Source organism: Pseudoalteromonas sp. SS15 (assembly GCF_049257195.1).
Taxonomy (GTDB): domain Bacteria; phylum Pseudomonadota; class Gammaproteobacteria; order Enterobacterales; family Alteromonadaceae; genus Pseudoalteromonas.
On the sequence record NZ_JBMMUD010000007.1, the window covers coordinates 1 to 230,686 of the forward strand.

The 230,686-nt window shown below is 42.0% G+C and carries 215 protein-coding genes, 1 pseudogene and 1 riboswitch (1 of these 217 cut by a window edge); of the genes and pseudogenes, 79 read left to right on the plus strand and 137 right to left on the minus strand.

The genetic code is table 11. The annotated features are described in order from the left end of the window. The first annotated feature begins 631 nt into the window (after positions 1-631). A complete protein-coding gene (locus AAEU28_RS14805) occupies positions 632-1,105 on the plus strand; it encodes an RNA recognition motif domain-containing protein (RefSeq protein ID WP_421964847.1) in 474 nt (157 codons plus the stop codon). On the opposite strand, the gene murI is transcribed toward AAEU28_RS14805, so the two are convergent. Continuing rightward, the gene (gene murI / locus AAEU28_RS14810; protein ID WP_421964848.1) at positions 1,102-1,872 is read right to left on the minus strand and encodes a glutamate racemase; all 771 of its coding nucleotides are present in this window, start codon (positions 1,870-1,872) and stop codon (positions 1,102-1,104) included. The two genes, AAEU28_RS14805 and murI, sit on opposite strands and share 4 nt — an antisense overlap. A gap of 61 nt (positions 1,873-1,933) precedes the next feature. Further along, a complete protein-coding gene (locus AAEU28_RS14815; RefSeq protein ID WP_421964849.1) occupies positions 1,934-3,034 on the minus strand; it encodes a DUF5610 domain-containing protein in 1,101 nt (366 codons plus the stop codon). Positions 3,035-3,211: 177 nt separating this feature from the next. Between AAEU28_RS14815 and trmA the strand changes: the two genes are divergently transcribed. After that, on the plus strand, positions 3,212-4,309 hold the full coding sequence (gene trmA / locus AAEU28_RS14820; protein WP_421964850.1) for a tRNA (uridine(54)-C5)-methyltransferase TrmA: 1,098 nt from the start codon (positions 3,212-3,214) through the stop codon (positions 4,307-4,309). A 4-nt stretch (positions 4,310-4,313) separates the two neighbouring features. Here the strand turns inward: trmA and AAEU28_RS14825 are convergent, their stop codons facing one another. The 5 genes from AAEU28_RS14825 to ccoG all read right to left on the minus strand — a co-directional run bounded on the left by AAEU28_RS14825 (position 4,314) and on the right by ccoG (position 8,593). Continuing rightward, on the minus strand, positions 4,314-4,778 hold the full coding sequence (locus AAEU28_RS14825) for a DUF523 domain-containing protein (protein WP_421964851.1): 465 nt from the start codon (positions 4,776-4,778) through the stop codon (positions 4,314-4,316). Between the two features lie 57 nt (positions 4,779-4,835). After that, positions 4,836-5,465: a thiol:disulfide interchange protein DsbA/DsbL gene (locus AAEU28_RS14830; RefSeq protein WP_421964852.1), complete on the minus strand. Its 630-nt coding sequence runs from the start codon at positions 5,463-5,465 to the stop codon at positions 4,836-4,838. A 13-nt stretch (positions 5,466-5,478) separates the two neighbouring features. Further along, positions 5,479-6,108, minus strand: a complete 630-nt coding sequence (locus tag AAEU28_RS14835; protein WP_421964853.1) for a thiol:disulfide interchange protein DsbA/DsbL — start codon at positions 6,106-6,108, stop codon at positions 5,479-5,481. 17 nt (positions 6,109-6,125) lie between these two features. Then, the gene (locus AAEU28_RS14840; RefSeq protein ID WP_421964854.1) at positions 6,126-7,100 is read right to left on the minus strand and encodes a serine/threonine protein kinase; all 975 of its coding nucleotides are present in this window, start codon (positions 7,098-7,100) and stop codon (positions 6,126-6,128) included. Between the two features lie 68 nt (positions 7,101-7,168). Further along, positions 7,169-8,593, minus strand: coding sequence for a cytochrome c oxidase accessory protein CcoG (gene ccoG, locus AAEU28_RS14845; RefSeq protein WP_421964855.1), 1,425 nt, complete (start codon positions 8,591-8,593; stop codon positions 7,169-7,171). 235 nt (positions 8,594-8,828) lie between these two features. On the opposite strand from ccoG, the gene AAEU28_RS14850 reads away from it, so the two are divergent. Both AAEU28_RS14850 and AAEU28_RS14855 read left to right on the plus strand, forming a co-directional pair. After that, positions 8,829-9,188 carry a hypothetical protein gene (locus tag AAEU28_RS14850; RefSeq protein ID WP_421964856.1) on the plus strand — a complete coding sequence of 120 codons (360 nt, stop codon included), beginning with the start codon at positions 8,829-8,831 and terminating at the stop codon, positions 9,186-9,188. Continuing rightward, a complete protein-coding gene (locus AAEU28_RS14855; RefSeq protein ID WP_390446059.1) occupies positions 9,188-9,397 on the plus strand; it encodes a hypothetical protein in 210 nt (69 codons plus the stop codon). The genes AAEU28_RS14850 and AAEU28_RS14855 overlap by 1 nt, the downstream gene beginning before the upstream one ends. 33 nt (positions 9,398-9,430) lie before the next feature. Here the strand turns inward: AAEU28_RS14855 and AAEU28_RS14860 are convergent, their stop codons facing one another. From AAEU28_RS14860 to gspC, 13 genes are read right to left on the minus strand one after another with little or no spacing between them, the layout of a single operon-like run. Beyond that, positions 9,431-10,009 (minus strand): UPF0149 family protein, encoded by a 579-nt coding sequence (locus AAEU28_RS14860; protein ID WP_421964857.1) that lies wholly within the window; start codon positions 10,007-10,009, stop codon positions 9,431-9,433. An 8-nt stretch (positions 10,010-10,017) separates the two neighbouring features. Next, complete coding sequence (locus tag AAEU28_RS14865; RefSeq protein WP_421964858.1) at positions 10,018-10,776, minus strand: type II secretion system protein N; 759 nt, start codon at positions 10,774-10,776, stop codon at positions 10,018-10,020. A 1-nt stretch (position 10,777) separates the two neighbouring features. Further along, entirely contained in the window at positions 10,778-11,251 is a 474-nt protein-coding gene (gene gspM, locus AAEU28_RS14870) for a type II secretion system protein GspM (RefSeq protein ID WP_421964859.1), read from the minus strand. After that, the gene (gene gspL, locus AAEU28_RS14875) at positions 11,248-12,453 is read right to left on the minus strand and encodes a type II secretion system protein GspL (protein ID WP_421964860.1); all 1,206 of its coding nucleotides are present in this window, start codon (positions 12,451-12,453) and stop codon (positions 11,248-11,250) included. Before gspL ends, gspM begins: the two co-directional genes overlap by 4 nt. Beyond that, entirely contained in the window at positions 12,450-13,451 is a 1,002-nt protein-coding gene (gspK, locus tag AAEU28_RS14880) for a type II secretion system minor pseudopilin GspK (protein WP_421964861.1), read from the minus strand. The genes gspL and gspK overlap by 4 nt, the downstream gene beginning before the upstream one ends. After that, a complete protein-coding gene (gene gspJ, locus AAEU28_RS14885; protein WP_421964862.1) occupies positions 13,448-14,137 on the minus strand; it encodes a type II secretion system minor pseudopilin GspJ in 690 nt (229 codons plus the stop codon). Before gspJ ends, gspK begins: the two co-directional genes overlap by 4 nt. 2 nt (positions 14,138-14,139) lie before the next feature. Beyond that, on the minus strand, positions 14,140-14,514 hold the full coding sequence (gene gspI / locus AAEU28_RS14890) for a type II secretion system minor pseudopilin GspI (RefSeq protein ID WP_058031235.1): 375 nt from the start codon (positions 14,512-14,514) through the stop codon (positions 14,140-14,142). Continuing rightward, the gene (locus tag AAEU28_RS14895; protein WP_421964863.1) at positions 14,511-15,107 is read right to left on the minus strand and encodes a prepilin-type N-terminal cleavage/methylation domain-containing protein; all 597 of its coding nucleotides are present in this window, start codon (positions 15,105-15,107) and stop codon (positions 14,511-14,513) included. Before AAEU28_RS14895 ends, gspI begins: the two co-directional genes overlap by 4 nt. 5 nt (positions 15,108-15,112) lie before the next feature. After that, on the minus strand, positions 15,113-15,541 hold the full coding sequence (gene gspG / locus AAEU28_RS14900) for a type II secretion system major pseudopilin GspG (protein WP_421964864.1): 429 nt from the start codon (positions 15,539-15,541) through the stop codon (positions 15,113-15,115). A 53-nt stretch (positions 15,542-15,594) separates the two neighbouring features. Further along, complete coding sequence (gspF, locus tag AAEU28_RS14905) at positions 15,595-16,821, minus strand: type II secretion system inner membrane protein GspF (protein ID WP_421964865.1); 1,227 nt, start codon at positions 16,819-16,821, stop codon at positions 15,595-15,597. A gap of 2 nt (positions 16,822-16,823) precedes the next feature. Beyond that, on the minus strand, positions 16,824-18,374 hold the full coding sequence (gene gspE, locus AAEU28_RS14910) for a type II secretion system ATPase GspE (RefSeq protein WP_421964866.1): 1,551 nt from the start codon (positions 18,372-18,374) through the stop codon (positions 16,824-16,826). Beyond that, entirely contained in the window at positions 18,367-20,433 is a 2,067-nt protein-coding gene (gene gspD, locus AAEU28_RS14915; protein WP_421964867.1) for a type II secretion system secretin GspD, read from the minus strand. The genes gspE and gspD overlap by 8 nt, the downstream gene beginning before the upstream one ends. A 24-nt stretch (positions 20,434-20,457) precedes the next feature. Next, positions 20,458-21,351, minus strand: coding sequence for a type II secretion system protein GspC (gspC, locus tag AAEU28_RS14920; protein WP_138477846.1), 894 nt, complete (start codon positions 21,349-21,351; stop codon positions 20,458-20,460). A gap of 212 nt (positions 21,352-21,563) precedes the next feature. On the opposite strand from gspC, the gene hslR reads away from it, so the two are divergent. The 3 genes from hslR (at position 21,564) to AAEU28_RS14935 (ending at position 24,630) form a co-directional block, all read left to right on the plus strand. After that, a complete protein-coding gene (gene hslR / locus AAEU28_RS14925; RefSeq protein WP_058031241.1) occupies positions 21,564-21,974 on the plus strand; it encodes a ribosome-associated heat shock protein Hsp15 in 411 nt (136 codons plus the stop codon). A 10-nt stretch (positions 21,975-21,984) separates the two neighbouring features. Next, positions 21,985-22,830: an Hsp33 family molecular chaperone HslO gene (hslO, locus tag AAEU28_RS14930; protein ID WP_421964868.1), complete on the plus strand. Its 846-nt coding sequence runs from the start codon at positions 21,985-21,987 to the stop codon at positions 22,828-22,830. A gap of 261 nt (positions 22,831-23,091) precedes the next feature. Further along, complete coding sequence (locus AAEU28_RS14935; protein WP_058031243.1) at positions 23,092-24,630, plus strand: phosphoenolpyruvate carboxykinase; 1,539 nt, start codon at positions 23,092-23,094, stop codon at positions 24,628-24,630. Positions 24,631-25,254: 624 nt separating this feature from the next. Here AAEU28_RS14935 and AAEU28_RS14940 read toward each other — a convergent pair. The 6 genes from AAEU28_RS14940 to AAEU28_RS14965 form a co-directional block, all read right to left on the minus strand. Beyond that, entirely contained in the window at positions 25,255-25,929 is a 675-nt protein-coding gene (locus tag AAEU28_RS14940) for a hypothetical protein (protein ID WP_421964869.1), read from the minus strand. Beyond that, positions 25,930-26,574, minus strand: coding sequence for a hypothetical protein (locus tag AAEU28_RS14945; RefSeq protein ID WP_421964870.1), 645 nt, complete (start codon positions 26,572-26,574; stop codon positions 25,930-25,932). Positions 26,575-26,699: 125 nt separating this feature from the next. Next, positions 26,700-27,215 (minus strand): DUF2489 domain-containing protein, encoded by a 516-nt coding sequence (locus tag AAEU28_RS14950; RefSeq protein WP_058031246.1) that lies wholly within the window; start codon positions 27,213-27,215, stop codon positions 26,700-26,702. Next, on the minus strand, positions 27,215-27,808 hold the full coding sequence (gene yihI, locus AAEU28_RS14955; protein WP_421964871.1) for a Der GTPase-activating protein YihI: 594 nt from the start codon (positions 27,806-27,808) through the stop codon (positions 27,215-27,217). Before yihI ends, AAEU28_RS14950 begins: the two co-directional genes overlap by 1 nt. Before the next feature lie 15 nt (positions 27,809-27,823). Further along, complete coding sequence (locus AAEU28_RS14960) at positions 27,824-28,465, minus strand: class I SAM-dependent methyltransferase (RefSeq protein WP_421964872.1); 642 nt, start codon at positions 28,463-28,465, stop codon at positions 27,824-27,826. A gap of 653 nt (positions 28,466-29,118) precedes the next feature. Continuing rightward, positions 29,119-29,751, minus strand: coding sequence for a c-type cytochrome (locus AAEU28_RS14965; protein ID WP_058031249.1), 633 nt, complete (start codon positions 29,749-29,751; stop codon positions 29,119-29,121). Positions 29,752-30,058: 307 nt separating this feature from the next. On the opposite strand from AAEU28_RS14965, the gene yihA reads away from it, so the two are divergent. Beyond that, positions 30,059-30,721, plus strand: a complete 663-nt coding sequence (gene yihA, locus AAEU28_RS14970) for a ribosome biogenesis GTP-binding protein YihA/YsxC (protein ID WP_421964873.1) — start codon at positions 30,059-30,061, stop codon at positions 30,719-30,721. Positions 30,722-30,726: 5 nt separating this feature from the next. Here the strand turns inward: yihA and AAEU28_RS14975 are convergent, their stop codons facing one another. The 3 genes from AAEU28_RS14975 to polA form a co-directional block, all read right to left on the minus strand. Further along, entirely contained in the window at positions 30,727-31,245 is a 519-nt protein-coding gene (locus AAEU28_RS14975) for a DUF1285 domain-containing protein (protein WP_421964874.1), read from the minus strand. A gap of 26 nt (positions 31,246-31,271) precedes the next feature. Continuing rightward, complete coding sequence (locus AAEU28_RS14980; RefSeq protein WP_421964875.1) at positions 31,272-31,841, minus strand: YceI family protein; 570 nt, start codon at positions 31,839-31,841, stop codon at positions 31,272-31,274. Between the two features lie 484 nt (positions 31,842-32,325). Next, the gene (gene polA / locus AAEU28_RS14985) at positions 32,326-35,073 is read right to left on the minus strand and encodes a DNA polymerase I (protein ID WP_421964876.1); all 2,748 of its coding nucleotides are present in this window, start codon (positions 35,071-35,073) and stop codon (positions 32,326-32,328) included. A 419-nt stretch (positions 35,074-35,492) separates the two neighbouring features. Here polA and elbB point away from each other — a divergent pair, with 419 nt between their 5' ends. From elbB to AAEU28_RS15000, 3 genes are all read left to right on the plus strand, one after another. Next, positions 35,493-36,143, plus strand: a complete 651-nt coding sequence (elbB, locus tag AAEU28_RS14990) for an isoprenoid biosynthesis glyoxalase ElbB (RefSeq protein ID WP_421964877.1) — start codon at positions 35,493-35,495, stop codon at positions 36,141-36,143. A 166-nt stretch (positions 36,144-36,309) separates the two neighbouring features. Beyond that, a complete protein-coding gene (locus AAEU28_RS14995) occupies positions 36,310-36,702 on the plus strand; it encodes a c-type cytochrome (protein ID WP_058031255.1) in 393 nt (130 codons plus the stop codon). A 154-nt stretch (positions 36,703-36,856) separates the two neighbouring features. After that, positions 36,857-39,430: a diguanylate cyclase domain-containing protein gene (locus tag AAEU28_RS15000; protein WP_421964878.1), complete on the plus strand. Its 2,574-nt coding sequence runs from the start codon at positions 36,857-36,859 to the stop codon at positions 39,428-39,430. On the opposite strand, the gene rep is transcribed toward AAEU28_RS15000, so the two are convergent. Then, positions 39,419-41,434, minus strand: a complete 2,016-nt coding sequence (gene rep, locus AAEU28_RS15005; RefSeq protein WP_421964879.1) for a DNA helicase Rep — start codon at positions 41,432-41,434, stop codon at positions 39,419-39,421. The two genes, AAEU28_RS15000 and rep, sit on opposite strands and share 12 nt — an antisense overlap. Before the next feature lie 151 nt (positions 41,435-41,585). Between rep and ubiK the strand changes: the two genes are divergently transcribed. Next, on the plus strand, positions 41,586-41,858 hold the full coding sequence (ubiK, locus tag AAEU28_RS15010; protein WP_421964880.1) for a ubiquinone biosynthesis accessory factor UbiK: 273 nt from the start codon (positions 41,586-41,588) through the stop codon (positions 41,856-41,858). Positions 41,859-41,911: 53 nt separating this feature from the next. Here the strand turns inward: ubiK and can are convergent, their stop codons facing one another. The 8 genes from can to ilvG all read right to left on the minus strand — a co-directional run bounded on the left by can (position 41,912) and on the right by ilvG (position 51,337). Next, complete coding sequence (gene can, locus AAEU28_RS15015; RefSeq protein WP_421964881.1) at positions 41,912-42,568, minus strand: carbonate dehydratase; 657 nt, start codon at positions 42,566-42,568, stop codon at positions 41,912-41,914. Between the two features lie 9 nt (positions 42,569-42,577). Then, positions 42,578-43,765 (minus strand): methyltransferase, encoded by a 1,188-nt coding sequence (locus AAEU28_RS15020; protein WP_421964882.1) that lies wholly within the window; start codon positions 43,763-43,765, stop codon positions 42,578-42,580. Positions 43,766-43,790: 25 nt separating this feature from the next. Continuing rightward, positions 43,791-44,873, minus strand: coding sequence for an ABC transporter substrate-binding protein (locus AAEU28_RS15025; protein WP_421964883.1), 1,083 nt, complete (start codon positions 44,871-44,873; stop codon positions 43,791-43,793). A 78-nt stretch (positions 44,874-44,951) separates the two neighbouring features. Then, positions 44,952-46,493 (minus strand): threonine ammonia-lyase, biosynthetic, encoded by a 1,542-nt coding sequence (gene ilvA / locus AAEU28_RS15030; protein ID WP_421964884.1) that lies wholly within the window; start codon positions 46,491-46,493, stop codon positions 44,952-44,954. A gap of 2 nt (positions 46,494-46,495) precedes the next feature. Then, on the minus strand, positions 46,496-48,352 hold the full coding sequence (ilvD, locus tag AAEU28_RS15035) for a dihydroxy-acid dehydratase (RefSeq protein WP_421964885.1): 1,857 nt from the start codon (positions 48,350-48,352) through the stop codon (positions 46,496-46,498). A gap of 120 nt (positions 48,353-48,472) precedes the next feature. After that, positions 48,473-49,393 carry a branched-chain amino acid transaminase gene (locus AAEU28_RS15040; RefSeq protein ID WP_421964886.1) on the minus strand — a complete coding sequence of 307 codons (921 nt, stop codon included), beginning with the start codon at positions 49,391-49,393 and terminating at the stop codon, positions 48,473-48,475. Positions 49,394-49,445: 52 nt separating this feature from the next. Further along, positions 49,446-49,691 carry an acetolactate synthase 2 small subunit gene (gene ilvM, locus AAEU28_RS15045; protein WP_058031265.1) on the minus strand — a complete coding sequence of 82 codons (246 nt, stop codon included), beginning with the start codon at positions 49,689-49,691 and terminating at the stop codon, positions 49,446-49,448. Continuing rightward, positions 49,691-51,337: an acetolactate synthase 2 catalytic subunit gene (gene ilvG / locus AAEU28_RS15050; RefSeq protein WP_421964887.1), complete on the minus strand. Its 1,647-nt coding sequence runs from the start codon at positions 51,335-51,337 to the stop codon at positions 49,691-49,693. Before ilvG ends, ilvM begins: the two co-directional genes overlap by 1 nt. Before the next feature lie 514 nt (positions 51,338-51,851). Between ilvG and AAEU28_RS15055 the strand changes: the two genes are divergently transcribed. The 7 genes from AAEU28_RS15055 (at position 51,852) to AAEU28_RS15085 (ending at position 59,168) form a co-directional block, all read left to right on the plus strand. Continuing rightward, a complete protein-coding gene (locus AAEU28_RS15055; protein ID WP_421964888.1) occupies positions 51,852-52,736 on the plus strand; it encodes a TraB/GumN family protein in 885 nt (294 codons plus the stop codon). A gap of 139 nt (positions 52,737-52,875) precedes the next feature. Beyond that, on the plus strand, positions 52,876-53,496 hold the full coding sequence (locus tag AAEU28_RS15060) for a hypothetical protein (RefSeq protein WP_421964889.1): 621 nt from the start codon (positions 52,876-52,878) through the stop codon (positions 53,494-53,496). A 196-nt stretch (positions 53,497-53,692) separates the two neighbouring features. Continuing rightward, positions 53,693-53,885, plus strand: a riboswitch (Lysine riboswitch). A 114-nt stretch (positions 53,886-53,999) separates the two neighbouring features. Next, a complete protein-coding gene (dapA, locus tag AAEU28_RS15065; RefSeq protein WP_421964890.1) occupies positions 54,000-54,884 on the plus strand; it encodes a 4-hydroxy-tetrahydrodipicolinate synthase in 885 nt (294 codons plus the stop codon). A gap of 11 nt (positions 54,885-54,895) precedes the next feature. Beyond that, positions 54,896-55,636 carry a 2,3,4,5-tetrahydropyridine-2,6-dicarboxylate N-succinyltransferase gene (locus AAEU28_RS15070; protein WP_138477796.1) on the plus strand — a complete coding sequence of 247 codons (741 nt, stop codon included), beginning with the start codon at positions 54,896-54,898 and terminating at the stop codon, positions 55,634-55,636. After that, positions 55,636-56,841, plus strand: a complete 1,206-nt coding sequence (locus tag AAEU28_RS15075) for a PLP-dependent decarboxylase (RefSeq protein ID WP_421964891.1) — start codon at positions 55,636-55,638, stop codon at positions 56,839-56,841. Before AAEU28_RS15070 ends, AAEU28_RS15075 begins: the two co-directional genes overlap by 1 nt. 8 nt (positions 56,842-56,849) lie before the next feature. Beyond that, positions 56,850-57,962 (plus strand): succinylglutamate desuccinylase/aspartoacylase family protein, encoded by a 1,113-nt coding sequence (locus AAEU28_RS15080; protein ID WP_421964892.1) that lies wholly within the window; start codon positions 56,850-56,852, stop codon positions 57,960-57,962. 180 nt (positions 57,963-58,142) lie between these two features. Beyond that, the gene (locus tag AAEU28_RS15085) at positions 58,143-59,168 is read left to right on the plus strand and encodes a phospholipase A (RefSeq protein ID WP_421964893.1); all 1,026 of its coding nucleotides are present in this window, start codon (positions 58,143-58,145) and stop codon (positions 59,166-59,168) included. Between the two features lie 273 nt (positions 59,169-59,441). On the opposite strand, the gene AAEU28_RS15090 is transcribed toward AAEU28_RS15085, so the two are convergent. Then, positions 59,442-60,335, minus strand: a complete 894-nt coding sequence (locus AAEU28_RS15090; RefSeq protein ID WP_421964894.1) for a YiiD C-terminal domain-containing protein — start codon at positions 60,333-60,335, stop codon at positions 59,442-59,444. A gap of 196 nt (positions 60,336-60,531) precedes the next feature. Here AAEU28_RS15090 and AAEU28_RS15095 point away from each other — a divergent pair, with 196 nt between their 5' ends. Further along, positions 60,532-61,221 carry a spermidine synthase gene (locus tag AAEU28_RS15095; protein ID WP_421964895.1) on the plus strand — a complete coding sequence of 230 codons (690 nt, stop codon included), beginning with the start codon at positions 60,532-60,534 and terminating at the stop codon, positions 61,219-61,221. Here AAEU28_RS15095 and dtd read toward each other — a convergent pair. The 3 genes from dtd to AAEU28_RS15110 form a co-directional block, all read right to left on the minus strand. After that, positions 61,218-61,655, minus strand: coding sequence for a D-aminoacyl-tRNA deacylase (gene dtd, locus AAEU28_RS15100; protein WP_421964896.1), 438 nt, complete (start codon positions 61,653-61,655; stop codon positions 61,218-61,220). The genes AAEU28_RS15095 and dtd overlap by 4 nt on opposite strands. A gap of 110 nt (positions 61,656-61,765) precedes the next feature. Beyond that, positions 61,766-62,704, minus strand: a complete 939-nt coding sequence (locus AAEU28_RS15105; RefSeq protein WP_421964897.1) for an alpha/beta fold hydrolase — start codon at positions 62,702-62,704, stop codon at positions 61,766-61,768. Positions 62,705-62,729: 25 nt separating this feature from the next. Then, entirely contained in the window at positions 62,730-63,629 is a 900-nt protein-coding gene (locus AAEU28_RS15110; protein ID WP_421965009.1) for a virulence factor BrkB family protein, read from the minus strand. Positions 63,630-63,715: 86 nt separating this feature from the next. Here AAEU28_RS15110 and AAEU28_RS15115 point away from each other — a divergent pair, with 86 nt between their 5' ends. Then, on the plus strand, positions 63,716-64,366 hold the full coding sequence (locus tag AAEU28_RS15115; RefSeq protein ID WP_421964898.1) for a DUF2959 domain-containing protein: 651 nt from the start codon (positions 63,716-63,718) through the stop codon (positions 64,364-64,366). A gap of 730 nt (positions 64,367-65,096) precedes the next feature. Here the strand turns inward: AAEU28_RS15115 and AAEU28_RS15120 are convergent. The 12 genes from AAEU28_RS15120 to rpsJ form a co-directional block, all read right to left on the minus strand. Next, positions 65,097-67,121 carry a prolyl oligopeptidase family serine peptidase gene (locus AAEU28_RS15120; protein ID WP_421964899.1) on the minus strand — a complete coding sequence of 675 codons (2,025 nt, stop codon included), beginning with the start codon at positions 67,119-67,121 and terminating at the stop codon, positions 65,097-65,099. Positions 67,122-67,446: 325 nt separating this feature from the next. After that, on the minus strand, positions 67,447-67,704 hold the full coding sequence (gene rpsQ / locus AAEU28_RS15125; RefSeq protein ID WP_421964900.1) for a 30S ribosomal protein S17: 258 nt from the start codon (positions 67,702-67,704) through the stop codon (positions 67,447-67,449). Next, complete coding sequence (gene rpmC, locus AAEU28_RS15130) at positions 67,704-67,895, minus strand: 50S ribosomal protein L29 (protein ID WP_058031280.1); 192 nt, start codon at positions 67,893-67,895, stop codon at positions 67,704-67,706. The genes rpsQ and rpmC overlap by 1 nt, the downstream gene beginning before the upstream one ends. Then, positions 67,895-68,308 (minus strand): 50S ribosomal protein L16, encoded by a 414-nt coding sequence (gene rplP / locus AAEU28_RS15135; RefSeq protein WP_058031281.1) that lies wholly within the window; start codon positions 68,306-68,308, stop codon positions 67,895-67,897. Before rplP ends, rpmC begins: the two co-directional genes overlap by 1 nt. 13 nt (positions 68,309-68,321) lie before the next feature. Further along, positions 68,322-69,023, minus strand: coding sequence for a 30S ribosomal protein S3 (gene rpsC, locus AAEU28_RS15140; RefSeq protein ID WP_058031282.1), 702 nt, complete (start codon positions 69,021-69,023; stop codon positions 68,322-68,324). 12 nt (positions 69,024-69,035) lie between these two features. Then, on the minus strand, positions 69,036-69,368 hold the full coding sequence (gene rplV / locus AAEU28_RS15145; RefSeq protein WP_058031283.1) for a 50S ribosomal protein L22: 333 nt from the start codon (positions 69,366-69,368) through the stop codon (positions 69,036-69,038). A gap of 12 nt (positions 69,369-69,380) precedes the next feature. Then, entirely contained in the window at positions 69,381-69,659 is a 279-nt protein-coding gene (gene rpsS / locus AAEU28_RS15150) for a 30S ribosomal protein S19 (protein WP_010367084.1), read from the minus strand. Between the two features lie 16 nt (positions 69,660-69,675). After that, entirely contained in the window at positions 69,676-70,500 is an 825-nt protein-coding gene (gene rplB / locus AAEU28_RS15155; protein WP_058031284.1) for a 50S ribosomal protein L2, read from the minus strand. Positions 70,501-70,517: 17 nt separating this feature from the next. Further along, positions 70,518-70,820 carry a 50S ribosomal protein L23 gene (rplW, locus tag AAEU28_RS15160; protein ID WP_058031285.1) on the minus strand — a complete coding sequence of 101 codons (303 nt, stop codon included), beginning with the start codon at positions 70,818-70,820 and terminating at the stop codon, positions 70,518-70,520. Next, the gene (gene rplD / locus AAEU28_RS15165) at positions 70,817-71,419 is read right to left on the minus strand and encodes a 50S ribosomal protein L4 (protein ID WP_058031286.1); all 603 of its coding nucleotides are present in this window, start codon (positions 71,417-71,419) and stop codon (positions 70,817-70,819) included. Before rplD ends, rplW begins: the two co-directional genes overlap by 4 nt. A gap of 17 nt (positions 71,420-71,436) precedes the next feature. Then, complete coding sequence (rplC, locus tag AAEU28_RS15170) at positions 71,437-72,072, minus strand: 50S ribosomal protein L3 (protein ID WP_421964901.1); 636 nt, start codon at positions 72,070-72,072, stop codon at positions 71,437-71,439. 27 nt (positions 72,073-72,099) lie between these two features. Beyond that, on the minus strand, positions 72,100-72,411 hold the full coding sequence (gene rpsJ / locus AAEU28_RS15175) for a 30S ribosomal protein S10 (protein WP_005495349.1): 312 nt from the start codon (positions 72,409-72,411) through the stop codon (positions 72,100-72,102). A gap of 383 nt (positions 72,412-72,794) precedes the next feature. Between rpsJ and plsB the strand changes: the two genes are divergently transcribed. Further along, on the plus strand, positions 72,795-75,221 hold the full coding sequence (gene plsB, locus AAEU28_RS15180; protein ID WP_421964902.1) for a glycerol-3-phosphate 1-O-acyltransferase PlsB: 2,427 nt from the start codon (positions 72,795-72,797) through the stop codon (positions 75,219-75,221). A gap of 511 nt (positions 75,222-75,732) precedes the next feature. On the opposite strand, the gene rplQ is transcribed toward plsB, so the two are convergent. From rplQ to rplN, 17 genes are all read right to left on the minus strand, one after another. After that, positions 75,733-76,131 carry a 50S ribosomal protein L17 gene (gene rplQ, locus AAEU28_RS15185; RefSeq protein ID WP_058031289.1) on the minus strand — a complete coding sequence of 133 codons (399 nt, stop codon included), beginning with the start codon at positions 76,129-76,131 and terminating at the stop codon, positions 75,733-75,735. Positions 76,132-76,169: 38 nt separating this feature from the next. Beyond that, entirely contained in the window at positions 76,170-77,156 is a 987-nt protein-coding gene (locus tag AAEU28_RS15190) for a DNA-directed RNA polymerase subunit alpha (RefSeq protein ID WP_058031290.1), read from the minus strand. A 24-nt stretch (positions 77,157-77,180) separates the two neighbouring features. Next, positions 77,181-77,801, minus strand: a complete 621-nt coding sequence (rpsD, locus tag AAEU28_RS15195) for a 30S ribosomal protein S4 (protein WP_171628000.1) — start codon at positions 77,799-77,801, stop codon at positions 77,181-77,183. Positions 77,802-77,822: 21 nt separating this feature from the next. Continuing rightward, a complete protein-coding gene (gene rpsK / locus AAEU28_RS15200; RefSeq protein ID WP_010562279.1) occupies positions 77,823-78,209 on the minus strand; it encodes a 30S ribosomal protein S11 in 387 nt (128 codons plus the stop codon). A 13-nt stretch (positions 78,210-78,222) separates the two neighbouring features. Then, positions 78,223-78,579: a 30S ribosomal protein S13 gene (rpsM, locus tag AAEU28_RS15205; RefSeq protein ID WP_058031679.1), complete on the minus strand. Its 357-nt coding sequence runs from the start codon at positions 78,577-78,579 to the stop codon at positions 78,223-78,225. Positions 78,580-78,706: 127 nt separating this feature from the next. Then, positions 78,707-78,820: a 50S ribosomal protein L36 gene (gene rpmJ, locus AAEU28_RS15210; RefSeq protein ID WP_002959476.1), complete on the minus strand. Its 114-nt coding sequence runs from the start codon at positions 78,818-78,820 to the stop codon at positions 78,707-78,709. Positions 78,821-78,842: 22 nt separating this feature from the next. After that, positions 78,843-80,171 carry a preprotein translocase subunit SecY gene (secY, locus tag AAEU28_RS15215; protein ID WP_058031292.1) on the minus strand — a complete coding sequence of 443 codons (1,329 nt, stop codon included), beginning with the start codon at positions 80,169-80,171 and terminating at the stop codon, positions 78,843-78,845. Positions 80,172-80,182: 11 nt separating this feature from the next. Continuing rightward, positions 80,183-80,617: a 50S ribosomal protein L15 gene (gene rplO, locus AAEU28_RS15220; protein WP_058031293.1), complete on the minus strand. Its 435-nt coding sequence runs from the start codon at positions 80,615-80,617 to the stop codon at positions 80,183-80,185. A 4-nt stretch (positions 80,618-80,621) separates the two neighbouring features. After that, positions 80,622-80,801 carry a 50S ribosomal protein L30 gene (rpmD, locus tag AAEU28_RS15225; RefSeq protein WP_058031294.1) on the minus strand — a complete coding sequence of 60 codons (180 nt, stop codon included), beginning with the start codon at positions 80,799-80,801 and terminating at the stop codon, positions 80,622-80,624. 6 nt (positions 80,802-80,807) lie between these two features. Then, positions 80,808-81,314, minus strand: coding sequence for a 30S ribosomal protein S5 (rpsE, locus tag AAEU28_RS15230; RefSeq protein WP_058031295.1), 507 nt, complete (start codon positions 81,312-81,314; stop codon positions 80,808-80,810). 9 nt (positions 81,315-81,323) lie between these two features. Further along, positions 81,324-81,674, minus strand: a complete 351-nt coding sequence (gene rplR, locus AAEU28_RS15235) for a 50S ribosomal protein L18 (RefSeq protein WP_058031296.1) — start codon at positions 81,672-81,674, stop codon at positions 81,324-81,326. Positions 81,675-81,683: 9 nt separating this feature from the next. Then, positions 81,684-82,214, minus strand: a complete 531-nt coding sequence (gene rplF / locus AAEU28_RS15240; RefSeq protein WP_058031297.1) for a 50S ribosomal protein L6 — start codon at positions 82,212-82,214, stop codon at positions 81,684-81,686. A gap of 13 nt (positions 82,215-82,227) precedes the next feature. Continuing rightward, a complete protein-coding gene (gene rpsH / locus AAEU28_RS15245) occupies positions 82,228-82,620 on the minus strand; it encodes a 30S ribosomal protein S8 (RefSeq protein WP_058031298.1) in 393 nt (130 codons plus the stop codon). Positions 82,621-82,640: 20 nt separating this feature from the next. Continuing rightward, positions 82,641-82,946: a 30S ribosomal protein S14 gene (gene rpsN, locus AAEU28_RS15250; RefSeq protein WP_058031299.1), complete on the minus strand. Its 306-nt coding sequence runs from the start codon at positions 82,944-82,946 to the stop codon at positions 82,641-82,643. A 10-nt stretch (positions 82,947-82,956) separates the two neighbouring features. Further along, complete coding sequence (rplE, locus tag AAEU28_RS15255; RefSeq protein WP_058031300.1) at positions 82,957-83,496, minus strand: 50S ribosomal protein L5; 540 nt, start codon at positions 83,494-83,496, stop codon at positions 82,957-82,959. A 16-nt stretch (positions 83,497-83,512) separates the two neighbouring features. Further along, complete coding sequence (gene rplX / locus AAEU28_RS15260; RefSeq protein WP_058031301.1) at positions 83,513-83,827, minus strand: 50S ribosomal protein L24; 315 nt, start codon at positions 83,825-83,827, stop codon at positions 83,513-83,515. A 10-nt stretch (positions 83,828-83,837) separates the two neighbouring features. Further along, positions 83,838-84,206 (minus strand): 50S ribosomal protein L14, encoded by a 369-nt coding sequence (rplN, locus tag AAEU28_RS15265; RefSeq protein ID WP_058031680.1) that lies wholly within the window; start codon positions 84,204-84,206, stop codon positions 83,838-83,840. Positions 84,207-84,600: 394 nt separating this feature from the next. On the opposite strand from rplN, the gene AAEU28_RS15270 reads away from it, so the two are divergent. After that, entirely contained in the window at positions 84,601-87,165 is a 2,565-nt protein-coding gene (locus AAEU28_RS15270; RefSeq protein ID WP_421964903.1) for a protein kinase domain-containing protein, read from the plus strand. Positions 87,166-87,188: 23 nt separating this feature from the next. Here the strand turns inward: AAEU28_RS15270 and AAEU28_RS15275 are convergent, their stop codons facing one another. Beyond that, on the minus strand, positions 87,189-87,686 hold the full coding sequence (locus tag AAEU28_RS15275) for a hypothetical protein (protein ID WP_421964904.1): 498 nt from the start codon (positions 87,684-87,686) through the stop codon (positions 87,189-87,191). A 799-nt stretch (positions 87,687-88,485) separates the two neighbouring features. Between AAEU28_RS15275 and AAEU28_RS15280 the strand changes: the two genes are divergently transcribed. Next, on the plus strand, positions 88,486-88,680 hold the full coding sequence (locus AAEU28_RS15280; protein WP_421964905.1) for a hypothetical protein: 195 nt from the start codon (positions 88,486-88,488) through the stop codon (positions 88,678-88,680). Positions 88,681-88,713: 33 nt separating this feature from the next. Here the strand turns inward: AAEU28_RS15280 and AAEU28_RS15285 are convergent, their stop codons facing one another. Continuing rightward, the gene (locus AAEU28_RS15285) at positions 88,714-90,669 is read right to left on the minus strand and encodes an AsmA family protein (protein ID WP_421964906.1); all 1,956 of its coding nucleotides are present in this window, start codon (positions 90,667-90,669) and stop codon (positions 88,714-88,716) included. A 177-nt stretch (positions 90,670-90,846) separates the two neighbouring features. Between AAEU28_RS15285 and AAEU28_RS15290 the strand changes: the two genes are divergently transcribed. From AAEU28_RS15290 to AAEU28_RS15310, 5 genes are all read left to right on the plus strand, one after another. Beyond that, complete coding sequence (locus AAEU28_RS15290; RefSeq protein ID WP_421964907.1) at positions 90,847-91,269, plus strand: hypothetical protein; 423 nt, start codon at positions 90,847-90,849, stop codon at positions 91,267-91,269. A 5-nt stretch (positions 91,270-91,274) separates the two neighbouring features. Beyond that, positions 91,275-91,475, plus strand: coding sequence for a helix-turn-helix transcriptional regulator (locus tag AAEU28_RS15295; protein WP_421964908.1), 201 nt, complete (start codon positions 91,275-91,277; stop codon positions 91,473-91,475). A gap of 21 nt (positions 91,476-91,496) precedes the next feature. Further along, complete coding sequence (locus AAEU28_RS15300; RefSeq protein WP_421964909.1) at positions 91,497-91,628, plus strand: hypothetical protein; 132 nt, start codon at positions 91,497-91,499, stop codon at positions 91,626-91,628. A gap of 203 nt (positions 91,629-91,831) precedes the next feature. After that, the gene (locus AAEU28_RS15305) at positions 91,832-92,998 is read left to right on the plus strand and encodes a hypothetical protein (protein ID WP_421964910.1); all 1,167 of its coding nucleotides are present in this window, start codon (positions 91,832-91,834) and stop codon (positions 92,996-92,998) included. Between the two features lie 236 nt (positions 92,999-93,234). Then, positions 93,235-93,900 carry a TorF family putative porin gene (locus AAEU28_RS15310; protein ID WP_421964911.1) on the plus strand — a complete coding sequence of 222 codons (666 nt, stop codon included), beginning with the start codon at positions 93,235-93,237 and terminating at the stop codon, positions 93,898-93,900. A 41-nt stretch (positions 93,901-93,941) separates the two neighbouring features. Here AAEU28_RS15310 and AAEU28_RS15315 read toward each other — a convergent pair whose 3' ends face one another. The 4 genes from AAEU28_RS15315 to AAEU28_RS15330 form a co-directional block, all read right to left on the minus strand. Continuing rightward, complete coding sequence (locus AAEU28_RS15315) at positions 93,942-95,003, minus strand: hypothetical protein (RefSeq protein ID WP_421964912.1); 1,062 nt, start codon at positions 95,001-95,003, stop codon at positions 93,942-93,944. A 151-nt stretch (positions 95,004-95,154) separates the two neighbouring features. Continuing rightward, entirely contained in the window at positions 95,155-95,817 is a 663-nt protein-coding gene (locus tag AAEU28_RS15320; protein WP_421964913.1) for a fumarylacetoacetate hydrolase family protein, read from the minus strand. A gap of 180 nt (positions 95,818-95,997) precedes the next feature. Further along, the gene (locus AAEU28_RS15325) at positions 95,998-99,573 is read right to left on the minus strand and encodes an ABC transporter permease/M1 family aminopeptidase (protein WP_421964914.1); all 3,576 of its coding nucleotides are present in this window, start codon (positions 99,571-99,573) and stop codon (positions 95,998-96,000) included. An 11-nt stretch (positions 99,574-99,584) separates the two neighbouring features. After that, a complete protein-coding gene (locus AAEU28_RS15330; protein ID WP_138477738.1) occupies positions 99,585-100,466 on the minus strand; it encodes an ABC transporter ATP-binding protein in 882 nt (293 codons plus the stop codon). Between the two features lie 142 nt (positions 100,467-100,608). On the opposite strand from AAEU28_RS15330, the gene AAEU28_RS15335 reads away from it, so the two are divergent. Continuing rightward, a complete protein-coding gene (locus AAEU28_RS15335) occupies positions 100,609-101,286 on the plus strand; it encodes a nitroreductase family protein (RefSeq protein ID WP_421964915.1) in 678 nt (225 codons plus the stop codon). A gap of 68 nt (positions 101,287-101,354) precedes the next feature. Here the strand turns inward: AAEU28_RS15335 and AAEU28_RS15340 are convergent, their stop codons facing one another. The 3 genes from AAEU28_RS15340 to AAEU28_RS15350 are packed head-to-tail and all read right to left on the minus strand — an operon-like array spanning position 101,355 to position 105,989. Next, the gene (locus AAEU28_RS15340) at positions 101,355-102,413 is read right to left on the minus strand and encodes an efflux RND transporter periplasmic adaptor subunit (protein ID WP_421964916.1); all 1,059 of its coding nucleotides are present in this window, start codon (positions 102,411-102,413) and stop codon (positions 101,355-101,357) included. Then, the gene (locus AAEU28_RS15345) at positions 102,397-105,687 is read right to left on the minus strand and encodes an efflux RND transporter permease subunit (protein ID WP_421964917.1); all 3,291 of its coding nucleotides are present in this window, start codon (positions 105,685-105,687) and stop codon (positions 102,397-102,399) included. The genes AAEU28_RS15340 and AAEU28_RS15345 overlap by 17 nt, the downstream gene beginning before the upstream one ends. Then, positions 105,687-105,989 carry an ArsR/SmtB family transcription factor gene (locus AAEU28_RS15350; RefSeq protein ID WP_421964918.1) on the minus strand — a complete coding sequence of 101 codons (303 nt, stop codon included), beginning with the start codon at positions 105,987-105,989 and terminating at the stop codon, positions 105,687-105,689. Before AAEU28_RS15350 ends, AAEU28_RS15345 begins: the two co-directional genes overlap by 1 nt. Before the next feature lie 134 nt (positions 105,990-106,123). On the opposite strand from AAEU28_RS15350, the gene AAEU28_RS15355 reads away from it, so the two are divergent. From AAEU28_RS15355 to AAEU28_RS15380, 6 genes are all read left to right on the plus strand, one after another. Then, positions 106,124-106,312, plus strand: coding sequence for a YgaP family membrane protein (locus tag AAEU28_RS15355; RefSeq protein WP_058031316.1), 189 nt, complete (start codon positions 106,124-106,126; stop codon positions 106,310-106,312). 4 nt (positions 106,313-106,316) lie between these two features. Then, positions 106,317-106,661, plus strand: a complete 345-nt coding sequence (locus tag AAEU28_RS15360; protein WP_421964919.1) for a rhodanese-like domain-containing protein — start codon at positions 106,317-106,319, stop codon at positions 106,659-106,661. Positions 106,662-106,888: 227 nt separating this feature from the next. Then, positions 106,889-107,320, plus strand: coding sequence for a hypothetical protein (locus AAEU28_RS15365; RefSeq protein ID WP_421964920.1), 432 nt, complete (start codon positions 106,889-106,891; stop codon positions 107,318-107,320). A 9-nt stretch (positions 107,321-107,329) separates the two neighbouring features. Then, the gene (locus AAEU28_RS15370) at positions 107,330-107,650 is read left to right on the plus strand and encodes a helix-turn-helix domain-containing protein (RefSeq protein WP_138567578.1); all 321 of its coding nucleotides are present in this window, start codon (positions 107,330-107,332) and stop codon (positions 107,648-107,650) included. A gap of 33 nt (positions 107,651-107,683) precedes the next feature. Further along, a complete protein-coding gene (locus AAEU28_RS15375) occupies positions 107,684-107,842 on the plus strand; it encodes a hypothetical protein (protein WP_421964921.1) in 159 nt (52 codons plus the stop codon). Between the two features lie 30 nt (positions 107,843-107,872). Then, positions 107,873-108,238: a nuclear transport factor 2 family protein gene (locus AAEU28_RS15380; RefSeq protein WP_421964922.1), complete on the plus strand. Its 366-nt coding sequence runs from the start codon at positions 107,873-107,875 to the stop codon at positions 108,236-108,238. A 3-nt stretch (positions 108,239-108,241) separates the two neighbouring features. Here AAEU28_RS15380 and AAEU28_RS15385 read toward each other — a convergent pair whose 3' ends face one another. From AAEU28_RS15385 to speA, 5 genes are all read right to left on the minus strand, one after another. After that, on the minus strand, positions 108,242-109,024 hold the full coding sequence (locus AAEU28_RS15385) for a substrate-binding periplasmic protein (RefSeq protein ID WP_421964923.1): 783 nt from the start codon (positions 109,022-109,024) through the stop codon (positions 108,242-108,244). 268 nt (positions 109,025-109,292) lie between these two features. Beyond that, a complete protein-coding gene (locus AAEU28_RS15390) occupies positions 109,293-110,468 on the minus strand; it encodes a mechanosensitive ion channel family protein (RefSeq protein ID WP_421964924.1) in 1,176 nt (391 codons plus the stop codon). After that, the gene (locus AAEU28_RS15395; protein WP_421965010.1) at positions 110,465-111,364 is read right to left on the minus strand and encodes an acyltransferase; all 900 of its coding nucleotides are present in this window, start codon (positions 111,362-111,364) and stop codon (positions 110,465-110,467) included. Before AAEU28_RS15395 ends, AAEU28_RS15390 begins: the two co-directional genes overlap by 4 nt. A 30-nt stretch (positions 111,365-111,394) precedes the next feature. Then, positions 111,395-112,261 (minus strand): acyltransferase, encoded by an 867-nt coding sequence (locus AAEU28_RS15400; protein WP_421964925.1) that lies wholly within the window; start codon positions 112,259-112,261, stop codon positions 111,395-111,397. 111 nt (positions 112,262-112,372) lie between these two features. Then, entirely contained in the window at positions 112,373-114,253 is a 1,881-nt protein-coding gene (gene speA / locus AAEU28_RS15405; RefSeq protein WP_421964926.1) for a biosynthetic arginine decarboxylase, read from the minus strand. Positions 114,254-114,565: 312 nt separating this feature from the next. On the opposite strand from speA, the gene speE reads away from it, so the two are divergent. Then, the gene (gene speE / locus AAEU28_RS15410; RefSeq protein WP_421964927.1) at positions 114,566-115,426 is read left to right on the plus strand and encodes a polyamine aminopropyltransferase; all 861 of its coding nucleotides are present in this window, start codon (positions 114,566-114,568) and stop codon (positions 115,424-115,426) included. A 69-nt stretch (positions 115,427-115,495) separates the two neighbouring features. Here the strand turns inward: speE and AAEU28_RS15415 are convergent, their stop codons facing one another. Continuing rightward, positions 115,496-117,445 (minus strand): alpha/beta hydrolase family protein, encoded by a 1,950-nt coding sequence (locus tag AAEU28_RS15415; protein WP_421964928.1) that lies wholly within the window; start codon positions 117,443-117,445, stop codon positions 115,496-115,498. A 409-nt stretch (positions 117,446-117,854) separates the two neighbouring features. Continuing rightward, a complete protein-coding gene (locus AAEU28_RS15420) occupies positions 117,855-119,624 on the minus strand; it encodes a DUF885 domain-containing protein (protein ID WP_421964929.1) in 1,770 nt (589 codons plus the stop codon). 319 nt (positions 119,625-119,943) lie between these two features. Here AAEU28_RS15420 and AAEU28_RS15425 point away from each other — a divergent pair, with 319 nt between their 5' ends. The 12 genes from AAEU28_RS15425 to AAEU28_RS15480 all read left to right on the plus strand — a co-directional run bounded on the left by AAEU28_RS15425 (position 119,944) and on the right by AAEU28_RS15480 (position 132,677). Then, positions 119,944-120,927 carry a GGDEF domain-containing protein gene (locus AAEU28_RS15425; RefSeq protein ID WP_421965011.1) on the plus strand — a complete coding sequence of 328 codons (984 nt, stop codon included), beginning with the start codon at positions 119,944-119,946 and terminating at the stop codon, positions 120,925-120,927. 120 nt (positions 120,928-121,047) lie between these two features. Continuing rightward, positions 121,048-121,803 (plus strand): bifunctional demethylmenaquinone methyltransferase/2-methoxy-6-polyprenyl-1,4-benzoquinol methylase UbiE, encoded by a 756-nt coding sequence (gene ubiE, locus AAEU28_RS15430; protein WP_421964930.1) that lies wholly within the window; start codon positions 121,048-121,050, stop codon positions 121,801-121,803. Between the two features lie 8 nt (positions 121,804-121,811). Then, positions 121,812-122,414, plus strand: a complete 603-nt coding sequence (locus tag AAEU28_RS15435) for a ubiquinone biosynthesis accessory factor UbiJ (RefSeq protein WP_349284851.1) — start codon at positions 121,812-121,814, stop codon at positions 122,412-122,414. 10 nt (positions 122,415-122,424) lie between these two features. Further along, positions 122,425-124,026, plus strand: a complete 1,602-nt coding sequence (gene ubiB / locus AAEU28_RS15440) for a ubiquinone biosynthesis regulatory protein kinase UbiB (RefSeq protein ID WP_421964931.1) — start codon at positions 122,425-122,427, stop codon at positions 124,024-124,026. 57 nt (positions 124,027-124,083) lie between these two features. Continuing rightward, complete coding sequence (tatA, locus tag AAEU28_RS15445) at positions 124,084-124,314, plus strand: Sec-independent protein translocase subunit TatA (RefSeq protein ID WP_130256614.1); 231 nt, start codon at positions 124,084-124,086, stop codon at positions 124,312-124,314. Positions 124,315-124,319: 5 nt separating this feature from the next. Further along, positions 124,320-124,652 carry a Sec-independent protein translocase protein TatB gene (gene tatB, locus AAEU28_RS15450; protein WP_349284853.1) on the plus strand — a complete coding sequence of 111 codons (333 nt, stop codon included), beginning with the start codon at positions 124,320-124,322 and terminating at the stop codon, positions 124,650-124,652. A gap of 12 nt (positions 124,653-124,664) precedes the next feature. Then, the gene (gene tatC / locus AAEU28_RS15455) at positions 124,665-125,411 is read left to right on the plus strand and encodes a twin-arginine translocase subunit TatC (protein WP_421964932.1); all 747 of its coding nucleotides are present in this window, start codon (positions 124,665-124,667) and stop codon (positions 125,409-125,411) included. Beyond that, a complete protein-coding gene (locus tag AAEU28_RS15460) occupies positions 125,408-125,902 on the plus strand; it encodes a hypothetical protein (protein ID WP_421964933.1) in 495 nt (164 codons plus the stop codon). Before tatC ends, AAEU28_RS15460 begins: the two co-directional genes overlap by 4 nt. Next, positions 125,902-126,690, plus strand: a complete 789-nt coding sequence (locus AAEU28_RS15465) for a TatD family hydrolase (RefSeq protein WP_421964934.1) — start codon at positions 125,902-125,904, stop codon at positions 126,688-126,690. The genes AAEU28_RS15460 and AAEU28_RS15465 overlap by 1 nt, the downstream gene beginning before the upstream one ends. Position 126,691: 1 nt before the next feature. After that, positions 126,692-128,527 carry a sensor domain-containing diguanylate cyclase gene (locus AAEU28_RS15470; protein ID WP_421964935.1) on the plus strand — a complete coding sequence of 612 codons (1,836 nt, stop codon included), beginning with the start codon at positions 126,692-126,694 and terminating at the stop codon, positions 128,525-128,527. A gap of 9 nt (positions 128,528-128,536) precedes the next feature. Then, positions 128,537-129,547, plus strand: coding sequence for a porphobilinogen synthase (hemB, locus tag AAEU28_RS15475; protein WP_421964936.1), 1,011 nt, complete (start codon positions 128,537-128,539; stop codon positions 129,545-129,547). A gap of 145 nt (positions 129,548-129,692) precedes the next feature. Continuing rightward, positions 129,693-132,677 (plus strand): ExeM/NucH family extracellular endonuclease, encoded by a 2,985-nt coding sequence (locus AAEU28_RS15480; protein WP_421964937.1) that lies wholly within the window; start codon positions 129,693-129,695, stop codon positions 132,675-132,677. A 52-nt stretch (positions 132,678-132,729) separates the two neighbouring features. Here AAEU28_RS15480 and AAEU28_RS15485 read toward each other — a convergent pair whose 3' ends face one another. The 5 genes from AAEU28_RS15485 to ylqF form a co-directional block, all read right to left on the minus strand. Next, positions 132,730-133,122 carry a hypothetical protein gene (locus AAEU28_RS15485; protein ID WP_421964938.1) on the minus strand — a complete coding sequence of 131 codons (393 nt, stop codon included), beginning with the start codon at positions 133,120-133,122 and terminating at the stop codon, positions 132,730-132,732. 188 nt (positions 133,123-133,310) lie between these two features. After that, positions 133,311-135,398 carry an elongation factor G gene (gene fusA / locus AAEU28_RS15490; protein WP_421964939.1) on the minus strand — a complete coding sequence of 696 codons (2,088 nt, stop codon included), beginning with the start codon at positions 135,396-135,398 and terminating at the stop codon, positions 133,311-133,313. A gap of 193 nt (positions 135,399-135,591) precedes the next feature. Then, positions 135,592-136,380: a TIGR00266 family protein gene (locus tag AAEU28_RS15495; protein ID WP_421964940.1), complete on the minus strand. Its 789-nt coding sequence runs from the start codon at positions 136,378-136,380 to the stop codon at positions 135,592-135,594. 88 nt (positions 136,381-136,468) lie between these two features. After that, a complete protein-coding gene (locus AAEU28_RS15500; protein ID WP_421964941.1) occupies positions 136,469-137,770 on the minus strand; it encodes a GntP family permease in 1,302 nt (433 codons plus the stop codon). Positions 137,771-138,786: 1,016 nt separating this feature from the next. Beyond that, complete coding sequence (gene ylqF, locus AAEU28_RS15505) at positions 138,787-139,731, minus strand: ribosome biogenesis GTPase YlqF (protein ID WP_058031349.1); 945 nt, start codon at positions 139,729-139,731, stop codon at positions 138,787-138,789. Positions 139,732-140,039: 308 nt separating this feature from the next. Here ylqF and AAEU28_RS15510 point away from each other — a divergent pair, with 308 nt between their 5' ends. Together AAEU28_RS15510 and AAEU28_RS15515 are read left to right on the plus strand one after the other, a co-directional pair. After that, positions 140,040-141,434 (plus strand): AAA family ATPase, encoded by a 1,395-nt coding sequence (locus tag AAEU28_RS15510; protein WP_421964942.1) that lies wholly within the window; start codon positions 140,040-140,042, stop codon positions 141,432-141,434. Position 141,435: 1 nt separating this feature from the next. Then, on the plus strand, positions 141,436-142,125 hold the full coding sequence (locus AAEU28_RS15515) for an HNH endonuclease (protein WP_421964943.1): 690 nt from the start codon (positions 141,436-141,438) through the stop codon (positions 142,123-142,125). Between the two features lie 171 nt (positions 142,126-142,296). Here the strand turns inward: AAEU28_RS15515 and AAEU28_RS15520 are convergent, their stop codons facing one another. The 8 genes from AAEU28_RS15520 to AAEU28_RS15555 all read right to left on the minus strand — a co-directional run bounded on the left by AAEU28_RS15520 (position 142,297) and on the right by AAEU28_RS15555 (position 158,194). After that, positions 142,297-148,413 carry a hypothetical protein gene (locus AAEU28_RS15520; RefSeq protein ID WP_421964944.1) on the minus strand — a complete coding sequence of 2,039 codons (6,117 nt, stop codon included), beginning with the start codon at positions 148,411-148,413 and terminating at the stop codon, positions 142,297-142,299. 226 nt (positions 148,414-148,639) lie between these two features. Beyond that, a complete protein-coding gene (locus AAEU28_RS15525) occupies positions 148,640-150,049 on the minus strand; it encodes a GIY-YIG nuclease family protein (protein WP_421964945.1) in 1,410 nt (469 codons plus the stop codon). Between the two features lie 41 nt (positions 150,050-150,090). Then, a complete protein-coding gene (locus AAEU28_RS15530) occupies positions 150,091-152,334 on the minus strand; it encodes a DEAD/DEAH box helicase (RefSeq protein ID WP_421964946.1) in 2,244 nt (747 codons plus the stop codon). After that, positions 152,331-153,638, minus strand: coding sequence for an ATP-binding protein (locus AAEU28_RS15535; protein ID WP_269408919.1), 1,308 nt, complete (start codon positions 153,636-153,638; stop codon positions 152,331-152,333). Before AAEU28_RS15535 ends, AAEU28_RS15530 begins: the two co-directional genes overlap by 4 nt. A gap of 3 nt (positions 153,639-153,641) precedes the next feature. Further along, positions 153,642-155,960 carry a TerB N-terminal domain-containing protein gene (locus tag AAEU28_RS15540; RefSeq protein ID WP_421964947.1) on the minus strand — a complete coding sequence of 773 codons (2,319 nt, stop codon included), beginning with the start codon at positions 155,958-155,960 and terminating at the stop codon, positions 153,642-153,644. 178 nt (positions 155,961-156,138) lie between these two features. After that, positions 156,139-156,636: a hypothetical protein gene (locus AAEU28_RS15545; protein ID WP_421964948.1), complete on the minus strand. Its 498-nt coding sequence runs from the start codon at positions 156,634-156,636 to the stop codon at positions 156,139-156,141. A gap of 49 nt (positions 156,637-156,685) precedes the next feature. Beyond that, positions 156,686-157,894, minus strand: coding sequence for a hypothetical protein (locus AAEU28_RS15550; protein WP_421964949.1), 1,209 nt, complete (start codon positions 157,892-157,894; stop codon positions 156,686-156,688). 114 nt (positions 157,895-158,008) lie between these two features. Next, the gene (locus AAEU28_RS15555) at positions 158,009-158,194 is read right to left on the minus strand and encodes an AlpA family transcriptional regulator (RefSeq protein WP_421964950.1); all 186 of its coding nucleotides are present in this window, start codon (positions 158,192-158,194) and stop codon (positions 158,009-158,011) included. Between the two features lie 122 nt (positions 158,195-158,316). On the opposite strand from AAEU28_RS15555, the gene radC reads away from it, so the two are divergent. Then, a complete protein-coding gene (radC, locus tag AAEU28_RS15560) occupies positions 158,317-158,796 on the plus strand; it encodes a RadC family protein (protein WP_421964951.1) in 480 nt (159 codons plus the stop codon). Positions 158,797-158,935: 139 nt separating this feature from the next. Here the strand turns inward: radC and AAEU28_RS15565 are convergent, their stop codons facing one another. Further along, positions 158,936-159,679: a YagK/YfjJ domain-containing protein gene (locus AAEU28_RS15565; protein WP_421964952.1), complete on the minus strand. Its 744-nt coding sequence runs from the start codon at positions 159,677-159,679 to the stop codon at positions 158,936-158,938. Between the two features lie 416 nt (positions 159,680-160,095). Between AAEU28_RS15565 and AAEU28_RS15570 the strand changes: the two genes are divergently transcribed. From AAEU28_RS15570 to AAEU28_RS15580, 3 genes are all read left to right on the plus strand, one after another. Continuing rightward, the gene (locus AAEU28_RS15570; protein WP_421964953.1) at positions 160,096-161,052 is read left to right on the plus strand and encodes a hypothetical protein; all 957 of its coding nucleotides are present in this window, start codon (positions 160,096-160,098) and stop codon (positions 161,050-161,052) included. 234 nt (positions 161,053-161,286) lie between these two features. Next, positions 161,287-162,348 (plus strand): HD-GYP domain-containing protein, encoded by a 1,062-nt coding sequence (locus AAEU28_RS15575; RefSeq protein ID WP_421964954.1) that lies wholly within the window; start codon positions 161,287-161,289, stop codon positions 162,346-162,348. Then, positions 162,341-162,751, plus strand: coding sequence for a winged helix-turn-helix domain-containing protein (locus tag AAEU28_RS15580; RefSeq protein WP_421964955.1), 411 nt, complete (start codon positions 162,341-162,343; stop codon positions 162,749-162,751). The genes AAEU28_RS15575 and AAEU28_RS15580 overlap by 8 nt, the downstream gene beginning before the upstream one ends. Here AAEU28_RS15580 and AAEU28_RS15585 read toward each other — a convergent pair. The 4 genes from AAEU28_RS15585 to AAEU28_RS15600 form a co-directional block, all read right to left on the minus strand. After that, positions 162,748-163,014, minus strand: coding sequence for a hypothetical protein (locus AAEU28_RS15585; protein WP_421964956.1), 267 nt, complete (start codon positions 163,012-163,014; stop codon positions 162,748-162,750). The genes AAEU28_RS15580 and AAEU28_RS15585 overlap by 4 nt on opposite strands. Further along, positions 163,007-163,714: an EAL domain-containing protein gene (locus tag AAEU28_RS15590; protein ID WP_421964957.1), complete on the minus strand. Its 708-nt coding sequence runs from the start codon at positions 163,712-163,714 to the stop codon at positions 163,007-163,009. The genes AAEU28_RS15585 and AAEU28_RS15590 overlap by 8 nt, the downstream gene beginning before the upstream one ends. Beyond that, positions 163,702-164,100: a winged helix-turn-helix domain-containing protein gene (locus tag AAEU28_RS15595; protein WP_421964958.1), complete on the minus strand. Its 399-nt coding sequence runs from the start codon at positions 164,098-164,100 to the stop codon at positions 163,702-163,704. The genes AAEU28_RS15590 and AAEU28_RS15595 overlap by 13 nt, the downstream gene beginning before the upstream one ends. Positions 164,101-164,487: 387 nt before the next feature. Next, positions 164,488-165,708, minus strand: a complete 1,221-nt coding sequence (locus tag AAEU28_RS15600) for a tyrosine-type recombinase/integrase (protein WP_421964959.1) — start codon at positions 165,706-165,708, stop codon at positions 164,488-164,490. Between the two features lie 367 nt (positions 165,709-166,075). On the opposite strand from AAEU28_RS15600, the gene AAEU28_RS15605 reads away from it, so the two are divergent. Together AAEU28_RS15605 and AAEU28_RS15610 are read left to right on the plus strand one after the other, a co-directional pair. Beyond that, positions 166,076-166,612 carry a YaeQ family protein gene (locus tag AAEU28_RS15605; RefSeq protein ID WP_421964960.1) on the plus strand — a complete coding sequence of 179 codons (537 nt, stop codon included), beginning with the start codon at positions 166,076-166,078 and terminating at the stop codon, positions 166,610-166,612. 119 nt (positions 166,613-166,731) lie between these two features. Next, entirely contained in the window at positions 166,732-167,337 is a 606-nt protein-coding gene (locus AAEU28_RS15610; protein ID WP_421964961.1) for an alpha/beta hydrolase, read from the plus strand. Positions 167,338-167,350: 13 nt separating this feature from the next. Here the strand turns inward: AAEU28_RS15610 and AAEU28_RS15615 are convergent, their stop codons facing one another. Further along, complete coding sequence (locus tag AAEU28_RS15615) at positions 167,351-167,560, minus strand: hypothetical protein (protein WP_421964962.1); 210 nt, start codon at positions 167,558-167,560, stop codon at positions 167,351-167,353. A 297-nt stretch (positions 167,561-167,857) separates the two neighbouring features. Between AAEU28_RS15615 and AAEU28_RS15620 the strand changes: the two genes are divergently transcribed. Beyond that, on the plus strand, positions 167,858-168,331 hold the full coding sequence (locus AAEU28_RS15620; protein ID WP_421964963.1) for a Dps family protein: 474 nt from the start codon (positions 167,858-167,860) through the stop codon (positions 168,329-168,331). Here the strand turns inward: AAEU28_RS15620 and AAEU28_RS15625 are convergent. The 5 genes from AAEU28_RS15625 to AAEU28_RS15645 form a co-directional block, all read right to left on the minus strand. Further along, the gene (locus tag AAEU28_RS15625; protein WP_421964964.1) at positions 168,299-168,724 is read right to left on the minus strand and encodes a hypothetical protein; all 426 of its coding nucleotides are present in this window, start codon (positions 168,722-168,724) and stop codon (positions 168,299-168,301) included. The two genes, AAEU28_RS15620 and AAEU28_RS15625, sit on opposite strands and share 33 nt — an antisense overlap. A gap of 70 nt (positions 168,725-168,794) precedes the next feature. After that, entirely contained in the window at positions 168,795-170,858 is a 2,064-nt protein-coding gene (locus AAEU28_RS15630; protein WP_421964965.1) for a S9 family peptidase, read from the minus strand. 75 nt (positions 170,859-170,933) lie between these two features. After that, a complete protein-coding gene (locus AAEU28_RS15635) occupies positions 170,934-171,485 on the minus strand; it encodes a hypothetical protein (RefSeq protein WP_421964966.1) in 552 nt (183 codons plus the stop codon). Between the two features lie 165 nt (positions 171,486-171,650). After that, positions 171,651-174,800 (minus strand): efflux RND transporter permease subunit, encoded by a 3,150-nt coding sequence (locus AAEU28_RS15640; RefSeq protein ID WP_421964967.1) that lies wholly within the window; start codon positions 174,798-174,800, stop codon positions 171,651-171,653. Positions 174,801-174,810: 10 nt separating this feature from the next. Beyond that, positions 174,811-175,971, minus strand: coding sequence for an efflux RND transporter periplasmic adaptor subunit (locus tag AAEU28_RS15645; RefSeq protein ID WP_421964968.1), 1,161 nt, complete (start codon positions 175,969-175,971; stop codon positions 174,811-174,813). Positions 175,972-176,252: 281 nt separating this feature from the next. Here AAEU28_RS15645 and AAEU28_RS15650 point away from each other — a divergent pair, with 281 nt between their 5' ends. Next, positions 176,253-178,769, plus strand: coding sequence for a zinc-dependent metalloprotease (locus tag AAEU28_RS15650; protein WP_421964969.1), 2,517 nt, complete (start codon positions 176,253-176,255; stop codon positions 178,767-178,769). Between the two features lie 91 nt (positions 178,770-178,860). Here AAEU28_RS15650 and AAEU28_RS15655 read toward each other — a convergent pair whose 3' ends face one another. Both AAEU28_RS15655 and AAEU28_RS15660 read right to left on the minus strand, forming a co-directional pair. Next, a complete protein-coding gene (locus AAEU28_RS15655) occupies positions 178,861-179,148 on the minus strand; it encodes a hypothetical protein (RefSeq protein WP_421964970.1) in 288 nt (95 codons plus the stop codon). Between the two features lie 312 nt (positions 179,149-179,460). Further along, a complete protein-coding gene (locus AAEU28_RS15660) occupies positions 179,461-180,072 on the minus strand; it encodes a hypothetical protein (RefSeq protein ID WP_421964971.1) in 612 nt (203 codons plus the stop codon). 199 nt (positions 180,073-180,271) lie between these two features. Here AAEU28_RS15660 and AAEU28_RS15665 point away from each other — a divergent pair, with 199 nt between their 5' ends. Then, entirely contained in the window at positions 180,272-181,438 is a 1,167-nt protein-coding gene (locus AAEU28_RS15665; RefSeq protein WP_421964972.1) for a tetratricopeptide repeat protein, read from the plus strand. 91 nt (positions 181,439-181,529) lie between these two features. On the opposite strand, the gene AAEU28_RS15670 is transcribed toward AAEU28_RS15665, so the two are convergent. The 4 genes from AAEU28_RS15670 to AAEU28_RS15685 form a co-directional block, all read right to left on the minus strand. Continuing rightward, on the minus strand, positions 181,530-182,945 hold the full coding sequence (locus AAEU28_RS15670; protein WP_421964973.1) for a sensor histidine kinase: 1,416 nt from the start codon (positions 182,943-182,945) through the stop codon (positions 181,530-181,532). 181 nt (positions 182,946-183,126) lie between these two features. Further along, on the minus strand, positions 183,127-186,000 hold the full coding sequence (locus tag AAEU28_RS15675) for a TolB family protein (protein WP_421964974.1): 2,874 nt from the start codon (positions 185,998-186,000) through the stop codon (positions 183,127-183,129). A gap of 114 nt (positions 186,001-186,114) precedes the next feature. Beyond that, a complete protein-coding gene (locus tag AAEU28_RS15680; protein WP_421964975.1) occupies positions 186,115-186,369 on the minus strand; it encodes a hypothetical protein in 255 nt (84 codons plus the stop codon). Positions 186,370-186,505: 136 nt separating this feature from the next. Continuing rightward, entirely contained in the window at positions 186,506-187,357 is an 852-nt protein-coding gene (locus AAEU28_RS15685) for a D-hexose-6-phosphate mutarotase (RefSeq protein ID WP_421964976.1), read from the minus strand. A gap of 185 nt (positions 187,358-187,542) precedes the next feature. On the opposite strand from AAEU28_RS15685, the gene AAEU28_RS15690 reads away from it, so the two are divergent. Next, positions 187,543-187,941, plus strand: a complete 399-nt coding sequence (locus tag AAEU28_RS15690) for a YbaN family protein (protein WP_421964977.1) — start codon at positions 187,543-187,545, stop codon at positions 187,939-187,941. Here the strand turns inward: AAEU28_RS15690 and AAEU28_RS15695 are convergent. Then, on the minus strand, positions 187,938-188,852 hold the full coding sequence (locus AAEU28_RS15695; protein WP_421964978.1) for a diguanylate cyclase: 915 nt from the start codon (positions 188,850-188,852) through the stop codon (positions 187,938-187,940). The genes AAEU28_RS15690 and AAEU28_RS15695 overlap by 4 nt on opposite strands. Before the next feature lie 454 nt (positions 188,853-189,306). Here AAEU28_RS15695 and AAEU28_RS15700 point away from each other — a divergent pair, with 454 nt between their 5' ends. Next, positions 189,307-191,013 (plus strand): alkaline phosphatase D family protein, encoded by a 1,707-nt coding sequence (locus AAEU28_RS15700; RefSeq protein ID WP_421964979.1) that lies wholly within the window; start codon positions 189,307-189,309, stop codon positions 191,011-191,013. Between the two features lie 140 nt (positions 191,014-191,153). Next, complete coding sequence (locus AAEU28_RS15705; protein ID WP_421964980.1) at positions 191,154-193,274, plus strand: methyl-accepting chemotaxis protein; 2,121 nt, start codon at positions 191,154-191,156, stop codon at positions 193,272-193,274. 57 nt (positions 193,275-193,331) lie between these two features. Here AAEU28_RS15705 and AAEU28_RS15710 read toward each other — a convergent pair whose 3' ends face one another. Further along, on the minus strand, positions 193,332-196,064 hold the full coding sequence (locus AAEU28_RS15710) for a M4 family metallopeptidase (protein ID WP_421964981.1): 2,733 nt from the start codon (positions 196,062-196,064) through the stop codon (positions 193,332-193,334). 184 nt (positions 196,065-196,248) lie between these two features. Here AAEU28_RS15710 and AAEU28_RS15715 point away from each other — a divergent pair, with 184 nt between their 5' ends. The 3 genes from AAEU28_RS15715 (at position 196,249) to AAEU28_RS15725 (ending at position 197,374) form a co-directional block, all read left to right on the plus strand. Beyond that, the gene (locus AAEU28_RS15715; protein WP_421964982.1) at positions 196,249-196,851 is read left to right on the plus strand and encodes a PKD domain-containing protein; all 603 of its coding nucleotides are present in this window, start codon (positions 196,249-196,251) and stop codon (positions 196,849-196,851) included. Positions 196,852-197,024: 173 nt separating this feature from the next. After that, positions 197,025-197,147, plus strand: coding sequence for a hypothetical protein (locus AAEU28_RS15720; protein WP_421964983.1), 123 nt, complete (start codon positions 197,025-197,027; stop codon positions 197,145-197,147). Further along, on the plus strand, positions 197,144-197,374 hold the full coding sequence (locus tag AAEU28_RS15725) for a helix-turn-helix domain-containing protein (RefSeq protein ID WP_421964984.1): 231 nt from the start codon (positions 197,144-197,146) through the stop codon (positions 197,372-197,374). The genes AAEU28_RS15720 and AAEU28_RS15725 overlap by 4 nt, the downstream gene beginning before the upstream one ends. Before the next feature lie 65 nt (positions 197,375-197,439). Here AAEU28_RS15725 and AAEU28_RS15730 read toward each other — a convergent pair whose 3' ends face one another. From AAEU28_RS15730 to AAEU28_RS15765, 8 genes are all read right to left on the minus strand, one after another. Further along, a complete protein-coding gene (locus AAEU28_RS15730) occupies positions 197,440-197,658 on the minus strand; it encodes a TIGR02450 family Trp-rich protein (RefSeq protein WP_421964985.1) in 219 nt (72 codons plus the stop codon). 126 nt (positions 197,659-197,784) lie between these two features. Next, a complete protein-coding gene (locus AAEU28_RS15735; protein WP_421964986.1) occupies positions 197,785-198,696 on the minus strand; it encodes a TonB family protein in 912 nt (303 codons plus the stop codon). A 71-nt stretch (positions 198,697-198,767) separates the two neighbouring features. Next, positions 198,768-199,538, minus strand: coding sequence for a substrate-binding periplasmic protein (locus AAEU28_RS15740; protein WP_421964987.1), 771 nt, complete (start codon positions 199,536-199,538; stop codon positions 198,768-198,770). Positions 199,539-199,613: 75 nt separating this feature from the next. After that, positions 199,614-200,759, minus strand: a complete 1,146-nt coding sequence (locus AAEU28_RS15745) for an alpha/beta hydrolase-fold protein (protein WP_421965012.1) — start codon at positions 200,757-200,759, stop codon at positions 199,614-199,616. A gap of 161 nt (positions 200,760-200,920) precedes the next feature. Further along, a complete protein-coding gene (locus AAEU28_RS15750) occupies positions 200,921-201,760 on the minus strand; it encodes a LysR family transcriptional regulator (RefSeq protein WP_421964988.1) in 840 nt (279 codons plus the stop codon). A 163-nt stretch (positions 201,761-201,923) separates the two neighbouring features. After that, positions 201,924-202,424 (minus strand): hypothetical protein, encoded by a 501-nt coding sequence (locus AAEU28_RS15755; protein WP_421964989.1) that lies wholly within the window; start codon positions 202,422-202,424, stop codon positions 201,924-201,926. 119 nt (positions 202,425-202,543) lie between these two features. After that, positions 202,544-202,975, minus strand: coding sequence for a TraR/DksA C4-type zinc finger protein (locus AAEU28_RS15760; protein ID WP_083496615.1), 432 nt, complete (start codon positions 202,973-202,975; stop codon positions 202,544-202,546). A 262-nt stretch (positions 202,976-203,237) separates the two neighbouring features. After that, complete coding sequence (locus AAEU28_RS15765) at positions 203,238-203,687, minus strand: hypothetical protein (RefSeq protein WP_421964990.1); 450 nt, start codon at positions 203,685-203,687, stop codon at positions 203,238-203,240. Positions 203,688-203,838: 151 nt separating this feature from the next. On the opposite strand from AAEU28_RS15765, the pseudogene AAEU28_RS15770 reads away from it, so the two are divergent. The 3 genes and pseudogenes from AAEU28_RS15770 to AAEU28_RS15780 all read left to right on the plus strand — a co-directional run. Further along, positions 203,839-203,973, plus strand: a pseudogene (locus AAEU28_RS15770) (DUF2938 family protein); the annotation flags it as partial. A 294-nt stretch (positions 203,974-204,267) separates the two neighbouring features. Then, complete coding sequence (locus AAEU28_RS15775) at positions 204,268-204,831, plus strand: DJ-1/PfpI family protein (RefSeq protein WP_421964991.1); 564 nt, start codon at positions 204,268-204,270, stop codon at positions 204,829-204,831. A 19-nt stretch (positions 204,832-204,850) separates the two neighbouring features. Then, the gene (locus tag AAEU28_RS15780; protein ID WP_421964992.1) at positions 204,851-205,243 is read left to right on the plus strand and encodes a ribbon-helix-helix domain-containing protein; all 393 of its coding nucleotides are present in this window, start codon (positions 204,851-204,853) and stop codon (positions 205,241-205,243) included. 398 nt (positions 205,244-205,641) lie between these two features. Here the strand turns inward: AAEU28_RS15780 and argA are convergent, their stop codons facing one another. After that, the gene (gene argA / locus AAEU28_RS15785; RefSeq protein ID WP_421964993.1) at positions 205,642-206,982 is read right to left on the minus strand and encodes an amino-acid N-acetyltransferase; all 1,341 of its coding nucleotides are present in this window, start codon (positions 206,980-206,982) and stop codon (positions 205,642-205,644) included. Positions 206,983-207,486: 504 nt separating this feature from the next. On the opposite strand from argA, the gene AAEU28_RS15790 reads away from it, so the two are divergent. The 3 genes from AAEU28_RS15790 to AAEU28_RS15800 all read left to right on the plus strand — a co-directional run bounded on the left by AAEU28_RS15790 (position 207,487) and on the right by AAEU28_RS15800 (position 208,503). Then, positions 207,487-207,699 carry a cold-shock protein gene (locus AAEU28_RS15790; RefSeq protein ID WP_058031412.1) on the plus strand — a complete coding sequence of 71 codons (213 nt, stop codon included), beginning with the start codon at positions 207,487-207,489 and terminating at the stop codon, positions 207,697-207,699. A gap of 215 nt (positions 207,700-207,914) precedes the next feature. Then, complete coding sequence (locus tag AAEU28_RS15795) at positions 207,915-208,118, plus strand: hypothetical protein (protein WP_058031413.1); 204 nt, start codon at positions 207,915-207,917, stop codon at positions 208,116-208,118. A 217-nt stretch (positions 208,119-208,335) separates the two neighbouring features. Further along, positions 208,336-208,503 (plus strand): hypothetical protein, encoded by a 168-nt coding sequence (locus tag AAEU28_RS15800; protein ID WP_157599098.1) that lies wholly within the window; start codon positions 208,336-208,338, stop codon positions 208,501-208,503. 93 nt (positions 208,504-208,596) lie between these two features. Here the strand turns inward: AAEU28_RS15800 and AAEU28_RS15805 are convergent, their stop codons facing one another. From AAEU28_RS15805 to AAEU28_RS15845, 9 genes are all read right to left on the minus strand, one after another. After that, the gene (locus AAEU28_RS15805) at positions 208,597-209,493 is read right to left on the minus strand and encodes a hypothetical protein (RefSeq protein WP_421964994.1); all 897 of its coding nucleotides are present in this window, start codon (positions 209,491-209,493) and stop codon (positions 208,597-208,599) included. A 333-nt stretch (positions 209,494-209,826) separates the two neighbouring features. Further along, positions 209,827-211,647 carry a glutamine--fructose-6-phosphate transaminase (isomerizing) gene (gene glmS, locus AAEU28_RS15810; RefSeq protein WP_421964995.1) on the minus strand — a complete coding sequence of 607 codons (1,821 nt, stop codon included), beginning with the start codon at positions 211,645-211,647 and terminating at the stop codon, positions 209,827-209,829. Between the two features lie 185 nt (positions 211,648-211,832). Further along, positions 211,833-212,600: a DeoR/GlpR family DNA-binding transcription regulator gene (locus tag AAEU28_RS15815; protein WP_404392295.1), complete on the minus strand. Its 768-nt coding sequence runs from the start codon at positions 212,598-212,600 to the stop codon at positions 211,833-211,835. Between the two features lie 306 nt (positions 212,601-212,906). Then, the gene (locus AAEU28_RS15820) at positions 212,907-213,203 is read right to left on the minus strand and encodes a DUF6482 family protein (RefSeq protein ID WP_421964996.1); all 297 of its coding nucleotides are present in this window, start codon (positions 213,201-213,203) and stop codon (positions 212,907-212,909) included. 87 nt (positions 213,204-213,290) lie between these two features. Beyond that, positions 213,291-215,693 (minus strand): FtsX-like permease family protein, encoded by a 2,403-nt coding sequence (locus tag AAEU28_RS15825; protein ID WP_421964997.1) that lies wholly within the window; start codon positions 215,691-215,693, stop codon positions 213,291-213,293. A gap of 36 nt (positions 215,694-215,729) precedes the next feature. Then, positions 215,730-218,144, minus strand: coding sequence for an ABC transporter permease (locus AAEU28_RS15830; RefSeq protein ID WP_421964998.1), 2,415 nt, complete (start codon positions 218,142-218,144; stop codon positions 215,730-215,732). Between the two features lie 83 nt (positions 218,145-218,227). Continuing rightward, complete coding sequence (locus AAEU28_RS15835) at positions 218,228-220,624, minus strand: FtsX-like permease family protein (RefSeq protein ID WP_421964999.1); 2,397 nt, start codon at positions 220,622-220,624, stop codon at positions 218,228-218,230. A gap of 2 nt (positions 220,625-220,626) precedes the next feature. Then, positions 220,627-221,334 (minus strand): ABC transporter ATP-binding protein, encoded by a 708-nt coding sequence (locus AAEU28_RS15840; RefSeq protein ID WP_421965000.1) that lies wholly within the window; start codon positions 221,332-221,334, stop codon positions 220,627-220,629. Between the two features lie 11 nt (positions 221,335-221,345). After that, positions 221,346-222,596, minus strand: coding sequence for an efflux RND transporter periplasmic adaptor subunit (locus AAEU28_RS15845; RefSeq protein ID WP_421965001.1), 1,251 nt, complete (start codon positions 222,594-222,596; stop codon positions 221,346-221,348). A 279-nt stretch (positions 222,597-222,875) separates the two neighbouring features. Here AAEU28_RS15845 and AAEU28_RS15850 point away from each other — a divergent pair, with 279 nt between their 5' ends. The 7 genes from AAEU28_RS15850 to AAEU28_RS15880 form a co-directional block, all read left to right on the plus strand. Next, on the plus strand, positions 222,876-224,306 hold the full coding sequence (locus tag AAEU28_RS15850; protein ID WP_421965002.1) for a sigma-54-dependent transcriptional regulator: 1,431 nt from the start codon (positions 222,876-222,878) through the stop codon (positions 224,304-224,306). Between the two features lie 15 nt (positions 224,307-224,321). Next, complete coding sequence (locus tag AAEU28_RS15855) at positions 224,322-225,638, plus strand: sensor histidine kinase (RefSeq protein ID WP_421965003.1); 1,317 nt, start codon at positions 224,322-224,324, stop codon at positions 225,636-225,638. Between the two features lie 484 nt (positions 225,639-226,122). Further along, positions 226,123-226,671: a hypothetical protein gene (locus AAEU28_RS15860; RefSeq protein WP_421965004.1), complete on the plus strand. Its 549-nt coding sequence runs from the start codon at positions 226,123-226,125 to the stop codon at positions 226,669-226,671. 316 nt (positions 226,672-226,987) lie between these two features. Then, the gene (locus AAEU28_RS15865; protein ID WP_421965005.1) at positions 226,988-229,330 is read left to right on the plus strand and encodes a TonB-dependent receptor; all 2,343 of its coding nucleotides are present in this window, start codon (positions 226,988-226,990) and stop codon (positions 229,328-229,330) included. Positions 229,331-229,425: 95 nt separating this feature from the next. Next, positions 229,426-229,761: a hypothetical protein gene (locus AAEU28_RS15870; protein ID WP_421965006.1), complete on the plus strand. Its 336-nt coding sequence runs from the start codon at positions 229,426-229,428 to the stop codon at positions 229,759-229,761. Beyond that, complete coding sequence (locus AAEU28_RS15875) at positions 229,761-230,030, plus strand: hypothetical protein (protein ID WP_421965007.1); 270 nt, start codon at positions 229,761-229,763, stop codon at positions 230,028-230,030. Before AAEU28_RS15870 ends, AAEU28_RS15875 begins: the two co-directional genes overlap by 1 nt. After that, positions 230,027-230,686 carry the beginning of a PepSY-associated TM helix domain-containing protein gene (locus AAEU28_RS15880; RefSeq protein ID WP_421965008.1) on the plus strand. 903 nt of this gene lie beyond the right edge of the window, so 660 of the gene's 1,563 nt are visible here — the first part of the coding sequence; the start codon lies at positions 230,027-230,029; the stop codon falls past the right edge of the window. Before AAEU28_RS15875 ends, AAEU28_RS15880 begins: the two co-directional genes overlap by 4 nt.

Here is a 230,686-nt window from a genome sequence, read left to right on the forward strand (position 1 = left end):
CAAACTCTTCAATTAAAAGTTTTTTGTTTGAAGTAAACTTCAAACCATGCTCAATGAATTCTGATTTTGATTCTTTCGAATCGAATTGACTATGAAGTCACTCAGTTACATTTGAGACTCTAATTTTTTTTGCTCCTGAATCAAGAGCTGTTAGAACTCAACCTGTACGAGTGCCCACACAGATGATTGCTTCATATTTTTAAAGAACATTCCGGTTACCGGAGTGCGACTAAGCTTTTACTTGTCGCCGCAGCCTTGCTGCGAAGTGGAGCGCCATAATAACGACTTCACTTTTTATGTCAACACTTAATTTCAAAAAGTTTTTTAAGATTAAGTTTTATTTGACTCGACATCGTTTTGATTTGCTTTTCAGCGTCTCGCCCCGTGTCAGTGGGTGCGCATTATAGGGTGAAATTAAAAGTGCGCAACCCCTTTTTGCAATTAATTTTAAGAAATATGTTTAACCGCTCAAAAAGAAAACAAAACCACTCTATTAGACTAAAAAAAACGCTAGTTTCCTTTTTCTAATAGCTAATTTCTCTTTTTAATTATTGCTTAAACATTTTAAGACGCTAAGATAGCAGCTCGTTTGTTAAATTATTGTATACCCATTGTATATTGGTAGATCCTTATGAACCCAACTCAACAAAAGTCTCTTTTTATTGTTTTAGCAATTGCGATAATCGGCTATTTTGCTGCTAATGCTCTTCTTGCAGACTCTTCTCTTAATCTTGGTGCTACTTTTTCTATTGGCACACTCATCGGTGGTTTCATTGCAACTGTTATGTCGACAAGTAATGCAACCACACAATCTGACAATGCTGAAGTAAAAACAAAAACGCTTTATGTAGGCAACTTACCTTACAAAGCAAATGAAAGTGTCGTTCGAGAGCTTTTCTCTGAACAAGGCCGTGTATTCAACGTTCGTTTATTGAAAGATAAAAATACAGGTAAACGTCGTGGTTTTGGTTTTGTGGAGATGGCGGAAGCTGATGCTGATAAAGCCATTGCAGCATTGAATGAAAAAGAATTCCAACAACGCACATTGAAGGTTAGAGCTGCAAAACAAAAACCTGAGGTATCGGAAGAAGCAATTGCAAGTTAAAGATATAAACTTTTCACATCGTATCCTGTAATAGCAGGAATATTATTTAAAGCCGTTGCATAAAACTGTAGCGGCTTTTTTATTTCTATTTCATCTATACTGCCAACCAACAAATGCTTCACTCTTTTTGCAATTGCAGTTCCAGAGTCGATTAATACGCATTGCGTTTGATAAAACTCTGCTATTTCACACTTCAATATTGGAAAATGTGTGCACCCCAATATCAGAACGTCAGCTTTATTATCGACCTTAATAGCTGACAGCTCCTTATTAACGCCCTCTCGTATATCTTCATTTAACCAAAACTTACGCTCTGCTAGCCTTACCAACTCTGTTGAATGGTAGAAACTCACTTGGCAATCACTTGCAAACTCACTCACTAAAGATTGCGTATACTGATTCTTTGAGGTGGCAGGCGTTGCTAATAAGGCAATATGCTTTGCATTACTGATCTGCGCCGCTGGTTTAATAGCTGGTACCACGCCAACAATAGGAGTTTGAGTTAACTGTCGAATATGTGCCAGTGCGTAAGTTGAAGCTGTATTGCAAGCGATCACTATTAAGTCAACTTCCCCAAAAAAATTTGAAGATATTTTATTAACAAGACTTGCCAGTCTATTTTGAATTGTTTCTTCAGTCTGAAGACCGTAGGGCAGTAAAGCATTATCCATTATGTAGGTATAGTCTGCCCCTGGTAGTGTATTTTGGATATGTGTTAGGACACTGGTCCCACCAATACCTGAATCAAAAACTAAAATGTGCGGCAAACTATGGCTCCTCTATATGGAGGTGCAAGTTTGCCCTAGCTTATAATTCTTGCCAAGTCGCTTAAGCTGATTTCTCAGACTTATTATCGAGTTGATTAAAGAAGCCTTGCGCATAATCTAATAGCTGAGCCATTCTTGCTTGCCCATCATTCATCCACGCCATGATATCTGGCAATTGCTGCTCAATGCCTAACGCTTTACCTTCTGAATGAATACTCTCTAATTGTTTATCTAGCGGTTGAAACGCTTGCTCTAACTCTTTTATGGGGTTGGCTTGTTGATATTGTGCAATTGCAGCGGTTGTTTTTGTCTGACGTAAATCCATCGTGAAGTTGGTAATTTGGTCGCTCTCTATATTCAATGTCGATGCTTTTTCAAATGCATCGTCATATTCCCCTGAGAAAAACGCATCACTGACATTGCGAATGTCTTTCATCATTTCATTAATGGCTTTTTGCTCTTCTTTATTGAGTTCGCCATTCACACTAATCGAAAAGCTTACTTCCTCACTTGATTGCTCTGATACAGCCAGACCATAATTATCACCGTTTTGAGTATAGCTGGCAGCTTGACCTTTTGAGCGAGCATCACTCAGTGATATTGTTACTTCGTCGCCCTCTGCTGTTGTGAAACTATACTCAGCTTGATTCGACAAGCTCGCATACTGTGAAGCGCTCACCTGCATAAAGTCAGGTTTTGGATTAAAGAGCTCATCCTCAAAGTCATCTAATCCCTTAAAAATCCCTTCTTTAGATTTTTCGATCCCTTCTTCTATGTCTTGATTAAATAATCCCGCAGCTTTCAATTCTGATGTTGCGTCATCTATGCCCATCTGCACACCTTTACGTGTTGCATTCAACATATCTTGAATCGCTTTGTCGTCTCGACCATCAGCTTTCGCTTTGCTTATTGATCCCTTTACAAAATCAAGCACATTATTAATAACGGTATCAAAATCAAATAAAGGCGCTGCCTTAGGTTCTGTTTTTTCCATATCCAAGGCTTTTGCTAACTTATCATCAAGCAGCTTTGCTGCAATTTTACCTTTATCTCCGTGAAAACCATCAGTACTACTTTGGATATTCGGTTTAAAACCCGCTTTACTGTTTGCTTTATTAGCAAAAGAAGGGTTGAGAAGCTGGTTTAATTGTCCGATTTTCATGTTTATCTCCAAAATAGTAGCAACCATGCGTACATCTTAATTATTACTTTATATCGGCAGCAGTTATTGACCCTTGAGCGTTTAGTATAAAAAAACAACAAATTTTAGCGAGAAACTGGACAAATCACCTATGCCCCCTACAATACCCGCTCTCGAATTTGTAAGGTCAGTTTAACTATGCCAGTCATCACTATTGATACCGCCACTTATGAACAGCAGCTTGCTGAAAAGCAAACGCGTATTAGTGCTCAATTTGCTCGCTTTAACGCACCAGAGCTTGAAGTCTTTGAATCAGCAAAAACGCAATACCGTCAACGTGCTGAATTTAGAGTATGGCACGATGGTGACGATCTCTATCACATTATGTTTGATCAAGAGAGCAAGCAAAAAATTCGAGTGGAAACATTTGACCCTGCCGCGCCGCTCATTAGTGAAATCATGCAAGTTATGATGGAAAAGTTACGTCATAACGAGATACTTCGCCGCAAGCTTTTCCAAATCGATTACTTATCGACGCTAAGTGGTGAGATCCTGGTAAGCCTGCTTTATCACAAACAGCTTGATGATGAATGGTTAGCGGCAATTAATGCATTACGTTCTGAACTTCAGAAAACCTATAAGATTGACTTTATTGGTCGCGCTCGCAAGCAAAAGATTGTGTTAGGCAATGATTTTGTTACAGAGCAGTTGACTGTAAATGGCCAAACGTATCAATACCAACAAGTTGAAAATAGCTTTACGCAGCCAAATGCGAAAGTAAATGAGAAAATGCTGGAATGGGCGCAAGACCTTTGTGCGCCACTGGAGAATGATTTACTTGAGCTATATTGTGGTAACGGTAACTTCTCAATTGCTTTAGCGGGTAGCTTTAATAAAGTACTAGCGACTGAAATCTCTAAATCTTCTGTCAACTCGGCGCAAATTAATATTGCAGCGAATAAGGTTGAGAACTTAGATATCATTCGTATGTCGAGCGAAGAGTTTACGCAAGCGATGAAAGGGGAACGCCAATTCTCAAGATTAAATGGCATTAACCTTCAAGACTACAACTGCCAGACTATTTTGGTTGACCCACCTCGTGCTGGTATGGATGAACTCACTTGTCGTTTGGTGTCTAACTACGACAACATCATTTATATCTCATGTAACCCAGACACACTAGAGCGTGATTTAGACATGCTATGCGAAACACACTCTGTATCTCGCATTGCGATTTTCGACCAGTTCCCATATACACATCATGTGGAATCTGGTGTATTTTTACAGCGTAAATAGCCCACTAATTTTTTTCAACAGTTGCCAGAGCACTGACTAGCTGTGGCAATTGCTCTTCACTAAAAACCTGTATGCCTGCTTTAACAAGCTTTTCTGCAGTTAACCCCATTCCAGCCACTTTAATTCCCTTATGCGACCCATCGTAAATAGTATTTCGACCACATGAAGGGCTAGATTCTTTCAACAACGCAAATTTAATTTGCTGCGCTTTACATAATGCGAGTGCTTTTTCAGCACCTAACTGAAATTCACCGGTAACATCCTCACCTGTTGTCGTGATCACCTTTTCGACGTTAATCTCTGCAGGTGGTCTTGGGGTTGTCAACCCACCCGCGACTTCAGGGCAAAATGCAACAACTCGCTTTTCTTGCAACCACTGAGTCAAAGTATCATTTGTTAGCCCTTTAGATTGCCCATCATAACGGACAGGTTGTCCGAGCAAACAACTTGAAACCAAAATTTTATGCATGTATTTTCCAATAAAAAAGCCTCGCAATTGCGAGGCTCTATTTCAATTTATGATTAGTTATTTAGCAGCTAAATAATTAATTAATGCACTGATCTGCTCTGGAGTCGTCGTTTTTGACTCACGTAAACGCAGTTTATATTTACCATTTACGATAAACGTAGGTACGCCTGTAAGCGCACGTTTTTCAGACCACTTTTGTTGCATACGTGCCATTTTTGAAGTCTTAGTACGTACAGCAAAGCTTTTATACATTTTGTCAAACTTAGCACCGTCTACGCCTTGTGCAACGAAAATGTCTTTCATATCCGCAAGCTCATTAATCTTATTACGCTTACCATGAATATGCGTAAAAATTGCAGCAATGATTTTATCTTTTTGAGGCAGCACTTCAGCAAGTGCTAAGCCTTGAGCCATAATCTTTTGTACTTCTGGGTCACGAGGACCTGTGAAGTCTACATGGCTCTTTTTAAACTTTACACCTTCATTCAGTTTAGGTTTTACCTGAGCGATCAATGGCTCAAACGCATTACATGCAGGGCAGAAAAATGAGAAGTACTCTGTCACTTCAGGTTTCTTAGTACCACGCTCGGCAACCACTTCGTAGTGAACGCCTTCTTCAAACTGAGCTGCGTTTGCAACTACAGGAAGCATGAGTGCCAGCGCAGCGGCTTTAATTAGCTTTAACATCTTATTCTCCGTATTATTTTGCTAATAAATGTTTAACCAATGCGTTGAATTGCTCTTGGCTTTTTAAACTGTTGGTATTTACTTTGTATTTATCACTCACGATAAATGTAGGCACGCCAGATAGGGCGCCCGCTTTTGAAAAGCGGTTTTGGTCGTCTTGCATCAGCTTTTCAGCTGCAATCACAGGCATACTTGCTAGTGCAGCATCAAACTGCTTTTCGCTGATACCATTAAGATCCAGTAACTTTTTTACATCTTTAATGTCATTCAATGGCGCTTTTTTTACGTGGATGCTATCAAAAATTTTCTCGGCAATTTCATCACCTTTGCCCATTTGCTTTGCCACGATATAGGCATAGCTTAAATTGCTTTGTACTTGCGCAGGCAAACCACCTAAAAAGTTCACATGGCTTTTTTCAAATACAGCACCTTCTGGCAAGCTTTGCTCTAATGCTTTAGCAACCGGTTCAAAACGGAAGCAATGCGGGCAGTAAAATGAGAAAAACTCAGTTACTTTTGCTTGCTCACTTTTTTGGGTGGTTAAAGTTTGGTAGTGCACACCTTCTTTGAAATCAAATTCTGCAGCCATGGCTAACAACGGCAAACAGAAAAATAGAATGGATAGTTTTAACGCTTTTAACATAGTTATTTCTCAATTTTTTATGGAAACAGTTGTAATGCAGGTTCTTGTAACGCTGCAAGCTGTTCTTTCAATGCTAAGATCTGCTGCTCCCAGTATTTGTCTGTTGCAAACCAAGAAAAGTTCCGTGTAAATGCAGGATCTTCCCACCTGGCTGCTAACCACCCCATGTAATGCACCATTCGCATCGCACGCAGCGGCTCTATTAGTTGCAGCTCTTTTGCATCAAAAGAGTTAAATTCTTCATACCCCATCAATAGTGTATCAAGCTGAATTAACTGCTCGTTTTTATCACCATTGAGCATCATCCATAAATCTTGGATTGCAGGGCCTGAGCGACAATCATCTAAATCCACTAAGGTCAGTGAATTGCCTGTGCAGAGAATATTGCCAGCATGTGCATCGCCATGCAAACGAATAGGCTTATCGACATGATACATTTGCGCTGTTTGCGAAATAACCTGCTCTAAAATAGTGTAAAACGCGCTTTCTAGATGTATAGGTACAAGCTTACTATTTTCAATAACTTCCTTGGCATCGAATAAGTAGCTCTGGGTATTAATACTCAGCCTATGCTGGAATGGTTTACTCTTACCAACTTGGTGTAGTCGTCCGATATAACGGCCGAGCATTTCAAGCTGGTCTAAATTGTCGATTTCAAACTGGCGTCCACCGACACTAGGAAAGAGCGCAAATTTGTAGCCAGCATGTTCGAATAAACTTTCACCCTCTATTTCTACTGGCGCGACGATTGGCACTTCTTCATTAGCAAGTTCAAGCGCAAAAGCATGCTCTTCTTTTATTTGCGCCTCAGTCCAGCGCTCGGGACGATAAAACTTAGTGACATAACGCTTACAGTCTTCGGCTTTAAACTGATAAACGCGATTTTCATAACTGTTCAAAGGTAGCAAGCCTGTTTCAGGGTAAACCCCAATGCTTTCTATGGCATCCAAGATACGATCTGGATTTAAATTCGCAAAACTAAACTCGCTCATGTCTTCCTCATTTGGCATAAAAAAAGCGGGGAATACCCGCTTTTGCTTGGTTTAATTAGTGTATCTAATTATTTGCCTTTAAAGAAGTTGGTAGGCTGTGATAATGACACTGTCGGGTCGCCTTTAACTTGAACTCTAAAATGGAATTCAGTCACTGGCTTTTTAAGATCATAAGGGTCAATGATCACTGAAAGTGGCACATTCATCGATTCACCCGCCTGAACTTCAATCGCCAGTTTGCCCAGTACATTAAAGTTATTTAGCCCCTCAACCGCAATGTCGTATTGTTGTGTTTGCTGGGTTTTATTGATGACTTTTAGGGTGTAAGTGTTTTCAACTAAACCATCGAAATTAACTCGATATAGCTGATTTCTATCACGAATAATATCGAGCTCCATAGGTTTACGCATGGCAATATTCACCACCAGTGCAGCAATTAACACAGTCATGATTAATAAGTAACCTGCCAGCTTTCCACGGAATGCTTTGGTTTTATTATCTGGCGTTTCAAGGTTGCGCTCTGTGGTGTAAGAAATTAAACCACGCGGGTAATTCATCTTATCCATCACCCCATCACACGCATCTATACATGCACCACAGTTGATACACTCGTATTGCAAACCGTTACGAATATCGATGCCTGTAGGACATACCTGAACACACAGATTACAGTCGATACAATCACCCAACCCCATTTCTTTGGGATTTTGTTTACGAGAGCGAGGACCACGTGACTCACCGCGTTTCGCGTCATAGCTAACTGTAAAGGTGTCTTTATCGAACATGGCAGATTGAAAACGTGAATAAGGACACATATGTAAGCACATAATTTCTCTCATCCAGCCTGCATTACCATAGGTACATGCTGTAAACACCACTATGCTAATTACTGCATAACTTCCTGCGTCCCAGGTCAGTAAATCTGGTACTAGTTCTCGAATAGGGGTGAAAAAGCCAACAAAGCTTATTGCAGTCCACAAAGAGAATAAAATCCAACTGCTATGCTTTGCCGTTTTTCGCCAAAACTTGTCAAAGTCCATTTTTCGGCTATCGAGTTTTTTACGCTGATTAGCGCTGCCTTCAAACTTCTCTTCGAACCACAGAAAAATAAAAGTCCAAACGGTTTGCGGACAAGTGTAACCACACCAAACACGACCATAAAACGTGGTCACTACAAACAGTGCAAATGCAGCGATCATAAGGAAAAATGCCAGCACCGTTAAATCTTGTGGCATTAAGGTTAATCCGAAAATATTAAACTTTTGCTCGAAGAGATCAAAATAAACGGCTTGATGACCCTCAAAATTAATCCATGGCATGAGCATAAACGCCAACATACCAATAAAACCTAAGCGCTTACGAAGTTGCTGGTGTAGCCCCTTAACTGCGCGCACATAAATACGGTTTCGAGGGTTAAACCTATCAGGCTGGAGCTCCGGCTTTTGTATTTTTACATCGCTCGGAATGTTTTTTACTTTTATTTGTTTGTCCATCTCGGCTCCTCATGGCTGTGATCGACAGGTACTTGCTACAGTGACCTTTTTATCTATAAGGATATTATATGCAAGCAAATTCAAGCTGGGTACAATTGGTTCAGAAATTATTGAATTTTCCTTTACCAGGGACACGCTTATGTAGTGTTTATAACTTAATCACTTGCTTTTGAAAGCCCCATTTTATTACACTCTCAATTGTTTCCTCCTGTTTAGATCAATATTACGGTATCCAATGAAAAAGTTTTTGTTGCTTGTTGTTGTCATCCTGGCACTTTTTACTATAGATCACCCGGCCATTAAAGAGCCAAGAGAAGCACTATTAGGTGAAGGCGTGAGCTTGCTGAGTGAACAAAGTAAAGTAGCGAGAAGCACGTCAGCTAAAATCGCCAGAACACAAATTTCGCAAAAACTCGAATTAGATGAAACCGAATTAGAATATTTAAATGATGCGTTAGGCACAGATGATAAATTAAAGGCCTTCCACCTTCGTTACTGCAAAGAAAATGATTTGAACCTCTATTTTTACGGCAATAAGCTAAATGTAATTTGTAAAATCGCCGGTGAATCTATTTTTGAAGGGAAGTCGTTGTAATGAATATCGATATTGACGCTTTTAATAAAAAGCGTGCCGCAGCATTTAACCAGCACAAAAATATCCTTAAAAAACTGAGCAAAGGGCAAACCTTGTTATGCGAGCAATGTAACAAGCCTCTGCAATTAGATTTAAATGGGCAAGATAAGAATAAAGGTTTGGTAAGCTGTGCAAAAGGCTGCACGAGTATTGAATTAGAGCTTGGGTAAGCGCTCACTTACCCAACAATAGACCCTCAGGTTTTAACCCTCTTCATCATACAAGCCACTCTCAACAGCGGCGTTTTCTACTAATTGCACATAAGCCAATGCAAACTCGTTCGCAATTGCATGTTGCTGCTGACAAAAGCTATTTAGCTCAACATTGTTGGCATCACAGTAAGCGGCAATTTGTGACTGCTCTAGAGCGAAGAAACCTAGTTGCTCTGTGCTACTGATCAATGCTTGCTTAAGCTCATCATTTAAAACTGCACTATTAACTAGCTCAGCATAAAAGTGCTCAATCCCCGCTAAAAAGCCCTGGCTCCATTGCTGCAGCTCAACTATAGCTGTTGACGCATAAGGTAACTGGAACTGACCTGAAAAAACGCGTTCACTGATATCGTGATGTAGTGCCATTAAAGCAAAAACATGCTCTTCTGCAATTTGCTCATCACCGCCACTGACGATTGTTAGCCACTGCTCCATTTCAATACCTGCTGGGCTGCAAATGATTGCGAACAGGTAGCCTTCACAAACAACATAAGGCAGAGCCTGCTCTGTGCTAGATAAATAATCTATGAGCAACGCTTTATGTTGCTCTGTAAACGAAAACTCTAACATAGCAAGCCTTACAAGTTCACTGGATAACGGCCCTGGGCATCAGGACGACCTAAGAATTTAACCGCATCATGCACTTCTTTCGGTAATGAGGCATCTGGTTTTACGTTACCAGCAACTTTAAATTGAAAGTTATTTCCTAAATGAACATCCGCTTGCAAACCCAATAGATTATCAGGCTGAACCACTGCAGCTAGGTCACCCGATTTACAGTTTAAATCTGCGCCCAACTCACCAATTGAGAACCAACCTGTTAACCCTTCAACACGAATATTTGGGCTAAATACATCGCCTTTTATTTGCTGACAGTAAGGTTTACCACTTTCAAACTCATCAATATTAAAAATTACTCGCCCAGTTGCATTTACAGGTAATGGTAGGTTTAACTGACCCATTAATTGCTCAACCTCAAAACGCAGTACCGCGTCTTTTAAGCTTGCTTGTTGCTCTAACAGTGAAAGACTGAAATGACTTTTTCCTGACATTTCTTCGCTCGCTCTCGGGTTACCCCAAGTTAAATCACCAGCAAGGTTGCCTGTTAGTAAAGCGATAGGCTCTAACTGCCAACGCACATTGAAAACCTGAACTCTATTCACGCGTACTTCACTAACTTGCCCCTGCCAAATTGAGCCGGTCAAATTTCCAAAAACCACATTTTTAGGCAAGTAACCCTGTGCGACTTGCACAGCAACAGATGCGGGCAGCTGAGATAAAGCAAAAGCCAAAAATGAGAAAATAAATAACAGAACTAAATAAATTTTTTGCTTCATACTACTTCTCTAACACCAATCGACTTACGCGCACAAAACCTGTGTCTTCACCTTGTGAAATATCTAGGTTTGCTACAGTGACACCATGTTGATGTACAAGTTCGTCAAGCCAACCAACTAATTTATTAAATTCAACGTTTTCAATATTCACACGAAGACTGTCATTATTTGGCTGCATCTGACTGATAACGATGCCGTAGCGGCCTCGACTGCGATTCACGAGTTGCGATAAATTGCCTGAAGAAGTACGGGCAGAGTTACCAGCCGCTTTCAACTTGCCAATACTTTGTTCAACAAACACTTGAAAGTTTTGCTCACGCTTTAGTTTTTGCTCAGCATCAGTAACCGCCTTATTGAGTGGCTTTAATATTCCCATCACTAAAACGAAAACAATAAATACAACACCCGCGATGATGAGTAAACGTTGCTCTTGCTCTTTTAGCGAGCCCCAGTAATTGATTGCCTGTTGTTTCATACATCACCTCGCAATCTAATTTCACCAATTACAGCATCACCATCGTTATTTAATGAACCTTGCTGCACTGTTAAACCTTTTTGCTCAAGAATCGTTTTAACTTGACCAAACACTTGGAAGTCTTTGGCTTTTACACGAATACGCAATTCATTACGTTTATGGTCATAGCGTAAAGTCTCAGGCTGGAAATCTTTAACTTGGCTATAAACTGACACAAACTTGTCTGCCAAATCTAAGAAGCCACCTTGTTTGGTCGCAGAAATGGCTTTTAATTCACCTTCAATTTGACGTCTAAGTAGCGCTTCGCGTACTCGTTTATTTGGAAATGCTTGTTGATAAGTTGCAACTGCTCCAGCTCTCACCTTCTCGGCCTGATCTTTCAATTTTACAACTTGAATGCCTTGAACAACCACAAAGCCAAACAAAGCCACTGATGCTGCAATTAAGCCTGACTGCCAATCTTTCCACCATTGTGGCGTACTCTTCTTTGCGGCAAAGATGCCTTGGCGTAAATTGAATGCTGTGCTAGTTAAATTTTTAGCCAATAATGCAAGCGGCAGTTCATACTCTGTCTCTTTTGCCACCTTAGGCGCCACCTCAGGCAAAGCGTCAGCAGGACTATAATGAGAAATTTTTTCGACCGCTAGCGCATGCAAGTAATCAGCCCCCCAGCTTGGCTCAATCACACATGTATGCCACTGCCCTAAGCGACATAGCCATTGACCATCAAGCTCCACAACAGCAAGTTCATTTTCTGCCTGCTCTGGCAGTAATAGAGCATCTGGCAGAACTTGCTTCGCGAAAATCTGATACTCATCTAAAGCTGTAAATAACTCAGCAAGTAAAGCTCGATCACACAATGCTATATTAATGGTCGGCTTATCATCTTTTACGCCCGGCTCACCTATTGCGATGAATACATCATCAACATCACAAGCCAGTTGTTCTTCCAACATAAATGGCAGTGCTTGTTCTAGTTTTCTATTCCACTTTGTTGGTAGTTCAATGGTTTTTAACTGCACCATTGATGCAGAAAGCAATACGCTAGTTTCTCTACCTTGCGCTTTCTCTGTTAACTCAGCTAAATCTGATAGTTGTTTGTACTCACCACTGGCAATAATTTGCTGGTCGGTTGAATAGACCAACCAATGGATAGCCTGTTTGGCGGATTGATCAATACGGATCAATAATTTTTCTGTCACTGTACGCCTCCAAATTTTCGCGCCAGTATGCTCGCTTGACCTTCTTTTATTTGAATAATTGAGGTCATTGTGAAAAGCCGTTCATCGAACATGGCTTTTGCGCGCAACTTGAAATAGTCACTATTTACGGTAAATAGATCGGTTACTTGCTTGATATTCTGAGCCCCTTGAGCGGTGGCTTCAGAAAGAAAATCTTCCACTTTGTCATACCCCTGCTCTGGGCGTGCAGAGATGATACTTTGTGCATCTGATTCACTTAATCCATCAATTAGTGCACTCAGTAATAATGCTTGTTCTGGCAAAATGGTATTCACGTTAATTTTTAATTCTTCACTGCCAGGGATAACACATACATAAGGGAGCAACTTTTCCATGACTAATGGGTTAAAGCCTCTGATCACACGTAATTCAGACACTGACGCAAATGCGTTATTTGCAGTTAAATAAGGTGTACGCAACGACATATATTCGTCTTCTTCTGCACCCGAACGAAACGTGATGCTATCGGCGTCAAGCCAATCATATACACTGTCAGCCAAGGTTTCTTCACTCTCATCTGAGGGTAAATCTTCTATGTTCTTCAACAGCTCTAAGAAGGCTTTATGCGCTGGATTCGTATCATTAATACTGGCATTTTGTGCCTTTGGTGCGCGCAGCGCGTTTAAGTTTAAACACGCTTGAAGATCGGTCACTTGTCCACTCAAGGTTCCATGGTCTACTGGAAAGGGGGTTTCTTCTAACGCCCACGGCTGACCTAAATGTACTTTCTCAGGGTCTTTTTTCTTGCTTTCTATCAGGACTTTTTTCACCAGTTCTTCCGCACCATAGCTATACCATTTCGCTTGCTGATGAGTTTGAATATTTTGTGCTCGCTGAACTTGGATCATTAAATTCGTCGCCATTTCAGCAGCGATAACGGCTGCAAGCGCGACAATAAACAAGACAATGATCAGTGCTGCGCCTTGTTGCTGGCCATGCTTATAGGTTAACTGGTTCATGGGCCTGTTCTCCCACTACCAGTGTTATTGCCGTTATTTGTGTTTGATGTACTGCTCGCTACTTTGCCATCACCCGGCGTGAGGAAAAAACGCGTGATGGGCTCCATTTCTTGCATCTTAATGGTTACAGAAACCGCTAAAGGCAGTGCTTTCTTTTCCCAATTTTCTTGCCATTTTTGTTTGTCATCTAAGAATTCAAACTTTAAATCTTCAATGTTCTCTAGTATGACTTGGCTGCGAGGCTCGGTACCATCAAGTTGATCTACATAAACACGATAAAGGCGCTCTAATTTATCATCAACCACACGATAACCCACAGCTTGCAACTCGGAGCGTGGCAATAGACTAATTGGATTTGTCCAGCCATCGCGTACAAACGCGATGCCATCATATTGACTATCTAAATTGTAACGGCCATGAAGAATATAACTCGGTGTAAAGTCGCCCGCCTCATTACGCGTTTCACGCTTGGTCATTTGATTAAAATCTTGATCCATCAAGCGAAAAGTCGTATTGAGCGCGTCTAATTCTGCAATCACTTCTTCAGAGCCTTGTTTAGCCTGAATCGTTGAATTTAATATCTGGTGTGTAGCCAAAACCACAAAGCCGAGAATACCCAGGGCAATCATGACCTCAAGTAAAGTGAAACCACGCTGACGGTTTTTCTGAGGATAAGTAAATCGCATCGTTACTTACCCTTTAAAATGAATGTACTTAAGTCATACAAAGAATTTTTATATTCAGCATCGCTGAATACTTCAACTTGCACTTTGACAAAACTTGGGTCATTGGTTTTGGTAACTTTCTCTTGCCAGTACCAAGTCATACCAGCTAACTCTTCTTCACCTTTATTGTTATTCTTACCATTCCACTTATCACCTTGTGCACGTATCATCACCAAGCGATTCTCTGCCACCCAAGATGCATAAGTTTGTTCTTCTAGTGAGGCGATATGGGAAACATGTTCACCTGTAACTTGCATAGCAGCAATACCTGCCATGGCACAGATCCCCAAAGCCACCATCACTTCTAACAGAGTAAAGCCAGCCGATTGCTTCTTCATACTTCAGGCTCCACTCGTAAATTAACAGGGGCGATAAACTCACCTTCGATAAAGTAACGTGCTTGCTCTGCATCTCTGTCTGATAACTCGACACTAAACTGAAACGCGCTCACTTCGCCCGAAGATAAGATTAATACTTGCGGCACTTTGAGCTTTTTTAACTCAAGCAAGCTTTCGTCATCACCGGTGCCCATTAATTCACGCCAGTTGGCTTGCTCTAACAAATTGTCTTGCGACCAAGATAAATCTTCGATATTCAGATTAACTTTGTATTCTTTACCGAAGGTAATGGGTTCATATAATTCTTCAGCATCAAATACCGACCACTTCTCACCATCAAAGACCAAAAATTCTAAGACATTTTTATCAAGGTGAAAGCCAAGCTCAATTTGGTTCAATACTGCAAACTCAGAGGCAAGATTAATTACTCTGTATACTCTGAGCGCTTGTTTTTCTAACTCTTCGGCTTCGGCATCATCAAAGGTGTAACTCACCATTTTCACTGACATGGCGATGATCACAAGTACAACAAGGACTTCAAGTAAACTGAAGCCCTTTGCCTTATTGATATTTTGCCCTAAGCCTAAACGCATACGTATTAACGCACTTCGTCTTCGTCAGTCCAGTTACCGATATCATCATCAGTACCCACTTCACCATCTGGGCCCATTGAGAAGATATCGATCTTACCCATCTCACCTGGGCTAACTAGCTGGTAAGGGTTGCCCCATGGATCTTCAGGTAATTTAGAAATAAAGCCACCTTCAGGGAAACGACGTGGTACAGGGTCAATTGTCGTCTTAGTTACAAGTGCTTCTAAGCCCTGCTCAGTCGTTGGATACTTCTTATTCTTCAGCTTGTACATATTCATCGCATCTTCAAGCTGTTGAATATCTAAACTCGCTTTATCTAAAGCAGCCTCTTCTTGTTGGCCCATAATGTTTGGGGCAACGATTGATAAGATCATACCGATGATAACCAGTACCACCATTACTTCTAGTAGGGAGAAACCTGATTGCTTTTTCACAATGAATACCTCATTAGCTGCTAATAGCTGTTATTTTTAAACTCTTTATTTGACTATAAGCCGATGGCTTTGTTCATTTCCATAATTGGTTGCAAAATTGCCATAACAATAAACAACACAATAATGGCCATGGTTGCGATCATTGCAGGCTCTAATAGCTTTAATGATACGCTGACCATGGTTTCAAACTCTCTGTCTTGGTTGTTAGCCGCTCGCTCCAGCATTTGCTCTAGCTCACCCGACTTTTCACCACTGGCGATCATATGTAGCATCATAGGTGGGAATAACTTGGTTTGCTGAAGTGATGCTCTTAAGCTTGCACCTTCACTGACTCTGACCGCTGCTTCTGATACCGCGGATTTAATCTTCTCGTTTTCAAGTACCTGACCAGAAATCTTCATACCTTCCAATAAAGGTACTGCACTCGAAGACAAAATACTGAGGGTACGCGCAAAACGTGCCGTATTGATACTACGGCTAATTTTGCCTAAACCTGGTAGACGTAATAATTGCGTGTCATACCAAAAACGAATTTTGGGTTTCAGTAGCGCCTGTTTGATGCCAATTGTTATGGCCACAATACCAATAAAGCTTGGCATCCAGTAAGCTTGTACGAAATTACTTGCTGCCATTACCCATTCAGTGGTCCAAGGCAGTGCTTGCTTCGACTTTTCAAAGGTTTTCAAAATCTCTGGAACCACAGTACCAAGCAATACCGCCACAATACCAATGGCAAAAACCACAAGAATGCTTGGATACACCATCGCCTGAGTGATTTGACTACGCATATGCTGGCGTTGCTCTGTGTAATCAGCCAGACGATTAAGTACTTCATCTAAATGGCCTGACTTTTCACCTGCTGCCACCATGGCACGATATAGGTTATCAAATACATGAGGAAACTCTGACATACCATCAGCCAATGTGTAACCCTCTACAACTTTAGAGCGCACCGACATCAACATACGCTTCAGTCGAGGCTTCTCACACTGCTCTGCCACTGCCATCACAGCCGCTTCGACTGGCAATGAAGACTGGATAAGTGTTGCCAATTGACGAGTGATTAAAGCGATATCAGAGACGGAAGGCTTATAACCTGTGAACAGTTTAAACCCACCACCAGATTGATGTTTTTCTTTTTCAGCCGCAGGCGCAACCTCCAAAGGCATCATGCCTTTTTCTCGAAGTTGTTGGCGGATCTGTTTCGCGGTATCGCCTTCTAAGATGCCTTTCTTTTCTTTGCCCTTACCATCGAGCGCTCGATACTCAAACGCTGCCATGATCAACCTTCCTCACGAGTTACACGTAACACTTCTTCTAAAGAAGTTTGTCCTTTCAGAACACGAGAGCAACCATCTTGACGAATACTAGGACTGAAAGTACGAATATACTTTTCTACTGCCTGCTCACCCTTACCATTATGGATAAGCTCACGTACTGTTTCATCAACGACCAATAGCTCGTGAATGCCGGTACGGCCTTTATAGCCATTGTAATTACATGATTCACAGCCAACAGGACGGTAAATAATGGTATTACTGTCTTTACTTACACCTAGTAACTCACATTCACGCTCATCGGCTTGATGTGGTTCTTTACAATCATTACATAAGGTACGGACTAGACGTTGAGACAACACACCTAATAGAGATGAAGATAGTAAGAATGGCTCTACGCCCATATCTTCCATACGCGTAATCGCGCCTGAAGCCGTATTGGTATGCAGGGTCGACATTACTAAGTGACCCGTCAGTGATGCCTGAACAGCAATTTGGCCCGTTTCTAAATCTCGGATCTCACCAACCATTACCACATCAGGGTCTTGACGTAGAATAGCACGTAAACCTCGGGCAAATGTCATATCAACTTTCGGGTTGACCTGAGTTTGACCTATGCCTGGGATTTCATATTCAATTGGATCTTCTACCGTTAGAATATTTCGGTCTTTGGAGTTGATTTGGCTCATACCAGCATACAAAGTGGTACTCTTACCTGAACCTGTTGGGCCGGTCACCAAAATAATACCGTGCGGTTTGGCAATTAGTTCGCTGAACAATTCACGGTTGCGCTCTGTCATACCCAAATCTTCTAGGTTTAGACGTGCATTATTTTTATCGAGTAGACGCAGTACCACACGCTCACCAAAGCTTGACGGCATAGTCGATACACGCACATCGACTGCACGCCCTGCGATACGCAACGAAATACGGCCATCTTGTGGGATACGCTTTTCAGCGATATCAAGCTTAGCCATTACCTTGATACGTGAAACAAGTAGTGACGCGAGTTTTCGATTTGGCTTTAGAACTTCTTTTAAAACACCATCCACCCTAAAGCGAATAACTAGATCTTGTTCAAAGGTTTCAATGTGGATATCTGAGGCACCGTCTTTGATTGCCTCACTCAGCATGGCATTGATTAACTTGATGATCGGCGCATCATCGTCAGCCGCTAATAAGTCTTCCGTTTGCGGTAGCTCTTCAGCCAACGAAAAGAGGTCAACTTCGTTGCCAATGTCTTCCATCATTTGCTGAGTTTCTGAGCTATCACGCTGATACGCTTCTTCAAGCATAAACTCAAACTTTTCAGCTTCTAACTGTTCAAGCTTAAACTCAGCCCCTGCTACTCGGCGAATTTCTAGTAAATGCGCAACATTTAAATCACCCGTATAGAAAACTTTAAGGCCGTCTTCTTTTTCGGCTAGCAGCATATTTACACGACGCGCATAAGAAAAAGGCAGTTTAAGAGATAGCTCTCGTGCTACCTCTTCTACTGGCGCGTCAGTGAGCAACTCAGTGTGCTCACTTTCTAGTTGATTGTTTATATCAATCATCTTGGCGCTCTTTCTTAGTTTGCTCTTTTAGATATTGTTCGTACGTTGGTGGCAGCGTCATCGCATCATTCCACTCAGGTAATACTGGCGTCTCTTCAAATGGCATTAAATCAATACCATCGTCACGCTGCTTATTTTGCTCGCCACGAATGAAGTTATACTTTGAATGGCTTAACTCATTCATACTACGGCTGTCACGAAGGATCGTCGGACGAATGAATACTAAAAGGTTACGCTTACGCTTAGTTGTACTCGTTGACTTAAATAAGTGACCTAAAATAGGAATGTCGCCTAGTAGTGGTACTTTCGACACACTTTCTTGCACGTCTTCGTCAATTAGACCACCTAGAATAACCATACCGCCATCGTCAGCAATAACTGTGGTGTTAATTGCACGCTTGTTCACCGCGATATCAACTGCGGTTGCGCCGCTGACACTCGATACTTCTTGCTCAATGGTTAACTGAACCGCTGAACCATCATTAATCTGAGGGGTTACTTTTAACTTAATACCCACTTCTTGACGGTCAACCGTTTGGAATGGGTTAGAGTTGTTGCCGCTGGTTGTCGAGCCGGTAATAATTGGCACTTCTTGACCAACAATCATCGACGCTTCTTCATTATCCATCGTAGTTACAGACGGCGTCGCTAGGATGTTCGATTTCGTATCAGTCGAAATAGCCTGAATGATCGCACCCCAGTCATTCTTAATGATGCCTGCTGCAAGACCATTCACACCACCGAGTAATGCAGCTAAAGGACCTAAGTCACCTTCTTTGGTTTCTGTATAAGGCGTTGTTTTACCTGTTTCACTACCTGTAATATTTTTCGTAATGGTTTTATCACGCGCTTGCTCTGCAGCAACCGCTAATGAACCCACTGGGACATTACTACCATTATTAAATTGCAGCATACCACCTTGTTCTGAAATCCATTGTAGGCCTAGGTTGATACCATCACCTTCAAGTACTTCAACAACGATCGCTTCAACTAAAACTTGCGCACGACGAATATCTAGTTTTTTTATCACAGATGCCAATGAGCGCATGGTATCTGGCTGAGCTGTAATGACTAGTGAGTTTGAATCCGGGTGGGCTTCAATACTGGTTTCGTTGTTATTGCTGCGACTTCGACTCTTGTTATTACCGCCTTGTGCTTCTTCTTGCAGTGTTTTGCTCACACCTTGTAATACTTTTACAAGATCTTCTGCTTTTGCATAATCAAGATAGAAAACCTGCGTATTGCCTTGGCTTTTTAGCTCACCATCTAGGCGCTTAACTAGGTCTACTGCTCTAGAGCGCGCTTGCCCTTCACCACTGACAATGACACTGTTAGTACGATTATCAGCCACGACCTTTGGAATAAGAAAGTCAGGTATTGTATTTTTACCAGATGACTTATAAATGCTCTCAACCACTTTTACCACATCGTCAGCAGTTGCGTGCTTCAGTTCAATAATTTCAACTAACGTGTCACCTGCTTGGTCAACTGATTTTATGATATCGACAAGGCGATTTACAGACGCTGCGTGGCCTGTCAGCATCATCACGTTAGCAGAACTGAAATTAGTAACATGGCCGCCATCTTTTTGGTCACTGAACTGACGAATGAGTGGACCAAGTTCTTGAACCGACACATTTTTAACGCGAATAACACGGGTAACTAAAGTATCACCTTCGGACGCATTATTATCTGAAACTAATGGTACATTGCTTTTCTTACCATCTGAACTACGTAAGATTTTTAAGATGCCACTGTCCATTTCAATGACAGCATAGCCATATACTTCTAAAACATTTAAAAAGAACTGATAATAAAGTTCTTCATCCATCAACTCATAACTGCGCACATTAATATTGCCACGAACGTTAGGATCGATAATGATGGTCTTATTCAGGTTCTTACCAACGATATTAATAAATTCATTAATATCAGTACCTTTAAAGTTCGCTGCGTATTCAACAGCAGAAACAGATAACGATAACCCAGCTGCAAACATCAGAGCCGCATACTTAGCTAACCCTTTTTTGATTTTTCTGAGGTCTAGCTTATTTCTCATTATTATTAACTCCAAAAATTGTGCTTACAGGCTGAATTGTACGTCGATCACACGACCGTCTCGTTCAATGCTAATTGTGGCATCAGTGGCTTCTCTGAGCTCTTGCATTGCAGTCATTGCCTGTCTCATATCCGTTAGTTGATAACCATTGATTGCAATGGCCAAATCATTATTCTTTAAACCCATTTTTTTAAATAGCTCAGGATCTTTACCCGGGCTTAAACGATAACCTATTAACTCACCGTTTCTTCGAGCCTGAGAGATTCTGATGTAATCGAGTAACTTACCTGGCTCTCTTAGTAACTCTTGGCGACGCTGTGCCAACTCAGAGCGATCGATGCTTGGCTTTCTCTGTGTGTCACGCACTTCACGTGGGCCCGACACCGGCATGGCCACTTGTTTTGTATAAGCAAGACCATCAAGCATGAGCGTTTCAAAACGGCCATTTACATCTAGCAAGACTCGATCAGGCAACACTTGTGCTAATTTTGCGCGCGTACCAGTGATGGCATCTTTTACTTCGTAAGTTTCTTGTCGCCCCTGCGATTCGATAATCGCCAAACCCGCGGTATCATTTAAACTGACAGCAACAATACCGGTAAGTTTCACATTTAATGTTGTTTTAGGCGCATCAGAAACACGTGCGACAGGCTTAGGGGGGGCTTTTGGTTTTTCATTAGCAACACCAAATAGGTTTTGCTGAATAATAGCTTGTGTGTTGACGTTATTGGTTTTACTGCTTACTGAACTTGAAAGCGGTGCTAAGTTCGCGCTTTGTGGTTGTGGCCAAAACAGCCAAACTAACTGTGCGCACAAATAAGCAATATAAACAACAGTCAGTACTACCACCAAACGACTGAGTTTGGCATGCGGCAACTTCTGAAATATGCTCGTTAACTGTTGTAATTGTAATTCCATATGAGACTTTTTCTTATTCTGTTGAACGGCCAAGTGTACCGCGACGAAATTAATTCAACAAGCGTACAAATGTGAAACTTTGTGACACTTGTATTACGTGAGATTACCCACATTATATTGAAGGAAGGGTGAACAGCGCCCGCTTTTGTTGGGCCTGAATATATGATAAATTTCACCTCACAAATCCCTCAATCCTTGATGGTATTCTCGTTGTGAAAAAACAATCCTCTGAACAAAACAGCCAAATAGAAGCAGTTCGCTTAGATAAGTGGCTTTGGGCAGCGCGTTTTTATAAAACTCGCAGTATTGCTCGAGAAATGATCCAAGGTGGTAAAGTACACTATAACGGTCAGCGCTGTAAACCCAGTAAAACGGTTGAAATTGGTGCGACTGTCAACCTTGCTCAGGGTTATGAGGAAAAGGAAGTGACGATTTTAAAGGTCTATGACAAGCGTCAGGCCGCGCCACTTGCTCAGCTATTATATGAAGAAGCTGAGCACAGTATAGAAAAGCGAGAGCAAAACGCCATCGCTAGAAAGAATAACAGCTTTTTTGCGCCGCGCCCGGAAACCAAACCGGATAAAAAGCAACGTCGCGAATTACTAAAGTTAAAATCAAGCTAGGATTTTATAAATGCAATCAGATTTATTACACCGTTACATTTTCGATCAGTTAGACGTTCGTGGTGAACTAGTACAAATCGAACAAACGTTTAAAGATATTATCGGTGAACACGACTACCCAGAACCTGTAAAGCAATTATTAGGTGAGTTGCTAGTCGCAACCAGCCTACTGACCGCTACTTTAAAATTTGAAGGCGATATCGCGGTGCAACTGCAAGGTGATGGCCCAGTTAAATATGCGGTAATAAACGGTGACCACAATCAAAATATGCGCGGCATTGCACGCTTACAAGGCGAAGTTACGGGTAACAGTATTCAGGACCTAATGGGTCAGGGATATATGGTGATCACTATCACCCCAACTAAAGGTGAGCGCTACCAAGGTATTGTACCTTTAACCTCTGATAATTTAGCAGAATGTCTAGAAGGTTACTTTGAACAGTCTGAGCAGTTAAAGACGCGCTTGTGGTTTGCAACACGCACTTCGGGCGAACAGCTCAAAGCTGCTGGCCTGTTTTTACAGGTTTTACCTGTGAATAAAGAAAAGTCACAGCAAGACTTCACCCACCTAGAAGCGCTTAGTAACACCATTAAAGATGAAGAGCTACTCGATCTAGATGCTCAAACGGTATTAACTCGCCTTTACCATGAAGACAACCCACAATTGTTCGAACCGCAAGAGCTGAACTTTGTTTGTGGCTGTAGCCGAGACAAAACCATCAATGCTTTGGTGAATGTAGGTCAAGATGAATTACTGGCTCAAGTGGCAGAAGACGGTGAAGTAAATATCAGTTGTCATTACTGCCTGAAAAATTACCGATTTGATGAACAAGATATCAAGGCTATTTTTAACTAAAAGTAGTATTGACTCAGCATAAGCTAAAAAGCCGTCAAAACGACGGCTTTTTTATGTCTAAAAAATGATACCGGTGTCATTTTAAATGGCTTTTTTATGACACCGGTATCATTGAAATTATTCAAGTTTTTTACCAAATTTATGCCTTTTTAACCCTTCCAAAGGCTCGAATATCTCAATTTCATCTGTTACTATAATTTCAGCTTAAGAGTATTAAGAACTCAGAGCTATCCCGTTCAATTCTCACATTTAGGTAATAACATGACATCAAGCGCTACTCGTTTTGTCGATTTAACTGCAGCTGAACTTGTCGAACACGCAATTAGCCGTGGCGAAGGGACTTTAGCCGCAAATGGAGCTTTCGTAGCTAAAACTGGCCGTCGTACAGGTCGTTCACCAAGTGATCGTTTTATCGTTAAAGAGCCAAGCACCGAAACTGAAATCCAATGGGGCAATGTTAACCGTCCTTTCGATGCTGAAAAGTTTGATGCGCTATGGGCACGTGTAGAAGCACACGTACAGGAAAATGACCACTTCGTCTCTCACCTAGAAGTTGGCGCAGATCCTGAACACTACCTTCCAGTTGTTGTAACAACTGAAACAGCGTGGCACCACATCTTCGCTAAGAACATGTTTATTGAACCTAAATCATACAATGCATCAGATTTACCTCAGTGGCAGATCTTAAATGTACCTTCATTTGTATGTGACCCTGAGCGTGATGGCACAAACAGCGATGGTACAGTTATTATCAACTTTGCACAGCGCAAAGTACTACTGGCAGGTATGCATTACGCCGGTGAAATGAAGAAGTCGATGTTCTCTGTTCAGAACTTCCTACTTCCTGCTAAAGGTGTTTTACCAATGCACTGTAGTGCAAACGTTGGTGAAGCTGGCGACACAGCCTTATTCTTCGGTCTTTCTGGTACTGGTAAAACAACTTTATCGGCAGATCCAACACGTTTCCTTATCGGTGATGATGAGCACGGTTGGGCACCAGGCAGCGTATTTAACATCGAAGGCGGTTGTTACGCTAAGTGTATCGACCTTTCGCAAAAGAACGAGCCAGTTATCTGGAACGCAATCAAGTTCGGTACAATTCTAGAAAACGTAGTACTAGATGAAAACCGTGTACCAGACTTTAACGACACAAGCCTAACGCAAAACACGCGTGCAGCTTACCCACTAGAGCACGTTGAAAAGCGTAAAGTTGAAAACCGTGCTGGTGAGCCAAAAGCAGTTGTGTTCTTAACATGTGACGTAAGTGGTGTTTTACCTCCGGTATCTGTACTTTCTGAAGAAGCCGCGGCTTACCACTTCTTAAGTGGTTACACAGCGAAAGTAGGTTCAACTGAAATCGGTTCAACGTCTGACATCGAGTCAACGTTCTCAACTTGTTTCGGCGCACCATTCTTCCCTCGTCCAGCTGGCGTTTACGCAGAGCTTCTAATGAAGCGTGTACGTGAGTTTGGCGCGAAAGTATACCTAGTTAACACAGGTTGGACTGGTGGTCCTTACGGCATTGGTAAGCGTTTTGACATCCCTACAACACGTGCTGTTGTTGATGCAATCGTATCTGGTAACCTTGCTGATGTTGAAACTCAACACATCGAGTCACTAAACCTAGACGTACCAGTAGCAGTACCTGGTGTTGCAACTGAACTTCTTAACCCAATCAATACTTGGGAAGACAAAGAGAAGTACGCTGAGTACGCAGCTAAATTAGCAACTGACTTCCAAGCTAACTTTGAGAAGTACGATGTATCAGAAGCGATTAAGCAAGCTGGTCCTCGTGGCTAATTAGCACAACCAATTCCTTTATCAAAAGCGCCCCTCGTTGGGCGTTTTTTTGTGCCTAAAATACAGCATATTGACCTGCTTATACCAACCCTCTTAACTAAGTGATCTATTTTGAGGCAAGGAAAACTAGTCGATAGCGAGGCTAAAATTTATTATTTAGTTGTTCTAAATAATAAATTTTTAACGAAGCTAGCGTCAGTTTTAGCCCCTTAAAATGATTGTGTATTATTGGGGATTGGTATCACTATTAGTCGAGGATTAATATTTTCTATCCTGATTTGCCGTCAGCTTACTATTAAGAAAGTTTTAATAGAAATGTCTAATGAGCACTCGTTGACGAATATGAGCTTTTCCTCATATCAACCAAGATAAACATATTAGCTTCATAGATATAGCTCAGTGGGCATTGATTACGTCGCTCTAACAGCTACTATCTTAAACGTTTAGTTAAGCCTCCCCCAAAAAAAGACTCTATACCCTCGGTAGCACCGACTTTATGTCGGGTTTGTATTTCCTTTTTTAGCCCTCGACACAACTGACACCATCTACTTTAGATAGACTCCATACTGACAACAAACCCAATTCAAGGTACCACTACAAAGAGACAGCGATAAGAAGCTATGACTAGTTATCATAGCCCTGGCTAGCAAGCTGCACACTGGCGATATTATCGCGAGTAATCAACAAAACTTGCTTTAACTTTACAGAATAAAAGAAGCTAAACCGTTCGGTTTCTGTGACTAGCTTTAAATGGTCAAAACGAAGCATAGATTGCTCATGAATTGACACTGGGTTTACCAAGTCAACTTGATAAACCTTCCCCCCTTCTTGGAGGACTCGTTCTGCATCAAGGCGGCCGATTAAAGCTGAATAAATCAGTGGTAAACATAGGAAAGCAAATATACCTAAAATAAGCGGATTCACTTTATAAAAAGGCCGCCATGTCTCAAACCAGCTTCTCCAACCTACACTCTGCTCAGCACGCTTTGACTTAGCTTTCTCACTTTTTTGTATTAAGAAAAACCCGATTGCCATGGTGCTTATCGCTCCAATGCAAGAATATAAAATTTGCGGTGTTGCCAAAAACGCCATGAAGAAATCAACCAGCTCTAGATATTTAATAATGTCCACGCCAACACCACGTCCAAGTACATAGAGATAAATTAAACCTGAGAAGCTGAGCGCCAGATAAGTTAAGGACAACAACACACTAGGATTTTCATAGAAAAATACTTTGCTTTTTTCTAACGAAGATTTAAACCAAGCGAAGTAGGCTTCATCAGTTGTGATCCGATTCATTCACCCACCCTGCTTTACATTAAAAATAGTGGCGATATTTCCCAGAGGTACGACTACCGATTTTTTTGTATCGGGGTGGTAAATAAACACATACCGACTTGTGCTGGCCACCACTTTTACTGCATTTAATTTTGTAATCGTGTTACCTAGCCAATTCACCGGGTAGTTAAAACTGACTTCGACTAAATCTGACTTTGAGTGTTTGATGGCACTTGCTTGACTCTCTGCCAAAATATTTGCACTAAAAAAGATTGCGATAACTGAAGAGCTAAAGCCATATAAAGCATGGACCTTCAAGAATGGCCGATTCATGGCACTCATAAACTTACCAATAGATAAAAATTGAATACTTGAAGAAGCACGATCTATAGGGATAAAGAAGGCGAATAGTAGCAGAAAGGCGACGAATGCTCCGAGTAACCAAAAGCTTGAAAAAATAATCGTAAGAAAATCACCGAGCCCAATGTGTTTTAGCCCATCAAAACCAAAGTGAGACAACAAACACGTCAGATAGTACAGACCTGCACCACTTGAAACTAAGTAAATTACAGCAGGCAAAAGACTGGGGTTAACTTTTAAAAAGCGCTTCACTTCAAGCAACTGTCGAAGATAACGAAAATGATAAACGCGAGTTAAATGATCCATATTTATGCTTTTATTTTTTCTTTGATTTTAACGTTATCGCTGCTTTATGTCATTAATGGAACAAACACAAAAAACGCGACCTTGGTCGCGTTTCTTTTACTTTTACTTTTACTTTTTAAAAGTGATTACTGGAATACCACGTTCTCACTGCCAGGTAAGGCTTGGAACTCGCTAACCAGTTGCTCACAATCTTTAAGAATATCTTTTTCAAGACGTTCTTCAGCACGCCAGCGCTCAGTGTCCATTTTGAAGATTTCTTTTTTAGAGTACTTCTTACGTGCATCGTGCGTCGGCATGTCTTTTACCACTTCATACATTTGATGAATACCCGGGTAAGTTTCTTCTAGGTTAACTTCTTTCTCAAAGCCATATTGAGAGATAAGAACCCATATACGCAAACACCCTTCAGAATACTCACATTGCTTTTGATTCATGGCTTTAGCAATAAGGTTAATACTGTCAGCAAGCTTGGCATTACGCTCTTGACGCTTTTTCTTTTGCTCAGCTTCATGTTCTGCACGCTTTTTGGCAATGAGTTCATTCTGGGCTTTCACTTGCCAAATCAGCTTACCTGCATAAAAAGATAAACCAGCAATAATAAGTGCACCAATAACCAGTGCAATGATCCACTCAGTTGCCATTATTTATACTCTTCCTCTTCATCGTCGTCATCAAACCACTCATTAGCCAAATCGTCTGACATGAAGTTCTCTAATGGATCATCTTCAATGATGTCGTCTTCTTCAAACTCATCATCAATACCGAGTAGCTCGCATAGCTCTTGGTGGCGTGCTACTGAGCGATTGAAGAACTTAGCATCTTTACCTGTGATCAACTCACCACGTTCATGTTGCTCCAGTAGCTTCATTAGACGTGGATCATTTTCTAGCTGCTCTAATTCTTGCTCAGGTGTGAGTGATGGCTTCACTTCTTTTAACTCAACCTGAGGTTTCAAGTGACGCATCATCTTAGGCGCAGCTGATTCAGGCTTAGCCGCTTCTGGTTTCAAGCTAATGGGTTTTTTACTGCCTAAACGCTTGTCTTTATTACCCGAGCCAGCAGTTACTTGCTTGTCTTCTTTAAGCGCCTCTGGTGCATTACGCGACCCAGCTTTGGCGCCCTTAGACTTTTTCTTGCGCTGGTCTTTTAGAGCGCGGAGCTCTAATAGCTTTTCTTTACTTAAACGCGGGGTGCCCGTTTGAGCTACCTTACGTGATTTTTTCTTTCTAGTCATAAATCTTCTCTGTCGTTACTTTTTCGACTTAGTTAATACAATGACGTCATTGCCGATAAATTCAACCTGACAGTCAAAGCGCGCCGCGACATAGTCAAATGTTTCACGGCTAAAGAATGCGATATGGGTTAAATCATTTTTATAGTGCCACTGAGCAAACCGATTTTGATCAATAATCAGTTTAGTCATCAATACCAAAGGACCGCCAGCGTCGAGTAGTGACAACAATTTTGCTAACACCTCTCCGGGCTGAGATAGGTGCTCAATCACTTCAGTGCACGTTATGAAGTCATACGTTTTAGTCAGCACTTCGGGCTCGTTTGCATAGAACAAATCAAAACAAGCCATTTCAAAGCCTACTTCTTTGAACATTTCTGCCAATAAAGGCCCTGGCCCACAACCAAAGTCTAAGCCCTTGCTGTGTGAAGGTACTCTTTCTATCGTCGGCTCAAAAGCACGAGATAAAAAGCGACGATAACCTTCATCATGTAAGCTATTTTCGTGAGTATCGTAGATGGCTTTTTCATCTTCAGGAGATAAACGATCTCGCTCATCAACAATCACAAGTGCACACTGCGTACATTGTAAATAACGGCGACGTTTATCTTGGTGATAAGGCTGTAACTCATCTGAGCCACATAAACCACATACTGACATGATGAATAAGATACCGACTTTGAAATTGGTCGGCTATTGTACCAGCAAAGCACCGCGGCACAAATAAAAAGGCGGCAGAGATTGCTCTCTACCGCCTATCTAATCTGAGCGTCACAAACTTGGACACTTCTCCCTTCGACTTTTTTAAGCCTTATTATTATTTTTATTTACTATCCGTATTTTTATTAGTGCTTCCGTACATAGTCCATATTGTTTTTATTTTATACTTCCATGAGACTATTTTTTATTTTCGGTCTTCCTAACGCTTTCTTGTTCATCCATAGAGTACCAAGTTAGTACTAACTATTGCTGCCTACGCTTCCAGTTGCGATGTTTCCATTTTGTTTTGTTGTCTTGGCAACACGTAGTAATCTACTCCTTAATGATTTTGTTACAACTGGTTAATAACCTTTTTTTTGAAAAGATCTGAATCAGCTTTATGTGATCAAAATAAAAACAATAACTTACACTTATTTAATAGATAAATTTAAGCAATAACTTACACGTATCTATGGCAAATGTCTTACAAATGGAATGGGGATTATCTAACAAATATTCGGGGATCAAAAAAGGCAGCCAAGGCTGCCTTTTGACTAATATATAGTTTATTATCAGAAAGATAACTAAACTATACTACTTTAGTAGCTTAGCGATTAGTGTAAGCCACCTAAGTACTTAGAAAGTACTTCAATATCTTTGTCTGTTAATTTCTTCGCGATATCACGCATCATGCCATTCATGTCATTGTTACGTGAACCATCACGGAACTTCTCAAGCTGCGCTTTGATATATTCAGGATGTTGGAAAGAAATTTTCGGGAACTTAGCAAGTGATGTACCGTTACCACGTGGACCGTGACACGCTGCACATGAAGGAATACCGCGCTCAGCATCACCAGCCATGTATAACTTTTTACCTACTTCAACTACGTCTTCAGGCGTTGTACCTGCACTCATAGTTAGAGAAGCGAAATAAGCAGATAGGTCTTTCATATCTTGATCTGAAAGCGGCATAGCCATACCACTCATTACAGGATCCATACGACCTTCTTTACCACCAGACGTCATACCTAGCTTAAACTCTTTTAACTGCTTATAAATATAGTCAGCGTGCTGACCTGCAATTTTTGGATAAATGTTTACAGGTGCGTTGCCATCTGGACCATGACACGCGGCGCAAGTAGCAGCCTTCGCTTTGCCTGCTTCGGCATCGCCATCAAATGCTAGTGCGTTGCTCGCTGACAAGCTACCAAGCAACATCGTTAAAGTTAATGCTATTTTTTTCATGGTAAATTCTCTGTTTCCGACCCTGTAATTAATACCTAGCGATTGAAACACCTATTTTCAGGGTTGCTAGGGAAAAATCAATGCTATTTTTACTTTGCTAGTTGGCTATTCTACACGATTTAAATTTTTCTGGCACGTTTTCTACTCATATTAGACTTATAAATTATAGGGTTTTGACCTAGATTAATTTTAAAAATCAATAAAAAAGTCATTTCACACTGAAATCATCTGTAAATGCTTGCTTTTGCCAAATAACTAACTGGTATAAAATAGTCTAATTAATATCTTCAATCTGTCAGGAGAGCCCGTGATCAAGTCACGTATGAAATACCAAACAGCCACATTTATTACCAGTGCACCAGATATCAGCCGTCTACCAATTGATTCTGGTATTGAGGTCGCATTTGCTGGCCGTTCGAACGCGGGTAAATCAAGTGCATTAAATGCACTAACCGATCAAAAGCTAGCAAGAACCAGTAAGACCCCGGGTCGTACGCAACTTATCAATACCTTCGAGTTAGATGAAGATAAGCGTTTAATCGATTTACCGGGTTATGGCTTTGCAAAAGTCCCTCTTGAGATGAAGAAAAAGTGGCAACGCGCGCTGGGCGAATACTTACAAAAGCGTAAGAGTCTAAAAGGCATCGTTGTCCTAATGGATATTCGTCATCCACTTAAAGATTTAGATATGGATTTAATTAACTGGGCGGTCGATTCAGAAATCCCAGTATTAGCGTTATTAACCAAAGCAGATAAATTAAAGCAAGGTAAGCGTAAAGCTGAAGTGCTTCAGGTTAAAAAGAAATTAGCTGAACTCGACGCAGACATTACCGTATGTGCTTTCTCTTCATTGAAAGGCATTGGCTTAAAAGAGCTAGCTTGGAAACTTGATGACTGGTACTTAGGCCCTTATAAGCCTGAAGATGACGTTGAAACAGAGTCAGAGCCTGCACAGCCAGACTCTGAGTAAGTACGTTAAGTCAGATAATATGACTGCCCCGCTGAGTTAAGATAGAGACCTTTGCCATCTTGCTCAGCGCTTTCTGCCCACTGATAATAAACCGCCCTATTTACCCTTGCCGCCAAGCCATAGTTCAACTTTAAGTAAGGCACTTCTTGCTCTTGATATAAACGAGTTTCGATTTCAAACTCACCCAATATTGGCCATTCTCGTTCAAGATTATCTTGGCAAACAATCACATTACCTTGCTCTGAACTTATTACTCGCCAACCAACAATGATAAATGGCACATCTTCTACATCAACCTCACACTGTTCTGCAGGTGTTGTAACGGTATAAACCCCGTCCTGACACTGCAATACACTGGCAAATAACCGGCAAAGTGCTTGCCTTTTAATCTCGGAGTCTTGGTAGTACCAACGCCCTTCTTTATCAATGCGAATATCACCGCTACTGCAAGTTTGTTGTGGCCACTTTTCGGTTGGCGCGTGCGGCGTCAGTAACGCCGCTTGTAATTCATTCAGACTTTGCATTTCTAACTAACCGGCTCCCGGGATAACTAAAAGTCTTGCTGGTTAAATACCAAATTAAAGGTCACAGGCACAGATTTCGCAATGCTGGCTAGCCCTGCAATTTTACGTAACGCTTCGATACCTTGTTCAAGTTTATAATCAGTGGCATTCACTAAAACTGCTTTAGTCGGGCTAACGATTAATTGCCTTGCCGTTTGCACAACCGCAAGGTCTAACATGAGCTGTTGCTTTTGACCATGCAGGTTAAGTGTCACCGGTACTGACTTTAGTACCTGATGGCCAAGTTTTAAGCTGCCTAGATACGGCGCCAAATCGGCTTCAATCACAGCTTTAGGAAATTTCGCAACATTAAACAACATCTTTTGCATACGCTCATTACGAATAGGGATCAGCGACTCAACACTCGCCAACTCAATGACCATACTTAATTGATTGTCATCTATCTGCGCTGCAAGTTTTTCAAAATGATGGTTTTCAGCAATGCTATTTTTCTTAATAGAAGTGAAGCTCAGTTGGCTTGCATCATTATCTAGCTGCCATGCGGCAAATGCTTGAGTCGACAATAAAGACAGAGAAAGAAGTAAAGGTTTAAGCATGACGAGTCCTATCTAAAATTATGTATTAAAACTATTACGGTATGAATTTGAAAACCGATTTCGCAAAAATTTAATTAATGTCAGAAAGGTACAGTGTAACTGTCGAGGAATTATGAAGGAATTAAAAAGAATAAAAGTCGTGAAGAAAAAAACGGCCCTCGAAAACTAGGAGGGCCGCTATAGCAATTCTGGGGAGAAGCTATCAATACTCTGTATCTTCTTGCGAGAGATACATCATCAACAGGATGTCCTACAGGATGAGGACGCGCGCACTGTAACAAATGGATACAAAAAAATAAATGCCAAAAAGCAAAACTTAGGCCAATTTGATATTTTTTAAACATTCTGTTGTCTAAGTTTACGCTTTTTTTACTTTACAGCCCTTGTAAGCCCCGCTATATCTGAGTACTAACTTAATTGCTCTATTTTCTTCAGACATAAAAAAAGAGGCTAAAAGCCTCTTTTTAAAGTTCTAGTAAGCTAATTAGTGTGCTTGTTCCCAGTTGTCGCCGTAATCAGCTTCAACTAACAATGGCACATCTAAACTGGCCGCTTCGCTCATTAAAGAACAGATACGTTCACTAAACGATTCAACTTTATCTTTCGCAATTTCAAATACTAATTCATCGTGTACTTGCATAAGTAGTTTGATGTCATTGGTCGTTTGCGTAGCAAGCCATTCCGCCACTTTTAACATGGCTTTTTTGATGATATCAGCTGCTGTACCTTGCATTGGTGCGTTGATCGCTGCACGCTCTGCCGCTTTACGACGCGCGCCATTTCTTGCCTTGATATCAGGCAGATGCAAGCGACGGCCAAATAGCGTTTCGACATACCCTTTTTCAGCTGCTTCTTCGCGCGTACGTTCCATATATTCAAGTACACCCGGGAAGCGCTCAAAATACTTATCCATATAATGTTGTGCTTCATTGCGCGGGATATCGAGCTGACGCGCTAAACCAAACGCACTCATACCGTAGATCAAACCAAAGTTAACCGCTTTTGCTTTACGACGCATATCCGAGGTGACCTCTTCAAGCGCTACACCGAATACTTCTGAAGCCGTTGCACTGTGAACGTCTTTACCTTCAGCAAATGCTTTCAATAAACCTGCATCTTGTGACAAGTGCGCCATAATACGCAATTCAATTTGGCTGTAGTCCGCCGCTAAGATCACGTGCCCTTCATCGGCAATAAATGCCTGACGAATACGACGACCCGCTTCGTTTCGGATCGGAATATTCTGTAAGTTTGGATCGCTTGAGCTTAATCGACCTGTTGCGGTCACAGCCTGATGATAAGAGGTATGTACACGACCCGTTTCAGGGTTCACAAGCTTAGGCAGCTTCTCAGTATAAGTAGATTTAAGCTTAGCTAAACCGCGATGCTCGATAATGAGTTTTGGTAACGGATAATCATGCGCTAATTCTTGCAGTACTTCTTCAGCCGTTGAAGGGGCACCTTTAGGGGTTTTCTTCAATATCGGTAAGCCAAGCTTGTCGAATAAGATTGCCTGTAGTTGCTTGGTCGAACTTAAATTAAATTCTTCCCCTGCGATCTCGTACGCTTCTTTTTCAAGCTCGGTCAGACGCGCAGCGATTTCGACACTTTGCTCGGCCAACATTTGGCTATCGATTTTCACACCGGTACGTTCGATGTCTGATAACACAGATAGTAACGGCAGCTCAATCTCGTTAAATACAGGGAGTAGATCTGATTGCGCTTTCAGCATAGGCCATAATTGGTTATGCAGACGCAATGTGATGTCCGCGTCTTCTGCGGCGTAAGGTGCAGCTTTTTCTAACTCAATTTGATTAAATGTCAGTTGCGCTTTGCCTTTACCGGCAATTTCTTCAAAGCTGATATTCTTATGGCCTAAGTATTTTAGTGCCAGCGAGTCCATATCATGACGTGTGCCCACACTATTAAATACATAAGACTCGAGCATAGTATCAAAAGCGATACCATTGAGTTCTAAGCCGGCTCGGGCTAATACACTCTTATCGTATTTAAGGTTCTGGCCCACTTTTTTCACACTGTCGTCAGCTAAAATTGGACCTAGCACTTTGAATACTAACTCTTTCGAAAGTTGCTCCGGCGCACCCATGTAATCATGCGCAATCGGTAAGTAAGCGGCTTCACCTTCAGTCACCGCAAAGCTCATACCGACTAAGTCAGCTTGCATATAGTCTAAGCTGGTTGTTTCGGTATCAAATGCCATAAGCTCAGCACTTTTAAGCTTTTCGGCCCATGTAGTTAACTGTGCTTCAGTTAAAATGGTTTCGTAATGCGCTTCAATTTTTTTCGCTTCAGGCTGTGCTTGCTCTGCTGCTGTTTTAGGCGCTTCTTTACCGTCGAGTAATTCACTGAGCCAACGCTTAAATTCACATTGCCCATAAAGCTCGATCAAACGATCTTTATTTATATCAGCAATCGCGAAAGTCTCTAGGTTTTGCTCAACTTCAACGTCTAGTTTAATGGTCGCTAATTCATAAGACAGCTCTAGCTGCGCTTTATGTTCTTCGAGTTTTTTAGCCATGGTTTTAGAACCACGGAAACCAAGACCTGCAATGTCATCCAGTCTTTCATAGAGTGATTTAATAGAACCAATGCCTTGTAGCATAGCCAGTGCAGTTTTTTCACCCACACCAGGTACACCTGGGATGTTATCGACCTTATCACCCATCAGGGCAAGATAATCAATGATAAGCTCAGCACCAATACCAAACTTATCAACCACCCCTTGTGGATCTAATACGGTGTCAGTCATGGTATTAATTAAGGTGACATGCTCATTCACGAGCTGAGCCATGTCTTTGTCGCCCGTGCTGATCAACACATGACGTTGCTGCTCAGACGCAATACGCGCAAAAGTACCAATCACATCATCGGCCTCAACGCCTGTGATGCTGACTAAAGGTAAACCCATCGCTTTGATGATCTCATGGATCGGTTCAATTTGCGTACGCAGATCATCAGGCATTGGCGGGCGATGCGCTTTATATTCGCTGTACATTTCATTTCTAAATGTCGGACCCTTGGCGTCAAATACCACAACCATATGGCTCGGGTTAAATTGCCTAACCAGGCTCTTCAACATATTGATCACACCATAGATGGCCCCCGTCGCTTCACCTTTTGAATTGGTTAAATGCGGTGGAGCATGATACGCACGGAATAAATAAGAAGAACCATCGACCAAGATCAAAGGATTTTCGGGGATCTGAGACATAATTTAGTGGATCCTAAATGAACTTTTAAAAACCCAGTAAGGATGCCATAAGCAAACGGATAACTCGAGTAATTATGTCCAGATAAAGCCTATTCGAAGCAGAACAATCTGTGGATAACTTTGTAGATAAAGATGTAAATATTCAGGTTGTAAATTTCAGGATCGAGAAAACAGCCCTAAAACCTTTGATTTTAAGGGGGTTTAACATTTTGCGCTTAAACAGAAATATAAAGCGAAATGTGGAAAAGCTATTTTATTGGCGGCCATTGCCACTGTTATTATTTACCACTCTTCCAAAGCGGGCGGACATACTACCAAGATTTGATCAGAGATCAAACAAGATCCTTTATAATTTTTTGATCTGAACATACACTACTTTCAATATAAATAGGTTTATCAACTTTAAAGAAGGAAAAACCATGAAGAAAGTCGCGATAATACTAAGTGGCTGTGGCGTGTTTGATGGTGCCGAGATCCATGAGTCTGTTCTAACTATGTTGCATTTAGAAATGGCAGGAGCAAGTTACCAATGCTTCGCACCAAATATTGATCAACACCATGTGGTTAATCATCTTAACGGCGAAGAAATGGACCAAAAGCGCAACGTACTTATTGAAGCTGCACGGATTGCGAGAGGTGAAATACATGACCTTGAGACGCTTAATGCAAATGACTTTGATGCACTCGCGATCCCTGGTGGTTTTGGCGTAGCGAAAAACTTAAGTGACTTTGCGTTTAAAGGCGGTGAGTCAACAATTCTTGCAGCTTTAAAAACTGCTTGTGAAGCATTTAATCAGCAAAAGAAACCTATCGCTTATGTCTGTATCGCCCCTGCATTGGTTGGCCATATACATGCTAAAGGTATCAAAGCAACCATTGGCAATGACGCAGACACTGCCGCTGCTATGTCTGCATTAGGTGCTGAACATATTAACTGTGCAGTTGATGACATAGTTATTGATGAAGTTCAAAAGGTAATTAGTACGCCAGCCTACATGCTTGCTCAGTCTATTTCAGAGGCATCCGCAGGTATTCAAAAAGCCATGGCCAAGCTTGTAGAGTTAGCTTAATCCGCTCTAAGTCAGTGGCTAAAATTGCGTTAACGCAAAAAATAATCAGTTTTTAGTCTAATTTGCCAAGTTAACGTTTTATAAATCAATAGGTGGCGTTATAATCGCGTGATTATTCCGTCATCTATCGTGATTGAGCACATCACCAACGAAGTGAGCAAGACAAATGAAAAAACTTTCAGCAGCTTTATTATTGCTATCAACAACTGTTTACGCACAACCTTTTGATAACGCTTTAACTGACGAAGCGATTAAAAAACGCTTAGCACCAGTAGGTTCAGTATACTTAGCAGGTGCAGCAGCTGCCGCTCCAGCAGCGCCTACCGGCCCTCGTTCAGGTGAGCAAGTTTATCAGGTGTCATGTGCTGCTTGTCATGGTACAGGTGCACTAGGCGCGCCAAAAACAGCTGATGACTGGGCTGCTCGTTTGACCAAAGGTCGTGAGTTATTAGTAGAGCATGCAATTAATGGTTTTAATGCAATGCCTCCTCGCGGTACTTGTATGGATTGTTCTGATGAAGAGATTGCAGCAGCAGTCGATTTCATGACTAAAAAGTAATACTTTTTAATGAGAGGTGACCATCACCTCTCATTTAAATTCAATTTTTCTCAACTCCCCATTTTGTTCCCTATTTTCTCCTTGACCCTCCATGACAAAAGTGGAATCATAAGCTTAATAAATAAGCAATATTAATAATAATTGGGTAAAATCATTGGAAGATCCCGCACTTTTAGCTACTCGCCTAAAGTATAAAAATAAGAAGCTAAACAAGCTCTTACAAAAATACAAACAGCGAGATCAATTACAGAATGCACTCATACAATTGTCTGAGCTGGCGAATACTGTGGCTGAGCTAACTCTGCTGTACCCGGCTATTCACGATATTCTTAAGCAATACTTACCTAGCAACAGCTTTTACGTCGTGTTGCAAAACCAATATACCCAGTCCCTAGAGTTGTCTTATTTCATTGATGAAAAAGACGGCATCTCTGTGCCAATTCAAGAGTCACATCACTTTTCTGAAGGCGTCACCGGTTTTACTTTTAGAAAAGGCGAAACCGTTCATATCAATAAGCAAGAAATGAGTCGTCTTAGTGAAGAAGGCCAGTTCAAATTGCTTGGCACACCCGCTGAACACTGGCTAGGCGTGCCTATCCGCCAAAATAGACACATTATTGGTGTGATGGTGACACAAAGCTATGAAGCTGATCTCAGCTATAATGAACAACAAGTGGAGCTACTTGAATTTATCTCACTTTATTTGGGTACAGCCATAGAGCGCGTTAAGAAACGTGAGTTACTTGAATCTGAAGTAAAAATTCGTACTCGTGCGGTCATGCAAAGTAACGAAGCGCTAAATAAAGAAATAGAAAGTCGAAAACGCGCGTTAGAGCGCCAGCAAATTCTTTTCAAAATCTCAGAGCTAGCAACACAGTTTACTGACATCGACGATGTATACAAACAAGTACATCGTATTATTCGCTCAATTACGTTCGCTGATAATCTCTATATTGCTTTATATGACAAAGAATCTAACTGGTTAAGTTTTCCTTATTGCATCGATGAAGTTGGTGATTACTGCCCACGCCCTTTTGCCAATGGCTATAGTGAGCTTGTTATTAGTACAGAGCGCAGCCAGCTAATTAACCGTGAGCGCGCTGACAAGCTTATAAAGCAACAAATCGTCATTCGCAGCGGTGATGATATTATTAAACCAGCAAGTAGTTGGATGGGTGCCCCGCTCAAAACCGCAAATGGTGTTATCGGTCTCATTGCTTGCCAAGCTTACGACGATGCGTATGAATTCACGCATGAAGATCTTGAACTTATTTCGTTCATTTCAAATCAAATTGCATCGGTTTTACAAACACATCTTGCCAATCAAGCACTGAAGCTAAGCCACCAACAGTTAGAACAGCGCGTTGCAGATAAAACCAAAGCATTACAGCAAAGTAATTTGCATCTACAAATGCAAATTGAAGAGCGTAAAAAGATTGAAAAGCAGCTCTATCACGACGCCCATCACGATCCGCTGACAGGTTTGCCAAATCGCAGTTTGTTCTTAACTCAATTAGAAAAGACATTACTCAAATATCAAAGACACCCTGATTATAATTTTTCAGTACTCTTTATTGATTTAGATAAGTTCAAAGAAATAAACGATGAGTTAGGCCATCAAGCCGGTGATCAATTCTTAATATGGGTCAGTAAAGCTTTTGGTGAGTGTATTAGAGATCATGATTTACTCGCTCGTCTTGCTGGTGATGAATTTGTCATTTTATTAGATCACCTCAGTGATAAACAACAAGCTGAAGACGTCGCTAAACGCATTATAAAAGTGATGCAGCAGCCGTTCGTAATGAAAGGGCAAACCGTTTACAGTGGTGCTAGTATTGGTATCACCTATTCAAACAAACGCTATCAGCATATTGACGAAATTATTCGCGATGCCGATGCCGCTATGTATTACGCTAAAAATGCAGGCAAAGGTCGTTATGAGTTTTACCATCCTCTACTGACCGCAGGTACCACCTCAAATAAAGTTGAAGCTGAACAACATAATTTAAGTAGCTTAACGACACACTTTAGGTCAACCGATGTCATCGACTTCTCAAATAATCAAGTACAGCTACAGTTACTCGAGATCTTCGGCAATCATCCTATTTTAGGTAGCACCAGTTTTGATGTGTTAAAGAAGTTCACTGCTGAGAAAAATGAATTACTCGATCTCGAGTTTGCTTTGTTGAAAAAAGCGCTGATCTTGAGTGAAACACATCATCAAGAACTTTTATTTAGCTGTGCCGCAGTCGTACTCGAAAGCGATAACTTTACACACCTCTGCCATTTACTAAAACAGCATAAACATAACGTGTGCTTATTATTTAGTGAGGAAGAGCTCAGGTTTGCTTCTAGTACGCAATTGCAAAACCTCGAAGCCCTTACGCAGATGGAATTTGCCGTTGGCCTTAATGACTTCGGTAAAGATCGTTGTGATTTAAGCCTGATCAGTAAAATTAACTTTCAGTACTTACTACTCAGCTCGACTTTTAGTAAACGTGTTTTACAGCAACCTTGTTACGAAGTGCAACTACAAGGTGTGTTAGCAGTGACTAAGATGCGTCACTGCAAAGTGATTGCCAAAGGCCCTGCTATTCTCAATTTCAGAACCTTATTAGAAAACCATGGCTTGCAGTTATTCTTCGGCAAGCAAGTTAACTACGATAAAGATCCCCGCGGCAATGCACTTTTTGATCTCACCTCTGAGTCAGAACCTCTATCGCTTTAACATAGCACGTAAATTAGCAACCCGCGCTTGGCCTGATTGCATGCGTTCTTGTTGTGATTGCACCGTTTTCTTCTGACCTTCAATTTGTAAATCATCTTGTGGTAACTCTTGCACAAATCGACTCAACTCCGGTGTTGATACCTCGCCAAACTGACGGCGATTCTTAGCATATGTCATAGTCAAGGTTTGCTGCGCGCGAGTGATCCCCACATAGGCAAGACGACGCTCTTCCTCTACATTGTCTTCATCAATACTGGTCTGGTGTGGTAAAAAGCCCTCTTCCATCCCCACCATAAAGACATGCGGATATTCCAAACCTTTCGAGGCATGCAGTGTCAATAACTGTACCGCATCGCTATCGTCTTCTTCTTCGTTGCGCTCTAACATATCGCGAAGTGTTAGCTTACTAACGACTTCGGGTAAGGTCATCGGTGGGTTATCGGCATCACCCGTTAACATATCAGTGATCCAACGATATAGCTCAGAGACATTTTTCATACGCATTTCAGCCGCTTTTGCACTAGGCGATGACTCATATAAATAGGCTTCATAATTAATTTCACGTACCATGTCTTTTACCGCTTCCAATGTGTCTCCACGCGTTGCTCTATCTGATAGCTCAACGACCCAGCGAGCAAACCCCATCAGTGCATTAAAACCGCGCCCTGCAAGTCGACTTGCCAGCTCAGGCTGAAAGCATGCTTCGAATAAACTGATGTGTTTTTCGTTAGCTAAGCTACCTAACTTCTCAAGCGTAACGGGGCCAATTTCACGTCTTGGTGTATTCACAATACGTAAAAATGCGTTGTCATCGTCCTGATTCACCAGTAGGCGTAAGTACGCCATGATGTCTTTGATTTCGCTTCGCGCAAAGAACGACATGCCGCCACTGATTTTGTAAGGAATGCGGTTACTCATCAGGGCTTTTTCAAACACTCGCGCTTGGTGGTTACCGCGATATAAAATCGCGTAATCTTTATAACTGGTACGCTTCATAAACTTATGGGAGATGATTTCGGCAACTACGCGTTCTGCTTCGTGCTCTTCGTCTTTGGTCGCTATCACACGAATTGGGTCGCCATACTCTAGCTCACTGAATAACTGTTTATCGAATTCATGGGGGTTATTGGCGATCAAAATATTCGCGGCTTTTAGAATTCGCCCTGCACTTCGGTAATTTTGCTCCAACTTAATCAAGCGTAATCCCGGGAAATCTTTTGACAGCAATACTAAGTTTTGCGGCTTTGCCCCACGCCAAGAATAGATTGATTGGTCATCATCCCCTACCACGGTAAAGCGCGCGCGTTCACCCACCAGCAATTTAACTAACTGATACTGACTGGTATTGGTATCTTGATACTCATCCACCAGCAAATAGCGAAAACGCGCCTGCCAGCGCTCTCTCACATCTGGGTTTTGCGCCAACAACAAAGTGGGGATCATGATTAAATCATCAAAATCTAACGCGTTATATGCGCGTAACTGCACCGCATAACGGGCGTAGAGTTGCGCGAACAAGGCTTTCTGTGGTTCACGGGCTTCGCGAATAGCGCGCTCAGGTAAAATAAGTTCGTTCTTCCAACTGCCAATTTGCATCTTCAGCAAATTAAGTAGATCTTTATCTCTATCTAACTCTTTTTCGGTCAACTCTGCCAAAAGTTGGTGGGTGTCTTGATCGTCAAATAACGAAAAGCCCGGTTTAAATCCCAGTGTTTTTAGCTCTTTTTTGATGACCTCTAAACCCAAGGTGTGAAAGGTAGAAACCCATAGACCTTTTGCCTCTTGCTTGCCCAGCGTTTGCCCCACACGCTCTCGCATTTCTTTTGCTGCTTTGTTGGTGAAGGTTACCGCAGCAATGTTTTTTGCTTGGTATTCACAATGTTGCACAAGGTAAGCAATTTTGTTGGTAATTACGCGCGTTTTGCCTGAGCCTGCGCCCGCTAAAACGAGGCAAGGGCCACTGATATATTTAACCGCTTCATCTTGTTTTGGATTGAGTTTCATTTTTGGCAGGTCCGAAATTCTGGGGCAGTAATTCTATCGCAAAGCCTAGTGAGTCTCTAGAACTCATTTGATCTAGAAAGGTGCCGAAACTAAACCGAATTTGCTACTATGTCGTAACTTAATTAATCGCCTCCATATCAGGTAATCAATCATGATCAACCCAGCTAAAATTGAAGAGATCGCCAAGCAGATTTCTAGCAACATGCCACAGGGTGTAAAAACTCTAGCAGAGACTTTCGAGTCAAAAACCAAACAAGCTATCCAGAATAAGTTAACTGAGATGGACTTTGTCAGCCGTGAAGAGTTTGATATTCAATCACAAGTGCTGATCAGAACTCGTGAAAAGCTGATGCAATTAGAAGAAAAAGTTGCTCAGCTTGAGGCGAAACTTGCTGAGCAAGATCCTGCTGAGAAGGCGGAATAAGCCAATTCTATTAGTAAAAAGGAGCCTAGCAGCTCCTTTTTACTTTCATGTACTCATTTAAGATAACGCTCGGCGATATGTTCTACCGCCTGACGATGCATTAGGTCCACTTCACTGCCATGGCAAGTTTGCGAGTTGAGCGCTTTCAACAAGCCATCTTCTAAACCATACACCCAACCATGTACGGTGAGTTCTTGCTGTCTATACCAAGCGTCTTGCACCACATTGGTTAAACACACATTGCGCACTTGCTCAATGACATTCAACTCACACAGGGCTGCACAACGCTGTTGCTCAGCGACACTCGACAACAACCCTTGATGCTTTTCTTTTACATCGGCAACATGCCTTAACCAATTATCTATCAAGCCTAATCGCGCTTCATCAAGAACGGCTTGCACGCCACCACATCCATAGTGACCAACGACCATAATGTGCTTCACTTTTAACACTTCAACAGCGTATTGCATCACTGATAAGCAATTATGGTCGGTATGAACCACCACGTTTGCCACATTGCGATGCACAAATAGCTCACCCGGCATTAAATCAACAATTTCGTTTGCTGGCACCCGAGAATCAGAGCAGCCAATCCACAGATATTCAGGTTTTTGCTGCGCAGCGAGTTTGCTAAAAAATTCAGGGTGCTTTGCTTGTGTGCGCTCTGCCCAAGCTTGGTTATTTTGCAATAAATGGTCGAGTTCACACATAATCTAGCCTTAGTTTGTTATTTTATTTGCCTGAATGAGTATGTTGCGCGGCGTTAGAGACTTTTCACAAAACTCACTGAGTTCCACATCATAGCCCGCCTGTTGCAAATACAATGCTCTATCTAGTACCAACCACAATTCAATGGCGCGTCTGAATATATGCCTGACTAATTCAATACGATCGGTGATTTTCTTTCTTTGCTCACCTAAGTACAGGTAATGCTGATAGTCACATGACTCAGGTAACTCTACCTGCTTTTGCTCCGCCGCCCATTGACAGAAATCAGCAAACTCACCAGAAAATATTTGTTTATTGATAGAAGGCACGCTGACATAACGCTCGATGCCCGTCACTTCTCGACGCAACGCATCAAAACCTAAGCGCCAAGTAACCTCTGTTTGCCTAACCTTAGTCACTCTGCTCGGCGCCGTAACGGTTTCTTGCAGCGCTAATTTCATATCACTGTGGGTTAATTGCAGTGTGCTTTGTTTACCCTCTGCACTCATGGCCTCATAAGTCGGCTCGGTAAACAAGTGATAACAGCAAGGCGATAAACTAATTTTGTCACACTCCGCTTTAATGGCCTGCTGCATAAAGACCTGATGCAAACGACCACAAGCATGGAGAGCCACGGCATGTTGTTGCTGGGTAAAACAGTCATCGGTGATGTCTTGTAACACATCCGCACAGCGAAAGTGCATGTTTAAACCCTGCTGTTTTGCACTATGCTGGCCTTGCTCACACAAATTGGCTTGTAATTCGACACTTTGTACATGCTGCGCCCCCTGATGTGCCAAGATACGGCCTAAATGCCCTTTCCCTGCACACCATTCTAAGACTGGCTGCTCACCATTATCCAGGTGTGACACGAAATCTTGTAGCTGCAGTAATTTACGACCTTTAATGCCGTTACTGAGCCAAAAAGGCAAATCGGCTCTTTGCTGTGCGCTATAAGGTAGGGAAATCAACTGTGATAACTCTTCGACTGCAGGAATAAAATCAGCAAACACTTCATAAAGACGAGTTTGATCTGCGTCTAGTTCTCGTACCTGCTCGTCACTGAGCTCATTTAGAAAATGTGTTAGCTGTTCATCGCACCAAGGAAATTCACTGTAATCAAAAGCAACGCACTGCCAATAGGCGCGTGTTTGCTGCAAGCAATGATCTAACTGAATAAATAATGACGATAACGGCACAACACTTCCCCGACGCGAAAAATGGCTATTCTACCTCGTTTTCATTTTCTTGTGCTGACTCATTCAGCTTGTAGCGACGCTTTTTGGTGAATATAAGGTGTAAGTAGAGAGGAATACTGAATAAAGTGACTGCACACGCTGCTATCAACATCCATGACCAAGGAAAAAGTGGCTCTGACGGTTTGAGCTCATAAATAAAGCGCTCTCTCACCGCGTCATATTGCGCCATATCTAAGCCATAAATTTGTCCTATCCATCGCCAATGTAATTCTGACATATTACCAATGATCACCCCCGGTGGAGCGATGTAAGGGCGGAGCTTTTCAGCTTCATAAGAAATTTGTTCTTTGATTTTATGCGTTGCATATTTTTGATAAGTTATATCGATACTTTCTTGTAAATGCAGCATGGCATAACGCCACCCTTGCAAGCTTGCTTGTTTAAACTTTTCCACTAGTTCAGGGCGATGTTTTAGCACGTTTTCACTCGTAAACAGAATATCGGAATACAAGTTAAGGCCATATTTTTTTGGGCAAATTTGTCGAATAGCCACACCTTGCTGCTTCATCTCAAACGGTTCATTAGAGGTATAAACTTGCAGGGCATCGAATTTGCCCGCTTTAAAATCAGCGATTGGCTCAAAGCCCGCATATAATGAAATATCATCTTTGCCGACTCCAGCTTGCTCTAGCATCAGCATCAACTCTGCCACACCAAGATGGCTGACTCGTTTACCTTTAAAATCTGCAGGGTTATAGATGTCACTGTCAGCTTTAACCATCCAACAGTAAGGAGAAGATTGCAACATAGCAGCGATCGCCACCAGCGGTTTACCTTGTAGGCGTTCGGCTAAAATACCTGAGTGAGTTACTCCAAAATGCGCCTGACCTGAAAGCACTTTAAAGTGGGTGTCGGGGTCTTCAATATCGGCCGGAATAATCGTGACATCCAAACCCGCACGCTCATAAAAACCTTTTTCCAGCGCCATATAGTAGCCTGCAAACTGAAACTGATGGGTCCACTTTAATTGCAGTACCACAGACTCTAATGCAAAGACTGGAGAAAGAAAAAATAACAGTAAGCTTATCAAGCTAAACCGTTTGAGCATGAAAGTCCCTTGTTCTTCTAATTAATTAGGCGTGACTAAACTATAGAAAAACAAGGGTGATTTGCAAGCACTAAGCGCTTAACTTGCTTGCTGTTGTTCAAGCTCTTGGTTCTGTAAATACTGAGCAAAACACGGGTTGTCGGTCTCGTCCCAATACTTATACCCTAACTTAGCAAGATGCAGATTAAATAAATTCAGTTGCTCTGGCGCAATATCAAATGCCGCAAGCACATTGCCCTCTGCCGCACCGTGGTTGCGATAATGGAATAAAGTGATATTCCACTCACTACCCAGCGTTTCTAAGAAACGTGCTAATGCTCCTGGATATTCAGGGAACTCAAAACGGAAAAGATGCTCATTCAATGGCACTGGCGGTTTGCCCCCCACCATATACCGAATATGCAATTTTGCCAGCTCGTTATCTGAAAGGTCTTCAAAGCCATATCCATTGGTTTGCAGTACTGACTTAACCTCATCTAATTCTGGCTGCCCACCGCGCAAGCCAACGCCTACAAAGATTTGTGCGTCTCCTTCACCAGCATAACGGTAATTAAACTCAGTGATGGCTCTGCCCCCTAAAGCATGACAAAAGCGCTTGAAGCTGCCTTTTTCTTCTTTAATCGTGACACCAAAAAGTGCCTCACTTTTTGCACCCAACGCGGTGCGCTCAGCAATATAGCGTAAGCGATCGAAGTTTAAGTTAGCACCCGACAAAACTGCAGCGAGTTTAAGTCCAGTCTGACCACATTGTTTGCTCCACTTAGTTAAGCCCGCCGTGGCCAATGCACCTGACGGCTCAGCGATAGCGCGTGTGGCAACAAAGATATCTTGCACTGCAGCACAGATTTCGTCTGAGCTCACAGTCACCACTTCATCACAGAACTTTTGCGCTAAACGAAAGGTTTCTTTACCGATGATCTTTACCGCAACACCGTCTGCAAAGCTGCCAACTTGCTCAAGCTCAACTGGCTCACCCGCTTTCAGCGCCGCATCTAAACAGGCACTCTCAGCTGACTCAACACCAATGACTTTAATGTCTGGACGAAGAGACTTAATATAAACCGCCATTCCCGCAAGCAAACCACCGCCGCCAACAGGTATAAATACTGCATCAAGGTTGTGTAATTGTTGCATTAATTCACGAGCAACCGTGCCTTGTCCGACGATTACATCGGGGTCGTCAAACGGCGGCACAAATACCGCTTCTTGTTGCTCAGTCAGTGCATAGGCATGGGCTTGTGCGGCATCAAAATTATGACCATGTAATACTACTTCGCCGCCAAGATTACGTACTGAGTTTACCTTGATATCAGGCGTTGTGACGGGCATCACTATGGTCGCTTGATGACCTAAATGCGCAGCGCTGAGCGCCACACCTTGGGCGTGATTTCCTGCAGATGCGGTGATCACTTTACTGCCCTTAGGCAATTGGCGAAGCTTATTGTAAGCACCACGTAATTTAAATGAATAAACAGGTTGTTGATCTTCGCGTTTTAAAAACACCTGCTGGTTAAGTTGCTTGCTAAGCGAGGTCAGTTCGCTGACCTCTGTGACTTTCGCGAGCGGAGCCATATCCGCTTGGATGATGGCCCGAAAGTAATCGAGCTCTTGTGCCACCATGACTAACTTAACTCCTCGAGTTTCGCTAAGTCACGCACCGCGCCTTTATCGGCACTGGTTGCTAATAAAGCATAGGCTTTTAATGCTGGCGACACTACGCGTTGTCTATCTAATGGCTTATAAGCGTCTTTGCCACGGGCATCTTGCTTTTCACGACGCGCAGCCATTTCAGCATCGTCAATTAATAGATGGATGCCGCGATTCGGAATATCGATGTGAATGCAGTCACCATTCTCAACCAGCGCCAGCGTGCCACCACTGGCCGCTTCTGGCGAAGCGTGACCGATAGATAAACCAGAAGTACCACCCGAGAAACGGCCATCCGTTAACAGTGCACAATCTTTATCTAGGCCCATCGACTTTAAATAACTGGTCGGATAAAGCATCTCTTGCATGCCCGGGCCACCTTTCGGCCCTTCGTAACGGATGATAACCACATCACCTTTTTGCACTTTACCATTTAAGATACCATCAACTGCGTCATCTTGTGATTCAAACACTACGGCAGGACCCGTGAAATCAAGCATTTCGTCAACTACACCGGCACTTTTTACAATACAGCCATCTGGGGTCAGGTTACCTGAAAGTACCGCTAACCCGCCATCTTGACGGAAGGCATGCTCAACACTGCGTACACAGCCATTTTCGCGGTCAATATCAAGGGTGTCCCAACGATACTCTTGGCTCATTGCCTGAGTAGTACGAATACCTGCTGGACCTGCACGATAAAAGGTTTGCGCACGTTCATTATTGCTATCAGTAGCATCCCAACGCTGTAACACATCGCCCAATGAACCACCTGCTACATGGCCTACTGATAGGTCTAACTTTTCGGCTTTGGCGAGCTCATTCAGAATACCCATTATGCCACCAGCACGGTGCACATCTTCAATATGATATTGCTGAGTCGCAGGGGCAACTTTGCATAAGAAAGGGGTACTGCGAGATAGACGGTCGATATCAGCCATATCAAAATCAACTTCACCTTCTTGCGCTGCGGCAAGTAAGTGCAGTACCGTATTTGATGAGCCACCCATAGCAATATCTAAAGTCATGGCATTGGTAAACGCCGCTTGGTTAGCAATATTGCGTGGTAATACTGCGTCATTGTCATTGCGATAATACTCATCACATAAGGCCACAATGCGTTTTGCTGCACCCATATAAAGTTGATGACGATCTTTATGGGTTGCCAAGGTCGTGCCATTGCCCGGCAACGCTAAACCTAGCGCTTCCATCAAACAGTTCATTGAATTTGCGGTAAACATGCCTGAACACGAACCACATGTAGGGCAAGCCGAACGCTCGACTTTTTCTGAGTCTTCATCGCTCACCGATGGATCCGCGCCTTTAACCATGGCATCTACTAAGTCGAGTTTGATATCAATGTCGGCTAGACGGGTTTTACCTGCTTCCATCGGGCCGCCAGAAACAAAGATCACCGGAATGTTTAAACGCAGTGCCGCCAGTAACATCCCTGGGGTGATCTTGTCACAGTTAGAAATACACACCATGGCATCAGCACAGTGCGCATTCACCATATACTCAACTGAATCAGCAATCAGGTCGCGAGAAGGCAGTGAGTAAAGCATACCACCGTGACCCATGGCGATACCGTCGTCGATGGCAATGGTGTTGAATTCTCGAGGCACACCGCCCGCTTCACGAATGGCATCCGCCATTAAATCGCTAAGCTGGTTGAGGTGAACATGACCCGGTACAAACTGCGTATAAGAGTTCACAACAGCAATGATCGGTTTTTCGAAGTCACTGTCTGTCATCCCTGTTGCACGCCAAAGTGCGCGAGCACCTGCGCGTTGTCTACCTTCAGTGGTGGTCTTACTACGTAGTTTAGCCATGGTTTAGCCCTCAATAATATGCGGCAGTTTCTGGTTGCTTGCCGACTTTCCTCATTCCCAATATTCAATTCGTTGGCTGCAATTAAGGTCGCAGCCATACCTCAAACGCTCAATCGCGTCTTAGTCGATATAAGTTAACCAACCGTTTTCGTCTTCACTTTGACCTTTTACTAAGTCAAAGTAAGCGCTTTGTAATAGCTCAGTGATCTCACCACGTTTACCCGTGCCAATTTCAATCTGGTCTACGCTGCGAACCGGCGTCACTTCTGCCGCTGTTCCTGTCATGAAGAATTCATCTGCAAGATAAAGTGCTTCACGTGCAATCGGCTCTTCGCGCACTTCTAAACCAGCTTTGCGGGCAAGGTGCATCATGGTGTCACGCGTCAAACCCGGTAAAATTGCCGCTGTGGTAGGGGGTGTGAATAACACGCCATTTTTGATGATGAATAAGTTTTCACCTGCGCCTTCACTCAGGTAACCGTTCACATCTAACGCAATACCTTCAACATAACCATTACGCTTTGCTTCACCTGAGATAAGTTGTGAAGATAAATAGTTACCACCAGCTTTAGCCGCTGTCGGCATGGTATTTGGTGCTAAACGATTCCAAGAAGAAATACAGGCATCAACACCTGCCTCTAATGCGCCATCGCCTAAGTAAGTGCCCCATTCCATTGCTGCAACTGCAACATCGGCTTTGTGTGATTTAGGATTTACACCCAAACCCACATTGCCTAAGAATGCGAATGGACGTAAGTAGGCATTCTTTAAACCATTCTCACGTACCGCCGCTTTACAGGCTTCATTGATTTCTTCAGCCGTGTAAGGGATCTGCATACGATAGATTTTTGCAGAGTCGAATAAACGTTTAGTGTGATCTTGTAAACGGAAAATCGCCGGACCTTTTGGTGTGTCGTAGGCACGCACCCCCTCAAACACTGAACTACCATAGTGAAGCGCATGGCTTAATACGTGGGTCGTCGCTTGCTCAGACGGTACCATTTCACCATTGAACCAGATCAGGTCAGATTTATTACTCATGTTTATTACCTTGTATTAATTATTCTTTTCTTTCGCTCTTAATATAGAACGATTATCCAATAGCCTGTTGCTGCATTGGTTGCAACTCAACCTGTTTTACCTCAACCAGCTTACTCAGTTGCGAGGTTAATAGATAGATGGGTTTGTCACTGTCCACGGTCATTTTGACTTGAAACAATTCATCTTGTCCTTCCAAGGCTAGGTCTAATAACTGGAATCCACGGTGACGGACCACACGTAAGAAACGTTCAATTGCGACACTTTGTTGTTTTACAGCAATATTTAGTTGGTGTTTCATTATGCATTCTCCGTCATCATTTCATCATTTGCGGCACCCGGTGGAACCAGCGGCCATACGTTTTCTTTATCATCGATACAAGCGTGTAAGATATAAGGCCCTTCAGATGCCACTAGCGCATCCACCGCCGCATCTACTTCGCTTGCATGGGTAATAGTTTGTCCCGGAATACCAAAAACAGCTGCAAGCTGCACAAAATCAGGGTTATCCGATAAGTTCGTTTCACTGTAACGCCCTTCAAAAAACAGCTGTTGCCACTGCCTTACCATACCGAGTCTTTGGTTATCTAATATTAAGATCTTTACAGGAAGATTATTTCTGCGGATGGTGGCCAACTCTTGAATGTTCATCATGATCGACCCATCACCAGATACAGTGATCACCATGTCATCAGGGCGTGCGATCTGTGCACCGATTGCCGCGGGTAGACCAAAGCCCATGGTACCTGCACCGCCACTGCTTAAATGGTTGTGTGGGCTGGTGAATTTCATATGCTGCGCCACCCACATTTGGTGCTGGCCCACATCACAACACACCACGCCAGTATTCGGCATACGCTTACTGAGTTCATTTAATAGATAAGGCGCAAAGACTTTTTCGCCCGGGTAGTCATAACGCCAAGCATGCGTTTTTTTCATTTGAGAAGTGTGTGCTAACCACTGTGTATCTGTCACAAAGCATGCTAGATGAGGAATAGTGGCTTTAAGGTCGCCAATCATAGATGCCGCAGCAGGTTTGCGCTTGCCAACTTCTGCTGGGTCAATATCAAGATGGATTACTTTCGCCTTCGATGCAAACTTAGCCAAGTTACCTGTTACGCGGTCGTCAAAACGCGCGCCGATACAGACTAAAACATCACATTCTTGTACAGCGAGGTTGGCAGCTTGACCACCATGCATACCTAACATGCCTAAATCATATTCATAGTCAGGTAAAACACTGCCTAGCGCTTTTAATGTTGAAACAGCTGGCATGTGTGTTTTATTTAAAAATTGCATCAGCTCAGCTTGCGCGTTCGCGTTGTGCACACCACCACCCACATAAGCCACCGGTTTTTTCGCTTGTGCTAGCAGTTGCTCCGCTTTGACAACTTCGTTCATGTCGAGCTCGGGCGCTTCTTCTTCAAGCGCAAGCCAAGGGTGAAATGGCACTTGTGCTAGCTGAATGTCTTTTGGAATATCAACCAACACAGGGCCCGGACGACCTGATAACGCTAAATGCATGGCTTCTTGCAATACCTCAGCTAAGTCTTCAGCGCGCTCAACCATGTAACTGTGTTTTGTACATGACAAAGACATACCTAACACGTCAACTTCTTGGAATGCGTCAGAACCGATAGCCGCCGTAGGAACTTGCCCTGTGATGGCCAACACAGGCACTGAGTCCATCATGGCATCGGCAAGTGAGGTGATTAAGTTAGTTGCGCCTGGGCCCGACGTAGCAAAACATACCCCTAACTTGCCAGTACTGCGGGCATACCCTACTGCCGCAAATCCCGCACCTTGCTCATGACGAGTTAGGTAATGTTTGACAGGCGCGCCATACAACGCATCGTAGATTGGCATGATTGCCCCACCAGGGTAACCAAATACCTCTTTAACGCCATGTTTGGCTAGTAAATCTATTAGTAACTCTGCGCCTGTCATCTTCGTTCCTCATTCCCAATCTGACTGCTATTTAACTTAAATTCGACCCTAAAACGAAAAAGCCCCCCGGACTTTTCAGTGCGGGGGGCTTTTTGCTTAATACTTTTCTTTCAGCACTAACCAGCCCCCGCGGTAATAATAATCACCACGTTGATAATCACGACTAGTAGAGAATGTGCTGTTTTGAGCATTTAAAAATCACCTGAATTATTTACGGCAACGGTATACAATATTCATCGCGTTGCGTTCTTTTTCTATTAGTACCGCGAGTTGCCTATTAAGTCAACAGCAAACCCTATGTTATTTACAGATTTAAAGCATCGCCAGGTGCATTTAAAATCCAATAAAATTAAAAATAAGAAATAAATATCCAACCAACTTAAAATAACTCCGCCTTATTCAATACATACAAAATTTAACAACACATTTTTTGTTTATTCAAAAAATCACCAAATCTCCCTTTTTTATACAAACTTGTTATTATGTTGGGGAAATTTTTTTACAAGGGAATACTATGTTCAGCACTGTAAACCGCGTTTTTTTTACGCTGCTTTTAGCTTTTTTAATTGGCTTTTCTAGTCACTCCGTCGCACTTTCTCCGGCCCTGTTCAAGGTCGAAAAAGCGGGTGTCACATCTTATTTATTTGGCACGGTTCATGTTGGTGATAAAAGCATGGATGGTTTACCAAAGAAAATCACACAAGCGATTGAGCAAACTGATGAAGTTATCGTTGAAGTAAACGTTGAGGCACTCAACGCATTTGAAATACAAAAACGCTCCATTCCTTTTATGACTTTACCGCACGGTAGAACGTTAAAAGATGAAATAAGCACCGAGCACTTCGAAGCATTAAAGCAATATTTTGCAGCAAAACAGATCAATATTGCGCTTTTTGAAAACCTAGCACCTTGGGCTGTGATGGTCACTATGATGCAGATTGAGTATCAAAACCTGGGCTACCTAGAAGACTATGGGATCGACAAACAGGTCATTGCCCATGCTAAAAAGCACAATAAACCTATCGGCGAGTTAGAAACTTTAGAGCAACAACTTGAAATGCTGAGCTCACTAGGCGTAAAAAGCGACTTGATGATAAGCACTACGCTTGCGCAATTAAAAGATGTTGAACACTACTTTCTAGATTTGGTTAATGCCTGGAAAAAAGGCGATATGGACACCTTAAACAAGTATTACCAACTTAGCTTTGATGATTCAGACTATGGTAAGTTCAGTGAAGAGGTAATGCTGACTCAGCGTAATAATAATTGGGTTGAGCAATTAGCTCCAAGATTAACAAAAGAGTCGTTATTTATTGCTGTGGGTGCCCTTCACTTACCTGAAAAGCATGGCTTAATCACTCAATTAAAAGCACAAGGCTTTAATGTAACTCGCTTATAAATCAGCCAGTTAAAAAGCTACCGCTAAGGCAATCGCATTTCTTTTCGCTGTTGCCTTAAAAATTTTTTAAATTCTTTTAAACCTTTTTCAACCCACCTGTCGTCTAACTTATTAAACAACATCAATCAGGGTGACGACGATGAAAAAATTATTATTAGCTGCTTTAACCTCTGCTGTTATTTCTGCGCCAGTTTGGGCCGAAGATTCTAGAACAATTGAGCAATCATTTAATCTTGAAAACAGCACAGAATTAGAAATTGATTTTCCAGTCGGCAGCCTAGAAATGACGAGCTACGATGGCGATCAAATCCAAGTCACCATTCGTTTAGAGCCAAAAGATAATGATGGCTGGTTTACTGATAAAGTCGATTTAAGCACAGTACAGCTAAAATCTTCGCGTCAACGCCAAGAGTTATCACTGTCTATTGATGATGATAATTTAGAGCAAACTTGGGAGGTCAAAGTACCTAAAAGTATGCGTCTAGATGTTGAAGTCGGTGTCGGTAAAATTGAAATACAAGCACTTGAAAATACTGCGGATGTTGAAGTTGGTGTGGGCAAAGTGCGTATCGACACAGCCATTGATGACTTCAAACAAGTTAACCTTGAATCCGGTGTAGGTAAAACGAGTCTATCTGGCTTTGCGGGCAAAGCTCAATCTCATAAGAAAATGGTCAGCTCACAAACAGAATACTTCGGCTCTGGCCAATATAACTTAGAAGTTGAAGTGGGTGTAGGCAATATCAAAGTGCGCCACTAAGCCACGTCTCTTAAATTAACAAACTCCCTTTGCCCGGTCTTGCACCGGGCTTTTTGATCTCTTTTACACCCATGTTTATAACCTCAGGTTTTAAAGAGATGATTTTTTAATCCACTTTGCTTGACACCTAGACGGCTAAAATGTTTCAATGCCGCCTCACCCTATTTGAGCGCAGTGGAGCATTGTCTCGGCTGCCAGGGCTGGAAGAGGTGCGTTATTCAGGTAGCGCGGTTGAGGAGAGCAAACTCCATTGATGCCGTAGCGAGGGGAATTAACGCCGAGAAGCAAGCGTATTTGCTAGACGTTTACTTCGGGCGACTGGGCTGAATCCCAGCGACTGTCACCAATTGCGCAAGACGCAAGAATTTTGGTGGAGAGCTTCTGGTCTTAGAATAAATAAGGCCAGTTTGCCTTATCTTTTTTAAGTCCATTGCTCTTCGAATTTTAATTGTTCGAAGTGTGGACACCCTCCTTACTCCGAACATGATATAAGTTCGGTAGAGATGAAATCACAACACGATTTATCCAACTATCCGTTATGGACGGCTTTGGTTACGCCTTTTGACGCGCAAGACCAAGTTGATTTTGACACACTCACAGTACTCGTTCGCCAGCAAGAACAAGCTGGTAATGGCATCTTATTGCTTGGTAGCACAGGTGAAGGCTTAGCACTTACGCTGCCTGAACAACAAGCGATTGTTGAATTTGTTTGTAACTTGACCCCTAACGTACCCCTTATGGTTGCGGTAGGTGGTATCAACTTACAAGAACAATTAGCTTGGGTTGAGTTTTGCAATCAGCACCCTATTCACGCTTACCTACTTGGTTCACCGCTTTATGCCAAACCGGGTGTAATTGGTCAGACTCAGTGGTTTGATGCATTACTTAACGCCACTGACTTACCTTGTATGCTTTACAACGTACCGGGTCGCAGTGCCGTCGAAGTGTCACCACAAGTGCTCAAAAACCTCGCACACCACGACAACTTATGGGCGTTAAAAGAAGCCAGCGGTGACATCAGTAAGTTTGAGCAATTCCGTGAAGCTGCCCCTGAGCTGGCCATTTACAGTGGCGACGATGGGTTGATCCCTTACTTTGCTCAGGCAGGCGCAAAAGGCCTAGTTTCGGTTGCAGCCAATGCCTGGCCAGCGCAAACCGCTGAATTCGTGCGCCGCTCTTTAGCAGGTACTTATCCGAACTTATTCACCACTTGGACGCAAGCCGTAAATAGCTTGTTTAGTGTCGCCAACCCAATTCCTGTCAAAGTGCTCATGCACCAACAAGGAACTCTGGCAACACCGAATCTTCGTCCTCCTCTTACGCACCTAGAACTGCAATGTAATGCAGCGATTGAGCGTGCAAACGACACAATTTTATCTTGGAATTAAGGCAGTAAAACATGAGCTGGTTAGAACTATTAAACAATTTAGAAAACGGTAGCGTACGTGCGGCAACTCAAGACGAGCAAGGCAACTGGCACGCCAACGTAGAAGTAAAACAAGGCATTTTAGAAGCATTCAGAAACGGCACGAACGTTGAATTCCCAGGTGGCTTTGTAGATAAAGATAACTTAGCACCACAAGGTTTCAATGCAGAACAAAACGTACGTATGGTACCAGGTGGCTCAAGTGTGCGTCGCGGCGCCTATGTGGCATCTGGCACAATCATTATGCCACCAGCGTATGTAAACATCGGTGCATTCATCGATGAAGGTACTATGGTAGACAGCCATGCGCTAGTTGGCTCATGCGCACAAGTAGGTAAAAACGTGCACCTAAGTGCAGCTGTGCAACTAGGCGGTGTATTAGAGCCTGTTGGCGCCAGCCCAGTGGTTATCGAAGATGATGCGTTCATCGGTGCTGGCTGTGTGATCGTTGAAGGTGTAGTTGTTAAGAAAGGGGCTGTACTTGCACCAGGTGTCCGTTTATCTGCAACCATTCCTGTTTATGACTGTGTGAACGAGCGCGTATTAGAAAAAGGCGAGCCAATTCCTGAGAATGCGATTGTTATTCCGGGTTCTCGTCCATCTTCAAGTGCATGGGGCCGCGAGCAGGGCTTAAGCATGTCATGTGCGTTAATTGTTAAATACCGCGATGAGCAAAGCGATGCGTCTTTAATCCTTGAAGAGGTATTACGCTAATGAGCTTTTTGAGCACACAGCTACGTCAGCATATCACTGCGATCAGTGAGCAGAACGACACACCGTTTTTTGTCTATGACCTAGATGCGTTATACGCGCATTTAAAACCACTGACAGTGCAATCTGTGGTGAAGTTATGGTATGCCGTTAAAGCCAACCCTCTTTCTAAGGTGATCCAAACCTTAGATAAAGCGGGCTTTGACTTTGACGTAGCAAGCAGTGGCGAACTTGACCAAGTATTGCGTCAAGGCGTGGCTGCTAACCGTGTGCTCAACACCGGACCTGCTAAATCTAAAAAGCAGCTCCAACACTTTTTGTCACAAGGTGTGCGCACCTTTGTGGCAGAAAGTTTGAATCAAGTGGCTTGGTTAAACCAAGCTGCGACAGAACATCAGGTGCAGTTGCGCATTCTACTGCGTGTGCAATTGCGCTGGCCCGATGGCGAAAAGAACCCGCTTGGTGGTGACAGCTTAACGCCATTTGGTTTAGGGCTTGAAGAGTGGCAACAGCTGAGCATTCAAGACTACCCTGCGCTTAATTTCGTTGGCCTGCATATTTTCCAATGGGGCAATATGCTCAGCACCGAAAAACTCGCTGAACTTTGGTCACAAATGGTCGCGCCACTGACCAATTTAGCTGAGCAACTTGGCTTTACATGTCAAATTTTAGATTTAGGCGGCGGTTTAGGTATTCCTTACACAACCGATGCTGATCGCCTCGCTTGGCCAAAGTTAGTCGATGCACTGGCAACCATTAAAGCCGCGGCTGGGGTTGAAGAACTGTGGATGGAGCTAGGCCGTTATGCGGTAGGTGAAATCGGCCACTACGTTAACCCTGTGGTTGAGCAAAAGCTTAACTATGGTGAGCACCAACTGATTGTCGCGGGCGGTATCAATCATGTGTTACGCCCTGCTGTGACAAACCAAGCATTTCCGGGTGAATTGTTACGCCAATCTAGTGCACCATCACAAGATTTCCTAGTACATGGCCCACTATGTACCGCACTCGACAGTTTGGGTAAGCACTCACTACCTGAAGATATTAACGAGCACGACTGGGTGGTATTCAGTCAATGTGGTGCTTATGGGTATACCGAAAGTATGCCGTTCTTTTTATGTCATGAATTGCCTGCTGAATACGTGATTGAGCAAGGCCAAGTTGTCTGCGTGCGTGAGAGCCAAAACGCCGCAAGTTATTTAGTGTAGATGAACCCATGAATACAATTACTCAAGAACACATTCAAGTTGGCGAAATTGCCAACGGCTTACCTTTGACCATTCCTGTGTATCGTTTACAAGGCAATGGCAGTGGCCCAAAAGTGTATATTCAAGCCAATATGCATGGTGCAGAAGTGCAAGGTAATGCCGTTATTTACCAATTGCTTGAGCAGCTAAAAACACAAACACTGGCTTCAGACATCACTTTAGTGCCTTATGCGAATCCGATCGGTTGTAATCAAAAGTCGGGCGAATTTACTTTAGGTCGTTTTGATCCGATCACCGGCACCAACTGGAACCGCATGTATCACGATCACAGCAAGTTGATCGAGTCATTTGTAAGCAAACATTTAGACTCGCCAGAAGATGAGATCAAAGCAAAGTTCCGCGCTCTGCTTGTTGATCAGACCCAAGCGTTTCTAGATCAACCCGCTTATCGCGTGAATACCGGCAAACGGATCGCAGTAACCTTGCAGCGTTTAGCACATGAAGCTGACATTGTGTTAGATCTTCACACCGGTCCGATCTCGGCAAAGCATTTATACTGTCCGGAATATGCGAAAGCCAGTGCGAGCTACTTTGACATTGAGCACGTGCTGTTGATCCCCAATGAATTTGATGGCGCGATGGACGAAGCGACTTTTTGCCCTTGGTGGCAATTAAGCGAAGCCTACAAAGCGCAAGGTCGCAACATTCCTGTATGGGTTGAAGCTTTCACCGTTGAACTTGGCTCACAAGAGAAAATCGATTTAACCGAAGCCAAACTCGATGCCGAAAGTATTTTAAGTTACCTAAACCACAAAAAAGCGTTTATCGGTGCTGAGTTTACGCCTAAGCCTATTACCCGCTATGCCTGTATGCTTGATGACTATTTGGCGTTTTATGCCCCTATGGGTGGCATGGTCGAGTACAACGCCGAACTAGGCAGTCATATAAAAGCCGGTGACACCATTGCGAAGATTTTACGCATGGAACAATACTTATCAGAAAAGCCATTACATGAAATCACGTTAGATACAGATGCCATCACCATTTTGCATTTTGCTTCGGCCAGCGTGAATCAAGGCACTGAACTCTATAAATTCTTCACAAACTATTTCGAGCTGTAAGGCTTCACCTTATTGCGTGAGAGTAAGCACCTTTTATTGAGTGTCGCTTACTAAGGTATGGCGGCTTATGCCGCCCGCCTTTTTCTTGTTTTTCATTTACAACCCAATTCGTTTATTCACGCTAACTTCATGCATCTCATGTATACTCATTTTGTTAAAGGAGCATACAAAGAGGCAACCATGCGCTACCTACTCACATCTTTGAGTATTTTATTTACTTTTCCATTGCTGGTTTTTGCCACAGAAACACCAGTGGAAGAAGATGAAATCGATCTCGTTAAACAATGTGTCATCAATGAACTAATAAATGCTGGCGACAATACTCTAGTCGCAGATATTAAAGGAAAGTGCTCTAAGTTAGAGGCCGCTGAAAAATTCAGTCTACTCGATCAACGTATGGCCCGCGAACGTGTGACGCAAAAGAACCGTAACGTTCTAACACCCCATCACCGTAATTACATTTTGCCCGTGTCTTATATTAGTCAGCCAAATAACCGCCCATTTGATGGCATAAAAGCAATTAGTGACGAACAAGGTGAGCCGCTTGATAACTTCGAAGTCAAATACCAACTGTCATTAAAGGTACCTGTTTACACCGGCTTTTCAGACCCTGATCAGGCCATTTATACCGCTTTCACCCTGCAATCCTATTGGCAGTTTTATAACAAGGATATCTCTTCACCCTTTCGTGAAACAAACTATGAACCTGAAGTATTTTGGGTAAATTTTTTAGATGATGAGAATGTATTGTGGGGCGATGAGATGGCCGTAGTGGTCGGTTTATCGCATCAGTCAAATGGTCGCAGCCAGCCAAATTCTCGTTCTTGGAACAGACTGTATGCCAACTTTATTTGGGAAAACCGAGGGTTTGTTTTTAGTTTTAAGCCTTGGTATCGATTGCCTGAAGACGACAAACCAGATGTTTTAGAGGCAAAAGGCGACGACAACCCAGATATATACAAATATATGGGCTACTTTGAGTTTAGTGGCGTGTATCGTCAGGGCGATCATGAATTTGGTTTCATGGTGAGAAATAACCTTCACAGCGATAATCGCGGTGCTTTACAGCTAGATTGGTCGTTCCCGCTTTGGGGTAGGCTCAGAGGATATGCGCAATACTTTAACGGCTATGGTGAGAGCATGATTGATTACAATGCCGATATACAACGTTTTGGTGTAGGTATATTGCTCACCGATATTTTGTAATACCAATCCTCTTAATTAAGCAGTCTATTTTGAGGCAAGAAAAACTAGTCGATAACGCCGCTCACGCGTCCTGCTATCGCCGAGGTACCTACATCCATGTAGGCAAGGCGGAAATTTTGCTATTTAGTTATTCTAAATAAGAAATTTTCAACGAAGTTAGCGTCAGTTTTAGTACCTCAAAATGATTAAGTATTATTGAGGATTGGTATAACTTCTACCTAATAATTAAAAAGCCAAGCGAGTAGCTTGACTTTTTAAATCTAACGCTTAATTTTAGCGAAGCACAACAAAGCAGCCTTCAAACTTGGCAACTAGCTTATCGCCATCGTACACATTGACTGGTACATAGTATTTCGCTTTACCTTCAGTTTCTAATTCAAGCAATTTTCCCGAACAATCTGCGATGGTCACAGTTGCACTTGGTGCCGTTGTTAGCGGCTTAAGGTATTTGATTTCAGCATCAGCCAACACAATGTTACCTTCAAGGTTGAGCTCTTTAAGCGCTAAATAGGTCGCGCCCCACCCTGTCAGGGTCGCCATGCTGTATACCGAGCCTGCAAACATTGAGTTATGCAGATTCAAGTTCGCTTTTAAGTCTGCCTTAGTTGAAAACTGCCAGTCAGTGTAGCTTTCAACTTTAATGCCCATCGCATCACTGATTGGAATAGACTCACGCCATGTGTTTTGCAGTACCTGCGTCCAATCTGGGTGGCGGAACCAACCTGGCTCACAAGGCTTTTGCTTGACCATTTTCCAATGCTGTACGTCACCGTATGCAAGGTGGGCTTTTTCTAATACGGTGTAACCGTGCTTTTCATAGAAAGACAGCGCTCTTTCACGGGCAAATAATACTAGTTCATCAGCATTTTGCTGCCAAGCTACCTTTTCAAGGTCATGCAGTAAGCGACTACCTAAATGTTGGCCACGGTGCTTTTCATCTACTGCCATATAACGCACTTGTGCTTGCTGCTGATTATTAAAGTGCAAACGTGCAACCGCTAATACGTCACCGTCATTATTCTTAATATAACGGTGCTCCGCTTCTTGCTCTAAATCATCTTGCTCTGAGCCGCGAGGCTGATCCCACGGGGCGCGTAAAACTTGCCAACGTAATTGATAATAGGCTTGCCAGTCTTCGCTACTTTGTGGTGCACTTACCTGAAACATAGTTACTCCTGTTGAAATGCATCTCTGGCCGTCGATTTACTTACAAAGCAACGGCAACTTGGTGTCGTTTTTATAAACTCACCATACTAGAAAACCGCAAAATAAAACATAGTTTCGCGCTGCTTCAACAACAATCAATGTAAAACTTGGTGGACACACTGGCATTACAGAAAAGCTCAGCTATGATGATGTAATTATGGAAAAATTTTTTACAAGCTCTGACACTTTGAGCACCGACTTTGTTTTTCACTGCCACGATTTTGGACATTTAATTTATTGGCAGAAACATGGCCAAATCAGTATTCAAGTTCGCCAAGAAAAACAGTATCGATGGCTCTTAATCAACGACACTTTACAATCAGTGATTGATAGAGACGATGCTTCGCGCCTGTTACTTCCGCATTTACAGCAGCTTGCAGCGCTTTGGCAGCCATTAGCAGCGCCTAAAACCGTATTAGAGTTAGGACTGGGTGCAGGTGCTATCCGTAACTACTTAGAATCTCAATATCCAGACGTGCATGTCACCTCAATTGAAAAAGACCCTGAAGTTATCCGCTGTTATAAGAAGTATTTCGACGGTGATGCGCTCAGTGCGTTGATCTGTGATGACGCCGAGCGGTTTGTACAAAAAAGTGCATTATATGATTGGATTATTTTAGATTTATTTAGCCAAGAAGATGCGCCGAATTTTTTGTTCGACCATAAGTTTTATCAAAATATTCGCAATCGCTTAAATCAAGGCGGCTGGCTGTTTATTAACTTTCTCTCCAGTCATCCCTCACAGTTAGAGCAACTTCAACACCGACTGATCACCAATTTTGGCAAGAAGCCCAATGAAATTGCCATACCTGACTACTTGAATCACATCATTGCAGTAAGCCGCTAAACCGACAGGTTAAAAGTGACCGGCCCGTCGTTACACAAGCTCACTTGCATATCTGCGGCAAATTGCCCTGTTTGAACTTTAATACCCGCGGCTTTTGCTTGTGCCACAAAGTAGTCGTATAACGCTTCGGCTTGTGCTGGCGTACCTGCGCTCGAAAAGCTTGGACGCATACCCTTTTTAGTATCCGCGGCCAAAGTAAACTGCGATACCACTAAAAGCTCACCCTCAATGTCTTTCAGGCTGAGGTTCATTTTGCCAGCGTCATCAGTGAATATGCGATAATTACTGACCTTATGAAGTAGCTTGTCTGCTGTAGACTCATCATCTAGCTTTTCAACGCCCAATAGCAATAAAATACCTTTGCCTATCGCACCAACGCACTCACCCGACACGTCTACTTTTGCGTGAGTAACTCTTTGAATTAATCCCTGCATATCATTCTCAAAACGTTATTTTTAATGTGCTAAATATACCGAATTTAGCCGTTTTCTAAAACGAAAGTCTTTACCACTTAGAATGTGTAACGCCTGATATAACAAAGGTATTAATGCAAACGACACAGCATTAAGTCAGAAGCACGAATAATGGCATCCATATAGTCACCTTCTCGCTGTGCGTGCCCAGCATTCTCCAATACATAAAATTGCGCTTTATGCTTTTGAGCAAAGCGTTGTACGGGGGCATAGCGACACAATAAATCATCTCGACTATGAATAAGCCAGCATGGTAGATGACAAAGCGACGCTTTAAATTGAGCGATATCACTGAGCTGAGAAAAATTTTGTTCTTGGAAGAGGTGACACATTATTTTTGCTTGCTGAACATTACAGTGCGCTTGTTCAATGTTGGCAAGTCTGGCTCTTGCGCCTAAAGCCAACTTCGACTCCCAGGCCATCCATAACTGTGCTGCTTTATGTTGCTCCAGTTCATCTGTGCCTGTCAAAGACTGATAATAATGCTGTAAGATCTCCGCTTCGCTTTTGAGACCATGGCTAAAATCTGAATACAACTCAGGATAAAATTGCGCACCCGCCCCATGTGGCCCATACAACCAAGCGAGATCGGTGGTTTCAGCGAGGAAGCTTGCCCAAAGTATTAACCCTGACACTCTTTCAGAATGAGATTGATAAAAAAGTAGCGCCAATGTCGCCCCCCAAGATCCCCCTGCAATGACACTTTTTTCAATACCAAGATGATTAAGCAGCAAATGCATGTCATCCACCAAATGGGCTGGACTATTATGCGCCAGTGAATCAGGCGAAGAGAGGCCGCAGCCCCGCTGACTAAATAAAATAATGCGGTATTTTCGTGGATTAAACAGGCAGCTCATCGCAGGCACAAGACCCGCTCCCGGGCCACCATGGCAAACGACCACAGGCACACCTTGCTCGCACCCATATTCTTCTACATGAATTTGTGCACCTTGCCCTACCGCAAGGTGAAAACTTTGACGCGCTGCTTTGAACTCGTAACCAAGAGACATAAGACCTCCAAGGTTATCACTTTTCTTACTGCGCTATGTGCTGGCTATCCTCAGTGTGTTGTTCAGGCGCTTGCTGTTGCTCAAGCCTTTCGCTTAAACACACAGTAAACTCAGCGCCTAACAGCACCACAATCCAAGACAAGTAGACCCAAACAAATAGGATCGGCACAGTTGCTAATGCACCATAAATCACTTCATAAGAAGGAAAGTGGCTGATATACATAGCAAAGCCTTTCTTGGTTAGCTCGAACAACAATGCCGCAAACAAAGCACCAGGGATCGCAGCTTGAAAAGCAACTCTCTTATTCGGAACTAAAGTATAGAGCATAATGAAGCCGGCCATGGAAATTGCGTAGGGTAAAAGTTTTAATAAGAAGCCACTAAACCCTGGAATACCCTGATCGGCAAACGATACCAAAGACACTATATAAGATGTCACACCAATACTTGCACCAAGTAAAACTGGGCCCAGAGTTAATACCATCCAATAAATCGCAAAAGAGATCATAAACGGTCGCTTCTCTTTTACTCGCCAAATGCGATTTAAGGCAGTATCTACATTTCTGATAAGCAATAGCGCCACAGCCGCTAAGAAGCTAATGCCCACGGCAGTCATTTGATTTGCATTACCCGTAAAGGCGCTGATATGAGACTTAATGGAATCTGTTGAAGTTGGAACAAAATTAGTGAAAATGAAGTTTTCTATGGCAACTCGGGTATCTTCAAAGCCAGGAAAAGCTGAAAATATTGCTACACCGACAGCAATTAAAGGCACCAAAGACAGCAAGGTTACATAGGCCAAGTAACCTGCGTTGATGGTAATTTGATCTTCTACACAGCGCTTAAAATAGTGCTGCCACCAACTAGGCTGATCTGCTAGAAAGTCTTTCGCTTTAGATTGTATTTGCTGATAGTGCAGTTGCATAAGATAAAATAAACAGGAAACGTTTTGCACATCATAGCAATCCACCCCATAATTTACATCAAGATAGTTAATAAAATAGGTTGATTATGAAACATTTAGCTCTAGCAGCAACGTTATGCCTTGGCCTAAGCGCTTGCCAAACAGTTTACTATTCTGCAATGGAGAAAGTTGGTGTACACAAACGAGAAATCCTTGTAGATAGAGTCGAAGCGACCAAAGAGTCACAACAAAACTCACAGCAAGAATTTCAATCAGCACTAGAAAGATTAACCACACTAGTCAATTTTGATGGTGGCGAATTACAAACTGCCTATGAGCAATTGAATGATGATTATGAATCAAGCCTTTCGGCTGCGAGCGATGTCTCTAACAACATCGACAAAGTAGAAGATGTCGCCGAAGCATTATTTGATGAATGGCAGGATGAACTTGGCCAATATTCCAATGCCAACTTAAAACGTGAAAGTGAGAAAAAATTAAAGCAAACACAAAGGCAGTTCTCTAAGCTGCTTAAATCGATGCGTCGTAGTGAAGCTAAAATGCAGCCTGTTTTAGACTCATTGAAAGACAATGTACTGTATTTAAAGCATAACCTGAATGCCCAAGCGGTCGCGGCGATCCGAGGTGAGTTTGACTCTTTGAAAGTCGATATTCAAAACCTAATCAATGATATGAATCGTTCGATTGCCGATTCAAATGCCTTTATTGAGCAAATGAATCAGAATAAAGTGAACTAGCCTTTATACCTCCTACAACTCAGATTAATCGCCTGCCATTTAACATTTTTATGGCAGGCCACTCACCAAAAAAGCGTCAATCTCGTCATTTTGTAAACTCCTAAAGTCCTCTCTACGCCTATCCCGTAAGCTTCAACCCGAATGACGCATACTCTTTTGCTCTTTGTATGTGCAAACTCCAAGTGATGTACAGTTGCAACTAAAAAAAGGTACGATTATGAGAAGCAATATTTAAAAACCAGCTGCAAATAATTAAAAATAAGAAAGTCACAATCAGGGGAGATTTTTTCGGTGACAACTATGTTAAACAAGTATAAATATGAGCTGCTGTACACCTTTTTGATAGCCACCTATATCACACTAAGCGGCTCATCATCTTTCATATTCACACTATGGATCGTCTCAGTGCCTTTGTTGCTTCTTGGTTTGAATTTCTTTTTGAAGTTCAAAACACTGCAAATTAGCAGGAGAAACCAATTAGCCTCGATCGCTTGTCATTTGATTATGTTATTCGTCACTATTTCATTGCACTTTGACATTGGCGGAGTCACTACAGGAAGTTCTACATCAGCAATTGCACTAGTTATGCTACCAATCTTATGTGCCGCAGGAGTGATTGCACTAGTAGCACTTCACTGGCTGTTTAACTTTTTAAAACACAAAAATGTGAGTTAATAAGTGAAAAATAGCTACTTAGGTAGCTATTTTTCACTTTCTTTTTTAAGCCTAGTTAATAACGCGAAAACCAATCCAAAATACGATCTAAACGCTCAACTAAATTTGTAGGCGTACCAGTGCGAGACAGACCATGTGTCTCCCCCTTAAAGATCACCATTTCTACAGGAACATCATTCGCTTTAAGCGCATAAAACCATTCTTGGCCCTGCCCTATGGGTGTCACCATATCTTGATCACTGTGGATGATCAGAGTCGGTGTTGAAACCTGATCAGCATATTTCAATGGTGAGCGATCCCAATATCCTGCAAAGTTCGTCCAAAGCGTACCACCAAACTCTTTGGTCATTTGCGCTGGCGTATACTCTTGCGTGCCCGCCTCAGAGATCCATGAGCTGACACTACGTTGCGTGACTGCAGCTTTAAAGCGATCGGTTTTGGTCGTGATCCAGTTAGTTAAAAAGCCACCATGACTGCCCCCTGTGATATACAGCGCATCTTTATTAATCCAGCTATTTTGTGCGATCACCTTATCTAAAAACAGCATGTTATCTCTGTAATCTGCACCACCGTAATCCTTTCGAACAGCTTTACTATGTGCAATACCATAGCCGCTACTACCACGGTAATTCACATAAACGACACCATAGCCTTTGGCAGCATACATTTGGTTTTCATGGAACCACTGGTGCCCCCACATACCACCTGGGCCGCCTTTAATATTCAATACCAATGGGTATGATTTATTCTTGTCGAAATTAATTGGTTTATGAACGAAACCCTGTACTTTCATTCCCTGCTCATTCTCAAACCAAAATGATTCTGCCGGTGAAAGGGCTTTGCTCGCAATCAATGCATCATTAAATTGTGTGAGCTTTTGCAGTTTTTTTGACTGAATCTCATATCGATAAAGTTCTGGGAGTGCTGTTGAACTTTCTAAAGTAAAGACTAGAAACTTGCCACTGGGTGCAATTGCTAAATTTCTAACCGTTTTGTCTATGTCTAATAGTTTTTTGACCGATGCAGCCCCAGTGTCAACTGCGAATAAACGGTGGGCACCATGATCGCTGGTTGTAAAATAAAGCGACTTATTTGTCGGTGACCATAAAGCCCCTGAAGCGCGTCTGTCGAATGCTGCAGTTAAATTTTTTGGCTTACTATTTCCACGCTGTAAAAATAGATCTGCTTGCTCATAGGTGTCTTCTTGGTGGCTGTACACGACCGACTTACCGTCATGCGAAACGCTCACGCTATATTGACTGCCTTGATGTTGAGTCAATGCCACTTGCTGCTTTGTCTTAATGTTTAAGCGATAGATATCGCTATTATCATTACCCTCATACTCGAGCCCTGTTTTATTGGCATGAAAATAAACATATTGACCATCTTTAGACAAAGTTGGGCCATTTACATTCCAATCAGACCCTGCTGTCAGTTGAGTCAATGCTTGGCTTTCTAAATCATAGGTAAATAGATGACGACGCTTATCACTTAAATAGCCTGCACCATCTCCGATGTACCTCGCGTTTTTGACTACCACAATATCTGGTTTAGCACGCTTATTTTCAGGCTCGCTGTCTAATGCTTCATTTTCTTTCTCGGGACTGACACTTAATGTGAGCAGCAACTGCTCGCCAGATGGCAACCATTGAAAGCTCGACAGACTTTGCTCTAAGAAAGTCACTTGCTTTGCCTCACCGCCATTGGCCGGCATGACAAATACCTGAGATTTACCATCAACCGAACGGATAAAGGCAACACGAGAGCCATCTGGTGACCATTGAGGCGCGCGATCGCCTGTGCCTTGAGTAAACTCAGAAACAACACCCGATTTGTCTATTTTGAAGACCTGACTATTTCTTCCGCTGGCATCGTCATTGACTGTTCGTTTAACAAATAAAATGTCTTCGTTATTAGGAGATACCTGAGGTGAACTTAAAAAGACAAAATCAAAGTAATCTTCAGGCACTAAGCCTTTTGACTCTTTCTTTGCAGCAGATGCTTGCGCTTGTGTCGTTATAAATAGGGAAAATAATAATGCCCAAGTTAGTAAGCCACTGAAATGGCGCTTTTCATTCATATCCTTCATTCCAAAACTCAAAGTCAAAGTCAAAGATCAGAAACAATGGCATCAACACAATGAGGAGAGTCATTGTTAATGCATGTCCCGAAAGTAGTTTCAAATTGGAGAATACGTGAGCAACCTGTATAAGTCTTAATAAATCGATAAAAGAACATTATTGAAATATAAAAGGCGTTTCATTTTTGTTGTGACTTGATGAATTGAAACAGATTTAAGAAATCCGGGCAGAACTATACATAAAAAATACCAAGCATCTAAACGACAAAAGCCCCAGCAAATGCCGGGGCTTTTAAGCAATTATAAACTTAGTCTAAGACTAAAATTAAGCTTGCTTAGGACTAGAAACAACTTCTACTAAAGTCCAAGACTTATTCTTAGAAATTGGCGCGCACTCACGAATAGTAACTACGTCACCTGCTTTAGCAGTGTTGCTCTCATCGTGTACTGACATTTTAGTAGTACGCTTGATGAATTTACCGTAGATCGGGTGCTTAACCTGACGCTCGATAGCAACAACAATTGATTTGTCCATTTTATCGCTTACTACACGACCTTGAAGAGTACGGATCTTATCGCTCATTATGCACCTGCCTTCTGGTTAATAACCGTTTTAACACGCGCAATGTTGCGACGTACTTTTCTCAGTTCGTGAGTTTGAGCTAGCTGACCAGTGCTCGCTTGCATGCGCAGGTTAAACTGCTCACGAAGTAGCTCTAGAAGTTCAGCGTTTAGCTCTTCTACGCTTTTGTCTTTTAATTCGCTAGCTTTCATTACATTACCGTCCGAGTTACGAAAGTTGTCTTGAATGGTAGTTTACGAGAAGCAAGGTTGAATGCTTCACGAGCAAGCTCTTCAGAAACACCTTCCATTTCGTAAAGCACTTTACCAGGCTGAATTTCAGCAACCCAGTATTCAACAGAACCTTTACCTTTACCCATACGAACTTCAAGCGGCTTGTTTGTGATTGGCTTGTCTGGGAACACACGGATCCAGATTTTACCTTGACGCTTGATGTGACGAGTCATAGCACGACGAGCTGCTTCGATTTGACGAGCAGTCATACGACCACGACCAGTTGCTTTCAAGCCGAATGAACCGAAGCTAACTTTGTTACCGTTGTTCGCAAGACCACGGTTGCGGCCTTTATGAACCTTACGGAATTTTGTACGTTTTGGCTGTAACATTAATCGCTACCTCTTACTTAGCACTTTTTTTGGCTTTCTTCGGAGCACGTTTAGCTGGCTTCTCTTGCTCTTGTTTCAGTGGAAGACCACCGATAACTTCGCCTTTGAAGATCCAAACTTTAACACCGATGATACCGTAAGTGGTTAAAGCTTCAGAAGTTGCGTAGTCGATATCAGCACGAAGAGTATGTAGAGGTACACGACCTTCACGATACCACTCAGAACGTGCGATTTCAGCACCGCCTAGACGACCGCTAACTTCAACTTTGATACCCTTAGCACCTAGACGCATTGCGTTCTGTACTGCGCGCTTCATAGCACGACGGAACATAACACGACGCTCTAGCTGAGAAGAGATACCGTCAGCAACTAACTGTGCATCTAGCTCTGGCTTACGTACTTCTGCAATATTGATTTGTGCAGGTACACCAGCAAGCTTAGTTACAGCTTGGCGAAGCTTTTCAACGTCTTCACCTTTTTTACCGATAACAACACCAGGACGAGCTGTGTGAATTGTTACACGGATTGATTTAGCTGGACGCTCGATAACGATTTTAGACACAGAAGCAGACTTCAATTCCTTAGTAAGGTATTGACGTACTTTGTGATCGCCAAAAAGCTGTTCAGAGAAATCTTTAGTATTCGCGTACCAAGTAGATACCCAAGGCTTTGAGATACCTAGGCGAATACCAGTAGGATGAACTTTTTGTCCCATTACTTATATCTCCTAGCTATCCGAAACCACAACAGTGATGTGGCTTGTACGCTTAAGGATGCGGTCTGCGCGTCCTTTAGCACGTGGCATAATACGCTTCATTGTAGGACCATCGTCCACAAAGATCGTAGCTACGCGAAGCTCATCAATGTCAGCACCTTCGTTATGCTCCGCGTTCGCGATAGCAGACTCAAGTACTTTCTTAACCAATACAGCCGCTTTCTTAGGGCTGTACGCTAGGATTTCTAGCGCGCGATCAACCGGAAGTCCACGGATTTGATCAGCCACTAGACGTGCCTTTTGCGCCGAACCAGAGGCGAATTTGTGTTTAGCTAATGCTTCCATCATACCCTCCGATTAACGCTTTTTAGCTTTCTTATCCGCAGCGTGACCGCGGTAAGTACGTGTAGGTGCAAATTCACCTAGTTTGTGACCGATCATTTCGTCTGTAACGAATACAGGTACGTGCTGACGACCATTATGGACAGCGATGGTCAATCCGATCATGTTAGGGATGATCATTGAACGACGGCTCCAAGTCTTGATAGGCTTCTTGTCACCGCTTTCCAACGCCTTCTCTACCTTCTTCAGCAAGTGTAGGTCAATAAATGGACCCTTCTTGAGAGAACGTGGCATGGCAATTCCTCAACTATTACTTAGTACGACGACGTACGATTAATTTATCAGTACGCTTGTTTTTACGTGTCTTCTTACCTTTAGTAGGTACACCCCATGGAGATACAGGATGACGACCACCAGAGGTACGACCTTCACCACCACCGTGTGGGTGGTCTACTGGGTTCATGGCAACACCACGAACTGTAGGACGGATACCACGCCAACGATTTGCACCAGCTTTACCTAGTGAACGTAGCATGTGTTCTGCGTTACCTACTTCACCTAAAGTTGCGCGACAATCCGCTTCAACTTTACGCATCTCACCTGAACGTAGACGAAGTGTTACGTACTGACCTTCACGAGCAAGGATCTGAACGTATGCACCCGCTGAACGAGCGATTTGAGCACCTTTACCAGGCTTAAGCTCAACGTTGTGAACAGTAGAACCTACAGGCATGTTGCGCATTGGTAATGTGTTACCAGCCTTGATTGGTGCATCAACACCAGACTGAATAGTATCACCAGCTTTTAAGCCTTTAGGTGCGATGATGTAACGACGCTCACCGTCTGCATATAATACAAGAGCGATGTTTGCGCTACGGTTTGGATCATATTCTAAACGCTCAACTTTAGCCGGAATACCGTCTTTAGTACGTTTAAAATCGATTACACGGTAGTGTTGCTTGTGACCACCACCGATGTGACGAACCGTGATACGACCGTTGTTGTTACGACCACCTGACTTAGAGTTTTTCTCTAGTAGCGGAGCGTATGGCTTACCCTTGTGTAGATCAGGGTTAACCACTTTAACGACGTGACGACGACCCGCAGAAGTTGGTTTACACTTTTGAAGTGCCATAATTCTAACTCCCCTTATTACTCGGCGCCGCCGACAAAGTCTAGCTCGCTACCTTCTTTAAGAGTAACGTAGGCTTTTTTCCAGTCTGAACGACGACCGAAACGCATGCCAGTACGCTTTGTTTTACCCTTAACGTTTAGTGTGCGAACACCAGTTACTTCTACTTCAAAAAGCTTCTCAACAGCTGCTTTAACTTCAGCTTTAGTTGCGTCTGTTGCTACTTTGAAAACGATTGTGTTGTTTTCTTCAGCAGCAATAGTGCTCTTTTCAGAGATGTGTGGAGCAAGGATTACTTTTAAAAGACGTTCTTCACGGATCATGCTAGCGCCTCCTCAAGTTGCTTAACAGCACCTGCAGTAATTAATACCTTATCGAAAGCGATTAGGCTTACTGGGTCAATGCCAGCTACGTCACGTGTATCAACCTTGTATAGGTTACGTGCAGAAAGGAATAGATTCTCATCTACTTCTTCAGTCACGATTAACACGTCTTTAAGCTCAAGCTCTTTAAGCTTACCAACAAGCTCTTTAGTCTTAGGTGCTTCTAAACCGAAGTTTTCAACAACTACTAAACGCTCTTGGCGTACAAGCTCAGATAAGATGCTTTTGATCGCACCGCGATACATCTTACGGTTAACTTTTTGGCTGTGATCTTGCGGCTTAGCTGCAAAGCTCACACCACCGCTGCGCCAGATTGGGCTGCGGATTGTACCAGCACGTGCACGGCCAGTACCTTTTTGGCTGAATGGTTTCTTACCACCACCACGCACTTCAGAACGTGTCTTCTGAGCACGAGTACCTTGACGAGCACCTGCTGCGTATGCAACAACTACTTGGTGTACTAATGCTTCGTTAAACTCACGTCCAAAAGTAGCTTCGGAAACTTCAAGCGCGCCAGCGCCTTTAATTGCTAATTCCATCACTAAATCTCCAGGACTTATGCTTTAACAGCTGGTTTAACGATAACGTCACCGCCGATAGCGCCAGGTACTGCACCTTTAACTAAAAGCAGGTTACGCTCAGCGTCAACACGAACTAGTTCAAGATTCTGAGTCGTTGAACGCTCAGCACCCATGTGACCGGCCATTTTCTTACCTTTAAACACCTTACCAGGTGATTGGTTTTGACCGATTGAACCAGGAGCACGGTGAGACAAAGAGTTACCGTGTGTAGCGTCTTGCATGCTGAAATTCCAGCGCTTAACACCACCTTGGAAACCTTTACCTTTTGAAGTGCCAGTAACGTCAACTTTGTTCACGTCATTGAAAAGCTCAACTGTTAGTTCAGCACCAACTTCAAATTCACCTTCTCCGCCGTTAAGACGGAATTCCCACAGGCCACGACCCGCTTCAACACCAGCTTTAGCGAAGTGACCCGCTTCTGGTTTGTTTACACGGCTTGCTTTTTTCTCGCCTGCAGTAACTTGAAGCGCGTTATAACCGTCTGTAGCGTCAGATTTGATCTGCGTTACACGGTTAGGCGTCGCTTCGATAACTGTCACAGGGATAGATACACCATCTTCAGTGAAGATACGTGTCATACCCACTTTACGACCGACTAGACCTAATGCCATTTTCCTAAAACCTCTCTAATCTTCCGATTAACCCAGGCTGATTTGAACATCAACACCAGCAGCAAGGTCTAGGCGCATTAGAGCGTCTACAGTCTTGTCTGTTGGTTCTACGATGTCGATCAGACGTTTGTGGGTGCGGATTTCATACTGATCACGCGCGTCTTTGTTTACGTGCGGAGAGATCAATACAGTAAAACGTTCAAAGCGCGTAGGTAGTGGGATTGGACCACGTACTTGAGCACCAGTGCGTTTCGCAGTTTCCACGATTTCCGCCGTTGATTGGTCAATCAAACGGTGGTCAAAAGCTTTTAGGCGAATACGAATGCGTTGATTTGACATTCTTAAACCTCAAATAAAAAGAGCATTTAAAAAGAGCATAAAAAAACCTCCGAAACCATCTTAATATAACAAGAGGTCGGGTGTTCTTCTATTTCTACCATTGAACTCCAAATCGGAGTTCCTGTTTAATGACTTGAAATCCAAGTCCTATAGTTAACTTTCGAACTCATAATGAGCAGAAAGTTTGCGTATTATATAGAGACTGGCGATAAATGCAACAGTTTATCTTAATAAATATGTCATTCAGCGTAACACTGAATTAGTCGAGTTCTTTTTGAAAACATCTACACTTAATAGAAGCTTCTGAGATTGATGCTTTTTTGTAAATGGTCAGTCCAGTATTTCCTTGGTATTCTATAGCAAATTTTTTAGCTGGTTATGATATGAACATTTTGACTCGCAGCGCGAATGTAATTGCGGCTGCCGTAAACCGTATTTTAGTTAGGACAAAACTGCTGCCAGAATCTCCTGTCGCACAATTTGAACTTGACTCATCTGTGCCTACGTTTTACGTAACGCGTCTAAATTCAAAAGCAGATTTAGCTGCATTGGCAGCAGTATGTAAGCAGCTTGGTTTGCCAGACCCAAGAGAGCAACAAACACTCTCAGGAAAACAGATCGACCGTTTTATCCCACTTGCTAACCCAACCCCGCTGTTTGGTGATAAAGCAAAACCCAGTGACGCACTGGTAATTGGCAAGCAAATCTTCGATGCATTCAGCCTCTCTCCGGAACAACGTGCTCAAGTTGTACCTGTTACCATTCTCTGGGGCAGAAACCCAGGAAAAGAAAAACCAGGTATCGGCACACTATTTTCTCATTCAATGACTCCGAGCTGGTTAAGAAAGTTTTTTGTTTTGCTGTTTTCGGGTAGAGATAACCTTGTTCGCTTTAGCCAGCCCATTGAACTCAATCAGTTGATGACGGATAAAGCGGACGTTGACGAACTTCCGCACAAATTACTTCGCGTGGCACGGGTGCACTTCAAACGCCAAAAGCTAGCAGCAACAGGACCCAAGTTACCATCAAGAGAAGCACTCTTCTCAGGCTTACTAGCGTCGCCAAGCATTAAGAAAGCGATTGCAGACGAAGCTAAAGCGAAAGGATTAAGCCATCAAGAAGCCAAGTTAAAAGCAAAAGAATTACTTGAGGAAATTGCAGCCAACTACTCTGATGCCATGATCCGAGTCGGTGACCGTATATTAACTTGGTTGTGGAACAAGCTTTATAATGGCATTGAAGTGAAATACGCAGAGCGTGTCCATGAGTTAACAAATAAGGGCCACGAAATTATTTATGTACCTTGCCACCGCAGCCACATGGACTACCTGTTACTGACTTATGTTATCTATCACCAAGGGTTAGTACCTCCACATATCGCAGCAGGTGTAAATTTAAACTTCTTCCCTGCAGGGGGGATCTTCCGTCGCTCTGGTGCTTTCTTTATTCGCCGCTCATTTGCGGGAAATAAACTTTACTCAGCCATTTTCAAAGAATACTTAAGCCAGCTCTTTATGAAAGGCTACTCGGTTAAGTTTTATACTGAAGGTGGCCGTAGTAGAACAGGCCGCCTATTGCCACCGAAAACAGGTATGTTAGCAATGACCATGCAAGCAATGCTTCGTGGTATTGAACGACCAATCTCTATTGTGCCTGTTTATATCGGCTATGAACACGTAATGGAGATTAATACATATCTGAAAGAGCTCGCGGGTAATGACAAAAAGAACGAATCCATCTTCGCAGTTTTTAAAGCGATAAAAAATCTCAAAAACTATGGTCGCGGTTATCTTAACTTCGGTGAACCAATCGCTCTGCAACAATATCTAAATGAACACCAACCGGATTGGCGAACGCACATTGGTGATGATAGTACGAAGCCGCAATGGCTTAATACCCAAGTTGCAAATGTAGCGCAAGACATCATGACCAATATAAACAGCGCCGCTGCACTGAATGCAGTTAACTTACTCGCCACAATTTTACTGAGTCGCGATCAATTTGCTTTAAGCAAACCAAAGCTACTAAAGCAGCTGGATTTTTATTTAGCACTACAGCAGCAAGCAAAATATAACGATCAAATCACGCTTCCTTCAGATGATGCGCAATCACTACTCGAGCATGCATTAAAGTTAAATAAGTTTGATGTGTTAACTGATGAGATGGGCGAAATTATCTCTATTAAGGAGAAAGAGCGCACACTATTTAATTACTATAGAAATAACATCATTCACCTTTTTGCTGTACCAAGCATACTTGCACAGCTAATTTATCAAAAAACAGAAGTTGCTATTGAGTCTGCAAATAAGACCGTGAATGCGTTGTATCCACTGTTTGCGAAAGAATGGTTTTTAACAACACTGTCTGAGGACTATATCGCGAATATCTTGAACAGCTTTGAACAACAAAAGCTGATCAGCATGGATAATGGCATCATCAAGATCACTGCCGACAAGCAAGCACAAGCTCAATTAGAAATGCTTGGTAACGTGATGCATCTAACCCTTGAACGTTATGCAATCACGACGACGCAGATCATCAATTCAGATGCAATAAAGCGCCAGCAGCTTGAAGCAGATTGTGAAGTGTTAGCCAAACGCTTAGGTACTTTGCATGGCATAAAAAGCCCAGAGTTCTTTGATAAGAAGGTGCTTACTAATCTGATATCTGGGTTAAAGGAGCAAAACTATATCAGTATTTGTGAGCAAAACACCATTCATGCCCAAGAGGCCATAACTAATTTACAATCGCAACTTACTGAATTATTGCCAGTGAGTATTTGGCAATCTATCCATGAGCACAGCAGCTAATTTAAAACATTTCAAAAGCCGCATTTCATAATGCGGCTTTTTTACTCGTATCTCGACCAATTCAATAGAATCGAATATACCCTACCAGTCATATCATTCTGGGCATCTATATGCTTTAAGAAGTAACACTTTCTGGCCGAATAAGTAATTTAGTCAAGCTAGCTGTTTATAGCTATCCTCATTAATACTCCATCATTGGGAGAGACAAAAACTGACGCTATCTGCGTTAATCACTTGCTGCTCAGAACAATTTAATTGCTAAATTTTCGCCTTTAGTAACGAGCGCTCTTTGCATCAAAATAGGCCTCTTAATGAAGAGAATTGTTATTAGTATCAGCAGGCAAATTGTAAATAGATCAGATTCAATTAGTAGATATCTGAAGGTATTAAAAATGAAGATGTTAGCTTAGGGAGGATTTCGGTGCTTCGACTGAAACTGAGATTGAAATAGGTGCATTTCTAAAACAAAAAGGCCGAGCTATTGCTCGGCCTTTTCATGTCTTATAAAGACTTACTCTGCAGACTGCGCGTCTTCTTGAGTTTCTTCCGCAACTGGACGGTCTAGAAGCTCAATGTAAGCCATTGGTGCGTTATCACCAGCACGGAAACCACACTTAAGAATACGAGTGTAGCCACCAGGACGCTCTGAGAAACGAGGACCTAGTTCGCTGAATAACTTACCAACAACTTCTTTATCACGCGTGCGAGCAAACGCTAAACGACGGTTTGCTACGCTGTCAGTCTTAGCCAGTGTGATTAAAGGTTCAATTACACGGCGCAACTCTTTCGCTTTAGGCAAAGTAGTTTTGATGATTTCGTGCTTCACCAAAGAACCAGCCATGTTGCTGAACATCGCTTTGCGATGGCTGCTGTTACGGTTTAATTGACGACCACTCTTACGATGGCGCATGACCCTATCCTTCTAACTAAACTAATATAGTAATCTGATTATTCAGCTAGACTTGCAGGTGGCCAGTTTTCTAGGCGCATGCCCAGAGAAAGACCACGTGAAGCTAGCACGTCTTTGATCTCTGTTAGAGACTTCTTACCAAGGTTAGGCGTCTTAAGAAGCTCAACCTCAGTACGCTGTACCAGATCACCGATATATTGAATTTGCTCGGCTTTCAGACAGTTCGCTGAACGTACAGTTAGCTCTAAATCATCAACAGGACGAAGTAGAATCGGATCAAACTCCGGCTTCTCTTCTTTCGCTTCTGGCTCAGAAACATCACGTAAATCTACGAATGCTTCAAGCTGTTCAGCTAGGATAGTCGACGCACGACGGATCGCTTCTTCAGGATCTAGTGTGCCGTTCGTTTCCATATCGATGATTAGTTTATCTAAGTCTGTACGCTGTTCAACACGTGCTGACTCAACCGAGTACGCAATACGCTCAACCGGGCTGAATGATGCATCAAGCAACAAACGACCGATTGGACGCTCATCGTCATCAGAGGATAAACGACTTGACGCCGGTACATAACCACGACCGCGCTCAACACGAATACGCATGCTGATCTCGCTATTGTCAGCCGTTAGGTGACAAATCACGTGCTCAGGATTAGCAATTGTTACATCGCCATCATGTTGAATATCTGCCGCAGTCACAGGGCCTACACCAGATTTAGTCAGGGTAAGGAAAACTTCATCTTTACCTTCTAGAGATACTGCTAAGCCTTTAAGGTTTAACAAAATTTCAATGATGTCTTCTTGAACGCCTTCTTTCGCGCTGTACTCGTGTAATACACCGTCAATTTCAACTTCAGTCACTGCGCAACCTGGCATAGATGACAGAAGAATACGACGTAAAGCATTACCCAAAGTGTGACCAAAACCACGCTCAAGTGGTTCTAAAACAACTTTAGAACGTGATGGGTTGATAGCGTCGATATCGACTAACCTTGGCTTTAGGAATTCGGTTACAGAACCCTGCATTTTATCCTCTCTTAACTCTTAACTTTACTTCGAGTAAAGTTCGACGATTAGTTGTTCGTTAATGTCCGCAGACAGATCAGAACGCTCTGGTAGGCGCTTGAAGCTACCTTCCATTTTCTTACCGTCAACTTCAATCCAAGTTGGCTTTTCACGTTGCTCAGCCAACTCTAGAGCAGCGATGATACGCGCTTGCTTTTTAGACTTCTCGCGAATTACTACAACATCTTCTGGAGTAACTACGAAAGAAGGGATATTAACAACACGACCATTAACCATAATCGCTTTGTGGCTTACTAGCTGACGCGCTTCAGCACGTGTGCTTGCAAAACCCATGCGATATACAACATTGTCTAGACGTTGCTCTAGAAGCTGTAATAGGTTTTCACCTGTGTTACCTTTAAGGCGAGCAGCTTCTTTATAGTAGTTACGGAATTGCTTTTCTAGTACACCGTAAATACGACGAACTTTTTGCTTTTCACGTAATTGTAGACCGTAATCAGATAGACGACCTTTACGAGCACCGTGCTGACCAGGTGCTGTTTCAAGCTTACACTTAGAGTCGATTGCTCTAACGCCGCTCTTAAGGAACAGGTCAGTACCTTCACGACGACTTAGCTTGAGCTTAGGGCCCAAATATCTTGCCATGTTCTTTCTCCTAACCTATTGTTATACGCGACGTTTCTTCGGTGGACGACAACCATTATGAGGGATTGGCGTCACGTCAGTGATGTTTGTGATACGGTAACCTAGTGCATTTAATGCACGAACTGAAGATTCACGACCTGGACCTGGGCCCTTGATGAATACTTCTAGGTTCTTAAGACCGTACTCTTGTGCAGCAGTACCTGCGCGCTCAGCAGCAACCTGTGCAGCGAACGGAGTAGACTTACGAGAACCACGGAAACCAGAACCACCTGCAGTCGCCCAAGAAAGAGCATTACCTTGACGGTCAGTGATGGTCACAATAGTGTTGTTGAATGATGCATGAACGTGTGCCATACCATCAGCAACTTGCTTTTTGACCTTTTTACGACGAATTGGTGCTTTAGCCATAACTTACCCCACCTTATTTCTTGATAGGCTTGCGTGGACCCTTACGAGTACGCGCGTTAGTCTTAGTACGCTGACCACGTAGTGGTAGCGAACGACGATGACGTAAGCCACGGAAACAACCAAGGTCCATTAGGCGCTTGATGTTTAGTGTAACTTCACGACGAAGGTCACCTTCAACAGTGTACTTACCTACTTCTTCACGAAGTACGTCAAGTGTTTCGTCAGAAAGATCACCGATTTTTGTAGTTTCGGCGATACCAGTCGCTGCTAAGATCGCCTTAGCGCGAGTTTTACCTACACCATAGATGCTTGTTAAACCGATAACAGCATGCTTATGATCAGGAACGTTAATGCCTGCGATACGGGCCACTAACATATCTCCTATAAATAAACTTGATCATCATCTTGCTGGAAAGCCCGTATAGGATACCCAACCGACATTCAAGTTTTACCAATGAAACAGGCTAAGTAGTATTACTTAGCCTGCATGACTTTTATTAGCCTTGCCTTTGCTTGTGCTTTGGCTCACTGCAAATCACACGTACAACACCTGCACGTTTGATTACTTTACAGTTACGGCAAATTTTCTTAACGGAAGCACGTACTTTCATTGCTCAACTCCGTAAACTAGCCTTAACGACCGTAGCCCTTAAGGTTTGCTTTTTTCAGCACAGAATCATACTGATGAGACATCATATGAGTCTGTACTTGTGCCATAAAGTCCATGATTACTACAACGATAATCAAGATTGATGTACCGCCGAAGTAGAATGGCGTTTGCCACGCCATAGTCATAAACTCGGGCACTAGACAGATAAAGGTTATATACAACGCGCCCGCAAGGGTTAAGCGTGTCATCACTTTATCAATGTATTTTGATGTCTGTTCACCCGGACGAATGCCTGGAATAAAAGCGCCAGACTTTTTAAGGTTATCTGCTGTCTCACGCGGGTTAAATACCAACGCAGTGTAGAAGAAGCAGAAGAAGATAATAGCCGCAGCTAATACCATCGCATACAGAGGCTGACCAGGAGTCAACACTGCAGAGATAGCTTGTAGCACATCAGCGACCGGACCTTCACCTTGGCCGAACCAGCTTGCAATTGTACCAGGGAACAAAATGATACTGCTAGCAAAGATTGGTGGAATAACACCCGCCATATTAACTTTTAATGGTAAGTGCGTGCTTTGAGCAGCAAATACCTGACGACCTTGTTGACGCTTCGCATAGTTAACAACGATACGACGTTGACCACGCTCAAAGAACACAACAAGATAAGTTACAGCGAATACAATTACCGCAATCATTAGCAGTACAAAAACATTCAAATCGCCTTGGCGCGCCATTTCGGCTGTCGAGCCAACAGCAGACGGCAGGTTAGCTACGATACCAACAAATATTAGAACTGAGATACCGTTACCGATACCACGCTCTGTAATTTGTTCACCCAGCCACATAAGGAACATAGTACCTGTTACTAAGCTCACCACAGCGGTGAAATAGAAACCGAAACCTGGGTTAACAACTAACCCGTCCATCATGCTTGGTAAGCCAGTGGCGATACCAATCGACTGGAATGTAGCAAGCACGAGCGTACCGTATCGAGTATACTGGCTGATCTTCTTACGACCTTGCTCACCTTCTTTCTTAAGCTCTATCATCGCAGGATGTATGTGCGTTAATAGCTGCATAATAATCGAAGCTGAGATATAAGGCATAATACCCAGCGCTAATACCGAAGCACGCTCAAGCGCACCACCACTGAACATGTTGAACATCTCAACAATGGTGCCCTTTTGTTGCTCGAAGAACTCGGCAAGTACAGCGGCGTCAATCCCAGGGATCGGCACGAAAGAACCTAAACGGTAAATAATAATTGCACCTAATACAAATAGTAAACGGCGCTTTAATTCCGCTAAGCCACTTTGTGCACTTTGCATATCTTGACCTGGTTTAGCCATTGTGTACTTCCTTAGTCTTCTACCTTGCCTCCGGCAGCTTCAATAGCTTCGCGTGCACCTTTAGACACTTTCATGCCTTTAACAGTAACAGCGCGTGAAACTTCGCCAGATTTAACTACTTTAACGAACTGGATGTTCTTTTTAACTAGACCAGCTGCTTGTAACGCGTTCAGATCTACCACATCGCCTTCAACTTTAGCGATTTCGTATAGGTTAACTTCAGTAGATACTAGAGATTTACGTGAAGTGAAACCGAACTTCGGTAGACGACGTTGCATAGGCATTTGACCGCCTTCGAAACCAACGCGAACTTTACCGCCAGAACGTGATTTTTGACCTTTGTGACCACGGCCGCCAGTTTTACCTAGACCAGAACCGATACCACGACCAACACGTTTACCAGCAGACTTAGAACCTGCAGCAGGAGAAAGAGTATTCAAACGCATCGAATTAGCCCTCTACCTTAACCATGTAAGAAACTTGGTTGATCATACCACGTACACATGCTGTATCTTCTAATTCAACAGTGTGGTTGATACGACGTAAACCAAGGCCACGTAAAGTTGCTTTATGCTTCGGTAAACGACCGATAGAGCTCTTTACTTGAGTAACTTTTACAGTATTTGCCATGGTTAATTACCCCTGAATTTGGTCAACAGTTAGACCACGCTTAGCAGCGATCTTCTCTGGAGAGTTCATGTTCTCAAGAGCAGCTACTGTAGCGCGAACGATGTTGATTGGGTTAGTTGAACCGTATGCTTTCGAAAGTACGTTCTGTACACCAGTTACTTCTAGTACTGCACGCATCGCACCACCGGCGATGATACCTGTACCTTCAGATGCTGGCTGCATGTATACTTTAGAACCCGCGTGGCGACCCTTGATTGGGTGCTGTAGCGTGTTGCCATTTAGGTCAACAGTGATCATGTTACGACGTGCTTTTTCCATTGCTTTTTGAATAGCAGCTGGAACTTCACGTGCTTTACCGTAACCAAAACCTACTTTACCTGCGCCATCACCAACTACTGTTAGTGCAGTGAAGCTAAAGATACGACCACCTTTAACTACCTTAGACACACGGTTTACCGCGATTAGCTTTTCAGCTAATTCTGGCTGTTGTGCTTTTGCTTCTACGTTAGCCATTGTCTACTCCTAGAATTGCAAGCCAGCTTCACGCGCTGCATCAGCAAGCGCCTTCACACGGCCGTGATATTTAAAGCCACTACGGTCAAAAGCAAGTTTTTCAATGCCTTTGTCTGCAGCGCGCTCAGCAATTGCTTTACCTACAGCTTGTGCTGCAGCGATGTTGCTAGTGCCTGTTAGGGCTTCTGCAATTGCTTTCTCAACAGTAGAAGCAGCAGCCAGCACAGTACCTTCAGCGTTTACTAGCTGAGCGTAGATGTGACGTGGCGTGCGGTGGATAACAAGACGCGTTGTGCCTTGTTCAATAAAATTTCTACGAGTGCGCTTAGCACGACGTAGACGAGCTGTTTTCTTATCCATCGTCTTACCTTACTTCTTCTTAGCTTCTTTACGACGCACGTGCTCATCAGCATAACGTACACCTTTACCTTTATAAGGCTCTGGCTCACGGTATGAACGGATGTTAGCAGCAGTTTGACCAACTAATTGTTTGTCAGCGCCTTTAACTACTAGTTCAGTTTGGCTAGGAGCTTCGATTGTGATGCCCTCAGGGATCTCGAAGTTCACTGGGTGTGAGAAGCCAAGAGTTAAGTCTAATACTTTACCCTTAACTGCAGCACGGTAACCAACACCTACTAATTGAAGCTTTTTCTCGAAACCTTCGTTAACACCTTGGATCATGTTGTTGATCAGTGCACGTGCAGTACCAGCTTGAGCCCAAGCATTTGCTACGTCACGTGGAGCAGTAGTGATAACGTTGTCGTTTAAAGCAACTTCAACAGCATCGTTAACTACACGAGTTAATTCGCCGTTTTTGCCTTTAACTTTGATTTCCTGGCCAGCTAGTGTAACTTCAACACCGGCAGGAACTGCAATAGGAGCCTTCGCTATACGAGACATAGTTCCCCTCCGATTAAGCTACAAAGCCAATGATCTCACCGCCAATACCAGCACTACGTGCAGCACGGTCAGTCATTAAGCCTTTAGAAGTTGATACGATAGCGATACCTAAACCACCCATTACCTTTGGTAAGTCGTCACGTTTCTTATAGATACGTAGACCAGGGCGGCTAACACGCTGGATATTTTCGATTACAGCTTTGCCTTCGAAGTACTTAAGTTCGATAGTCAATTCTGGTTTTGCGTCGCCAGCTACTGCGAAGTCAGTGATGTAACCTTCTTCTTTTAGTACTTTAGCAACTGCTACTTTCAGCTTTGAAGTTGGCATTGAAACTGATACCTTCTTCGCAGACTGACCGTTACGGATACGTGTGAATAAATCCGCAATAGGATCTTGCAAGCTCATGTCTTACTCCCGTGATTCTATTACCAAGAAGCCTTTTTAAGGCCAGGAATTTCACCGCGCATAGCAGCTTCGCGAACTTTGATACGGCTCATGCCGAACTTGCGAAGGAAACCATGTGGGCGGCCCGTGATGTTACAACGATTACGTTGACGTGCAGGGCTTGAATCACGCGGTAAAGACTGAAGCTTTAATACCGCGTCCCAACGATCATCTTCAGATGCGTTAACATCGCTGATGATAGCTTTTAGTGCAGCGCGCTTTTCAGCGTACTGTGCAACTAATTTAGTGCGCTTTGCTTCGCGCGCTTTCATTGAATTCTTTGCCATAACCCTACCCTTACTTTTTGAATGGGAAGTTGAACGCTTCTAATAACGCACGGCCTTCATCATCTGTTTTCGCAGAAGTAGTGATCGTGATATCCATACCGCGAACGCGGTCTACTTTATCATAATCAATTTCTGGGAAGATGATTTGCTCACGTACGCCCATAGAGTAGTTACCGCGACCGTCAAAAGACTTTGCGCTAACACCGCGGAAGTCACGAATACGTGGCATCGCGATAGAGACTAAACGCTCTAGGAAATCCCACATACGCTCGCCGCGTAGGGTTACTTTACAGCCGATTGGGTAACCTTCACGGATCTTAAAGCCAGCAACTGATTTACGAGCTTTAGTCACTAGAGGCTTCTGACCAGAGATTGACTCAAGGTCGCGTACAGCGTTCTCAAGGATCTTCTTGTCAGCTAGGGCTTCGCCCACACCCATGTTAAGTGTGATCTTTTCGATCTGAGGGACTTGCATGACAGAGCTGTAACCGAACTTTTCAAAAAGTTCTTTTACTACTTTGTCTTTGTAAACTTCATGCAGTTTCGCCATCGTCTACTCCAACTAATTAAATAGCTTTTCCGTTAGACTTAAAGAAACGAACTTTTTTGCCGTCTTCAAATCTAAAACCTACACGATCAGCCTTGCCAGTTTCGGCATTGAAGATCGCTACGTTAGAAGCGTCGATTGATGCTTCTTTTTCAATGATACCGCCAGCTTGTTGAAGCTGAGGAACTGGTTTTTGGTGCTTCTTGATAAGGTTTACACCTTCAACGAAAACACGACCAGTTTCAGTAACAACTGAAAGCACTTTACCGCGCTTACCTTTGTCTTTACCGGCTAGTACGATTACTTCGTCATCACGACGGATTTTTGCTGCCATGATCGACTCCTTATAGTACTTCTGGTGCTAGTGAAACGATCTTCATGAACTTGTCGTTACGTAGTTCACGAGTCACAGGGCCGAAGATACGAGTACCAATTGGCTGTAGGTTATCATTTAAGATAACAGCCGCATTGCTATCGAAACGGATTAAAGAGCCGTCTGGACGACGAACGCCTTTTTTAGTACGCACAACTACTGCGTTTTTAACATCACCTTTCTTCACTTTACCGCGAGGAATTGCTTCTTTAACAGAAACTTTAATGATGTCACCAACTGCCGCGTAGCGACGGTGCGAACCACCAAGGACTTTAATACACTGCACTTTGCGAGCGCCGCTGTTATCAGCAACGTCCAGCTGAGTTTGCATTTGGATCATTTTTGATGCTCCGGTGTAGTTAAACTTCGCTTCAAATTTGTATAAATATGAAGCAGTTAGATTATTAATCACTCAAAAAACGTGGAGTTCGTCTTTCAAGGGCGGGCAATTGTAACAATAAACATGAGGGATGGATAGTTCAATTTTTAATTAATTGTGCTATTCCACCAAGTTTTCTAGATTGCATTTCTGATATGGAGACAAGCAGTTAGTTTTTCAAGCGCAAAAACTAAAACAACTTCAACTGATTAAATAACAAACAAGTAAAAATAGCGGTGATAAAATAAAATCGTCGCTTATTTAATCTATTTCATGTTTTTCTATCGTAAATAGTTCGAATTCTCAAACTCGAACCGATACACTAACTCTAGAACTAATAATAAAGCATTTTATTGTGATACAACTCGAGCAATTTTACCAACAAATCACCCCATTAGGACAAGGCGGCATGAGCCGTGTTTTTCTGGCTGTTGATGCAAAATTAGAGCGTCATGTGGCGATAAAAGTGCTCGACGTAAATAAAGTCGATAAACAACAGGCTTTGAACGAAGCCAAAATACTGGCCCGCGTTAATCACCCAAATATTGTGCAAGTATATAAAGTGCACGAGAGTGACACCCAGCTCGCCATCGAAATGGAATATGTGCAAGGCGCTACCCTTAAACATTTTTTAAAAACCCGTCATCTCGAGTCTGAGCAAAAGTTACAGCTACTAATTGATATCGCCCAAGGCTTATCAGAAGCGCACAAAAATGACATTCTGCATCTTGATTTAAAAGCCGATAACATTTTAATCAACGCCCAAGGTGTTGCGAAAATCGCTGACTTTGGCATTGCCCAACTCGGTGATGAGCAGCGCAGTCATCACTCTAGCTTTGGTAGTTTAACAGCAATGTCACCAGAGCAATTGAATAAGCAGCTGTTAGATCAGCGTGCCGATTTATTTGCCTTTGGCTTATTGGCCTATCAGCTGTTTGCGAATGAGCACCCTTATTTAGCCCAAGCCAAAGACGCCACCCCAGATGCCATTGCAGAACAAATCAAGCATGTTCCTTGTCAAAGTGATGCAAGTAAATTACTCGACATGCCTGCGCAGCTTGGTGCACTAATCAATGCACTAATGGCATTCGACAAAGCAGCGCGCCCAAATAGCTTTCACCAAGTTATTACTCAGTTAAAGCAATTACAGCAAAATATTGGTTATGCACAATGCGATGACACACAAGATATTGATGCAGTAGACCTACAAATACCCACACCTTCAGAATCTACAACTAACGCAAAATCAAACTTCTGGCAAAAATATGGCCTTGCCATGTCGTGGTTGTTTGCAGTTTGCCTTGTTGGCGCGGGTTATTGGTATTGGCAAACTAACCAACCAAAGAGCTATATTGCCGCCCTACCCATTACCTTCGAAGGACAAACTGAATTAACCGACACCCAACAGCGCATTGCCACCTTGGGGCTTGAAGACGCCATCAGTAACTTTATTTTGCAAGACACATCAAGTTTGCAAGTATCAAACTCAGAAGTAACCAGCACCCTTAAACTCATGGGTGAACAAGCATCGCAAACTGACATCGGCAAAGCCCTAGGTGCCGACGTGCTACTTGAACCTGTATTTAACTGTCGTAACTCATTGTGTGAAGTCACACTTAATGCCATTGATGCACACACTGCCACTTTGCTCGATACCACTCGTTATAGTGTCGATACCGAAAGCTTTTCTGAGGCCTATCACAGCAGCTTGGTGAATATTGAGGCGCTATTCGACAAGCGCTTTACCAGCCAAACTTATAGCGATGCGTTTTACGACAAATATGTAGCGCAGGTTGAAGCATTTCAAAGTGGCTCGCAAGACATTGCGGTGACACTGGCTGAAGTGAAGTCGCTGATCCGTCAAGAGCCAAGCTTTGTGCCCTTGTATCGGTTTTATAGGAAGGTGGCAGTTGAATCACAGTTTCTTCAACAAGATAACACTATCATTTGGGATTTCTTAGATGCTTTAGAACATACCCCTGAGACCTATAAGAATAGTCATAACTATATCATTGATCGTATTCAGGCGTATCAGACTATTAAAGATTGGCAAAAAGCTGAAATGTTAATTTCAGAGCTTAATAACACTGATGTAGATACATATGAGCTTTATAGTGTAAAGGCTAGCCTCTATAGTGAAAAAGGAGATTACACACAAGCACTAGACAATATTCTCAAGGCGCACCAATTCAAACCCTCACTACAAATCACTCGTAATACGGCTATTTTATATTTGCTAAATGGTAAGTATGATGAATCAACAAAGTATCTAGACCTAGTCATTCAAATCGCACCTAATGATTTTTGGGCACTTAAAACTTATGCGGATTTATCTTTAGTCACAGGTGAAGCTCGAGAAGCCATTAAGTCATACACAAAAATGCTACTAAATACACCGAATGATGCTTCTATTCTATCAAATTTAGCCATTGCACACTCCTTAATCGGTGAGTTCGAACTTTCAAACCTTAATGCAAATAAAGCTTATCAACTTAATTCTTCTAACTTAAATTTCGCACTTAACTTGGCTGATAGCTATTCATACCTTGGTGAGGATAATAAAGCTAAGCTAATTTACGAGCAATTACTTAAACAAACGCAAGATACAACAAATATTGATGACTTAATGGTACGTATACAGGCTCTTGCCCATGCAGAAAATACAGTAGAAGCATTAAAAGAAATCAATCAAGTAGAAACTGCACATTCAAACGTCTACGATTTGCAGTTCGTCAAAGCAATAGTTTTAACGAAATTAGGGGAATCACATTCTGCTTTATTGGCAATCGAGAAGGGCATTCAAGAAGGATGGAGTGAAACTTTCTTTACATTACCTTGGTTTAAACCTTTGTGTAAGCATGAAATACAATTGTCAGAGATAATAGGCGCTAAGAATACAAATACTTTATGCGCCTATTAAGCAAGTAATTAAGAAGTATTATTCTAAGGTGGTGGTACTTTACTAATTGTTACTCTTGGATCTTGAGAAATATAAAGCTTACCTTTCTTACCCTCTTTCTCTGCAAGTAACCTAAAGTCAATCTCGTAATTGGTATTGGCTTCAAGTTCAACTTTAGAGAACACCTTGTCTTTGTTTTTAGACTTTACCAACTCTTTAATCACATCAGCTGGAATGCTGGCATCAGGTTCAATATTCATTACCGTCACGACTAAAGAAGTGCCGCCGTTGAATACTTCGCTGCTAAGCTGATAGTTAAAATTATCACGGGCATCAGTAAACAAGGTGCCATTGCCAGCAAAGCGGAAACCTTTGTCTATGCTTGATTGAGTTAGCACATACACAAGGTTTACCGGCTCATCTTCAGGGAATTGAGCCAGATCGACCGATACGTCATCGGCAGGGTTACCGTCTGTGTCTAAAATTACCCAAGGCGTGTCGTCACGGCTTGGTTTAACGGTATACGTTAATTGTTGCGTCATAGTAATGTCCTTTAGAAGTACTAAGCCCATAAGAACACAGACAATTATTGAAAACAACTAATCGAGATTACACCCGATTACACGGGCTTACCGTGCAAAACACACGTTGCTAAGCAAGGTTATTTTTGCGCAAGGGCGACGAGTGACCGAAACGAAGTTCCGCAGCGCTAGGAGGTGAGGGTATGGATACCCGATGGGCGTAGCTACATGGATGTAAACGACACTGCTCCTACAAACTCTTTTATAGGTCGTCATGTATGACGACAATTTAAAAAACAGTGTTGCGCTAAGGGTGCAAAACACACGTTGCGAAGCAAGGTTATTTTTGCGCAAGGTGAAATGAGCAACATTAACAGCTGCAATGGGGTACTCACTCTATCGTTTTTGCGTCATTTATGGCGACAATTTAAAAGGCACATTCGGTAGCACCGACTTTATGTCGGGTTTATTGACCTATTCATATCTCACCTATACCAAAACAAGTCGCGAAGTAAATTCGATGCTACCAAGGGTGCAAAATACACGTTGCGAAGCAAGGTTATTTTTGCGCAAGGTGAAATGAGCAACATTAACTGCTGCAATGGAGTACTCAATCTATCGTTTTTACGTCATGTATGGCGACAATTTAAAAGGCACATTCGGTAGCACCGACTTTATGTCGGGTTTATTGACCCCTGCACATCTCACCTATACCAAAACAAGACGCGAAGTAAATTCGCTGCTACCAAGAGTGCAAAATACACGTTGCGAAGCAATGTTATTTTTGCGCAAGGTGAAATGAGCAATATTAACGGCTGCAATGGGGTACTCAATCTATCGTTTTTACGTCATTTATGACGACAATTTAAAAGGCACATTCGGTAGCACCGACTTTATGTCGGGTTTATTGACCCCTGCACATCTCACCTATACCAAAACAAGACGCGAAGTAAATTCGCTGCTACCGAGACGAGTAACTATTTATACCAAACACAAAAAAGCCAGTGCATTGTGACACTGGCTTTTGCTTGTTTGAAACACTGAGCTATTAACCAAAGAAGCCTTTTAATTTGTCTTTCAGCTTATCTTTTACTTTCTCTTTCGCTTCTTCTTTGGCTTTGTCTTTTGCCGCACTGCCAAAGTCGAGTTTGTAATCCACCTTGTGGAATGGGCCTTTAATACGCAGCGGTACTTTAAAGCCGGTGCTGTCATCGCTGCTTGCTTGGCCTTCTATGGTATCAACTAAGCCTGTGACTAAGCGGTAATTCACATAAGTCTTAGGTAAATCGACTTCACCGCTGCCCGTAATTCGTAACAGCGGGCTGGCAAGGTTTAGGTCGGTATTGGTGCCGACACCATTTTTAAAGGTAAAGGTGCCTGTCAGTGCCGAGAAATCGGTTTTCTGATTTGGATCGAAGTCGGCGTTTAGACCTTCTTTTAATGATGAGAAGTCACCTTTGAGCATTTCGCTGCCTTTACGCATCATCTCTGCGATATTGGCCCCTTTTACGCCACCATCTACAAAGCTAAACGCCAGATTACCTGCTAATGCCGACACAAACTGCTTCTGACTTTGACCTTGGGTGTTCAGCGCCCAACTGATGCTGCCTTTACCTAATACCTTGTCAAAGCCGACCGCATCAGTCAGTAATGGTTCGGCGTTGATGTCGGTTAAACTAAAATCGGTATTGATCTGATAAGGCGCACGCTTGGCATTCACCACCACTTTACCCTGCCCTTTACCTTCGTAAGCGTTGAATTTATCTAAGCCTAAACGTGCTTTGCCGTCTTTTAGATTAACTGAGAATTGGTTTTCACCCAGTTTGATCTCTTTGGCAATGAGACCCGTTGAACGCACTTTAATGTCGGCGTCTAAGGCATTAAGACCCGATAAATCAATCGGAGTGTCGTCCCATACAATCGGCTGTGCCTCACCCGGTTCTGCAGGCTGTGCAGGCTCGGCTGGTTTTTCTGGGCTCTCAGGCAGATATGGGTTGAGGTCTAACATACCCAGGTCAATGTCAGCCATGACATTTAAACGCGCGCCTAAATCGATTTGGCTTTGCCCTTTAATTGCCAGTGCATCAAGTTTGGCTTCGAATGCGCTCAGTTTAAAAGTCTCTCCAGCTAAGTGCATCTCACCAGCGACACTAAACTGATTAAAGGCGTTGTCTTTGGCTTTTAGATCAATGCCCTGCCACTGGGTAATGGCTTTTACTGAATCACCTGCCAGTCTCAAGCTACCTTTAATGTCTTTGCCTTGTTGAGCAATGGCACCGTTAAATTCAAGATCTAATAACGCCGACGCCAAAGTTTGCGTCACATTAAAGGTTTGCCCTTCAATGGCTTTTGCTGGTGTGTCGACCTGGGTATTTAATTCAAAACGCTGTTGTTGGTAGGTTAACCCCCCTTTCACATCAAGCGGCTTGAATAAAGAAGGCAGCGCTACAATTAATTCAAAGTCACTCACCTGCTGTTTTGCGCCAGTCACGCCATCAAGATAAGTCAGTTGACCCCCGTAAATCGCCACTTCACCTAAGCTGACATCAAACCCTTGGGGTAATTTTACCGGGCCAGCGGCCTCATTCGTTTGAGCTGTTGGCGCAGCGGCGGTTGTTGGCATGATCTGCCAGTTCGCTTTGCCTTGTTTGTCTGTTTCTAGCAAGATGTTTGGATTGCGGATCACAAAACGCTCTAACTTGGCTTCACCACTTAATAACGACAACCAAGGAATATGCACGGCAAGCTGTTCCATACTTACCATATTTTCAGCACTACCCGAGGCCATATTGGCAAAAGCAACGTCGTTTAGTTCTATACTTAGGCTTGGAAATACCGTTAGCTGGCTTTCACCGGCAATGGTGAGTTTACGACCAGTGGTATTTTCGACTTGTTCTGAAACCTGCTTAATAATGGTGTCGGTTGGGATCAAAAATGGCGCCGCAACCACAGCACCAACGGCCACAACAACCACACCACCGATGACTTTTACAAAGCGATTCATTGCTTTTCCTTACATTTGCAATTGATGTTACTAATCATAACGGCTGAGACGAAAAAAATCTGCACACAATGCCAATGAAATTAATATGATACCTAGGGGTTACAAAAAACCATTGACCTCATGATACCTACAGGTTACATTGATACCCATAGGTATCATTACGAAGGAAAACATGGCATGACAAACCTAGAAGTTAAAAATGAAGAGAAGCACATTACATTAAGTGGTTGGTTTTGGCTGGCACTTGGCACAGTGTTACTGTTCATGGTGATCACTGACGCGTTCAAAGACAGTGAAAATCAACAATTCTTCAATATAGGCTTTGTGGTGCTATTTGTTGGCATTGCTGTTTTTTACAAAATTAAAGCGTTCTTCAATTCAAAAAAATACACTGACGGCTATCAGGACGAGTTTATAAAGCAAATGAACCATAACGCTTGCCGCCATGCTTTTTATTGCACTGTCGGTGTCATTTTTGCGATTTGGGTAATTGGAGATGCCATTGCCATTCCATTTACTCATGAAACAATGTCACTTCTGTACTTGGCCACTGCCAGCTTAAGTTATGGCGCATCGATAATTTGGCAAAATAGAGACTAACAACTATGCAAGTTAAGGTTGCTGAATTAAGAAAGCTCAACAATTTATCTCAACAAGAGTTAGCCGATTTAATTGGTGTTTCTCGCAAAACCATTAGCACCATAGAAACTGGCCGCTTTACCCCCTCGGTGGTGATTGCATTAAAGATTGCGCGCCACTTTGAGCAACCGGTTGAGTCACTCTTTGAATTAGAGACAAATGATTAACGCTAAAAAAGGACGCTTACTATGAAAAAACAGATAATCGAGTACTGGGCTACTTTGCCCAAGCACACACAGTATGAAATAGAAACTCACCTTGCCATTGTGTTACCAGCGATAGGGTCAATTCTTGGCGCAGCTTTGGTGTTGGCCTTTTAATTCCGCCTCCAAAAACTCAGCTTGTAAGCTCCTGCAGATGCTGAGTTTTCTTACCTCTTGTAATAAATAAGCGTTTCTTCGATTGCATCCACGTCTCACTTAGGTATGATCCACGCCCTCATTTGTGTAGCACAAGTTCTGCTACACTTATTTGGTTAGCTAATTAACCCGTAATAACTTAACCCGTGGAGACACCAACCCCTATGAAAAAGCTGCTCATTTCCCCGTCAAAAATGGCATTGGGTGAACAAGAAAGTCAGATTTACCAAAACATTCTTAAGCAATCTACCGAGATAAGTTTGAATCTGATGGCAGTCAAAGTAGAAAACCACCCAGAAGACTTCTTGGGTTGGTGCTATGAGTTATTAGATGTAGCAAAAAACCGCATCAACTTCGACTTGCTCGACGACCACCAGCTTCCAACGGTTAAGAAGCTACAAGATTTGTTAATTTCTGCTATCAGCTTTTTACAGCTTAAAACGCTACGTATTGCACCTTGGCCGGTGATCTGTGGCTTTATCGAGCAACATAAAGACGTATTGGCTCTTGAAGAACAGTTAAAGCTAACCAGCTACTTAGCACCGATGCGCAGCACGCCATTAAAAGAGATGATCGCCGAAGACCGTTTAGCGTTCACGGGTAAGCATGCTGCAAGCTTAGATACCAGCGTTTATAACTTCGATGTTGAGTGGTTTGCTTCAACTAAGAGTGCGAAAGGGTTCCACCAGCTATTAGCAGACTTACCAGGTGCATTTGATGACGCCCTTGCGAACATTCCTGCTGAAGGTGACGTAAGCGAGCAAGACTATCAAGCATTTATGATTGGTTACTTAAGTGCATTTGCGGGCACAGATGAAAAACCAACCCTTGCGCCTGCTTCGCGCCTATTAGCGATGCGTCGCCCTGATGTGTTCACGCCTATTAGCAACAACCGATTAGATGCCCTTTGCCAAGCATTGGGTATTAGCCGTTTAAACAACCGTGACTTCGAACGCTATTGGTCAGATGTTGTGATGAGCATCCGCACTATGCCTTGGTTTGCAATGACGACTGAAAACGGCGAATTAGAAGAGCAACTCGCCAGCATCAAAGCACTGTTACCTTGCTTCTTCTATTATGCTGACAAAGACACGGCTGATAACTCTAACTATATTAAGTTATTAAATAAGCCTGTACGAAGTAGCCGCAGTGGTGGCACTAAAACCGTTCGTCGCGGTAAAGAGTCAGCAGAGGTATTGGTTGATCGCGCACTTGCTGATGAGAGCATCCCTGATCATATTCGCGATAAGCGTGACTCAATCATCGCAGAGGTTGAAAAAGGCCGTAGCGTAGACGAGACCATCGGCTTAATGCGCGCTATCTTTGGTTAATTAAATCTACATAACCTTCTTATAGAAATATTTATCTAAATTTGCACGATATGTTCAAATATCGTGCAAGCCGCTCATTTAACGCACTAACATTGTGCATAAAAATTCTAACCAAAAACTACTCGTTATAAAAAAACATTAATAATCAAAGGGTAAACTACATTACTATGCAGCCTGAAAAGTGGTGCACGCATTGCTTTTAAGATTAGGAAAATTTAGCGCACATAGGAATGAAGATGAAAAAGACAACCTCTCTCTTACTTAGCTCACTATTACTCGCAACTTCGACTGCAAGTTATGCTGAAGTCACCGCAAATATTGCAGCAAGCTCAAACTACTTCTGGCGTGGCATTACACAGTCCGCTGATGGTGCAGCCGTATCGGGTGGCATTGATTATGGTAACGACTCTGGTTTTTACGCTGGTACTTGGGTATCAAACATCGACTTTGGCGGCAAAGAAAGCTATGAGATGGATTTTTATGCGGGCTTCAGCGGCTCTGCAGGTGATATTGGCTACGATGTGGGCTATGTCTATTACGCTTATCCAGATGCCGAAGGCAGCATCGACTTTGGCGAACTTTATGGCGAAGTCAGCTATGACGTATTAAGTGCGAAAATCAGCTACCTAAGTAATGCTCAAAGCGGCTCAACTGCAGAAGAAGACATGCTGTATATTGAGCTGAACGCTGCATTTAGTGTATTCAATGACACTGAACTTGGTTTACATTTAGGTCGCTCAAGCGGTGACACTGTGACTGAGTGGTACTCAGAAGATAACTATATGGATTATGGTTTTAGCCTAAGCAAAGATGGTTTTACTTTTGGCGTGATCAAAACTGATTTAGACGCCGATGACGATATGAAAGCATACGTCAGCTATGCAATGGATTTTTCTTTGTAATTTAAAGATAAAGGGAGCTAGTAGCTCCCTAAATTATTTGATTAGCAGGGTACAAGAACCGTAAAGGCCAATGTGCCATCTTTCCAGTAGTAATGCTTTTCACATTGTTGGTTATCCCAAGCATCACCACCAGACGAAGTATTATTAGAGTGTGTTACTTCATTTCTTAGGTACTTATCAAACTCTCTTTCTACACAGGGATCTAAGCCTTGTAATCTGCCTGCTTTACCATAACCACTTAATGACACTCCACCAAGAACCGTTAAAAGCGGATTAACGTCAACCTCGATTACCCCCCATCTATCATTCCAAGTTAAGCCATACACCACTTTATAATCAGGTATGTCTGAGGCAGGAACATCTGGGTTTCTTCGCTCCCAATCAATTTCAGTATTAAAAACACGGACAACATCTTTCCAAGAGCCGGAGTAACTAACCCCTGACACTTCAACTGAAAAGCCATCACCATTCATGCTTTTTACCATGAATGCTTTACTTGGAGCTTTGCTCTCTCGGTTGATTTTTTTATTAACCGCTTCAGAGAAACGAGTTGTTGCTTTACCATCATAAACTGCATCGAATGCATCAGAAATATATGCAGGGCAGCTACCTGCATTTTGACTATCAGACCTAAAGCCTTGAGGTTGAGAAGAGTGAATAACGAAGTCTCTGCCGGTTAAGGGCACTCCTTTTAATTCATTCTCAAGTTCAGACGCCAGCTTTTCTAAATTGTTTGCGGTTATGTTAACTCGACGAATTGCCTCATAATCTGTGGTGTTGAGTCGAGCTCTTTCAATGGCTAATTCAAGCCATGCCGTGCCCTGGTTATAGTGGCGAACTGTAAAAGCATGATGATTATTACCTTTCGCATCAGCAATAATCACCTTCCTAGGTGATGAGTGACATGTCTGAGTTCCAGATGTCATAGAGCCACTTGGATTACTCTTGAAACACTGAGATGAAGGCGCGTATTTTTTAGCTAATTTCTTAGATTCTGAGTATGAACAGTCTTTACACATTATTAATTTTGTATCGTTATCTTGACCCATCGCCATGAAACAAAAAACTAACAATGACAAACCCGCAAAGATTTGAAGTTTCATATATATTCCTTATATATTTTTTAACTATTAGCTTGTTACTGATTTTAGTGAAAAAACACCAGCCATGTTACCAATTTAAAAACAAAATAACTAATGCGACTTAAACACTTTAAAGATACTCTATCTCTCTGAAATCAGTCTTTGCATATACTCAAGGTTTCAGAACAACCTTAGCATTTAAAGGCACCTGCTCCTGATACTGCAATTGCAGCTCATCACCATGATTCAATACCCCTACTCCTTCTGGTGTCCCTGTTAACACAATGTCGCCCGGCATCAGGGTAAAACTTTCGCTGATCTCTGTGAGTAAACGTTCGATGTTAAATAGCATGAGTTCAGTTTTGCCATGCTGCTTTAAATCACCATTCTGCCAATACTTATATTCAGCACTCTCAAGTTCAGTTGGTGATTTTAGTGGGTAAAATGGTGTAACAGGGCAGCTGCCATCATAAGCTTTGGCGCGCTCCCAAGGATGACCTTTGCTTTTAAGCTCACTCTGCACATCACGTAAGGTTAAGTCGAGAGCAAGCCCAACTCCGGCAATTTTTGTTAGCACATTTTGATCGCCGTATGAAATCGTTTCGCCAATTAACAGGGCTAATTCGGCTTCGTAGTGATGTTCACCTAAACGTTTAGCGAGCGTAATCTCTTTGAAAGACTGTAAACATGTACTGGGTTTAATGAACAGAATTGGCCGGCTCGGAATAGGGTTATTCAACTCTTGTGCATGCGCGGCATAGTTGCGCCCAATACAAACTATCTTGCCCGTCGGTAGGTTTATTGACTCGCCTGTGTGCCATTGATGTTGATACATACATGCTCCTATTTGATACCTGTTATTTTCGCGCAAAGATTAACATAACAGAGTTATTTATAAGCTTTATTTATTAAACCTTAAGTATTCACCAAATTTATATTTTGAAAAACAAAAGGCCTCTACAACAGAGGCCTTTAATGATTGAGCTAAGCTATCAATGAATATAGCTCATACAAATTACAGCGACTTAATATTATCGGCTGCTTCTTTGTCGATCAGTTTTACAAATGGGTCAATACCCGCAAACTTAGGTAAGTCTTTTACTTTCAGTTTGATCACGTTATCACCCGTCGTAATACTGTGTTTTTGCAGATACATCACATTCTCGCCTTCATTGATGTCATCAGGATCGGCTTTGAACAGGGCAATGTCTACCATTTGCTCAAGTGGTACATCTTCTTCGTTACCTTCCCCATCCGCATGCTTTTTCGCCGCTTTTACGGTAAGCGTAATAGTATGAAGTTCACCTTCAGACTTAGCCTCTTCAATTTCAACGTCAGCCAACCTTAACTCGTATAATGTAATTGAGTTAAATTGGTCTTCGATGAAGGCTTGCTCTTGCGCCGTTGCATCAGACTTCAAGTATGTAATGAAATCAAGCGTAGTCGGGAAAACATCACTTCTGAAGCGATAGTCATCAATGAAGTTACGCAATGCTTTATTCAGACGCGCTTCACCCAGTAGGTCATACAATGCCAACATTACGACTGATCCTTTATTGTAATGAATATGCTGCTGCCCCACTGTTCTAGCAAGCGTTCGCTCTTCATGGGCTTCTGTTGTACGACCACGCAGATATATATCAAGCTCATACTTCAAAAACTTACGTAGGTTGTGCTCACCGTACTTCTCTTTCATCACCATAATGGCCGCATACTGAGACAGCATTTCAGACAGAATATTCGAGCCCTCTACGTTTGCCCCAATCACCTGATGCGCCCACCATTGGTGTGCCAGTTCATGAGCTGTAACATAGTAAGGTAAATTAATATTCTCAGGATTACGGGTATCGGTTAAGAAACCCATCTCTTCTGAGTAAGGTACAGTATTGGCAAAACTCTGCGCAAACGAACGGTAACGCGGGAACTCGATAATACGCATTTGCTTATGCTGATAAGGGCCAAACTCTCTTGAGAAGTAATCAATTGAATCTTTTGTTGATTCAAGCATAGTATCCACATTCCACGCATGATCTTTGTGATAGTAAACCTCAAGCGCAATACCTTTATACTCTTCACGTTTCACTTCTAACTCCATAGACAGCATGGTGTAGAAGTGCAGCATAGGCGCATCCATCTCGTATACATAAGTTGTACGGCCATCTTTGGTTTCTTTCGACTGCAGGTAACCCGGCACCATAGCCACTTGCGACTCATCGGTCGTAACGCGAGCTGCAAAGGTAATAAAGTTATCAGCAAAGAGAGGTTGATTATGATACTGCGTCTCTTCGATTTTGTTACCAAGCTTTAGCGGCTCAAGACCACGTTTACGGCGCTCGTTTTTATCAAAGATCTGCTTACCCTCACTATAACCAAAAGTTGGGAATAGATCGGTATTATCAATAAAAGTACCGTTATGTACCAATCGGGTATCACTACCTCGGTCAACAAACCCTAGAGTTTGACGCGCCACCGACATAGTTAAAGTACGACGCTCACCCGGCAACATAGGTTCAGATAAATTCATCCAAGCATGCGAATAATCAGTGTTTAATTCGCCGAGTTTTGCACCCGGCATTTCAACCGACCACTCAAGCGTATGTGCAGGCTTGTTCACCAAGAAGCGCTCTATGACTTCTTTACTCTTGTTTTCGACCTCTAAAACAACCGTTGCTTCAATACGGCGTGTTTTAGGGAAAATCTCTGCATCAAGTTTCACATCAAGTGGGATAGGTACTGGCGCATCTCTGAATTGCACAAACTCACGTTCGTACTGCTCAGAAAGATCTTCTCTATCGTCTTGCGTGATAAACTGATTAACGACTTGAGTGTTATAGTAGATATAACTACCACTGCCTACAAATAGGGCTGCACCCGCAACAATCACAGCTTTACCAGCAAGACCTAGCTGATAATTCACCTGACTTAAACGCGCCTTGAAAGTTTGCCCTGCGCCACGCGGCCATAGTGCATAGCTAAACGCTGCCAAGATCATCGCAAAACCAAACCAATACACGTTATACCAATGTGCTGCACTTAAGAAGTGACCATAGCCGTTGATATCTGAATATGGCGTGCTTGGCGTACCACCGATGTGCCATAAATTATGCTCGAAGCCATAACTCGAAATAACTTGGGAAGCTATGAAGTAAAGCACAAATAGACCCATACCCATATATTTACTCGGGCTAACGACTTGTAATAAGAACGCCACAGTTCCCAAAATGAACAGCCCAAATGCAAATAAATAACCAAGGCGTATCGCGTACTGTGAAATTTCAATATGTTCTATGCCTGAAATAAGCTGATAACTCATGGTGATCAACGAACCAAATACGCATAACAAAGTAATGACAAGTACTAAGGCGCAGTATTTAGAACCCCAGAACACCCAGTTCGCAACCGGATAAGAGTCAACAATTTCACTCATTCTCGCTTCGCGGTCATGCCAAACTAATTCGGCGCAGTAATAGACCAAGACAATGATCATCAAGATTGAAAAACTACCCTGGATCAGCTCGACCATTCTAAAAGTAACAGGCCACACATCTGTGCCATATCCGCCAATTGAACTGACGAGGCCAGGAATTAACATACCAAGACTTAAAATAACCAAGACTAAGAATGAATAGCTAAAAATAACCTGCTTCACTTCGAAGCGAGTACGCATTGAAAAGTGTGCCCAAGCACTGCTGGCATTGGCTTTAAAATCAATACGATTTAACAGCGCTTGCGCTTGACCGTTTTTCACATCGCCTTTCGCCTTGCTTTTGGTTTTTTGCTTTTGCGGAAGATAATGTGTTTTATCTAGTACCAAGGTCAGTAAGCCAGCAACCGCCAACACACACCAAAGGATACGGTTATAGAGTAAATCACCGGTTAAAGTGAGTATTGAGACATTGCGATCAGCAATCGTCCAGTACTCGGTTTGTGCATTCGCTGCCGACAACGCAAACATATCTATGTATGTAGAAAGTGTGCGGTATTCGATATCAGAAAACAGATTACGAGAGATTAAATAACCAATCAGAAGGGCCACCGCAACTAAGTACATGGCAGGCATACTTCTGAATTTTTTCGCAACCACGACAAATAAACTAGAAATGAAGAATAAAGTAGGCACAGCAAGATAGAGATACGGCGTTAGATAATAAGATAGCTTATTTGGGCCAATCATCTCAGGGTCAAGCCACTGCATTAAGCCGCCAAAACCAGATCCTATCCAAATACCGAAAAGGCACATAGAAAAAACGATCATAGTAACAATGTAAGCACCCAAAAAGCGCCCTAATCGGTACTGTACTATGTCTAAAGGTTTACTAAGCGCAAGCTCGCTGAATTTGCTTATTTCGTCACGAATTGCTGCACTACCTACAAAGTTAACCACTAAGAAAATGCCGAATACCGACATAGTGCCAACCACCTGCATAATGGCAAATGGCGAGTTCACGTTCACATTACCTGCACCACCTATTTGTACGGTGTCAGACACTGACGCCAAAAAGGTCAGTAAAAATAAGATAAGTGAAGTGACATAAAACGAGGGCTGACGAATAAAGAATCGCAGCTCAGATTGCATCATTTTAAATAGCATTAACCGACTCCTTATGCAGCTTGGCTATTACGGTGTTGATGCAATGTCGAGAAATACACATCTTCTAGATCTGCAGGTACTGCATTGAAGCCTTCTGGCGCTTCATCAGCAAATACATTCAGCAAAGTATTACCCGCAAATAAGCGTTTAGAAATAACCGGTAAGACTGCTTCTAACTCTTTTGCTTCAGCTAGGCTTACAGACTTACGCCAGATCTTACCTTGTAGCTGCTCGGTTAAATCAATCGGGTTACCTTCAAGTAAAATTTGACCACTTGCCAATACTGCCATATTCGGACAAAGCTCAGACACATCTTCTACTATGTGCGTCGATAAGATAATGACCTTACTTTCACCTAAGCCCACTAATAAATTGTGGAATCGGTTACGCTCTTCTGGGTCAAGACCCGCTGTTGGTTCGTCGACAATCAGTAAGTCAGGATCGCCAAGTAGTGCTTGCGCAATACCAAAACGCTGACGCATACCACCAGAGAAGCCACTTACAGCATTTTTACGGTGGTCATATAAATTGGTTTGGGCCAGTAAGCCTTCAACCGCTTCTTTACGTTCTGCTTTATTATTTAAGCCTTTTAGCACTGCCATATGATCAAGTAAGTCATAGGCACTGACGCGTGGATAAACACCGAAGTCTTGTGGTAAATACCCTAAACGCTCACGAAGCGCTTTTGGCTGTTCGAGTACGTTAATCCCATCAAACTCAATACTCCCCGAATCAGCGGATTGTAATGTTGCAATTGTACGCATAAGTGAAGACTTACCTGCGCCATTTGGCCCCAGTAATCCATACATACCTTTTGGAATATCTAAATTCACCCCGCGTAACGCGTGAACGCCATTGTCATATGTTTTTGAAAGCCCAGTTATTTTAAGCATTTACATTCCCTTTTATTGAACAAATAAGCAACGCTGTTATAGCAGCTTTACATTACAGGTACAATTAATACCCTGCTAACAATTGCAATAATTTGTAAACACTGAAACACTAGCGACAATTAAGAATATCAAGGGGATGAACATGCAAGACCATGCAAACCGACCGCTAAGTGACTTTATTGAATACCCACAAGACGAGATGCTGAGCCGCGCTGAAAGCTTTTTAGACAACTGTAAGCGTCGCCACTCAATTCGCAGTTTTAGCAACCGTCCTGTGCCAAAAGAAATCATCGAAGCCTGTATTAAAACCGCAGGCACAGCGCCAAGTGGTGCCAATCACCAGCCTTGGCATTTTGTTGCGATCCACTCAGCCGATGTCAAAAAGCAAATTCGCCAAGCAGCGGAAGATCTAGAGCGCTCTTTTTATGAAGGTCGTGCAGGTGAAGAATGGCTAGATGCCCTAAAACCATTAGGCACAGATGCACAAAAACCGTACCTTGAGCACGCACCTTGGTTAATTGCCGTATTCAGTCAAAAGAAAGGTGGTATTCACTCTGAAGATAAGAACACCAACTACTATGTGCATGAGTCTGTGGGTTTAGCGACCGGGTTCTTAATTCAAGCATTACATAATGCGGGCTTAGCAACACTGACTCACACGCCAAAACCGATGAGCTTCTTAACCGATATTTGTGGCCGTGACCGCGATAATGAGCGCCCTTATATGTTGTTGATTGCGGGTTACCCGAGTGAAGATGCGACTGTGCCAGAGCACGCTTTAGTGAAGAAACCAATGGAAGAGATTGCGACGTTTTTATAAAAAACGCGCGCTAAGAAAAAGGCCCCATTAAAGTATGTGGCCTTTGCTATTTACGAACGTTTAGTCGATTAAATCGCAGGCTTCAATGCGATTTTCTCGCCCGCTTCTAGCCCAGCCAGCACTTGTACTTCATTGTTATTGACTGCTTCACCTAACCGAACATAACGCTTTTGCAATTGCCCTTGCTCAACCACTTCAACCATGGTCAATTGCCCATAGCGTTTCACCAGTTTACGCGGGATCACAATGGTGACTTGCTCTTCACCCGGTAGAAAGACTTGTGCATACATGCCCGGTTTGACTTCTTTGGCAAAACCGATATCAAGTTTGATGGCAAAACGGCGCGCTTGCTTATCAGCAACTGGGACAATTTCGCTAATTTGCGCATACTCGGTTAAGCCAACGGCAGGCACAAACACTTTTAATTTGTCGCCAACTCTTAAAAAAGCAGCTTGTTGTTCACGCACCGGCGTATGAACTTGTAACTTAGTCGGGTTATACAAAGACACTATCGCCATGCCAGGACTCAGCATAGTACCAGGCTCTTGTAAGCGCTCTACCACTTTGCCATCGATTGGCGCATGAATTTTGGTGTATCCCAAAGCAACTTGCGTGCCTTCAAGCTGCTGAACCAAAGCCGCAGACTGCGCTTCTAGTTCATTCACTTTGGTTTGCCATTCATCAACCTGATTTTGTGCCACAAGCCCTTGGGCTTTTAGTGCAACCACACGTTCTAATTGCTTTTTAGCTTGTGCAAGCTGGGCGTCATTGGCGCTTTGCTGAGCCTTAACTTGCTGAACTTGTGTTTTTAAGTCAGCATCTTCAAGGGTTGCGATTAACTGCCCCGCCGATACAGTATCGCCCGCACGTACATGTAAGGTTTTTAACTGCGCCAGCACACGACTCGACACGCGCGTATTAAACTTGGCATCGACGCTGCCGCTGACGACTTCAGCGCTTTTGACTGCGTGTAAACTCACGGTATGAGTTTGACCATTATATTCTTCAGCAAGGGCTTTTGTGCCCGCGGGCATTTTTTCGTTAAACACCCCAGCCATGGCCGCAATGGCAATCGCTAACACGCCCATCGCCGCACTGATCCCTGCAATTTTAGTTACTTGTTGCATCTTGCTGCCCCTGTTGCTCGGTTGATTTGAAAACTAAGAAATACACCACTGGCACCACTAACAACGAGAAAATTGTTGAAGCGATAATGCCAAACATAATGGCCAAAGCCAGCCCACTAAATACGGGGTCAAGGATGATCACCGCATTACCCAATAAAGTCGTGCCTGCGGTGAGTAGCACTGGGCGCATACGCACCTCACCTGCGCGCACCAAAGCTGCTTTTAATGCCATGCCTTCAGCTCGAGCCTGATTGATAAACTCAACCAAAATAAGTGAATTACGTATTACGATGCCTGCCAGTGCTATCATGCCTATCATAGCCGTGGCGGTGAATAAAATAGGCTCAGGTGCGCCCGCAATCACGCGTTCGCCAAACTGATTCAATGCCCAAAAACCCGGCATAATGCCAATCATGGTCAATGGAATGGCCGACATAATTATCAGCGCCAAGCGGTTCGAACCCGTTTGCATACGTAATATGATAAATATCGCCGTGAGGGCAAAAGCAAAGGCAATGCCCATATCTCTAAACACATCGACAGTAATGCGCCACTCACCTTCTCCGCCAAAGCTATAGCTGGTGCCTGCTGGCATTTGCCAACCTTGTGTGCCGCCTGAGTTTAAGAAAGTGCGTGTTTGCCAAGCTTGGTAGTTTTCCTCAGTGCGATTTTCATCTGCAACCACATCGGCGATGACTTCAGCAGGCGTTCGACCATTTAACTCCGCCATGACATACACCACGGTTTGAAGGTCTTTGCGCATGATCGGTTGTTCAACATGATGCTGTTGCCACTTGCCGAGCTCAGACAGTGCAACCAAAGGTCGTGCAGCACTATCTAGGCCATAATCATTGGCGACTTTACTTAATGCCTGTTGACCCGTTAACTGCACGGCCGCCAAAGACTGCCATTGATTGCGCACTTCATACGGTACTTGCAGTTGCACCGGCACTGGCATGGCTTCATGCGGGGTATATAGCACACCCGCAGGCATACCTTGGCTGGCTATCTGTAAGGTTTGACTAATATCTTGAGTGCTAATGCCTGATAACGCCGCTTTTTCTTTGTTTGTCACAAAACGCGCCAAAGGGGCGAGCTCAGCAATAGAAGTGTCGACTTCAACCACATGGGGCTCTTTTGCTAAACGTTTAGCCAGCGCATTTGCCGCCTCATGATGCACGTGCGTTTCAACAAATGGGTCGGCGGTGACTTCGGCCACTAAGGTGTTTAACACTGGTGGACCCGGTGGCACTTCGACCACTTTGACCTTGATACCATTTTGGTTGAAGGCAGCCAGCGCCTGACGTAAACGCAATACCACCCCATGAGATTGGTGGTCCCGTTCGGTTTTATCGTTCAGTAATACACGCAAGTCAGCAAGATGCGGAGCATGACGGCGGTAATAACCGCGCACCATACCATTAAAGTCCATACTCGAAGGTTGACCGACATAAGCGGCAACCGCGGTGATTTCGTTAAGCTGCCACGCAGCTTGTTGTACTTGTCGTGCCACTAAGCTGGTTTGCTCCAGCGAGCTACCCTCTGGTAGCTCAACCAATATTTGCACTTCATTCTTGTTATCAAACGGCAGCAACTTAAGCGGCACGGCTCTGAAGACTGGTAAACTAGCGCTCAGCATAAACAGCACCAATACCGACCACAGCAACCACTTTGCTTTCTTATTCGAGTCTAATAGCGGCATCACTAACTTGCTATAAAGACTCTTGCCCTCACCGATTTCTGGCTCTTCGATTTCATGGCCTTTAAGCAGCTTTTTGGCAAGCCAAGGCGTGACAAAGAAGGCCACAACGGTTGAAACCACCACACTCACTGGCACATTAAACGCCATCGGCACCATGTAAGGGCCCATCATGCCGGTGATAAATGCCATTGGCACAAACGCCACCGCGATGGTTAACGTCGACATCAACAACGCTACTTTAATTTCGCTCATCGCATCAAGAATGCGCTTGCTTGACGAGTCTGATTTCTTACCATGTTTTAAAAAGCGGCTGATGTTATCAACACCCGTGATTGGATCATCAACCAATAAACCTAAAGACAAGATCAGTGCGAATAAGGTGACACGGTTAATGGTATAACCAAAGGCAAAATCTAGCGCCAGTGTAATGCCATAACAAATAGGCACAGCGAGGCCAACCACAATCGCTGGGCGCCAGCCTAGAAAGACCCCAACAAAGACCACCACAGTAAAGACCGCAAAGGCCAAACTCGCAGTGAGATTATTTACTTTCTCATTGGCCGTTTCGCCATAGTTTCGCAGTACTTTGAAATCGACTTCAGCAGGCAATAAATCGGCTTTAAGCTGCACCATTTTCGCCAGCGTTTGCTCGGCTACCGCCACGGCATTACTGCCTTTTTGCTTGGCAACGCTGATGGTGACAAGAGGCAAATCTTGCTGAGTATCATCAATGGCCAACCACTGATATTGATTTGGCTCGCTAGGGCCATCGGTGACTGTTGCAACATCTTTTAACAATACTTGCTGACCGTTTACGACATTCACTGGCAGGCTCGCCACTTGTATTACATCGCGAAGCACATCACCCGCTTGAAGTTGAATTTGTTGTTTGCCCGTCACCAGATGACCGACTTGCTGTAATTGATTCGACACTTGCAGTGCGTGTAATACATCTAAAGGCGTGGTTTGATGTGCAGATAGCGCACTAATGTCTAAATCGACTTGAACTTGGCGGGTACGACCTGCGAGCACTTCAATGGCACTGGTATTAGGAATTTGTTGCAGGTGATTGGATAGCTCTTGAGCAAAGCGCGTGAGTTCATAGTCGCCATATAAACGGGGGTCTTGTGAGTACAAGCCCAGCATTAAAATTGGCACATCATCGACTTCTATGGGTTTGATCTGCCAATTGCTGATCACCGGCGCCATTTGCTCTTGATGTGCATAAAGCTTGCTGTAGGTATTGAGAATGGCGTTTTCTCTGTCTTCACCGACATGAAAGCGCAGTGTCACAACCGCTTGGCCGGTTTGTGTCGTAGAGTAAACGTGCTCAACACCGGGGATTTGTCGCAATAACTTTTCGAGTGGCTCAGTGACTAAACGCACTACTTCAGGGGCACCTATGTTTGGCGCCTGCACATGAATGTCGAGCATAGGCACCACAATTTGTGGCTCTTCTTCACGCGGCGTAAACTGTAAGGCCATTGCCCCCATTACCAGCGATAAGAACAAGATCACTATGGGGATACGACCCTGTAAACTTGCCGAAATGGCTTTTTCTAATCCCATCATTATTCACCCGGTTGGCAAAAGAGTTGATAAAGCTGCTGTAAAATCGCCTCAACCTTAGGATCGGTAAGACGATAGTAAATCGTTTGCGCATCTCGACGGGTGGCAACACATTCAGCCTTTCTTAACGCTGCAAGATGCTGGGAAAGTGCCGATTGAGTCAACGGTATCGACTCATTTAATTGCGTCACGCTCATTTCACCTTGCAACAAGCTGCATAAGATCATCAGGCGATTTTTATTCGCCATCATTTTTAATAACTGCTCTGCTTGCTCGGCGTTATGCGCCATATCTTCAATTTGCATACATGTCCCCACGGTCGATTTTCAACAAGTATAAACTATACATTAGAAAAGTCTAATATTAGAGCTTGCTAATTTAGGGTTTTCTAATAAACTAATTATGACTATGTCTTCTATTCTTAATTTAGAGGTGAGCTATGACAATGCATCCAATACTGCGCTTAATTGCCGGCACTATGGTGTTAATTTCTTTACTGTTAACCTACTTCGTACACGAAAACTTTGTGTGGTTTACGGTATTTATTGCTATAAATTTAATTCAATCATCTTTCACGCTTTGGTGTCCGATGATCACTTTTTTAAAACGACTCGGTATTAAGGAATAGTTCAATGTTGACTCCTGTTCAAGATGTATTAAAAACAGTTCGTCCTAATCAGCGCTGCATTAGCGCAGAGCAAGCAAAGCAAGAAATTCTAGATAATGAAGGTGTACTGGTTGATGTACGCGAGCCTCAAGAGCACACGCAAAAAGCAGCGACCGGCGCAATCAATGTGCCACGGGGTTTACTAGAATTTAAATTACCTGAAATCGTGAAAGATGCCGCCAAGCCCATATACGTTCACTGCGCTGCAGGCGGCCGTGCGGTATTTGCCGCAGAGCAGTTGACTCGTATTGGCTATCAAAATGTGACGGTGATCACCTGTAAAGCTGACGATATTTGCAATATTTTCTAACCTTTTGCGCTTTGCTCTCTGTGCAAAGCGCTCTTTCACTCTGCCACCTCACTGTCATACCACTCTTTAATCTGATTTTTATTAGCTTATAAATTAATAGGTTAGACTATATGACACGCTCTGTCTTATGACAAAAAAGGCACTGACATATTGCTGTCGGCGCTTTATACTGGCGTACCGAATATGCTTATCCCAACTTAACCAAAACAACTAAGGGAATATGCACCATGACTTCTAGCATCAACAACGAAGAAAAAGCACTACCTAAGAAGCAGTCTTTTGAACTGTATTTTCAAGATGGGGATAACCAAATCGCCTGTAAAGCCAATCTCTTAAATGGCAAAGAATATGTCTATATTAACGATGAACTGGTTTCAGAGAAGCGCAACTTAGGCTTTAAAAGTAAGCATACTTTTGAGTATGAAGGCGCTGACTGGACTGTTGTCTTTGACGTTATCAACATGCTCACCTCTGAAACAGAATGCTTGATATTAAAGGGCAAAAAGAAAGTTGGTAGAAAAGCCTTAAAACCATTTGCACAAAACCCAAAACTTATGATGAAGGCATTTGCCGCCTTCTTTTGTTATGGCCTTATTTTTGGCGCTGGTTTCGCTACTGTTGGTTACTTCATTGGTCGCTGGTTCGGCAGTACACTTTAGGAGACTGCCATGCAACTAAATCACAAAACCATAAAACAGCTAAGAGATGACAAAAATTGGACTCAGCAATCATTGGCAGATGCGTGTGGCCTCAGTCTTCGCACCATTCAACGGGTAGAAAAGGAAGGGGTTGCCAGCCGAGAAACCATGATGAGCTTGTGTGCTGTTTTTGAAGTAAAGCAGTCATACCTGATCAATCTCGATGATATTGAAGAAACCAATAGCAACCAAACTACGGTGAATATGAAACTACATTTAATGATGTTAGGTGCTGCAGCACTATTTGGTGGACTTGTTGGTGCAGGTATTCTGTATTTATTAATCGGATAAATAGCTAAAGTTTTATATTTCAAGGAAAAGACAATGAAAAAATCAATGAATAAATATTATAAAAGTAGCTTGTTTCTTATCGTCATTGGCACAACTCTGTCGACACAAACACCGCCTTTTTATGCTGACATCATTATTTTGAGTATCGCGCTAATATACGCGCTTCTTGGCCATAAACAGAGCCGCGAATAAACAATAACGTCTAAAAATACCGAGGAATGTATGACTGACATTGAACTGACTACCATTGCCATCGTTGATAAACAACTCGACGCCTATAACAACCGTGACATAGACGCTTTTGCTGCGACATATCATGATGATGTTGAAATTCATGCTTTCCCTGGAGGTCTACAATATCAAGGTAAAGATAAGCTGATTGAACGATATGGTCAGAAGTTCGCCTCTTTGAAATATCTTAATGCCAGTTCACTAAAACGCATGGTAGAGGGCAATATTTTGGTGGACCACGAACTGGCTGAATCAGCCAGTGAAGATGCGAATATAATAGATAATAGCGTAACCGTGATAGCCGCTTATGAGGTGATTGACGGACTTATTAAACGCGTGACTTTTATGGGTCGCTGACGGTTACTCTGTGATTAAAGCTGATGGAATAGCCGGTAACTGGTATGGGGCAACCAATTTATTGAGTTGTCCTGATTTAGCCAGCTTTATCATTTTTCTTTGCAGCTTTATCGCCAGCTTGGTTTTTGCAAAGCGCTGGCTAAACGCCATATGACCATAGATGTTGTTGGTATGGCGATAATTCACTTTCTTTAATTGCTCAAATGGCTGGTTCAATGTTCTCATCGCCACTTCTGCGGTTTCTTCAACCGACAACACTAAATCAACCCGCCCTTTCAGTAGTAAATCAAACGCCACATGCTCAGAATTCACTTGCACTCGATTAAGTGTTTTATCTTCATCAAACTCTTTGTAATAAGCACCTCCACGCATTACCGCGATACGTTTGCCATGTAACTCGTCAAAGTTGTTTACTTCGATATCGCTGTTTTTATTGGCATAAAAAACAAAAGAAGAAGACAAGACCATGTAAGGTGGTTGCACAAATGCCATGGTTTGTTCACGGCGATTGGTTTTAATCAGGCCGCCCATGACATCAACCTGCCCTTGGGCAAGCATACGTACACAACGAGAAAACGGGCATGGAACGGGTTTAATTTTATAGTGTGGATGAGCGTCTTTCAGTAATTCTGAGACAATATCGATGATCAAGCCTTGGCTTTCACCTTGACTATCTATTTCACTAAAAGGAGGCGCGTGGTCAATAGCCACATGTATGGTGTGATCAGCCCAAGCTACTCGGGCAAACAACAAGAAAAAAAATGTGATAGCTGTATATTTCGTCAAATCAAATTACCTCTATTCACCTCCCTATTGCTTTGCGTGATTTCTAACTCCATATCAAATGCCACAAAAAAACTATACGATTTCGCATAGCGCAACAGGCGCACTGTATCATATGCGCAGTTTAAATTATGCACTTTATGACAATTTTTTTACGACTCAATATGCTAAAAAATTATATCAACCGACTATTTAAATAAGCGGTCAATTTAATCATTTTTTGAGAACACACTCGCTTTCAAACAATTATAAGTATTAGCAAGGCTTTAAGTTAGTCAAGTTTTAACTGGCCCGTGACTGCTTGGAAAGGTCTTAGCTCAAAATCAGCTAACTTAGCAACCAAGTACTCGATAACCTCAGCTTGCAACTGCTCATAAGGCACCCACTGCGTGTTGCTACTAAAGCAATAGACCTCTAACCCCAGACCTTTTTCACTGGGCGCTAAAGAGCGTACCATAAGCACACACTCTTTACTGATTTTAGGGTGAGACCTTAAATAATGCTCAGCATACTTACGGAAGACAGACACATTACTCAGAGGTTGGGCTGAATCTATCTCAAACCCTAATTCGTTCGCTTTGCTGGTAATCTGTTCTTCTGACCAAGTTTGCAAGCTATGCATATCAATATAGATTGGGCGCTTGATCCGTCTGCCTGACGATTGCTGCATAGCGCGCCAGTTTTTAAATGAGTCAGAGATAAGTTGATAAGTAGGGATAGTCGTTATGGTGTTATCCCAGTTACGCACACGTACCGTATTTAATCCTAAATCAAGCACTTCGCCGTCAGCACCAAAGGCATCTACTTGGATCCAATCACCAATGCTCACCAGACGATTGGCTGCAATTTGAATGCTCGCCACTAAGCCTAAGATAGTGTCTTTAAACACCAATAGCGTGACCGCCGCAATGGCACCAAAACCCGATAAAATATAAGTGGGTGATTTATCAATTAACAGGCTGATTGATAAAATGGCACAGACAATAAAGGTAATTAATTTCGCAACCTGCACTAGGCCTTGGATCGGCACTTCTTTGGCAAATTTCAGTTGCTGATAAATACCATGACCCAAATTAATAAAGGCGCTAAACAACAAACCCGAAATAATCACTAACAGAATTTGCCCAACCACTTTACCAATGGCAAATAGCCACTCTGGTGCAACAAATACCCGCTCAAAAAAGCCTAAAAACAACACGCAGCAAATGAGTGCCGAAAGTCGCCCTGATAGTTTACTAAGTTGTGGACTCAACTGCCCAATACGACTAGGAGAAAAGCGCGTAATCAAATTCTGCAGGCTAGGTAAAACCAATCGGCGAGTCACTAAATACAACAAGCAAAGTGCACATAAACCAATCAGGTTTGCCACGGTATGGGTCAACCACTGTGACGCCATTGAGCTATCAAACCAAGGCTCTATTAATTGCGTCAAATGTATGTCTGTCATAGTTGCGAAGCTTCCTTCTCTGTCGCGCTATTACTGGTTTGCTGAGCTGACAATATATCTATCTGCGTGTCTTTTTTCTGCCATTGTGCGTTTAGATACTGCTGAAAAGTGACGCGGTAGGCTTTATCTTGCTGATAATCACCCTGCGGCACCTGCGCTAATGGCACAAAATCTAGCTTAACATCAATGGCTGATAATTTGCCTAACATAAAGCTTTGAAAAATTTTCTGGCTGTCAGAATGGTAAACCAGAGTGGTGCTGATCAAGCCATCTAACTGCTCAGCCAATACTTGCAGTGCAAAGGCCGTACCGCCCGCTTTTGGCTTCAAGAGATTCTTAAACGGTGAGCTCTGTCTGCTATGCTTTTTAGTGGTAAAACGCGTTCCTTCAGCAAAATTAATCACTGTTGTAGGATGATGTTTAAAGTTCTTACAGCTTTTTTGTGTGCGCGCCACGTCCATGCCCTTTAGCTTGGGGTTTTTCGCAATTTGCGCTTTGCTTGCTCGCTTCATAAATGGCATGCCTAAGGCCCAAGCACCTGAACCAATCAGCGGCACATATTTTAATTCATCTTTTAAGAAAAATTTAGGTGCTGGCAAGGCATCAATCGCAGTCAACACAATAATGTCTAACCAACTAATGTGGTTTGCTACCAACAAGTACCAGCCCTGCGCATTCACTTGAGGTGCAATATCAGTCGAAAACTGCACGCCGCTGAGTTTAAGCGCAAAGTAATTGCCGCGACACCAACATTTATAAAAACCATGCAGCGCATGCGAAACCAACGCCAAGGGCACAACTAACTTTACCAACCCAAGTAAAAAGATCAGCGTGCCCCACAATGCGGTATTAAGCACTAAAACCGCTGTCGCGACTGCCCCTCTAATTAATTGCATTACATTTATTAGCACACGCATCTCCAAAGCCTATTTCAGCTTTTCTAATTGAGCGTCTTTTTGTTCCCAAAGCGTATTAAGCTCCGCTTGAAACTGCACTCTAAACTGATTGTCACCACTGTAGTCGCCAATCAGTTTGTCATCTACGCCTTGTGTTTCAACATGGACTTGCACACGCTTTACTTTGCCTGAGGCAAAATCCATAAAAGTCGGTATGCCATCTGGATAATGAATGGTGACATTCACGATTTGATTGATTTGTTCGCCCATAGCTTGCATTACAAAGGCGATACCACCTGCTTTAGGCTTAAGTAAATTCTTAAACGGACTTTTCTGACGAGTGTGTTTATCAGGTGTAAAACGCGTACCTTCAACAAAGTTCACTATGCTCACTGGCATGGTTTTAAACTTTTCACAGGCTTTGCGCGTGGTCTCTATATCTTTGCCTTTAAGCTTGGGGTTTTTCTTTAGCTGGCTTTTACTGCTGCGCGTCATAAACGGAAAATCCAGCGCCCACCAAGCGATGCCCAAAAATGGCACATACAATAGCTCTTTCTTTAAAAAGAAATTTAAGAATGGAATTCGGTTATGGAGTACGCGTTGCAGGACTAGAATATCCACCCAACTTTGATGATTTGCAATCACCAAATACCAGTCTTTACGCTTTAAAGTATCAAGCCCTGTTAACTCTATTTTGTACGGCGTGAAAAGGTTTTGGATCAAGCTATTACAGGCAACCCAATGGCTGGCGCAGCCTTTGGCTAACGCGCCAAAAAAGGTCTGTAGTGGTTTTATTGGGATCAGCTTGATCACCCCAAAAACAAAAATTGGGACGCACCAAAACAAGGTGTTCAAACAATAGAATAATAAACTAAAGATACTGCGAAAAAACGACATGAATGACTTCCTTTACCACAACACGAGTATGGCGATACACCTTATATCGCCATATAGCGTGTGAATAATACCGTTTTTTACGCAAACACAAAAGTGGAGGCTAAACTCGCACTAGTCTTCGAAGTAAGTGTAGCCTTCTAGACCCGCTTGTAGTTCAGCTAAATACTGCTGTTTTTGCGACTCAGGAATGGTTAACTCAGACACTAATTGCTGGAAGTTCTCTGCAAGTGAACTCGGCTCATAATGCACAAACTTCAATACATCAGTGACGCTATCACCCTTAATGGCATTGGTTAACTGATAACCGTCTTCTGTCATTTCAACATGTACTGAGTCGGTGTCACCAAATAAGTTATGCAAGTCACCTAAGATCTCTTGATACGCACCGACCATAAACATCGCAATATGATATTGGTCGCCAGTATTGTATTGCGGAATAGGTAAACTCGCTTCAATGCCAGTTCCTTCAACATATTCTCTGATCTGACCGTCTGAATCACAGGTAATATCTTGAATGATTGCGCGTTGAGTCAATGGTGTATGTAAGTTCTCAATTGGCATCACAGGGAACAACTGCTGAATACCCCACACATCTGGCAGCGATTGGAATAAAGAGAAGTTAACAAATAGCTTATCTGCTAGCTTTTCATTTAAGTCGTCTAGCACTTCGCGATGTGCGCGCGATTTACTGTCTAGCGCGCTGCGCACTTTATGCAAAATCGTAAAGTAGAGCTGCTCAATTTGCGCCCACTGCAGCATGCTTACTAAGCCATGCACATATTGACCATGCGCTTCGCTAAATAGATGCATCGCATCGTGGTAGCTTTCAAGTGCCATACGCGGCGACACTTGCTGATAGACGCCATATAGCTCTTGCAGAATAGCATGCGCGTCGGGTTCAGGTTGACTTACTTCAACCTGATTAGGGGCTTTTTCAACGTCAATCACATCAGTGATCAACACCGCGTGATGCGCTGTCAGTGCACGGCCCGATTCTGTGATAATTGCAGGCTGTGTTAAACCATGCTGCTCACATACATCCGCAAACGCAGACACCACGTTTTTCGCATATTCATCAACCGTGTAGTTCATCGAGCAAGCACTGCGTGAACCCGAGCCTTCATAGTCAACACCTAAACCACCGCCTACATCAACGGTGCAAAGTGGGACACCTATTTTAGAAAGCTCAGCAAAGTGGCGCGCACATTCAATCAGTGCACGTTGAATGTCACGGATATTGGCGATTTGCGAACCGATATGAAAATGCACCAACTGCATTAAATGCAGCTTGCCCGCGGTTTTGAGCATCTCTACCGCTTCAAGTACCTGACCTGCGGTAAGACCAAACTTGCCTTTCTCACCACCGGTATTTTGCCACTTACCTTTACCAACTGAGTTGAGGCGAATGCGAATACCAATCGCTGGCTCAATGCCTAAGTCATCGATTTCTTTCAGTAACGTTGTTAGTTCAGAAAGCTTTTCAACCACGATATTTACGTGATGACCCAGCGCTTGACCAATACATGCCAAACGCAAAAACTCACTGTCTTTATAGCCGTTACATACAATTTTAATCGGTTGTTTTGCCAAGCCTAAAATGGCCATCAGCTCAGGCTTAGAACCCGCCTCTAAGCCCACTTTACCGCTTGGATGAGCAAGCAGCTTACTTACGACCGAGCGCTGCTGATTGACTTTAATTGGATAAACGCACGTGTAGTCACCCTGATACCCTTTATGTTCGCACGCTTTTGCAAACGCATTGGTCATGGTATCGACTCTGTCTTGCAGAATGTCCGTGAAACGAACAAGCACAGGTAAAGTTAAACCTTGTGCTTTAAATTCTTCAGTTAACTTTGTAAAAGAGATCGGTGCCTTGCTTTGGCATTTATCAGGAAATGCAACCAGCTCACCTTGCTCGTTGATATCAAAGTAGCCATCGCTCCAATGGGCTACGTTATATGTTGCTCGCGCGGTATCTAAACCCCAAGTCATCTCGACCTCTTAAACAAACTAGCAAAACATGCATTTTAATATGCAGTTTGCGCATTTGCGACTGTATTTTTACTCATTTTGCTCAGTTGCAGCTAAGCTATAAATTAGCAATCTATTTTTAACGCTACCACGTATTGAAATAATATGCTTTTAGTTGCAGATCTAGAGTAAGACAGCACAAATTAAAAATGGACAACACTGGGGAAGATTGAAGTATAAAAAACTGCCCCAACATCATTAAATAAAGATTGAGCATAAACTCAGGCGCTGGCAAAATGCGCCGTTAACAATTTACAGTGTGATTTAATTCTTATGTCGAATTTAGAAGCAAACCGTTGGTTTACCGAGATCAGTGATCGTGATGGCAGTGCGTTCTCTTTACGCATCAATAAAAAGCTTGATGAAATTCAGTCTCCTTTCCAAAAAGTTGAGATGTTTGAAACAACTGATTTTGGCAACCTGATGATCATCGATGGTTGTACTATGGTAAGTACTCGTGAAAACTTCTTTTATCACGAGATGATGAGCCACCCTGCGCTATTCTCTCACCCTGCACCTAAAAACGTAGTAATCATTGGTGGTGGTGACTGTGGTACGTTGCGTGAAGTGTTAAAACACCCAGGTGTTGAAACGGTAACGCAAATCGACATAGACGAAGTAGTGACACAAATGTCACTGAAATACTTCCCAGAATTATGTGAGTCAAACAACGACCCTCGTGCAACTGTGATGTTTGATGATGGCATCAAGTACATGCGTGAAGCGGCACCAGAATCAATTGATGTGATCATTGTTGATGGCACAGATCCAGTGGGCCCTGGTGAAGGCTTGTTTAACCACGCTTTCTATACAAGCTGTCTAAATGCACTGCGCCCAGGCGGCATCATGATCCAGCAAAGTGAATCTCCACTGATGCATATGCCGCTACTTTTAGAAATGCGCGATGCAATGAAAGACGTCGGCTTTGCTGATTTACAAACTCTGCCTTTCCCACAGCCAATCTATCCAAGCGGTTTATGGTCGGCAACGATGGCTCGTAAAGGTGAACAGTTCGATGGTTTCCGTGAGCAAGATGTAGAAACTGCAACTTTCGATACTGAATATTACAACGTTGGTATTCATCATGGCGCATTGGCAACGCCTAACTTTATGAAGCGAGCGTTTGATAAGTAATAGCTCTTATTGAATCAATAAAAAAGCCCGATTTGCATCGGGCTTTTTTATTTGTATTTTAGTTCGAAATTAAAGCACTAAGTGCTCATCCAGAAACGCTAATACACGCTTGTAGTAATCGGCTCTATGCTCCGGCTTATAAAAACCATGTCCTTCATTTTCTAACAACATGTATTCATAAGGGTGCTTCGCTTTTTTCAAAGCATCAACCAAAGATTCAGCCTGTTCAATCGGTGCTCGCTCGTCATCACCACCATGTACAATAAGTACCGGCGCTTTTAGTTTGTCGATATTATATGAAGGCGAATAAGCTTTAAGCTTTGCTTCATCGGTACCCAATACTTGTGTTAAGTACCTTTGACCAGTACTACGTGCTGCCACGTCACCTTCTTCAAACATCAATGGCAGATCATAAACACCTACAACACCAATCGCGCACTTAAACATGTCTGGCTCAATAATTGAGCTTTGCAGTGCTGAGTAACCACCAAAGCTGGCGCCCATAATGCACATGTTCTTAGGGTCTGCGTAGCCTTGTTCAATCACATACTTAGTCGCATCTATGATGTCATGCTGAATTGCAGAGCCCCATTTTTGGTGGCCTGCATGTTCAAACGCACGACCATACCCGCCAGAGCCTCTAAAGTTCACTTTTAAGACTGCAATACCACGATTAGCAAGCAATTGTGCATCTGAGTCAAAGCCCCACCAATCTCTCGGACCATGTGGACCACCGTGTGGCATTACCACAAGTGGTAGGTTTTTAGCTTCTTTATTGAAAGGCAAAGTAAGATAACCATGAATTTCAAGGCCGTCTCTCGCTTTAAATGAAACAGGCTTAGTTTCAGCCATCAAACGATGGTCAATGCCTTCCTTTGTGTTAAATAAAAACTGTAACTGATTTTTATCAGCATGATACAAGTAGTAAGTACCCGGATTAATATCACTGCGAGCAAGAACAATAGACTTAGTTGCATCAACTGTTGTACTCACCAAGTGAATTTGATCACCAGGCAAAGACTGTATTAAGTCTTTTAAACGTTGAGTCATTTTAGCCGTGTTATCAACAAAGGCATAAGTTGGGTAACCAGGCTCTAGCTCTACAGCAAAAAGCTCATGATTGACATTATCAACCCATAACTTTTTAGGTGAAACCACTTGGTCTTGAAGTAATTTTTTTACCTTGCCAGACCCTAGGTTTAATTCAAAAACCCCTTCTGCTTCTCCCGACTCAGACGCTGTGATATAGATCTTTTTACCACTACCATCAAATGCATGCAGACTAATGTCTGTAAGATTTGCATTGAGCTTAAACTCTCTCCAATCATCTTTATTGTTATCTCTAATGTGGATGGTTTGATTTATGTAATCATCTGTCGACAACGACACTCTCACATGTCCTTGATTGTCAGTTAAAAAAGCTGCCATTCTTGAAGGAGAGCGTGTCACTCTTTTTCGCACACCCGTTTTTACGTTGACTCGGTATACGACAGTGGTCGGCTCCTTACTCGCCCCCCATGGAATGGTGTAAACCAGCATATATTTTTCGTCATTGACTAATGGATCCAAAATATATGAAGTGCCATATAAGGGCGTCGCTTTCTTCAAACGAGAGCCTGTTTGCATCTGCCCTTGGTAACCAACTAAATATTTACCACCAGATCCATCTGCGTCGATCCCAAAAATCTCGCCGTAATATTGTGGGTGGTCAGTCCAACCTTTTAGGTATAACTTCTGGAGTGCTAAGCGCTCATCATTAACCCATTCATAGTAGCCGACTTCAGAGTTGCCACTAAACCTAACAACGTTAATGATTTTATTTGTTGCCAACTCTAAAACAACAAGGCTATCTCGGCCTTCTACTTCAGAAGTAAAGCTTAAGTATTCCCCAGTAGGAGAGAGTTTAACTTGGGAGTACTTTGAGCCAGCACTAAATGCTTCTATTGGTATTTGCTTTGCAGCGACTGTCTGCCCAAATAACAATAATAATATCAATGCCCCATAAATTACTTTTTTCATTTGATATTCATTCCTTTTAAAAATATCAGTTTACCATTAAAGTTTTTGTCTTCAAATTGTAAACAAATTTGTCATTATTAATTTCATTTTTTCGAAGTTAATCACCCTACTTATTCATAACTATCAACAAACTTCATTGAAAATGTCTTATTTAGAACTACTAAATAGCAAGATTCTCGCCTCGTTAAAGACAAGTTTTCTTCACCCAAAATAGACGCTTAATTAAAAGGGTTGGTATACAGATATGATTTTGGAAAATCAAAGCTCCAATTTAATGGTGTTAGCAGATACTAAATAGCTAACTGATGGAATGGTTAGTAATTGGTGTGAGTACCTGTGCTTAGCAAGGACAAAGCACCATTAAAAAGGCCCTAGTAGAAATATAGGGCCTTCATTTGCAGATGGATAATTAAGATTGTGCCAATGTATCGTTTATATATTGATTTACTTGCTCTTCTAACACAAACAGAGGTACTGAACCGTGGCGTAAAATCTGGTGATGGAATTCACGAATATCAAACTTATCACCTAAACGTGTTTCAGCTTCTTTGCGCAGACGCTTAATCGTCAACTCACCAATTTTGTACGACAATGCCTGTCCTGGCCATGATATGTAGCGATCAGTCTCGGTTTTTACGTTATGTAACGATAAAGCCGTATTATCTTGCATAAACTTCATTGCTCTATCTCGGCTCCAACCAAACATATGCATACCAGTATCAACCACTAAGCGCGCTGCGCGCCACATTTCGTAAGTTAAACGACCAAAGTTGCTGTATGGGTCTTGGTAAAAGCCCGCTTCTAGACCTAAATATTCAGAATATAAGCCCCAACCTTCACCAAATGCTGAGATATAGGCATTACGGCGGTAACTTGGTAAATAATCTAGCTCTGCGTTTAAAGCGATTTGTAAGTGATGGCCTGGTACTGCTTCATGCAGTGTTAACGCTTCTAAAACATAGAGTGGGCGCTTATCAAGTGCATAAGTATTTACCCAATAAAAGCCAGCCTCGTCATCACTGCGTGCACCTGAATAGCGGCCCGTTGTGTATTTAGGGGCAATGCTTGCAGGTACCGGCGCAACACCATATGGACGTCGTGGTAATGTGTGGAACAACTTAGGCAATTGTGCATCCATTTTTTTAGCGATAAAAGACGCTTCTTTTAACAGCTGCTCTGGCGTTGTGGCGTAAAATTGCGGATCGGTACGTAAGAAGTGCACAAACTCAGCAAAGCTACCTTCAAAGCCCACTTGCTTGATGATTTGCTCCATGTCCGCACGGATTCTGACGACCTCTTGCAAACCTAGCTCATGGATCGCTTCAGGGGTCATATCAGTAGTGGTGTAATGCTGAGCGCGATTCGCATAAAAGGCTTTGCCATTCGGTGTACTACTAATGCCAATCTCTTTACGCGCTGCTGGACGATATTCTGTTGTGAAGAATTTGAAGTAGTTCTGGTACGCAGGAATAACCGACTCTGACAACACTTTTTTCGCTTGAACCTGTAAAGCCTGCCATTCAGCATCATTTAATTTCGCAGTATTTGCTTTAAATGGTGCAAAAAACTCAGACTCTTCAATATTTTCTGGAATATAAGCAGAAATCGACTCTTCATAGCCAACAAGCACGGCCTGTGGCTGAGTTAAGCCGACTTTCATCCCTTCTCTCATCCAAGCTATGTTCTGCTGAAAAAATCGAGGGACTTGTGAGAGACGTTTTAGATATAACTCAAAGCCAGCCTTCTTACTGAAATCATGGCCCCGAACCATAAATGAGAGACTTGAATGAAAGCCATATTCTGACGTCAACGGCATGTAATGTGCGTTAAATTGATACTCGTCGACCTTATTCTGCACCTGAGCACGAATAATGGTGTGATTGATTTGGTTTTCACTACTTAATCGCGACACATCAATGCGATCTAACTGCGCTAAAAAGTTGATTCGTTGTCTATTCTGCTCTGCCAACGCCGCCGCTGATAAGTTTGGCAATAAATACTCCGCATTTAAATCTTTGCGAGAATAAGGGCTAATTTCGCCGCGATAAGTTTCTATTTGCTGAGTTAGTTGCGTGAACTGAGTGTCTAAAGACTGACTAGTAAGTTGGCAGCCCGATAGCGCTAAAGTGACCGAAAGGACACAGGCACTTAACAAGCGAGTTGGTCGAACATTTTTCACTTTTTTTATCCTGTAACTGATTTATTACTACCTTATCGACTCTGAAAGTACTGATGCAATAAATTGCGACCAGCTTAAACAAACAGCAAACTCGGTCCTCACTTTGCTCCCAAGTTGGAAACTCATACTTTTTGCTCGCATTTCAATCAAAAAATCCCTCTTATCTTTATATTTGCTGCTTTGACGCATTTTTTCCTTTGCAAAAAACCAGAAAAAAAGTAGTCTGGGACAGTTGTGATGGATCACAGAGTTTCATAGGGAGGTTGCTAATATTTTGTTTGATTTAGTATGCGGTAGTAACATCATGTTTCATGATCCAATGGTAATAGCTCAAGAGAAAATGACTAAGGTCTGCGTGTTCTTAGAGCAGCATCATTTACCTCCAACTCCGCTCAATTACCAAGTCGCTTACACATACATTAGCAAGTCTCATAACGAACTCAATCAAACCTTAGACTATGCCATCAGGCAAGGTCACAACATTGATAGCATCTTTATCGAGCAGTTGTACTTTGAACATCTGAACCGTAACCATGACATGGAAGCAACAATGCTGAAAAACGTCGATGGTGTAGTAACTAGTCTTGCTAATTCAGCACAACAATCTCAGCGTAGTATTACCAATTTTGCAGAGCAGGTAAGCGTTTGCGTCAACAGTTTAGATGAACATAATATCGCAAAGACCAAACATGCATTGAGTCAGTTGGCCAAGCATACTGATGTTATTCTTCAGCAGCATAAAAAGTTCAAAGAAACACTTCAGAAAACCCGCTTAATGCATCGTGAGGCTAGACAGCAACTTACTAAACTTCGTAAAGAACAACTGATAGATGTGCAAACGGGTTTGTATAAACGTCATTACTTAAATCAACAAGCGCAACTGTGGATCACACAAGATAAACCTCTGTGTGCTATCTCCATTCAGATCAATAACCTGCATGAGTTTTCTGAAGACTTTGGTGACCTAGTTAGTGAAGTCGTGTTAAACCGTGTGGCGAAAAAGATCCAAAAGTATGTGTTTGAAAGTGGTTTACCAGGTCGCACTGCAAAAGATGAGTTCGTCGTATTGATGTCGGACATTGAACCGGAAACCGCGAATATCATCGCAGAAAAGATCCGCGTCGGTGTAGAAAAACTTAAATTTGTCAGCTCAAAAAGTGACAAAAACCTACCAAAAGTAGACTTATCTTTCGGCATTGCCAAACGCAACGACGAAGAGAACTTCAATGCCCTAGCGCGTAAGGCAACCCATGCAGCACATAAGGCACATTCTCTTCAACAATCCGCCTTTATTGCCCTGTAACAAACAAAGCCTAAATTTACAGAAACAAGCGCAAATTCATCTGTTATAAATTGCACCTCTTAGCCGCAATCAAGTACACTATGGCTTGAAACTCAATGCCAAACAATTAGAGAAGCAAAGATGAAAGAGTCGCAACACAATACCACTGATTTTGGTTATAAAACCGTTGACCGCGAAGCAAAAGCCTCTATGGTTGCCGATGTATTCCACTCCGTTGCGGCCAAATATGACATCATGAACGATCTTATGTCGTTTGGTGTTCACCGCCTTTGGAAACGCCAAGCCATTGCCAGTGCAGGTGTTCGTAAAGGCCATCGTGTTTTAGACCTAGCAGGCGGTACCGGTGACTTAACGGCAAAATTCAGCCAGTTGGTTGGTGACACAGGTCAAGTTATCTTAGGCGACATTAACGACTCTATGCTAAAAGTGGGCCGTGATAAACTGCGTGATTTAGGCTTAGTGAGCAACATTGAATATGTGCAAATGAATGCCGAGGCGCTGCCATTCCCTGATAACAGTGTTGATGTGATCACCATTGCATTTGGTTTACGTAACGTTACAGATAAAGACGCCGCGCTTCGCTCTATGTACCGCATTCTTAAGCCGGGTGGTCGTTTACTGGTATTAGAATTTTCTAAAACAGATAACGAAGCACTTTCAAAGTTATATGATTTCTATTCTTTCAATATTTTGCCAAACATGGGCAAATTGGTTGCCAATGACAGCGAATCTTACCGCTACCTTGCTGAATCTATTCGTATGCACCCAGATCAAGAAACACTTAAAGGCATGATGGAAAACGCGGGCTTCGAACAAGCAACGTATCAAAATATGACAGGTGGCATCGTCGCATTGCACCGAGGCTTTAAGTACTAGGATCGACTATGCTGACGACGCTTGCCTGCGCAGCCATTGAAAATGCGCTTAATCTGCTTTTAGACAAAGAGCCCAGCTTAAAACTAGCGCTTGATCAGGTTAAGCATCAAACCTTGGCCGTCGAGATTAGGGACTGGCATACGACCTATGCGCTCACTTTCACTGGTAGACAGTTTATGCTGTTCAACAACTACCAAGAGCAAGCTGAGTGTAAGATCAGTGCACACTTAGAGACCTTACCTGAGCTCAAAGATCCCAGTGTCATGACACAACTTATTCGTCAGGACAAACTGGATTTAGAAGGTGACTTGCACTTAGCACAGGCATATAGCGGTGCTTTTGCCAAGTTAGACATTGATTGGGCTGAACATCTATCCGCTTACATCGGAGATGCCCCAGCACAACTCATCGTCGAAAAAGGCCAACAAACCAAAGCGTGTTTAAGTCACAGTGCCACAACCTTTGCTGGCACTTTCACGCAACTTATGCAAGATGAGCTGAAAGTGGCGATTCACCCATTAGAATTGCAACAGTTTAAACAACATACACGCGCTATAAAACAACATGCTGCGCAACTCGAACAACGTATTGAACAACTTTTAAATCGCTAAGGGAGCTATTTTGTCTGCATCGCGTTTGTATCATATTACAAAAACCCTTCTGCAATACGGCCTTGACGACCTCATACCGAAAGACAAATTCCCTTGGTTTGCAAAAGCCGCCAGAAATAGCTTATTTTGGCTGCAAAATCAGCATAAAGATAAACCTCTGGGGTATCGCCTTCGCCTAGCCCTACAGTCTCTTGGCCCAGTTTGGATCAAGTTTGGGCAAATGCTGTCTACACGTCGTGACTTGCTGCCTGATGATATCGCTCGCGAACTAGCCCTACTGCAAGACAAAGTAGAGCCGTTTGAAGGCCACAAGGCACAAGAACTCATTGAGCAAGCGTTAGAGATTAATAGCATCGATGCGCTTTTTGCTAATTTTGAGCAAACCCCGTTGGCGTCTGCGTCAATTGCCCAAGTACACACTGCAACCCTAGAACTTGAGTCAGGTACTCAGGATGTCGTCATAAAAGTCATTCGCCCTGATATCGAAAAACAAATTCATGCCGATTTATCTTTAATGGCACAAGTTGCCAAAGTCATCGTCAAGTTTATTGGTGAATCGCGTCGTCTTCGCCCCGCAGAAGTAGTAAAAGAGTATCGTAAAACTTTATTAGATGAACTCGACCTGCAACGTGAAGGGGCAAATGCCCTGCAACTAAGACGCAACTTCTTAGACTCTGACGCACTCTATATTCCAGAAGTATTCAGCGATTACTCACGCAAGAATGTACTGGTGATGGAACGCATTTACGGCATTCCTGTATCAGATATTGACGCCCTTGAAGCGCAAAATACCAATTTAAAATTACTCGCTGAACGTGGCGTTGAAGTCTTTTTCACCCAAGTATTCAGAGACAGCTTTTTCCATGCCGATATGCACCCTGGTAATATCTTTGTCTCTCGTGAACATCCTGAAAACCCAAAATATATTGGCATCGACTGCGGCATCGTCGGCACCCTAAATAAAGAAGATAAGCGCTATTTAGCAGAAAACTTTATTGCCTTCTTTAACCGCGACTATCGCCAAGTTGCGCAGTTACATGTTGATTCGGGCTGGGTGCCCGCCGATACTTGCGTTGAGGAGTTTGAGTTTGCCATTCGTACGGTGTGCGAGCCCATTTTCAATAAACCGCTTGCTGAGATTTCATTTGGCCATGTGTTGGTTAATCTGTTTAACACGGCACGCCGCTTTAACATGGAAGTACAGCCCCAATTGGTATTGTTACAAAAAACCTTATTGTATGTTGAAGGGTTAGGTCGACAACTCTATCCACAGCTCGACCTTTGGCAAACGGCGAAACCTTTCTTAGAAAATTGGGTCAAAGAACAAGTGGGCCCTGTCTCAGTACTGAAACAAATGTATGCTAACTTACCATTTTGGGCAGAAAAGATGCCTGAACTACCAGATTTAATCTATCAAAATCTGAAACAAAAAAAGCAGCATACCGTGCAGCCTGTTGTAAGCTCTCAAAAGCCTATTTTATTGGGAATGCTGGCTTCTAGCTTGTTAATTGTCTCTGGCCTCAGCTTTTTAGCAGCGCAGACAACCTTGAGCACCATTACTCTAATCGCATCAATCGGCGCATTTCTAGCGGCGTGGCGTAAAACAGGGTGATATTTTGCTCACTGAGCGTATAATCAACTTTTATTTAATCTTTCATACGGAGTCATTATGGGTGTAGGTGGAATTAGTATTTGGCAACTTCTGATTGTTTTAGCGATCATTGTGCTTTTGTTTGGTACTAAAAAACTACGCGGCATTGGTGGCGATTTAGGTAATGCAGTAAAAGGCTTTAAAAAAGCCGTTGCTGATGAAGACCAAAACAGCAAGCCTGAGCAACTTAAAGACAACAGTCAACAGCAAACCCAAGCAGCTGAAGAAAAGCAAAAAGATAAGGTTTAACCCTTATGGGTATGTGGGAATTAGTGGTCGTCTTAATCGTCGGCCTCGTTGTGTTGGGCCCTGAACGACTGCCCGTCGCAATTAGAACTGTCAGCCGCTGGATTAAAACCATTAAATCAGTGGCTAATTCTGTTAAAGCTGAAGTCAATGAGGAGCTGCGAATTCATGAGTTGCACAACAACCTTAAAAAGGCTGAGCAACAAAATATGGAAGATTTAGCACCAGCACTAAAAGAGTCAGTTGAAGAGCTTAAAAAGGCCGCTGAATCAGTACAACACAGCTATAAACAACCCGTTCAACACACCCCCGTTGAGCAGAAAAACGATAATCAGAAATAACGAGCACCCACTATGTCCGAATCGCTTCAAAGCGGGTTTATTGGCCATTTAATTGAGCTGCGTAATCGCTTAATGAAAGCGTTACTCAGTATTTTATTGATATTTATTGCCTTAGTTTACTTTGCTAACGACATATATGCTTTTGTCGCTGATCCGCTTGTACAGAGCTTGCCTGAAAACAGCACCATGATTGCAACTGATGTGACGGCCCCCTTCTTCGCGCCATTCAAGTTAACCTTGTTTATATCCTTGTTTGCTGCCATCCCTTTCATTTTGCATCAGGTGTGGAGTTTTATCGCCCCCGGTCTTTATCAACATGAAAAGCGCATGTTGGTCCCCATTTTGGTGTCGAGTATTGTGCTGTTTTACTCAGGTATTGCTTTTTGTTATTTCGTTGTCATGCCAATCATTCTAGGTTTTTTTACCAGTGTTGGTCCCGAGATGATGACACTTTCTCCCGACATCAGTAGCTACTTAAGTTTTATCTTAAAATTATTTTTTGCCTTTGGTGTCGCATTTGAGATCCCTGTTGCCATCATGTTGTTATGCTGGAGTGGTGCAACAACAACACAAAGCTTGAGAGAAAAACGTCCTTATATTGCTGTCGGTGCTTTTGTTGTTGCGATGTTTTTAACACCGCCAGATGTGCTATCGCAAACTTTACTCGCATTACCTATGCTATTGTTATTTGAATTAGGTCTTATATTAGCGGCTTTTTATACAAAAAAAACAACTGAACAACAGGAAGAAGAGCTATGAAAAAAATACTAATGACAACGCTTCTGTTACTCTCTACGTCTGGCTATGCCTCTCAGATTAATGTGCAAGCCCTAGAGGCGTGCAGCCTAGTAGAAAACGACTTAAAGCGCTTAATGTGTTATGACAAAGTCATCGCCGGCAAGAAAATTTCTCAATCAGTAACGAAAACCGAAAAGAATAAACCAGCTAAAGCACCAAAAGTGGCTGAAAAACCTCAGAACAAAGCTAATGAATTTGGGCTAGAGAAAAGCAAACAAGCCGCGGCTAAAAAGCTAGATGAGATCCGCTCTACGGTTGTAAAAATAACAAAGAACCCGAGAGGACAACGTACTTTCACTTTGAGCAATGACCAAATATGGAAGCAAAAGGGTTCAGACCGATTTACGGCTAAGGAGGGCGATGAAGTCATTATCATCCGCGGTGTTTTTGATTCTTTCAGAATGAAAAAAGCAAATACCAACCGCCTCATACAAGTTAAACGTATTCAGTAATGCAGAATCGTTTCATCGATGCAGGTATCAATTTAACCAGCAGTCAGTTCGATAAAGACAGAGCCCAGATGCTTGTACGTGCTGGTGAGGCCGGCATAGACAATATGTTGTTGATTGGTTGCTGTCTTCAATCTAGTCATGAAAGCTTGTCGCTTGCCAAACAGCATGGTTTTGTGAGTACGGCGGGGATCCACCCTCATGATGCGAAAGATGCACCAGCAGATTTTGTGGCGCAGATCCGCGCCTTGGCCGAACATCATGAAGTGGTTGCAATTGGAGAGTGCGGTCTTGATTTTAATCGTGACTTTTCTCCTCGCGATAGCCAAAATGCAGTTTTAGAGCAACATCTACTGCTCGCTCAGCACCTGGATATGCCTGTATATCTTCATGAAAGAGATGCCTTTAATAGTATGCGTGCGCAGTTAGAGCGCACTCCAGTCAAAGGCGTGCTGCATTGTTTTACCGGAGAACAAAACGCGCTAGAGTACTATTTAAACTACGGTTTAATGATTGGTATTACTGGTTGGTTATGTGATGAGCGCCGTGGCGAACAATTGCAAAAACTATTGCCTTTGATCCCAGATGACAGACTCTTACTCGAGACCGATGCGCCTTACCTGCTACCTCGTAGCTTAAAGCCTAAGCCAAAATCCCGCCGTAACGAACCCGCTTTTTTGCAAGAAGTTGCGAAAGTAGCAGCAGAGCTAAGAGGGCAAACAATCGAGCATATTTCAGAGATCACACGCAATAACTTTCAACGTTTATTTTTGTCTAATAGGGACAAGTAATATGCGTATCTTGCTGTCATTTATATTACTTTTCAGCTCATTTTTTAGCTCGGCATTAGAGGTAGGCAATGATTTTCGCTATCAAAAACAACTACCATACGCCTATACGCTAGATGATAGCAAAAACCTAAAACAACTGATTGAAAAAAACGTTAACTGGACAGATGAAGCAACAGAGCCACTTAACTTAGGCAAAACCACTCAGCCACTATGGCTTAAAGTTTCTCTTAAGAATCTCTCTGTCAGTGATATCGACTTATTATTAAGTGTTGATAATATCTTACTCGATAAAGTCACCGCCTATATTGCCACGCAAGACAACTCAATTATCACGCTCGTTTTAGGCGATGCACTACCGCTTGTAAAAAGACCGATAAAGCACGAGGCACAACTAGTACCCATAAAGCTTCTAGCACAACAGCATGCTATTTTATATCTCAATATTGAACACTCGGGTGCCATCAATGTACCTTTGAGTCTGTGGCACCCTATTGAATATATAAAGTACAAAAGCAAATTCAATCTGATTTACGGTATTTTTGCCGGCTTTATTATCGCCCTAGCACTGATGCATTTGGCGCTGTTCTCTTTTACAAAAAAGCCTTACTTTCTTTATGCGACAGCATTTGTGAGTTTACTTTGGTTACTCAACATTCACCTCTACGGCTTTAGCTATCGCTATTTGTATGGCAATTGGCAGTGGCTACAACAATACGCACAACCTTTGCTAATCCTACTTTCGAGCAGTGCCTTAATTCCTTTATTGAAACCTTACATAAAGATACCAAAGCTCAAAAAAGTACTTTCGTTACCTAAGCACTATGCCTATCTTGTAATTGCTGTACTCACGCTTACTCTAGGCCTATTGCCAATTGATGTTGCTTTGGCATCAAGTTATATCCTTAGCTTTGTTGTGATTACAGCGCTTATGCTGGTATTTATTAGTCAATGGGTGATTTACAAGCAGCATACACCTTGTTTTATTAGCATGTTTGCTTTCATGCTATTTGCACTAGCGCATCAAGTCAGTTTTGAATTAGGCTTTCTTTCAGGGCCGCAACTGAGTACCCCTGTCAGTTATTTTTGCTACTTCATTGTGAGCTTAATTCTTAGTTTTGCCCTGGTAAGACAGTTTATTTCTGAACGAGACCTTGAGGTCGAGGCCCAACAAGCTAAATTGGCCCATAGCCAAGCCCAAGATGTTCTGCTTAATGAAAAACTTAAACTACAAGAGCAAACTCAAGCTGACTTAGAAGCACTCGTTGATGAACGCACCTTCGAATTACAGGTCACTTTACGAGAGCTTGAAGATAAAAACCGTGAGCTTGAACAGATCAACATCGAAGATCCACTTACTAAAATTAAAAACCGTCGCTATTTCGATAAACGCCTACAAATGGAAGTAAGACGCTCTAGGCGAGAGCAAAGTACATTAAGTGTCGTGATGTTAGACATAGATCACTTCAAAAATATTAACGATACCTATGGCCACTTAAGTGGCGATAAAGCCATTTGCGCCGTTGCAGATATCATCAAATCGCACTTACAGCGCCCTTCAGATGAAGTCTTTCGTTATGGCGGCGAAGAATTTGTCATGTTACTACCGAACACCGAGCTTGCAGGTGCGCAACAAATTGCCGAGCAGATCCGCAGTACCGTTGACGAATTCCAATTAAAGCTCGATAAAGCAATCGTCAATCTGACGCTCAGCGCTGGCGTTTATAGTGCGGTTGCTATCGACCCTAAATCACCACATCTTTATACCGACTTTGCTGACAAAGCCCTCTATGAAGCTAAAAAGCAAGGCCGCAACCAAGTTAGAATCTATCAGCCTTAGGAGAATAGAATGGCTCAATCAGGATTAGATTTATTTCCTTATACTCGTATGCGTCGCATGCGTCGTGATGACTTCTCTCGTCGCCTGATGAGTGAAAATCAATTAACCGTGAATGACCTGATTTATCCAGTTTTTGTACTTGAAGGGAAAAACCGCCGTGAGGCCATTGAATCTATGCCTGGCATTGAAAGGTTATCTATCGACTTGCTCGTAGAAGAAGCAAAAGAGTTGGTAGAGCTAGGCGTACCTGCAATTGCAATCTTCCCAGTAACACCTGCTGATAAGAAATCACTCCATGCGGAAGAAGCCTACAACCCTGAAGGATTAGCACAGCGAACAGTGCGCGCCTTAAAAGCTGAGTGTCCAAGCCTTGGTGTGATCACCGATGTCGCACTTGACCCATTTACGACGCATGGTCAAGACGGCATCATTGATGAAACGGGCTATGTGATGAACGACATCACCACTGAGATCTTGGTCAAACAAGCAATATCACATGCAGAAGCCGGAGCTGATGTTGTAGCGCCTTCGGATATGATGGATGGCCGCATCGGCGCCATTCGTGAAGCGCTTGAAGCTGAAGGTCACATTCATACACGCATCATGGCGTATTCTGCAAAATATGCGTCAAGCTACTATGGTCCGTTCCGTGATGCAGTCGGCTCTGCAGGTAACTTAAAAGGCGCTGATAAAAAGAACTATCAAATGGACCCTGCTAACTCAGACGAAGCCATTCGTGAAGTTGCACTAGATCTGCAAGAAGGTGCAGATATGGTGATGGTTAAACCAGGCATGCCTTACTTAGATGTGGTACGTCGCGTAAAAGACGAGTTTGGTGTACCAACTTTCGCTTATCAGGTAAGTGGTGAATACGCCATGCATAAAGCAGCGATTGATAACGGCTGGCTTGCAGAAAAACCATGCGTCATGGAATCGCTACTGGCATTTAAGCGTGCCGGCGCTGATGGCATTCTGACTTACTTTGCTAAGCAAGCAGCCATCTGGTTAAAAGAGCAATAAAAACCACATATAATAAAGAGTGTAAACGTAGAGTTTTCGCTCTTTATTTACCTTAAACATTAACATTTTGTCATTTTTATGTAACATACTCCGCGTAGGCTAATGTCCCCATTTAGCTAATAATCAAAATATACACGGGAACAAAATGATTAAAACAAGCTTAAAACCCCTTGCTCTATTAGTGGCTGCCGCAACAGCTCCTGCGCAAGCAAATCTTATTATCTCTGAATATGTAGAAGGTAGCTCAAACAACAAAGCAGTAGAGTTATATAACACCTCTGGTGCTGAACTCTCTCTTGACGGTTACACTATCTCTCTATACTCAAATGGTAATGGTGACCTATCGGCGCCTACTAAAACTCTAGATTTAACCGGTACACTTGCTGCAAATGCGACCTATGTCATAGTTAATGCCGGTTCTGTTGATGAATTAAAAGCAAAAGCTAACATCGACTCAACTATTACGTATTTCAATGGCGATGATGCGTTAGTGCTTACTAAAGACGGTGCAATTGTTGATAGCTTTGGCCAACTAGGTGTTGATCCAGGCTCGGCATGGGATGAGGGCGGTGTAACCACAGCCAACAAAACTCTGCGCCGTAAAGCAAGCATCACTTCAGGCCGCACAGATGCGACGTCTGCTTTCAACCCAAGTGAGCAGTGGGAGCAATTCGACCAAAATGACTTCTCTGGTATAGGTACCCATGGTGCTACAAATGGTGGTGACGGTGGTGATACGCCTGAGCCAATTAAGCCGCTAGTATGTAACGACGCATACACTACGATTAATGCGATCCAAGGCAATACTGACGAAAGCCCACTTAAAGACCAAGTGGTTATTATTGAAGCGGTCGTAACAGCTGACCTACAAACTGACGACCAATTAAAAGGCTTCTTTGTTCAATCATTAGAAAAAGATATTGATAAAGATGCGAAGACCTCTGAAGGTATTTTTGTTTACTACTCGGAATTAGATGTAAAAGTTGGTGACATTGTGCGCTTAGAAGGCACTGTGCAAGAGTATTACAGTGCGACGCAGATTGGCAATGTCACTCGTGCAGAAAGCTGTGGTACAGCTGATATCTCTGCAGCAGCACTTACTCTGCCTGTAGCCGCTTTAGATGATTTAGAAGCCTTTGAAGGCATGCTAGTTAGTATTGACCAACAGCTGTACGTAAATAACACATACGGTTTAGGCCGCTATGGTGAAGTTGCGCTTGGTACAGAGCGTCTTTATCAAGGCACGCAAGTTGCTTTTCCTGGTGATGCAGCTAATGCAGTAGAAGCACAAAATAAATTAAAAGAAATCCTTCTAGATGATGGCTCTACAAAGCAAAATCTTGACCCTAAATACCCGCAGAATGGCTTAAGTGCTTACAACAGCTTACGTTTAGGCGACACTGTGAATAGCGTAACCGGTGTTATCGGCTACAGCTTCAACAAGTATCGTATTCACCCAACCGTTGATCTTGAGTTTGTAAACAGTAATGAGCGTACTGAAGCACCTGAGTTAAAAGGTGAGGGTGATCTACGTATTGCCAGCTTCAACGTATTAAACTACTTCAATGGTGATGGTGAAGGCGCTGGCTTCCCTACCCCTCGTGGTGCAGATAACGAAGAAGAATTACAGCGCCAACAAGCTAAACTTGTTTCTGCTATCACAGCATTAAACGCTGATGTTATCGGTTTGATGGAAGTCGAGAACGATGGTTTTGGTGAACTGAGTGCAATTGATGATCTGGTCGCAGCAATTAATGCAGAATCAGACAGTGACTATGCGTTCGTGAACTTCAATGCAGAAAAGATTGGTACAGACGACATCACAACAGCGATCATTTATCGTAAAGACGTTGTTGAAGAAGCTGGTACGGCAAGCTTTACGACTGAAGCACCATTTGATTATAGCAACCGCCCACCAATTGCACAGAGCTTCAGAAAGCTGGATACGAATGAAGAGTTCACAGTTGCAGTAGCACACTTAAAATCTAAAGGCGGCTGCCGTAGCGCTGAAGGCAATAATGCTGATTTAGGCGATGGTCAAGGCTGTTGGAACGCAATCCGTACTGAAGGTGCGAATAAGTTCGCTGACTGGCTAATGACTTATCCAACAGGCAATGAAGATGCAGATATCATTCTTGTTGGTGACATGAATGCGTACGCGATGGAAGATCCAATTAAAGCATTTGCAGACAAAGGTCTTGCAAATGTAATGAACCACGTTGATGGCGATAACCTCGGATACTCTTATACTTTCTCTGGCCGCCTAGGTAGCCTAGACCATGCAGTAGCATCTGCTAGCCTTCTGAAGAAAGTAACAGACGCAACTGATTGGCACATTAATGCGGATGAGCCAGCGGTATTTGACTATAGCACTGAATATAAGTCTGACACCCAGCTAGCAAATTACTATGCTGATCATGCATACCGCTCATCAGATCACGACCCGGTTGTTATCGAAATCAAGACTGTTGATGCTCGACCTGTCATTACTACAGGTCAAACTTTCCAAATCGAAGAAAATGCTGAAATGGATAAGGAAATTGGCACATTAGTATTTACTGATGCCGATGCTGACCTATCACCAGTTACTAAGTTTATGATTGAAGGTACTGAGCTTGTAAAGATCAACGAGCAAGGTAAGTTAATGGTTGCTGGTGAACTTGATTACGAGACGAATAGTGTAATTAAATTTACAGTACAAGCTGAAGACTCTGCGGGTAATGTTTCTGACAAGGTTGAGGTGACGCTGAATATCCTTGATATTGATGATACCAGCCCAGTCATTGCTGCTAATCAAACTTTCCAAATCGCAGAAAACGCAGAGATGGATACAGAGATTGGCACGTTAGAGTTCAGTGATAACACTGCGGTAACTAAACTGATTATTGAAGGCACTGAGCTTGTGAAGATCGACGAACAAGGTAAATTAATGGTCGCGGGTGAGCTTGATTTTGAAACGAATAGTGCAATCACATTCACAGTACAAGCTGAAGATGCTGCTGGTAACTTATCAGAAGCAGTTGAAGTGACGGTTAACGTCCTTGATATTGATGAAGACGACAGCGGTAACTTAGCTTGGTTAAGCCTACTTGCGACACCGTTCGCTTTCTTGCGTCGTCGCCGTAAATAGTCTGTATTTACAACAATAAAAAATGCGCCTTAGGGCGCATTTTTTATGAAAACTATAAAGCCAGTAAACGCTCTGCTTTAGATAAATCAGTCTCACTGACCTGCCAAGCATAAAAGCGGACAACACGATTATCTCGAGTTCTTACAGTCAGTACATCTCCAAGTAAGCTTGTGTGAGATGAAATTGACTCAATTGACTCTTGATGAATATATCTCACTGTAAAACCAATACCATAACTGATACCGGCTTTATCAATGTGCACAAACAGCTTATTTTTTTGCTGAAGCGTTGCCACGATGACACTAGATGACACCAAAGCTAAACCCAACCATTTGAGTAGTTGAAATGTCACTAGCTCAAAATTGACGAGTACTAAGCAGAACAAACCTAATGAGAAGCTAATTAGAAGCAATATTTTATTCGAATTTAAATCCACAGTGTGCACAACACGACTCCATTATACGTATCACAAAGCTGGTACTAAAATAGTTACACTATTTTAAGAATCGGCATAATACTTAGCCGATGTCCCTTTTTCAACTATGTTTTATACGAAAATAGAATGAGATATTTCGGACATAAAAAAACCGCTTGTAAAACAAGCGGTTTTTAAAATCAGATAAAAAAGACTAATTACTTAGCTGCTTTTTTCTCTTTCTCAGCTGCGATTACAGTGTCAGCAACGTTTTGCGGACATGGTGCATAATGAGAGAATTCCATTGAGAACTGACCACGACCAGACGTGATAGTACGTAGGTGACCAATGTATCCGAACATTTCAGATAGAGGTACTTCACCCTTGATACGAACGCCCATTGCGCCAGCTTCTTGGTCTTTGATCATACCACGACGACGGTTAAGGTCACCGATTACGTCACCTACGTTGTCATCTGGCGTGAATACGTCAACTTTCATGATTGGTTCAAGAAGTTGTGCACCCGCTTTAGGGATAGACTGACGGAAAGCGCCTTTAGCTGCGATTTCGAACGCGATTGCTGATGAGTCAACTGCGTGGAAACCACCGTCGAATAGTTCAACTTCAACGTCTAGTACTGGGAAGCCAGCTAGAACACCTTCTTGCATCATTGATGCGAAGCCTTTCTCAACTGCAGGCCAGAATTCCTTAGGAACGTTACCACCAACAACTGAAGAAGAGAACTTGAAGCCTGAACCAACTTCGCCTGGCTTGATGCGGTAATCGATCTTACCGAACTGACCAGAACCACCTGATTGCTTCTTGTGCGTGTAGCTATCTTCAATTTCTTGAGTGATAGTTTCACGGTAAGCAACCTGAGGCTGACCAACAACTAGCTCAACGCCGTAAGTACGCTTAAGGATGTCTACCTTGATGTCTAGGTGTAATTCACCCATACCTTTAAGGATAGTTTCGCCTGAATCTTCGTCAGTCTCAACCTGGAATGACGGATCTTCTGCAACCATCTTACCGATAGCGATACCCATCTTCTCGTTACCACCTTTATCTTTAGGTGCAACAGCGATTGAGATTACTGGATCAGGAAAGATCATCGCTTCAAGTGTACACTCGTGCTTAGGATCACATAGCGTGTGACCTGTTTGAACGTTCTTCATACCAACAACAGCGATGATGTCACCCGCTTGTGCTTCAGTAAGTTCGTTACGCTCGTCAGCTTGCATCTCAACCATACGGCCGATACGCTCTGTTTTACCAGTTGCTGAGTTAAGGATAGTGTCACCTTTCTTCATACGACCAGCGTAGATACGGATGAACGTAAGTGCACCGAAACGGTCGTCCATGATCTTGAACGCAAGCGCTTTAAGTGGCTCATCTGCAGAAACAGTTGCTACTTCACCAGTAGGCTCACCAGTTTCAGGATCAGTTAGAGGCTGTGGATCAACTTCAGTTGGAGACGGTAGGTAGTCAACAACTGCGTCTAGTACTAGCTGCATACCTTTGTTCTTGAATGCAGAACCACAGTATGTAGGGAAGAAAGCAAGGTCACGTGTACCTTTACGGATACAAGCTTTGATTTGCTCTAGTGAAGGTACTTCACCTTCCATGTACGCTTCCATTAGATCGTCGTCTTGCTCAACAGCAGACTCAATTAGCATCTCATGGTATTCTTCAACTTTGTCTACCATGTCAGCTGGAACGTCAGTTACTTCATAGTTTTCAGGAAGACCTGTCTCATCCCAAACGTATGCTTTTTTCTCTAGTACGTCTACAACACCAGTGAACTGGTCTTCGATACCGATTGGAAGAGTCATAACTAGTGGGTTAGCACCAAGTACTTTCTCAACCTGACCAACTACGCGGTAGAAGTCTGCACCCATACGGTCTAGTTTGTTTACGAAGATAACACGTGCTACTTCTGATTCGTTCGCATAACGCCAGTTAGTTTCTGACTGTGGCTCAACACCACCAGAACCACAGAATACACCGATACCGCCATCAAGTACTTTAAGTGAACGGTATACTTCAACTGTGAAGTCAACGTGTCCAGGAGTATCGATAACGTTTAAACGGTGGCCTTTCCACTCACAAGTTACAGCTGCTGACTGGATTGTAATACCACGCTCAGCTTCCTGCTCCATGAAGTCAGTAGTTGACTCACCGTCGTGAACCTCACCAGTTTTGTGAATTTTACCAGTAAGCTTTAGGATACGCTCAGTGGTGGTAGTTTTACCCGCATCAACGTGCGCGAAAATACCAATGTTTCTGTATTTCGATAAATCTGCCATTGTTTTACTCTATTTAAAGTAGAAAATTATTCGGCGGGAGTATATCACCTCTTTCGGTGAACATCATCCTAGATATCGTCTAAAATGCAGACAATTTGCTAAAAAGTGATTTTTCTTGAAAAGAATTAAGCCTCACTCGATGCATTTAAATCGAATGAGACTGAAAAGCGCTTAAATAAAAGGGTTTCTAGGGTTAATCGCCATCGATTATATCGCCAATTGAACCAAGTACTGAGCCCTCACCTTGGCGGCTACCTCCTTGACTTGGCGCATGCTGGATCACTCTGTCGGCCAACCTTGAGAAAGGTAAACTCTGGATCCACACGGTACCAGTGCCAGATAAAGTTGCTAGAAATAGCCCTTCACCGCCAAAGAACATACTTTTTAGACCACTCACACGCTCAATATCAAACTCAATGCCTTCACTGAAACCGACTACACAGCCTGTATCTAATTTCAATGTATCATTATTAAGCTGCTTTTTGATGACCGTACCGCCTGCATGGGCAAAGGCCATACCATCACCTTGCAAGTGCTCAAGAATAAAGCCTTCGCCACCAAAAAAGCCCGCGCCAAGTTTGCGCTGAAATGCGATGTCGACTTTGGTGCCTAAAGCCGCACACAGAAAAGAGTCTTTTTGAAGATAAACAGAACCGCCAAGCTCAGCCATATCTAAAGGTATGATGGAACCTGGGAAAGGCGCGGCAAATGCGACACGCTTTTTGCCATGTCCATTGTTTGTAAAATGCGTCATAAATAGCGACTCACCACTGATCATCCGCTTACCTGCACTGAATAGCTTACTCATAAAACCCTGTTCAGGTTCTGAGCCGTCACCCATTTTGGCTTCAAACTCAATGCCGCTTTCCATATAATTCATTGCCCCAGCTTCCGCGATAACGGTTTCTCGCGGGTCTAGTTCGACTTCGACCATCTGCATTGACTCGCCGATTATTTCATAATCTATTTCATGACATCGCATTGTGTAATCCTTCTAGATTGAACATGATTGTGGCTGTTATCTTGCGCTTAAAAACACCATTTTTAACAGCCTTAAATTGTAAGCAAAGTTAAAAAACAATAAATAACCCTAAGATCAACGCTAAGCCAATTAACGGCACAACCACAGTGAGCATAGCTAAAGGCCAATAAGCGTCTTGGTGTTTTTCTCCACAAATCGCACGTATGGTTGTCACCACATAACCATTGTGTGGCAAGGTATCTATGGCACCTGAACTTATTGCCACTACGCGGTGCAATTCATCAGCTTCAACACCTAACTCTATATAATGTGGCGCCACCAAAGGTAAAGCGATGGCTTGGCCACCAGATGCTGAGCCTGTTAAGCCGGCAATCACACTCACCGCTATCGCGGCACCTATTAATTCGTGCCCGGGGATCTGCGTCATCATAACGACAGCATCTTGAAATGCAGGGGTTAGCTTAGCCACTGCGCCAAAGCCAACAACAGCTGCAGTATTGCCAATTGCAACTAAAGCACCCGTTGTTGCTTGATTCACCGCAACTTCAATATTAATAAAGTATTTCAAGTTGATAATGAACAAACTGATCACCCCACCGAGTAAAGCCACAATTAAAGCATTTTGCTGCAGTGTTTCATGTAAGGTAAAAGATAGCGCCAGCACGACTAAAAGAGGGATAACGCCTGTGATTGGGCTTGGCAACTTATTGCGTGTTGCTTCGGGGTCATTATCTCGCACCTCAAATTGCTCTCCGTTTGCTATGGCACGTTTAATCATATATTGCAGTAATACATACCCGAGCCCCGCCATAAATATGGCAATAACCAAACTCTCTTGCCATGCGGCATAAGGTGATGTACCGAGGTATTTAATCGGGATCCAGTTTTGAATTTCGGGGGAGCCTGCCGATGTCATGGTGAAAGTCACAGAGCCAAACGCCAATGCCGCAGGGATAAATCGACGCGGCAAGTTCGCATCTTTAAACAAACTCAATGCCATAGGATAAACCGAGAACGCCACAATAAAGACGCTCACACCACCATAAGTGAGCAAAGCACATGCAAGTACAACAGCCAGCACCGCATACTTCATACCGAGTTTATTCACGATATAACGCGCAACCGCGTCTGCCGCACCACTATCTTCCATCAATTTGCCAAACAAAGAGCCCAGCAAGAACATTAAAAACCAAGCTTGCACAAAGCTCGCAAAGCCACTCATATAGCCAGTTACAAAGCTTGCCTGATCACTTATTTGGAATAAAGGTATGTCACTCGATAACGCGACAACCACAGCGCACAAAGGGGCAGAAATAAATAAATTAACACCTCTCAGTGTCAGTACGATTAATGCGATCAGCGCAAGTGCTAGCCCCATTGAACTCAACATAGTGTCACCTGTTCATTTTTATTTTTGTTTTACAGATAACTACAAGTTAGGAGATTTAGCCGAAAAAGTACACAACACAGTAAGTGAAGCGTACTCTCAATTTCGCACAAAGCTAAATGAGAATTATTTTTAAATAAATATTGACTCTTTTTAAGATCTAACTGATAATCAATCTCAACAAGGCAACAGCACGATACACAATCTTGTTTCTCGACCCAGAATACGTGATGCATACACGCTAACATTGCAGGCCAAGAACTCAAATTAACACGCCCCTGTTTTTTGCTGAGTTGGCGGCCAAACTTATTTTACTTGCTACATTGCTCATATCGGTGACGGTAGATATGAAAAGTCAAAAAGCCCTTAACAGGGCTTTTTTTATGTCTAAATTTTATGTTTTCTTTAGAGTAGATCTAAATGATAATTATTTTCAAATAATTATTGACACATGCATAAATCTAATTGATAATCAATCTCAACAAGACAAGGCACGCTACTGAATCTTGTTTCTCGACCCAGAATTCGTGATGCACACACGTTAACAGCATTGGCCAATAACACTTTTTAACGCGCCCCTTGTTATCCAGTGTTGGCGGCCAAACCCATTTTACTTGCTACATTGCTCATATCGGTGACGGTAGATATGAAAAGTCAAAAAGCCCTTAATTGGGCTTTTTTTATGCCTGAAATTCCCGAACTTAGCCACTTAAAAATAAATGAGAATTATTTTCAAAAAGACTGTTGACACATTTGATAATCTAATTGATAATCAATCTCAACAAAGCGAGATTGACGGCTTACTTTGTTACTTTACTCTAATTTGTTTCTCGACCCTGAAACACGTGTTGCCACGTTAAAGCCATGGTAGGGAGTGAGATATCGCAACGCCCCTCGCGATATCTTCACTTTTTTCCAAACACATTTTACTTGCTACATTGCTCATATCGGTGACGGTAGATATGAAACACAAAAAGCCCTAAACGGGCTTTTTTTATGTCTGCAATATACGAGAATATTTAGCGGCGGTTCTTTCGCGCGCGCGCTCGGCGTAGTTTTTTCTCTTCTTCTTTTGCGGCTTTTTTCGCTTCAGCCGCAGCGCGCAGCTCAGCAACCATAATTTCTTCTTCATCACGCATCGCGGGTGTTTCCATAGTGATGCGACCAATAATGGCATCTCGTAACTCATTGATTAAGATTTCAGACATCTTATGGGTATCAACTTGGTTACCACCGCGAATACAACCACGTTTACGGCCCGCCATTTCGACGAACTCCCAATCTTGCTCCGGTAATTCATCAATTTTATAACGTGACTTTAATAACTCAGGGTAGGCTGTCAGCAGGTACTCAGCAGTAAAGCTGGCGACTTCTTCATAGTTCATCGCCGTGTCTTTTACAGCACCAGTCGCCGCTAGACGATAACCCGAGTTTTCATTTTCAACTTTTGGCCAAAGCATACCTGGTGTGTCATACAGCATGATGCCATCTTCTAGACGAATACGCTGTTGAGATTTAGTCACCGCAGGTTCATTACCGGTTTTCGCCACAATACGGCCAGCAAGGTGGTTAATTAAAGTTGACTTGCCTACATTCGGGATACCCATGATCATAGCTTTTAGCTGCTTATCTGCACCCACTTTATGTGGGGCGAGCTTTTTACAAAGTTCGTTTACCTTAGCAACTTCAGCACCTTTATCATGACCAAACGCAATGGCTTTTACACCACTTTCTTGTTCAAAATAGTCCATCCACTGCTTGGTAAGCTCAGGGTCAGCCAAGTCGGCTTTGTTCATAATTTTGATGACCGGCTTATCACCGCGAAGCGCAGACACCATTGGGTTTTCACTGCTATACGGGATCCTCGCATCTAAAACTTCGATGATCACATCCATCTGCGGCATGATCTCTTTAATCTCATTGCGAGCCTTGTTCATATGCCCAGGAAACCACTGTATTGCCATTATAACCACCTGTATTTAAATAACTTTAAAAATAACTCATGTCTTTTGGGGTAAAACATGGGGTACTAAAAGCTTTCTATACAGCAGCAGTACCTCAACAAACTTCTGCTATTCTACTACACAATTAAGTGCTTTTATAAAGCTCAAAGGCCTATCCGGTAAAAAGTACTACCCCGCAACAACTTCTTTAATGATTAAAACTCAAAAGAAGGATTCTTTTATAAGCTTTGGTCAAATCCTAAAAACAATTGATTAAAGATTAAGTAACTGTAAATATTGGACTTATAGTTTAAATCTAAGGAAATAGAATGTATTTAACTGATCTTAATTTAGAGAATCACAACATATTTGGGTCTACAAGTATCCCTTTAGGGTTTAATGGAGAGAATATAAAGAACCGCAAAACCATTCTTATTGGTCAAAACGGTTGCGGAAAGAGCAATTTACTTGAGTGTATAGCTGATGCGTTAACGATTGAGTTTTCAGAAGACAAAGATAAAGCAGCCAAAGACCTTCAATATGACTACGACTTACTTATAGATGATAATATAAATAACAAAAAAATATCCCGACAATCAAAAAAGCAATCAATACAAATAAATAAGCTCTTAGCTATTACATCAACAAGTCAGGATCGCTTTCCATTCATTAATAAAAATAGTATCAGATATTCATCTCAATATATCTATCTAGGAATGAAAACAACAACCAATAACATTTTCTTTTCAACGCTAAAAGAAAGTATTTTATTATCTCTGGTTAAAATTTATGGAGATCCTAAAAAAATAGATTCTTCCGTTAATGTTCTGGAGGAACTAGGGTTTTCTGAAGATTTCGATGTTAGTTTAAAAAAAGGAAGAAACTTTAAGCTATTTAACGATAGATTTGTAGAAGGTAAGGAAGAAGTATCTAGTAAAGAACGACTGGACTCTAAGTCTTTTAATAAATATATCAATACTGAATTTAGTAAAACACATAGAGCTTGGGCCAGAGATGCTGTAAACAAAATAAATAGTGGTCAGTGGAAAATACAAGTTAAACTGAAAGACAAGAGCAATCACGATAATAAAGTCAAGTATTTAGAGTTTATAACTGAACTATTAAAAAACAACGTTCTTTCCATTGATACGCTCTCATTATTCTCTTCAAGTGGCTACGATATGAATCAAGCAAGCTCTGGAGAATTTAACATACTCAAGATTTTCTTATCTATTATTGCCAATGTGGAAGATAATTCCGTTGTATTAATTGATGAACCAGAAATTAGTCTGCACCCTAATTGGCAAATAGAGTTTTCGAATTTATTAGACATTGCTCTGTCTGCTTACAAAGGCTGTCATTCTATCATTGCGACTCACTCTCACTTTATTTTATCAAATGTCAGTAGTGAGAACTCCCTCATTCTAAAGCTAAACCCCTGTGTGGATTCAAGACAAGTCGAAGTAACCCGACTAGATCTAGACTCATATGGTTGGTCTCCAGAACAAACCTTATATCGAGTTTTTGGTACCACAGGATACAGAAATAAATATTTGGAACTTGATTTAAGAATTATTATCGACTTTCTATCCGAACCAAGTAAAGACCCCCAAGAATTTAAGGAAGCTATTTCAAGAGTTGAAAAATTCAACTTTGAGAGCACTGACCCACTCAGTGTCATAATTACGAAAGCCAAAAAGCTAAGCAAAGAGCTAGGGGATTAGTATGAGCGATGTATTCAACTTTATTGATAAAATGCCAAAAAAAATAGTTTTCACTGATGAAGAAAAGGAATGGATTGAAACACTTATCAGCTCAGACTTATCACATGACCAAATTTGGTCTGGAGCAGTAAATTCAATTGGAGTTAGGCGTACAGACAGAAACCAGCTCATTAAAAAGATAAAGGATGAACTGACTAATATTCAGGAGGGGTATTGTTACTATTGTGGTTTTAAGTTTGATGCCAGAGTCGGAGAACTGGGAAAAAATAAAATTGAAAGAGAACATATAGCTCCCAAGAGTGAATACAAGCAGTTTACTTTCCAACCAGAAAATTTAGTTTTAGCTTGCTCAATTTGCAATAGCTCTAATTACAAAGGCACGACAGATACTATAGCCGAATTAGCACCTGTTTATGAAGACTGCGCATTTATTATTGTCCATCCTTATTTAGACGACCGAAGTAAGCATCTAAAAGTTGATGATGGTGGTAATATTTGTGTCGTCGATTCATCCCCTCATGGTTCAGCTACCCTGAAAATGTTTAATTTAAATGAAACTTTTTGGGTTGGGGTGAGGGCTACCGATATCATGTTCCGCAAATACAATGTCAGTTCAATACAAGAATTAGAAAATACTTTTTTAGAAAGGGCTCTTCAAGAGGCTTTATCTAAAAACCATACATCAGGTTGATAGAATTAAGGTATTGCATGATCTACGGGGTTGCCTACTAGAAAAGCTCAAAAATACTCGATATCGAATAAACTAGAAAATCCAATAACAAAACAGGCACTGCTATAAAGTCTTATAGTAACTCAAGAAAATTTAACTTTCTTGAGTTACTATAAACAAGTGTAGATATAGCTACCTTAACTCAAGCATATGAATACCTTCATTGTAGCCATTTAGCCATAACTTACCGTTACTTACTAACGGTTTTACAGGGTAAGGGCCTGGGTTATTGCCATACCTTATAGGGTTAGGGTATTCGACTACCTCCTCCCCATCCTGATTGTATAATCTGATAAAGTCAGACTTAATTTCTAATGGAAAGTCTACTCCCATAGTCACTTCTTTAAGACTGCCATCAAGACCTAACAGATAATCCACTCGTCCAGCTGTGTGATTTAACAAAATCTTATTTTCATAAAGCATTGGCGTATAGTTATTGAGCTCTGTATCTTCATTTATCAATTCAAGTTCCAACATGCCATTTTCAGCAGTTAGGAACCTATACATATCAAATCTAGTACCTCTTGAATCAAATCCAAATATATTGTCGTCGACACATATCAACACTTTTCTATAATTGCTATACGTCACTACATTATCTTCATTTAATACAATGATGTATGGGTGGTTCGCATACCCTGACGAATACTTTCTATCAAATAGTTTATTCTTACCACAATAACTGATATCTGCACCGCTTAAATTCCTAGGCACAATATTGCTGAAACTTAGCGAGGTCGTTTGCGCATCATAGTCATATTCATTTATTTCTCTCGATGAATGATGGTCATGGTTATAATGTAAGACCATAAGTTTCTTGCCATTTGAGTCGACCGAGCCGATAGTTCTTGCAATTTTATTTTCGGACATTGATAGATCGAATAGCTGACTAATCTCATTATTGGTTGTTTCTAGCTTTAAAATCATAGTCTCAAACTGCAGATAAATACTATTTTCATCTAGTTTTCCGGCTTTTATTATCCAGTCCCTTGCCCCCATTACCGCAATATTTTCTAATTGACTATCTAACACGACATTACGATTCATATGACTCGTATAATACTCTTCAAACTTATAGAAAGTTCCATTATTTCTCATACATTTGTACTGCGAATTAGCTTCCTCTCTTGGAATTAGATTTACACTACTTTCAAGTGTTATGGAATTAATCATCTCTTCTTGCAAATAACAACGCCCATCTTGGTAAACAAGACTAATTAACTGTACTGTATCTGATATATCAAAAAGTTCATTAGTGTTTGTTAGTTTATATTGATACTCTAACTCAAAATCAGGGCTATAAGCTCCAATATCAGTGAATATAAAGTTATTAATACATTCAAGGTTTTGAATCATTGATGATGTGTTTATGACTTCAATACTAGATTCTTTAATTTCTATTTCTGACAGTTTTCCATGTATATGTGCAAAGATTCTATCTCCAATAGCACAAACACTTTTGGTGCCGCCATAGAAGAACTTGCGAAGGCGCTCAGTAAACAGATTGTTTTTAAAATCTAATACAACAATATCTGAACTAGAAACAGCAACTAAAATGTCATTTTTAAATATGACGCCATGGCCTTTTTGGATATCGACACTATAAAGTGACTCTTGAATCAATGCTTTATTGCTGATTTTTAGGGGCTTTCCGCTCTCATCAATATCGATGATTACTACATAACGTTTAAATAAATCAGAGCCATCAGTTGTCGTTTTTTCAAGAACGCCAACATAGAGGTGGTCTTTATCGTTATAAAGATTGTCGACTTGAGTGTTAAAGCGGTCTAAACCAATATTTTCTAATAAATAACGTTCTGTTTTTTGAGTCTCATAGTTACTGACAATGAGCTTTCCATTATTTGTACCTTGATAAAGGTAGTTATTATAAATTCGTTCAGATAATACATTTTCGGCAATATCAGTTGCACCTTGTGATGTTACTTCAAACTCATTGTTTAACTGCAGGCTCAACGCTTGATCGTCTTTATATTTTAAATCTGAGATCCAATTAATTGTCTCTAGATAAGATAAAGTGCTCTCATCGAATTGATTACCCCTTATGTCTACATTGTCTAGTACAAGGTTAGAGTCAAGATTAATAGTGGTAAGGTCATTACCAGCTAAGTTTAGGTTGATTAAGCCTGTCATATTAGACAGTTCATCTGCAGATGCTATACCTTTTAGACGACAATCCAGGGTAGTTAAATCGGCAAGTCGGTAGACTTCATGGGTATCAACATGTTCTTGCACACATTCGGCAAATTTTTCATCTTTAAATTCAACTCCCAGAACCCAGTTCCCTTCTGGCTGAACGTAATCACCAAAACTAATAATAAATGACCAAACTTGCTCCTCTGAATTAGGGCTTGAGTAAGCTTTTAAAGGAATATTAGCCAACTCTCTAATATGTGAACTTCCATACTGAATCTCTACATCGGGAGGAAAATGAATCACACCTTTAATTTGCTCTTCTTCCTTAGCCTTAGCACCGCATTTTAGAAGTTCAAGTACGCTCTTTGTAACTCCGAGAGAGGGGTTTTTATCACCAACTTCCCCACTTGGTAAAAAGTGCCATGTGATACTATTCACTTTAACATCATATTTCTTTCCCTTGCTGCCTTTAGGGTGTTTAGTGCTATATTTCTGATTTGAGTCCTTTTTTAATAAAGCGCAATCATGCGCTACTTCAGAGCGAATTGCAGCTGAGTTACTCACATACCCAACTTTCGACTCATGTAAGTTCAAATACATCACTTTATCTTTGATAGAAGACTCTGCTGTATCTGGTCTTCTTTTTTTAGTTATTTTACTGGTCTCTTCCTCATCAATATGTTTTGGTTTCTGATCAGGCGTTAGAGAAATCTGGGTCAAACAGTTAGCATTTTTCCCTTTGCCTTTTTTACATAAATCATTAATAAATAGTTCGCCTTGATACCAATGTTTATTTTTATAACCTTCCTTTAAAGTCTTAAAAAGATCTTTAATTTCTACCGATGAGATACTTGGATCAATATTTTTAAATGTTACGTTTTCTGATTTGGATGCAACAAGCAATGCTTTAATTGATTCCGTATTTCCCGCTTTTACAAGATCTAACACTTCCTCTTTAGTAAGTTTAAAGCTTTGTGAAACTTTTGAGCTTGAATAATACGGGTTATTCCCTTTTTTAATTTGGCCATTTATTGACGCCTCATCTTCAAGAAGACTTTCACAGCCACCAGCTTCGATAATATCGCACAAGCTAATTTCAAGACCTTCAACTGTCTCGTAAATAAATAAAGAGATTAAGCCTAATGTTTGTGCTTCAGTTAAGCCTATTTTGTCTGCATGCTTTACAATCAGCGAGCTGATAAATTTAGCAGCAACTTTTGATTTTAAAAGGTGTCGATTTGATTTAAGAAATTTTTGGAGCTTTGAAACTTTGCCTAATTTTGTGGGTGCAGGTAAAGCAAACAGTATATCAGTCGCAGCATCCATGTTATTGCCACCCATAAAATTAGCCGTACTATTCGTAAAGCCATCGACAATATCAATACCTGGGAATAATGAGACTAACATACGCATAAGCCCGCCTATGGCCTCAATATCATTTTCATACTCAACATTATCAGCAACTGGCTTTATGACACCTTGAAGAAACTGGGTAGAATATGTGTCTTTATGTGTGGAAATAAAGTGCTCAATCGATTCTAAAGTTTCTTTAGACAAGATCTCATCTTTATAAGAGTCTTTTTCAGCATAGATGGCTGTAAAAAAACTGAATTTATTATTTACATGATTTGGACGATAGATTTTTAAAGCATCACGTTTTGCTTCCCATAGCGCTTCGTAGACCTCCAATACAACTTTTAGCTCAAGTTTCTTTAGTAAGCTGCTCTCCCCTTCTAATAGATTACTAACATGCTCAACAGTTAGGAGTGTGCCCTCTTCATCAAGGTCAATGAATGTATTTGCTTCTAAAGGGTCAAAGCCTAAATTAAAAAAAGCATTTTCAAAATATTTGTTTGCACTCTCTTTCAGTCGCTGAATTTTAGGGCCATAATCTTTATCATCAAAAAACCGTTTTAAAAATATAAACCTATTGTCATCCTTATACTTTTGAGAAGCCTCACTCATTTTAGTAAGTATCTCTCTGTTACCGATTTGTTCTTCTTTTAAGTCTAAGCCCGATAAATAAAACTCAATACCATCAAAGTAACCATCTCCATCGCTATCTTTATCAAGCGGATCTGTCGATATCATCATCTCCTGATAATCACTTAATCCATCTTTATCAGTGTCTTTCAAATAAGGGTCTGTATAAGCCGAAAACTCGTGACTATCGCTTAATCCATCTCCATCAGAATCTGTAAGAAGTGGATCTGAAGAAGTTTTATATGCTTTAAAAGTGCATACTTCTATATTCGGATAGTAGTATGATTCCTTCTGATAGCATTGATTCATCTTTGGTAAAAGATTAAAGCCTGAAACGGAAGTAAGTGTGCTAGCAAATTTATGGCTTTTTAGTCTGGTTGATTCAGAATCGATATATTCATTAGCTAAACTCCAAAAATCGGCTAATTCCTCAAAATCTGTTGCGCCATCGCCATCTGTATCTGTACTTAGCCAATCTGTTTTAATTATAGTTCCATCAAAAGTAATAAAACCCAATAACTCCTCAACATCAATTAACCCATCATTATCAGAGTCATGATCACCTAATAGAAACTTATAAACTCCTTGGTTATGATTGCGTATTTCACCTAAACTCAAGGCTTTATTTGCATATTGCAAATGAAATAAATCACCATCAACCGCTCCCAGATCACAAGCATATTCGTCTAACTCTGCATCACAGCCTGTTAAAAGACCCCCCAGTTGTATTTGAGTTAAATTACTTTCTATTAGATCCGGTGGAACTGGTTTTTCACTGACCAGGCTACCATTTAAAAAGACCTTTAAAGTACTTTCTTGTTTAACAATTGCAACAGCTGCTGGCTGACCCTCTATGATTGACTCTAATGCACCATATAAATACTTTGAGGGTGAAGTCTGGGTTACACCATGAAAGATTAACCCCGGATTTCTGATACTTTCAAAATAAGCGATAAGAGTAAAATCACTTTCTGAAGATAATAATTCCCCACTTAGGTAGATAGGAGATTCATTTAACTTTAAGGTTTTAAAATGAGAATTAAGTTTGGATACATTAAAAGCTGGACTAGGAGGCAACAGCAAGCCATCTATGTCAGGAATAACGCCATCTTTAGTTGAATAATTAAGGCTCAAATCAACTATATCGTTACTAAAAGAATCTTTAAGAAGCTCAATTAGTTTTTGGAAATCTAAAATAAGCAGACGTAATTTTGCAAAACCATTACTATTTATAGTACTAATACTGTTGGAACGGCCCTTAACATAAGTGCTAACACTTTGAACTGAAAACTCTTCATCAATCTTTTGATATGTTGTTTTTAAACTTACGCCATTGCTTCGATCAATTAGACTTTCAGGAGCAATAGACCAATTACCTGACTGATCTTGAATTAATACAACGGGTGTACTCTCTGTACTTAATTGTAATTCGAACTCTTCATTAGTTAAGCTACTCGGTATTTCAAAATCGATAAGCTTTTCATTAGTTCTCTCAATAACATCTAAACTAATATCATGTGAAGCTTGAACTTGCGTTGATATCTTTAAAACTAAACCATCACTATTGACTACAAAGTCAACTTTTTCATCAAAATCCTGTACACCATCTCCATCAGAATCTTTTTTCAGAGGATTTAAACCATTTGTAAATTCTTCAAAATCGCTTAAGCCGTCATCATCAGTATCCACTAACAGTGGGTTGAACTGTAAGTCCACCTCTTGTTTATCGCTTAAACCATCACCATCACTATCAAAAAAATATGGTGAAGTATTTTGTTCGGATTCTTCTTTTGTGGTTAAGCCATCTTTATCAAAGTCTTCATCACCGTCATTTTTTCCATCTCCATTTGTATCTTTTTTTAATGGATCAAGGTAACGCGCATCATTTGATATTTCATAATCATCTGAAAGACCATCGCCATCTGTATCAGCAAGATAAAGGTCTACACCAAATGCATTTAATACAGCTTCGCTATGTACTGAATCAACTTTCTCAGATTGAGTTGGCTGGGTTGGCTGGGTTGGCTGAGCAGACGGTTGAACTTCATCATGATCACTGCCACCACATCCTAGAATGAATAAACTTAAAGAAAATATCGTTATATATCTCATTACTTTAACAAGCTCCTTTTGGCACAAACCCATTAACTTTATATTAACTTTAATTTTGGTATATAAATTAATTCAAGATTGACTATTCTTCAGCATGTGCGAAGCAATCTTAATAGTATCTTTTATATACATTACAAGCTTAAGCCAAACATTGAAACCATACTTTGGTTAGTTTAGAAAACTTATTTAAATAATAACTATGTAACGAAAAAAATAAATTAGCCAGCTAGTTATTCACTTCAGCAAGCAACTTATAGAGAGTTTCATTCTGCTCTCCAGTAATATGCGGTTTATTTAGTTCAACTCGTTTTCTGAGCTTCTCAAGCTTAGTCTGGAAAGCTCTTTTTGAGTTACTAGGCCTACCCAGCAGTTTTTCAGTCCAGGTTGAGAAGTTAAATTTAAGTTTTCTCGACTCTATTCGAAGCGCTTTGATCTCTGCCTCTAGCTCTTTAAATAGCTCAGGTCTTAACTCATAACGTTTAGTTTTGGTATTGTGAGATTGGCTAGTATTTCTCTTTGGAAAAAGCGTAATACCACTCAGTTCATCATTATCATGAATAAATGTTTTAGAAGGTTTACGACTTTCAAAAGGGCAGGGTTGATATGCAGGTCTCGTAGCTGGAGTAAGAGATTTTTGTGGTAAGGGTTTATGAATGGTCGCAGCTTGTATTTCTGACTCTTTTTTCAAAGTTTCGACAATTGAATTTACTGAGCCGTGATGGTTTGCAGCGTCATTAGTTTCTGACTTATTATCCTTTTCTGCTGTAGCAATTTGTTTGTCTTCCGTTGCTTTAATCCCAACGGATGGAAATATTTCCTCTTCGTATAAATCAATATTTAAGGTTTCTTCATTCTGAAGTTGCTGCTTCTCGAATGCTGGTGGCTTACCATCAAAGGTTGCATTGTAACCATACTCATAGGTTTTATATGCGCATATATAGAAATGCTCACGCTCATCAAGTAGCTCCTCTTTACAAGTCTCTATTTGATGAAAAGCAAAGTAAGTAGGCCCGTTGTCATTCCAATCTGCCTGCAACAGTGCGTTATGGTGACGGCCCGCTTTTAAATCAGAAATGTGCTGCCTTAATCGCTTACCAATATCTTTTGATTGACCAATATAGGTAGCAAACGACTTAGAATAAATACAATACACACCTGTTCGACCAGCTAAATTTCGGCAAACACTTGCAAGGTCCTTTTGAGCCCGAAATGTCTTGTTTGTTATTGGGTGTTTTATGCCTGGTTTTCTTGGCTTACTTATAGAAACTGGTCTTTCTATTGACACTACAGGCTTTACTGAACTTCTGGGCTGAGCTTTCTTAAAAGGGCTAGTTTGCAATCTGATGATTACTTGGTGCTCAGGGAAAAAATTTATATGTTCTACTTTATGGATTTGCCCAAAAACCTTATGACCCTGTTCTCGTTGGTCTAAAACCCACTTAAAAGCATACTCACCAAGAAAACCAATCAACGCATTACCATCAGCGTAAACATTAGCCTCGGTTGGTTGGCTTTTTCGAGCTTTCACTCTTACAGACTGACCTTTCTTATACTTAGCCAACAAGATGTCACGATTTTGATCAGTGTTGTAATAACACCAATTCATACCGTCTAAAATAAAATCCTTTTGTTCCATGCCTTAAACCGTCAATTCCTAACATACTCAACTTATTTACATTAACGCTTTAATAAATCTTTATCTTGGGTTATTGAATTATACTCGGTTGATAACTTCATTTTTAATAAATAGTTTTCCGTACTTTGGATATCAAAAGCTTTTGCTCCATACCCTACGGATAGAATGTTATCTGGCAAAAATTCATCAAATTTCTCGATACGTTTTTCCAATACTTGTTGTGCTAGTTCAGTTTCTGTTGGGAGTCCCGTTGAAGCAAGTTTGAGCAATATCGCGTGAACACTTTCTAATGACGCTTTTTCTACTTCTATGACTCCTGCATATGCGCCAGCTTCAAAACCATGTTGGATTAGCAAGGCGACAATTGTATTTACGACTTTGTCGCCAAGCCATGGGAATACATAAGTAGTATTGCCAGCCTGGAGCAATGGTTCTCTAGAGAGCTTTGCATCTTCGAAATATCGTACGCTCTCTCCAAATAGTTCCCGTGCAGATGAATCAGCGAAGTCGACTTTCTGATCCCCCACAGAAATTCTGTAGTCGCCGTCTTTTAATATTTGGAACATCTCTTGCCGAACAACATCATGTATATTCAAGCCAGCACCACCAAATTTAGGCGGCTTGCCACCTTTAGCATGCTCTACATAAATAACTTTCTTTTCGCTATCTATGTCGTTTACTTTCCAACGTTTTCCACCGAAAACAATATGCTGCCCTTCTAATACTAATGAATCTACAGGTAGTGTTCCGAGTGTTTTGGTTCCACAAACAATCCGAAACTCTTCAGGCGTTTTAAAAACAGCATAGAACGAGTAATGGCTTGTCAGCTTTTCTCCCAAAAGGCCAAGCACCAATTCACCACTTCCTAACTGAGTTATGAGTTCTGTTTTGCCCATGTGGATAAGTAATGCTTTGAAGTTTTCAACATTAACGTTTTGAAAAGGACCATCTTTACAGAGCAAACTAAATAATTGCTCTGCTCTAATCCCTCCCCATTGTGCAGTAACCGCAAGTATTTGATGAAGGAGTGTTGAGAAGTGGTAAAGTGATGTATCAGCTGGCTCGTACCATTTACTGCCGATAAGAAGTCTGATCATGGCCAGAGACTGAATAAGCTCTAGCCTCAGCTTGTCGATAACGCTAGAGTCTTTTGTCAATTCAGCTTCAGCGATGAGCATTCTCAATATTGAGGCCCCACCTCGCCTTCCTGAGCGCCCCATTCTTTGACGTAAACTTGAAATAGAGTGGGGGGCTGTTACTTGAATTACTGAGTTTACCTTGCCAATATCAATGCCTAGTTCAAGAGTCATTGTGCAAATCGCTGTAGTAGGATAATGCTCCTGCTGCAATCGCTTTTCTAAGCTTTCTCGAAGATCTTTAGATAGCGAACCGTGGTGAGGAAAAAACTCATTCGGTACAATTTTTTCTTCACAGAAGTCAGATAATGTAGCCGCAATGCTTTCTGTACGGCTTCTACTATTTGCAAACACAAGGTGATTTCCGCCTCGACAAAATTTAAATAAATCTTGGCAGATCGTATATTCAGCATCATTGGAAGACTCAGCTTCTAAGTTAGCAGGGTTGACATACCCCTTTACCTGAACCTTCAGGGTGGAAGTCGAATGTGTATCTTTGATGATCTTGCAAGGTAAAGAGCGATTAGGGCGAAGTGATAGAGGAACTTTCTCTAACTCACCAAGCGTAGCACTCAGAGCGACTCTCGGGATTGGTGTTTCTAGTCTTCCGAGAAGGTGTTCAAGTCTATGAAGTAAAGAGAGTAAGTGATGGCCGCGCTCAGAGCCAATAAAGGCATGAAACTCATCAATAACGATATATTTCAAATTAGAAAATGCAGCTTTGATCCAGCCAGAGTCTCTGATGAGTAATGACTCCAACGACTCAGGTGTTATTAACACGACACCAGATGGTGATGCTTTTAATTTCTTCTTTCGGCCCTGTGAGCTATCACCATGCCAGGGAGTAACCGGTATTTCTAACAGATCAGACAGACTTTCTAAGCGCCTATCTTGGTCATTTATAAGGGCTTTTAGAGGGCTAACGTAAAGGATCCCTACACCCGTTTCTTGAGATGCTATAGCGCTGAGCGCAGGCAAGAAAAATGCCTCTGTCTTTCCTGCTGCGGTTGAAGCGCTGATCAGCACATCTGTCTTTTCAGACAATATAGGTTCAATAGCAAGACATTGTATTTCTCGTAAGCCAGTCCAGCCTTGTTTGAATATCCAGCGCTGAATCCGATGGTCTAATTTTTCATGTTCATCAATCATAGTTTGAAGTCAGCAAATCCATCTTCATTGTCCTCTGTTTCGAGTTCAACATCGGAAGGCTTATCTTCATTAATTGCTACTGATGAGATTAGACTATGCCATGCAATTTGCGGGTTTTGGTCGATTACCGCGAGCATGTCTAAAAATGCTTTAATGGTGTTACGTGGCGTTCTAAAATACGCATCCCCTATAGTTTGGCTGCAATGCTGTAAGAACGCTTTGAGGGATTCGTCTGGAACCAAGTACTTCGCTTCGTCACCTTCAGCGTAAACATGACGCAAGTTTTTAAGCAAAATATAAAGTTCTTCAGGCGTTAAGCTAGCGAGGTGTAGCGCTGGTGACGAATAATCAATCACACCCGCTTGTTTAGCGAAGCTGTTATCTGCCAATCTAGATTGTAGTGCTTCATAGCTATACAAGCCTTTACGTGGATCTAGCAAAAACTCAGGGGTTCCGCCGAGAAGGAATCCCAAATGCTCAGCGCTTCCTTGCAAGCAATCGTTTAGAATTCGGAGTATTTGTTCATAGTTAGAAGTTCTCGCTGTGGTGTTGTTCAACTTATATAGATTTACCATCTCGTCTAAGTTAACTAGAAGCCCTTGGTAGCCAGCTTGTCTGACAAATAAACTCATTAATTTCAGCGCGTCATAAAAAGATGTATCCGAAATAATTGTTCGAACTCCTAGGTCATTTCGGGCATCGGTTTTAGTTGAATACTCTGCTCGTAACCATTTTATGGCATTAGCTTTTAATATCTCATCATCTTTCTCATGGCCTATCCAATAAGCCTCAATAACTTTAGCAAAATCATAACCGCCAACGAGTTCAGAAAGTGATGCTAATTTTTCATGGATAATTGAATTTATACTTTTTCCTGAAGTATCAGCTTCTTTCATCGCTTCTGTGATGAACTTTTCAACTACACTGGTTAAAGCATTACCATCAGGTTTGTTGCGAGTAGCCATGTTACGCATTAACTCAGAGTAAAGGTTTCTAGCTTGACCAGCCGATGCATGAATACGTCTATCAGGAGATAAGTCTGCATTGACGGTTACAAGCTTATTCTCTAGAGCAATAGCACGTACAACACTTAAAAAGAATGTTTTACCAGAACCGTAATCGCCGATAATGAGCCTGAAAGCTGAACCTCCATCTGAGATCCGATCAATGTCTTGGATCAGCGCTTTTAATTCATTTACTCGACCAACTTGGATATGCTGGATTCCAATCTTAGGAGTCACACCTGACTTCAGAGATTGGATAATTGCATCTCTTTCTTTAGCTCGTATTCTTTTTGCAACCATTGTTTATCCCTTCAATTCTTCTACGATTTCTAGATCGACATAGATATCACCATCGTCATCTAGAACTGGCGCATCGACTTTGTCATAAGCCCAGTCATTAATAGTTTCTAATGCGCCATCAACCATTATGTTTAGTTTGCTGCACAGTTCATGAACTTCTTTACGTGGCCACGACTCTTTAGCTATCAAAGTTTCAAAAAGTTCTTTGTAAGGGCTATCTAATCCTTCTTCATTGACATCAGCTGTGGGGGTCACTTCCAGTTCAGCTTCTTCATCAACGGCAAATATACTCTCCAGCATACTCTTTGCATCGTTGGTGTCACTTTCATGCATAGCCAGAATACCTTCATCCAACTGAAAGGTACTTTTATCAGTTGAAGCGCCTTTAGATATGGCAGAAATAGGTTGTTTACTGGAGGCAAACGCATGAATGTCACTTGTAACGAGTGATTTGTCTAAGCCTAACGAGGTATATAACTTTTCAATTTGCTTAATTTCAGAAGCATCGATTTTTCCATCAGCAAGAGCGATGGAAAGCATAAATCTTTTCAAGAATTCCACCTGTGGAACGCCGAGTTTTTCAATCCTAGCTTTCAAGCCGGTATTATTTACAGGAGCATTTAGACGCCAAGTTAAATATGCATTTAACGAGCTCTTTTCAGAAGGTGAGAGTTTGTCATCGTGGTTTATCAACGTTTGTAAGGCGATTTTCTCATGCTGATCTACAGTACCGTCTATCGTTGCAACCATTGTCCCTAACCTAATTGCTAAACTTACTTGGTTGAATGCCGGGCTTGGCTCAAAAAACTCTCCATGGCCAGGTGAGAAGAGCACAATGTTGTCATCGATTTTCAATTTTGCATGGTGAAAACGTTGGTCTGGCGCAATACCTATTTCAGCCTTAGCAGCCAAATTAGAGACTAGTTCATTTTCTTTTTTGTTAAACGCCTTAGGGAGAGGTGTACCTGTATGAGACCAGAAATCCTTGACAGTGGTTAGCCCATCATTTGAACTAATTATCTGATTTGCCCAGGACTTAAATGTTTCTATAACTGGTGAATTTGCTTCGTTTGCCAGTTCTTTAGGTAATAACATTAACGCTGCAATGTCACTCCTTGAGGTATCAGCTTTTCCTAAATAACGGCTATAGCTACTCAACTCTTCTGTACATTGTTCGGCAATAGGAATGAGTTTTTTAATTGGTCCTTTGAGAATACTTGGATCAGGTAAGTCACCCAATTCCAAATCAACCCCATGCACACCATTACTTGCAGCATGGTATGAAAGTCGCAGTTTAGTTTTATTGGGCTTTACGGAAATTCCTTCGCCAAACTTATCAGAAAATCTAATTTTGAAAAGCTGACTAAACTCTTCTTCACATCTACGGGCGGGAGTTTTTAGGGAATACTCGAATGTATTTTTTAGCCAATCTAAAGCTAAGGGAGCTGTTACAGGGTTCCCATTGGCTATAGTGTTTGCAAGTTTAACTTTAAATGATAATGCATTATTAGTTTCTGGTATATCGGACAGTCTATCTTCAAATAAGGCGGGTCTTTGCAGTGCCATTAATTCCAGGAAATTAGCAGAGTATCCTTTAAACGAGCGATTTGCGTTGAAAACGCTATTGAGACGCAACACTTCATCAAATATTGCTATGTACTCTTCATCAGATACTTGATTATTGGATTTGTTTTCGATGACTCTTCTCTCAAACCCGTAGAAATAGATAAAGACATAACCAATTGGGGTATTGGGGTTTGAGCGATCAGAGGCAAGCCAATCTAGATAAGCACCTCTACAGCCTTTAGACAAGGAAGCGTAGCTCGGCCAGTACCCTAAGGATTCATCAGTATATATTTCTGAATCTACCGAAGGACTTGAAGCCGGGCGTTTATCATCTACTAGAGATGGTTCTATACCGTAACCATCTAGTGAATTCATTGCTCCACCAAAGTAGAAAAAACCTCTCTTCAGCCGTCTTCCATTAACAGAAAGTTGTTCTTCTTCTCTTACCCATCGGCCTTTTTGTTTATTCGTTGTTTTTTCTGGCTCACTGCCAAAGCTCGTATGAATAGTAAAAGTAGCAAAGTCATCATCATCATCTAAATAATCATGATTAGACGTACTTGATACACTTATACTGGAAGATCCTACGTCAATACTGGGGGAAGACATTTCTCTTTCAGAAACAGTTGGGGGAGTTCTTTCATGAAAAGCTTGAGGGTTTCTTGTTGAGGTGCGTTGTTGTATGGACGATTTGTTATTGCCTTTAAATATTTTATAAATCACATAAATGACGAATAACCCAATAAAAAATTCCATTTCACTCCCTCTGTATCAAGGGTCTAATGCAAGCACTTTACCCATTGATTTTAATATGCTTTAGTTGATTTTATATAAAATAAAAATAAACAATACAACTCTTGTTAGTAATCAAACCCACGCTTTTTATTAGTCTATGGAGTTCCTAAAAAGCTTATAGTTATATTTAAAATAGTTTTTAAAATTGTAAGTTTAGCGGAGGTAAACATTTGTTCACTAAGTAATATGAGCTAATCAGCGCTGCCTCTAGCGCCCTTGGTAAGTTCGGTAAATTATCGCTGTTTGGCCTTATACAAAAAACCGTCATATTTCCATTAGCAACTGTATTTTTAATATCGCCACTTACGTAACTCGAAGATTCCCATTGATGCTTTTTAAACTTAGGAAGCCATTCTTGTTTTGTTTCAGGATCGTAAATGGTTCCTACATGGCTCCAAATTCGGCCACAAACATCAACCTCACTCATGCCAATATACAGAACTTCTAGATCGCAGTTATCAAACTCAGCTTGAGTTTTCCCCTTTGCGTAAATATACACACCTGGGCTACCTCTAAATGGCGGATAAGTACTTTTAGCATCGTCAAAATGCCAACTATTGCTAAATTCAAAAAGCTCCTCACATGCTGGAAGCTGGGAATATAATTTTGTCCATTTATAAATATCCTTAACTAACACTTGAGCAGCCCCCTTTTATTAAATGATAAAAATATCTGCCTATTAATGCTTACACTTCAACTCTTGTATTTCGTTCAATTCTCAATAAAGCCAATATCATGGTGAAGTTCATGAATAAACCGAAGGCAACGCCTATCGCTATCAATTGAGGGCCAATAGAGTCTAAAGTTTTGGCTATTTTTTTATCTTGTTGCTGTGCAGCTTGTTCTTGAGCTTCTAAGTTTTTAGCATATCTTTGAGTGAACCACTTTAACGCAGTCATCCACTCAATTTTTCTTGCATCTTCTTTCTTCAGTTCTTCTAATGAACTTGCATCATCTGCTAAATCTTCTGTAAAACGGATTAAATCTTTCCAAAATGCATTGTTCTCAACTTCATTGTCTAACTGTGTAAACATACTCTTGAGCTGACTTCGTTTACCTGAGCTGCTAACTGACTCCTGACCTAGCTCTTTAGCGTATGCGTTAATATTGACTTCAAATTGTTTAAAATAGTCGTCAATTAATTTGGCCCTCTCCTCTCGAGCCTTTTGTTCTTCGTTAGACTCTTTTACCGCCTTTTCATAGCTTGCATTGTCATCATTTACTGCATATTTTTGCTCTTCTTCTTTTTCAAGCTCTTCAGCTAAATAGCTATAAGAAGTTTCTTGAGCTTCCACATCAGGACCACCTAAAGCATCCATGACTTTTACACCTGTACCTGTTGCGATAAGAATAGCGGCTATGATCGAAATGGTTGCCCAAAAGAAGCTGATGTAGGCAACAATTTTAAAATATCGTCTTTGCCAAATCGTAGACTTTTTGGGTTTTACAGTTTGGTTGCTTTCAATCACGACTGTATTAGCTTGTGACTCTTTCTGCTCTTTTAAATCTGCTGCAACTTCACTCGCTTTTGACATGAACGTGCTGGTGGCACTTTTACAGACTTCAGATGCAGATGTTATCGATTGCTTTACTGTGCTCGATAAAGCTTCTAAGTCTACTTTATTTACATTAGATGATTGTTGAGAGTTTGGTTGCTGAGCCTGTTCGCCACCTTTCAAATGGACGATTAGTCCTATCGCTTGTAGCTTAGCTAATTTATCGTCAGCTTCTTGTTTGGTGAGGTTCTTAGCTATGGCAAAGGCTTTGCCTGAAAACAGTTTATCTATTGATTTTGGAGAGATACCAATTAACTCACACAAGCTTTTCTTGGCGTCTTCGATGTTGGTATTTGGCTGGATATTTCCTTTGAATATAAGCTTATAAGAAGCGTCCATCTGAAATAAGTCCTTTTCTAAAGTGCTAACTGGCAATTAATTTAGCAGAGGTCTTATTATTTTTATAGCGCTAAGTAACTGATTATTTATCTAGATCATGAAACTACTTCAGTTTTAAGACCTATTTAAACCAAGTATCCAAGCATCTACTTCACTTTCGACCCATGCCACTGACCTCGCACCCAACTTCACCGAGTTAGGAAATAAACCTTTGCTCATGTAGTCATAAATACTTGAACGACTTAAAGCTGTTTTTTCAATAACTTTACTGATTTTAATTAAACGTAATTCTGTACTCATTTTGATAACTCCTAATTTTAGTCATCAAATAAGCAAGTGAGGTATTGTTTTACCGACCGCTCAAATCGAATCTTTTTCGCGCATATATCACCTCTATGAAAACGTACCTGTTTGGAGTGATTATGAAAGTTGAAGAACAAGTAACCCCAATTCATAAATTTGCTTTGTCGGATGATGAAGTTTTAAGCCTAGCCTCTCGTATTTTGCTACGAAGACTAGAAAGACAAGGAACAATCACCAGCCCAACCGATGCTGTCGATTTTCTAAGAACAAAATTGATGAGTTATGAAAGAGAGGTATTTGCGATTTTGTACCTAGACTCAGCGAATCAAATAATCGAATACAAAGAATTGTTCTTTGGGACAATCAATGCAGCTTCTGTATACCCAAGAGAAGTTGTAAAAGATGTTCTAAGGTGCAATGCAGCCAATGTCATTTTGGCGCATAACCACCCTTCTGGCAGTTGTGATGTTTCAGCTGCAGATAAAGGGATCACCCAAAAGCTCATGCAAGCTCTAGCATTAATAGACGTCAATGTTCTTGATCACTTAATTCTAGGCGAGTCATACACCTCGTTTGCTGAGCGAAATCTACTTAACTAAAAGGAGAAGTAATGCTACCTCCCACTAGTACAGCCCGTTTAATAACTCATGCAATTGCCATTCTCGTCATTTTGCGAGAAATGGCTCTGCACAAGCAGTGACTGTTTACAACAAAAAAGAGGGCCTGACGGCCCTCTGCTTATAAACCGTATTTATTTACACTTAAACATGGCTTTGGTTGTCTTTTAGCTGACCTGTAAATAAGTGGAGCGCCTGTACCTATACACCTTCCATTTACACCTATCTGTTTAGATTGTGGCTTAGCCATATAGCTTAAATGCGCCATAAGGCTTATATACTCATCCTTAAAAGCTAAACTCCCTTTTGTCACCCAGCGACATGCTGTTGTTGAAAAGAACACCTGTTGAGCACCCTGATGATTATCAATATTAAGTGCTGATGCCCAAGCTTCCTGAACGCATTCTTTAAATGACTTGTAGTCTTTACCAGTTCTTCTTCTGACCATTCTAGGTTGAGTTTTCACCATATCACTGTAACGACTCTTTAAAGATATTCCAAAATCATCTTTATTCAGAAACACAGCTACATGGTAATGGTCTTTATTTTTTTGCCCTCCAGACTCTTTTACCCAAACGTAATGTAAGTGTTGATCTCTTATATGCTTCCTAAAGTTAAATGAAGCTTTCAACTTACTTTGTAAAGAAGCAAAGAACCGTTTCATTAAATCAGCTCTTGGCATATTTGGGTTATCTAAGCCTAATACTGAATCAGGTAGTCTTAAGTCAAAACGAAATACCGCAAGCCTTGGGTACTCAGCTTGAGCTTTGTCATATACGGACTCTATCGTACTCAAGTAATTGGTGATTACAGAGAAGTGTTTGTTGTATGGGTTAAGTGAAATTGAGAGGTTTGGATTACTCATTTTTGATCCTAGTTAGTTAATTTTCATACAACTAGGAACGTGAGTATTGTTTTACTTATTATTCTATTTCTTGCAACCAACTATTCATTGGTTTTTCTACTAATGAGATTACTCCTATTATGTCTTACTTAACTATTTCATTGAATACCTACATATATTAACTATACGGATTTGAGTGAGTTCAAAACATAAGAAAGCTCCTGAGTTAATGACTTTTAATGCTAGATAGTTTCAGAAACATCTAGAAAAAGCTTACTCTGAAGTTAGTTTAACCAAAGAAAACATCTATAACCCTTATCTCTATAGATTTTGGCAATGGTTGCTAAATACAAATAAAAAACTAATAAACATCTTTAAAAAGACTAAAAAATTTCGTAAATTAAACTTGTAAAAAACTATAAAATCACGGAGTGATAATGGATAGATTGGATAAGTTTCAAAAAAGTTTTGCCGAAGCTCTAGAGAAGACCCAAGAAAATAATGATCATAAACAGCAGTTGTTAAGGCTTGAAAATGATTACAAAATTAATGTTGCATATAATCTTTGCATTCAATTAAACGCAATAGAACCACCTCTCTCTTCTGACATTTTAGAACAACAATCTGCTCTGGAGAATCTCCAAACTTCTTTACTTAAAGAAGCAAATGATAAAATCGATAGCTACAAAGTAGAGCTTGAAAAATATGAACAAGCGGTTCTCAATAACGATTTACTATGGGACTTATTATTAACTCATTTGCTCCTTTTTAAACGCTACTCTCGATTGAATAGCACTAATCAGTTTTATAGTAAATTCAATACTGACAATAAGTTTTTTGAATTTGCCAATGCACTTGTAATTAACTTAGAAGACCAAGAAATAGAGAAGCTCAATGACAAGAAAGATGTCATGATAAGCTCATTAAAAATGGTCTTAAGCAGCTTTAAAAAGCTTAAAAACAATACGATTTGGCTTACAAGTAAAGATGTCGAAGATTGCCAATGGTGTTACAGCTACATTGAACAGTATCTAAGTGATACCAATAGAAAACACATTGCATATTGCTTTAAAGTTATCAATAAAAACTATGGTGTAGAGCACCCTAATGATACTGAGTCGCTCTATAAATATTGTTGCTTATTCTTAATGACATTACCACAAATAGCCTCTCAAGATACTTACGAAAACTTTATTAGAAAAATAAAAGCTGCATTCTCTTCTAGAAAACATCGTACTAAGAATAAAGAGAAAACAGCTCGAAACTTTATGCTAGATAACGATGTGATTAATAAACTAAAAGAGCTTTCGAAGAAAAAGAGAAGGCCGCAAGCTCTTCTAATTGAAGACCTAATTGAGGATGCTTATAAAGCAGAATATAGGAAAAAAGTTTAAATACTTTACGTTTTGATCAATTAATCAACTTTAAGGTCAAAACTTTCTAAAAGACTTATTGTTATGAATCAATATCAGTGCTCTTCAATTATGCTAGGTATTGACACATTAAGATGATTAGCGTATTTTTCGCGATTATAAGTTATGGATAACTTATACTTGCCAATGGGAAGGTATCAAATTTTTAATTGTTTTTTATCAGAATTAAATGACTGATATTTTTAATTTAGAAGTATGATGCCTTTACAAAAAATAAACTCTAGCCAACTTCAAATGGGTATGACTGTTGTTAAACTCGACAAAAATTGGCTCGAAACTCCATTCCTAAAACACAAATTCACTATAGAAACAGAGAAGCAACTGCTTCAGTTACGTGCCACGTGTAAATTCGTCTATATCAATGCAAATCAATCAAGTTCTATTAACACAAAAGAACCCTTAAATATTAATAACCCTCTAAAAGCAAAACGTACTTTGCACTCATCACTTAACTTATTAAATACTGCTCTAAAAGAGTTCAAAGAAAGTGAATATTTGTCTTCAAAAAAAATACAGCAAATTGTCAACTCTCTTATTATACAAGTACTTAATGACTCTAAAACTTATAAATATCTCGACGAGATTCGTTCAAACAGCCCATTAATAGCACAGAAGTCACTCAGAGTTTTAGTCTTATATCTAACTTTTTGTAAATACTTAGGCATAAAGAAAAGTCAATTGCTAGAACTAGGGTGCGCAGCTCTCTTACATGATATTGGGATGACAAAACTATCAGTCAATTTCAACCGGCCTAAAATGCTTAGCCAAACTGAAAAACGAGGTATTGAAATACATACACAGATTGGGGTTCAAATAATAGAAAAGAATAGGAACTTTTCTCCTCTAGTAGGCCAAATTATAAAATCACATCATGAGAACTTTGATGGCACTGGTTATCCTGATGGCTTATCTAAAAGACAAATTAATCTATATTCAAGAATGCTTACCTTAATATGTACTTACGAAGCTTTAACTAGGAATAGAGGTTATAAGGCAGCATTAAGTTCGTATTCCGCTGTAACTGAGTTATTTAAAATCTCAGGTTCTATGCTTGATCCTCGACTTGTTGCAAAATTCATAGAAATTGTTAAGGAGTATCCAGTTGGTGTTCGAGCAAAAACGCAAAGGGATGAAGAAATACAAATTATTTCTAGAATTAAGAAGAATAAATACAAAGCTGTATTTCTCAATGCACTTGAGCCCAAACAAGAAACCATCTTAGACTCTAATCATATTAAAAGTGTTATATATGAATAAGTTAAGCGTACTGGATAGCAGTAAATTAACATTTCAGTTTAACGAGTATAGTGCACCATTACTGAAATGTGATCGCCGATGTCAGAATTGTCCATTATTCCCCTATGAACTTCTTAAAGAGGCAAATGTTATACATACGGAAAATTTAGGAAATTTTATAATAAACGACGCCCCGAGAAAACTCAGCGCTCAAGGTGTTAGACTACTTTGTTCTCTAGTTCGTCAGAACAATCAGATTCTACCTATTGATTATTTGATAAGTTATGTTTGGCCTGGCTCCTCTATAGTCAGAAATAATTTGAACGTAGCTATTTACGACTTAAGAATTTTTTTGAGTGAAACTGCAATAAACATTGCAAATCATAGGAAGCAGGGTTACAGCCTGAGCTTCAAACATATCTAAGAATTAATTGAACGTAAAAAATACTTTTCTTCTGATGTAAGTATTTCTGTACTTCTCAAATGTCTGGTATTTTTTACTTTCATTTCCTTCACCAATAACATTATCAGCTCTATGCAAGCTGTTAGTTGGCTTTCATTTTCAAAACTGTAATTGCTTATTGCCCCTTTGAAAGCATTAATATCAATTTGAGATTCTAATTCAGGAAACTCCTCAATAGCAGTTTCAAATTCTTGCAAGAAGTTATCTAATAGCAACTTATTCATGGACCAACTCACTATCAGTTAAAAAATAATAACCTTGTGCTTTTACGCCCGTAAAAGCACATATGAAGTCGTACTGCTCCTTTGTCTCAACGCCTTCAACTATAACGTTATAACTTTTTCGTAAATGCTTTAAAAAACTAGCTAAAAAAGCGGTATCACTTTTCATTAACTCCCAGAACAGCTCCTTTGCTACCTTTACAGAGTCTATTCTTATCTTTTTTGCTATTAAAATATCAAAGTTTGAACTACCTGCTCCAAAATCATCCAGCCATATGCTTATGTGCTTCATTTCGCTCAGCTTATTTATAACTGCATACTCACGATCACCGTATTTTTCGATATCACATTCCATCAACTCCAAAGCAACTTTCCTATGACCAACACCAAGAAGTGCTGTAAATATCTCATCCCCTTGGCTTAAAACTTCTATTGGGGTATTGATACTAAAAGTTACACAACCATCCAGCTCACTATTATCAATCGATTCTAGAACTCTTTTGAATAAGAGCATATGCTCAAAACTATTCAGGTTTTTAAAGAATAGCTGTGGTTCAATGTAAAAATCTCCACATCTTATTGCACACAAAACTTCTGAGTTTTTACATGTATTAGGTGGTGAAACGATTTTTTCTAGCCTAATCGTAACAATTACCTTGCCCCATAGTTTTGTTGACATAATAAACTGACTTAAAGTGAACATTTTTCTTCCTTGAGATATGACATATTACTTTTCTTTCTTAACAGTTCCAGTTGGTACCCAAATCCCCTAACATTTATAATGTCAATATCTACATATCTAAGGCTTGTTCTCAACTCAGAGATCGTTACGGGCAAATTGTTTTTTACAACTAACCCATCTGGCCAGGCGTATTCAGATAGATATAAAGAACTAACAGGCCTTCCAACACACCTTAATAGCGCACATAGTACTCTAAAACCTCTAATAGAAAGTTTGATTGCTTCTCCGTTAATACGAACTGATTGAGTATCGGGTAAAAGCTGTAACTGTTCATTGAAAATCAGACTACTTTTGAAGGGGCATTTTTTACAAAATGATGCACAAGACTTTGCTTCTTTACTAATCATTACTCTTTCCATAACTTTCACTCATTGAAAAACAGGAAGTTGAAAACTAACCGTAGTGAATGTGCACAACCAGAAAACTGTACAAAAGTATTAGCAAATCGAATTTTATTTCCGTTATCAAAAACGGGAATAAAAAATAACTTTTAGCTATTTCGATGGACAGCTCTGCCTTTTTCCATGCATTAATTTTGTCATAAAGCTTGATAAGTTAAACAATTATAAAATTTATAATTTTTGTTTTTTTGTTGTTAATGTGTAAATTAACTTGTAATAAATGTAAACAAGAATAGAGGGTGATTAACTTTAAATTAGTTAAAATAGATGAGAAACAAAGTGTTGCTCGAAGCGTAAAACAAGTAAGAGCTTAAAAGTTCCTACAAATGCAACTTAAATTATATCATCTGACAATAAATAATAATTGACTACCAGCTCACTCCACCAGCGCATAACCGGTCGCCTTTGCTCTAAGTAATCAGAACGGTTATAGCTGGCTCTAACTTCATTAGTATCAGCGTGAGCTAAGCAAGCTTCAATCAGTAAACTATCGAAGCCTTGTTCATGTAATGCGGTTGACGCGATTGCTCTCAAGCCATGTGCTACAAGCTCACCTTTAAAGCCTAGGCTTCTTTTAATCACTGCATTTGCAGTATAAGTACTCATATGACTTTTAGGATCACGTTCACCAGGGAAGACAAACTCAGCACTACCGCTTAAAGGTCTCATTCGATCTAAGATATCAATTGCAGCATCTGTTAAAGGCACTGTATGAGCCCTTCTCTTCTTCATTTCTTCTTTCGGTATAGTCCACACCTTATTTTCGATATCAATGTCTCTCCAGCGTGTTCTGGCTGCTTCTTTTGGTCGAGTCATTGTGTGGAGCTGCCAAAGGATTAAATACTTAGTTTTGTTTTGCACATGCTCAGCTGAAAGTAGTTTATTTACAAAATCACTTAACTTTTCAGGCTCAAGAGTTGGCATATGCTCAACCTGATTTTTAGCAAATACTTTATTTATTTTTGCTAGTGGATTGGCCTGTATGTAGCCACTATTAACAGCAAAATCCATGATTTGGTTAACTGTCTGACAAAGACGTTTTATAGTGGAAAGCTTACCCTCAGACTCTAACGGCCTTAGGTGATCTATCGTATTCGGTGCATTAATGTCGCTTATAGGCGTCTTACCAAGTATTGGTAGAAAGTATTTCTCTAAAGTTCGCCACTCTCTTTTTGCATGCTCAGGAGAGACTCGCTGTTGCTTTCTCTCAAACCACATCATCGCAATATGCTCAAAAGTATTCGCAAGCGCTTTTTTGCCCTCATCTTTTTTAATTTGAACATGGTTTTTAGGGTTAATACCTTGTGCCACCAGCTCACTAAATTCTTGCGCTTTCTTTCGTGCATTAGCGAGAGACAATGATGGGTAAGTGCCTAAGCCTAATTTTTGAAGTTTATCTGAAATAGGATCTTTAAAGCGAAACTGCCATGACTTTGTTCCATTCACGCGAACCCTAAGCTGAAGGCCCCCACCATCAGATAGCGTTTGCTCTTTGCCTGTACTTTGAACATTTTTAATTTTAGCGTCAGTAAGTCGCGTTGCCGGCCTTGCCATAGTCTCACCTTGAATAGCTAACTAAGAACAATATAACTGAATTTATTAGTTTGGGGTATTAAATGGGGTATTAAAAGTGCTGGTTTGGGGTATTAGACTCTGGACAACCTCGGACAAAAAACCTATCTAACAATATGTTTTATATAAACTTACCAATCTTTACTGGATACTGCTGGAAGTCGTATTAGGAGACCAGGAAACCACTGAATGGCCATACTTGCGCTCCTAAATTCTGTTCGACAAAAGTTGATTGCGCTATTTTACGCAAAAATCAGCAAAAACACTAAACAACCTCGTTGATAAAATCGTATTTAAACGTACATGCTCATGTATACTGCTGCCATTCTTACTAGCATGAACGAAGACAATGGCTTTAAAATCGACCATCATCAAAGCGCAACTCGCTTTGAGCGATATGGATAAACACGTATACGAAACACTTTCTCTAACGGTGGCGCAACACCCATCTGAAAATGAACAGCGCTTGATGATCCGCATTTTGGCGTTTGCACTTCATTACCAAGAACGTTTGGAGTTCACCAAAGGTCTATGTGCTGATGATGAGCCTGAAGTGTGGTTGAAAAACTATAATGAAGAGATTGAGCTTTGGATAGAGCTAGGTCTACCAGATGAAAAACGCGTTAAGAAAGCCTGTAATCGTGCTAAAAATGTGGTGCTATATTGCTATGGCGAAAACAACCAAGAGATTTGGTGGCAAAAGAATCAACCTAAGCTTTATAGCCACGATAATCTATCGGTTATCAGTTTACCGTATGAGGCAACCTCACAACTTGCGACGATGGTAAAACGTGGCATGAATTTAACCGTGACAGTGCAAGATGGTGAAATTTGGGTAAGCGATGAAGAACAAAGTGTGCACATTATCCCAACCATCTGGAAATAGTGATCATCATGGGTAAAATTTAAACTGTAATTGGTTTTCAACGATTAATTAAGCGCCGGCTCAGTTTCACTTGTTAGAGTAATCTCAACGAAACAGGGAAGACTTAAATTGGAGGCACAATGGCAATACATAAAATCATCGTTTTGCATGGGCTTTATATGTCTGGCTTCGTGATGCAGCCATTGTGTAACAAACTTAAAAAACATCAGTTTGAGATTTTAAACCTTACGTACAATACCCTTAGCCCTGATAAATCAGAGATCTTCTCTCAAATCGATGACTTTATTGGTAATGATAGCGCTGCGCTAGTTTGCCACTCAATGGGCGGATTAATCGCTCGCGCCTATTTAGATAACCACTCAGCAACCAGTAAGCAGGTTGAGAAGGTCATTACCTTGGGCACGCCCCACAAAGGCAGCATATTTGCCAAGCAGATGCATGAAAAAGGGCTCGATGTTTTTTTAAAAAACAGTGTGGAGTTTTTGGTTTCAGACAACCAAGATTGGCCTTACAAGGCAAGGCTTTACAGCATTGCTGGAGATTTACCTTTGGGGTTGATGCCTATATTACAAAAAGGCAGTAGCTCTGATGGCACAGTACTATTAGAAGAGACAAAACTGCAGGGTATGGCAGAACACAAAGTGTTTCATGTTAGCCATACCAGTATGATTTATTCACGCAAAGTCACCGACTATGTATTGTCACTTCTAACTGATTCAGAGTGACTTGAACGCTTGCTTAGTGATCGCCTTTTTCAGCAATTTTATAAGCCACAAATGCAATAACCCCTGTGATCAGTGGGATTGGTGCTGCAATATACCCAAACGCATCTGAGTTTGCGAAGCTCGCACCTGCTAAATGACCAACAAGACCGACGACAAATGCCAGTAACGCGATAACGACAACGGTGATTTCTGCTTTATGTTGAGATTGTGTTTTTAGTTCCATGATGACACCCATTGATTTTTGTCTGTTTACAGATCCATTATGCGCGTCATGCCTGTGTGATTATTGACCTAAATCAAGTTCTATTTCTGGTATTTATACCCCCTATCACCAACTTGTTATAGATCAATTTACAGGTCAAAAAGCAAACAAACCAGCTAATGTTGGCAAGCTTTATTCCATAGATTAATAACACCTAACCAATCGCTTTTTTGAATTACAGTTATTGTTATATCCCGTTAGACCAATCAAAGCACATACCCCATACTTACTCCCATGCAAACAATAGGAGTAAATAACATGACACAGTTCAGCGATATCGGTTTATCAACACAAGCAAGTGAAGACCTAACAATCAAACTAAATGGCTTATTAAGTAATTACCAAATTCAATACATGAATGCCCGTGGTTTTCATTGGAATATCAAAGGCAAAAACTTTTTTGAGCTGCACCTAAAGTTCGAAGAGATTTATGACCAATTATTGTTAAAAGTAGATGAGCTAGCGGAGCGTATCTTAACCATAGGTGGCCAGCCGTTGCATGCATTTAGTGATTACTTAGAGCGTGCTGAAATTCAAGAAGCGAAAAACATCACTGATGGTAATGAAGCGGTGACAACATTACTGAATGGCTTCACGCTATTATTAAAACAGCAACGCGAGATTTTAGGTGTGGCAAGTGATGCAGAAGATGAAGGTACAGCCGCTCTAATGAGCGACTATATTAAAGAGCAAGAGAAACTAGTGTGGATGCTCAAAGCTTATTTGGGATAGTTCAGCTAAAGGCTTCATATGCTCAGGCTTAGCACTCATATAAGCCTTCTCATCGGGGTAAAAGCAGATCTCTGTTTTTGCCCCTTGCCACAACTGCTTTAGTAAATGCTCAGCGATTGGATTCACACCAATATAGTCGACCCATTTATAGTCTCGTTGCTTTACCCCTTCGAAATATTCTTTAGTTGCCTCCAAACTATCTGAGGTACTCATTTCAAATTCAGAGAGATTTAGTACAGCACTATCACAAGGTGTTGGCTCTGACATAACACGCTTAATAATATCATTTTGAAAATCAATCACCCCTTCGCGATTGAACCCACCTTTCAACGCAATATAAATCGTCGCATTTTCAATATGAACACGCCATAAACCGTGTGCTTTAAACTTCATCTTTACCCCTATTAAAACAGGACTGTTAAGGTCACAGCCCGTCTTAGACATTTAAAAGTATAGCGTCTTATCAAGACGCCTGTTCAAGCAGGCTAATAAAAAATGCCTGTTCTAGGGCAATTTCCTCAAGGCGCTTAAAACGACCGCTTGCGCCGCCATGGCCAGACCCCATATCCGTTCTGAATAACAATAAAGAGTCTGTTGTTTTAGTTTCGCGTAATTTCGCCACCCACTTCATCGGCTCCCAATACTGCACTTGCGAATCATGCAGGCCTGTCGTAACCAAAATATGTGGATAAGCTTGTGGCAGCAAATTGTCATAAGGAGAATATGCCTTAATAGTTTGGTAATCAGCTTCGTTATTTGGATTACCCCACTCGTCATACTCATTCGTCGTAAGCGGGATTGACTCATCAAGCATGGTCGTGAGCACGTCTAAAAATGGCACATGACATCCTACCCCTAAGTACAATTGTGGCGCTTGGTTTACCACTGCTCCCATTAGTAGGCCACCCGCACTACCACCAGAAGCAAAGACTTTATATGCATCAGCATAACCTTGTTCAACAAGGCTACGGGTCACATCTTCAAAGTCATTAAAGGAATTCTGCTTATGGGCTTTTTTGCCTTGCTCGTACCATTCTCGACCTAACATTTCAGAGCCGCGAATATGCGCTATGGCATAAACAAACCCTCTGTCTAATAAGCTCAGGGTATTACTCGAGAAGTTTGGATCTATGGTGATGCCATAGGCGCCATAGCCATACTGCAGCATAGGATTAGAGCCATCTTTTTTGAATAATGACTTTTTATATACCAAAGAGACTGGCACTTTAACGCCATCTCGCGCCGTAATGTGTAAGCGCTCAGAGGCATAGTCATCCGCTGAAAAACCACCGAGTACTTGCTGCTGCTTTAAGCACTGCTTCTCACCTGTGGCTAGGTCGCATTCATACACGCTACTCGGCGTAGTCAGACTTGAATAATGAATGCGCACGGCAGTTGATTCTGGTTCGGGGTTATTGCCCAAATGCGCGCTATAACACACATCATTAAATGCCAATGTATGGCTACCACCCTGATAGTCATGTACGACAAAACGTGTTTGCCCTAAACAACGCTCAGTCACAATATAGTGACTATTGAAAAGCTCTAACCCCTCAATCAGTACGTCGTCTCTATGTGTTATCTGTGTCTGCCACAGTGTAATATCAGCGATGTCTTCTAGCTTTGCTGTACAGAGCTTAAAGTTTTTTGCTTGGTGGTTCGAGACAATGAAGTACTGCTCTGCAAACTTATCTATACCAAACTCATGGCCTTCTAAACGCGGGCACAATAACTCAAATGCCTGTTCCGGATTATTAGCATCGAGCGCCCATTGTTCTGATGTTTCGGTTGCTGCTAGATAAATATAGATTTGGCTATCGTCACGACTTTTTCCTAAGCCCATATAAAACTGACGATCTTGCTCTTCATAAACGAGCACGTCATCTGATTGAGGGGTACCCAGTACATGTCTGAACACTTGAAAACCGAGTAGAGTTTGTAGGTCTTTTTTTACATAAAAAACCGTACGATTATCATTGGCCCACACCACTTGCCCTTCGGTATTTTCTAGCTCATCAGACAGATATTCGCCGCTTTCTAAGTTGATAAACTTAACTTTATAAATACGTCGGCCATCAGTATCTTCGCTATAGGCCATCAGTTCATCGTTTTGGCTCACCGCCATGTCGCCAATATCATAATACTCGTATGGCGCAGCAAGCTCATTGATATCCAGCAGCAACTGCTTGTTTTGCATCTCGGCATTGTCTGCTCGATAGTGAAACGCATATTCGTTGTCACCTGCCACTTCGCTCATATACCAGTATTTACCATCTTTTACTGGTACTGAACTGTCGTCTTTTACAATACGCCCTTTCATTTCTTCAAACAGCTGAACTTTTAGAGCATCGTGAGGTGCCATGACCGCTTTTAGATAGTCGTTTTCAGCCTCTAAGTGCGCCAGTATTTCTGGGTCTTGGCGATTATCGTCACGCATCCAATAATAGTTATCGACGCGTTGCTCTGAATGCGTCTCTAAAACATGGGGGATTTTTTTTGCAATTGGGGCTGAAATAGACTGACTCACTTGCCTTTCCTTAAATAAGTTAATTAGCAGCAGTGTACCATAGTCAAACGACCTGAAAAGGGAATGCGATATAGCTCAGCACACTTCCCAAGCCATTTCCCACAAAGCACCTATCCCAGGCTCAAAATCACCGCTGATATCACGGCAATATTCACTAAATGGCCAAGCTTTACACTTGTAATAACGCCCTGTTGCTGGATGCCATACTCTGGTACCTGGCTGATAGTTTTGCGGTTGCTGAGGATAGATGTTTTGCGTGTGCGCTTCATCACTTCGCGCTTTCGGCTTAGCAGTACATTGGTAGCTGAGTTCGAACTGAGTAATACCACTACTTGGGTGGCTAAGGACAGGTAACTCTCCGTAACCCACTTCCCAACCTAATAAAGCTTTTTTACCCACCTTCACAAGGGGAAGATGAAAATTAATGAGGTTTGCCAGTTCTCGCGTCCAATATTGTGATGTTTGCATTGCGTTATAAGCAATGTTTAAAGTGAGCTGAAACGCTTCGACTTCACCTTCTGGCGTGAAGAAATGCGCAGTGACAGCATCGCCCACATACAGGTGACGATTCTGTTTTAATACTGATATCTGTTGCCATTCATCAAGTATCAATGGGCGCCTAAGCATAACTATCTCAAAATAAAGAACGAAGCTAAATTATAACGAGAGACACCTCAATCTCAACCTTTTTACTACAAAACAAATATTAATTACTACTTTTGTATAATCGTGTTGTATTCTACATAAAAAAGGCCAGCATATGCTGGCCTAGATATTCTCTAAAATAGGATATTAGATATTTTGTACCTTACCTTTAGGCTTAATCGCATTACCAGCGCGCTTAATCAAGCTTCCACCCTTACCGAATATATTGCGAATATCAGTCAGTATGATGTACAAACACGGTACGAGTAATAGTGTGATTAATGTCGCAAACACAACAGCAAAGCCCAGAGACACGGCCATTGGAATTACAAACATTGCCTGCAAGCTGGTTTCAAACATGATCGGCAATACGCCCACAAAAGTTGTAATTGATGTAAGCGTGATCGCACGGAATCTTGCACAACCAGCTTCAATCACCGCTTCTTTTAATGAGTGACCCGCTTTACGAGATTGGTTTACAAAATCCGTCATTACCAGCGAGTCATTGATAACAACCCCCGCTGCGGCAATGATCCCGTAAAGTGACATCAGACTTAAATCTAAGCCAAATGCTAAGTGGCCCCATAACGCACCGACCAAGCTAAACGGAATAACTGACATAACAATCAGTGGCTGAGAGTAACTTTTAAGCGGAATTGCCAATAAGATATAAACTAATAGCATACCTATAATGAAGAATACGATTTGCTCATTCGTTTGCGCTTGCTGCTCTTCAATCGCACCACCTAGCTTAGTTTTAACAGACGGGAACGCCTTAATAAGTTCAGGTAATATTTCATCGTCAATGCGTTTGGTAACAGCATTAGGCTCTACGACCTCTTCATCGATGTTACCGTACACATACACAGTGCGATAACCGTCTTCACGACGAATATAACTGATACCCGGTTTTTCAGAGATCTCAACCACATCACCTAGCATCACTTCACGACCTTGCGGTGTTTTGATCACGGTATGCTTTAATGAAGAATAAGCTTCACGAGTCAGTTTTGGATAGCGCACCATAACGCGTACTTCTTCACCGTTACGGATAACACGCTGCGCTTCACCACCGTAGAAACTTGCACCTACTTGAGAACCAATATCACGTAGAGTTAAGCCCAACTCATAAGCAACAGGCTTGAGCGCTAACTGTATCTCTTTACTTGCTGGGTCAATGGTTGAACTCACATCAAAGATGCCTTTTTCGGTCTGCAGCATACTGATCAATTGGCGACCGGCTGCATTCAGCGTATCTATGTCAGAGCCAAACAATAAGTAACCGAAATCACCATTACCACCCATGTTAATTACTTCATCGTCGATTTGGATTGACTTCATACCTGCAATTTCAGGTAGTTGTTCACGCCAACGACGCGTTAACTCAAAGGTATTAAACGGACGCGCTTCTTCATCAACGAGTGGTGCGAGTAGACGGCCTTCAGTGCGACCTTGGTTAAATACCATGACATCACGTAACATAGATGCGCCATACTCTTGCTGAATTTGCTTATCTACATTCAGCACTACAGCCTCAAGTTTTCTAATCGCCTCAATCGTCTGTTCATCAGACACATTATCGTTCATCGTAATGTTAATACTTGGGAAATCATGTGGGATCTTTGGTAAGAACAAGGTACGCAACATACCACTGCTACTCAAAGCAATACTTGCGATGAACATACCAACAAAAGCACATAACACAGTCCAGCGCCACTCTACACAGAGTTTCACAAAACGACGATAAGGCCCATTCACAAAACCAAAGAACTTAGTATTAAACTTATGACGCCAGCTATCTTCTTTTAGTGGCTTAAACTTAATCGCAGCGATATGCGCAGGCAAAATTAATTTAGATTCAATCAAACTGAAGAACAAACACAGCAGAACTACACCAGCGATATTAATGAAGTTGGCACTCTCAGGCCCTGTCGAGAACATGAGTGGCGCAAATACAGCCATAGTTGTCAGTACACCAAAGGTTGCTGGCGTAGCAACGCGTTTTGCACCCACAATCACGTTGTGAACACCTGGGCCCTTTTTCTCTACCTCAGTGTAGGCGCTCTCACCGATTACAATCGCATCGTCAACGACGATACCCAGTACCATGATAAAGGCAAACAATGAGGTCACATTAATAGTAATACCCAGTACTGGCATTAACATTACCGCACCCAAGAAACATACTGGAATACCAATGGTTACCCACATTGCTAACTTGAATCGTAAAAACAAGAACAGCATTAAGGCCACTAAGAACATACCTTGTAATAAGTTGCTCTTCATCATGGTTAGACGACCATTTAAGTAATAGGTCATATCAACCAATGATTTCAGCTCAACACCCGCTGGTAGCTCTTGATTTTTCAACTCAATGAATTTCTTAACCGACTCAGCAACCGGTACCATGTTTTGCTCTTTAGTTGCCTTAACAGAAATGAATACCGCGTTCTTGCCATTTAGCTTGAAGTAACGTTCACCTTCGGTAAATTCATCTTTGATTTCTGCAATATCTCGCAGTAGTACTTTACCGCCATGCGCACCAATTTTTACTGGTAGCTGACGGAACTCGTCGCCATTATAAGACTGGTTTTCAATACGCACCGAGATGATGCCTGAGTCAGTACGTAGCTGACCTGCAGAGAAGTTAGCAGAGTAGTTTCGAATCGTACTTGCCACGTCGTTAATAGTTAAACCATATTGACGCAGCATATCCGGTTTAATCTCAATGGCGATTTCGTCTAAAGGGACACTCACGTCCACCAATGACACATTGTTGAGTTGCAAAAGCTCATCTTCAATACGCTTTGCCATCGGTTTTAATTCGGTCAACGGTAAATCAGCCGATAAAGTCATTTCTATGACTTGCTGCTGGAATTCAATCTGATTAATGGTGACCGGTTCCATCGCTGCAGGGAAAGTCGCAATGCCATCGACACGCAATTTTACCTTGTCTAACACGTCAGTTAGTTCAACATCAGGATCAATCTCTAATGTCGCGCTACCGCCATTTCGGTTTGCGCGGTACACCCCTTCTTTGATTTCAGTGACATCTTTCAAGGCCTCTTCAATCTTCATCAGAATACTTTCTTCGATTTCTTGCGGTGAAGCACCCGGGTAGTTTGCCGCAACCGTAATGTAGTTAATCTCTACATTAGGAAACATCTGCCTTTGAATGGTGTTATAGGTGTACAGACCAATAATGATGATGAAAACCATCAATAAGTTGGCCGCCACCGAGTTTTTCGCAAACCAAGCAATTAAACCGGTTTGCTTTTCAAGTTCAGCTTGACTCATCTGCTACTCCTTAAAGCTTGTCTGTAGTTTCAGCTTTAGATGAATCTGAACCAGCAACTTTTACTGACATCCCTGTTTGCGGGTATTCAGGTAAAGTAGTCACTAATTTTTCGTTGTCTTTTAGACCTGTGCTCACGTAGAAGTACTCACCTTCTTCGCGGATCACCTGCACCTTGCGAGATTCAAGTTGGCCTTCGCTATTTAACAACCATACTGTGTTGTTATTGACCAAATCTTGCGGCAAGCGATAGATGCTATTTAACGTTTTACCAGAGAAGTTTACTTGTACGTATGAGCCAAACTTCACTTGTGGCTGCTGCGTCTGTAACCCATATGGATCTGCAATTCTAACAACCAGATTCACCATACGCGTTGCTTTATCAACCACACCTAAATCACGGTGAATTTTTGCAGAGCGGGTAAAACCGTTTAAGCCCGTCTGAGTGATCGTCGCATCTAAACCCTCAATACGCTCTGGTAAAAAGGCGCTGTCAAACCCTGCAACCGGAATGATCACTTCAGCATGCTCAATATTATTAAGCTGTGCGATACTGCTACCCATGCTGACAAACTGACCTAAACCTACATCACGAGAAACAATTAACGCATCGTAAGGCGCAACTACATCACAGTTGTCTAAATCTCGTTGTGCACGTTTAAGTGCTGCTTTAGCTGATTTTAACGCAGCTTGCGCACTTAGAAGCTGCGGTTTACGAAGGAATAAATCAGTGTGTTTCTTATTTGGAAAACGTTTTGCTTCATCGGCGGCCACGTCTGCAAGCGCTTGTTCTTCAATCAGTTTAGCTTCTGCGCGTGTTACTTCTGCTTCTGCTTGTAAGACAGCCGCTTCATAGTTATCTTTTTCAATACTCAGTAACACCTCGCCTTTGGCGACAATGCCACCGGTTACGAAGTTGTCGTGCCAAGCGACTACTTCGCCTGAAACCTGAGCTGAAAGCCTAGTACTTTCAAAAGGTTGAACTTCACCATAGCTGTTAATGACAACTTGATGGTCAAGTGCTGAAACCGCTTCTACAGCAACGACAGGTCTAGTATCTACCTGCTCCTTTGCATCTGGCTCATTTGCTAGAGCATTGATGCCCTGTGCACCCATCATCCCAACAACAATAGCTGCGACAGGGAATATCCATTTTAGTACCTTCGTTTGCATAACGATTTCACCTATTAAAAAATTTTCTAGCCTTCTCTACTTTCTATACTAACAAGATTAATACCAAGAAAAATGTGACATTTGTAAGAATCTGTTACAGCCAATACGATGAATGACAGGCTTTCGGTTTTACATACTATGTTACAAAATCTAAAGACAATTAAATCAATCACTTGACAATATTTAAACTGGCCCAATTATGTCATCAATCGCATCATTATGGTTTTATAAGTCATATTCGGTACACTAAAAAATCCAAAGAAAAATTAACAAGCGTACTTATGAAAAAAACTGCCCTTTCAATTGCGCTAGCACTGACTTTTGCTAGCCAAGCAGCCATTGCTGCCGATAAGAAAAAAGAAGATAAAAAAGAAAAGACCATTGCCAGTCTGATTGAAAACAAAACCGCATTCAAAGGCGTATTTGAGCTTTACCAAGATAAGAAAACAGGTGAGCACTTATTGGTTTTAGAAGAAAGCCAATTAAACACCCCTTTTGTGTATTTTGCACATACCGTTGACGGTGTAACGGATGCTGGTCATGTTCGTGGTAGCTACCGCGAAACTAAACTGATTGAATTTAGACAGCATTTCAACCGCATCGATATCATCAGCAAAACACCACGCTACCAGTTTGAAGAAAACACTGCACTAGCACGTGCAAGCGAAGCAAACATCAGTGAAGCGGTACTGGCTAGTGTAAAAATTGAAAAACAAGAAGATGGTAAAATTGCATTTAAAGCCGACAAAATCTTCTTAAGTGAATCATTACATAAAGTATCACCTTGGAAGCGCGCTGGTGACAAAAATGCCAGCAAACGCTTTAACGTGGGCAAGCTTGATAGCAAGAAATCTCGCATCATCAAACAGCGTCCATATTCAAACAACTTAGACATTGTTGTTGATTATGTATTTAGCAACCCGAACCCAAGTGTTCGTGGTTCTGCTGCAGTAACAGATCCACGTTCTGTGTCTGTCAAAGTTCAACACAGCTTTGTGGCGCTACCTAAAAACAATTATCAGCCACGTAAAGACGACGCGCGCATCGGTTACTTCACAAATCAATTCGACGTGATGACATCTCCTGATTGGACACCTTACAATGACGTGATCAAGCGTTGGGACTTAGTGAAAAAAGATCCAAGTGCTGAATTATCTGAGCCTGTAGAGCCAATTGTGTGGTGGATTGAAAACACCACGCCAGTTGAATGGCGTGACACAGTCCGTGACGGCGTATTGGCTTGGAATAGTGCATTCGAAAAAATCGGTTTCAAAAACGCATTGGTTGTAAAAGTACAACCTGATGATGCAGATTGGGATGCCGGCGACATTAACTACAATGTGTTACGTTGGACCTCTTCACCTCGCCCTCCTTTCGGCGGTTACGGTCCTGCACTTGCGCACCCATTAACGGGCGAGATCTTAGGTTCAGACATCATGCTTGAGTATGTGTTTATGAAGAACCGTTGGATCTACGACACACTTTATAGCCAAGGTGCAATGAGCCACAGCAATGCCGATTTAGGTGAACATGATGCGATGAACTGTTCATTAGGCCATGAGCTACAAGGCGAAATGATGACAGCCAGCCTATCAACGGGCAGCGATATCGAGCGTAAAGAAATGCTTCGCCAAGCCCTTGTGCAACTTATTTTACACGAAGTGGGTCACACGCTAGGTCTTAACCACAACATGAAGTCGTCTATCATCTGGGATGAAAACGAAGTACATGATAAGAACCTAACACAAGGTATCGTGACTGGTTCAGTGATGGATTATGCGCCAGCGAACATTGCACCACTTGGTAAAAAGCAAGGCGATATCTTCCAAACTCGCCCGGGTCCTTACGATGATTGGGCAATTGAATACGGCTACAGCGTTGCAGCAAACACGGCTGATGCAGAAGAAAAGCGCCTTGAAGCAATTCTATCTCGCTCAAACGATCCAAAACTAACATTCGGTAATGACGCAGATGATATGCGTGCTCCAGGTCGTCACATTGACCCACGTGTGATGATCGGTGATTTATCGTCGAACCCTGTAGCCTACGGTGTTGACCGCATGGAGCTTATCGACAGCCTACTAGGCAAGCTAACTGACACTGCACGTGTACAAGGTGAATCACACCAACAGCTATTAACCTCTGCAAATGTACTGTTCGGTCAATATAAGCGCCAAGCTGACGTGATCTCTCGTCAAATTGGTGGCGTATATGTTGAGCGTAACGTAGTTGGCACGGCTGATGATGTAAAACCATTCACACCTGTACCTCTAGCGCGCCAGAAAGAAGCGATGCAAGCACTTACTGACAAAGTATTTGCACCAAACGTATTGGCAAACATGCAGCCTCTGTATAACTACATGCAGCAACAGCGTCGTGGCTTCAACCACTATGGTAAGAACGAAGATCCGAAAGCGCACAAAATGGTCTTAGGCATGCAGAAATCAGTGCTGAACCAACTGTTACACCCAAATGTGTTACAGCGTTTATCTGACACGGCGTTATACGGTAATGAGTACGCGTTAAACGACTTTATGACTGATTTAACCGCTGGCATTTTTGTGAAGAGCAAAGCAGTAAGCACATTCAGCCAAAACCTACAGGTTGAATATGTAAACCGCTTAATCGCGGCTGCAGGCCTTGGTAAACCAAGCCGATATGACAACCTTGCTAAAGCAGCAGCGTTATATCAGTTACAACAAATTAATGACATGAGTGCACCTTGGGGCGCTGACACAGCCACTAAAGCACATCATGCTTACATTAAGCGCCTAATCGAGAAAGCATTAGACGCTTAATCACTCAGTTTGCATTGTGATGTTAAAAGGCCAGCGAAGTATATGCTGGCCTTTTTATTTATCTTTTCTAATTAAGGTGAAACTTATTCAACTACATTTTGCTGGCTTCAATCGGCTGAATAGCCACAATACCTTGATTTCGAATGGTCACATTAAAACGCTTTTGCCCACACTCAAGTGGATAAACGCCGTCTTCTAACCCTTTGTTGGCCAAGCTGTTTAACGCCGCAGCAAACAACATAGTGTCATCTTCTGTCTGCTCGCCGCGTTTCGCCATATATGCCATGCCTTGTTGCATCGCTTTTTCAACTACAATACCCGCCACTTTTTTGCTGGCCTGCTGTTTAAACAATTTAAAAAGTAAGGTCTTTATCAACACGAACATTTCCTTCAGCCTTAGTCACCTTTGTCTATTATGCAATATACCCATCAGTCCCAATTTTAGAAAATTAAAATCGTAAAAAAATGCAACAAGGTATGACTATATGAATCATTATCAAAAGGTTTTATGCATTTAAATAGGCCTTGCTATTCGTTGCCGCACTGAACTCAGCCATTAAGAGGTAAAATAAGAAATTAAAACTTTATTACTCTTGCATCTTAGCTTTTTAACAAACCCACTTTGAATAACCACCAAGACGGTGCAAAAGTGACAATACGCTTGCCACTTTAACCCTTATTGTGCGGAAGGTTATGCCAGTGCAGGGCGGCGATAGTAATGAATACACGCCAGCTGCGCAGCATTGGTGAGTAAGATCATCACAAACGTGAGTACGTGCGCCACACTCACTTGTGCCATATGTAGCTCCGCACTCAATCCGGTTAAACCAGCAATAAACTGCAGCGAAAAGTAGCGAGCACTCAAGTTTGACACATCCCCACTTTTCATCGTTTTATAAGTTTGTGGCATAACCCTGACGGAGCTCATCACTAAGCCAACATAGGTTAGGCCATTTAACAAACTTGCCGCATCGGTATTTGGTAATAATAACAGCCCAAAAGGCAGCACTGAGCACAGCAGCATCACCGCCAACTGCCTACGCTGCTTTTCATCTGAGTTATAGCGCACAAAGTAATATAAGATCAGCGCACTCAAGGCGCCGGTCACCACAAATGGCAACACCATAAACAAGCGGTCAAAAAACAAATTGTAAGCAATAAAGTAACTACTCTGTGCCACACCAAAGCTCATCATCATCAGTGACAGCCCTGACACACTGCGATTACGGCGCACTTTATTAATTAGAGGCCAAAAACTAAAGACTAAAATGAGGGATGAAACGATCGGCAAGTAGTCGAACAACGCAGGCTCCTGTAACGATATTGTGAACAAGTGAACAAGGCGTAACCACCAATAAAACAAGATGTAAAACACTGATTTTTATTGATAATTAAAAGAGGGCGCGCATTTTAGTGAATAACTTTACAAATACAAGCATACGAGGTAAGAATAGAAATTGAGCAGTGCAAAGCTAGATTGACAGATAACAAGGAGCTGTATTTTGCGTTATTTAATTATGTTTCTTTTCATCACTTTTATTTTTACTGGGTGTAACACGACGCCAGCACCTAAACCCGAAAAAGAACCTACCCCCTCTCCCCTAACACTTGTAAACCCTAATTTATTCAAGCTTATATCCGTGCCTAACGAAGAAGAGATATTCGCACTTCCAAAAGCTGAAAAGTCGAAGTTTCTGACCGAGTATAATGAATATATTTCTCAAGGGCTCAGAGCTGACAAAGCTATTGAAAGATACTTAGACAGCACAATGGGTTACTTCTCATATGACGCAGAGACCTTAACTGCAAGCGAGTCTCAGAGTAAACAACAAGGAAACTGTGTTAGCCTAGCTATCTTAACCCAAGCCTACGCAAACGTCGCAGGTGTAGAGACTGGCTTTAGAGAAGTGTCTACATATCCTATTTTCAAAAAAGAACAAGATCTTCTTATCGTCTCTACGCATTTCAATACTAAACTTTATGCCCCCAAAGAGTCAGAAGAAAAAGATAAGGATTGGATTCAAATTTTAAGAGCTGGCACAGTTGTAGATTATTTCCCCCAACAAAATACGTTTTATCTTGGCAATGCGACTTACTCAAACCTTGTGTCTAAGTTTTATTCTAACTTGGCTACAGATGCGCTAATAGATGAGCACTTTAATTTAAGTTACTCACTCATCAATGAAGCTCTAAAATTCACACCTAAAAACCCTGAGCTAATTAACCTATTAGCCATTTTGCACCGCCGCGCAGGAGACACCAAAACAGCTGAACAGCTTTTTCAATTTGCTATACAGCATAATTTAACAAGTAGTAATCTCATTGCGTCATATCGATTTTTAGCCGCTCAACAGAGTAATACTGATTTAGTTGAAAGACTTAATGAAGAACTTGAAAAAGCAGCCAAAACGCCATTTGATTTCTTGCTAATTGCAAAACAAAGCTTAGAAAAGAAACACTTTGGAAAAGCAAAGAAAATCCTAAATAAAATCATTGAACAACACCCTTATCTACCTGAACCTTACTTCGAATTAGCCAAGGCCCACTATCTACAAAATGATCATGACCTCGCAAAAGAAGCTTTAGAAAAAGCCATCAAAATGTCTGATTCTCAAGAAAAAACTGGGATGTACGAAGCGAAATTAAAATCACTAGAGCTTATGCTTTAGTATTTTGGAATCAAAAAGCCCAGCAATTGCTGGGCTTGTATAATACTTATAAACCTATAATAAATAAGACTATTCAATTAAGCTTATATGCTTAAGAGAGGATTTGAGCTTCAGAAGTAACTTTATCTTTGCGATCATTGTTAGAAAATACATCAGGTAGTGACATCGTAAATTGACTACCTCCCCCTTCTGTTGAAGAGACACTTAAACTTCCACCTAGTTGCTTTTTGAGTAAGTTGTAAGAGATTGATAAACCCAGACCGGTATTACCTTCATGCCTTTTAGTAGTAAAAAAAGGATCAAATATATGTGCTAAGTGCTGTTCACTAATGCCTTTGCCATTATCTTTAAAGTGAATATATATATGGTCCTTTGTTTTTTCGATTATTACTTCTAGTTTCTTCTCTGACTGTTCAGTCTCAAACGCATGATCAATGGTATTGTTAACAAGATTCGAGATTACCTGCGCGAGTAGACCTGGGTTAGTATAGCGTGCATGACGACTTGCAATATTATACTCAACCTGCACTTTGTGTTTTTTCAGCTTAGGGCTAAGCGTATTTAATACTTGCTCAACGTACTCTTCTATTATGACTTTCTCACGAGTGGGATTAATTTGATTGGCCGAAACGTTTTTAAAATCATTCATTAGATGTGCCGATCTATCAAGGTTTACTAATACCATTTTAAGCGCATCACTAGAATCACTCAAAAAATCACTTAACATAGGCTTGGTCAATGTCTTATTCTCTAGGTTTGTACTGACTGCACCCATTTTTTCAGCACATAAACTCGCCGCGGTTATCGCAACACCTAAAGGCGTATTAACTTCATGGGCTATGCCCGCGACCATCTCTCCGAGTGCAGCCAATTTTTTACTTTCGGCGAGCTCTTCTTGCGCTTGTTTAAGTTCATAGATGGTGGCTTCTAATTCTTTTGTGCGCTTTTTCACAATACTGTCGAGCTCTGCATTAAGGTCGCGTAACGCTTCTTCATATTGCAAACTGCGGTGTGCATTGATCGCCCGCCCATACAGCTCAGCCAAAGTAGATACAAATATCAGTTCATCATCTTGCCAATGCTTAAGGTGCTGACCTTGATGTTCACAGCAAATAATACCGATCATTTTACCTTTTCGGCGTATTGGCACGTCTAGCATAGAAGCAATGTTACGAGGTTTTAAATAGACCTCAGCAAATTCAAAAGTGATTTTATCGTTCACCGCATCAGCTGCAGCGATGATTCGCTCGTTATCTAGATTCTGGAAGTAAATAGGAAATGCGTGGCGGCTCAAAAAGAAGTTATCGAATGTTTGAAATTCACCATTATCAATCAGGAGGTGACATTTTGCGCCACTTTCATCTACTGACCACATAGATGTGCGCGATATGTTTAACCCTTTACAGCATGCTTGAATAATTAAACTACCAGCCGTTTTAAGATCGCCACTATCAATTTCTGGGCTTTGGCTAATTTCAAATAATATTGTTTCGAGTGACTTATCCATATCGCTATTGCTAGATTAGCTCCTTTATCGCAATAGTATAATTCAAAAACTCCCCATTTTGGAAACAACTTTAACATGTTAATTATGACTCAAAGCTCAAAGGTGACTATTTACAGAACATAGCCATAGAAGATGGGTTACCAAAGAAGCCTGCTTTAATAACCCAACAAGTCATTAACGCCTATAAATCAAACCACAGCCCAAGCCATGCGCGGTTTTCATTTTCAAAACGTTCGCTTTCAACGCGGCTTAAACCTATATCGATTCGTAGATCACTGATCCCCGCAGGCGCGAACTTCGCGCTCCAATCACGACCATTAAACCAGGTGGTCCATTTAACCCCATAGCTTTGCCCAAACACTTGGTTGTCTAACTGGTGCTGTTGATAGTAAAGCCAAGGCGCGCCCTCTGACATTGCCACACCACCACCATAACCTTGATAACGCTCAGCAACGCCCGCAAAGAAAGGTAAGTCAGGCTTATAAATAGTATTTGCCATAATGTTTTGGTCAATCAGGCTCGATCTAAAGCCCCCTACATTCAACAGAGAATCTTCGCGCTTTGCTTGCTCAGCTTGTATATACAAAGGCATGTGAAACGCTTTGCCAAATATTGTCGCAGCAAGGTTATAGCCCTGCCAGTCCGTCTCACCTGATTTGCCGTCTAACCACTGGGCATTGATTTGCTGGCCAATCGCAAATGCCTGCTTGTCATATTGCCATCTATGCTCCAGTCCAAGGCGCAACCAGCGTTCGTCTTGGTTTCCTAAGCCAGTGTCTAGTTCACTCGCATGTACGGCAGCGTGGCCTGTCAATGACAGCATATTTTGGCGGTAGCTATGGCTAACCTGTGCGCTAAGCCCTGTTTGTTGCAGTGTATGCGGTGCCATTGCTGCGGTCTCTGCCCCACGACTTTGCGCTGCGGTATCTAGTTCAAATGAAAACGCCTTTGCCTGCCACTCGGTGTTGCCTTGTTGCATTTTTACATCGGCAAAACCACCAACTAGGGTGCTGTCGCCCAAGCTTTTGCTTAGCCCAACATGCCAGCTTACTTCTTCTAGGAAGTCAGATCCCTTCACACCCAGATGTAATACCTCAGTACTGGCACTGTAATACTGCGAACCCAAGGTCATGGATGCACTGTGATCCCACTTATCATAGGGTTTACTTTGCAATGGCTGCTGATAAATTTGGGCATCATCAAGTTGCACGGCGGCATTTGAAAGTTTAGGGGCTTGCTTCGTGTCACTCAACTCAGTGACAATGCTAGCAGTAGTATTAATGTCCAGTGTGTAAGCATCAGGACCTTCTGACGAAACACCTAGATACAGCAATTCACTGTCGCTTAACTGCTGTGGAAAACTCACCACATGCTGGCCTTGGCTTAACTGCAACAATTGCTGCCTGCTAAAGTCATAAGCATATAGGTTAATCGCGCCCTCTACACCGGCTACGTAAAACAAGGTATTACCGTCTTTGGACCAACTGGGCTGAGTTAAGAATTGATAACCTTTCGGGGTGGGTACTTGAAAGCTGTTTTGTGTTTGCATATCTCGCACATACAGCTGCCAATTTTGATTCAGCCCTGATTGTAAATAGGCCAGTTTATTACCGTTTTCAGAGATCTCAGGATAGTCGTATGTATCGCCCAGTTGATTGCTGGAAAGTATGGTTTCAGACCCATTGTTGAGCTCTAAATTCACTAAGTGAGAATAACCGTAGCGTACTTTTTCAGCCACGATAGCATTGTTGTTTTTATCTATCGCAAAGCGACGAATACCCGCATCATTGGTTAACTGTGTAACTTGGTTATCATTGAGCGTCCACTGAAATAATTCGCCTTGCACTGCATGCTGATTGTTTGGTTTTTGCACCGATGCAACGAAATAGAGAGTATTTTCGTCTTTCCAACGCGCATAGCGAATGCCTGAAAAATTACTTGGCGTGAGTGTATGTTTTTTTACTCGGCCAAAGGTCTCAGGCGCATTATCTGCCACATCTTTAGGATCTGCCGCAAGTAAAGCCTTTTGCTTTTCATTGAAGTCTTTTTCAGCTTTTTCATTGTCTTTTGTCGCATAGATATTGAGCTCAATGCGACCTTTGCTATCGCGTTCTGTGACGGCAATGAATTCACCGCTCGGCGATAAGCGTAGGTTTTTAGCATCAAACTTAAAGTCATGCCATAACTTAGCGTCCAGCTCAGGTAAGTCTTGCGCAGAAGCCATGCTCAGGTAAGTGTATTCCGCAACAAAGCGCTTATATAGTTTTGCTGGATGGTCGCCAAATACGCCCTTAAACGCCTCGTCAAAATCACGAGACTCCAACGCTTGCATTCGGGTCCAAACAGCGTCTAGGGTCTGCTCACCATAGTTCTTTTCTAGCCATGCCAAATAACGCACACCGATTAGGTACGCCATTGAACCACTCAAATAACTGTCGTTACCATTGTTGAGCGCTGAATAAGGCAATAATGCACCTTGGCGAGCAAACTCTGTGAGTAGGGCTTCAGTGTAGTTATCAAATAAACGACCTCGACCTGTCATTTTCGACTCCATCAAGGTGGCATACCCTTCTGCCACCCAACGCGGCATGATCGCAAGCGCGATATCGTATGGGTCCCATACATCACGAAGTGTTTGTCGCCATGTACTGCGATTAGGTTGAGATAAATGCACCAAATGAATGTACTCATGCAAAACCAATAGCTGTTGCCAACCACTGCTGTTAGAGATCACGGTGTCTGATTGTGGTGGCGTGGTAAATAACGCCATTAGGGGCTTATCGGTACTTGGAATAGCAAAGCCATTTGCGCCATGGTAAGGGTCAAAGACCACCACATCGGCTTTGGCTCCTAGGCTACGATTTTGCTGCTCAAGCACTTTATTGCGAACTAACTCAAGCTCATGTGCGGCAGATTCTGCCCAGCGCTTATGTCCTTGCGTGTAATGTACATTGAAATGTTCGGTTTCTATGGTTTGCCACATCGGCGCGGCATAACTCATACTCGACAAAGACATGAGTGAGCCAACGGCGACTTTTTTCATAACTGAATGCATGTTCCGTGATCCTTTCTCAAATATGCGTAAAGCATAAGGGAATCACATTGTTAAGAATGTAGGCAAGCCGTATGAAATTGTAACATGGTGTTATGTAACCAAAACCAAGGGGATTCAGAAGAAGCTATTCTCGCCCTGCTCTGGCTTTGCCAACGTGATAAATAACGCCAAAATACCACCAGCCACCACAAACATAGTGACCGCCAACAACATACTTAACCCAACATAAAACATGGCACTGGCTATGATTGCCGCCGCTAACCAAGTCGCAATATGATGCAAATATTTAAATAGCGGTGTGTACGCTCTAATATTGACTAAAGCCATTATCATTAATACAACGACAGCTAAACTTAAAACAAAGATCATCACCCTCTCCCTAATTTGTACTGTGTCAGACACCATCCTTAAAATTGATTATATGCAAATAAGAATCATTATCAAGTTTGATTTATAAAAAAAGCCACATCATGCAATGCAGCTTTTTAAAATGAATGAAAAGCGTTTATACCCAGCGCAATGTCGTTGTCAGCGTATGACTTTGCCCCGGTTCAACGGTAGCAGCGTCATCCATTACATTTGCTGCTTCTAGACACAGCATGGTTTTATATTCGTCATCTCTAAAGTTGCTTAAACGCTTAGACTTTTCAATCCACGGATTCCAAAGCACGCAAGAAGTAGAGCTTTCACGACCCACTTCAATGTTACCGTCTGGTGTTCTAATAACTTGTACCGGTGCCGCCTGGATATACACCATATCTGTTTCACGAGCGAAACCAACAACTTCATTTTGATCAAATGGGCCTTCACCAAACTCAATAAACTTCGAGCCCTGTAAGCCATCCACTGTCGTCGCTTCAATATTTGGCGTCGGGAAGTAAGTATGCAGCGCTTGAGTTAAAGTAAATGCAGTATCACCCAAGTTTGTGTTGGTTAGACTCACTTTTAATTGTTCAGTTAAATGAAATTCAACTTCAAGCTTAGATTTATGCGGCCAGTAAGTCTCATCAACTAAAGTCATAGGTAAAGAAAGCTTAATCACAATGGCTTCATCACTTTCATTCACTTCTTCAGCACGCCACATTAATTTTCGTGCCACACCATGAATTGGCCAATCAGGATCGCTGTGCACACCAAACCATGGCCAGCAAATAGGAATACCACCACGAACGGCTTTGCCCTCTAGATAGTCTTCATCTTCTGACACCCAGATTAAATTGCCTCTGCCAACAGGCGTGAACTCTGTCAGTTGTGCACCTTGTAAAAAGATTTTGGCACTACAACGCGGACCGTCGACATTTAAATACTCGAGTCCAGACTCCGTGCGCTGGATAGAAACTGATGCTGAAAGTTCCATAATTCACCTAACTTCAAAATTTTGATATCTCAACTACATTACCGAATAACCCTACTCAGAGTAAACATATAAACGTCCAAATGAAGCATCTTCATGCAAACGTCATACATCAATGTTGCTGAAAAACTCGCAAACTAATAACTCTGTGATAAGCTTAAAATATTACATGTTGGCGAGATTAATTAATGAGCAAAAGTAGTCCTAAACTATTTAATAAATGCTTTTGGCTTCATGCTGCTGGGATCATTTTTGTCGGTCTTGGCTTTGTCGGCATGGCCTTACCTGTGATGCCAACCACCATCTTTTTTATTCTCGCCCTCGCCTGCTTCACACGCTCTTCACCCAAATTCGCTAATTGGCTACTCACTCATCCTAAATTCGGTGAGCCGTTAAGACTTTGGCATGATCATCAAGTTATTCCTATCAAAGGCAAATGGGGAGCCGGTTTGGGGATGCTACTTGGGTATATGATTTTGCTGTACAGCCAACCCGCTCTATGGGTGTTAATACTGGTTGCAAGTATTGAAGTGGCGGTGATGGTTTATATTCTGTCTAAACCATCTGCACCGCCTGTCAGTATTTAGTCAGCACACTTATAGGTATTGCGCCCAGCGTCTTTTGCTTGATATAGCGCCTCATCTGCAGTTTGCATCAACGACTCAACCGAGGCACATGTTTTGGTGGCAGACGCAACGCCCGCACTAATGGTCACAACATTATGTTCAGATTGGCTATGTTCTAGTTCCATACCAGCAATTGCACGTACCAAGGTTTTGGCAATAATCTTCGCACCTTGCAAAGGGGTATCTGGTAGCAACACGACAAACTCTTCACCGCCGTAGCGACATACCGAATCAAGCGGTCTTCTGACAATTTCTTTTAGCTTATCAGCCACTTGCTTTAGTACATCGTCACCCGCCAAATGCCCATAATGGTCGTTATATTTTTTGAAGAAATCGATGTCAATCATGATCATAGAAAGTGAATGAGCTGCACGATGGCGCTGCTTCAGTAGTCTTTCTACTTCAGTATCAAAGAAACGGCGGTTATAAATACCTGTTAAGCCATCAATAAAAGAATAGTTACGTAAAATATCTGCTTGAATCTTATAATTTAAATGAGTCTTTACACGGTTTTGCAGGGTTTTCGGTACAATTGGCTTTGGCACAAAGTCTACAGCGCCCGCTTCCCAGCACTGTAGCTGACTTTCTTCATTGGCATTAGAAGTAACAAATACTATCGGGATTTCAGATAACTTTGGCGTTGCTTGCATTTTTTTACAGGCTTCAAGCCCTGACATGCCCTCTAGTACCCAATCCATCAAAACTAAGTCTGGCTGCTCTTCTTGGCAATAGGCAATTGCCTCTTCAGCTGACTCGACTGTTTTTACGTTACATATCTCTTGCAGACACCCCACTAGTAGCCTGCGCATGAGCTCAGAGTCATCAACGATTAACACTTCACAACTAGCAAGGTCACTGACATCTTTAAACATAACTCAACTTTTCCATTTATATTTCTGGGAGTACACCTTGCAGCTTTTAACTTAATCGATCTGAACAAGTGCTGATACGAATACCAATTTTCAAAATAAATTACTTAATTAACTGTGATAGATATAACAACTAAGCGTGTCACCATTAAATACCTTTATCGACCAAGATTACAACAACTTAAATACCTAAAATCAGACACCAAACCTAACTATACTAGTTTAGTAAATTCTTTTTGCTCAGCCAAAGTGATTTTTCCTGACAGCTTTTGCCCAATCAAGCCCTAAAAATCGCCAATTTAAAACAATATAAATCAATACATTAATAATTATAGGCTGAGAAAATATGACACTAGCATGAATAACTTATTACAAGGTAAGACCAGTCGTAAAAATGTCATAACTCTTCTCTAACATCGCCTCTTTTCTGAAATATAACAATAAAGAGGTACAACTCATGAAAGGGCTTTCACGTCGCGATTTTATCAAAAGTGCATTAGCTGGTGTCGGCGCCGCCACAGTGTCTTTATCTTTAACTGGATGTGGACACAATGACTCAAGTCCATCTTATAACGACTTTGCCGTTGCGTTTAATCATGGTGTGGCAAGTGGCGACCCTTTAACTGATAGAGTCATCTTGTGGACCCGAGTTACCCCTGAAGGTACACCTAATAATGTCAATGTCAGCTTAGAAGTCTCTCTAGACAAGACATTTGAAAACATAGAATTTACAGAGTCACTTTCTGCATTAGCGAAAAACGATTACACAGTAAAAGTCGATCTGACAGGGCTGAAAGCCAATACCCGCTACTATTACCGTTTCAAAGCCAACGAGAGCCCGTCACCTATGGGCGAAACTAAAACTTTACCTGAAACAGATGTGTCGCAAGTGAAATTGGCGGTTATGTCATGCGCAAATTACCCTGCGGGTTATTTTCATGCCTATGCTGAAGCAGCAAAAATGCAAGACCTAGATGCAGTGCTACATTTGGGCGACTATATTTATGAATATGGCATGGGTGGATACGCCACTGAAAAAGCGACTGAGCTTGGTCGAATGCTGCCAGAAGATAACCAAGGCGAGCTCATCTCTCTAACAGATTACCGCAAACGTTACGCGCTATACAGAACAGATACTGGTCTGCAAGCCTTGCATGCCAAAGCGCCTTTCATTGCAGTATGGGACGACCACGAAGTCTGTAACGACGCCTATATAGATGGGGCTGAAAATCATAATGACGATGAAGGCATGTTTGCCGACCGAAAAATGGCCGCGCTTAAAGCCTATTACGAATGGATGCCTATTCGACCATACGTTACAGGTCAAACCGAAAGCCTATATCGAAAATTTGACTTCGGCTCCTTGGTGTCCCTTTACATGCTCGACACACGTCATGAAGCACGCGTTAAACCGCTTGATTATCAGAACTATTTTGACCCAACATCTGGTCAGTTAGATACTGCAAGTTTCCAAGCAGATCTGGTTTCCCCCGGTCAGCAACTAATTGGAACTCAGCAGCTAACTTGGCTGACTGACAATATCAAAACCTCAGATGCCAAATGGCAGGTTTTAGGTCAGCAAGTATTAATGACCAAAATGATGCTACCAGCAGAGTTACTGGTTGCCATGGCCAACCCAAGTCCTACTATCGCTTCACAAATGACAGAACTTGCGCAATTAAAAGCACGCTCTCAAGCATCTGACCCAACGCTAACAGAGCAAGATAAAATGCGTATCGGTTTTACCGCACCATATAACTTAGATGCATGGGATGGGTACCCTGTAGAGCGTGAAGTCTTATTACAAACAGCTAAAGCCGCAAACAAAAACCTCGTTACCCTTGCAGGCGATACCCATAACGCTTGGTCAGGTAAGTTATGTACAGCACAAGGCGATGTATGCGGTTATGAATTTGCGACACCATCGGTGAGCTCTCCAGGTCTAGAGTATTACCTACAATTGCCAGAGTCACAGGTCAGCGAATTTGCCAAGGTACTTGAACTCTTGGTTGACGACCTAGAGTTTGCCAACATCCACCAACGCGGCTTTATGACACTGACATTTACGCCTGATAATGTTGACAGTCAATGGCACTTCATCAGCGACGTACATAGCCAAGTATTTGGGGTTGAAAATAAAAACCTAATTCAGAACTCGCTATAAGCCTCAACAAGGAAGGTTAGGCGCTTCGCTAATCTTCCTCCTCTGTTGGCGCCACCTCTGCCAGCAAAAAGTCATAAATTGTCTATATTTAGTAATACCTCGTAATTGCAACGAATATCTCATAATTAAACGGTAGGAATATGAATCAGCGCTCTATTAAGATTAAGCTAATCGCTTTTATTTCCATCACACTTGTGTTGCTTGTCGCCTCATTGGTCACGATAAGTTGGGTTCAGCTCAACAATAATAATCAGGTGCAAAGTGAGCGTGTACAAAGTGTTGTTTTAGATGAAATTAATGCCCGATTGACCGCGAAAGCAAGGCTGTATGCCGAGCAAGTCAGCGGTTATATCAACAAGGAGTATCAAATTCCTTATAGCCTATCTGGCGGTATTGCTAAAACAGCAGAACAAAACCCGATTTCAAGACAAAGCCTGTATTTAATGGTGCTAGGTGCACTTGAAAAAAACCAAGGGGTGTCGTCAATCTATGCACAATTCGAAGCCAACGGCTACGATGGTAAAGATAATCAATTTAGCAATTCAGGGCAAACCCACTCAGTCCCAGGTGCTGGCTCATTGGAGGTGTATATTACCCGTGATGCACCAGGTAAATTCACGCAACACCAAATTGAAGATCCGGGCGAAAAATACCTTAATGCCCGCAATGAGTTTGGCTTTAGAGAAAGCGAATGGTATTTGTGCGCCAAAGATAACCTTAAGCCCTGTATTATGGAGCCTTACCTGTATGAAATCACACCCGGTAATTCTGAGTTAATGACCTCTCTTACCGTACCTGTTATTGCCAATGGTCGCTTTATTGGTTTGGTCGGGGTTGATATAAACCTGCCACGTTTTCAGACCCTCACCGAAGAAGTGTCGAAATCGCTTTATAACGGTCAAGCCAAAGTCAGTATTCTCAGCGATATAGGATTAGTCGTCGGCTCAAGCCACTACGACAAGCTTGCGCGCCCCTTAACAGAATCTCTGCAGGGTAACGCGGGCAAAACCATTATGGACAACCGTAAACAGCAAACTCAACTCGAAATTGGCAGCAACCTTGTTTTCACTATGCCTATTGAAATTAAGGTCGCCAATACAACTTGGAGCTTGGTCATTGAATTACCGAAAGATCTGGCGCTTGCGCGCGCACAAGAGTTAGCAGAACAGCAAGCAGAAGATACCGCGACGGTCGGCTCCAGCATGATCTTTATTGGGGTTATCGCATCGGTTATCGCATTGGCCCTTTCTGTGGCGATTTTAAAGAGCATTATCGACCCACTAACTGACATCAAAGACAGAGTAGAGAATCTTGCGAGTAACGATGGCGATTTAACCGTACAACTCGACGTCACACAACATGAAGAGCTCATTGCCATAGCGACAGGCTTTAACCTATTCACACAGAAACTGCGAAATATGGTGAATGATTTAAAAGGACTCGCCAACAACTCTTATCAACAATCGACCAAAACTTCGCAGGCCGCTGAGGACATTAAAACCAAAGTAAACATGCAACATATGGAAATCGACAGTGTGGTAACCGCCATCAATGAGCTCAGTGCAACCGCTAGCGAAGTGGCTCGCTCATCAGAAAATGCAGCGGCTTCAACTAATGCAACCAACGAAAAGGTTAAACAAAGTGAGCGCGGTATTTCTGCCGCATCCGACTCTGTGCAAGTGATGTCTGATCAAATTGCCAGCGCCAAAGAGTCTATCAATGCGGTTGCCATTCGTAGTAGCGACATTACACAAATTCTTGATGTTATTCGCTCAATCGCAGAGCAAACCAACCTGCTGGCTTTAAATGCTGCAATTGAAGCGGCACGCGCAGGTGAGCAAGGCCGTGGCTTTGCCGTTGTTGCCGATGAAGTCAGGTCTTTGGCTTCAAAAACCCAAGACTCAACCAATGAAATCAGCCAGCTCATTGATAATCTTCAAAATGAAGTCAAAACGTCTGAAGACATCATTGAACGCTCAGTTGTACAAGCCAGTGATGCCATGACCCATTGTGGCAGCGCCGCGGCACAAATGAGTGAAATGGTGCAAGCACTTGATGATATCTCAAATGAAGTTACCCAAATAGCCACTGCTGCTGAGCAACAAAGCGCGGTAACTGAAGACTTAAGTGCAAATATGACAGGGATTTCAGATGCGGCAGCCGAACTCGCGCAATTGGCTGACACCATTGAAGATGCCGCACAAGATTTAATGAAACTGGTCGAACACAAAAACACACAACTGGGCTTATTAAGAACCTAGGCTCATTTAAACCTTTGAAGGGGCCGAATGGCCCCTTTAGTCTTACTATTTCTGCTTTTATAAACTCTGAAACGAAAATAATAAGGGTTTAGATGAGTCATTTGTCCACTTGAAGTCTAAACCGATATCAGCATGCATATAAACGCGGTGTGACACCTCTTTCACTACTTTACCTGCCAACCTGATTTGCAGCTTGACCTCGTAGTCACTTGCCAACTGAGCGAGCTGTTTTTCTATCTGCCTCGCTGTGAACTTTTCACCGTCGAGCCACCAAATTAGTTCATACTCCTCACCGAAACGATCTGCATTAGCGATAGAAAGAGACACGCTATCATTATGTTGTCGCGCCATAATGGTGATATTTTCATGAGGCAAAGGCTGGCTTAAAGACACTTTTTTACTTGTTGAAAACTCAGCTGTACCGTCGACTTTTGACATCACTAAAGAGATGTCAAACTCGCCGTACTCAGTAAAGTCATATTCCAAAGGAGCATTGCTCTCCTTTTTAAACGACTCGTTGTTAATTACCCACTGATACTCAAAAGGATCAGCCAACTCTGCATGACTTGCCTGCAGTATGCATTTGGTATTTTGCGCCTCACATTCTATAACTAAGTTTGGATCGGCAATTAATTCAATCTGCTTTTCAGCTCGGCTAATCACGCGGTCATTCTCAACATGCTCAAGCGATATAGCATATGCACCTTTTGCATTCACATCTTGCTCTAATTGACTGTCTGTCTGCTCAATAATTTGCTCAGGTAATATCCAACGAAACATAGCTTGCTCGCCATAAGCCGGCAAAACAGTAAGATGCAATGTTTGTTCAACTTGCTTGTAGCTAAACTCTATTGGCGTACTAGGTTTACCCGCTTCAATGTGCACTTTCAAGTCAACAGACTGACTTAACTCATTCGCTGTACATGCACTGACTGATGAATCATCAATGCGTAATCTTACTAACATATCGCCGGGCACGGTATCAACATTCGGCAAAGAAATGGCGGTATCCAACTCTGTGGTGCTTAGTACCTTTTCATCGTCTGAAAACTGACGGTCTCTATTTAGATCGTAAAATACCGATAACACTTTATTGGCAGGTATATTATGGAATTGAAAATCACCCAAAGCTTGTTTATACCAAGCTTCGTTGACCGTTAAAAACTCATACCCTTGCGTCAAAGCAAAATCTTCAGTGCCAACCGTTAACTGGTTCGATACCACAGTGTCTGTTCGTGGCTGGCAGATTGGCTGATTAAAAATACTTAATAAACGGTAACCCGTTTTAGTAAGCCCCTCTTGGTTCGTAGTTTCAATTGCGAGTACATGCTCTCCCGCATCTAAATTAAGTTGCGCTTGTTTAATGGCATTAAATTGTGACTGAGTATTAAAGTTTGACTGCCACTGATAAATAGGTTGCGCATTAAGGCTTATATTCACTGCACTTAACTCGGCTTGTTCTACCTCTGCTAAGGCATAGTTTATTGAGGTATATAAACGCTCAATAGAAAAATCGAGATTGTTTACTAATGAATTCGTCGGGACTAAGCCAACCTCTTGCAACTTAGCCGATACTCTCGCTTTGTCTTGTTCATCAGCCACATCAATTAAACAAAATGCAGCATGCTCAAAACTGGTATCTTCAGTGAAACATGACTGCGCAGCCTTCATGGTTAAACGGAATGTCTTTGCGATATCCCAGCCATCCGAAATTGACAGGCGGTAGAAAAAGCGATTTAAAATACCCGCTTTGTAATGCGGACCAGGCGTTTTAGTTTCGATATCACGCCAATCGTCAATACTCGTACCATCTGTCCTGGGGGAGTAAAGATAACGCAAGGCCCTATTATGAACATATCGATCCCATGCTATGACATAATGAGCCCCTCCATCTTTTGATAATTGATGATAAGCATCTGACTCTATGTAGTTTTGCTCATCACCCGCTTGTAACCCTTTATAAAACTCGCTGCGAACGAATAGCGCAGTTAGATCGGCAAACGCCTCCTGAATCGCTGATGTATCGCCATTTCCATAGCCAATTTCAGAGTTCCAAGTTAACAAAGCATGGCCTGTTTCATGAGCGATAATATCCAGCGAAGTGGCATCTGAAAAAATACCGTTTCCGATAATTCCCCTTCCCAACAAAACCCTTCCTTCGTCCCAAGCACTCGTATATGGCTCTCTACTACCATCTACAACAACATTTAATTGCTGCAAGCAATAATCAGCACTTGCTGAACAAGCATCAGCTGAATCTGGGTACATTTGGGCAAATTGCTGATGCAGTATGTCCATGGTAATACCCGCATAAAAGTGTGCATCATTCTCAGCTTGAAAAGCACCACGCCCTATATAATCAAATAAAACCCCAGCAAGGTTTGCACTCTCTATCGCCTCACCATTACAGGCGTAACTATAAACCGGATAATCAACTGTATTCTGGCGGGTAATGACAGCGGCGTTTTCTAAAGAGCAAACACCATTTTCATGCTTGACAACAAACGGATAACCTTTGTATTTAGAAAACAACTGACTATTCTCATCTCGATACAGCAAGTTGTATTGCTCAGGAATATAGGGAAATAACGCCCTAGTTCGAGGATGATCGGGTATCACAGTGGTTTGACAATCACGACTCGCAAATTCTGGCGCCTGAGCACATAGCAAACCCATTTTGGCGTTACCCATCATAGCAGGTACGGCGTGATAAGAGGCTTCTTTGGCTGTAGCAGGCATAGCGAGCACAAACAAAGAAGCGAACAAGCTAGGCTTTAAATAATCCTTCAAAGCAAAGTCCTTATTGAGAATAAAACAGTATTTTATGGGCAAAAAACCACCAAACCAAATTACCCCTTATGAGCACAAAAGTAAATTACAAATATATTAATCAGAGAGTTAACACCTAGCATAATCGCTATTAATCTGTTATTTCTAGTGCATGGAATTCTCTAATTTAAGGACAGAATATAGAATGTTTAGCATAAAACAGGTAATAGGGTATGCTGCTCTGTTTGCCTTTTCAACGCTCGCCAATAGCTCAGATATTACCGCTTATCATTGGGATTTTGGTGATGGCAATAGCAGCACCGCCGCCAAACCAGACCATGAATATAAACAGCCGGGCTTTTATCAAGTCACTTTGAAAGCTTTCGTCAATGATGAATTAAGTTATAGCAAGCAGCATCTTGTCGATGCAGTCTCACCTGTGATTGAGTCATTCAGTGTATCCGGCAAAACTGAGGCGAAAGTTGGGGAGCGAGTCACATTCACGCCGCAACTAAAAACGTCCCAACCACTGCAGCTTTCTTATGTCTGGAAAACTCATGATGACACAGATTTCAGGGGCGAAGCGTATGAGTTTGAAGCAACTGAAGCGGGTACCTTTACCCTGAATGTCAGTGGTCTTTTTGATGGTCGAGAGATTATCAATGAGCAAATCACTTACACGATAAGTGCAGCATCTAGCACTGAAACACCCAATAACAGCTCATCACAATCAGGAGGCGGAGGTTCGTTGATTTGGTTATTACCTAGTATGTTCTTAATTGCTTTCAGAAGGAGAAACTCACAGTGAGCTTTTTACAGGGCCTTTGGCCCTTTTTAGTGCAAACCCACCTTTAACTTCACAGAAATAGTGCATCCGCTCTAAACGACAAAGCAAGAAATCAAATAAAATCAGAACCTTAAAAATCTGGCACAACTCTTTCTATTCATAGGGAGCAAAGCAGTTATTACAGGGGTTTTCATATGCACAACTTGGTTCAAACTATGCAGTTAATTTGGCACTTAGACTGGTACTCAAATATCAGTGTGTGGCCAATTCATGAAGAAAAGCACGCAACGAAAAGCACCAAGGAGCAAGCGAAATGAGCAAACAAATTGATTTACACGAGGCCATGTTAAGCGTGATGATCGGCGAGTCAAGCCTTTCGCAAGCCGCCGACAAATATCAAGTCTCAAAGCGCAGTCTTTACAGTGCACTTCGTTTTGCTAAACAAGCCCCTGAACAGCGACAACAACACCTGCAGCGAGTGAAAGAGCAACTCATGGCAAATATCGCCAGCATTGACTCTCGGCTCGCCCAGCAAACTGCCTAACCCTAACTCCTCCAAACGTTAGGTAAAATAGCGAGTCGACGATTACTCGCTATTTTTTTACAAATTCACTGCCAGCCCATTTTCCACACTTTTGGATTTTTTAGATCGCGCCAATTAATCTCGATTTCGCGCTTGGTCATCACAGCTTCGATAATGCATTCAATCACGCGACCTTCTTCATCAAATTCAACACTGGTAACCATAAAGTGCTTTTCTTTTGATTGCGGGTGAACGGCGGTCCATTTGCTGTTTAATAGTTTTCGTGGGGTAAGGGTGTGTTGCATAAAAGAGAAACTTAACGAAATAACAAGTTCATACGTTATATGAAGCGATTAGGCTCAAATAAACCTGGTTCGCGCGTTAACCCCCAACTTAAATGCAACTTTGCTGTTCAATTTATCAGAGAGCTTCTATTGCAACATCCACTCTAAGGTCACTGTGAGCCCCTTGCCGTCAATCACTTGATTATTCTTATCCAAAGAAACGTAATATCGCCATTGCTTTAGTGCTTTCATCCCTGCTTTGTTAAAAGTGCTATCAGGGCTCGCATCAAGTACTTTAATATTCCTAGGCCTGCCCGTTTCATCTAAATCAAAAATGTAATTTACTTTTGCATATGCAATCTTTTTTTCTATTGCTCTGATAGGGTAACTAGGATCAACACGACGCTTTAATTTAGGTGAGTGCTTATCATTAACTGATGCCAACGTGCTCTCTTTTGAGCTTGTTTTTAGAAAGTCTTCATATTGCTTATCTTTACTCAAGGCATGGCCTTCTCCAAAGACCTCTAGCAAATTAAGTTCAAGCTCATCTGATCCATTAACTAAACTTAAAAGAGTATACAATTTCGTATCTTGAGATTGCTCGGTATACGCTAAATACGCCTTAGCCTTTAATGGAATTTCATTGAATTCTTGTAGTCTATACAGCAACTCGAGCTCTAGTAATAATGCACTTTTCAGCTCATTTGCATTTATTTCTGGAGAGGTAATAACAATCCTTATCGCTTCTAGTGCCTGACGATAATTATCTTGCTGAAAGTGCACTGATGCTAATAGTCTTGCTATCACGGCTTGATCGTAGGCACTAGTTGAATGTGTTGATTCGAGATACTCAATTGCTTGCTCAGTCTGCCCATTGCTTACTAAAGTGAGCGCTTTTGCTGCCTTTTTTCCCACTTTACTTCCGGCATAATATTTCTTTAAACCACTATGACATTGATAAGTTAAAGGCTTGCAAAGATCCGAGGTAGTTTGAGTGGTTGTACTACAACCCGATATCATCACAGCAAATACAGCCGTTGCGAGTAATGTTTGTTTCATTATAAAGTTCCTTTTGCTAACTATTACCTATTGTGGGTGCAGATTAACATAAGGTTACTTTTTCTTCTATTTTATAATCCCATCATAAGCTGGCGCTCAGACGCTTCAAATTGCTTTTGCAATTTGGCCCTTGCTTGTTCAACTTTAGGATCTTTCAACGCTTTACGAAGCGCAGCTTCTAGGTATTCATCTGTATCGAGTGTAAGTGCAAACGATAAGCCCTGGCTCGCAAATCCTGTGTCATCAAATTTAGCCATTCGCTGTAACTCATTCATATTATGACCAAGCGACTGCAACTTACCAGAAACGGCGAATACAGTGCCAACAAAGCGGTCGACACGCCCTTTCAATAATGCGTGTAATGCTTGAGCTGAATTAAGTGATTTATGTATATTATCTTCACCGAAGTGGTGTTTAATACTCATCATTTTATGGGCGTTTCGCTCAACGGCAACCTGTAATGCCCTACCTTCTGGATCAGCTCGTCCTTTCACTTTCCAAATATATTGTTGCCCGGTATAAACTTGCGTTAACCAAGTAAAATGTGGTTCTCGCTGTGGGGTTTTAGACATAGAGAGAATAAGAATGTTTGGGTGGTACGCATCTCTTTCCATAATACGCGCCCAAGGCTTACCATTAAATTCAGCTTTAAAGTCTGCATTTTCTTTCGCGACAGTAATTAATAGCTCCGCAAAATCAATTATGGGGCCGTGACCTTTATTGTTTGCATCAATGGTTTGAAATGGCGGGTTGTGTTCAAACACGACTGACAAGCGAGGGCGCTCAGCCAATGCCGAGCAAGCAATTAAACAACAACAGAAAAACAAAATCAGTTTCATCATTGACTTGCTCAAACCTCTCATCCTTTGAGTATAAACAGCAATCGCTATTTTGCTTTATTATAACCGCCTTGACAGCTACAGGTTAGCAGCTGCTTTGAGCCTAGTTTGCGCATCCATTAGCATGTCGTAATAAGGGTATGACTTATCTGCGAGCTTGACGGCCTTTTCTAAAAACTCGAACGCTTTTTTGTTATCTTCTTTTTGTTCATAACCATAAGACAACCCCCACCAAGCATCGACCGAGTTAGGGTGTAGCTTAGTATTATGGGCGAATACCTGAATAGCTTTATCGTAATTGCGCATGCCGATGAGCTGATAGCCTAACTGCCTAACTGCATTATCTGGTGGTGTGACCTGCTCACCCCATTGCTCAGAGAGCTTTTTGTAATATGCATCTATCGAGGCCATGTCGTACGTTAGCTTTTTCAACGGCATTTGCTTAGCCATAAATAGATTATGGTACGCATTAAAGGCGCCAGCCGCAGACGTTAGATTATGAGAGACACCATCAAGCGCATCATTCACGTAAGACAATTTGAACGGTTTATTGTCTTTAATAAACTGCTGCAAATCGTCATAACGCTCACGCATGACACCCGCTTCCTCACCAATATTCATATAAAGATAAGTATCGAGGGTTTTGTTTTTCTTTAAAAACTCTTTTGTGCGAGTGACTGCGGCGCCATAATTCCACCAAACCGCAGGGCTATAAGCTAAATGCGCTTGGAACAGGGTCGGCTTTTCGGTCATCGCATAAAGTGCAAATACCCCACCGGCCGATGCACCACCAATGACTTTATAATCATGAGTGCGATACTTTTCATCGATTAGTGGGATAAGCTCCTTTTCAAAAAAGTCTAAAAACTTTTTACCTCCGCCCCCTAATCCAACAGGGCCTTGCGGCTCTTCATTTACGGTCGGATATAAATCTCTCAATCGCTCGGTATTTTCAATTGCCACTATGATGGCTTCTGGTGCAGCATTGTCGTTTTGTAAGCGCTCAAGCACTGAGGTGATCAAAGGCAGGTTACCCGCACCATCTAAACGGTAAATTACCGGATAGACTTTATCAGGTTGAGCTTTATAACTTTTTGGTAGCTGCACAACGACTGTGCGCTCTTCATTTAAAATGTTCGATTTAAATACATGAGTAAACTGAGTGTAATCAGCTCGTTCTTCGGTTGCTGATGGTTGAGAAAGCGCCAGCGGAGAAACAACCATTGCAGACAGAGCTAAGCTAAGAGAAAGTGCCAAAAGTTTAAGTAAATGCACGACTAACCCTTTAAAAATAAGTAACTTACAAATCCAACTTAACAGGAATATCGGGTTTAATAAAGGAACAATTTATGCTCTAAAATAGACTTTATATACAAAAAGTGTATTTATCTAACCGTTTTTTTACGCAAAACCCCTAACAAAAACTGCATCACCGTTTTAATACGATGCGTATCACGAAGCTCAGGGTGGGTAAGCACCCACAGATCTTGAAATGGCGTAAATTCATCAGTCACAGGCACCAGCTCTGGGTACTGCTCGGCAATATAGCTGGCCCCGCGGATCATGCCCAAGCCCTTTGCCGCCATGGTGTGTCGAGTCACTAAATCTTCAACCTGATAACGCACAGGCAACTCAGCAAAAGGCGTACTGTTCACCCAATCGCTATTCGCCCCAGTGATCCAAACCCGCTGCTCAGGCGGTGTATTAGCTAAATACTCTCGCGACGCAAAATAACCGACTTGAATAGGGAAAACCCGGTGACCCACTAGCTCATCGCCGGGATCGTTCGATACCCGAATAACCACATCGGCCTCACCACTGTCGAGGTTGGCAAAGTCATAAGAAGTAAAAACGGTAAGGCGAATATCGGGGTGTTGCTGTTGGAACAGCGCAAGTTCGTCGAGTAATAAAAACTGCAAAATAGCCGGCGGTAAAGACAAGCTCACCGCGCCACTTTGTGAAAAATCTTGGCTCGCCAAGGTACGAGCCTGCTCAGCCATCAAGTCTTGCATTTTATGTGCAGTTTGCAGCAAAACTGCGCCATATTCCGTGATTTTTATTCCAGATGCTGTTGTTTCGAACACCTTAAATGGGTGACTTTGATTGATGCTATGCATACGCCGAGACACAGTGCTGTGATTCACCCCTAAGCACTCACCCGCAGCACGTATACTATTGCTTTGCTGCACCGCTAGCAGCAGTCGATAATCGTCCCAGTTTACCATCTTCACTCGCCACTATTGGGTAATACCAATTCTCAATAATACTCAATCATTTTGAGGGACTAAAACTGACGCTAACTTCGTTGAAAATTTCTTTTTAGAACAACTAAATAGCAAAATTTCCGCCTCGTTATCGACAAGTTTTCCTTGCCTCAAAATAGCTCGCTTAATTAAGAGTATTGGTATTAAATACAAAAGCATTATCGACCGGGTGTACCGCAAACGCCGCAATGCGCCACCCCTTATCTTGTTTTGATAAGGTATAACTCGCGCCCACTCTGTCGACCACTTCACCTTGTTTGTTGTACCGAATCGCCACATTGCTGGCAAGCGCCATATTGTTACTTAATAAATGAATGTCGACTTTTTGCCAATTCACTTTGCTGACACCGCGCTTTTTCAGTGAGTCTAAAAACACCTCGATTTGGCTATACAACTGCGCCTCTGTCACCACGCTTGGCATCCGCTTATCAGACACCAACATCACCTGCGGATGGTACAAACCCGGTGCATGTTGTAACTCACCGGTCTGAATATAGTGGTTATACTTCGCCATATAATTGGCAAACAACTGCTCAATTTCAGCTTCGTTTTGCGTTTGATATGCACTCACACCCGCCACAAAAAACAAAGCCAATACATTGATATAAATAAATAAGTAACGCATTTCAATTTTCCTTCTTGTTGCAAACACCTTGATGTTAGCAAAGGAAATGAGCGTCGTCGTGGAGAGGTTTTAAAAAACAGCGGTGCAAAATTGCACCGCGATATCGTTATAAGACTACTTTAATCTTTCTGTAAGTGCTCTTTCATTTCCATCACTGATTTAACATCAATGCTGTATTCAGCAGTTGGCCTCGCCAATAAACGGGGAATGCCAATTGGCTCACCCGACTCAAGACAAAAACCATAAGTTTCATGACGAATACGCTCAAGCGATTGTTGGATCTTAGGCAACAAGCGCTGCTCACGCTCGACAATACGAATTAATAAACTAGATTGCTCTTCCCAAGCCGCTTTATCTAACGGATCTGTAGTATCAGGTTTATTCAGCATTTGCTCTTTTGCTTCTCGAATACGCTCACGTGTCGTATCGTGAAGCTCTACCAACTTCAGTCTAAAAAACGCCAGCTGCTCGTCATTCATATACTCCTCTTCTGGCGCATTAATGATTTTTTGTTCCATCTCAGCAAGAGACTCTGCACTCATTGTTTCCATAAACTTCACCACTACTGTTAAATCAACACGACAATTTAAATTGTTATAACATAACAGATGTGGCAGATTTTAGTTTTTGAGATATAAATTAAACGCTAATATTCAAAATTAGGATAAATAGTGCTCAGATGACTTAGATTGTAATTCCCAACTGCAAACAAGCTATCCAACCCCCGACAGCAACTTTGAATGTCCACTAAAAACCGGAGACATTCAAAAATAACACGACATTTTAGTTATCCGATTTAGGCTCTTGAGCTCCTTATCGCATTAACTCAATAATAATTCCCGGCTCAGAGATCCCCGCCTCTTTCATTGCCTCCATTAAGCCATTTATTGCATCATTTCTTGCAAACTCTAAACTATTTATCTGGTTTTGATGCATTTCTAATACATCACGCTTGGTATCATCATCGGGATAATCGGCTTTCTTGGCCTTAGCTAATGCTTCTTCAGCGGCTTCAATCATTTCGATTAAACGCTCAATCGCCTTTATCATTTCTTTAATATGTGAAGGGAGTTTATCTTTAGGATCTTCAGACTCTTCTTTTAGCTTTTTAAATCCAGCCATGGAAATCGTGACATTATCATCTTCACTTTGTTCAGCATCGCTGTCGACGTCTGTAGCCTCGGTCTTAGGCTTTGTATCATCAAAAGGCGCTTGTCTTGGAGGTAGCTTGACTGGCTCAGTTATCGTGTTTTCTAATTTCATGTTTTATCCTTAAATACATTAATGTCTGTTACTAATTAAGGTATCGGCTACAAGAATATTTTCTTCATCAATTTTTTATTTAAGTTTATTCGCAACACGCATTAATTTTTGAAATTTAGGGCATTGTAAATGATGCTTTGCAGGGCATTCTGCAATCGGTGTTATCTTTGCTTTTATATTTATTAGTATCACAGGGCTAAGTTGGTTAAGCGCACCCGAGTTGCTACCGATTTTGCTGTTTTCACTTTTGAGCGTTTCACTTCCCTTTTTCATCATGCAACCTTGATTTGGTATGAGCTTTGCTGCATCAAGGCTACATTCAGCAAATCGGGCAAGGCTACACCCATTTGGTGTTCAGGTTGGGGGTCTATGCGAGTGCTCTGATAGTTAATTTATTTTAAAACTCACTTAACCGACATCTTTTAGGGCTATAAATACCTTTAAATCAATCTCTTGCCGCAACACAACAAGAAGTAATAAGCGAGGGGGCGGGTGTAGTAATTGGCTGTTACCCACTGCTTTTCATTCTTTGTTTAAATAAGCAGCACAATACTCAACAACAGGAAGAAGGCGAAGAACAATGAAAATCTTAATGATCACCGGCGACTTTGTAGAAGACTATGAGAACATGGTGCCGTTTCAAGCACTGCAAGCTGTGGGCTATCAGGTTGATGCCGTTTGCCCAAATAAAAAAGCTGGCGATGTGATTGCCACGGCTATCCATGATTTTGAAGGTCATCAAACTTATACCGAAAAGCCTGGCCATAACTTTACGTTAAACGCTGACTTTAATGCAGTAAGTGCAGATGATTACGATGGGCTTTACTTACCTGGTGGTCGTGCACCTGAGTATTTGCGTTTGGATGAAAATGTGATCGGTCTTATCAAAGCATTCGCTGTCAAAAACAAGCCAATCGCTTCTATCTGCCATGGCCCACAATTATTGTCGGCTGCTAATATTATTACTGGCAAGCGTATTTCGGCTTACCCGGCTTGCAAGCCAGAGATTATACTTGCGGGTGCTGAATATGTATCAGTAGAGATGGATCAGGCTATCACCGACGGTAACTTAGTCACAGCCCCAGCGTGGCCTGCACATCCTGAATTTTTAAAACAGTTTATCGCACTGTTAAACAAGGCATAGCCATCGAGGAGCCATCACTATGTGCCAACTTTTTATCGGAGCTAACCAAGACTGTTGGAAGAACATCACACGTTCGTTGCGTATTGATGGCGTCACTACGTCAATTCGTCTTGAGCATTTTTTCTGGCGCGTGTTAGAAGAAATCGCTTTTAGAGATGACTTAAGTGTTGGACAACTTATTACTCGCTTATATCACGAATCACTCGATGCCGATCATGATATAGGTAACTTCACGTCGTTTTTGCGAGTGTGTTGTGGCCGTTATTTATCACTGGCTGCTGATGGCGAAATAACCCGAGATGCACTCAACCCTCTGGTTGAAGTAAATGCAGAAAAATTACTTGAACGCGAGAAAACGGCAGCTGAAAAACGTAAAGCCCGCTTTGCCAAAAGTGAGATAAACCCGCATTAAAAAACACTGTTTATGTGCAACTACAAGACATGCGCGACATGAAGTCGCGCCTACACTGAGCTCTTGTGCATTTAGCTAAAAATTGAAATAAACACTTTAGACGTGGGTTTATCCCCACGCAAACAACTTCAGAACATGCGCGACATAAAGTCACGCCTACATTTAGCACGTGCCATATTGAAACTATCAACTGAAACGAACACTGCGGGCGTGGGTTTACCCCAAGCAAGCAACTACAAAACAAGCGCGGCATAAAGTCGCGCCTACATTTAGCACGTGCCATATTGAAACTATCAATTGGAATAAACACTGTAGGCGTGGGTTTACCCCACGCAAACAACTGTAAAACAAGCGCGACACAAAGTCGCGCCTAAGGTGCTCCAAAAAAACCGAGCTGATTACCTATTCTTCGGCAGTCTTGTTAGATCCAGTTTTAGTACCCTAGAGCGTCTTTGGTAATTATAAAGCGAACGCTTTTTATCAGGTAAGTCTTCCACACCCACACAATCAAAACCCTGCTCCAGAAACCAATGAATACTGCGCGTTGTCAGCGCAAACAAACTCTTATAACCGATGCGCTTGGCTTTATTGATGACCGATCGAAGTAGAATGCTGCCACGATCTGCATCACGATATTGCGGATGAACGGCAAGACTGGCAAATTCGCCCATATTCTCTTCGTCAAATGGGTAAAGTGCGGCACAGGCGATGATCACGCCATCGCGGTCTATTACGGTAAACTGCTCAATCTCTATTTCTAATTGTTCGCGAGAACGGCGAACCAAGTAACCTTGCTCTTCGAGCGGGCGAATTAAATTGATAATGCCATTAATGTCGCCAATTGTTGCGCTACGTAATTGCTCAGAGCTCTGTGGCGCGATTTGCGTACCAATACCATCGAGGGAAAATAGCTCTTGAAGCAAGGCACCATCTTCTTCGTAACTAACCAAGTGACAACGGTGCACACCGCCACGACATGCATCGATGGCCGCTTGCAAAAATACCGAGGCACTCATGCAAGTAGAGCCTTGCTCACGATGTCGCGCTAGCACCTGCTCCGCTTCATTAGGCATGAGCTCAGCCAATGCTTCACCATTTTCATCTAAGATCCCTGCCTCTTTACAAAAGCCCAGCATTTTATCTGCATTGAGCTTGAGTGCAACTTGGGTAGCGATCTCTTCTGCTGTTAAGTTAAAGCTCTCACCAGTGACCGATGCGGTGATCGGGCCAAGTAATACAATACTGTTGTTGTTCAATTGATGGCGAATACCATCTACGTCAATGCGACGCACTTTGCCTGAATGGTGATAGTCGACACCGTTATCAATACCCAAAGGCTGGGAGATCACAAAGTTACCACTGACAACGTTGAGATTGGAGCCCGACATGGGGGTGCTGCTCAACGATTTAGACAAACGTGCGGTGATGTCGAGCTGCATGGCACCAGCAACTTGCTTAATGACTTTAAGCGACTCATTGTCGGTCACCCGTACATCATTATGAAACTGGGTAATTATGCCAGCATCACTCAGCGCCTCATTAATTTGAGGTCGCGCGCCAAATACCAACACAATCTTGATACCGAGACTCGTTAGTAACGCAATATCATTAATAATACTGCGACAGCCAGGCTGATCAATTGCCTCACCACCAAGCATGATTACAAATGTTTTCCCCCTATGCGCATTTACATAAGGCGTTGATTGACGAAAACCGTCTACGAGTTCAGTTGTACGCACCTGCAGCTTACCTTTGTTCAACCATCAATGGATATTGGCTACAACTTTAAAGAATTATTATGCACAAATAAAGAATTAATATTCTTTATTTGTGCATTTTTAGATCTTGAGGCTACATCAATCATTTGAAATAAATATTAAGGAGGAAGAGAAATACATCTGGCAACAGAGCAAAAATAAGGCTAAACAAGGCCATCTGCCACTGAGCACGACATACTCGCAATCAGCCAATTAGAGATATAACTTTTAGTTATTGTTTTTAATGAACATATAAAAATAAAAAATAAATAGCTATCTATTAGTTTCTTTTACTGTATAGTGACCTTAGCTCAAACAGCGAGCTATTAAAGCGCGCTATTAAAGCGAGCTATTAATTAAATATATTTAGTTCAAATTCTTCTCAGTTTCTTTTCGACTCAGTTCGTCATATATACCCTGCGATTTTTTTCCTACATTACAGAATTAGTAGCTTTTCAAAATATTCACTCGTAGATAGAGGCATATATGTCAAATAAGACAACTGGTAAAGTAAAATGGTTTAATGAATTAAAAGGTTTTGGTTTTATCGCACCTGATAATGGTAGCCAAGATGTTTTTGTTCATTTCAAATCAATCGAAATTGAAGGTTTTAAAACTCTGACTGAAGGTCAAAGTGTTGCTTTCAATATCGAAAAGGGCGCTAAAGGCCCTCAAGCAAATAGCGTTACACTCGCGTAAGCTTTTTTGCAGAGGTGCTTTTACATTAAAGGCACCTCACATTTTAAGTACTTAGCTTTAAAGCACTTCTAAATCACCCCTTGCAACGAACTGACTGCGATTACTTTTAAATCAAGCCATTGATTAAAAAAGAATAAAATCATTTTCAGCAATACGATTAAAGACACCAAAACTAAGTAGTAAATAAATAATCAGAACCACGGGTTACATGTACCATGCGTAAGACAAACCGAAGTAATAGTAAAAAAACGAAAAGAGTGAGTTTCGAAGATAAGCTGGCTCAGTTAGTTGGCGAATACCGCCAAGAGCAAGAGATACTTGAAGCGCTTGAAGAAGGCTCAACTGAATATAACGCTCAGAAAAGTAAATGCGATAAGCTTAGCGCTAATGTTAAACGTTTTGTGGAAAGACAGAAGTAACGCCTCGTTTTCGCCTTTATATTGATATTCCATTTTGATTTATATAATTAAATATAAACATGGAAGCTTAAATTAAAGCGCATCAGAAATACCCTGAAAAACCAGCTAGCTATATAACCTAGCATGTCTGTTAAGTAATAGTATTTTTAAATTAGTTAAATAAAGATTCAATACTATCTACTTTCAAAGAAAACCATTAATACCATTTAAGAAAAATATGACACATAGATTTAATGGCTCAAATATTGAAGCCACACCACCGATTTCATCGATCTCTGTAAACAAACAAAATGTTGTTTATAAAGATCACTCAAATTTCAGAAAAGTAAGCCTTAGCAATACATTAGAAGCTAAGCAGTTTGTCACTTGGTTACTTACCATGTAACTCGTAAATAAGCATACTCGTTGAGCGGTCACGTGCCCTATAGATATTAATCAAAAGACGCCAAATGCGCCTTTGTTTGTAGACACAAGATAATTAAGTAAACTCACTTTTTAGTCTTAAGTTTTTAATCACCTGAATATCTACCCAATGTTGTTTCCCTTCATAAACACGTTTGCCGCTTCCATTCACATGCCAATCACCCCGAATAAAAAAGAAGTATTTTCCATCTGGTGATAATTGAGGAGAGCTTTCCTGTTTTTCTGTATTAATTGTTGCTCCCATGTTTATAACCTTCGACCAAGTGCCATCTTGCCTTTTAAAACTAATATAAAGATCAGATTGCCCAAGACCCTTTGCTCGTTGCACACTCCAAATTAAATAAGACTCATCGGGCGCTATCATAGAACCTGCTATGTACTCACCCTGATTCATATCATCTCTTAGTTTTATAGGCTCTTCATACTGCCCGTTAATAAGACGCGAATAATACAAAGCGCCGACAACACCCCGCTCTTTGTATCCGGTAAAGTAATAAGTGCCACTCGCAGACACCGACCTGCCATGCGCCATATGTTTTATGAACGCACCTGGGCTTTTAGGCTCTGACCAACCTTCACCTTGACGCTCTCGATACATTTTGCCGATGAACATTTTGCTGCCATCGTATGAAAACTGAGGCCACCGTAGATCGGTTTCTGACGCCTTTCCCCACTGATTATTTTCTTTATGAATAACAAAGAAGCCTCGCTTTTTGTCTTCGCCTATCGCTTTGGTGAAATAAAAAGACTGCATATCTGGCGTGAATGTACCGCTTTCAAATTCTCCGTTTGGTGAAACAATCTTGGGCTCAAAGACTTTAGGCACTAAACCCGGAGGCTGCTCTCCAAAATACGCACTTTCTTTTACATTAGGTTTGTCTTCAGTATGACTCATAGAGCATCCGCTGAGACTTAAAAATAGCAGGGTTAGTGCAGTTAAATTCGGCTTCATGATTTATCCTTAATGGTGATGTAAGAACCACTGACATTAGCAGATCAAATACAAAAAACCTGACGTCTTGATGAATTGTGTCTGATTGTTGTTAATGAAGCCTTTGTAAGTGCACAGCACCCTAAGTTTGCAACTCAAGAAAATAGAGAAATAACTGGTAAAGGTATGTATTTAAAGATAATTTTTATAATTGTAAACTTCAGAAGCCTATGAGGGGAAGTAGATTATAAGCTGTTTTAAAAGAAGTTACTTTAGAATAGTCATAAGAAAGGCGCTGAATGCGCCTTTAGTGTCTTGATTTTTAGGGGACACGTGTCCCCCTAAAACGCTGAATTACTCAACCGTTACTGATTTTGCAAGGTTACGAGGTTGGTCAACGTCAGTACCCTTGATAACCGCTACGTAGTAAGAAAGTAATTGTAGTGGAATTGTATATACCACCGGTGCAATCACGTCTTCTACATGGTTTACGTTCATTACACGCATTGTGTCATCAGACTCAAACGCTGTGTCTTTGTCTGCGAATACGTAGATGATACCGCCACGTGCACGTACTTCTTCAACGTTCGACTTAAGCTTTTCAAGTAGTTCGTTGTTTGGTGCAACAACAATGATTGGCATGTCTGCGTCGATAAGCGCCAGAGGGCCGTGCTTAAGTTCACCTGCAGCATACGCTTCAGCGTGAATGTATGAAATTTCTTTAAGCTTTAACGCACCTTCCATCGCGATCGGATATTGTGAACCACGACCTAAGAATAGTGAATGGTGCTTGTCTGCAAACTCTTCCGCTAAGTCTTCGATACCTTCAGCCATGCTAAGCGCTTCTTCAAGCTTATTAGGTAGCGTTTTAATCGCGTTCACAATCACGCTCTGATCACGGCCTTTCTCTTGTGCAATAGAGGCTGTAAGCATTAATAAACCAACTAGCTGAGTGGTGAAAGCTTTGGTTGAAGCAACGCCAATTTCAGCGCCGGCTTTAGTCATGAATGCTAAGTCTGATTCACGTACTAGTGAAGAGCCCGGCACGTTACAAATAGTCATTGAAGCCATGTAACCTTGCTCTTTCGCAAGACGAAGTGCTGCTAATGTGTCAGCCGTTTCACCTGATTGTGAAATCGTCACAAGTAGGCTGTTTTCGTGAACGAAAGACTCGCGATAACGGAACTCAGAGGCAATCTCAACGTTACAGCTTACACCCGCGAACTGCTCTAGCCAGTAGCGGGCAACCATACCTGAGTGGTAAGACGTACCACATGCGATGATCTGAACATGTTTAACATCTTTGAAGATTTGCTGTGCGCTGTCGCCGAATGCATCGATTGCAACTCGGTCATTTTCTAAACGGCCTTCAAGCGTATTACGAACTGCCATTGGCTGCTCGTAAATTTCTTTTAGCATGTAGTGGCGGTATTCACCTTTACCTGATGCGTCTTGGGTGATGTTTGATTCAACCACTTCACGCTCAACTGGGTTGCCATCTTTATCAAAGATCTCAACCGTTTCACGAGTGATACGCGCTACGTCGCCTTCTTCTAAGAAGATAAAGCTACGTGTTACAGGAAGAAGCGCTAGTTGGTCAGAAGCAATAAAGTTTTCGCCAAGACCTAAACCAATTACCAGTGGACTACCAGAACGCGCAACAATGATTTCGTCGTCGTTTGCTTTGTCGAACACAACGGTACCGTAAGCACCTTCAAGCTGTTTTACCGCTGCTTTTACCGCTTCTAAAAGCGTTGAATGCTGCTGGCGAAGTTGGTGAATTAGGTGCACCATTACTTCTGTATCGGTTTCAGATAAGAACTCGTAACCGTCACCTTTCAACGCGTCACGAAGCTGTGAATGGTTTTCAATGATGCCGTTATGTACTAGCGCAATTTCATCATTTGAGATGTGCGGGTGCGCATTTGCTTCTGTTACGCCACCGTGGGTTGCCCAGCGTGTGTGCGCAATACCCGTAGTACCTTTAACATCAGCATCAGTTAATGCTGCATCTAAATTGGCAACTTTACCTACTGCCTTAACTGTATTTAATTCGCCGTTTAAGCTCAGTGCTACACCTGCTGAGTCGTAGCCACGGTACTCAAGACGCTTTAAGCCTTCGATTAGGATTTTATTTACTGGACGTTCTGCTACCGCCCCAACAATGCCACACATAGATGCTCCATTTTTGCATGTTGTTTGCCCATTTACCCTACCTGTAATTCCAAGTAGCTTAGGTAAAATTTAGTTGATGAACATAATTCGGCCACCGTTAAGCAGTTGAATTATTTGCACGTCATCAGACTAATTAGGCTGTTGTCATAATGATTTATAAATTCAGGTGTTGTCGTCTGAATTTATTAAGCCTCTGCACAGATCAGCTGTATGCCTTTTGCCTCGATCGCCTTGCGCGTGTCATCTGCAAGGAGGTTGTCGGTGATCAAGGTGGTTACTTGCTGCCATGGCAGTTCTAAATTTGGGATCTTGCGACCAATTTTATCTGACTCCACCAGCACGATAACTTCTCGCGCTGATTCGGCCATCACTTGGCTCAAGCCCACTAATTCGTTGAAAGTAGTTGTACCTCTTTCAACATCGATGCCATCGGCACCGATAAATAACTGGTCAAAGTCGTACGAACGTAAAACTTGTTCTGCTACTTGCCCTTGAAATGACTCCGAATGCGGATCCCAGGTTCCTCCGGTCATCAAAAGTGTTGGCTCATTTTCTAAAGATAACAAACGATTAGCGATATTCATCGCATTCGTCATCACGACCAAACCGCGTTTTTTAGACAGCTCAGGGATCATCGCTGCTGTCGTGCGGCCGCTATCAATAATGATGCGGTTATGATCCTTTATCAAAGCTGAAGCGGCCTTGGCGATTGCCATTTTGCGAAGCGTATCGCGTTTTTCGTCGCCTTTTGCCACGATTTCTTTGGGTAATGCAATCGCACCACCGTAACGACGCAACAATAAACCGCTCTTTTCAAGAGCCGTTAAATCCTTTCGGATCGTAACTTCTGAAGTTTCAAATTCTAAAGCAAGTGCTTCGACACTGACTTCACCGTGCTGATTCACACGAGCAAGAATGGTATGGCGACGTTGTTGCGTGTTGCGTTTAGTCATAATCCGTTATCTTTGCAGGTTGATAAGTTTCGTTTCGTAACTTTTGCGAAAGTTTAAACGAAACCTTTACTATTGGGCAAGTTTTAATTGATCGATTTTTATTCTAGTAATAAAAAATTCAAAATGAAGTAAAAAGTGACGTGCTCAGAGAAGAAAAATGGCTTACTTGGGCATAAAAATCAGTAAGCCATCGAGTAGGAAATAGGTACAAAATAAAATTATACTGTTAAGTTCCGTTATCGGATCCCAATAAATGGACTCCAGTTAATGGACTCCAGTTAATGGACTCCAGTTAATGGATTCCAATTAATGGACTAAATGCACCATCATTTTGCAACGCTCATTTTTAGAATTACCTATCATCTCGTCATAGGCCGTTTCCATTTCAAAAATGGCACTTTCAGCGCCCAGTTCAGCTAAAGTCACTTCGGCTTCACGCATTGAATTAAAGGTTTCAGTGCTACCTTTTCGATTCTCTAGTAAGTAATAATTACCTTGCGTATCAACACCACCCGCAAGGTAATGGTTAGAGTCGGCATAACTTAAGATAACGGCGACTAGGTTTTGCTCTTCAAACTGCATTTTCAATTCGGTTGCTTGCATAACTGACCTCTGACCAACAAGTGTTATTTGAGTGTAGTAATTAAACGAAGCAAACACCGACTTTGTTCACTTTTTATTCAACTCTTGTTATTCATACCTTAAGACCTGAGCAGGTCGAATACCCGCAGCTTTAAATGTAAGGCCAGCCATGGTTAACCAAGTGATTAAACTGATGAGCAAAGAAGCAACCATATAAACCCAAATACTTTGGGTGACACTTTGTTCAAAGCTCGCTAGCCAATCACTCAATATCAAGAAGCAAATAGGCCAAGCAATCGCACATCCAAATAACACCAGCAGCATAAACTCTTTAGCGAGCCCATTAATGATCACCAAACGGCTTGCCCCCAGTACCTTGCGTACAGCCACCTCTTTTTGACGCTGCTTAACAATAAATCCAGTTAAGCCAAACACGCCCATCAAAATTAGGATCAATGAAATAACACCACCGATAGCCACCACCTCAGATAGTTTTTGTTGCTCTCGATAAAGCGCTTGGTAGTCATCTTCAAGTAAGGTGATGTCGACAGGTGCAATGTTCAAGCGCGCTTTAACGAAGTTTTGTAAATCGCGTTTTAGCTGAGCATCGTTCGGGTTTTTAACTTTAACCAGTAACGAATACGTGCCGCCTACACCCAAACCATTCACAAACACCACAGGAGCGCCCTTATGATTAACCGGCCCAACTTTTATGTCTTTAACCACACCCACTATGGTGCCTGTTGCATTCGAGAATGGTCCGGCAAAAAATGAAATTGGTTTGCCTATCGCATCCTCTGGGCTGCTAAACCCTAACGTATTGAGCACAGATTCAGGCACAATAATACTGCCTTGCTCTGTGTCTCGATTGAATCTGTCTGATGCAAACTCGTCAGAAAAGTCGCGACCAGCCAATAAGGTTAACCCCAAAGTTTCAACCACTTTGCCATGTACCCCAGCAAGCGAAAGCGACAACGGTGTGTCTGGTGTTTGAGGGAGCTTAACGAAGAGACCTGCGTTGGTAGACTGTGTGATTGAGAAGTCCATGGCCACACTGGCTGTCACGCCTGGAATAGACTCAATGCTTACCAAGAGTGATGCACTTTGCTCTCCATATACTGCTTTTTGCGGCATATTATTGATCACTAGTTGTTGCGACTTTTGATAATTCACAGGTAGAGAGTGTAAAAAATGCAGTTGCTTACTCAACATCATGGCGCTTATTAGTAAACCCACCGACAAGCCCATTTGCAGCAATAATAAAGCCTTTCTGATCCACACTCCCTTTCGACCTTGTTTTAGCTCACCATTCAGAATGGCTTTAGTGTTAAATCCGGCCATGTACACGCTCGGGTATAAGCCCGATAACACACCAATCCCTGTTGCCAGCGCAAATACCTGTCCCAACCAAATTGGCCAGTCCAGTGCAGGCAGTGGCCGGCCAATCAGTTGCATAAAGCTAGGTAGAAATAACTCAACCAACACACAAGCTACTAACATAGCGAACCATGCCAGTAAGATGGATTCACTCATAAACTGGGTAATCAGTTGAGCACGCGTCGCACCCATGGCTTTGCGTACACCAATCTCTTTGGCACGATTAGAGGACTGCGCAACACTGAAATTGACATAATTCACACACGAGATGATTAATAAAACCAGCGCCATAACTGCACAGATCATCACTGATGTGGCGTCTCCACCTATTTTCATATCTTGGGCAAAGTTAGGCCCTAAATGAATGTCTTTGATAGGCTGTAACCAATAATGAATGTTTTGCCATTGCCAAATTTGCGCATAGATTTCTGTTGCCGACTGCGCAACCAATTCCATATTTGTATTAGGTAATAGCGCAACATAGGTGTGCATTACATTACCGCGAATGCCCATATAGGGTTCAATGCTGGTTAATGAATGAAAATAGAAATGACTATTCACAGGAAGATCGGCAAACACCGCACTGACAGTAAGCAGTCGATTGTTCCTTTGTAGTTTTAAGGTACGGCCTATTATCTTATCTGGCGTAGCAAAAGCCCCAAACAAGCGCGTAGCTTCAGACCTTGATAACGCTATTTTTTCGGGTGTATTCAGGGTTGTTGTAAGATCGCCTGCCAGCACATCAATATTGACTAAGTTGGCTAGATTTGGGGTGGCAGCGTAGTTTGCAGCGAGCTGAAATGCATTATTACCAATCGCTACTTTATCGTCGCTGACCATTTGCGTTTTCAATAAATAAAAAACCGACTCTACGCCTGGAATATCGAGCAACTGCTGATGTGCCCTTGGGGTGGTAAGAATATATTCGTTGCCATTCTCTTGGGCATGCATCACCAGTCGATAGTGATTTTGCTGATCCGGCTGGCCTTGTTCAAATGACAATTCATGCTGAATAAAAAGCCCAATCAACATTAGCATGGCCATACCTAGACTTAGCCCAACCAAACTCAACAAGGCGTGTTGTTTATGCTGTGCAAAACTTCTTAAAGCGGTCGTAACATATGACACTAACATATTGGGTTCCTTTTTGACTGCTGTATATCTGAGTTGTTATTCATAACGTAAAATTTCTGATGGACGCGCACTGGCCGCTTTAAATGCTAACGCTGCAACGGTGAGCCAAGTGAATGCAGCCACAATGAGGCTTGCCAAGCCATACACCCAAATGGTTTGCTCAATGCGGTCGTTAAAGCCTTGCAGCCAGTTATCCATGAACCAATAAGCAAATGGTAAGGCGATTACTGCTGCTGCAAGCACTATGATTAGAAACTCGCGAGCGAGTAGATTCACTAAACTGAAGCGTGTTGCCCCGAGCACTTTTCTTATTGCTAATTGTTTTTGCTGACGTTTTGCTGCAAATGCTGCGAGTCCAAATAAGCCTAGGCAACTCAAAAGCATGGCCAGCACAGAGAAGTTTCGGATCAGCACAAACAAGTCTTGCTCGATGCGATAAACTTTAGCCAAGTCTTGCTGCATCAAGCTGAATTGCGGATCAGCGGTTAAGTTAAACTGTTTTAAAAGTTGGCGTAGCTGATTAAATAACTGTGGAAGGTTTGCTTGCTCGGTGCTTATCACCAATCGAACCGTGGATTGTGAGCTGTATCCTGCTGAAAATGACACAGGCAGCCAATCATCTTTCGCCGACCCCACTTTGATGTCTTTGACCACACCGACAATGGTTGCATTGATGTTGCGATACAGCCCCTGAACTTGTAACCCCACCACTTCACTCACATTGTCATAGCCTGCGCGTTTGGCCATTTGTTCGGTCACCAAAATAGCCATTGTCTGAGGCGCTTCTTCGCCTGATTGCTCGCCTGCGACTTCATTTACATAGTGCAGCCAATCACTCTGAAACTCTGGAGAAAAGTCTCGGCCAGCGAGTAGTGTCAAACCTAAGGTTTCGACGGCATGAAAGCCTGTGCCGATAGTCGGTGGCAGTTCACTTTCTTCATAGCCGTTTGGCCAACGGAAGTAAAAGCTTTCTAAAATGCTATCTGTTAAGTCAGTATCGGTTGTTGTAACTTGATTAACACCTGACAGCGCACGGATTTCATTGAGTATTGCATGTTCTTTTTCCATGAGTTGCTTGCTGCTTAAATCATGGATCACGATGCGATCTGTCGCGTCATAGCCTACCGACAAGCTTTGTAAGAACGACAACTGCTGCAAACTCACTAAAGTACAAACAATCAAGGCCATTGCCATCGCAGACTGAAATACCAATAGTCCCTTTCGAACCAGCTGGCCTGCTTTTAATTGCCCGGCAAGCAATGAGTTTAACGGTGCGCATGCGACACAATATGCAGGATAAGCACCTGACATAATTACTAATAAAACGGTTATAGCTATGATCACCGCAAACTCTGAAGCTCCCCACACTAAGTCGAGTGGTCGATTTGCAAAGTCGCTAAAACTTGGCAAAAGCAGTTCAACCCAACACACTGCAAGTAATGTGGCACACATCACCATCAATAATGCTTCTAACAAGAATTGAACTATGAGCTGGCGCTTGCTTGCCCCCAAAGTCTTACGCATGGCGATCTCTTTGCTGCGATACAACAATTGCGACACCGCTATATTGATGTAATTGGCTGCGGCAATGGCGAGTAATAAAACACTCAGCGCTACACTCAAAGTAACTAAAAAGGCAGAGCCACCCGCTTTTAATTCAAATGGCGAATGGGCTTTAAAGTAAACTTCTCGCATTGGCACTAAACGATATTCAAGCTGACTGTTTTTGAGTTGGTATTTTTCAATGAGTCGATTGGCTAACTGCTTTTCTATCGCTTTTAAATCAGCATTTTGTTGAGTTTTGAGGTAGATATAGCTCGAAATGTCGCTATGTTCTGTGAAATCAATGGGCACTAAGGCATGAAACAAAAAGTGACTATTATCAGGTAAGTCTTCAAAAATGGCTTTTACGGTAAAACGTTTTGCCTCGATCAATATCGTTTGCCCGAGTGCACCTTCTGCACTGCCAAATAGTCGTTCTGCTTCACTGCGACTCAAAGCAATCTGCTGAGGTGCTGAAAGAGCCGCTTCAAGGTCGCCTAAAATCACAGAGATATTTACAAAATCACGAATATTCTTCGCTGTACCGTACAGATTGTTTAGCTTAAATGCCTGATCAGCAATTTTTATATGCTCAGATAACAAACCACTATCAACCACATCGGCGAGTATAAAAAGATCAGCAACATCACTTCGCGTTGTTAAAGTTTGCGCGATGTTCACCATAGTCAGTGGAATTTCTTCTAACCCTGGTACATTCACATCAACATGCAAACGATAGACTTGCTGATGATCGGGCTGCATCTCATCAAACGACAATTCATACTCAGCAAATAATGCCACCAGAAGTGCGGCTGCCAAGCCAACACTTAACCCAAAAACATTCAATAACGAGTACAACTTATGTTGCTTGAATACTCGAAATGCTGTTGTTACATGTGATATCAACATATCTCACCCATTAGATCTTGCTCTCACCCAAAAATGGCCTATCAGTTACACCGATAGACCATAGCTTTGGCTAGAAACTCAATTTATTCATATCGAAGAATTAACGAAGGACGCGTACTGGCGGCTTTGAACGCTAAGCTTGCCACTGTGACCCAAGTAATAACAGCAACCACAACCGCTGCCACACCATACACCCAAACAGCTTGGTCGATGCGGTCATTAAAGTTGGCTAACCAGTCACCAACTAACAGGTAAGTTACTGGGTAGGCAATGGCGATACTCACACCGACTAACACTAAGAACTCTTTCGCTAAGATATTCACAATGCTGATACGAGATGCGCCTAGCACTTTGCGAACCGCGACTTCTTTTTGACGACGGGCTGCTGCGAATGACGCTAAACCAAACGTACCTAAGCAAGTTAAGAACACCGCAAGGCCAGTAAAAATAAGCACCACTTGAGAGACACGCTCGTCGCCTCTTAATACCGCTTTATAACTGTCAGATAGTAAGTTGATCTTCGGTTCAAACACGTTAGCGTGCTGCGCTAAAATCTCAGCGGCTTGCTGTCTGATACTCAATACATTTTGTGGGTTTACTGTTAACACCACTTCTGAGGTTGGGTTGAAGTAACTAAAGCCCAGTAAGAACATGATGTCTGAATTTGAATTATGCGCATTACCGACTTTAACGTCTGCAACCACACCCACAACACGCATTTCTACATTGCGACCTGTGTCTTTAATGGTTTTACCTATGATGTCGGCCATATTGTTGTAACCTGCTTGTTTTGCAACGGTTTCAGTAATAATCACACCTACATGCGTTACACCATTAGCGCGGTTTGCCCAATCTCCTGCATATTGCGAAGAGAAATCACGACCAGCTAACAGCTCTAAACCTAAGCTTTTTACGACTTCATAGCTGCTACCAATAATCGGCGTCAAACCACTCGATTGTTCGCCATTAGGCCAAGTTGGTTTTAAGGTATTGTTAATCGAGCGGGTTAATTGCGTGTCGATAACACCAACATGCTGCACACCATTGATAGCTGACAATTTGTTAAATACCGCACTAGGCTGCTGAGTAAAGATGTTGCCAACCGGCACTTCTGAGATCACTAAGCGCTGATTCGTTTGATAGCCTAGCGGCAAGTTTTGTAAGTGCGATAACTGCTGCAGTAAGGTCACAGAGCCAACTATCAAGCCAATGGCTAAAGAGGCTTGAAAAGTAAGTAAGCTTTTACGAACCCAGATTGCTGTACTACCACGCTGTAAATCACCACTTAATACACGTTTGGCACTGAATGATGAAATGAAGAACGCAGGGTATAAGCCTGCCAACACGCCAACGGCAATCGCAACAATCACAATGCCCGCACCAAAACTTGATACATAGTTAAGCACTAATTCGCGATCGACTAGACTATTAAAGCTTGGCATAACCAATTCAACTAACACGCAAGCTAGCACCATAGACAGAACTGCAACTAACACAGATTCAGACAAAAACTGGCTGACTAACTGGGTTTTGCTCGCGCCTAGTGCTTTACGAACGCCCACTTCTTTTGCACGCTTTGTCGATTGTGCGACGGTCATATTGATAAAGTTAAAACTCGCAATCAAAACAAGTAAAATACTTAAGCCAACACAGATGGTTACCACTTGCTTAGTGCCACCCGTTTTCATCTCAAATGGAGATTTAGCGGTTAAATGCAGATCGAGTAATGGGTGTAACTCAATAAACATCTGCCCTTTAAATTCACCAGTATAAGTTTGCTCCGTAAGCTGCTGTTCTAGCGATTTGATATCTGTGCCAGCGGTCACTCTTAGGTAGACATAATGGGCCGTCATCATCAAATCTTTAGGGTCGTTATCTACATACGCTAAGTTTTTAAAACCAAAGTGGGTATTCTCAGCTAAGTCAGCAAAGACCGCGCGAACCGTATACTTACCTTTGGCATGATTAAGTGTTTCACCCACGACATTGGTACGACCAAAAATACGTTGTGCTTCCGAGCTACTTAACGCTAGGCTTTCTGGCGTACTCATGGCTTCTTTTAAATCACCATCAAGCGTTTTGATATCAATAAAGCTTTCGATGTTAGCCGTGGCGGCATATAAGTCATTCAGTTTAAAGCCTTGATTATTATGCTTAACATCGACTTCGGCCTCACGGGTAAATTCAATCAACTTGAGTGCGAAGACATCTTCAACCTGGCTGAATTCTGTCGCACGAACACCTTGGTTATAATTAAAGATAGGAATAACCCCTAGGCCCAATTTTGAATAATCCTGACCGATACGATAAACACGCTCCGCATTGGGCTGGTGCTGATCGAACGACAATTCATTCTTTGCAAATAGCGCCACTAAAATTGCCGCTGCAAGACCCACACTCAAGCCAATGACATTCAATAAAAAGTGCTGTTTTTGTTGCTTAAAGGCACGAAGTGCCGTCATTAAGTAATTAACTATCATAATTAGGCAACCTCGCTTTCAAGTCCTTGAGATACACTATTGGCTTTGTCTAACATAATCTGACCGTCTAATAGACGTACTAAACGGTCGGCATACGCGCCTTCTTTTTCTGAGTGGGTTACCATGATCACCGTTGTGCCTTCACGGTTTAGTTCGCGCAGCATGGCCATCACTTCTTCGCCGTTTTTAGAATCTAGGTTACCGGTTGGTTCATCGGCTAAGACCAGTTTAGGATTGATCACTAAAGCACGGGCAACTGCCACACGCTGTTGCTGACCGCCTGATAGTTGCTGTGGTAAGTGATCGGCACGGTGATCGATAGCAACACGCTTTAAAATGGCTTCAACACGCTGTTTACGCTCACTTTTTGAGATGTTTTGATATTGCAGTGGCAGCTCAACGTTTTCGAAAACCGTAAGTTCATCAATCAGGTTAAAGCTTTGGAAGACAAAGCCAATCGACGCTTTGCGTAGTTGTGATAGTTGCTTTTCGCTATAACCTGCGATGTCGGTACCATCGAAATCAAAGTTGCCTGAGCTCGGTGAGTCCAACATGCCTAAAATAGACAGCAGCGTTGACTTACCACAGCCAGAAGGGCCCATTATGGCAACGAACTCGCCTTGTTCTACAGCTAAATTAATGTCGTTTAAAGCAGTTGTTTCAACGTCTTGAGTACGAAATACACGGTTTAAGTTAGTTAATTTGATCATGGGTCTGGTCCTTAAAATTTTAATGTCTGTGCTTTGTCGAAGTTGCTGTAGCCTGAGGTGATCACTTGTTCACCCGCCGACAGGCCATCTAACACTTCGAAATAATTTTGATTTTTCTTACCTAAGCGTATCTCTCGACGCTCTGCTGTTGTGCCATCGCTTGATAGCACGTACACCCAGTTACCGCCTGAGCTAGTAAAGAATGCACCGCGTTTTAGTAATAATGCGTTGTCTTTGTTGCCACCTAGCATCAGCTCAACGTCGATACTTTGACCGCGTTTAATATCTTGTTGGCCACTTGGTAGTGCGACTTCAACCTGAAACTGCGACTGGGTCACCCGGCTGTCTATTTTGCTCACTGTCGCCATCACGCTGCCGCCATCTAAGTGCACGTTGACGTCCATGCCATGTTGAACTTGGTTTAAGTAGAATTCATCTAAGCGCAAAACTAATTTGTATTCATTTGGAATATCGATTTGACCAAGGCGAGCGCCACGACTTTTTGATTCACCCATTTCTACATCAAGCTCACTCAAGTAACCCGACACAGGCGCTTTAACTAATAAGTTATCTAAGTTTGCGCGGGCAAACTGTAAGTTTTTCTGTAGCATTTCAGCGCTATCTTCTAGCTGCTCGACTTGCACTTTACGAATTGAATTTTCTTGCTTTTGACGCTCTAAGGTCAGCTCTTTTCTCGCTTTGTAGTAAGCTAAATCTTCTGAGATTTCAGAAAGTCTGTCTTGGGCTAATACACCGCGCTCAACCAGTGGCTTAGATTGCTTATAACGACGCTCTAAATGGGTAATTTGTAAGTCGATTTCTAATAAGTCACGGCGCAGATTCAAACGACTGGTTTCCATGTTCATTTGTGTATTGCGTAAGAAGTTAAGCTGTTCAGTCACCTGCGCTTCGCGGCTCATCACGTCTAACTGCAAGCTGGTGTTACTCAAGCGCACCAAAGGCTGACCTTTAGTGACATAAGTACCCTGCTCAACCAAACGCTCTTCAACCTGTCCGCCCGCAATGGTGTCTAAGTAGATGGTAGTTTTTGGTACAACCTGACCTCGAAGGCTTAACGCATCGACAAACGCGCCTTGCTCAACCGCATTAATGGTAACACTGCTTAGTGATAAGTTTTGACTGCGACCCGATGATGAGTCTGTAAATGCAAATGCCGCAGCAGCAATGCTCAGTAGCACACCCGCAGCAACGGCTTTCTTAAGATGTTTTTGTAATCCTGAACGTTCAATTTTCTTATCCATAGCACACCTCTAAATCGTTGAGAGTTTGGTCGATGTTCGTTTCGACAAATAAGTCCGAATATGGCAGAGATAAATCAAACACTATGCCAATTTTTAAGCACTTAAAAATCAACCACTTACAAAGATTTGTATTTTCATAAATAATTAGAGTGTCCGGAAACAGAACACATCGAAAACCACAATGTGTCCATTTATGAACACATTAATAGACGCACTGTCACTAAATGAGGTAGGCTAAAAAGAATAAAAAGAAGCCAAAAATAGGCAAAGGCAAGGACCATGACGCAAACAGCCAAACAAGCTGGACACATTTTAATTGTCGACGACAATACTGATATTTTAATCGCTGCTAAACTGCTGCTAAAAAAGCACTATCAAAAAGTACACACCACAGATAACCCATTTGATATTGAAGAGATCGTAAAAACGCAGCCTATCGATGTCATCTTACTCGATATGAACTTCAGTCAAGACGCCATAAGCGGTAAAGAAGGGTTTTACTGGTTAAAGAAAGTCGTTGAGCAAGATCCCAGCATTGCAGTGCTGCTGATGACTGCATATGGCGATATTCAATTAGCCGTTGATGCCATCAAAGCCGGCGCTGCTGACTTTGTTGCCAAACCATGGCAAAACGACCAACTATTAGGGGCCGTCGCGGCCGCCTATGCGCACGCCCAAGACAAACAGAAAGTTGGGCAACTGACTCGTCAAACACAAGGTTTAAATCAAGCACTTAACCAAGGCACAGGTGGTAAAAACTTCGACTTTTTAGGTCAAAGTGCGGCCATGCAGCAAGTATTTAGCACCATTGAAAAAGCCGCGTTGACCGATGCCAATATTTTAATCACCGGCGAGAGTGGTACAGGTAAAGAACTCGCGGCACATGCCATTCATCAAGCCAGCTTGCGTCGCGAAAATGCTCTAATTAGCTTAGATATGGGCGCAATTGCTGACAACCTGTTTGAAAGTGAGCTATTCGGTCATAAGAAAGGCGCGTTCACCGATGCCAAAGCAGACAAAGTCGGTCGTTTCGAACTTGCCAACGAAGGCAGCCTATTTTTAGACGAGCTTGGCAACTTGCCACTGAGCCAGCAAACCACCTTGTTAGCCGCGCTACAAAACCGTCAAGTCACTCCCGTTGGCGGCAATAAAGCCATAGATGTGAATATTCGCCTCATTTGTGCCACCAACGATAACTTACAACAAGCCGTAGACGAAGGGCGTTTTAGACAAGATTTACTTTACCGTATCAACACCATTGAGATACGTTTACCACCGTTGCGTGAGCGCTGTGAAGACATTCCGTTATTAGTGAATTATTACCTCGAGCACTTCTGCCACAAATACAAACGCACATTATGTGTCAGTGACACCGACATGCAAACCTTGAGCGCCTACACCTGGCCGGGTAACGTTCGAGAGCTGGCCCATGCCATTGAGCGTGCAGTGATCTTAAGTGAGGGTGAGCTACTCGATATCAGCACTGTGGTTGGCCAAGTAACGACCACCGCGCAACCAAGCCAAGCTGATAGCGCACAAAACGAGTGCGAGCAGTTGATTAATGCAGACACCTTTAACCTTGAAGAACTTGAACAACGCACCGTGCGCGCGGCATTAAAGCACTATCAGGGTAATGTATCGCAGGCAGCCAAAGCGCTGGGATTAACCCGTGGTGCCATGTATCGCCGCCTAGAAAAATACGATTTATAACCGGAGCTGAGTATTTTGAGTCACTTCACGAAGCACCCTACAACGGTATTTTTTGCCACCATATTGTTACTTTGCGTGCTAATTACCACCAGTACAAACTTGTATATACAAGGTGGATTTTCAGCGACTTTACTGCTTTTAAGCTTATTTTCGTGCGCGACTTTGTTCTCGCTTATTTCGCAATTTAATAAACAAAACAAGCACATGAGTTTTGTTTTAAAGTCTTTGGCGAATGGCGATAGCTCTTTGGGTTTAAGCAAGCACCACCCTATGCATAGTCACCTTGAAGAGATCAAAGAGAACATTCAGAGTGCACGCTTTAATGCCGAGCAACAGGCACACTTCTTACAGGCCTTATTAGTGCATATTGATTTGGCCGTCGTGGTGTGTGATGACACGGGCGACGTGATTGAATCAAACCCTGCCGTTGCCAAATTGCTCGGTAAAGCGGTTCGCCACTGTGGTGATTTGGCGCATATCGCGCCTTTAGTCGAAAGTTGTGATCGTAGCCTCAAAACCATTGCTAATTGGCAATATGGTGAACAACAAGACACCTTGTCTATACAAGTGAGCGTCGCCCACATTCAAGGTAAGATCCGCAAAATTATTACCTTGCACTCCATTCGTGATGCCCTGCAAAACAAAGAGCAACAAGCCTATAAGCGGCTTACTAAAGTGCTCACTCACGAAGTTGCCAACTCCATCACGCCGCTCGCTTCCATTGCACAAAGTTGTGAAAGCCTTTTACCTGAAACACTCACCTTTGATGATGAAGAAGACAAAGACGATCTGGCTATGGCGTTAAAAACACTGGCAAAACGCACCGAATATTTAGGTGACTTTATTGGCCGCTTTAGAGAAGTCAGTAATTTACCTGCGCCCACGCTTAATCCTGAGCAACTTGCTCCATTAGCTGAAGGCGTATTCCAGCTCCATCAGCAAACTTGTAGTGCAGCCAATATCGATTTACAACTGGACGTGTCGCATTCACAACTAACGATGTTAGATAGCGCACAAGTTGAGCAAGTACTTATTAACTTAACTAAGAATGCCATTGAAGCGGTGCAGCAAAACAGCTGCTGTACCTCAGCAGTCGTGCAATTAAAAACAGGCTGCAATGAAGCAGGCCAGCACTATGTTGAAGTCAGCGATAACGGCCCGGGCGTAGCAGAGCATGTAGTCGATATGATGTTCGTGCCGTTTTTTACCACCAAGCAAAAAGGCTCAGGAATAGGGCTAAGCCTTTCAAGGCAGATTATGTTAAACCATGGCGGAGATTTAATTTATATCCAACGTGAGCAAGGCGCTTGTTTTAGATGCGTATTTGGATGATGTTCGTGTCTATATCTGAGGCTTTACCACCAAACAAAAAAGCTCAGGGATTGGTTTGATTTTGTCTCGACAAATTATGCGCTCACACCTTAAAGAATATGGCGGCGACCTCATTTACACCCATCGTGGGCAAGGCGCTTGTTTTAGATACATGTTTGGATGATGTTCGTGTCTATATCTGAGGTTTTACTACCAAGCAAAAGGGTTCTGGTATTGGTTTAAGTTTATCTAGGCAAATCATGCGCTCACACCTTAAAGAATATGGCGGCGACCTCATTTACATCCAACTGGGGCAAGGCGCCTGTTTTAGACTCGGGTTTAGATGGTATAACGTCTTTCTAGAAACAAAACAGCTTCAAAACTGGTTAAGCCTCACAAAGCTTAACCACTCCAAAAATTCATTACAATCTACCAACACTTTCTTACAGTTAACGCCCTTTACTCACCTTACAATTTCATCAGTTTTACTTGCAAGGACCCTCGCATGACGCGCTACATTGCTTCTCTTTTCTTACTCGGTTTAACCGCTTTACCCTGTTCTGCCAATGATGATTTCGACTTTTCTGTATTTGCCAAATCAGAATTCAATGCACTTGACGATCACATCATTTCAACTGGGTTTGAAGTGCTTGGCTATTTTAACCATACCCCTTTTGGTATTGGCTTTACCAGTGCGTTAGGCAACGCCAGTGTGACTACCGAGCAAGGCTATCGCGAAGACTTTCTCACATTAGATACTGGGCTTAAATTCGGTTATTTCTCTACTGTTTACGCGTATGGTGAGTTGGGCTTTGATGCTTTTGAGCTTATGTTTCACGACCAACGTAACAATGACCGTTATAGTAACCATTCTAGTATCATCGTTTACAACGCGCCTAACAACGAAATTGATGCTTACTTAGGTGCAGGTATCGGTGTGCAGATTGAACACTTTAAACTCGAAGCCTACACCCGCTATCGACAAATTGATGGCAATGGCTGGGAGGCCGAAGACAATCACTTCACAGGATTACAGCTCTCCTTTAGCTTCTAACCAACTGTTTTATATAACCTTATTAATGCATATATTGGTACGGTTATGAATATATGCATTCTTTTTGTCGAAACTGATAATTACATTTAAGCTAAAAAACCTTTCATACAAAGCAGCCAGAATAATTTCTTAACCATAAAAATCAAAACCTTAAAAGCAGCTCTATATAATTTTATTACCTCACCTTGCTCAGCATAGAATAAAAAGCAAGATTAAAATACCCACAACAAACACTGTAATGATAATGATTTGCAATTTTGATCATGTTAGTATTTGCAACCTATTTTTTTGAGCAAATACTTTATACGGACGAATAATGAAACTCTCTGCGCTCTCATTTGCACTACGTGCGTCTCTTGCAATTCCTATGGCACTGTCTAGCCAACTTGTTTTTGCCGATGATCAAGGTGATGAAAAAGAAATCGAAACCATCATGGTCACAGGTCAAAAAATTGCACGTAGCCTGCAAGAAACTACCACGAGTGTTGCTGTACTGACTCCTGAGATGATCGAGCAACAACAGATCAACACTTTCACCGACGTGATGGTAAATACCGCCAATACCCATGGTGATAGCTATGGTTTCAGCATTCGAGGTATTGATGGCTTTAATGTATCAGGCGGTGGTAATAGCTACCTGGCAAGTGTGTATATTGATGGCGCGCCGCTACCACAGGGCTTAGTTCGTAATGGTGGCTTCTCAACATGGGATGCACAGCAAGTTGAAATATTGCGTGGGCCACAGTCTACATTGCAAGGGCGCAACGCACTTGCTGGTGCAGTTATTTTAAATACTCAAATGCCAAGCCATGAAAACGAAGGTAAATACAAATTACTGATCGGTCAAAACGGCCAGCAAGAAGCGGGTATTGCCATTGGCGGTGGCCTGATTGAAGATGAGTTGTCATTTAGATTCAGCGGTGAAGAAAAGCGCTACGATGGTAACGTTATTAACCTTCATGACAACTCTGACTCTGATTTTAATGAAGAACACACCTACCGCTTAAAGTTTTTATATGAGCCGGCAGGGTTTGAAGACTTCTCGGCAATGCTCAGCTACATGAATGCAGAGCGCGTATATGGTGATGCAAACCTAACAACTAATGCCGGTGAAGTTGACTTTGATAACCGTACAACAATTTATAACGACACTCGAGAGCGCAAAGCCGAAACTGAACTGGTTTCTTTAACTTTGAACTATGACATCAATAGCGAGTTATCGTTTTCATCTTATACAACTTACTCAGATGTGCTTGAAGCGTTTGACTGGGACTCGGACTACCCACAAGGTCTAGGTAACACACCAATCGTCGACACAGGCAGTAGCACACTCTACAACAATACAGAAAAAACACTAACTCAAGAATTCAGGCTTACATTTGATTATGAAAGCTTTAGCGGTGTAGCGGGCGCTTACTATTTTAATGGCGACAGAGAAGCTCTGAGCAATGGCTTAAACAACTACAACTTATCTCGTCTTGGCTTATCGAGTAGCGTGTTACAAGTAAGGTATAAACTAAGCCCACAAATTGCTGACTTGGTCATTGCACAATATGCAGATTTTGACCCTGCCAGAACGCAAATTTACTCTCTTACCGAAACAGAAGTGACGAGCTATGCACTCTTCGCTGATGGTGTTTGGCACCTCAATGATCAGTGGGATATTTTAGCGGGCGTGCGTTTTGACCGTGAAGAGCAAAAGAATGGCAATGATGCGAAATACACCATTTTAAACCAAGATAAAATGCCAAACCCTGCTAATTATGCGGGTACGCCTTATGAAGGTATTGTGCCGCTTATCACTGGTATCAACAGCTTATTACTAGGTCTTGCAGCTGACGCTTCAAAGCCGGCAGCTCTATCAGATACCAGCTTCAATACTTTCTTGCCTAAAATTGGCGTGAGTTATCATCTGAATGACGACATCACCTCAACCTTTACTTTCCAGAAAGGGTATCGTTCAGGCGGTGTCGGTATCAACCAAGCGAAATCTGTGACATTCGAGTATGAGCCTGAGTATACAGACAACTATGAATTAGCAATTCGCTCTACGTGGTTAGAGGGTGCATTAACTGCAAATGCTAACTTCTTCTATACAGATTGGACTGATCAACAAGTTTCTGTACAACTTTCTTCAAACAATTTTGATCTAGAAACAGTCAATGCGGGTAGCTCTGAAGTGAAAGGCTTCGAGTTTGAAGTGAATTACAACGTAACAGATTACCTAAAAGCCTATGCAGCGATTGGTTATGCAGGCACTGAGTTCACTGACTTTAAGATCACAACACCAGAAACCGAGTATGACTTAACCGGCCGCCAGTTCTCTGCCCCAGAGCGTACACAAAGTGCAGGCTTAACTTATCAAGGACCTGAAGGTTTATTCGCGAACATCAATATTAACTATGCCAGCGATGCACCTAATAGACCAAATCCATATCGTGATGGTTTGCAGCCTGGTGATGCATTCTTTGACTTACACAATGATGCGCGCACGCTGGTTAACTTTCAGCTTGGTTACGAATGGGATAACTACGGTATTTACTTCATTGGTAAAAACATCACTGATGAAGAATATTACGTCGCACACCGTGCCCGTAATGCACGCTTAGGTGCGCCAGCGGAATATGCGATTTCGTTCCGTGGCGTATTCGACTGGTAAGACAGTCAACATTTAACCCCTATAAAAAGATGTCGTAGCAATGCGACATCTTTTCGCGGTTTTAGGAAATATAACTCAGTAGCAAGGATTTAAATATGAGTTTTTTTTACCTCCTGCCTGCCTATTGGTTAACAGGCATGTTGCTTTATGCCTCAAGCCCTCGGCAGCAATTTTTAAAGACACAACAATTTAAACCCCCTCGCTGGTTGGCATTAGTCACCATTGCCCTACTCAGTGTGATTACTCTTTCATTGCTGATTAGTGCACATTTCAGCCCTGTGGTCGCAGGTATTTTTGCGCTACTTGGTTTAATGCTGTTTATTCCCGCGCCCGTATTCTTACTTAACCATAAACCTCAGTGGGCCATCGCTAGCATTATTGCTATCTGTATGCTTAGTGCAGGGTTGCAGCTGATTTCGGGAGGCCAGTAATGTGGCATAAAACCTTTGCTGGGTTCTTATCTGGCGTCGTCGTGATGATTTTAGTGCCTAGTATTTTAAGCCTGTGGTTAGTCGCTCACATAAATGTGATCTTAGCTACATCACTAGTACTGGCCTTAGCAGCTTGGGCAGGCGTCATGACTTGGTGCTATGGCGCTGAAAGTGGCAAACAAGCTTGGCAACGAGCCGGCATACTGACCATTCCAACCATCATAATTTTTGTGATCACCTTCTTTACTGCAGCAGGACCAACAGGATGAAACAGTCTACGTTAAAGAATTTTACCCATGCACATGCATGGCTTGGTTTGATCATCTCAGGGGTTTTGATGATCGTTTTTGTTTGTGGCTCAATGTCGTTTTTCAGAGAAAACATCGTATTGTGGGACATGCAATATGATGCACCGAAAACAGACTTAGCCAGTCAGAAACAACATGTACCCGTGTCAACGATTGCCAAACAGATCAGCGACCAAGGGCATACCATGCCGGCGGATCATGGTGTGTTTATCGAACTTCCCACTCAAGCCCAGCCTTTCTATGTCAGTTATTTTGAAATCGAGACACCTGAAGGCGAACATATCGACATCAATCAGAGCTTTGATCCAGAAACAGGTCAACGTTACGAATTAGATCAAGAAGACTTTTATCTTGGTAACATGCTGTATCGTATGCACATTAACTTGATGCTACCCGGTGGTACCGAGTTGGTGGGGATTGTGTCGTTGATCTTCTTTGTCATGGTGTTTACCGGTACGCTGATCTTACTAAAAAAAATCATCAGTCATTACTACCAATACCGAGTCGACCGCCGCAAAGACACCTACCTTGATGGCCACAGCATCATAGGTATTAGCACCCTACCTTATACGTTTTTATTTGCCCTCACGGGTGTCATGTTCAACTTGAGTATTTTA

Coding starts and splice junctions, on each gene's coding strand:
- trmA (WP_421964850.1), top strand. CDS start 3,212: ATGCCAGTCATCACTATTGATACCGCCACTTATGAACAGCAGCTTGCT.
- AAEU28_RS15325 (WP_421964914.1), bottom strand. CDS start 99,573: ATGCTATTTAAAATGATGCAATCTGAGCTGCGATTCTTTATTCGTCAG.
- rplB (WP_058031284.1), bottom strand. CDS start 70,500: ATGGCACTTCAAAAGTGTAAACCAACTTCTGCGGGTCGTCGTCACGTC.
- AAEU28_RS15460 (WP_421964933.1), top strand. CDS start 125,408: ATGAAAAAAATACTAATGACAACGCTTCTGTTACTCTCTACGTCTGGC.
- AAEU28_RS15825 (WP_421964997.1), bottom strand. CDS start 215,693: ATGTTAGTGTCATATGTTACGACCGCTTTAAGAAGTTTTGCACAGCAT.
- AAEU28_RS15805 (WP_421964994.1), bottom strand. CDS start 209,493: ATGAAGCCGAATTTAACTGCACTAACCCTGCTATTTTTAAGTCTCAGC.
- AAEU28_RS15675 (WP_421964974.1), bottom strand. CDS start 186,000: ATGCATTCAGTTATGAAAAAAGTCGCCGTTGGCTCACTCATGTCTTTG.
- AAEU28_RS15080 (WP_421964892.1), top strand. CDS start 56,850: ATGAATACAATTACTCAAGAACACATTCAAGTTGGCGAAATTGCCAAC.
- AAEU28_RS15760 (WP_083496615.1), bottom strand. CDS start 202,975: ATGGAAACAATGAGTGCAGAGTCTCTTGCTGAGATGGAACAAAAAATC.
- AAEU28_RS15790 (WP_058031412.1), top strand. CDS start 207,487: ATGTCAAATAAGACAACTGGTAAAGTAAAATGGTTTAATGAATTAAAA.
- AAEU28_RS15085 (WP_421964893.1), top strand. CDS start 58,143: ATGCGCTACCTACTCACATCTTTGAGTATTTTATTTACTTTTCCATTG.
- hslO (WP_421964868.1), top strand. CDS start 21,985: ATGCAATCAGATTTATTACACCGTTACATTTTCGATCAGTTAGACGTT.
- rplC (WP_421964901.1), bottom strand. CDS start 72,072: ATGGCATTAGGTCTAGTCGGTCGTAAAGTGGGTATGACACGTATCTTC.
- AAEU28_RS14980 (WP_421964875.1), bottom strand. CDS start 31,841: ATGCTTAAACCTTTACTTCTTTCTCTGTCTTTATTGTCGACTCAAGCA.
- AAEU28_RS15295 (WP_421964908.1), top strand. CDS start 91,275: ATGCAAGTTAAGGTTGCTGAATTAAGAAAGCTCAACAATTTATCTCAA.
- AAEU28_RS15415 (WP_421964928.1), bottom strand. CDS start 117,445: ATGAAAAAAGTAATTTATGGGGCATTGATATTATTATTGTTATTTGGG.
- AAEU28_RS15345 (WP_421964917.1), bottom strand. CDS start 105,687: ATGATGGGATTAGAAAAAGCCATTTCGGCAAGTTTACAGGGTCGTATC.
- elbB (WP_421964877.1), top strand. CDS start 35,493: ATGAAGAAAGTCGCGATAATACTAAGTGGCTGTGGCGTGTTTGATGGT.
- AAEU28_RS15350 (WP_421964918.1), bottom strand. CDS start 105,989: ATGCAAATTGAAGATATGGCGCATAACGCCGAGCAAGCAGAGCAGTTA.
- AAEU28_RS15585 (WP_421964956.1), bottom strand. CDS start 163,014: ATGAATAAGTTGCTATTAGATAACTTCTTGCAAGAATTTGAAACTGCT.
- AAEU28_RS15780 (WP_421964992.1), top strand. CDS start 204,851: ATGTGCCAACTTTTTATCGGAGCTAACCAAGACTGTTGGAAGAACATC.
- AAEU28_RS15510 (WP_421964942.1), top strand. CDS start 140,040: ATGTATTTAACTGATCTTAATTTAGAGAATCACAACATATTTGGGTCT.
- AAEU28_RS15815 (WP_404392295.1), bottom strand. CDS start 212,600: ATGACTAAACGCAACACGCAACAACGTCGCCATACCATTCTTGCTCGT.
- rplP (WP_058031281.1), bottom strand. CDS start 68,308: ATGTTACAGCCAAAACGTACAAAATTCCGTAAGGTTCATAAAGGCCGC.
- AAEU28_RS14960 (WP_421964872.1), bottom strand. CDS start 28,465: ATGTCAGTATGTGGTTTATGTGGCTCAGATGAGTTACAGCCTTATCAC.
- gspD (WP_421964867.1), bottom strand. CDS start 20,433: ATGAGAAATAAGCTAGACCTCAGAAAAATCAAAAAAGGGTTAGCTAAG.
- AAEU28_RS14805 (WP_421964847.1), top strand. CDS start 632: ATGAACCCAACTCAACAAAAGTCTCTTTTTATTGTTTTAGCAATTGCG.
- AAEU28_RS15360 (WP_421964919.1), top strand. CDS start 106,317: ATGTTGACTCCTGTTCAAGATGTATTAAAAACAGTTCGTCCTAATCAG.
- AAEU28_RS14860 (WP_421964857.1), bottom strand. CDS start 10,009: ATGTTAGAGTTTTCGTTTACAGAGCAACATAAAGCGTTGCTCATAGAT.
- AAEU28_RS15400 (WP_421964925.1), bottom strand. CDS start 112,261: ATGTCGTTTTTTCGCAGTATCTTTAGTTTATTATTCTATTGTTTGAAC.
- AAEU28_RS15435 (WP_349284851.1), top strand. CDS start 121,812: ATGCTGACGACGCTTGCCTGCGCAGCCATTGAAAATGCGCTTAATCTG.
- AAEU28_RS14975 (WP_421964874.1), bottom strand. CDS start 31,245: ATGCAAAGTCTGAATGAATTACAAGCGGCGTTACTGACGCCGCACGCG.
- rpsQ (WP_421964900.1), bottom strand. CDS start 67,704: ATGAGCGATAAGATCCGTACTCTTCAAGGTCGTGTAGTAAGCGATAAA.
- AAEU28_RS15860 (WP_421965004.1), top strand. CDS start 226,123: ATGACGCGCTACATTGCTTCTCTTTTCTTACTCGGTTTAACCGCTTTA.
- gspF (WP_421964865.1), bottom strand. CDS start 16,821: ATGGCAGCGTTTGAGTATCGAGCGCTCGATGGTAAGGGCAAAGAAAAG.
- AAEU28_RS15365 (WP_421964920.1), top strand. CDS start 106,889: ATGACTTCTAGCATCAACAACGAAGAAAAAGCACTACCTAAGAAGCAG.
- rplX (WP_058031301.1), bottom strand. CDS start 83,827: ATGGCAGCAAAAATCCGTCGTGATGACGAAGTAATCGTACTAGCCGGT.
- rpmJ (WP_002959476.1), bottom strand. CDS start 78,820: ATGAAAGTACGTGCTTCCGTTAAGAAAATTTGCCGTAACTGTAAAGTA.
- AAEU28_RS15800 (WP_157599098.1), top strand. CDS start 208,336: ATGACACATAGATTTAATGGCTCAAATATTGAAGCCACACCACCGATT.
- tatB (WP_349284853.1), top strand. CDS start 124,320: ATGGGTATGTGGGAATTAGTGGTCGTCTTAATCGTCGGCCTCGTTGTG.
- AAEU28_RS15700 (WP_421964979.1), top strand. CDS start 189,307: ATGAAAGGGCTTTCACGTCGCGATTTTATCAAAAGTGCATTAGCTGGT.
- AAEU28_RS14835 (WP_421964853.1), bottom strand. CDS start 6,108: ATGTTAAAAGCGTTAAAACTATCCATTCTATTTTTCTGTTTGCCGTTG.
- rpsS (WP_010367084.1), bottom strand. CDS start 69,659: ATGCCACGTTCTCTCAAGAAGGGTCCATTTATTGACCTACACTTGCTG.
- rplW (WP_058031285.1), bottom strand. CDS start 70,820: ATGATCCGTGAAGAACGTCTTTTAAAAGTAATCCTTGCTCCACACATC.
- AAEU28_RS15865 (WP_421965005.1), top strand. CDS start 226,988: ATGAAACTCTCTGCGCTCTCATTTGCACTACGTGCGTCTCTTGCAATT.
- rplV (WP_058031283.1), bottom strand. CDS start 69,368: ATGGAAGCATTAGCTAAACACAAATTCGCCTCTGGTTCGGCGCAAAAG.
- AAEU28_RS15425 (WP_421965011.1), top strand. CDS start 119,944: ATGGTAATAGCTCAAGAGAAAATGACTAAGGTCTGCGTGTTCTTAGAG.
- AAEU28_RS15370 (WP_138567578.1), top strand. CDS start 107,330: ATGCAACTAAATCACAAAACCATAAAACAGCTAAGAGATGACAAAAAT.
- AAEU28_RS15075 (WP_421964891.1), top strand. CDS start 55,636: ATGAGCTTTTTGAGCACACAGCTACGTCAGCATATCACTGCGATCAGT.
- AAEU28_RS15320 (WP_421964913.1), bottom strand. CDS start 95,817: ATGTATCAACATCAATGGCACACAGGCGAGTCAATAAACCTACCGACG.
- radC (WP_421964951.1), top strand. CDS start 158,317: ATGAAAGTTGAAGAACAAGTAACCCCAATTCATAAATTTGCTTTGTCG.
- AAEU28_RS14965 (WP_058031249.1), bottom strand. CDS start 29,751: ATGAAAAAAATAGCATTAACTTTAACGATGTTGCTTGGTAGCTTGTCA.
- AAEU28_RS15685 (WP_421964976.1), bottom strand. CDS start 187,357: ATGGAACTTTCAGCATCAGTTTCTATCCAGCGCACGGAGTCTGGACTC.
- AAEU28_RS15190 (WP_058031290.1), bottom strand. CDS start 77,156: ATGCAGGGTTCTGTAACCGAATTCCTAAAGCCAAGGTTAGTCGATATC.
- dapA (WP_421964890.1), top strand. CDS start 54,000: ATGAAATCACAACACGATTTATCCAACTATCCGTTATGGACGGCTTTG.
- AAEU28_RS15565 (WP_421964952.1), bottom strand. CDS start 159,679: ATGAGTAATCCAAACCTCTCAATTTCACTTAACCCATACAACAAACAC.
- tatC (WP_421964932.1), top strand. CDS start 124,665: ATGTCCGAATCGCTTCAAAGCGGGTTTATTGGCCATTTAATTGAGCTG.
- AAEU28_RS14935 (WP_058031243.1), top strand. CDS start 23,092: ATGACATCAAGCGCTACTCGTTTTGTCGATTTAACTGCAGCTGAACTT.
- AAEU28_RS15315 (WP_421964912.1), bottom strand. CDS start 95,003: ATGAAACTTCAAATCTTTGCGGGTTTGTCATTGTTAGTTTTTTGTTTC.
- AAEU28_RS15115 (WP_421964898.1), top strand. CDS start 63,716: ATGAAACATTTAGCTCTAGCAGCAACGTTATGCCTTGGCCTAAGCGCT.
- rpmD (WP_058031294.1), bottom strand. CDS start 80,801: ATGGCAAATACTGTAAAAGTTACTCAAGTAAAGAGCTCTATCGGTCGT.
- AAEU28_RS15300 (WP_421964909.1), top strand. CDS start 91,497: ATGAAAAAACAGATAATCGAGTACTGGGCTACTTTGCCCAAGCACACA.
- AAEU28_RS15850 (WP_421965002.1), top strand. CDS start 222,876: ATGACGCAAACAGCCAAACAAGCTGGACACATTTTAATTGTCGACGAC.
- AAEU28_RS15755 (WP_421964989.1), bottom strand. CDS start 202,424: ATGCGTTACTTATTTATTTATATCAATGTATTGGCTTTGTTTTTTGTG.
- gspC (WP_138477846.1), bottom strand. CDS start 21,351: ATGGAATTACAATTACAACAGTTAACGAGCATATTTCAGAAGTTGCCG.
- AAEU28_RS15765 (WP_421964990.1), bottom strand. CDS start 203,687: ATGAAATTAGAAAACACGATAACTGAGCCAGTCAAGCTACCTCCAAGA.
- AAEU28_RS14830 (WP_421964852.1), bottom strand. CDS start 5,465: ATGTTAAAGCTAATTAAAGCCGCTGCGCTGGCACTCATGCTTCCTGTA.
- AAEU28_RS14850 (WP_421964856.1), top strand. CDS start 8,829: ATGAAAAAGTTTTTGTTGCTTGTTGTTGTCATCCTGGCACTTTTTACT.
- rpsK (WP_010562279.1), bottom strand. CDS start 78,209: ATGGCTAAAGCACCAATTCGTCGTAAAAAGGTCAAAAAGCAAGTTGCT.
- glmS (WP_421964995.1), bottom strand. CDS start 211,647: ATGTGTGGCATTGTTGGGGCGGTAGCAGAACGTCCAGTAAATAAAATC.
- AAEU28_RS15600 (WP_421964959.1), bottom strand. CDS start 165,708: ATGGCAAGGCCGGCAACGCGACTTACTGACGCTAAAATTAAAAATGTT.
- AAEU28_RS15875 (WP_421965007.1), top strand. CDS start 229,761: ATGTGGCATAAAACCTTTGCTGGGTTCTTATCTGGCGTCGTCGTGATG.
- AAEU28_RS14855 (WP_390446059.1), top strand. CDS start 9,188: ATGAATATCGATATTGACGCTTTTAATAAAAAGCGTGCCGCAGCATTT.
- AAEU28_RS14865 (WP_421964858.1), bottom strand. CDS start 10,776: ATGAAGCAAAAAATTTATTTAGTTCTGTTATTTATTTTCTCATTTTTG.
- AAEU28_RS15070 (WP_138477796.1), top strand. CDS start 54,896: ATGAGCTGGTTAGAACTATTAAACAATTTAGAAAACGGTAGCGTACGT.
- gspJ (WP_421964862.1), bottom strand. CDS start 14,137: ATGCGATTTACTTATCCTCAGAAAAACCGTCAGCGTGGTTTCACTTTA.
- speE (WP_421964927.1), top strand. CDS start 114,566: ATGTCGAATTTAGAAGCAAACCGTTGGTTTACCGAGATCAGTGATCGT.
- AAEU28_RS15025 (WP_421964883.1), bottom strand. CDS start 44,873: ATGCTCAAACGGTTTAGCTTGATAAGCTTACTGTTATTTTTTCTTTCT.
- AAEU28_RS15620 (WP_421964963.1), top strand. CDS start 167,858: ATGACACAGTTCAGCGATATCGGTTTATCAACACAAGCAAGTGAAGAC.
- rep (WP_421964879.1), bottom strand. CDS start 41,434: ATGAAACTCAATCCAAAACAAGATGAAGCGGTTAAATATATCAGTGGC.
- AAEU28_RS15110 (WP_421965009.1), bottom strand. CDS start 63,629: ATGCAACTGCACTATCAGCAAATACAATCTAAAGCGAAAGACTTTCTA.
- can (WP_421964881.1), bottom strand. CDS start 42,568: ATGTGTGAACTCGACCATTTATTGCAAAATAACCAAGCTTGGGCAGAG.
- ubiK (WP_421964880.1), top strand. CDS start 41,586: ATGATCAACCCAGCTAAAATTGAAGAGATCGCCAAGCAGATTTCTAGC.
- AAEU28_RS15670 (WP_421964973.1), bottom strand. CDS start 182,945: ATGGATAAGTCACTCGAAACAATATTATTTGAAATTAGCCAAAGCCCA.
- rplD (WP_058031286.1), bottom strand. CDS start 71,419: ATGGAATTAGCAATTAAAGGCGCTGGCGCGCTTGAAGTTTCCGAAGCT.
- ylqF (WP_058031349.1), bottom strand. CDS start 139,731: ATGGCAATACAGTGGTTTCCTGGGCATATGAACAAGGCTCGCAATGAG.
- speA (WP_421964926.1), bottom strand. CDS start 114,253: ATGACTTGGGGTTTAGATACCGCGCGAGCAACATATAACGTAGCCCAT.
- AAEU28_RS15750 (WP_421964988.1), bottom strand. CDS start 201,760: ATGGTAAACTGGGACGATTATCGACTGCTGCTAGCGGTGCAGCAAAGC.
- AAEU28_RS15605 (WP_421964960.1), top strand. CDS start 166,076: ATGGCTTTAAAATCGACCATCATCAAAGCGCAACTCGCTTTGAGCGAT.
- AAEU28_RS15820 (WP_421964996.1), bottom strand. CDS start 213,203: ATGCAAGCAACCGAATTGAAAATGCAGTTTGAAGAGCAAAACCTAGTC.
- AAEU28_RS14825 (WP_421964851.1), bottom strand. CDS start 4,778: ATGCATAAAATTTTGGTTTCAAGTTGTTTGCTCGGACAACCTGTCCGT.
- AAEU28_RS15480 (WP_421964937.1), top strand. CDS start 129,693: ATGATTAAAACAAGCTTAAAACCCCTTGCTCTATTAGTGGCTGCCGCA.
- AAEU28_RS15650 (WP_421964969.1), top strand. CDS start 176,253: ATGAAAAAAACTGCCCTTTCAATTGCGCTAGCACTGACTTTTGCTAGC.
- ilvG (WP_421964887.1), bottom strand. CDS start 51,337: ATGACAGGCGCAGAGTTACTAATAGATTTACTAGCCAAACATGGCGTT.
- AAEU28_RS15530 (WP_421964946.1), bottom strand. CDS start 152,334: ATGATTGATGAACATGAAAAATTAGACCATCGGATTCAGCGCTGGATA.
- AAEU28_RS15285 (WP_421964906.1), bottom strand. CDS start 90,669: ATGAATCGCTTTGTAAAAGTCATCGGTGGTGTGGTTGTTGTGGCCGTT.
- AAEU28_RS15695 (WP_421964978.1), bottom strand. CDS start 188,852: ATGTTTAAAGATGTCAGTGACCTTGCTAGTTGTGAAGTGTTAATCGTT.
- AAEU28_RS15340 (WP_421964916.1), bottom strand. CDS start 102,413: ATGCAACAAGTAACTAAAATTGCAGGGATCAGTGCGGCGATGGGCGTG.
- AAEU28_RS15725 (WP_421964984.1), top strand. CDS start 197,144: ATGAGCAAACAAATTGATTTACACGAGGCCATGTTAAGCGTGATGATC.
- ilvD (WP_421964885.1), bottom strand. CDS start 48,352: ATGGCTAAACTACGTAGTAAGACCACCACTGAAGGTAGACAACGCGCA.
- AAEU28_RS15690 (WP_421964977.1), top strand. CDS start 187,543: ATGAGCAAAAGTAGTCCTAAACTATTTAATAAATGCTTTTGGCTTCAT.
- rpsC (WP_058031282.1), bottom strand. CDS start 69,023: ATGGGACAAAAAGTTCATCCTACTGGTATTCGCCTAGGTATCTCAAAG.
- AAEU28_RS15580 (WP_421964955.1), top strand. CDS start 162,341: ATGAATAAGTTAAGCGTACTGGATAGCAGTAAATTAACATTTCAGTTT.
- AAEU28_RS15775 (WP_421964991.1), top strand. CDS start 204,268: ATGAAAATCTTAATGATCACCGGCGACTTTGTAGAAGACTATGAGAAC.
- rplO (WP_058031293.1), bottom strand. CDS start 80,617: ATGCGTTTGAATACTCTTTCTCCTGCTGCAGGTTCTAAGTCTGCTGGT.
- AAEU28_RS15055 (WP_421964888.1), top strand. CDS start 51,852: ATGTTCAGCACTGTAAACCGCGTTTTTTTTACGCTGCTTTTAGCTTTT.
- rplQ (WP_058031289.1), bottom strand. CDS start 76,131: ATGCGCCATCGTAAGAGTGGTCGTCAATTAAACCGTAACAGCAGCCAT.
- AAEU28_RS14950 (WP_058031246.1), bottom strand. CDS start 27,215: ATGGCAACTGAGTGGATCATTGCACTGGTTATTGGTGCACTTATTATT.
- AAEU28_RS15615 (WP_421964962.1), bottom strand. CDS start 167,560: ATGGAACTAAAAACACAATCTCAACATAAAGCAGAAATCACCGTTGTC.
- AAEU28_RS15705 (WP_421964980.1), top strand. CDS start 191,154: ATGAATCAGCGCTCTATTAAGATTAAGCTAATCGCTTTTATTTCCATC.
- AAEU28_RS15090 (WP_421964894.1), bottom strand. CDS start 60,335: ATGTTTCAGGTAAGTGCACCACAAAGTAGCGAAGACTGGCAAGCCTAT.
- AAEU28_RS15745 (WP_421965012.1), bottom strand. CDS start 200,759: ATGGTTGTTTCTCCGCTGGCGCTTTCTCAACCATCAGCAACCGAAGAA.
- polA (WP_421964876.1), bottom strand. CDS start 35,073: ATGTCTCAGATCCCCGAAAATCCTTTGATCTTGGTCGATGGTTCTTCT.
- ccoG (WP_421964855.1), bottom strand. CDS start 8,593: ATGGACAAACAAATAAAAGTAAAAAACATTCCGAGCGATGTAAAAATA.
- AAEU28_RS15625 (WP_421964964.1), bottom strand. CDS start 168,724: ATGAAGTTTAAAGCACACGGTTTATGGCGTGTTCATATTGAAAATGCG.
- AAEU28_RS15330 (WP_138477738.1), bottom strand. CDS start 100,466: ATGCTTAAAATAACTGGGCTTTCAAAAACATATGACAATGGCGTTCAC.
- rplN (WP_058031680.1), bottom strand. CDS start 84,206: ATGATCCAAATGCAAACTCAGCTGGACGTTGCTGATAACAGCGGCGCT.
- AAEU28_RS15645 (WP_421964968.1), bottom strand. CDS start 175,971: ATGCAAACGAAGGTACTAAAATGGATATTCCCTGTCGCAGCTATTGTT.
- AAEU28_RS15380 (WP_421964922.1), top strand. CDS start 107,873: ATGACTGACATTGAACTGACTACCATTGCCATCGTTGATAAACAACTC.
- AAEU28_RS15390 (WP_421964924.1), bottom strand. CDS start 110,468: ATGACAGACATACATTTGACGCAATTAATAGAGCCTTGGTTTGATAGC.
- rpsE (WP_058031295.1), bottom strand. CDS start 81,314: ATGGCTAACGTAGAAGCAAAAGCACAACAGCCAGAATTAGCTGAAAAG.
- AAEU28_RS15735 (WP_421964986.1), bottom strand. CDS start 198,696: ATGAAACAAACATTACTCGCAACGGCTGTATTTGCTGTGATGATATCG.
- gspM (WP_421964859.1), bottom strand. CDS start 11,251: ATGAAACAACAGGCAATCAATTACTGGGGCTCGCTAAAAGAGCAAGAG.
- AAEU28_RS15550 (WP_421964949.1), bottom strand. CDS start 157,894: ATGGACGCTTCTTATAAGCTTATATTCAAAGGAAATATCCAGCCAAAT.
- AAEU28_RS15740 (WP_421964987.1), bottom strand. CDS start 199,538: ATGATGAAACTGATTTTGTTTTTCTGTTGTTGTTTAATTGCTTGCTCG.
- dtd (WP_421964896.1), bottom strand. CDS start 61,655: ATGCAGGGATTAATTCAAAGAGTTACTCACGCAAAAGTAGACGTGTCG.
- AAEU28_RS15610 (WP_421964961.1), top strand. CDS start 166,732: ATGGCAATACATAAAATCATCGTTTTGCATGGGCTTTATATGTCTGGC.
- AAEU28_RS15680 (WP_421964975.1), bottom strand. CDS start 186,369: ATGATCTTTGTTTTAAGTTTAGCTGTCGTTGTATTAATGATAATGGCT.
- AAEU28_RS15540 (WP_421964947.1), bottom strand. CDS start 155,960: ATGGAATTTTTTATTGGGTTATTCGTCATTTATGTGATTTATAAAATA.
- AAEU28_RS15835 (WP_421964999.1), bottom strand. CDS start 220,624: ATGATAGTTAATTACTTAATGACGGCACTTCGTGCCTTTAAGCAACAA.
- tatA (WP_130256614.1), top strand. CDS start 124,084: ATGGGTGTAGGTGGAATTAGTATTTGGCAACTTCTGATTGTTTTAGCG.
- AAEU28_RS14945 (WP_421964870.1), bottom strand. CDS start 26,574: ATGGATCATTTAACTCGCGTTTATCATTTTCGTTATCTTCGACAGTTG.
- ubiE (WP_421964930.1), top strand. CDS start 121,048: ATGAAAGAGTCGCAACACAATACCACTGATTTTGGTTATAAAACCGTT.
- AAEU28_RS15500 (WP_421964941.1), bottom strand. CDS start 137,770: ATGTTGAGTTCAATGGGGCTAGCACTTGCGCTGATCGCATTAATCGTA.
- AAEU28_RS15535 (WP_269408919.1), bottom strand. CDS start 153,638: ATGGTTGCAAAAAGAATACGAGCTAAAGAAAGAGATGCAATTATCCAA.
- AAEU28_RS15570 (WP_421964953.1), top strand. CDS start 160,096: ATGGATAGATTGGATAAGTTTCAAAAAAGTTTTGCCGAAGCTCTAGAG.
- AAEU28_RS15275 (WP_421964904.1), bottom strand. CDS start 87,686: ATGACGCAACAATTAACGTATACCGTTAAACCAAGCCGTGACGACACG.
- AAEU28_RS15640 (WP_421964967.1), bottom strand. CDS start 174,800: ATGAGTCAAGCTGAACTTGAAAAGCAAACCGGTTTAATTGCTTGGTTT.
- AAEU28_RS15840 (WP_421965000.1), bottom strand. CDS start 221,334: ATGATCAAATTAACTAACTTAAACCGTGTATTTCGTACTCAAGACGTT.
- AAEU28_RS15730 (WP_421964985.1), bottom strand. CDS start 197,658: ATGCAACACACCCTTACCCCACGAAAACTATTAAACAGCAAATGGACC.
- hemB (WP_421964936.1), top strand. CDS start 128,537: ATGGCTCAATCAGGATTAGATTTATTTCCTTATACTCGTATGCGTCGC.
- ilvA (WP_421964884.1), bottom strand. CDS start 46,493: ATGGTGGCACAAGAGCTCGATTACTTTCGGGCCATCATCCAAGCGGAT.
- AAEU28_RS15715 (WP_421964982.1), top strand. CDS start 196,249: ATGTTTAGCATAAAACAGGTAATAGGGTATGCTGCTCTGTTTGCCTTT.
- AAEU28_RS14815 (WP_421964849.1), bottom strand. CDS start 3,034: ATGAAAATCGGACAATTAAACCAGCTTCTCAACCCTTCTTTTGCTAAT.
- AAEU28_RS15720 (WP_421964983.1), top strand. CDS start 197,025: ATGCACAACTTGGTTCAAACTATGCAGTTAATTTGGCACTTAGACTGG.
- AAEU28_RS15525 (WP_421964945.1), bottom strand. CDS start 150,049: ATGGAACAAAAGGATTTTATTTTAGACGGTATGAATTGGTGTTATTAC.
- AAEU28_RS15060 (WP_421964889.1), top strand. CDS start 52,876: ATGAAAAAATTATTATTAGCTGCTTTAACCTCTGCTGTTATTTCTGCG.
- AAEU28_RS15795 (WP_058031413.1), top strand. CDS start 207,915: ATGCGTAAGACAAACCGAAGTAATAGTAAAAAAACGAAAAGAGTGAGT.
- rpsN (WP_058031299.1), bottom strand. CDS start 82,946: ATGGCAAAGAATTCAATGAAAGCGCGCGAAGCAAAGCGCACTAAATTA.
- AAEU28_RS14840 (WP_421964854.1), bottom strand. CDS start 7,100: ATGAGCGAGTTTAGTTTTGCGAATTTAAATCCAGATCGTATCTTGGAT.
- AAEU28_RS15310 (WP_421964911.1), top strand. CDS start 93,235: ATGAAAAAGACAACCTCTCTCTTACTTAGCTCACTATTACTCGCAACT.
- AAEU28_RS15280 (WP_421964905.1), top strand. CDS start 88,486: ATGGGGTACTCAATCTATCGTTTTTACGTCATTTATGACGACAATTTA.
- ilvM (WP_058031265.1), bottom strand. CDS start 49,691: ATGAAACACCAACTAAATATTGCTGTAAAACAACAAAGTGTCGCAATT.
- AAEU28_RS15520 (WP_421964944.1), bottom strand. CDS start 148,413: ATGAGATATATAACGATATTTTCTTTAAGTTTATTCATTCTAGGATGT.
- yihI (WP_421964871.1), bottom strand. CDS start 27,808: ATGACTAGAAAGAAAAAATCACGTAAGGTAGCTCAAACGGGCACCCCG.
- AAEU28_RS15040 (WP_421964886.1), bottom strand. CDS start 49,393: ATGAGTAATAAATCTGACCTGATCTGGTTCAATGGTGAAATGGTACCG.
- AAEU28_RS15335 (WP_421964915.1), top strand. CDS start 100,609: ATGCAAGACCATGCAAACCGACCGCTAAGTGACTTTATTGAATACCCA.
- AAEU28_RS15355 (WP_058031316.1), top strand. CDS start 106,124: ATGACAATGCATCCAATACTGCGCTTAATTGCCGGCACTATGGTGTTA.
- AAEU28_RS15305 (WP_421964910.1), top strand. CDS start 91,832: ATGAAAAAGCTGCTCATTTCCCCGTCAAAAATGGCATTGGGTGAACAA.
- rplF (WP_058031297.1), bottom strand. CDS start 82,214: ATGTCTCGTATAGCGAAGGCTCCTATTGCAGTTCCTGCCGGTGTTGAA.
- gspK (WP_421964861.1), bottom strand. CDS start 13,451: ATGAACCAGTTAACCTATAAGCATGGCCAGCAACAAGGCGCAGCACTG.
- AAEU28_RS15555 (WP_421964950.1), bottom strand. CDS start 158,194: ATGAGTACAGAATTACGTTTAATTAAAATCAGTAAAGTTATTGAAAAA.
- rpsD (WP_171628000.1), bottom strand. CDS start 77,801: ATGGCAAGATATTTGGGCCCTAAGCTCAAGCTAAGTCGTCGTGAAGGT.
- AAEU28_RS15470 (WP_421964935.1), top strand. CDS start 126,692: ATGCGTATCTTGCTGTCATTTATATTACTTTTCAGCTCATTTTTTAGC.
- gspE (WP_421964866.1), bottom strand. CDS start 18,374: ATGATTGATATAAACAATCAACTAGAAAGTGAGCACACTGAGTTGCTC.
- AAEU28_RS15395 (WP_421965010.1), bottom strand. CDS start 111,364: ATGCAATTAATTAGAGGGGCAGTCGCGACAGCGGTTTTAGTGCTTAAT.
- AAEU28_RS14995 (WP_058031255.1), top strand. CDS start 36,310: ATGAAAAAACTTTCAGCAGCTTTATTATTGCTATCAACAACTGTTTAC.
- AAEU28_RS15590 (WP_421964957.1), bottom strand. CDS start 163,714: ATGTTCACTTTAAGTCAGTTTATTATGTCAACAAAACTATGGGGCAAG.
- AAEU28_RS15870 (WP_421965006.1), top strand. CDS start 229,426: ATGAGTTTTTTTTACCTCCTGCCTGCCTATTGGTTAACAGGCATGTTG.
- AAEU28_RS14895 (WP_421964863.1), bottom strand. CDS start 15,107: ATGCGTTTAGGCTTAGGGCAAAATATCAATAAGGCAAAGGGCTTCAGT.
- AAEU28_RS15105 (WP_421964897.1), bottom strand. CDS start 62,704: ATGTCTCTTGGTTACGAGTTCAAAGCAGCGCGTCAAAGTTTTCACCTT.
- rpmC (WP_058031280.1), bottom strand. CDS start 67,895: ATGAAAGCTAGCGAATTAAAAGACAAAAGCGTAGAAGAGCTAAACGCT.
- AAEU28_RS15845 (WP_421965001.1), bottom strand. CDS start 222,596: ATGGATAAGAAAATTGAACGTTCAGGATTACAAAAACATCTTAAGAAA.
- AAEU28_RS15515 (WP_421964943.1), top strand. CDS start 141,436: ATGAGCGATGTATTCAACTTTATTGATAAAATGCCAAAAAAAATAGTT.
- rplE (WP_058031300.1), bottom strand. CDS start 83,496: ATGGCGAAACTGCATGAAGTTTACAAAGACAAAGTAGTAAAAGAACTT.
- AAEU28_RS15120 (WP_421964899.1), bottom strand. CDS start 67,121: ATGAATGAAAAGCGCCATTTCAGTGGCTTACTAACTTGGGCATTATTA.
- AAEU28_RS15375 (WP_421964921.1), top strand. CDS start 107,684: ATGAAAAAATCAATGAATAAATATTATAAAAGTAGCTTGTTTCTTATC.
- AAEU28_RS14940 (WP_421964869.1), bottom strand. CDS start 25,929: ATGAATCGGATCACAACTGATGAAGCCTACTTCGCTTGGTTTAAATCT.
- AAEU28_RS15595 (WP_421964958.1), bottom strand. CDS start 164,100: ATGATTAGTAAAGAAGCAAAGTCTTGTGCATCATTTTGTAAAAAATGC.
- AAEU28_RS15575 (WP_421964954.1), top strand. CDS start 161,287: ATGATGCCTTTACAAAAAATAAACTCTAGCCAACTTCAAATGGGTATG.
- AAEU28_RS15830 (WP_421964998.1), bottom strand. CDS start 218,144: ATGTTGATATCACATGTAACAACAGCATTTCGAGTATTCAAGCAACAT.
- secY (WP_058031292.1), bottom strand. CDS start 80,171: ATGGCTAAACCAGGTCAAGATATGCAAAGTGCACAAAGTGGCTTAGCG.
- rpsJ (WP_005495349.1), bottom strand. CDS start 72,411: ATGTCAAATCAACGCATTCGTATTCGCCTAAAAGCTTTTGACCACCGT.
- rplR (WP_058031296.1), bottom strand. CDS start 81,674: ATGGATAAGAAAACAGCTCGTCTACGTCGTGCTAAGCGCACTCGTAGA.
- AAEU28_RS15095 (WP_421964895.1), top strand. CDS start 60,532: ATGGAAAAATTTTTTACAAGCTCTGACACTTTGAGCACCGACTTTGTT.
- gspI (WP_058031235.1), bottom strand. CDS start 14,514: ATGAAGAAGCAATCGGCTGGCTTTACTCTGTTAGAAGTGATGGTGGCT.
- AAEU28_RS15290 (WP_421964907.1), top strand. CDS start 90,847: ATGACAAACCTAGAAGTTAAAAATGAAGAGAAGCACATTACATTAAGT.
- AAEU28_RS15465 (WP_421964934.1), top strand. CDS start 125,902: ATGCAGAATCGTTTCATCGATGCAGGTATCAATTTAACCAGCAGTCAG.
- rpsH (WP_058031298.1), bottom strand. CDS start 82,620: ATGAGCTTGCAAGATCCTATTGCGGATTTATTCACACGTATCCGTAAC.
- fusA (WP_421964939.1), bottom strand. CDS start 135,398: ATGGCAGATTTATCGAAATACAGAAACATTGGTATTTTCGCGCACGTT.
- plsB (WP_421964902.1), top strand. CDS start 72,795: ATGAACATTTTGACTCGCAGCGCGAATGTAATTGCGGCTGCCGTAAAC.
- AAEU28_RS15495 (WP_421964940.1), bottom strand. CDS start 136,380: ATGCGATGTCATGAAATAGATTATGAAATAATCGGCGAGTCAATGCAG.
- AAEU28_RS15635 (WP_421964966.1), bottom strand. CDS start 171,485: ATGCTTAGGCGCCCATTGATACTTGATGAATGGCAACAGATATCAGTA.